Consider the following 199995-nt stretch of genomic DNA (forward strand, 5'->3'; position numbering starts at 1 on the left):
CGATCCAAAGGAACCAATGAAGGTTCAAAATTTGGCATTGACTATCAAGCACACTGTTGAGTTCTCAAACAACCGACACACACCATCCAGGACCGGAACTTTCCGTTCCGACCCCGTCCGGGGCAACCCCTCTAACTTAGCATTTCGCTTTTCTCTCTGCAAACCGCCCCGATCTTTTCGATCGGATACAGCTTTGACAAAAGCGACCCGCTCCACCCGGTTCAGGGCGCACAATGCTACCTGTCCCGGAGGGTGGTGGTCGTCAGCTCCGGCCCGGCCACCGAATCGAACCCTGCGGTTCGTTCATCTGGTGTCCGTCGGCCCGTCGGGCTGACGTCAGAGAACATTACCGATGCCTCTCCCCGAGAGTCAACGTCGGACGACGTGGCGCGCGCCACTCTCCTGGCAGAGGCCCGGAATCCTGCCGCTGGAGCACCCCGGATCAGCTCTCCGACCGGCGGTCCAGCGGCTGACCTCGGCGAGACGACGTGTTCCGCAGGCGGCTCCGCCGTGTCGGCACCGTGAACGGCAGGTGGTCGACCGGGACGGAGCTCGACAGCCGGCAGCGGGGCCGAGTCCGTCCGGACGGGCTCTCGTCGCGCCGTGCGATCCCGACCTCAGGACTCGTCGGTCCGACCCGCACGCCAGATCATCACCACGCCGACCACGACGAGGAGCGATCCACGATCGACATCGTGAGGCCGATCGCCTCCCCGACCTCGAGCGCGTGGGACAGCACCACAGCATGCACTCCCGCTGCGGTCCAGCATCGGGCCGGTCAGGCACGGCGTCGTCCGGCGCGCGACGCCGTGACGGGCAGGACGTCTCCGCAGGAGAGGCACCCGGTCCCCCGCTCGTGCACCCGGGGCACCGGCATGCGGAAGGTGGAGGCTGGATCGCCGGCGTGGTCGGCGGACGGTCCGGAAACGACGACGGGGCCCACCAGATGATCTGGTGGGCCCCGCGTGTGCTGCGCGCCCGGAGGGATTCGAACCCCCAACCTTCTGATCCGTAGTCAGATGCTCTATCCGTTGAGCTACGGGCGCAGTACGTCCGATGCGTTCGCACCGGCCGACGAGAACTCTACCGCCCTCCACGCCGATCCCCAAACCGGATCGGCCGTTCGTGACCCACGCCACGGGATGGCGAACGAGGCCACAGAAAAGGCCCCGGGCGTCGAGCTCCGAGGCCTTCCTGGCGGAGACGGCGGGATTTGAACCCGCGAACGGGTTGCCCCGTTACCACCTTAGCAGGGTGGCGCACTAGACCAGACTATGCGACGTCTCCTCGCGGCCGGTGACGACGCACGTCGCCATGCCGCGGCGACCAGACTAACCGCCAAGGACCGGATGGAGCAAAGCGCCGTCGTATCGTCAGGGCATGGCGCGCACCACAGTCGGCGAGGACTACGACGTCCTCGTCATCGGATCCGGGTTCGGCGGCAGCGTGGCGGCGCTGCGGCTCACCGAGCGGGGCTACCGCGTCGGTGTCCTCGAGGCGGGTCGGCGGTTCGCCGACCACGAGCTGCCCCGCACGTCGTGGGACCTGCGGCGCTTCCTCTGGGCACCTGCGTTCGGGTGCTTCGGCATCCAGCGCATCCACCGGCTCCGTGACGTCCTCGTCCTCGCGGGTGCCGGCGTCGGCGGCGGATCGCTGGTCTACGCCAACACGCTGTACCGCCCGGTCGGCAGGTTCTGGTCGGACCCGGCCTGGTCCGGCATCACCGACTGGGAGTCCGAGCTGCAGCCCCACTACGACCAGGCCGAACGCATGCTCGGCGTCGTCGACTACGGACGCACGACGCCGGCTGATGAGGTCATGCGTGACGTCGCCCGGAGCATGGGCGTCGAGTCCACCTGCCGCACCGCACGCGTCGGGGTCTATCTCGGGGACGACGACGCGACCGGGGCGGCCGCCGGGGCGCGGGACCCGTACTTCGGCGGGATCGGCCCGGACCGGAGCCCCTGCCTGCACTGCGGCGAGTGCATGACCGGGTGCCGGCACAACGCGAAGAACACCCTCGTCAAGAACTACCTCTACCTGGCGGAGCGGGGCGGCGCGCAGGTGCATCCCCTCACCACGGCCACCGCCGTCGTCCCGTCCCCCGACGGAGGCTACGAGATCCGCACCCACCGCACCGGCCGCCCGTGGTCACGGCGCCGGACCCTGCGCGCCCCGCAGGTCGTCCTCGCCGCCGGCACCCTCGGCACGCAACGCCTGCTGCACGCGATGCGCGACGCCGGCACGCTGCCCCACCTGTCGGACCGCCTCGGCGAGCTCACCCGGACGAACTCGGAGGCTCTGCTCGGGGCCGGCCTCCCCGCCCGGGACCGGCACGAGGCCGACTACACCCGCGGCGTCGCGATCACCTCGGCGTTCGCGCCGGACGACGAGACACACGTGGAGCCGGTGCGCTACGGGCGAGGATCCAACGCGATGGGGCTGCTGCAGACCGTCCTGGTCGACGGTCGACGCCGCCCCGGGGACCGTGCCCGATGGCTCCGCTGGCTGGGAGAGCTGTGGAGGCAGCGCAGGCACCTGCCATCGCTGCTCGACCTGCGCGGGTGGTCGCAACGCACCGTCATCGCCCTGGTGATGCAGAACCGGGACAACTCGCTCACCACGTTCACCCGCCGCGGTCTCCTGGGCAGGAGACTGTCCTCCCGCCAAGGGACCGGTGAGCCCAACCCCGCGTGGATCCCCGTCGCGCACGACGTCGTCCGCGCGATGGCCGCACGGATGGGCGGCGTGCCCGCCGGAAGCATCGGCGATCCGTTCGACGTCCCGATGACCGCGCACATCCTCGGCGGGTGCACGATCGGCGAGTCGGCCGACACGGGTGTCATCGACCCCTACCACCGGGTGCACGGTCACGACGGCCTGCACGTCCTCGACGGGTCCGCCGTCACCGCCAACCTCGGGGTGAACCCGTCACTGACGATCACGGCGATGGCCGAGCGCGCCTGTGCGCTCTGGCCCAACCGCGGGGAGCCCGACCGGCGCCCGGCCCCCGGAGGCTCGTACACCGCCGTCACCCCGACGCGCCCGGTCCGACCGCTCGTCCCCGAGACGGCTCCCGGGGCCCTGCGCCTGCCCGTCGTCGAGCTCCGCACACGACGCGACCGGGATGCGACGACGTGACGTCGCACCCCGGCCGGTGGCGGAGGGCGGGGTCTGCTGCACCGGGGGCCCGGGACGGCTCCAGACTCCGATGACGTCCGCCCGCGCGGCCGCCGTCGGGTGAGGCGCTAGGCCGCCGTGTGCCGGACGACCCACTCGGTGACGATGCCGACGACCTCGGGATCGACGGGGCGTCGCACTTCCTCGCGGTACAGCCGGAGGGAGGGCGTGCCCGGTTGGCGACGCAGCGTGTGCGACAGGTCCGGGATGCGGTGGACGGTGACCTCGGCGGGAGCGGTGGACCGGACCACGTCGAGGTCGTCGCTGCTGACCTGGAGGTCCTTCTCGCCGGTGATCGCGAGGACCGGGGCGGTGATGCGGCGGATGTCCTCGACCGGGTCATGGGCCATGTACTCGCGGACCCAGCGGGCGTTGACCCGGGCCCCGTTGACACGCGCGACGTCGGCCGTCGTGGCCTTGAGCCTGCGGTGGTTGCCCCGCACCCTGTCGACGAGGTCGATGCGCAGCAGGCGCATGACGGCGCGCAGCACGGCAGGAAGGCCGTCTCGCAGCCTCTCGGCCTGCTGCACGAGCACCTCCTCACCCGGACGTGCCGCACCGGCGAGGAGCACGACGCCCGCCAGCTGTGTGTCCCCCGCCGCGACCGCGGCGGCGAGCAGGGCACCCTCGCTGTGGCCCAGGACGACGACGCGAGCGGGGTCGACCCCTGGTTGTGACGCCAGCAGGGCTCGGGCAGCACGTGCGTCCGCCACGAGGTCCGACACGCCGGCAGCGCGCCAGTCTCCGGGGCTGTCGCCGACACCCCGCTTGTCGTAGCGCAGGCTGGCCACGCCGCGGTCCGCGAGGGCGTGCGCAAGCTGGCGGGAGACGTCGACCTGCAGCCGTGGGTGGCTGCCCTCACGGTCCAGCGGCCCGGAGCCCGGCAGCAGCAGCACCGCCGCACGCGCAGGACTGTCGGGACGGCAGACGGTGCCCGCCAGTGTCGCCCCCTCGGAGGTGAAGCGCACGTCGTGCTCGCGGATGGCTGTCGGCGGCGAGGACTCGGTCGTCATCCGGCGTGACGCGAGCGTACCGGCGACGGTGCGGGCGCCCTCGTGGCCGAGGAGGAGCTCGTCCCAGCGGGCGCCACGCAGCTCGATCCGCAGCGCCGGCTGACCGCGCCGCACCGAGACGACGGTGCGACGCATGCGACCGCCTTCACGACGGCGCCACGTGCCGACCTTGCGCAGTCCGGGCACGCCCAGTCCCGGCGCGCGGATCCCTCGTGCGGCGCGGAGGCCGTCGGACTCCACGGACACGGCGGCGACGGCGGCCCACGGGACGCTGATGTCGCGCACGAGCCCGGCGACCTTCTCGTACACGCTGAAGGACACGGAGAGCTCGGACGGGGTGGAGCTGATCGTCGGCATGACCTAGATTGTTCTCATAGATGGAAACGTTGTCAAGATTGAGAATGGTGAGTGACCATGACGCTGTCGAGCCTTCTGCTGCACCCGGTGCGGCTGCGGGTCGTCCAGACGTTCCTCGGCCGCGGCGAGCTGACGACCGCAGCACTGGGGAGGCATCTCGCCGACGTCCCGCCGGCCACGCTCTACCGCCACGTCAACGCCCTGCTGGAGGCCGGCGTGCTCGAGGTCGTCGACGAGCGCAAGGTGCGCGGTGCCGTCGAGCGCACGCTGGTCCTGCGAACGGCCCGAGCCAGCCTCGGTCCCGACGAGGCGGCCACGATGACCACCGAGGAGCACCGTCGGGCTTTCGCCGTGTTCGTGGCCGGGCTGATCGGCGACCTGGACCGCTACCTGGCGCGCGGGGACCAGGATCTCGCGCGCGACCGGGTCGGCTACCGGCAGTACGCCGCCCACCTGACCGACGAGGAGATGGACGAGTTCATCGCCGATCTGCGCGCCGTCATCGAGCCCCGGCTCGAGCTCGCGCCGGGCCCCGGCCGACGACGCCGACTGGTCAGCCACGTCCTGATGCCGGACGCCGACTGACGGGTCATTCGAACGCCTCGAGCACCTGACGGGCCGCGGCGGCGACGAGTCGGTCGTCTGGGTCGGCGTCCGGCTGCCCCTTGTCGGAGAAGACCGCGAGCACGACGGGAGCGCGACCAGGCGGGGTGACCACCGCGATGTCGTTGCGGGTGCCGAACCCACCGGTCCCGGTCTTGTCGCCCACGGCCCAGCCGGCGGGCGTGCCGGCGCGGATCAGGTCGTCGCCGGTCGTGTTGCCGAGGAGCCAGTCGTTGAAGAGGTCTCGGTCGTCGGTGTCGAGCGCCGCCCCGACGGCGAAGGCCCGCAGGGTCGCGGCCATGGCACGCGGGGTGGTCGTGTCGCGGACGTCCCCCGGGACGGCCTCGTTCAGGGAGGGTTCGTCGCGCGCAGGCCGTGTCACGTCGTCACCGACGGCCTGAAGGGCCGATCGGAGGCCTGCGGGCCCGCCGACATCCCGCAGCAGGAGGTTGGCGGCGGTGTTGTCGCTGTAGCGGACGGCGGCCTCGGCGAGCTCACGGCGGGTCATCCCCGTCGCGACGCGGTCCTGCGTCACCGGCGAGTACGCGACGAGGTCCGCCTCGGTGAAGGTGACGACCTGGTCGAGCTCCGTGTCGTCGGTCGTGGCGAGCACCACCCCCGCCAGCGGCGCCTTGATCGTGGACGCGTAGGCGAAGCGCTCGTCGGCCCGGTACTCGACCTGCTTCCCGGACCCGGTGTCGACGGCGACGACGCCGAGGCGGGCGTCGAACTGCGCCTCCAGCTCCTCCAGCGCCCGGGCCACCTGCGGGTCCGTCGGCACCTCATCGCCGGGACCGGCGGAGTCGGGAGGCTCGGTGGCCTCGCGGCTGGCCACCGCCGCCGGTGGCTCCTCGGCCACGGCGGCGGACGACCCGTCGTCGGGGCCGTCCTCGACGGCGCCGCAGCCTGCCCCGAGCAGCAGGACGAGGACCGCCGGCAGGTACCGACGCGCCGTGGTCCGGGATGTGGCGCGATCGCGCACGTCGTCTCCTCCTTCTCGCGCGGCAGGGCCTGGTCCATGGACGGCTCCGACGTCGGCCGGTGGGCAGCCGCCGGGTTCGACGAACCGAAGTTCCCGACGGGCCCGCCGACCTCCACGCCATTCTCGACCACCGCGGACGGGCCGTCGACGAGCGCGGTCTCGCCGGCCGGGTCCACCTGTCCCGGGTGGCCCTCGTGGGCCACTCCTGGGGCGCCCGGACGGTCGCCGGACCGTGCGCGCTCTTGTGCCGAGCACCGCCGACCGGATGTCGGGGCCGGCGGTGCTCAGCGGTCTGGGCGCCTAGAGCGCGGTCGGGCTCAGTTCCAGAGCCCGACCATGAAGAGGACGGCTCCGAGGAGGACGATCAAGGTCGTCCACCACGCGGTCTGCTCGAGTCGGCTGGTCATGCTTACCTCACCTTCGGATGTGTGTCAGACGTCTGTTGGGCGCGCTCGGCGGATCAGCTCCACCACAGGAACAGCACGATCGCCAGCAGAGCGAGCGGGGCCAGCGAGAGCCAGCGCACGGTGCGGGTGTCCATGGGTCACCTCCCTTCGGTGTCGAACGGCGCCGACGGCCATGTCGCACGTCGGAGCAGTAGGGTGGTCGGCTCGCGCGCGGCGCCCCAGGAGCAGCCGGGCGGCGCGGCGGCCGTACACGTCGGTCGGAGGCCGGTCTCACTCATGACGGGGCGCGCTCACCGACCGCCTGGCTCAGCTGGGTCGAGTACCAGTCGAGCGTGCTCTCGAGCGCTTCGAGCAGCGGCGTCGGGTGCGCCTCGAATCGTTGCTCGAACGCGGTCGACACCATGTTCTGCGGAAGCAGGTGCTGGTAGAACATCTCGGCGTACTCGGCCATGAACGTCTCGTCGAACGGTCCGTACGGACGGGCCTCCTCGAGCCGGTGCACCCGCAACGGGCGCCCGACCAGACGACCGACCTCCCGGTGGACCTCGTCGGTCGTGACCGCCGGGACGGCAGGAAGGTGCCAGACCCGCCCGCCGTCCTCCTCGCGGGCCCCGCCCAGGGTGGCAAGTCCAGCGGCGACGTCCGGGACGAAGGAGTAGCTGTGCGGGAGGGAGGTGTCGCCAAGGGCGAGGACCGGCTCGTCGGTCAGCGCCCCGGGGAAGAACGCACCGCCGAGGGTGGAGTTGACGACGCCCGGACCGAAGAAGTCGGCGGAGCGACCCAGGGCGACCCAGGCGTCACCTGCTTCGTGCCGACGGAGGTAGAAGCGGTCGAGGTCCGCGCGCATGCGGCCCTTCCGGCTGGTGGCTGCCCAAGGCGTGCTCTCGGTGATCGCCTCCCCGTCGGCCTCACCGTAGGGGTACAGCGTGTCCAGCACCACGAGCCGGGAGCCGTGGTGCGAGGCTGCGCCGACCACGCTGCGCGCGATCCGCGGCATCACCTCCACCTGCAGGTGATAGGAGACGTTGACGCAGTGGTAGAGGACGCTCGCTCCTTCGGTGGCCCGGAGCGCCTGCTCTGGATCCGTGAGGTCGGCTCGACGCAGTTCCGCGCCGGCGGGTGCCTCGACGGCGCTGCGGTCGACCACTCGGACACGATGACCTCGGGTCACCAGCGCTCGCGCGAGGGTGGTGCCGGCCGGGCCGGCACCAAGGACGACATGCAGGGAACTGTTCATGAGGACTCCTTCGGGGTGAGTGAATGGTCAGTCACTTGTTCGGCCGAAAAAATCGGCCCGCCGATCTGCGGGCCGGACATCGGTCGATGACGACGAGGACTGCGTACGTCATCGGAAGGGCCACGACGAGCGCGACCACGACGGTGCGCCACTACGGCGGGCCATCGTCCTCGACCTCCTCCCGTGTCAGGGGCGCCGCGGGCGAGGGGTGGCGGATACCGCGACTGAGCGCCCTCGCCCACGACTGGTCGAGGTCAGGGATGCCCAACATCGTGAGCAGGTGGCACAGCTGGCCCACCGCGACGAATCGCTGGACCTGCGCATCCGAGCCCCGCGATCGGGACTGCGCAAAAGACGTGATGCGAGCGACCCCCCTCGTCATCGATGCGTGGATCTCGGGGACGTCGGACGCACTCAGGGCGTGCACCTGGAGCAGGAGGAGATCGCGGTCTGCGATCAGTCGGGCGTAGGCACCCCCCATGGCCTCCAGCACATCGGCAGGTTTGACGGACGCAGAGGCGCTCGCACCTTCCTCCAGTGCTGCCTCCACCAGATCGAAGCACCGGTCGAGGGCTGCCACGAACAAGGCCGTCTTGTTCGGGAAGAGCTTGAAGACGTACGCCGGGGAGATGCCCGCGTCCTGCGCGAGGGCCGTGGTGGGAGTCCCCAGGTAGCCCGTGCGAGCGAACGTACGAATGGCACTGTCCACCAGAGCGGCCCGCCGGGACTGAGAGGTTGAGGTCACGGTGCGCGCCATGTGAGTGACTGTACACTCACTCCCGCCGGACAGCAACCCCTCGGGACCATGCGTCGTCGGCTCATCGTGCGGGTGTGCGAGCGGGGCCGGTGCCGCGCGTCGTCCGCCAGATGATGGTGGTGATGACGACCAGTGCGGCGCTCGGGATGAGATACGTGATCGAGCCGGCGGTCTCCGCCCGGCCGCTGAGTGCCCCACTGACATCGGTGTGCAGGGTGGTGGCCAGCACCAGGCCCACGACGTTGTAGAGCGCGTGGAGTGTGACGGCGACCTCGAGCCCACCGGTGCGCCACGTGATGACGGCCATCGACCCGAACAGCACGAGGTAGGAGGTGAGGATGTAGGGGTCGAGCGAACCGTGGGCGAGTGCGAAGAGGACGGTCGTGACGACGACGCCGAGCACCGCACCCGAGCGGGCGCCGCGGGTCCACCCCCCGACGACGCGAAACACCAGGCCACGGAGCCCGTACTCCTCGCCGGCGGCCGCCAGCGGCGTCAGCAGCATGCCGATCACGAAGTACGCCACGAGGTCCGCGATCGCCCACGGGATCTGCTCGCCGGGCTCCAGCAGGGAGCTGACGGAGACCGCGACGAGCAGCAGCGGACCGAAGACCAAGAGCGTTCGGGCCACGAGCCCGTACCGGAAGCGTCCGACCACGGAGTGCAGTGAGCGGGCGGGCAGTCCGTAGAGCCAGCGTTGCAGCAGCATGGAGTAGGGGATCAGCACCGCGAGGGAGAGAGTGCCTGCGGCATGCTGGAGCGGGGTGGACCCCGCGCCTCCCATCAGGTGCGTGTCGATGAGGGACGCGCCGAACAGGAACAGCTGGGCGAAGCCGACGAGTCCGGCGAGCAGCAGCACGATGGCCAGCAGGCCGCGCGGGATGCGGCGTGCGTCGCCCGCGTACACGCGGTGGTACTCGACGTCGGCCGGCACACCGGATGGACGGGTCGGTCCCTCGAGCTGGAGGGGAGGGTTCTGGGTGGCGTTGGGCACGGTTCTCCTGGTGGGGTCAGCCGGCGAGGTCGTCGAGCCAGTTCGAGCGCATCCGGAGGGCGCGTTCGGTGCTACCGATGACCGCGGCGATCCCGACGAGCACGTTGCCCGTCGGGGGAAGGCGGATGGGCGAGGTGAACGTGCCGATCGAGTCGGCGACGAGAGGGACCTGGGAGATCTCCTGGATGATCTGCGGGACGGCTACGCACACCCCGGCGAGGACGAGCAGGGCCGAGGCGAGGCCGACGACCCGGCTCAGGCGAGGACGCTCGTGGTGCAGACGTGCGCGGCGCCCCTCGGCCGAGGCGGGGTGGGGGATCAACGGCACCTCGCCACCGCCCGCGGGTACGTAGTGGCAGCGTCGGAGCCCGAAGGTGCCGACGGCGACCTCGATGCGGCCGCCCGGCACCACGAACCGCGCCGGCAGCGTCGAGACGGCGAGCTGTACGCCGTCGCGGTAGAGACGCGCACGGACCGCGCCGTCGGAAGCGTCGCCGGCTCGGCGGACGTCGACGGCGTAGGTGGAGGCCGCACCCCCGGGCGCGGGCAGCGTCAGTGTGCGCAGGGACCTGCCGACCAGCTGCCACCAGCGGAAGTGCGGCAGCGGCTGCCCGGTTCCAGGACGCACGCGCCGTGCAGCGAGGCGGTTCCGCGCTCCGTCGAGCATTCGCTCGCCCCCTCTCGTTCTAGTACGCTGTAATAGAGATGTTGGAGTGGACGCTATCACACTGTGATACTCAATCCAGGCGAGAGGGACGGACATGAGTGCGCGCACCGAGGAACCAGGAACGCGGGACAAGATCCTGATCGCCGCGGCGACGATGCTCGGGGAGAACCCGACCGCCCGCTTGAGCGTCCGGGCGGTCGCCGCTCGCGCTCAGGTGAGCACCGGCTCGCTACGGCACTTCTTCCCGACGCAGCGAGCGCTCATCGATACCGTGATCGCCGGGCTCTACGAGGTCGACATCCCCGACGACCCGATCGACGACCGCACGAGGACGCCGAGCGGACGTCTCCTCGCGGGGATGCAGCTACTCCTGGCACAGGTGGGCGCCGGAGACAGCGCACGCCAGCACTGGGCGGCGCTGTACGACGCATACATCGCCTCCCCTCCCACCGACGACGAAGCCGCGACCTACTTCGCCCTGGAACGCCTGGGCCGCCAGCGCGTCGAGCGTTGGCTGGCGGCTCTCGCCGAGGAGGGCGCGATACCCGCTGGCGATATCGCGCAGCGCGCGCGGTTCCTCATGACCGTCCTCAACGGCCTGATGACAGAACGCGCCCTGCCCGCCGACGCGCTGCAGGTCCAGACCGAGACCGAGACACTCCGCCTGGCGGTGCACGCCGTCATCTCCGGACCGGTCCAGGAGCCGGGACCCGACACCTGACCCGACCACCGGACCGACATCGTCCGTGGGGGACGGCCGAGGGAGGTGGTGCGGCCACGCTGCGCGGCTCCTGGCCCACGACCCCCGGCGGCCGATCGTCACCCCGGGCGACGGGTCCACCCGTCAGCTCTCAGACCCGGGGCGTCCCTCCCGGTAGAGCACGAGGTGCTCGTGGAAGAGCACTCCGTCGCGGATGTCCCCGGTGGCAGTGAAGCCGGTGTCGTCGGCGTAGTCGATGTGGGAGCCGGTGACGGTGTAGCTGCCGGTGTAGGCGCTACGCCTCGTCCCGCGGGCTTCGTCGTAGCGACCGTCGGCTCGCAGCTCCTGACGGATGTGCCCGTCGGCGGTCACCCACATCCCGGTGACGTCCATCGCCTCGATCCCTGGTGCGGATCGGGTCTCCTGCGGCGGGTCCGGCTGCTTCGGCACGATGTCTTCCTCTCGTCTCGTCGGTCTCCTTCAGCAACCCAGCCTGGACGGACGTCGGGGCGAGGGCCAGGGCGGCCTGCGCCGGGGTACGGCACACCCAGGTACGAGGGCGGGGCCCGGGTCTATCCTGCGCGCATGGGCGGACGCAACGATCTCGGCGACTTCCTCAGGGCGCACCGCGGCCGGGTGCGACCCGACGATGTCGGGCTGGCTTCGTACGGCGCCCGCCGGGTCGCAGGGCTACGGCGTGAGGAAGTGGCTGTGCTGGCGGGGATGAACAGCGACTACTACGCCCGCCTGGAGCAGGGCCGTGAGCGCAGCCCGTCCCCGCAGATCCTCGAGGCGATCAGCGGAGCGCTGATGCTGGACGACGATGCTCGTGGGCACCTGTTCCGGCTCGCGGGAACCGTCCCACCGGGGAGACGCGGGGTGCCCCGGGAGTCGATCAGCCCCGGGATGCGTCAGCTGCTGGACGGGTACCCGAACGCCGCGGCATTCGTCCTCAACCCCGCCACGGACGTCCTGGCGGCCAACGCCATGGCGACGGCGCTCTTCTCGCCGTTCGTGACGATGGACAACCTGGCTCGCATGACCTTTCTGGACCCCGCCGCTCCCAGCTTCTTCGCCCACTGGGCGCGGGCGGCCGAGGCGGTGGTCGCGGAGCTGAGGCATGCCACGGGCCTCAACCCGCAGTACCGGCGTCTCCACGAGACGGTCCGTCGCCTGATCGAAGAGAGCGACGAGTTCGCCACCCTGTGGTCCTCGCATGCTGTTCAGGGGAAGACCCGCGCGAGCAAGGAGCTTCTCCACCCCGATGTCGGGCGCCTCCACCTGACCTTCCAGAGCTTCGACGTCCGGGGAGCGACGGGCCAGCAGCTGGTGATCTACCACGCCGAGCCGGGGAGCCCGAGCGCCGAGGCCCTCGCTCTGCTCGGCAGTCTGCACGTCACCCGTCGCCAGGACGCCGGTCCCGGACGCTGACGCGTCCGCGTCGGCACCACGGCGCTCTTCTCTTCGCCCCTCAGGCGGTCGGGACGGTGTTCAGCACGTACTCCCGCGAGGCGTGGACCTCGTCGCGCAGGGCGGACAGATCGACGCCCAGGACCTGACCGTCCCACTTGCGAGGCTCGCCGTTGATGAGCACCGCACTGATGTTGCGGGCATCGGACCCCAGGACGACGGTGCCGATCGGGTCGTTGAGCGGCATGTTGTTGAGGTCCTCGGCGCGGATCACCAGGAGGTCGGCCTTCTTGCCAGGGGTGAGCGATCCGGTGACGTGTGCCAGGCCGTTGGTGCGGGCTCCCTGGAGGGTCGCGAAGTCCAGCACGTCACGCGAGGTGATCCTTGCCGGCTGCTGTTCGGTGCCGTAGGCGGCGTTGACCGCACGCATCCGCTGAATCGCGTGCAGCGCCCGCATCTGCGTGAACATGTCGCTGGCCAGTGCGACCTCGACGTCGATGCTCAGACCTGGACGGACGCCGACAGCCAGCGCCTCGTCGATGGCGGGAATCGCGGTCTCAAGACCGATCTGAGCGTCCGAGGTCGGGGCGAGGGCGATGGTCGTGCCGCTCTCGCCGATCGCCCTCCACGCAGCGGACGTCAGGCCGGTGGCGTGGATGAGGGTGAGGTCCGGTCCGAGGAGGCCGTCCCTCGCCCAGCTGAGGACGGCCCGTGACGAGGAGGCACCGAAGACGGCGTCCACGCTCACGCCGACACCCAGGTCGCGCGCCGTGCGGGCGAGCTCGGTGCCGTAGGCGAGGGCAGGTCCGCTGATCTCGTCGGTGGCCAGGGCTGCGAGGCGCAGCGTCAGCAGCTGGTCGCCGGAGGAGAAGTACTGCTCCTGCAGACGGGCCAGGTCGCCCGGCCACTGCTTGTCCCAGTCACCGAAGTGCGGCCCCATCGAGGCGTGCACCCCACGGATGCCGGAGTCGACGAGCGCCTCGACCGCGGCGTCGGAGTGCTCGGGAGTGCGGGAGTTGTGGGAGAAGTCGAGCATGCACGTGATGCCGCTGTCGATCGCGGTCAGGGCAGCCAACCGCGTGCCCACGTACATGTCATGGGGCCGGAAGACGGTCGCGTAGCGCGCGAGGGTGGACATCACGTACGCGCCGAGATCATCGACGTCCGGCATGATCCGGCGCAGCTGAGTCTCCCAGGCGTGCCGATGGGTATCGACGAACCCCGGGGTGATGATCGTGTCGGCAGCATCCACGATCACGGCGCCGTCCTGGCTCAGGCCTGGCCCAATCGCGGCGATCGTGTCGCCCTCGACGAGCAGATCCGCTTCGTGCTGGACGCCGTGGCCGGCGTCCATGGTCACGATGGTGGCGTTGGTGAAGAGGATGCGCCGCTTCGGGTCGGGGGACCGGCGCTGCACCTGCTCGAGTACCGCGGGGCTGGTCGTGTCATGGAGGGTCACGAGGGCTCCTGTTCGTCGTGCCGAGGCCAGGAGCCTCAGCGGGGTGGGTACGCGGTCCAGCCTCCGACCGCCCGCGGACGACGACCAGGCCGATCCTTGCCCAGGGATGGCCCACCCACCCTCGCTGGCCCTTTCCAGCACGCGACGGAACCGTCCCCTGGGCGTCGGCCCGGCGAGCCCCACCGCAGGGCGGAGTTCAGTTCCGGTGCAGAGATCGTGGGACCGCGGAGGCATCCCGCGCGGGGTACGGCGTGCTGCGCCAGGTCTGGAGTCTCTTCGACCAACGGTGCGAAGCGCCCTGAGTCACGGGGCCTCCACGCCATCTCGCGACCACCCGGGGGCGCGAGAGGATCTCCCGACGGCGTTTCCCCGGCCATCCCCTGGCACTCGGCCCGCCCGCGACGGGTCGAATGCCAGGAGTCCACGGGGGAACCGCGTGCTTCTGCGGAGGGCGGGGGATTCGAACCCCCGGTTGCTTGCGCAACAACGGTTTTCAAGACCGTCACATTCGGCCGCTCTGTCAGCCCTCCTCGGCCCGACAGTCTAGTCGGGCCCTGCCCGGGGACGACGACGGCCGGGGACGGTGTGCCACCGTCCCCGGCCGTCGGTCGAGATCAGCCGGGCTGGCTGCCCGAGCGCAGCTGGCGCATCGCGAGCTGCACGAGCGAGATCAGCGTCTGCTTGGTCGCCGCCCGCGACCGCGCGTCCGTGTAGAGCATCGGCACGTGCGCCGGGATCTGCAGCGCCTCGCGCACGTCCTCGAGGCGGTGCTTGGCCACACCGTCGAAGCAGTTGACGCCGACGACGAACGGGACGCCGCGCGACTCGAAGTAGTCGATCGCGGGGAAGCACTGCTCGAGACGGTCGGTGTCCACCAGCACGACGGCACCGATGGCGCCGCGGACGAGGTCGTCCCACATGAAGAGGAAGCGGTCCTGGCCGGGGGTGCCGAAGAGGTAGAGCCAGAGGTTGCCCGGCAGCGACACGCGCCCGAAGTCCATCGCCACGGTGGTGGTCGTCTTGCGGTCGGTGACCCCGCCCGCGTCGTCGACGCCCATGGAGTGCTCGGTCATCGCGGCCTCGGTGTTCAGCGGCTCGACGTCCGAGATCGAGCCGATGAACGTCGTCTTGCCGACCGCGAAGCCGCCCGCGACCACGATCTTCGTGACGGTGGGGGCGGCGCTGCCGTCCGGCGCGGTCGCCCTGGCGGGAGCCGTGGGAGCGGGGGCCTGCTCCTGTGCCTCCGGAGCCTGCTGCGGGGCCGCCGGGGCGGCGCTCGAGCTCTGCGCCGGGGCCTGGGCCGTCGGGGCGGCCTGAGTGTCGGTGGCCACACCCGGCTGGGGTGCGGTCGAGGCCTGGGGCTCGGACGTCGCGCGCGCCGACGGTGCGCCACCGCCGAGCACGCTCTGGCGCACCGGGCCACCGCTCATCGCGGCGCCCGACGGTGCGGCACCTGCTGTCGACGCGCCCATCGCACCAGCAGGCTGCGAGATCGGCGCCCAGCTGGGAGCGAACCCGCCCGAGCCTGCGGGCGACGCACTGTCAGAGGGCGGAAATGCCATTGAGAACACTCTCCAAGACGCTCAGGGAAAGTCCCGAGTGGTTGCTGCCGTGGCCCGTGTGGACGTTCACGGGGGCCGAGGTGTGCACGGTGATGTGCCCCTCCTCCTGCATGTCCGCCACCAGGACGCGGACCACACCGAGGGGGAGCTTGAGCAGCGCCGACAGTTCGGCGATCGACACGTAGGTGTGCGCGGCGTGCTGAAGGATCGCGCGCTTCTCCGGCGTCAGACCGTGGCTGCTCACCGCTCCCGGCATGACCTCGACAAGCGCCTCGAGCGGTAGATCGGACATCGACGAGCGGACACGACCTCCCGTGACCGCATAGGGACGCACCGTGGCAGCCTCGTAGCCGTCCGCGGATTGCGCGCCCAGGGAACCGAACGGTGCGTGCGTCATGCTTTACCTCATCCCACCTGTGCGGAGCGCTGGTTGCCGTCGACCGGAAGGGCGCCGCGCATCTCCGAGATGAGCTGCGGCGTCAGGGTCGACTCGGTCCGGGACACCAGCAGGGCCATCTCGTACCCCACGAGCCCGATGTCGCAGTTCGCGTCGGCAACCACGGCGAGCACGGACCCGTTCGAGACGTTCATCAGGAAGAGGTACCCGTTGTCCATCTCGATGATGGCCTGGCGGACGTTCCCGCCGTTGAGCTGGCGCGAGGCGCCGCGGGTCAGGCTCGACATCCCCGACACGATGGCCGCGAGCTGGTCGCCGCTGGTCCGGTCGAGCTGGTCCGACATCGCCATGAGGAGACCGTCGGCCGAGACCACCAGCGTGTGGCGGCTGCCCGGCACGGTCCGGACGAAGTTGTCGAGAAGCCACCCGAAGTTGGTCGCTTCAGTACTGAGGGTCACGCTTCCTCCTCGTCAAATGCGCTCTGCTGCGCAGGTCACCGCTGGTGCGGGGCCGATCCTTGGACATCATTCACGCTCAGGAGCCGTTCGTCGAGGCCCTGTCGTCGGTCTTCTCCGACCGGCCACGCGCGGTCGCCGACTGGAAGGCCGACAACCGGGAGCGCAGCTGCTCCGGATCGCGCTCGATGCGGGCGGTGAAGCGCTCCGGAGGCTCCACGGGCTCGTCACGCCGGGTGCGGCGCGTCAGGCCGTTGCCAGTCGATGCCATGTTCGCGGGCCGATAGCTCTGCTCCTGGTTCGTGGTCGTCACGTTCTCTTCCTGGAAGATGCCGCGCTGCATCAGCGTGGACATCTCCTCGTACAGCACGGCCGACGCCATCCATTCCGAACGCGCCTCGACCGTGTCGGCGACATCGCTCGAGTCGTACGGGTCGACGTCGGAGGTCTCGGTGGATCGCAGCGGAAGGACGGACTCGCCGTAGGAGGTCCGCGCCGGACGCTCCTCCCGGGCCACCTGCTCGGGCTCGGGCGTCGGGGCGGGCTGCGACGACGCCGTCGACTCCGTCGACTGCTGCGGACCCGTCCAGCGTCCCGCCTCCGTCGAGGATCCGGTCGGCCACGTCGTGCGGCCGGTCGGAGCGGCGGACGGCATCGGCAGCTCGTCGGGACGAGGTGCCGGCACGGGCGCCGAGGTCTCGTGCCCGCTAGCCGGTGCCGCGGGTTCGGCCGGCGCCGGGGTGCGCGACGGGCTCGACGCGGCCCACGGCGTGGACGAGGAGTCCGCCGTCGGAGCGGTGAGCGGGTCGTCGCCCGACCCGACCTGCTGCGGCACGGCCCCGTCCTGACCGGACGTCCCGCTCGCGCCGGCCGTCTCGGCCGCGGCGGGCTTGCGCCCGAACAGACCACGCTTGCGGTGCCCGGCACCGGAGGAACCTTCGGTCCGCCGGGTCGGCAGGTCGGACATGAGCTCCTCGAACGCCGGCAGGGCCGAGAACGAGGTCGACTCCTCGGTGCGGTCCGTGCCGTTCGCCGAGGACGCGGTGCGCGAAGGCGTCGGCGCGTCCTCGACCGGCGTCCGGTCGACGGGCTGCTGCGGACGCTCGGCCGGCTGCTCCGGCCGCTCGACCGGCTGCTGCGTCCGCTGCGGCACCGGTGCTGCCGGGGCGGGGACCATCGGTTCGTAGGCCGGGGCCGAGCTCGCGGGAGCCTGGTAGGGAGCCGAGGTCGCCGACGCCGGGTCCGCCGCCGGAACGGGGGCCGGCGCCGCGGACTCGCGTCGCGGCGTCGGAGCGGGCGCAGGCTGCGGAGCCGGAGCCGGAGCCGGCTGCGGAGCCGGGGCCGAGGCCGACGACGCCGCGTTCGCCGCCGGAGCGGGCTCGGTGCGCGGTGCCGGCGCGGGCGCCGAGGCGGTCGAGGCCGCGTTCGCCGCCGGGGCGGGCGCGGGCGGAGCGGACTCCGACGTCGCGTCCGTCAGGTCCGGGACGTTCGCCGGGTCGTCGGTGACGGCGTCGAGCTGCAGGGTGCTCTCGGCGAGGTTGTCCATCGTCCGGAAGCTCGAGAACAGCCCCGTCCGTGCCTGGGGCTCGACGGGCTCGGCGGTCGGCTCGGCCGCCTGGGGCAGCGCGATCGCGCCGGAGTGCGGCGCGGGCTCGCTCGGCATCGAGGCCGCCCGACGCCGGCTCGGCAGGGACGCCGCTGCCGGCTGGACGTCCGTCGGCGGCGCCCACTCCCCGTCCGAGGAGTCCGTCTCGTCGAGCTGCGGGGTCTCCAGCGGCGGCAGCACGATCGACTCGGTCGGAGGCGTGGTCGTCTCCGAGCGGCGGCGACGGGGCATCCCGGCGCGGGTCGTGCCGTCCATCAGGGCGTCGAGGTCGACGGGCTCGGCCTCCGGCGGCTCCGGGGCGAGGTGGTGCGACGCGACGGGCTCGCGCGGGGCGGGCGCGGGCTCGACCGGTGCGGGCGCCGGCGACGGGGCCGGAGGGGCCTCGGTCGGCTGGTCGCTGCCGGGCGCCGGAACCGTCGAGGGCTCGCTCTGCGACACCGGGGCCTCGGCCTGCGGGCTCGTCAGCTGGGCGGCGGAGCGCTGGGTCGCGGCCTCGAGCGGGTCCGTCGGCTGCGGCAGCGGCATCGCCTCGTCCGCGACGAACAGCTCGTCGGGGAAGGTCACGGTGGCGACCGTGCCCCGGCCGTCGCGGCCCGTGGCGAACTCCACCCGGGCCTGCAGACGCTGGGCCAGGCGGCTGACCACGAACATGCCCAGTCGCTGGGCACCGACCGCGTCCGAGGGCGTCGAGGAGGAGACCTTCGCGTTGGCGTCGGCGATCTCCGCCGGGGACATACCCAGGCCCTGGTCGTGGACGGTCACGACGACCCCGTGGGCCTCGCGCGCCGCGGTGACCTCGACCGCCGTGTGCGGCTCGGAGAACATCGTCGCGTTCTCCAGCAGCTCGGCCAGCAGGTGCGCGGCGTTCAGCGCGTTGTGGCCCAGCATGTGCGGGTCGGCCTGCAGGTTCAGCCGCACCCGGTCGTACAGCTCGATCTCCGAGGAGGCCGTGCGGATGACGTCCGAGACCGGCATCGGTGTGCGCACGCGACGACCGGAGTCGATACCGGCCAGGACCAGCAGCGACTCGGCGTTGCGGCGCATACGGGTCGCGAGGTGGTCGAGCCGGAACAGGTTGGACAGCGTCCCCGGGTCCTCCTCGGACCGCTCGAGCTCGTCGAGGAACGCGAGCTGGCGGTTCAGCAGGACCTGGTCGCGACGCGCGACGTTGACGAACATCTCGGCGATGGAGCCACGCAGGGCGGCCTGCTCCCGGGCGACCTCGATCGTCGTGGCGTTGACCTCGTTGAACGCGGTCGCCAGGCGCCCGACCTCGTCCGAGGACTCGATGGGGATCTGCACCGCGTTCATCTCCGGCGCCTGACCCGGCACCGCCATCTGCTCGACCATCTGCGGCAGGCGGTCGCGCACGTCGGCGGTGGCGGCCGTGAGGCGACGGAGCGGGTTGACGATCCGGCGGGCGATGATCAGCGCGATGATCAGCGAGATCAGCACGATGCCGAACGTCGCGGCGATCGTGCCGATCGCCTGGTTCTGGGAGTCGTCCGAGGCGTCGGAGGCGTAGCTCACGGTCTCGTCACGGACGTCGTCACGCACGGGACGCATCGAGTCGACCCAGGCGTCGGACAGCTCGCCCCACTGGGAGGCGGCCGACCGGTCGATGCCGGAGAAGTTCTGGTACCGCAGCGGGAAGCGCAGCGCGTCGAGCTCGTCCGAGAACTCCGGGACGGTGATGTCGAGCCCGAGCCGCTCGGCCTGCTCCTTCGCCGCCGCGTGCAGCTCGTTGGTCGTCTCGAGGGCGTTGACCATGCGGGCCGCCAGCTCCGCGTCGCGGTCACCGCCGGACTGCGCGGCACGGGTGGCGTCGGCCAGGGCCAGGGCCACGATCGGCCGCTCGACCGTCTTGGCGAGCATGAGCTCGTCCATCGCGACGTAGGCGTTGAGCAGCTCGGACAGGCCGCCGTTCGTCGACGCGGCCGAGACGGACCGCGGGACGTCCAACGCGCGCTCGATGATGTCGGTGTACTGGTCGGCCGCGGCGGCCTCGGTGACCTGCCCCGCGAGAACCTTGCGCTGCAGCTCGTCGAGCACGCGGCGGTCGTCGAGGGTCGTCTGGATCGCGTTCTGGACGTTGACGCTCAGCGCGTCCGTCTCGATGCTGCGCAGCTCGGCGTCACGGGCGTCGACCGCGGCGTCGCTCTCGGCCTGGGCCGAGGCGAGCTGCTCCCGTCGCTCCTCGTCGCCGTTGAGCACGGCGATGGCCAGCGCCCGCTCGGTCGCGACCGCGGTTCCCGCGGCGTCCTGCACCTGGAGGCTGTCGGCGAGCTGGGACGTCTGGTCCGCGCGGACGGCGTCCTGCAGGGCCCCCCAGGAGATGTAGGCGGCCGCCACGACCAGGACGAAGATCGGCACGGCGAGTGTCGCAAGGATCTTCCCGCGAACGCCCAACCTGCGGAGCATGTGGACCTCTCTCCATCACTTATCGTTCGAGGTCGGCGGGGTCGAACCTCCCCGATCCTCCGGCTTCTCGTCGCCTGCCCGCTGGGACATCTCCCCACGCTCGGCGCCGCGCGCGAGTAGTCTTCGTCGGTGTGCGAGCCGTCACGATATCGGGCGATGGGCCCTCAGGGAAACTCACCACGAGTCACGTCGAGCTCCGGGAGCCGGGCGACGGGGAGATCGTAGTCGACGTCGCCGCCGCCGGTGTCAACCGGGCTGACCTCCTCCAACGGGCCGGCCTCTACCCGCCGCCACCCGGGGCCCCCGCGTGGCCCGGACTCGAGATCTCCGGCACGGTGAACCGACTCGGGCCTGGCGTGTCGGACCGGCGTGTCGGCGACGAGGTGGTGGCGCTGCTCGACGGCGGCGGCTATGCCGAGCAGGTCGTGGTGCGGGCCGGCCAGACGCTGCCCCTCCCCGAGGGCGTCGACCTCGTCGACGCGGCCGCTCTGCCCGAGGCCGTCTGCACCGCCTGGACGAACCTCGTGGACACCGGCCACCTGCGGGCCGGCGAGACGCTCCTGGTGCTCGGCGGGTCGGGGGGCGTGGGGAGCGTCGCGATCCAGCTCGGCCGCGCGCTCGGCGCCCGCGTCGTGGCGACCGCCGGCGGCCCCGACCGCACCGCGCGCTGCCGCGAGCTCGGCGCCGACGTCGTCGTCGACCACCGCAGCGAGGACGTGGTCGACGCCGTGCGCGGCGCCACCGACGGTCGCGGCGCCGACGTCGTGCTCGACGTGCTCGGCGGCGGTGCCCTGGGAGACAACGTCCGCGCCCTCGCCCCCGGCGGCCGGCTGGTCGTCATCGGCCTGCAGCAGGGCCGCACCGGAGAGCTCGACCTCGCCCGGCTCATGGCCAAGCGGGCCGTCGTCACCGGGACGCTGCTGCGGTCCCGCACCCCCGAGGAGAAGGCCGAGATCGTCGCGGCCGTGACCGAGCACGTGTGGCCGCTCGTGGAGCGGGGCCTGATCCGCCCCGTGGTCCACGCGAGGCTCCCCTTCGACGAGGCCGAGAGCGCCCTCGGCATGCTCGAGTCCGGCGAGGCCTTCGGCAAGGTGCTGCTGCTGCCCTGACGCGAGCGGCCCGGCACGGCAGACTGGGGGGCATGACGGACGAGCAGCCCGGCGAGGAGACCGCGCCCGACGTCGCGAGCACGCGGCCCCCCGGGCCGGAGAGGTCGCGCATCGAGGAGCCGGCGAAGGTCATGCGGATCGGGAGCATGGTCAAGAAGCTCCTCGACGAGGCCCGTGCGGCCCCGCTGGACGCCGCGGCACGGGAACGGCTCGCCGAGATCCACGAGCGGTCGCTGACCGAGCTCGAGGACGGGCTCTCCGAGGACCTGGTCGCCGAGCTGCACCGCATCACGCTGCCGCTGACGGACCACGAGCCGCCGTCGGACGCCGAGCTGCGGGTGGCCCAGGCCCAGCTCGTCGGGTGGCTCGAGGGCCTGTTCCACGGCATCCAGACCGCGCTGGTGGCCCAGCAGATGGAGGCGCACCAGGCCCTCGACCAGATGCGGCGTCAGCTCCCGCGTGGCGCACGGCCCGGCATGCCGGGCAGCGGCCCGGAGGACGGCGACGCCGCCGCCTCGCCCGGGCAGTACCTCTGACCTACTCCCGGCCGGTCGCCGTCATGGCGATGGCACCGGAGACGAGCACGAGACCGGCGATCTCGGGCCAGCTCGGGAGCTGGCCGAGCACGACCGCGCCCACGACCGTGGCAGTGGCGGGCAGCAGGGCGAGCAGCACCGAGAACGTCGCCGTACCGATCCGCCGCAGCACGAGCTGGTCGAGGACGTAGGGCACGACCGAGGAGCACACCGCGACCACGAGCAGGAAGCCGAGGAGCCGCAGGTCCGGCACCACGGTGGTCACCGACGTCGCGAAGAACGGCGCGAACACGACAGCCCCGGTGACCATGCCGACGGCCAGCCCGTCGATGCCCGCACCGCCGCCGGCCACCCGCTTGCCGAGCACGATGTAGCCGGCCCAGCAGGCCGCGGCACCGAGCACGGCGACCAGGCCGACGATCGCGTCCCCGCGGGCCATGTCGCCCTCCAGCGTGACACCGGCGAGCAGGACGACCCCGGCCGCGGCGACGACGATCGCGCCGCGCTCGCGCCACCCCCGCCCGGTGATCGCGGCGACGGCGATCGGCCCGGTGAACTCGATGGCGACGGCGACCCCGAGCGGCAGGTGGTCGATCGCGACGTAGAACACGATGTTCATCGCCGCCAGCGCCACCCCGAAGAGCCCGGCGCCCACCAGGTCCTGCCGCGTCCAACGACGCCGCCAGGGACGCCGCCAGGCGACGAGCACGACAGCGGCCAGCAGGATGCGCCACCAGCTCACGGTGGGCGCCCCGAGGGTGCCGAAGAGCCCGACGGCGACCGCCGCCCCGAGGTAGAGCGTCAGCCCGGAGGCGACGAAGAGCAGCGGCGCCGGGACACGGTCGGCGGCGCCACGGGCGGCCGACGGCGGTGGGCCGGGCCGGGCGGGAGAGGTCGCGTCGGGCACGCGGGGAGCCTACGCGGCGCCGGTCGCCGGTGCCGCCCGACGGCGAGCGCGCCGCCGCCCCGGGGCCGCGACCAGGCCGGGCATCCGGTGTGCCGCTTTTCTGCGAAGTGTCTGGTCTTCCCGTGAAGGGTGCCCTAGGTTCGGCACGCGTCGCCGCGCAGGGTGGCGACGATCACCATCACGAGAGGCACATCATGGGATTCGGCACCGCCGTCACGACCGTCCTCAGCAAGTACGCGACCTTCTCCGGGCGCGCCCGTCGCTCCGAGTTCTGGTGGTGGGCCCTGTTCACGGTCCTGCTGAGCATCGTCGTCAACTCCGTCGTCCTGGCGACCGGCGGGATCTCCATCGACCCGCAGACGATGCTGCCCGTCTACGGCCCGACCTACGGGCTCTCGATCATCCTCAGCCTGGCGGTCCTCCTGCCGAGCCTCGCCGTGACCGTGCGACGTCTGCACGACACCGACCGCAGCGGGCTCTGGTGGTTCATCGGCCTCGTGCCGTTCGTGGGCTGGATCGTCCTGCTCGTCTTCACGGTCCAGGTCGGCACCCCGGGCGCGAACCGCTTCGGCCCCGACCCGAAGGCCGCCGTCGCCCCGGACACCGCTCCGACGGCCGCCGCGGGGACCGAGTCCGCCCAGGCCTGACCACCGCCACCGTCCCGCGGCTCACACCGCTGTGAGCCGCGGGACAGGACGGCGGGTGGAGGGGACTACCCCTTCACCGCCCCCGCCAGCATCCCGCGCACGAAGTAGCGCTGGAGCAGCAGGAACACGATCAGCGGCACGATCATCGAGATGAACGCGCCGGCGGTGAGGATGTGCCAGTCACCGCCACGGGTACCCGCGAGCTCGGCCACCGCCACCGTCAGCGGCCGGTACTCCGGCGCCGCGAAGGTCAGACCGACGAGCAGGTCGTTCCAGACCCAGAGGAACTGGAAGATCCCGAACGCCGCGATGGCCGGGACCAGCAGCGGGAACAGCACGCGGAAGAAGATCTTCACGTGCCCCGCCCCGTCGACGCGGGCCGCCTCGACGAGCGACCGTGGGATGTCCTTCATGAAGTTGTGCAGCAGGAACACCGCCAGCGGCAGGGCGAAGATCGAGTGCGACAACCACACGGCCCAGAACGAGCCCGCCATGCCCCAGTTGTTGTAGTTGGTCAGCAGCGGCACGAGGGTGACCTGGATGGGCACCACCTGCAGCGCGAAGACCGCCACGAACAGCAGGTTGCGGCCGGGGAAGTCGATCCACGCGAAGCCGTAGGCCGCCAGCAGCGCGACGGTGATCGGGATGATCACCGCCGGGATCGTGATGACGAAGGTGTTGATGAACACCTCCGACAGGCCGGTCCCGCTGCCGTAGAGCGCCTGGTCGTAGTTGTCGAGCGTGAACTCCGTCTCGCCCGTGAACATGCCGGGGATGACCGTCCACCAGCCGCTGCGGCGGATGTCGATCTCCGGCCGGAACGACGTCACGAGCAGGCCGACGGTGGGGATGGTCCACAGGATCGCCAGGATCACCGCGGTCAGGGACGCCCATGGCGAGGTCAGGCGGCCCTTGGTGGCGATGGCCCGCTTCTCGAGGCGGGTGAGCTTGCGCTCCTTGACCGGAGCGGTGTCCTCCGTCTCGGGGTTCGTCGTGGGGACGGGCGGCGTCGTACTCATCGAATCTCCTCCGACCTGCGCATCTGCCGCACGTTGTAGGCGACGATCGGGACGACCAGGATGAACAGCACCACGGCGAGCGCCGCGGCCAGACCCTGGTTGTTCTGGCGGAACGCCTGCGTGTAGAACTCGTTCGCGATGATCTGCGTGCCGAACTGGCCACCGGTCATGGTGCGGACGATGTCGAACGCCTTGAGCGTCGTCATGGCGATCGTGGTCAGCACGACGACGAGCGCCGGGCGGATGCTCGGCACGGTGATGTAGCGGAACATCCCCAGACCGTGCAGGCCGTCCAGGCGGGCTGCCTCGACGATGTCGTCCGGGATGGCCTTGATGGCCGCGGCGAGCACCGTCATGGCGAAACCGGTCTGGATCCAGATCATCACGACGATGAGGAACCCGGTGTTCCACGGCTCGCCGATGAGGAACTGCTGGGGTGGCAGCCCGATCCAGACCAGCAGCTGGTTGAGCAGACCGATCTGCTCGATGCCCGGCTGGTCGGGCCGGAACTCGTAGACGAAGCCCCAGATGATCGAGGCGCCGACCATCGAGATCGCCATCGGGATGAAGATGAGCGTCTTGGCGATCTTCTCGAAACGCGCCCGGTCGACGAGCACGGCGTAGATCAGCCCGATGAGCGTGCTGACCAGGGGGGCCAGGACCACCCAGGCCGCGGTCACCACGAGCACCTTCTGGAACTGCGCTCCGGTGAGCATCGTGACGTAGTTGTCGAAGCCGACGAACTCCGTGGTGGTGCGGTTGAAGAACGAGTTGTACAGCGTCTCCAGCCCGGGTCGGAGCAGACCGTAGGCGATGAGCAGCAGGGCGGGGCCGACGAAGCCGATGGCGACCACCCACGACGGGATGCGCTTCGGCCGGTCGACGAGGAACAGGATCAGGCTCATCACCGCGACGAACAGCGCGATGCCGATGCCCATGACGATGAACTTCTCGGTGACCGTGTCAGGATTCAGCAACCAGTCCACGACAATTAACTCCTCACGGCGTAGGACGGACCGGGCCCGCCGACGAGGTGTCGGCGGACCCGGTCCGCGGGTGTCACGGCCAGCTGTTCTCGATCTGGTCGGTGACCTCCTGGGTCGAGGAACCGGTCACCCAGTTGACCATGCCGGTCCAGAAGGTCCCGGCACCGACCTCACCGGGCATGAGGTCCGAACCGTCGAACCGGAACACCGTCTCCTCGTCCGCGAGGATCGCGGCGGCGTCCTGGTCGAACTCCGTGGCGAGGTTGTTCACGTCCAGGCCGTTGTTGGCGCTGATCCAGCCGCCCTCGGGCGTGGCGATGGCCTTCTGGTTCGCCCAGTCCGCGCTGGCGAGGTAGGTCTGGAACGCCTGGACCTCGGGGCGGTCGTCGAACGCGAGCACGAACTCCCCGCCACCCAGCATCGGCTGGCTCTCGCCGTCACCGGGCAGGTAGAACGCGTAGACGTCACCGTCGGACCCGACCTCGGTGCCCTCCGGCCACTGCGTGGCGTAGAAGTTGGCCATGCGGTACATCCAGCAGGTGCCGTCCAGGACGCCCGTCCCGGCCTGGTCCCAGGCCGTCGTGGCGATCGAGTCGACCCCGCCCAGACCGGCGTTGACGTAGTCCGGGTTCTTGAGGATCTGCCCGGCCTCGTCGAACGCGTCGACGATCTGCGGGTCGTTGAACGGGATCTCGTGCTTGTACCACTGGTCGTAGACCTCGGGGCCGGCCGTGCGGAGCACGACGTCCTCGATCCAGTCGGTCCCGGGCCAGCCGGTGGCGTCACCGGACTCGAAGCCCACGCACCACGGCAGGACCTCCTGCTCGGTGGCGATGGTCTCGCTGAGCTCCAGCAGCTCGTCCCAGGTCTCCGGGATCTCGTAGCCGGCGTCGGCGAACGCCGCCGGGTTGTACCAGACGAACGACTTCGCGTTCGCCCCCAACGGGGCGGCGTAGAAGGTGCCGTCGACCGAGCCGTACTCCTTCCAGTCCTCGCTGAAGTACTCGTCGACGTTGGCCACCGTGGCCTCGGGAGCCTCCACCACCGCGTCGGGGTAGTCGGACACGATCGTGTTCAGCAGGCCGGGCTGCGGCATGTAGGCGATGTCCGGGGTGTTGCCGGCCTGGATCCGGACGAGCAGCTGCGCCTCGAACTCGCGCGAGCCCTCGTAGTTCACCGTGACGCCGGTGCACTCCTCGAACGCGTCGTAGGACATCTCCTGCTGGGTCTGCTCGGGCTCGACGATCGAGGTGTAGATGCTGACGCTCGTGCCCTCGAGGTCGCCGAACTCGTCGTACGCGGCGCAGTCGATGTCCTCGGCGGTCCCGCCGCCGCTGTCACCGCCGCCGTCAGAGGTGTCGTCGTCCCCGCCGCCTCCACAGGCGGCCAGCACCAGGGCGAGGCCGGCACCACCGGCCACGACCGCCAGTCGTCGGCGATTGCTCGCCATGGTCCTTCGTGTCATCAGACTCTCCACTCCGTCGTGCGGTCAGCCGGCGGCCGTCCACCGTCGGACGACTCCGGTCGGGACCGTCCGGCGGACGTGACCGCAGGACGTCTTCCCTGATGAAAGTCGACCGCAAGGTTTCACCCGGTGCAACCTCACCCGGTGCACATCTTGATGACGATGCCGTAACGATCATGCCCTCGTGGATGTGTGACACCCTTGAGCCGACACCGTCGGACCGGACCGGAAGGACCCCCATGATCGAGCTGAGGACGCCGCGTGAGATCGAGGAGATGCGTCCCGCCGGTCGCTTCGTCGCCGAGACCCTGCAGGCCGTGCGCGAGGCGGCCGAGCCCGGCGTGAACCTGCTCGAGCTCGACGCGCTGGCGCACCGGCTCATCAAGGAGAAGGGCGCCGAGTCCTGCTACATCGACTACCACCCGTCCTTCGGTGCCAGCCCCTTCGGCAAGGTGATCTGCACCTCCGTCAACGACGCCGTGCTGCACGGACTCCCCCACGACTACGACCTCGTGGACGGTGACCTGCTCAGCATCGACTTCGCGGTCGCCGTGGACGGCTGGGTGTCCGACTCCGCGATGTCGTTCGTCGTCGGCGAGTCCCCCTCCCCGGAGCGGGCCGCCGCGGACGCGCAGCTGATCCGCACCACCGAGGTCGCGCTCGAGGCGGGGATCGCCGCCGCGCAGCCCGGGAAGAAGATCGGCGACATCTCCGCCGCGATCGCCGCCGTCGCGCGCGAGGCCGGGTACTCGATCAACACCGACTTCGGCGGCCACGGCGTCGGGCGCACCATGCACGGCGACCCGCACGTGCCCAACGACGGCCGCGCAGGACGCGGGTTCCCGCTGCGCCCGGGCCTGGTCATCGCCATCGAGCCGTGGTTCCTCGAGACCACCGACGAGATCTACACGGACGAGGACGGCTGGACCCTGCGGTCGGTGGACGGCTCGCGCGGGGCGCACAGCGAGCACACCATCGCGATCACCGCCGACGGCCCGCTGGTCCTCACCGCGCGCGACTGAGCCCTCGACCGGGTCGGCACCGTCCCCCGACGGCCCGACCCGGGACGCTCCGGTCGGGGCCTACGGCGCCTCGAGGAGCGAGCGCAGGACGGTGACCGCGCCGTCGTCGTCGATCGGGCCGGTCACCTCGTCGGCGGCCGCCCGCACCGTCTCGTCCGCGTGCCCCATCGCCACGCCGCGGGCCGCCCAGCGCAGCATCTCCAGGTCGTTGTGCCCGTCGCCGACCGCCACCGTGCGGTGCGGCTGCAGGTGCCGCCGTCGCCGCACCTGCTCCAGCGCCGTCGCCTTCGAGACCCCGAGCGGCGCGAGGTCCATCCAGGCGCTCCACCCGACGGCATAGGTGACGTCCTCGAGGCCCAGGTGCTCGACCAGCTCGTGGAAGTGCCCCGAGGTCGAGTCGGGTCGCCGCACGATGACGCGGGTGACCTCGGAGGACCACAGGTCCTCCATCGGGACGATGACGTGCTCGCCCTCCAGCTCGCCGTCCGGGAAGTGCTCCGTCATCCGGAAGCCGACGCCGAGGTCCTCCACCGCGTACCGGGCGTCGGGGAGCTGCTCCCCCAGGAGGCGCAGCGCCGGCTCCGGGTCGAACGTCACGACGTCCTCGGTGACCCACCCGTCGGGCGCCGACGGGTCCAGCCGCACCGTGACCGCCCCGTTGGAGCACACCATCCACCCGGTCGCGATCCCCAGCGCGGACGCGACCGGCAGCATGGCCAGCAACGACCGGCCCGAGGCGAGCACCACCTCGTGCCCCGCGTCGCGCACGGCGCCCACGGCCTCGCGGACGGCGTCGGTCAGGTCGCCGTCGTAGGACAGCAGCGTGCCGTCGATGTCGAGGGCGACCAGCATCGGCCCGTCCGGCGGCAGGGTGCGGGACATCTCAGCGCACCGGCTCGAGCACCTCGAGGCCGCCCAGGTAGGGACGCAGACCCGCGGGGACGTGCACCGAGCCGTCCGGCTGCTGGTGGTTCTCCAGGATCGCGACGATCCACCGGGTGGTGCCCAGCGTGCCGTTGAGGGTGGCCACGGTCCGGGTGCCGTGCTCGACGCGTTCGCGCACGTTGAGGCGCCGCGCCTGGAACGTCGTGCAGTTCGACGTCGAGGTCAGCTCGAGGTAGCGCTGCTGGGTGGGGAGCCACGCCTCGCAGTCGAACTTGCGGGCCGCGCTGGTGCCGAGGTCGCCGGCCGCCGTGTCGATCACCCGGTACGGCAGCTCGACGGCGGCCATCATGGCCTCCTCCCAGGCGAGCAGGCGCTGGTGCTCGGCCTCGGCGTCGTCCACGGAGCAGTAGCTGAACATCTCCACCTTGTGGAACTGGTGGACGCGGATGATGCCGCGCACGTCCTTGCCGTGCGAACCCGCCTCGCGGCGGTAGCAGGCGCTCCAGCCGGCGTAGCGCTTCGGGCCGTCCGACAGGTCGATGATCTCGTCGCCGTGGTAGCCCGCGAGCGCCACCTCCGAGGTCCCGACGAGGTACAGGTCGTCGCGCTCGAGGCGGTAGACCTCGTCGGAGTGCTCCCCGAGGAACCCGGTGCCGCGCATCGTCTCCGGGGTGACGAGGGTGGGCGTGATCATCGGGGTGAAGCCCTCGGCGAGCGCCTTGTCCATGGCCGCCTGCAGGATGGCGAGCTCGAGCCGCGCGCCGACGCCGGTGAGGAAGTAGAACCGCGACCCGGAGACCTTCGCGCCCCGCTGGGTGTCGATCGCGCCCAGGCCCTCGCCGAGGTCGAGGTGGTCGCGCGGCTCGAAGCCCTCGGCGGCGAAGTCGCGCGGGGTGCCCACCGTGGAGAGGGTGACGAAGTCCTCCTCGCCGCCGGCCGGGGCGCCCTCGACGACGTTCGGGATGCGGAACAGCAGCTCGTCCAGCTCGGCCTCCGCCTCGTTCGCGGCGGCCTGGTGGTCCTTGACCTCCTGGGCGAGCTGCTGGGTCCGCCCGATCAGTGCGGCCTTCTCCTCGCCGCTCGCCCGGGCGACCTGCTTGCCCATCGCCTTCTGCTCGGCCCGGCGGGACTCGAACTCCGCCAGGGCGGAACGGCGGCGGGCCTCGGCGGCCAGTGCCGTGTCCACGAGGTGCTCGTCCTCGCCGCGGGCTCGCTGGCTCGCGCGGACGGCGTCGGGGTTGTCGCGCAGGAGACGGATGTCGATCACGCCCGCAAGCCTAACGGCCGCGCGCGCGGCCGCTCCCGGGCGTCGGCCGTCGCCGGTCCCGGACCGGGACGCGCCCCCGTCGCGGGGTCGCCGTCGTGCAGTCCTGGGGGATCAGTCCTATCTTTCGGTCATGCCCTGGGAACTCCTCGTCGGGGTCGTCGCGTTGGTCGTCGGCCTGTCCGCCCTCGTGGTCGCGCTGGTCGTGCTCCGGCGCAGCCGCCGTCCCACCCCGTCTCCGTCACGGGGTGACGCCGACGCCGACGCCCGCCCGCAGCGTCCGCAGCTCGCCGTCGTGGTCAACCCGTCCAAGGCGAGCACCCGGCGGGCCATCGAGACGGTGCGCCGCCTGGCCGGCGAGGCCGCGCTGCCCGCGCCCCGCTTCTACGAGACGACCGTCGAGGACCCGGGCACCGGGCAGGCCCGCGAGGCCGTGCGCGACGGGGCGGACGTCGTCGTCGCGGCCGGCGGCGACGGCACCGTGCGCGCCGTCGCGGAAGGCATGCTCGGCACGGAGGTCCCGATGGGGATCCTCCCCGCCGGCACCGGGAACCTCCTGGCCCGCAACCTCGACCTGCCCCTGACGGACACCCAGGAGGCGCTCGCCGTCATCCTCGGGGGCGTCGACCGCTCCATCGACGTCGGTCGCATCCGCGTCACGGAACGGCCGCCGGACGAGGAGGACGACGACGACACCGCGCACCTGTTCCTCGTCATCGCCGGCCTGGGCTTCGACGCCGCGATGGTGGCCGACGCCGACGACCAGCTCAAGGACAGGATGGGCTGGGTCGCCTACTTCCTCGCGGGCGCCCGCCACCTGCACGGGCGACGCATGGCCACGCGCATCGCCGTGGACGACGAGGAGCCGGTGGAGACGCGGCTGCGCAGCATCATGGTCGGCAACTGCGGCCGGTTGCCCGGTGGCATCAACCTGCTGCCCGACGCCTCGCTGGACGACGGCGTGCTCGACGTCGCGGCGATCGACACCCGGGCCGGGCTGGCGGGCTGGGCACAGCTGTTCGGGGAGGTCGTCGCCCAGGGCATGGGGGTGCAGAACGACCTGCCGGCCAAGATCGGGCGCATCGACCACGTCAAGGCCCGGCGAGCCACCATCCGGGTGGAGGACGGCGAGCAGGCGCAGGCCGACGGCGAGGTCCTGGGCCGGGCCATCCAGATCGAGACCTGGGTGGAGCCCGGGACGCTGGTGGTCCGCGCCCCCGCCTGAGCCGCTTAGGCTGACGGGGTGCGTCCCCTCGTCCGACTCGTCGTCGCGGCCGTGGCGCTCCTGGTCACCGCCGCGGCCGTCGTCCTGCCGACGAGCGCGCAGGCCGAGGAGTCCACGGCCCCGACCGACACCCCGCTCGTGCTGGTCGGGGTCGCCGGCCTGCAGTGGACGGACATCGACGCCGCCCGCACCCCGAACCTGTGGCGCCTCGTGGGCGGCGGGTCGGTGGCCTCGGTGTCGGTGCGCACCCTGACCCCGACCTGTCCCCGGGACGCCTGGTTGTCGCTGTCCGCGGGCAGCCGGGTCGTCACCGACGCCGCGCAGGACCCCCGCGAGGAGGACGCCGGCGCCGACGGCGACGGGGAGTCCGCCGAGGAGCCCGAGCAGCCCTGCCCCCCGCTGCCGACGCTCCCCGCCGCCGACACCCCGACCACGGTCCAGGTCCCCGGCTGGGACGCGCTGGTCGCCGAGGAGGCCCTGGCCTCCCCCGCTGCCCGACCCGGCACGCTCGGCCGGCTCGCCGACACCGTCGGGACCTGCACGACGGCGGTCGGCCCGGGCGCCGCGCTGGCGACGGCGGACCGGTCGGGGCAGGTCGGCCGCTTCCTGTCGAGCTCCGACGACCTCGAGGCCGAGGACCTGACCGCCTGCCCGGTGACCGTCGTCGACCTCGGCGAGCTCCCGGACGCCGCGACCGAGCGGACGGACGCGGTGTCCGCCGTCGACGCCGCGGTCGGCCGGATCGCCGGTCTGCTGCCGGCCGGGGGGCGGCTCGTCGTCGCCGGCCTGGCCGACACCCCGCTGGGCCCGGCGGACCTGCAGGTCGTGGTCGACTGGACCCGCCCCGGCGGCGGGGCGACCTGGTTGACCTCGACGTCGTCCCGGTGGCCCGGTGTGGTGGTCTCGGGCGACCTGTCGGCCACGCTGGCCGACGCCCTGCTGACCGAGGCCGACCCCGCGGAGCTCGCCGCGGCGGAGGAGGACCCCGACAGCCGGCTCGCCGAGCTGAGGTCGGCGTTCACCGGGTCCGCCCTGGAACGGGGCGAGGACCGCCGGTCGTCCGTCTCCCGCACCGTCGAGAACCGCCAGTACCTCTCGGTGCTCACCGAGACCCTGCCCCGCATGACCCCCGTGCTGGTCGGCGTGCTGGCCCTCGGGGTGATCGGCGTGGTGACGGGCCTGCTGCTGGCCCGACGGCGTGCGGAGGGCGCCGGGACCCCCCGGGACCCCTGGCGCACCCGGACGGCGCTCGCCGTGCTGACCGTGGTGGCGTGCCTGCCCGCGGCCGCCACGCTGGCCACCCTGGCCCGCTGGTGGGTGTGGCCCGTGCCCGTCACGGTGCTCTGCCTCGCCGTCGGCGTCTCCGCGCTGGCCGTGGCGCTGGGCGCCTGGTGGGTCCGGGTGCTGCTGCCCCGCTCCCCGTGGCGCCTCCCGACGACCCTCGCCGCGGCGACGTGGCTCGTGCTGACGATCGACGGGCTGACCGGCACGACGCTGCAGCAGGGGTCGCTGCTCGGTCCCGCCCCCTCCCTCGGCGCACGCTTCTACGGGTTCTCCAACTCGGTGTTCGCCGTGTACGCGGTGGCCGGACTGGTGCTCGCCGCCGGGCTCGCCGCGCTGCTGCGCGACCGCGGTGCGGCACGCCGCACGCAGGCCTGGGTCGCGGGTGCCGTCGGCACGGTCACCGTGCTGGTGGACGGGCTGCCGCCGTTCGGTGCGGACCTGGGCGGCATCCTCGCGCTCGTGCCCGCCTTCGCGGTGCTGGTGCTCGGCGTCGCGGGGATCCGCCTGACCTGGCGGCGGGCGCTCCTGGTGCTGCTCGGCGCCGCGCTGGTCGTCGCGGTGATCGCCGTCCTGGACTGGGCCCTGCCGCCGGCCACCCACCTGGGCGGGTTCGTGGACTCCGTGCTCGACGGCAGCGCGCTGTCGGTGGTCGCGGGCAAGGCGGCCGGTGCCTGGGCGACGGTCGCGAACCCCGCCGGCGCGTTCGCCGCCGTGGTCTGCGCGGCCGCCGCGTGGGCGGTGCTGGACCCGCGTCGCGCCCGGCTCGACGGCCTGACCGCCGCGTACGACCGCGACCCGCTGCTGCGTCGCGCCGTGGTCGCGATCGTGACGGTCGGCGTCGTCGGCACGGCGGTCAACGACTCCGGCGTCGTGGTGGCGATGTACGTGCTGCTGATCGGCACCCCGCTGCTGCTCGCCGGGCGCCTCGAGGCCGCGCTGACCCCGCCCGTCGCGCCGGAGCACGCCGACCGCGGGACCGGGCGCCGGATCCTGGGCGTCGCCGCGGGGGTGGTCGTCGCGCTGCAGCTCGGGGGTGCCGCGGTCCCCGCCGGGGGCATGGCGCACGCCGGCGACGTGACCGCCGGTGGCGACGTCCTGCTGGCCGACGGCGAGCCGGTCGTGATCGTCGGCACCGACGGCCTGCGCTGGCAGGACGTCTCCCCCACCCGCACCCCGACCCTGTGGGGGCTGCTGCGTGACGGCGCGAGCGCCGGCGGGATGACCACGACGGTGACCGGCGCCTCCGGCGACTGCCGGTCCGCCGGCTGGCTGAGCCTGTCGGCCGGGCGCAGCACGGTCACCGGCGCCACCGAGGGCGACGTCTGGCGCTGCACCGACTGGGGTGTCACCGCCGACGGCGCCGGGGCCGTCGTCGACGGCTGGGACGACCTCGAGGCCCGCCAGAGCGCCTCCGAGTTCAACCCGCACCCGGGCGTGCTGGGCGAGACCCTCGCCGCCGGGGACGTGTGCGCGACCGCGGTCGGCCCCGCCGCCGCCCTGACGCTGGCCGACGGGGACGGGGCCGTCGAGCGCTACCGCACCCTGGAGGACGCTCTCGACGACCCCGAGGAGGCCTTCGCCTGCCCGGTCACCGTCGTGGACGCCGGTTCCGCCCCGTACCACCCGACGGGCGAGGGGTCGGACGCGCGGCCGGTGCCCGAGGGCGCCACGGGCTCCGGGCCCGAGCGGGACGACGCGCTGCGAGCCGTCGACGCGACCGTGCGCCGCGTGCTGGCGGCGGCACCGCAGGACGTCACCGTGCTGGTCACCGACATGGGCAACCCCTCGCCCACCCGGCCGGCGCTCGGCGTCGGCGTCGCCCGCACCCACACCGACGCCGCGCCGTCCTACCTGGCGTCGTCGGCCACCCGCTGGGTCGGCGTCGTGCGGCTGCTCGACCTGCCCCCGACCCTCGTGGCGAACTTCGACCTGGCACCGCCGGCCGACTTCTCCGGCGCCCCCGTCACCCTCAGCGCGCAGCGGCCGAGCGGCACCGGCGCCACCGTGCGCGACCTGTCCTCCCTGACCGAGCGCGACCACGGCCTGCGCGAGGTCACCGGCGCCGTGACCGGGGTGCCGACGTACGTCGCGCTGGTCGCCTTCGCCCTGGTGGTGCTCGTCCTGCCGCAGCTCCGGCGCCGGTCCTCGCCCCGCGCCGTCCGGGTCTGGACCCGGACCCTGGAGACGGTGCTGCTGGTCTGCGCCGCCATGCCCGCCGCCTCGTTCCTCATGACCACCTGGTCGTGGTGGCGGATGCCGGACCCGCAGACCGGCCTGTGGCTGGCCCTCGCCGGAGGCACGGTCCTGGTGGCCCTGGTCGGGACGCTGGCGCCGCGCCGCCCCGCCTGGGCCGGGACCGCCGTGCTGGCGACCGTGACCTTCCTCGTGCTCAGCCTGGACGCGGTGCTCGGCACGCCGCTGCACCGCGGCAGCCCGCTCGGGGCGGCGCCCACGCTCGGCGGCCGGTTCTACGGGTTCGGCAACCCGACGTACTCGGTGTACGCGGTCGCGGCGGTGCTCTGCGCCGCGGGGCTCGCGACGGTCGTGGCTCGTCGCTGGGGCCGGGTCCCCGGCGCCGTCGTCGCGGGCCTCGTGGGCCTGGTGGCGCTCGTGGTGACCGTGTGGCCGACGTTCGGCGTCGACGTCGGCGGCGGGCTGGTGCTCGTCCCCGTGTTCGCCGTGGTGGTCCTGGCCGTCCTGGGGGCGCGCCTGACCTGGCGGCGGCTGGCGCTCGCGGGAGGCGCGGGCGTGCTCCTCGTGGCCGTCATCGGTGTCCTGGACTGGCTGCGCCCGCCCGCCGAACGCTCGCACCTGGGCGCGTTCGTCCAGTCCGTCGTGGACGGCACGGCCTTCGAGACCGTGTGGCGCAAGGCGGGCTACGCCGTCGGCTCGCTGGACGGCGGCCCGCCCGCGTGGCTGTCGCTGGCCGTCCTGCTGGGTGTCGTGGCGGCGCTGTGGGCCGGCCCCCGCTTCCCCGCCGGCTGGCTCCGACGGGCCGAGGACTCCTGGCCGTTGCTGCGCCCCGTCCTGGTGGCGCTGCTCATCGCGGGCGTGGGCGGGGCGCTGGCGAACGACTACGGCATCCGTGTCGTGACGATCATGCTGTTCCCCGCCGTGCCGCTGATCGGCCTGCTCGTGCTCCGCACCGACGATTCTCGACAGATGTCTGTCAACTAACTCACACCTTTTGGTTGACAGTCGCCATAAGTGCCCCTAGGTTCGGGCCATGGTCATTGACGACCGCGCGGCACAGGAGCCGCGCCAGCGGGCGGTCCACCCGCCCCCCGGAGCAGGCCCGACGCCGTCCCTGACGCCGTCCGCGCCGTGCCACGGCCCCCGCGACGAGCACGAGGGGAGGCCGGCGCACCACACCACGGAATGAGAAACCCCGCCTGTCCGGGTCCGTCGTAGCGGCGACGGGGACATCGACGGGGCTCTCACGCACTACATCCAGGAAGGCAAGTGCGATGACCCATTCTATGCGTTCACGTGCTCTCGCGGCGGTGGCGACCGCCGCGCTGGCACTGCCGATCGCAGCGGCGACGGCGTCGGCCCACGACGGCGTCGACCACGGCTCCGAGGAGGGCGCCGAGGCGGCGCTCGACTGGTCCAACTACGAGAAGATCCTGCTCACCGAGAACACCGGTGAGCCCATCGGCATGGCGGTCATGCCCGACGGGTCGGTGCTGCACACCGCCCGCGACGGCGCGATCCGGCACACCGACCCCAGCACGGGCGTCACCGCGGTGGTCAACACCGTCGACGTCTACGCCAACTCCGAGGACGGCATGCAGGGCATCGCCCTGGCCCCCGACTTCGCCGAGTCCGGCTGGGTCTACCTGTACTACGCACCCCGCGTCATGGAGGGCGAGGACTACCCCACGACGACCCCGTCGGGGTCGGCGCCCAACCAGCTGCCCGACGGTGCGGACGAGTCCTACTGGGACCAGTGGAAGGGCTACAACCAGCTCTCCCGCGTGCAGTGGGACGCCGCGGCCGGCGCCCTGGACATGTCCACCGAGCAGAACCTGCTCCAGGTCGAGGTGCAGCGCGGGCAGTGCTGCCACGTCGGCGGTGACATCGACTTCGACGCCGAGGGCAACGTCTACCTGTCCACCGGTGACAACACCCCCGCGAGCACCCCGGGCTCCAACGGCTTCGCCCCCAACAACAACGCCCCCGGCATGAACCCCGGGTTCGACGCGCGGCGCGGCGCCGGCAGCACCAACGACCTGCGCGGTGCGATCCTGCGGATCCACCCCGAGGCCGACGGCAGCTACACGATCCCCGAGGGCAACCTCTTCCCGCCCGGGACGGAGAACACCCGCCCCGAGATCTTCGTCATGGGTCTGCGCAACCCGTTCCGGATCGACGTCGACGACGTCACCGGCGCGGTGAGCTGGGGCGACTACGGCCCCGACTCCGGCGTCGCCAGCGACGAGCGCGGCCCGATGGGCTACGTGGAGTGGCAGAGCACGACGACCGCGCTCAACGGCGGGTGGCCGTACTGCCACGGGCCCAACGCCAACTACAACGAGTGGGACTTCGAGACCGCCACCCCGGGACCGTGGTTCGACTGCGAGGCCGGCGCGGAGAACAGCTCCACCTGGAACACGGGCCTCGACGTCGTCCCGCCGGCGACGGCGCCGCAGGTCTACTACGGCGACGACCCCGGCGACCAGCCGTTCGACGAGTTCGTCGAGTTCGACCCGCAGGGCGGCCAGGGCCCGATGGGCGGCCCGACGTTCGCCTTCGACCCGGAGGGTCCCGAGACCCAGTGGCCGGAGTACTGGGACGGCACGGCGTTCTTCTACGAGTTCTCCCAGGACTACATCGCCGGGCTGACCATCCCCGACCGTGACGGCCCCGTCACCCACGTCGAGCACGTGCTGCCCAACGCCGCGCTGACCGACAACGTGCAGGCCATCACCGACGGCCCGATCGACATGGAGTTCGGCCCCGACGGCTCGCTCTACATCCTCGACTACGGCAACGGCTTCTTCCGGCAGAACCCGGAGGCGGGCCTGTACCGCGTCGACTACGCCGAGGGCAACAAGGCCCCCACGGCGGTCATCGACGCCGACCCGATCTCCTCCTCCGAGGCCCCGCTGACGGTGACCCTCGACGGCTCGGGGTCCAGCGACCCCGAGGGCGGGGCGCTCACCTACGAGTGGGACCTCGACGGTGACGGCACCTTCGACGAGAACGGCGAGCAGGTCACCACGACCTACGACGAGCTCGGCCAGTACACCGTGCGCCTGCGGGTCACCGACCCCGGCGGCCGCATCGGCCTGACCTCCGAGCTCGTCACGGTCGGCAACGTGGCACCCACGCTGACCGCCGACTACCCGGCCGACGGCGGGTTCTTCGCCTGGGGCGACGCCGTGCCGTACGGGTTCTCCACCTCCGACCCGGAGGACGGCGACGAGACCGTGTGCTCGAACCTGTCCTGGACGCTGGGCCTGGGTCACGACACCCACGCGCACCCCGAGGTGCTCGGCAGCGGCTGCTCCGGCGCCTGGGTCACCCCGGCCGACGCGCCGGAGCACGGCGAGACGGAGAAGCTCTACGCCGTCGTCGTGGCGAACTACACCGACCAGGGCAACGGGGACATCCCGCCGGCCGTGGACGAGGTCTCGCTGCTGCTCAACACCTTCACCCAGGAGGCCGAGCACGCCGACACCCTCTCCGGCGTGGAGGTCGTCGGCGACGACACCGCGGGCGGTCTGGCCAAGGTCGCCTCGTTCGACGCCGGTGACCACCTCGCCTGGGAGCCGGTGAACTTCACCGGGATCGACGGCGTCGACGTCACCGGTGCCGGGACCGGCACCATCGAGCTCCGCTGGGGCGCGGCCGACGCCGAGCCCTTCGCCACGGCCGACCTCGACTCGGCCGGCTGGTCCACGGTGGCCGCGGACGTGACCGCGTTCCCGGAGGGCACCGGCGAGCTGTTCGTCACCTCCACCGGCGGCGTCGAGCTCGACACCCTGGCCTTCGACGGCCCGGGCGTCAGCGACGTCACCCCGCCCGAGGCCAACCACTCGCTCGACCCGGCCGAGCCGACCGGCGACAACGGCTGGTACACCGGTGAGGTCGAGGTGTCGATCAACGGCACGGACGACGGCGAGGTCGCCGACGCCGAGGTCTCCGACGACGGCGGTGAGACCTGGGAGTCCATCCGGCACCGCTGGTTCGGCATCCAGCCCGTCACGCTCGACTCCGCCGGCGTGCACGAGCTGCAGTACCGCGTCATCGACAGCGGGGGCAACGTCTCCGAGGTCGGCGAGGTGACCGTGTCCATCGACACCACGGCCCCCGAGGTCGCGGTGACCGGTGTGGCCGACGGTGACGAGCTCGGCTCCTCCCAGGTCCTCGACCTGGGTGCCGAGGCCACGGACGCCACCTCCGGCGTCGCCTCGTGGAGCCTGGCGCTCGACGGCGAGGAGATCGAGGCCGGCGAGATCGAGCTGTGGACGCTCGACCTCGGCGAGCACGAGATCGTCGCGACCGCGACCGACGAGGCCGGCAACACGACCGGGGCGACGGTCGGCTTCACCGTCACCACCTCGGCCGACGACATCGCGGCGCACCTCGAGCGCCTCGAGGAGGCCGGCGAGCTCTCGACCGACGAGTCGGCCCGGCTCCAGGCCTTCCTGGACCAGGCCGAGCGGCACGCCGACGCCGGCCGGGCCGCCAAGGCGGCGGCCGCGTACCAGCGGTTCGCCGACGCCACCGACGAGGAGGTGCTGACCCGCGACGCCGAGGCGCTCGTCGCCGAGCTCGGCTGACCTGCTCGCCCGAGCACGGTGGGGCGGGGCCGCGACGGTCCCGCCCCACCACCCCGGGCGGCGGAGCAGCCGCCCGTCGATCCACCCCGTGCAGCACCGACGCTGCCCACCCGAGGAGGAACCGCAGTGACCACGCACAAGACCCGTCGCGTCCTCGCGACCACCACCGCCGCCGCCATGCTCACCGCCGGTCTGTTCGGCGCGGGGACCGCCAGCGCCGTCCCCGAGCACCCGCACGGCGACGAAGCCCCCGGCCAGGGCCAGGGCCGGACCGTCCCGGCCGAGAAGATCTCGATCCAGCTGTTCAGCTACCTCGGCTGGACGCTCTCCGACGGCTTCGACACGGTCGTCGACGAGCTCGAGGAGATCGGGTACCGCAACGTCGAACCGTTCAGCTCCCCGGGCAGCGTCTTCTACGGCGGCAACACCGCCGCCGAGCTCCGCGTCGAGCTCCGCGAGCGCGGGATGTCGGCGCCGACCACGCACGGCAACGTGTCCGAGGCCAGCTTCGACGCGGCACTGGAGAACGCCAAGGACCTCGGGCAGCGATACGTCGGCTCGGGCGGCTGGCCCGGTCCCGGCATCGCCCGGGACGGGTCCAGCACCTACGAGGACGTCCTCGAGACCGCGGCCGCCATGGACCGCCTCGGCGAACGGTCGGTCAAGAACGGCACCGGCAAGATCTTCGGGCACAACCACCAGTGGGAGTTCACGACCACGTTCGAGGACCCGGAGACCGGCGAGACGAAGAGCGCCTGGGAGGTCCTGGTCGAGAACACCGACCCGCGGTACGTGACCTTCCAGCTCGACACCTTCTGGGCGGCTGACGCGGGCGCCGACGTGGTCGAGCTGCTGGAGGAGCACGGCGACCGTGTCGAGCTGCTGCACATCAAGGACGGCGACCTCAACGGCGACGAGCGGGGCATCCCCGGCGACGTCGGCGAGGGCGACATGGAGTGGGGCCCGATCCTGCGGGCCGCCCACGGCAAGGTGAAGCTCTACGTCGTGGAGCGGGACGGCGCGCCGTCGACGCCGGAGTTCGCGGAGGACAGCTTCGAGTTCCTCACCAGCTTCCGCTACTGAGCACGCTCGTCGACCACGGCGGCCCCGGTCACCCCAGCGGGTGACCGGGGCCGCCGTGCATCCGCGCGGGGGTCCTCGGGCGAACACCGGGTAGACCACCATGACGTCAGTTGGCGTCCGAGGGGTGGGACCAGGAATCCTGGCCGACGCACGAACGTTGTGCAAAGTGGAACAAGACCATCAGCCAAGGAGAGTTGTGCGACGCATCCCCCGGAAGGTCGAGATCGAAGACGACGCGGGCAACGTCACGCGGTACGTCCGACACGACAACGGCCAGGGCTACGTCTCCCCCCACGCGTCCGTCCACCCGGAGGCGCGGGTCGAGGCGGGTGCCTACGTCGAGGCCGGTGCTCGGGTCGCTGCCGGTGCCCGGATCGGTCGGTTCAGCTGGATCGACGTCGACGCCGTCGTCGGCACCCGTGCGCGCGTGGGCCAGTGCGTCCACGTCGGACCACGCAGCGTCGTGGGTGACGACGCCCGCGTGGGCGCCTACGCCCAGCTCGGCGAGGACGCCGTCCTGGAGCCCGGAGCCGACGTCGAGGCCGACGCCGCCGTCCCCGAACGGACGGTCGTGCGCGCTGCCCGCCGGCAGCGGCACGACTTCAGCACCGCCGCCTGACCGCGGCGGACCGCCAGGCCGTGTGCCACCGCCCGGCCCGGCGCGCGCCTCGCCGGGCGTGGCGGTCCTGGCCGGGTGAGGCTGGGGTCCATGACGACCCCGCCGAAGCCCGCGGCCCCGACCGTCTCCGCCCAGCAGCAGCACCTGCTCGCGACCCTCCCCTTCGACGACACCCAGGACTTCGAGGACGCCCGGCGCGGCCTGGTCGCCCGGCGGACGCCGAGCGCCGTCACGACCGGCGACGGCACCGTCGTCTGGGAGACCGACACGTACGCGTTCCTCGAGGGGGACGCCCCCGACACGGTGAACCCGAGCCTGTGGCGGCAGTCCCGGCTCGTCGCCGAGCAGGGGCTGTTCGAGGTGGTCGAGGGCATCTACCAGGTCCGCGGTCTCGACCTGTCGAACGTCACGTTCGTCGAGGGCGCGACCGGCGTGATCGTCGTCGACCCGCTGATCTCCACCGAGACGGCGGCGGCCGCCCTCGCGCTGTACCGGGAGCACCGGGGCGACCGGCCGGTCACGGGCGTCATCTACTCCCACTCCCACGTCGACCACTTCGGCGGCGTGAAGGGCGTGACCACCCAGGAGGAGGTCGACGCCGGCCGGGTGCCGGTCCTCGCCCCGGAAGGTTTCGTCGAGCACGCCGTCGCCGAGAACGTGTACGCCGGGACGGCCATGAGCCGTCGCGCGGGCTACATGTACGGCGCGGCTCTCTCCCGCGGGCCGCGGGGACAGGTCGGGGCCGGGCTCGGGCAGACGACGTCCACCGGCACCGTCACCCTCATCCCCCCGACGATCGACGTCACGACGACGGGCCAGGAGGAGACCGTCGACGGCGTGCGGATCGTCTTCCAGATGGCCCCGGACACCGAGGCGCCGTCGGAGATGCTGTTCTACTTCCCCGACCACCGCGCGCTGTGCGCCGCCGAGGACGCCACGCACACCCTGCACAACCTGCTCACGCTGCGCGGCGCGCTGGTCCGTGACCCGAACGCGTGGGCGAAGTGCCTGACCCGGACCATCGACCTGTTCGGCGCGGACCTCGAGGTCGTCTTCTCCTCGCACCACTGGCCCACGTGGGGACGCGACCGTGCCGTGAGCTTCCTGGAGAACCAGCGCGACCTGTACGCCTACCTGCACGACCAGACGGTGCGGATGATGAACCAAGGGCTCACCGGTCCCGAGATCGCCGAGCGGTTCCAGCTCCCGCCCGTGCTCGAGAACGCCTGGAACGCCCGGGGCTACTACGGGTCGGTCAACCACAACGTGAAGGCGATCTACCAGCGCTACCTGGGATGGTTCGACGGCAACCCGGCCCACCTGTGGGAGCACCCGCCCGTCGAGCGCGCCCGGCGCTACGTCGCGCTGGGGGGCGGTGCCGACGCCGTCGTCGCCGCCGCGCAGGCCGCCGTCGACGACGGCGACCTGCGGTGGGCGGCCGAGCTCGCCAACCACGTGGTCTTCGCGGAACCGGACCACGTCGCGGCCCGCGAGCTCCTGGCCGACACGTACGAGCAGCTCGGCTACGGCGCCGAGAACGGCACGTGGCGCAACTTCTACCTCTCCGGCGCCACCGAGCTGCGCGAGGGGCCGTTCGGGACCCCGATCACGACGGCCGCCACCGACGTCGTCGCCCACCTGACCCCGGAGATGCTGTTCGACGCGCTCGCCGTCCGGGTGGACGGCCCCCGCGCCTGGGACGAGCACCTCACGCTCGACGTCGTCCTCACCGACACCGGCAGCCGCTACCGGGTGCGCCTGGCCCACGGCGTGCTCACCCACAGCACCGCGGCGCGGCACGGGGACGCCGACGTCCGCCTCACCACGACGCAGGCGGCACTGCCGGCGCTCGCCGCCGACCCCGCACCGGACGCGCTCGCGGCGGCCGGTGTCGAGGTCACCGGCGACGAGGGCGTGCTGAGGCGCCTGGCCGCCGTGCTCGACCCGGGCGACCCGGACTTCGCGATCGTCACCCCCTGAGCACGCCGGGGATCAGCGGGTGACGCGACGTCCCATCGCGTCCACGGCCCGACGGACCTGCCGGGCCCCCACGGCCGCCATGACGTCCCGGTACTGCCCGGCGCGGTGGAGCTGGCCCGCCAGGTCGTTGGACGAGGCCCGGTGGCGCAGGTCGCAGGGCACCTCGACGGCCACGTAGCCGGCCCGCAGGAGGTCGATCGTCATCCCGGTCTCGACGCCCCAGCCGTGGGCGAGGGGTGTCGCGGCCTCGAACGCGTCCCGGGTCAGGCACCGCATGCCGGACAGCGGCTGCGTGGGGCTCCACCCCGCGAGGCGCTGGATCGCGCGACGCGCGGCACCGACGACGATGCCCCGGCCGCCCGCGCCCTGCTGCCGGGGCAGCAGGGCGATGGCCAGGTCGGCGACACCCTCGCGGACCGGGGAGACCAGGGGTGCGGTGTTGACCGCGGTGTCACCCAGGTCGCCGTCGATGAAGAGCAGGAGACGCGGTGCCCGGCCGTCGGCGTCACGCATGGCCACGACCGCCGCGCCGGTCTCCATCGCGGCCGCCTTGCCGCGGTTGTGCGAGTGCCGCACGACGACGGCGCCGGCCTCCCGCGCCACGTGCTGGGTGTCGTCCTCGGAACCGTCGTCCACCACGAGCACCAGGTCGACGTGCGGGATGGCGCGCGCGGAGCGCACCGTCGCCGCGATGCGCTCCTCCTCGTCCTTGGCGGGCACGATCACGGCGACGCGCTGGGTGCTGCGACCGTCACGCGTCCGGGGTGGGCGAGGGGTCTTCGCCACGGGCATGCTGGGACGCCGCGCCGGCGTCCGTCCGTCGGCGTCGCCGGTGCCGCCGGTCGGCACCCTCGCGTCGCCCGTCCTGGTTCCCCCGTGTTCCGCGTTCACAGCTCCCTGCCTCGTGCGGTGGTCACGACCGTGGTCGTCGGTGGGCCCGGCCGGAGGGGCCGGGCGGAAGTGCAAAGAACTTCCCTCGGAATCCTACGTCCACGGTAGGGGCAGGCAGAGGACCGAGGACCGGTGCGGCGGCGCGCAGCGGGTGAAAATTCGGTGTGGATCAGCGCAGGGTGACCTGGCGGGAGACAATCCCGGCCCGCGCACGACGCTGCGTGGCGTCGAGCGGCTCCTCCACCGCCAGCGCCTCCTCGAGACGGCGGGACAGGTCCTGCACCGGCTCGGTCAGCTCGTCGGCCTCGGTGCCGCGCGGCAGCTCCCACACGGGCACGACCAGGCCGCAGGCGCGGAACATGCCGAGGAACTTGCCCCCGGCCAGGCCGGAGTCCCGCTTCGCGTGCAGGCGCGCGATGGCGTCCACGACGCGGTCCTCGTCCTCGGTCCGGGCCCACCGGACGAACTCGCGGCTCATGCGGCACCAGTAGGCGGCGTCGACACCGTCGAGCTTCACCGTGGGGACCGACTGGGCGGCGGCCTCGTCCAGCCCGGCCCTGATCTCGTCGGTCATCTCGGCCGAGGAGTCGATCCAGTAGTCGTAGCCCTCGTGCACGGTGACCTCGAACGGGACGGAGTCGTCCAGGACGTCTTGGAGGCGCGGGCCGTCGGCGGCGACCTGGAGGTGCTCGGGCAGGACACCCGTCCCCGGCTCACCCTCCACCGCGGCCAGCAGGGCTGCCGCCAGGTCGCGGCTCAGGTCGTCCGAGTTCAGGACGCCCTGCACGCCGAGCAGCACGGTGCCGTCCTCGCGGCGCATGGCGGCCCAGCCGCCGGGCAGCACCGTGGCGACGACGACGTCCTCGCCGCCGTGCTCGGCGGTCATCCGGGCGGGGGCGGTCGCGGACGGCACGATCTCGCGCATCGACACCCAGTCGGCCTCCCCGGGGAGACCCTGGAACGGACGCAGCACGAATTCAGCGGTGGACTTGGCCATGTGCCGCATCCTAACGGGAAGCGGCCGATCCGCCCCGTCCCCGCCCCCGGACCAGAAGCCGGCTCAGCCGACGAGCTCGTCGAACAGCCGCGCTCCGTCCCCGTCCGCGAACCCGATGACGTTGCCGGACGGGTCGGCGTACCAGACGCCGTCGCCGCCCTCCATGAACCCGCGGACGACGCCGCGCTCGTCGTGGTCGAAACCCTCGTAGCGGATCGGCGTCACCCCCTGGGAGCCGAGCTCGTCGACCACCGCGTCCACGTCGTCGACCAGGAGGTGGAAGACCGTGAAGGACGCCGGCGTGTGGTCGTCGCCCTTCGGGTAGACGAAGACCGGCGTGCCGCCGGGCAGGTGGAGGATCAGCATCTCGTCCTGGACGATCTTCGCCTTCAGTCCGAGCACGTCCTCGTAGAAGCTCCGGGCCTCGCCGACGTCCTTGACGGAGAAGCTGGCGATCCCTCGCTGAGCGGTGACCATGGCGCACTCCCTCGTGCCGCGGAGACGCCCGGGGGCCGCCGTCGGCCCGTGCGATGAGGACGCCACCTCCTCCAGCATGCGCCGACCCGGCACGACAGACCGGGTGAAATCGTCGGCCGCGGGTGGGTACCGTCGGACCATGACCTGGCTCGCGGCCACCCTGCCGGTGCTCGACCTGGCCACGGACGCGCTCGGTGTGCTGCGCTCGGCCGCGCGTCGCGCCGGGGCGACCGGTCCGCTGGTCGACGACCCCCTCGACCCGGCCCGCGTCGCCGCCGCGTTCGGCTCCGACCGGCTGCTGCAGATCGACGGCGACCCGGTCGCCGGCTTCGCCCCGCACTCGGGGTTCTTCGCGACGTCCGACGGCTGGGTCCGCACGCACGCGAACTACCCCCACCACCGGACCCGGCTGCTGCGGCTGCTCGACCTGCCCGACGACGCCACGCGCGACGACCTGGCCGCCCGGCTCGCGACGTGCTCGGCCCGTCAGGTCGAGGACGACGCCGCCGCCACCGGGGCGGTCGTCGTGCGGGTCCGCTCCGAGGACGAGTGGCGCGCCTCGGCGCCCGGCCGGGCCGCCGCCGTCGGACCCCTGGTGCGGGTCGAGCCCCGGTCCCCCGGTCCCGCCGCCACGTCCTCGGGCACCCGTGGCGGGCCCGCGCCTCTGGCCGGGCTGCGGGTGCTCGACCTGACGCGCGTCATCGCCGGCCCCGTCGGGACCCGGACCCTCGCGCTGCTCGGCGCGGACGTGCTCCGCGTCGACCCGCCGGCGCCCGCCGAGATCGCCGCCCAGCACCTCGACACCGGCCAGGGCAAGCGCACGACGGTCCTCGACCTGCGGGACCGTGCCGACCACCGGCGTGCGCAGGAGCTGCTCGACGCCGCCGACGTCCTCGTCACCGGGTACCGACCGGGTGCTCTGGAGGCGCTCGGGCTGCGCGTGCCCGCGTCGGTGATTCGCGCCCGGGTCTCCGCGTGGGGCACCGACGGCCCGTGGAGCGGCCGACGGGGCTTCGACTCCGTCGTGCAGGCCGCCACCGGGATCGCTCTGGTCGAGTCGCCCGACGGCGTCACGCCGGGGGCGCTGCCCGCCCAGGCACTCGACCACGCCACCGGCTACCTGCTGGCCGCCGGGGTGCTCGACGGCCTGGTCGACCGGTCTGCGGACGGGTCCGGTCGCGACGTGTCGGTCTCGCTGGCCCGCACGGCGGCCCGGCTGCTGGACGCGCCGGGGCGCGACCCGGACCCTCCTCCCGCTGCCGTGCCGCCGGCGTCGACCACCGTGACCCACGCCGGCGTGCGGACCGCGCGCCCGGCCCTGCCGGTCGACGACTACCCCGCGCCGGCGCACCCCTGGAGCTCCGACCCCCCGCTGTGGGCATGAAATCTGCAGCGCTCGAGTCCCCGAAGCGTGCAGATTTCATGCCCACAGCGGGTGTGGCGCCGGGTCAGAGGTGGTCGAGCCGCTGGAGGATCGCTCCCTCGCGCAGCGCCCACGGGCAGATCTCCACCTCGTCCACGTCCAGGGCACGCATCGCCTCCTCGGCGACGACCGCCCCCGCCACGATCTGCCGTGCACGTCCCGGCCCGATGCCCGGCAGCACCGTGCGGTCCCCCGAGGAGAGCTTCGCCAGCCGCGGTTCCCAGTCGGCCAGGTGCTCCTGCCGCATCCGCCACCGCTCGCCGGTGCCCATCACCTGCCGCGGCATCCCGGCGAGACGTGCCAGGGACCGGAACGTCTTCGACGTCGCCACGGCGTGGTCGGGCGCGGGTGCGTCCCGGACCGGGCCGACCGCGTCCTGCAGCACCCGGCGGGCGTGCTTGCGCAGCCGCTCCACGTCGCGCTTGGCGGGCGGGTCCTCCTCGTAGAGGAACTCCCGGGTCGTGCGGCCGGCGCCGAGCGGCACCGACAGCGCGACGTCGGGCGCCTCGTCGACGCCGCTGGCGATCTCGAGGGACCCGCCGCCGATGTCCAGCAGCAGCAGCCGGCCCGCGCCCCAGCCGTACCAGCGACGCGCCGCGAGGAACGTCAGCCGCGCCTCCTCCTCGCCGCCGAGCACCTCGACGGGCACGCCGGCGAGCTCGGAGAGGTCGGCGATCAGCCGGGCCCCGTTGGTCGCGTCCCGCAGCGCCGAGGTCGCCAGCGCCATCGTGGCCTCGATGCCGTGCTCACGCCCCACCGCCACGGCGTCGCCGACCGCCCCGTGCAGGGCCGCCACGCCCTCGGCGGAGATCGACCCGTCCGGTTCCAGGTAGCGCATGAGACGCACGGTGGTCTTGTGGCTCGCCTGGGGGACGGGCCGGGCACCGTGTCGCGCCTCCATGACCAGGAGGTGGACCGTGTTGGAACCGATGTCGATGACGCCGAGCCTCATGAGGGCAACCTACCGGCGCGGGCCGGCGCACCCTCCGTCAGGAGAGGGCCTTGGCCTTGATCGACTCGAACTCCTGCGGGGTGATCGCTCCCTCGTCCAGGAGCTTCTTCGCGGCCGCGATCTGGTCGGCCGGCGCCGGGTGCGACGCCACCGAGCGGATGTAGTCGTCCGTGGCCGCCTTCGACTCCTTGACCGCGGCGAGGTTGCGCTCGGCCATCCCCCGTCCGCGGGCGATGAGGTAGACGAGCGCGGTCAGGAGCGGGACGAAGATCAGGAAGAGGACCCAGACCGCCTTCCACCAGCCGCTGAGGGTGTGGTCACGGAACAGGTCCGCGAGGATCTGGAAGAGCACGATCAGGTAGGCCATGAAGAGGAAGATCCAGAGGAGGAACCAGATGTAGTCCCAGAAGCTGTCCATCGCCGGCACGTCCTTCCGCGGGTGCGTCGACCGCTCGCTGCGGCCTCGCCGATCACGCTACGGGAGGCGCCCCGCACTCGCCCGACAAAAGCACTATGCGCGTGAGGGGTGTGTTGCCCGAGAGGCCCGAAGGGTCTGCTCCGCGCCGGCGACCACGGCGGCCTCGGCGGCCCGGGCGTCGGCCAGGGCCGTCGCGCGCACCGCGACGATGCGACCGTGCAGCTCGGTGTGCACGCGACGGCGCACGGTCCGGGCGATCCCCTCGAGATCGGCCTCCGTCGGCGACTGCCCGAACGGGGCGAGCTCCTCGACCAGCCGGGCGGACTCCACGGCGACCTCGTGCTCGACCTGCCGCTCGGCCTCGTCGAACAGCTCGACGACCGCGGCGTCGGCGGCCCGCCCCAGCCGGGTCTCCTCGAAGCGCACGGCCGCGTCCGCGACCAGGTCCCGCGCGCGGTCCAGCTCGGCGTGGTCGGTGGCCGGCGCGTTCGCCTTCAGGGTCGACAGGTCGTACAGCAGCACGCCCTCGACGTCGGCCACCCGCGGGTCCACGTCGCGGTGCAGCGCCAGGTCCAGGATCACCAGCGCCGGCGGCTCCGGGGCCTCCTCGGCCCGCGCCGCCGCCCGTTCCCGTGCCCGTGCCACCGCGGCGGCGTCCAGGACGTACGCCAGGGACGCCTCGGGGGCGTCCACGCCGGGCAGGTCGAGCGCCCGTCCACGAGCGCCCGAGCAGGACACGACGACGTCGGCGTCCTCGAGCGCCTCGACCAGCGCCTCCAGGTCGGTGGCGACGGCCTCGACGTCGTGCGAGGCCGCGAAGTCCGCCGCCCGTCCCGACCGGGAGTAGACCCGCACGTCGTGGCAGCCGCGGGCGCGCAGCGCCGCCACCGAGGCACCGGCGTAGGCGCCGGTGCCGATGATGACGGCACGGGTCCCGGGGTAGGGCGGCAGGGTCTCCCCGGCCAGGTCCAGGCCCAGCGCCACGAGCGACCGCCCGACCCCGCCGAGCGTCGTGTGGTGACCCACCCGCTTCGAGGTCCGCGACGCCGTCTGGAAGAGCAGCTCGAGGGTCTTCGAGGTGGTCCCGTCGTCGCGCGCGGTCACCAGCGCGCGCTTCACCTGACCGGCGATCTCCCGCTCCCCCACGACCATGGAGTCCAGCCCGGCGGCGACCCCGAACAGGTGCTGGGCCACCTCGGAGCCGGTGCGGACGGTGAACGACCCGGCCGCGGTGTCGGTCGTGACCCCGGAGGACGCGGCGACGAGGTCGGCGACGTGGTGGGTCGCGTGCCGCACGGCGTCGCCGTCCAGCGGGGCGTCCACGTCGAGGTAGAGCTCGAACCGGTTGCAGGTGGAGATCACCACCGCGCCCTGGACCGGGCGGCAGCTGCCCACGACCTCACGACCCACGGAGTGCGAGCCGGACGAGAGGCGCTCGAGCGCGTCCAGGTCCAGCTCGCGGTGGGAGGCGGTGAGAGAGAGGAGTACCACAGTGGCTCCACTTTAAGTTCACCCCGGCGTGGGGGCAGAATCGTCAACCGTGACATCCCCCACGCCGAGCGTCAGCAACCTGCCGTCCACCCATCCCCTGGTCGACGGCCGCACGTCGACGTCCCCCCTGGTCAGGGCCCTGCGTGGTGACCGGCCGGAGCGCACCCCCGTCTGGTTCATGCGCCAGGCCGGGCGCTCCCTGCCCGAGTACCGCGAGGTGCGGCAGGGCATCGGGATGCTCGAGTCCTGCCTGCGGCCGGACCTCGCCGCGGAGATCACGCTGCAGCCGGTGCGCCGGCACGGCGTGGACGCGGCGATCTTCTTCAGCGACATCGTGGTGCCCCTGAAGCTCGCGGGCGTCGACGTGGAGATCGCCTCCGGCGTCGGCCCGGTGATGGACCGCCCCTACCGGACGGCCGCCGACATCGACGAGCTCGTCTCGCGCGACCTGGACGAGACCGCGCTGGCCCCGATCACCGAGGCCGCCGCGCGCACGGTCGCCGAGCTGTCCGACGGGCCCGGCTCCACCCCGCTCATCGGGTTCGGGGGTGCGCCGTTCACCCTCGCCGCCTACCTCGTCGAGGGCCGGCCCTCGCGGGACCACCTGGCCGCCCGCACGCTGATGCACGCCGACCCGGAGACGTGGCAGCGCCTGACCACCTGGACCGCGGACCTCACCGGCCGGTTCCTGCGCGCCCAGATCCTCGCCGGCGCCAGCGCCGTGCAGCTCTTCGACTCCTGGGCGGGCTCGCTGTCCCTGGCCGACTACGTCGCGCACGTGGCGCCGTCGTCGACGCGGGCCCTGCGGCACGTCGCCGACCTGGGCGTGCCGGGCATCCACTTCGGCACCGCGACCGGCCACCTGCTGCCCGCCATGCGCGACGTCCTCGTCGCGGCCGGGCTGACCCACCGCACCGTCGGCGTCGACTACCGCACCCCGCTGGACGAGGCCGCCGGCCGGCTCGGCGACGACGTCCCCCTGCAGGGCAACATCGACCCGGCGCTGCTCGGCGCCCCCTGGCCCGCGCTGGAGGCGCACGTCCGCGACGTCGTCGACCGCGGGCGCGCGGCACCGGCGCACGTGGTCAACCTCGGCCACGGCGTCCCGCCGACCACCGACCCGACGGTGCTCACCCGCGTCGTCGAGCTCGTGCACTCGCTGTGAGCCAGCAGGTGGACGCCGTCGTCGTCGGCGGCGGGATCGGGGGCCTGGTCGCGGCCAGCACGCTCATCGACCGCGGCCTGCGGACCGTCGTCCTGGAGTCCTCGCCCCGGCTCGGCGGACCGATCCGCGGCGGCTCCTTCGAGTCCCTGCCGCGGGTGCCGGTCGACCTCGGTGCCGAGTCGTTCGCCTCCCGGGGGACGGCCGTGGCCGACCTCGCCGGCCGGCTCGGCCTCGAGGTCGTCGCCCCCGCGCCGCTGTCCGCCTGGGGCTACGCCGCGGGTCGTCCGTTCCCGCTGCCCGCCGCCGGGGTGCTCGGCATCCCGGCGGTGCCCTGGGCGTCGGACGTGCGCCGCGTCATCGGCTGGCCCGGCGTCGCCCGGGCCGCCCTGGACCGCGTGCTGCCCCGCTTCGTGGGGGCCGGGGCCGACGACCTCGGCACCCTGGTGCGCGCCCGGCTCGGCGCCCGTGCCACCGACCGGCTCGTCGCCCCGGTGGCCACCGGCGTCCACTCCGCCCCGCTGGACCGCCTGGACGTCGCGGCGGTCGCCCCGGGCCTGCGGGAACGGTTCGCCGTCGAGGGGTCGCTCACGCGCGCCGTGGCCGACCTGCGGGCCGCCGCGCCGGCGGGTTCGGCGGTCCGCGGCATCGCCGGCGGCCTGCACGGGCTGGTCGAGGCGCTGGCCGGGCAGATCGCCGCGAGCGCCGAGGACTGGACCGACTCCCCCACGACCGACGCCACCGGCCCCATCCACACCACGCTGCGCCTGGGCCACGAGGTCGTCGGGGTCGAGCGGGCCGACGACGGCGGCTGGGTCGTGCGCTCGCGGGCCACCTCCGCGCAGGTCCGGGGCGGCCACGGCTCGGTGCACACCACCATCGCCGAGCGCCTGGTGGTGGCCACGCCCACGGTGGCACCCATGCTGGAGCCGTGGACCGGTGTGGTTCCCGTCCCGGAGCAGGGTGCGGACGTCTGGCTGGCGACGCTGCTGCTCGACGCCCCCGAGCTGGACGCCGCACCCCGCGGCTCCGGGATGCTCGTCGCCCCCGACGCCGGGCCGGTGCGGGCCAAGGCCATGACCCACTCGACGGCGAAGTGGCCGTGGCTGGCCGAGCGCGTCCGCGCCGCGGCCGGCGAGGGCATGCACGTCGTCCGGCTGTCCTACGGCCGGCTCGGCGAGCCCACGGTCCCGCCCACGGCCGAGGAGGCCGCGCGCGACGCCGCCGAGCTGCTGGGCGTACCCGTCGCGGACCGCGTGGTCGACCACCTGCTGCAGCGCTGGGACGGCGCGCTGCCGCCGCCGACCCCCGCCTACCGCACGGCGGTGGCCGACCTGGGGGCCGCCGTCGGCCGGACGCCGGGGCTCGCCACCACCGGGGGCTGGGTCGCCGGGACCGGCCTCGCCGCGATCGTCACGCACGCCCAGGCGGCCGTCGCCGGGCTCTAGGCCCGGCCCGTCGGCCTGCGGGTCACTCGGCCGGTTCGCCGCCCACCCAGCCGCGCTGGTCGATGACCGGCCGACGGGCGCCGTAGTCCTCGTGCATCAGCGGCGAGGAGATCATCATGTCCGCCGTGGCGACGTTGCACGCCATCGGCGCGTTCCAGACCGCCGCGAGGCGCAGCAGGGCCTTGACGTCCGGGTCGTGGGGCTGCGCCTCGAGGGGGTCCCAGAAGAAGATCAGCATGTCGATCGTGCCCTCGGCGATCTTGGCGCCGATCTGCTGGTCGCCCCCGACCGGGCCGGAGAGCAGGCGGTTCACCGGGAGCCCGAGCTCGAACTCGAGCATCGTCCCGGTGGTGCCGGTGGCCCAGAGCTGATGGCCGGCGAGGGTGTCGCGGTTGAACTCCGCCCACCGCAGCAGCTCGACCTTCTTGTTGTCGTGCGCCACCAGGGCGATGTCGTGTCGGACGGCCTCCATGGAGCGCTCCTCTCCGTCGGGGCACCCCCGTGCCCCCTGGTGCTCATGCTGTCACGAGGGCACTGTGAGATCCGCCGGAACAGGGCCGTCCGGGTTGTCCCGGACCCCTCGGTTCGCGAGAGACTGGACGGGTGAGCACCCTCGACGTCACCCACCTGCGCCTCGGCACCCGGGCCAGCCGACTGGCGACCACGCAGTCCGGCTTCGTGGCGCGCCGCCTGACCGAGCTGCTCGAGCACCCCGTCGAGCTGGTCCACGTCCGGACCGCCGGGGACGCCGACCGCACGACCTCGCTCTCCCAGCTCGGCGGCACGGGCGTGTTCGTCGCCGCGCTGCGCGAGGCCCTGCTCGACGAGCGCTGCGACGTCGCGGTGCACTCGCTGAAGGACCTGCCCACGGCCCAGCCCGCCGGTCTGACGTTCGTCACGCCGGAGCGGGAGGACCCCCGCGACGCGCTGTGCGCCCGCGACGGGTTGACGCTGGAGACGCTGCCCCGCAACGGCCGGGTCGGCACCGGTTCGCCGCGCCGGGCCGCCCAGCTGCAGGCGGCCCGGCCCGACCTCGAGATCGTCGACATCCGCGGCAACGTCGAGACCCGGCTGGCCCGGGCGCTCGGCGAGGAGGCCGACCTGGACGCGGTCGTGCTCGCCTTCGCCGGGCTGAGCAGGCTGGACCGCACCGAGGTCGTCAGCGAGGTGCTCGACCCGTCGGTCGTCGCCCCGGCGCCCGGGCAGGGCGCCCTCGCCGTCGAGGCCCGCGCCGTCGACCTCGCCGACGGCGCGCTCGCCCAGGCGTTCGCCGCCCTGGACCACCGGCCCACCCGGTTGGCGGTGACCGCCGAGCGCGGGGTGCTGGCCCGTCTCGAGGCCGGGTGCTCGGCCCCGATCGGCGCCCACGCCCGCCTGGAGGACGGCGAGCTCGTCATGTCGGCCGTCGTCGGACGGGTCGACGGTGCCGAGCAGCTCACCCACACGGCCCGGGTCGCCGTCGGGCCCGACCTGTCCGACGCCGACGCGGACACGGCGGCCCGCGCGCTGGGCGTCCGGGTCGCCGAACGGCTGCTCGCCGACGGCGCCGCGCGGCTGGCACCGCTGACCGCGGCACCGCCGTCCCGCGGCGACACCGACCGGACGCTGACCGGGACGGACGACCCGGAGGTCCCGTGACCGCCCCGGACGTATGTCCCCCGCTGACGGGACGGTCGGTGCTGCTGCCGCGCTCGCCGGAGCGGGCGGCCGGGCTGGCCGGGCTGCTGCGCGACGCCGGGGCGGACGTCACCGTCGCCCCGGTGATCACCCGGGCGCCGGCGCACGACCAGGAGGCCCTGCGCGGGACCGTGGCCCACCTGCACGACGGACGGTTCGTCTGGACCGTGATCACCAGCGTGAACGCGGTCGACGCCCTGGCCGGGGCCGCCGCCCGCCCCCTCGCCGCCGCACCCACCCGGTGGGCCGCCGTGGGCCCGGCCACCGTCCGCGCGCTGCGGGCCGTGGACGTCGACCCGGAGCTGGTGCCCGGGGACGCCTCGGCCGACGGGCTCGTCGCCGCCTTCCCGCACGCCGACGAGGAGGGGCGGCCCGTGCTGCTGCCGCTCGGCGACCGCGCCCGCCCCACCCTGCGCGACGGTCTGGCCGCCCGCGGCTGGCACCCCGAGGTGGTCACCGCCTACCGCACCGTGCGCACCGCGCTGCCGGCGGACGTCGTCGGCCGCCCCTACGACCTGGTCGTGGTCACCTCGGGTTCCGTGGCCCGAGAGATCGCCGCCCAGCTCGGCACCGCCGCACCCGTCGTCGCGATCGGCCGTCCGTCGGCCGACACCGCGCACGAGGTGGGCCTGACCGTCGCGGGCGTCGCGTCCGCACCGACCGACGACGGCCTCGCCGCCGCCGTCACGACCGCCCTGGAGCAGAACTCATGAGCACGTCCGGCATCGTCTACCGGCCCCGCCGTCTGCGCACGACACCGCGGATGCGCCGGCTCGCCGCCGAGACCCGGCTGCACGCGGCCGACCTCGTGCTGCCGCTGTTCGTCAAGGAGGGGCTGACCGAGCCCGCGCCGATCTCGTCGATGCCCGGCCAGGTGCAGCACACCGAGGCCACGCTGGCCGACGCGGTCGCCGCCGCGGCCCGCGCGGGGGTCGGCGGGGTGATGCTCTTCGGCATCCCCGCCGAGCGGGACGGCCGCGGCACCGCCGGCGACGACCCGGACGGCATCCTGCAGCGCGGGATCCGGGCCGCGCGCGCGGCCGTGACCGCCGTCGAGGCGGAGACGGGGCGCCCCGGCCCCGTCGTCATGGCCGACACCTGCCTGGACGAGTTCACCGACCACGGCCACTGCGGCGTGCTCACCCCCGAGGGCGTCGTCGACAACGACAGCACCCTGGAGCGCTACGCGACGATGGCGGTCGCGCAGGCGAAGGCCGGCGCCGAGGTGGTCTCGCCGTCGGGCATGATGGACGGCCAGGTCGCCGTGATCCGTGACGCGCTGGACGACGCGGGCTTCGAGGACGTGTCGATCCTCGCCTACAGCGCCAAGTACGCCAGCGCCTTCTACGGCCCGTTCCGCGAGGCCGTCGACTCCGCCCTGCAGGGCGACCGACGGACCTACCAGATGGACGCCGCCAACTCCCGCGAGGGCCTGCGCGAGGCCGACCTGGACCTGGCCGAGGGGGCGGACATGGTCATGGTCAAACCCGCCGGGACCTCCCTGGACGTCCTGCGCGGCGTCGCCGACCGTGCCGACGTGCCCGTGGCCGCCTACCAGGTCTCCGGCGAGTACGCGATGATCGAGGCGGCGGCCGCGAACGGCTGGATCGACCGCCGCGGTGCCGTCCTGGAGTCGGTGCTGGCCATCAAGCGGGCCGGCGCCGACGTGATCCTCACCTACTGGGCGCACGAGATCGCGGACTGGCTCGCCTGACCCGGCCGAGCCCCCGCCACCACCGAACGGAAGGACCACGATGACGGACACCGCAGGCTTCGGCCAGGTCGAGACGGCGCTCGTGGGCGCCACGCCCCCGGCCGACAACCACTCCGCGTTCCTGCGTGCCCAGGACGCCATCCCCGGCGGGGTGAACTCCCCGGTGCGCGCCTACGGCTCGGTCGGCGGCGACCCGCGGTTCCTCACCTCGGCCCGCGGCCCCTACGTCACCGACGTCGCCGGGCGCGAGTACGTCGACCTCGTCGGATCCTGGGGCCCGGCCCTGCTCGGGCACGCCCACCCCGAGGTGGTGGCCGCCGTGCAGGAGGCGGCATCGCGCGGACTGTCCTTCGGCGCGCCGACGATCGGCGAGGTCGAGCTCGCCGAGGAGATCCGTCGGCGGGTCCCGGCCGCCGAGCACGTCCGGCTGGTGTCCACCGGCACCGAGGCGACGATGACGGCGGTGCGGCTGGCGCGGGGCGTCACCGGACGCCCGCTGGTCGTCAAGTTCGCCGGTTGCTACCACGGGCACGTGGACGCGCTGCTCGCCGAGGCCGGGTCGGGCGTCGCGACGCTGGCCATGCCCGGGTCGGCCGGGGTCACCGAGGCCGCGGCCGCCGAGACCCTCGTCCTGCCGTACAACGACCTGGACGCCGTCGAGGCGGTGTTCGCCGCGCACGGCGACCGCATCGCTGCCGTCATCACCGAGTCGGCCCCCGCGAACATGGGTGTCGTGCCGCCCGCCCCGGGCTTCAACGCCGGGCTGCGCCGCCTGACCTCCCAGCACGGGGCGCTGCTCGTCCTGGACGAGGTGCTCACCGGGTTCCGCGTCTCCGACGCCGGCTACTGGGGTCTGGCCCGGGCGCAGGGCGAGGACTGGACCCCGGACCTGTTCACCTTCGGCAAGGTCGTCGGCGGCGGCATGCCGGTGGCCGCGCTGGCCGGCGCCGCGTCGGTCATGGACCATCTCGCCCCGACCGGCCCCGTCTACCAGGCGGGCACGCTGTCCGGGAACCCCGTCGCCGTGGCCGCGGGCCTGGCGACGCTGCGGCTGGCCGACGAGCTCGTGTACGACCGGGTGTCCGAGGTGGCCGACACCGTGTCGACGGCTCTCGAGGAGGCCCTGGACGCCGAGGGCGTGCCGCACCGCGTGCAGCGCGTGGGGTCGCTGTTCTCGGTCTTCTTCGGCGAGGCCGCGGCTCGCGACGGCGTGGCGTCGTTCGCCGACGCCCGGGCCCAGGACGTCTTCCGCCACCGGCCGTTCTTCCACGCGATGCTCGACGCGGGCGTCAACCTGCCGCCCTCGCTGTTCGAGGCGTGGTTCTGCTCGGCGGCGCACGACGAGGAGGCGGTCGGCCGCATCCTCGAAGCGCTGCCCGCGGCGGCGCGGGCCGCGGCGGCCGCGACGGCCTGACCCGGCTCCCGAGCACCCGTGCCCCGGTACCCACGGCGGGTACCGGGGCACGGTCGTCCCGCGCCGACGACGGTCAGCGGGCGCCGACGCCGTCGGTCCCGGTGGCCGCCGTGGTGCGGTTGGTCGGCGCGACGACGATCCGCACCGTGCCCGCCTTGCCCTTGCGGATCCGGGTGACGACCTCTCCGCCCGTCCCGGTCGTGACGTACTTGACGGTGCTCCAGCTCGCCGCGCCGTCCGGCTTGAACTGGATCGCGACCTCGACGCCCTTCCTGCCCCTCCACGTCCCCTCGTACGACGTCGAGGACTTCCAGACGTTCTCCTTGACCGTCCCGCGGACCTGGACGTAGGCCCGGGAGCCGCTCTTCCGGTAGGCGTCCGTGCCCACGATCTTGCGCGCGTTGCGCAGGTACACGGTCGTCAGGTGGTCGTCGAACGGGTAGAGCAACGAACCGCCGTACACGGGCGCCGTCTCGGCCCCCACGGCGAGCCGCTGCGGCGCGAGGCGGTCGTACTTGCGGAAGACGACGGTGGTCTTCTTGGTGGTCTCGACCGTGTCGGTGAAGTCGGCCCAGGAGAACTGCCAGTCGCCGTTGATCGACTCGGCCGTCGCGTAGCCGGCGTCACCCCACCACCCGGTGAAGGTGCCGGGCCCCGAGAATGCCAGCCTGGCCGTCACCGGGATCTTGGTGTAGCCCGCCCGGTTGATGGTCACGTACTTCGGTGTGGTCACCGTCATGCGGACGGACCGGCCCTCGGTGTCCGAGTCGGTGACGGATCCGGATCCGGCGGTCGCCGGTGCGGCGACCCCTCCGACGGCCAGCAGGGCGCCCACCACGGACGCCACGATCATGCGCTTCATCGACGCTCCCTGATCTGCCGCTCGGCACAGCGCTCGGGCGGCGGCTCAACATAGCGCCACCGGGGCGTGAACGGCCAGGTCATGCCCCTCTTTCACCCCGTCGCGCCCCGACGGGTCGCGACGGCAGGGCGGCCCGGCGGGAGGACCCGTCCGCGCGATCCTGGTGACGACCAGCACCCTTGGGTACGTTGGGTGGATCTCGGGGGCCCCGGCTCCCTCGACCGGTGCCAGGAGAGGATCAGAGATGAACAAGTCCGAGCTCGCCGCGGCCGTCGCCGAACGCACCGAGAGCACCCCGACCCAGGCGCGGCGGCAGGTCGACGCCGTCCTCGACTCGATCATGGAGAGCGTCTCCGCCGGTGAACGCGTCTCCTTGCTCGGCTTCGGGACCTTCACCGGCGCGGAGCGCCCCGCCCGGACCGCCCGCAACCCACGCACGGGCGACACGGTCGAGGTCCCGGCCGCCGTCGTCCCGCGCTTCCGGGCCGGCTCGGGGTTCAAGGCGCGGGTCTCGGGCGGCGACCCCGCTCCCGCCACGAACGGTGCCTCGACGGACACCGCGAAGACGGCGCAGGGCACCAGGTCGGACCAGGACGCGACGTCCGGCACCGGGAAGACGGCGGCCACGGACGCGAAGGCCGACACGGGCAAGAAGAACAAGAAGGGGAAGAAGGCCAAGAAGGCCAAGACGGCCGGCAAGGGCAAGAAGTCGGCCAAGGGCGCCCCGAAGGGGGCCTCGGGCAAGGACGCGAAGAAGTCCGGGAAGAGCAAGAAGTCGAAGAAGAAGTGACGGCGGACCGTGCCCGGAATCACCCTTGACCACATACCCCCGGAGGGTATGCTGGAGCCATGACCGAGACAGCAGCGCCCGACCCGACCACGGCGGTCGGCGTGGACGAGCACGACGGCCCGCACGGGTACGCCTCGGACAAGGCGGCGTACCTCAAGCGCATGCGCCGCATCGAGGGCCAGGTCCGCGGCATCGCCCGGATGATCGACGAGGACGTCTACTGCATCGACATCCTGACCCAGGTGTCGGCCGTGACGAAGGCGCTGCAGTCCGTGAGCCTGGCGCTGGTCGAGGACCATCTCAACCACTGCGTCGTCGGGGCCGCCCGCGAGTCCGACGAGGCAGGGGCCGCGAAGGTCAAGGAGGCGACCGATGCCATCGGACGCCTCGTCCGCAGCTGATCCGAGGAGACCGAGGAGCACCATGAGCACCGTCACCACGCTGGGCGTCACCGGCATGACCAGCACCGACTCCGTCGCGCGCGTCACCGAGCGCATCGAGAGCGTCGACCGCGCCGAGCACGTCAGCATCGTGCTCCACCCGGACGCGGAGTCCGAGGTGACGGTCTTCTCCGACGAGCCGCTCGACGAGGCTGCGCTGCGCGCCGCCGTCGACGAGGCGGGCTACGAGGTCGCCTCGCTCGACGTGCAGACGGACGCGCTCGCGGCCCAGCAGGCTGAGCAGGCGCCCGGCAAGCAGCGGGCGCACGACGACGCCGCGCACACCTGGGGCCGCTGAGCGGCCCCCTGCGCCCCCCTTCTTCCCGCGGACCGTCCGCCGACCCGCCGTCCTGCCGGACGGCGCGGACCCTCCGCGCCGCACCGGACACCCCGGTGCACCCGACCGCGCCGACCGCCTCCCCGGTCCGCCGCCGGTGACATCCACGCACGCACCACAGGAGTCACCTCCCATGACCACCACCCCCAGCCCGACCGTGCGCGAGGTCGACCTCGCCGTCTCGGGCATGACCTGCGCCAGCTGCGTCGCGCGCGTCGAGAAGAAGCTCGGCAAGCTCCCCGGCGTCGAGGCGACCGTGAACCTTCCCCTCGAGACCGCACACGTGGTCCTCACCGAGGAGCACGACGACGACGCCCTCGTACGAGCCGTCGAGGCCGCGGGCTACACCGCGACGATCACCCGCTCGCGCAGCGCGGAGACGTCGTCCGACCCCGGAGCGGGCACCGACGTGCTCCTCGCACCCGACGGGCGGGACGTCCCCGGACCGGAGGAGTCCTCCGACGCGCCGGCGGCGGACGAGGCGCCCGCCGCCGGCGGCGCCGAGTACCGCGGCGCCGACCTGCTCCGCCGGCTCCGCGTGTCCGCCGTGCTCACCGTGCCGGTCGTCGCGCTGTCGATGGTGCCCGCCTGGCAGTTCCCCGGCTGGCAGTGGGTCGTGGCGGCCCTGGCGCTGCCCGTGGTCACCTGGGGCGCGTGGCCGTTCCACACGGCGGCCGCCCGCGCGGCGCGGCACGGGTCGTCCACGATGGACACCCTGGTGTCGATCGGCGTCACCGCCGCGACCCTCTGGTCGCTGTGGGCCCTGCTCCTCGGCGGGGCCGGCGAGATCGGCATGACGATGGACGTGTCGCTGCTGCCCTCCCGCGAGCACGCCGGCGCACCGGAGCTCTACTTCGAGGTCGCGGCGGTGGTCACGACCTTCCTGCTGGCGGGACGGTACGCCGAGCACCGCTCGAAGCGACGGGCCGGCGACGCGCTGCGCACGCTGCTCGAGATGGGCGCCAAGGACGCCGAGCGCGTCCGCACCCGACCGGACGGCACCCCCGTGACCCGTGACGACGGCCGGCCGGTCACCGACCGCGTGGCCGTCTCCGCGCTGCGCGTCGGCGACCTGTTCGCCGTGCGGCCCGGGTCCACGATCGCCACCGACGGCGAGGTCGTCGAGGGCGCCTCCGCGGTGGACACCTCCCTGCTGACCGGCGAACCGGTGCCCGTGGACGTCGCACCCGGTGACGCCGTCACCGGTGCCACCGTCAACACCTCCGGCCACCTGCTGGTGCGGGCCACCCGTGTCGGCGAGGAGACGACGCTCGCGCAGATCGGGCGGCTCGTCGCCCAGGCGCAGACCGGCAAGGCCCCGGTGCAGCGGCTCGCGGACCGCATCTCGGCGGTGTTCGTGCCGATCGTGCTGACCCTGTCCGTGCTGACGTTCGGCGGGTGGCTGCTCGCCGGTGCGGACCTGCCGTTCGCGTTCACGGCCGCGGTCGCCGTGCTCATCATCGCGTGCCCGTGCGCCCTGGGCCTGGCGACGCCGACGGCGCTGCTGGTCGGCACCGGGCGCGGGGCCCAGCTCGGCGTCCTCATCAAGGGGCCGGAGATCCTCGAGTCCACGCGCCGGGTCGACACCGTGGTGCTCGACAAGACCGGCACGGTCACCGCCGGCGCGATGGCGCTGGAGCGGGTCGTCCCCGCGGCCGGGGTCGACGCCGACGAGGCGTTGCGGCACGCCGCCGCCGTCGAGGCACGCAGCGAGCACCCGATCGCCCAGGCGATCGCGCACGCGCCCGCGGCGGCTGCCGAGGGACACGACGCGCCGCACTCCGCGGGGGATCCTGCCGCGGACCCGGGCCGCCGGCCCGCCGAGGTCGGGGCCGACGGCGTCACGGCCGGCGCGCTGCAGGTGTTCGACTTCCGCAGCGTCCCCGGCGGGGGCGTCGAGGCCGTCGTGCGGACCGCGCACTCCGGGCTGGGCGACGCGGGGCTGGGCAGCCGCCGGGTCACCGTCGGCCGGCTGAGCTGGCTCGACGAGACCGACGTCCGTGTCCCCGACGAGGTGCGGGACACCGTCGCGGAGGCGGAGGACGACGGGGCGACCGCCGTCGTCGTCGCCTGGGACGGGTCGGCCCGCGCCGTGCTCGTGCTGCGCGACCCGGTGAAGCCGACGTCGGCCGAGGCCGTGCGGGAGCTGCGCGACCTCGGGCTGCACCCGGTGCTGCTGACCGGGGACGCCGAGGGCGCGGCCCGCGCCGCGGCGGCCGAGGTCGGGATCGACGAGGTGATCGCCCGGGTGCTGCCGCAGGACAAGGCGGCCACCGTGGCGCGCCTGCAGTCCGAGGGGCGCACGGTCGCGATGGTCGGTGACGGCGTGAACGACGCCGCCGCCCTGGCCACCGCCGACCTGGGCCTGGCCATGGGCACCGGCACCGACGTGGCGATCGAGGCCAGCGACATCACGCTGGTGCGCGGCGACCTGCGGGCGGCCGCCACCGCCGTCCGGCTGTCCCGGCGCACCCTGCGGATCATCCAGCAGAACCTGTTCTGGGCGTTCGCCTACAACGTCGCCGCGATCCCCCTGGCCGCGGCCGGTCTGCTCAACCCGATGATCGCGGGTGCGGCGATGGCGGCCTCGTCGGTGATCGTGGTGAGCAACTCGCTGCGCCTGCGCCGCGCCGGCTGAGATCGTCGTCGTGGGCGGGGATCAGCGGAAGCGCCGGCCCTCGTCGCGGCGGTACGCCACCACGGCCAGCGTCGCGAACAGCACGGTCCAGCCGAGCAGCACCGGCCACGCGCCGGCGTAGGCGTCCGCGCCGGTCAGCGCCTGCACGAGCAGGTCGCGGCCGGCGCGGGTCGGCGTCCCCTGGGACAGCGTGTTCAGCCAGTCGGGGAACGCGACCGGCGGCAGGAACAGCCCGCCGGCGAAGGCCAGCGGGAACAGGACGACCTGCACGACCGGCAGCGCGGCCTTGGCCGTCAGCGAGTACCCGACGGCCATCCCCAGCAGCACGAACGGGACCGCCGTCGCCAGGATCGTCGCGACCCCGGCGAGCAGCTCGAGGAGCGTCACCGAGGCGGCGGTGAAGAACGCGCCGATGAGGATCAGCGGCACGAGTCCGAAGAGCGCGAAGACGGCCCCGTTGAGGATCCGCGCGACCATGCGCGGTCCCGGCCCCGCCGGCAGGGAGCGCACGAACGGGTCGAACGGGAGCTGACGGTCCTCGGCCACGCCGAGGCCGTAGGTGAACAGGCTCGCCGAGCAGACGGCGAAGAGGGCCAGCCCCGCGACCGCCATCGTGGCGAACACGGGGTTCTGCGCGACGTCGCTCTGCGGCACGACGAAGAAGAACATCGCCAGCGCGGGGAAGAACATGTTCCCCAGCACCGCGATGGGGATGCGCACCGTCTCCAGGAACTGGAACTTCAGGTGCAGCCAGGTCATCCGCACCGGGCTCACGGTGCCCGACGGCGCGACGACGGCGGGTGCGGGTGTCACGCGGGTCATCGGTCCGCTCCTTCCAGGGAACCGGAGGCGACCATCTCGGCGAACGCCTCCTCGAGGCTGGCGCCACGGATCTGCAGGTCTGAGAACGCGACGCCCGAGGTCACGAGGTCACGGACCAGCGCGTCCGCGTCGGGCGTGTAGAGCTCCTGGGTGCCGTCGCCGCGGTGCTCGCCGCGGGACACTCCCGGCCGGTCGACCAGGTCGACCGCCGCGCGCAGCACCACCCGGCGCAGTCCCACCCGGCGCAGGATCCCGTCCAGGGAGTCGTCCGCGCGCACCACGCCGTGATCGATCACCACCACCCGCTCGGCCAGCGCCTGGACCTCCTCGAGGTAGTGACTGGTCAGCAGCACGGTCCCGCCGCCGGCGTGGTACCGCCGGATCGCCTCCCACAGCACCTGCCGGGCGGTGACGTCCAGTCCCGTGGTGGGTTCGTCCAGCAGGATCACCCGGGGACGGCCGACGAGGGCCAGGGCCACGGCGAGCCGCCGCTTCTGGCCGCCGGACAACGACCCGGTCTGCTTGCGCGCCTTGTCCGTGAGACCGAACTGCTCGAGCAGCTCGGCGGTCGGCACCTGGTCCGGGAAGTGCCCGCCGACGAAGTCGACCACCTCGCCGACGCGCAGGGTCGGCGGGAGGCCGGTCTCCTGCGGGGTGATGCCGAGCCCGATCCGCGACGCCGCGTCCCGCGGGTCGCCGCCGAGCAGCCGGACGCGGCCGGTGTCGGGTCGCCGCTGGCCGCTCACGAGGGACAGCAGGGTCGACTTGCCGGCCCCGTTCGGACCGAGCAGCCCGACGAGCTCGCCGGGGCCCACCTCCAGGGAGACGTCGTCCAGGGCGACGACGTCCCCGAAACGGCGGGTGACGCCGTCGACGTCGATGACGGTCATGATCCGGCCCCTCTCAAGAGGTCCTGCAGGGTGGTGGTGTAGTCCTCGAAGGCCCGTCGACCGTCCGTCGTCAGGGCGAGGTAGGTGACGGGCCGACGCCCGGCGAACTCCTTGGTCTGGCGCACGTAGCCGGCGTCCTCGAGCTTGCGCAGGTGCGTCGAGAGGTTGCCCGCGGTCATGTCCAGGAGCTTCTGGAGCTTGGCGAAGGTGATCTCCTCCCCCACCTCCAGCGCGGCGAGCGTGGACACGACCCGCAGCCGCGCCGGGGCGTGGATGACGGTGTCGAGCTCGGTCATCGCCGCGCCCCTGCCCGGCGCCGCAGGTGCAGCACCTGCCAGACCACGGTGATCGCGAGGAACCCGCCGCCGCCGACCGTCGCCATGACGAGGTAGGTGGCGGGCATCCCCGCCATCGTCGCGACGCCCCCGGTGAGCAGGATCCAGGCCCCGAGGACGGACAGCCCGCGGTCGCCGAAGGACGCGCCCCCGGTCAGGTACATGACGCCGATGATGACGCAGGCCAACGCGTTCGAGGCCAGGCCCGTCACGTCGTCGGACGCCCCGGCGCGGCCGAGTCCGGCGATGACGAAGGGGTACACGCCGAACGCCAGGAACCACGTCGCCCCCCACAGGACCGTGGCCCGGTGCCCGGGGCCGCGGGTCCCGGCGGCGCGGCGCGCGCTGTGCACGATCGTGACGACGACGGCCACGGCGAGCAGGGTCCCGAAGACGACGTAGGCCACCACGCCGGGCACGCCGAGCGCGCGGGCGCTCGTCCACAGCACGAGGTAGCCGACCGCCCAGGCGATCCCCCACACGAGACAGATCAGGCGGCCGTCCGGTTCGGTGCCGCGGCGGACCCGACGCTGGGACTCCGCGATGAGGTCCAGGCTCGCGGCGGGGTCGAGGGGGTGGTCGGACCGGCTGTCGGGTTCGGTGCTCACGATGGCTCCGGTGCTCTCGATGAGGTTTGCAGTACAAACTACTTTGCAGTGTGCCACCGGTTCCCGGAACGCACAAGACCCCGCCGACCGCTGTGGGCATGAAATCTGCGCCTCCGACCCGCGGTGGGGCCGCACATCTCATACCCACAGCGAAGGGTGGGGCGCGCTTAGGCTGGGCCGGTGAGCGCACCACGACCCGCCGTGAAGGACCGTTGGACGCCGCCGGCGCCCGCCGCGCCGGCCCGCACGCCGCGGGACCGCCGCCGGACCGGCGCCGAGATCTGGCTCGTCCTGGGCCTCAGCCTCGGCCAGAGCGCGATCTACGCGCTGGTCAACATCGTCGCCAGGCTGACCTCCGGCACGGCGCTGGCCGAGCAGTCCGCGACCCTCAACGCCTCGCGGTCGGCGCGCCCGTACCTCGACCTGACGTACCAGCTGCTCGGGATCGCATTCGCCGTGCTGCCGGTCGCGCTCGCTCTGTACCTGCTCAGCGCCCGCGGCCCGGGGACCCTGCGCCGCATCGGTCTCGACGCCGCCCGGCCCGGCCGGGACACCGCCTGGGGTTTCGCCCTCGCGGCGGCGATCGGCATCCCCGGGCTGGCGTTCTACACCCTCGGGCGGTTCCTGGGGATCACCGTCGAGATCCAGGCCAGCGCGCTCGAGGACTACTGGTGGACCGTCCCGGTCCTCATGCTGGCCGCGCTGCAGAACGGGCTGCTGGAGGAGGTGATCGCCGTCGCCTACCTGCACGAACGCACGAGCGACCTCGGCTGGCACCGCGTGACCTTCGTCGTGGCCAGCTCGCTGCTGCGGGGCTCCTACCACCTGTACCAGGGCATCGGCCCGTTCTTCGGCAACATGGTCATGGGCGTCGTCTTCGCCTGGTTCTACACCTCACGCCGGGGACGGCAGCGCGTGCTGCCCCTGGTGATCGCGCACACCCTGCTCGACGTCGTCGCCTTCGTCGGGTACGCGTTCCTGCCGGCCGACTGGCTCTCCGCGCTCGGCGTCGGCTGACGGCGGACCGCCGGGTGGGAGCGGCACGGGGCCGCCCCCACCCGAGGGTCACGGCGTCACGCCGTCGCCAGGGCCGTCCGGCGTCGCGCCTGCTCGGCCGGGTCCGGCACCGGCAGCGAGGCCAGCAACCGACGGGTGTAGTCCTCGCGCGGCGAACCCAGCACCTCCGCACCGGTCCCGGACTCGACGAGACGCCCGCGGTAGAGCACCGCGATCCGGTCGGCGAGCAGGTCCACGACCGCGAGGTCGTGCGAGACGAAGAGGCAGGCGAACCCGAGCTCGGCCTGCAGGTCCGCGAACAGCTCCAGGACCCGCGCCTGCACGGAGACGTCGAGGGCCGAGGTGGGCTCGTCCGCCACCAGCAGCTCCGGGTCCAGCGCCAGGCCGCGCGCCAGGGACGCCCGCTGACGCTGCCCGCCGGACAGCTCGTGCGGGTAGCGGTCGCCGTAGGAGCGCGGGAGCTGGACGGCCTCCAGCAGCTCGTCCACCCGGCCACGTGCCGCCGCGGGCGACGCGGCCCGGCCGTGCACGACCAGCGGCTCGGCCACGCACTCGGCGATCGTCAGCAGCGGGTTGAACGACGTCGCCGGGTCCTGGAAGACGAACCCGAGCCGCGGCCGCATGCCGGCGAGGGCACGGCCCCTGGCACCGCGCATCTCCGTGCCCAGCACCCGCAGCGACCCGCTGGTGACGGGCTGCAGCCCGGCCACGGCCCGGGCGATGGTCGTCTTGCCCGAACCGGACTCCCCCACCAGCCCCAGGACCTCACCGGGCCGGATCGTCAGGGACACGTCGTCGACCGCGGTGAAGCCCGGACGCCGGAACCTGCCCGGGTAGGTGATGGTCAGGTGCTCGGCCCGCACGACCGGCTCGCCGTCGGCCCATCCCTCGGGCCGGGACGCCGCCCGGGCCTCGGCGCGCGCGGTGCCCTCGCCGACCCGTGGCACCGCCCCGAGCAGCGTCCGGGTGTACTCGGCCTGCGGGTCGGCGAAGAGCTCCTGCACGGGAGCCTCCTCGACCACACGGCCCTGGTACATCACGGCGACCCGGTCGGCCAGGTCCGCCACCACCCCCATGTTGTGGGTGATGAGCACGATCGCCGTCCCGGTCTCGTCCCGCAGCCGCCGCAGCAGGTCCAGGATCTCCGCCTGGACGGTGACGTCGAGCGCCGTCGTCGGCTCGTCGGCCACGATCAGCCCGGGGTCGAGGACCAGCGCCATGGCGATGACGACACGCTGCTTCTGACCGCCGGAGAACTGGTGCGGGTAGTGGTCGACGCGCTGCTCGGGATCCGGGATCCCGACGGTCCGCAGCACCTCGACCGCCCGCCGCCGCGCCTCCTTCGCCGAGACCTTGCCGTGGGCACGCAACCCCTCGGCGATCTGCCAGCCGACCGTGTAGACGGGGTTCAGCGCCGTGGAGGGCTCCTGGAACACCATGGCGACGTCGCGGCCGCGCACCCGGCGCAGCTCCGCGCCGGACACGTGCACGACGTCGGTCTGCGCGCCGTCGTGCCCGCTGAGCACGACGGCGCCGCTCGCCGTGGCCGTCTCCGGCAGCAGGCCGAGGATGGTCTTCGCCGTCACGGTCTTGCCCGACCCGGACTCGCCGACGATCGCGAGCACCTCGCCCGGGGCGACGTCGAGGCTGACGCCGTCGACGGCCCGCACCGGGCCGGCGTCGGTGGCGAACGAGACCGCGAGGTCCTCGATGTGCGCGACGCGCGACGTGCTCATGACTCCTCCTTCGACGGGCCGGTGGTCCCGGCGTCGGCGTCCGACCCGGCGTCCACCGACGTGGCGGCCACCGCGCCGGCGACCTTGCGCGACCGGGACCGCACCCGCAGGCGCGGGTCGGCCAGGTCGTTGAGGGACTCGCCCACGAGCGTCATCCCCATGGCGGCCAGCACGATCGCCAGACCGGGGAACAGCGCCGTCCACCAGATGCCCGAGGTGACGTCCGCGACCGCCCGCTGCAGGTCGTAGCCCCACTCCGCGGCGGCCGTCGGTTCGATGCCGAACCCGAGAAAGCCCAGCCCCGCCAGGGTCAGGATGCCCTCGGAGGCGTTCAACGTGACGATGAGCGGCAGGGTGCGCACCGAGTTGCGCAGCACGTGGCGGGTCATGATCCGCCGGTGCGGCGTGCCCAGGACACGAGCGGCGTCGACGAACGCCTCCCCCTTGATGCGGACCACCTCGGCCCGCACCACGCGGAAGTACTGCGGCACGAACACCACCGTGATCGACAGCGCGGCGGCGAGGACGCCGCCCCACATGCTCGACTGGCCGCCCGAGATGACGATGGCGAGCAGGATCGCCAGCAGCAGCGACGGGAAGGCGTACACGGCGTCGGCGACGAGCACGAGCACCCGGTCCGCCCAGCCGCCGAAGTAGCCCGAGACCAGACCGAGCAGCACGCCGACGACGATGGACGCCGTCACCGCGACGATGACGACGAGCAGCGCCGTCTGCGCGCCCCACACCACCCGGGAGAGCACGTCGTACCCGCCGACGGTGGTGCCGAACCAGTGCTCGGCGCTCGGGGGCTGCTGGGCGCCGAAGGCGCCCTCCGGGGTGCGCAGCTGGGACCAGCCGTACGGCGCGATCCAGCGGGCACCGACGGCGGTGACCACGAACACGGCGCACAGCACCAGCCCCGTGACGAGCATGCCTCGCTGGAGGCCGACGCTCTGGCGCACCTGGTGCACGACGGGCAGCCGCTTGAACCACGCGCCGCGCCCCTGCAGGTGCTCGGGCGCGGCCGGCACCGGGGGCGGGGCCCCCTGGGTCTCCGGGGCGGTCATCAGTACCTCACTCTCGGGTCGACGAGGGCGGCGATCACGTCCACCAGGAAGTTCGTCACCGCGACGATGACGGCCATGACCACGACGATCCCCTGCACGGCCACGAAGTCGCGGGCCTGCAGGTACTCCGAGAGCTGGAAGCCGAGGCCGCGCCACTCGAAGGTGGTCTCGGTGAGCACGGCGCCCACCAGGAGCATGGCGATCTGCATGCCCGCGACGGTGATGATCGGGATGAGCGCGGGACGCCACGCGTGCGCGGTGACCAGGCGCCGCTCCTTCACGCCGCGCGACCGGGCGGAGACGACGAACTCGGTGCCCAGCGTGCTGATCATGTTGGTGCGCACCAGCCGCAGGAACACCCCGGCCGTGAGCAGGCCGAGCGCCAGCGACGGCAGGACGGCGTGCGAGAGCACGTCGAGCAGGACGGCGGGGTCCCCGGTGGCGAGGGCGTCGACGACCATGAAGCCCGAGTCGGCACCCGCCTTGCGCATCTCGATCTCGCCGGCCGTCGAGACCCTGCCCGCGACCGGGAACCAGCCGAGCCAGACGGAGAAGATCAGCTTCAGCAGCAGACCGGCGAAGAAGACCGGCGTCGCGTAGGCGAGGATCGCCAGCACGCGCAGCACGGCGTCGGGCAGCAGGTCGCGCCGGTAGGCGGCGATCATGCCGAACGGCACGCCGAGGACGAGCGCGACCAGCACGGCGTACGTGCTCAGCTCGAGCGTCGCCGCGCCGTAGGTGGTGAGCACCTCGGTGACGGGCCGGTTGTCGCTGATCGTCGTGCCGAAGTCGCCGGTGAGGATCCCCGAGAGGTACTCCCAGTACTGCACGAGGATCGGCCGGTCGTACCCGGCGGCCTGGATGCGTTCGGCGAGCTGGTCGGGGGTGAGACGACCGCCGAGGGCGGCCGTGATCGGGTCACCCGTGGCGCGCATGAGCACGAACACGGTGGTGACCAGGATGAAGACGGTCGGGATGATGAGCAGGAAGCGCACCAGGACGTACCGCCCCAGTGCGCTTCCTGCCGTCGGTGATGCAGCCACGGACAGGGTCCTCGATCAGCCCTTGCTCAGCGCCGCGTAGCGGAACTTGAACGAGGCGTCGAGGGTCTCCTCGGCGCCGGACACGTCCGAGCCCACCACGGCGACCTGCGCGCCCTGCAGGTAGGGCACGGTCGACAGGTCCTGCGCCACCGTGTCCTGGATCTCCTCGATGACGCCGGCACGCTCGTCCGCGTCCTCGGTGACCCCCTGCTCGACGATCAGCTCGTCGACCTCCGGGTTGGAGTAGTGGTTGCCGAGGAACCCGCCGTCGAGGAAGAACGGCGTGAGGTAGTTGTCCGCGTCGGAGTAGTCCGGGAACCAGCCGAGCTGGTAGGCCGGGTAGACGTCGGCGGTGCGGTCCTTGCTGTACTGCACCCACTCGGTGGTCTGCAGGTCGACGCTGAACAGCCCGGAGGACTCCAGCTGGTCCTTGATCAGGGCGTACTCGTCGCCCGAGGACGGGCCGTAGTGGTCGTTGGAGTACTGCAGGCTGAGCTCGACCGGCGTCTCGACGCCCGCGTCCTCGAGCACCTGCGTGGCGGCGTCGGTGTCGGGGCCGCCGTCACCGTCGCCGTACATCTCCTTGAGGGACTCGGTCGCACCGGTCAGGCCGGCCGGGACGTAGGAGTACAGCGGGGTGTAGGTGCCCTTGTAGACCTGCTCGGAGATCGCCTCGCGGTCGATGAGGTGGGCCACGGCCTGACGCACGGCCAGCGCCTTGTCCTCGTCGGCGTCGTCCTGCGCGGCGCCGTACGGCTGGGTGTCGAAGTTGAAGACGACGTAGCGGATCTCGCCGCCCGGGCCCTCGACGACCTTCACGCCGTCGTCGCCCTGCAGGTCCTCGATGTCGGTCGAGGACAGCGACCGGAAGGCCACGTCGACCGAGCCCTGCTGGACCTCGAGCTTGAGGTTGGAGGCGTCGGCGAAGTACGACACGTTGATCTCGGGGGTCTTCGCCTCGCCGAGCAGCCCCTGGTAGCCGTCGAAGGCCTCGTAGGTCACCAGCTCGTTGAGCGTGTAGCTGGTGATCACGTACTGGCCGGCGAAGGCCTGGCCGTCCACGATCTCCGTGTCCGGGGTCAGGGCGTCGGCCGAGAAGACGTCCTCGTCCACGATCGGGCCCGCCGGGGACGACAGGATCGACGGGAAGACCTGGTCGTTCGCCTCCTTGAGGTGGAAGACGACGGTGGTGTCGTCGACGACCTCGGTGCTGTCCAGGTTGTACAGCAGCGACGACGGGCCGCTCTCGTCGGCGATCGCCAGCTGACGGTCGAAGCTGAACTTCACGTCCGACGCGGTCAGGTCGTTGCCGTTGGCCCACTTCAGCCCGGACTTCAGGGTGACCGTGTACTCGGTCGGCGCCGTGAACTCGGCGGACTCGGCGATGTCCGGCTCGACGTCCGGGCTCCCGTACGGCGTGTTCATCAGGAACGGGTAGACCTGGTTCATCACCGCGAAGGACCCGTTGTCGTACGAGCCGGCCGGGTCGATGGTCGTGATCTTGTCCGTCGTGCCGATGGTGAGCGACGTACCAGCACCGCTGTCGCCCTCCGCCTCGGAGCCCTCGTCCGTGCCGCCACCGCCGCACGCGGTGAGCACCAGCGCGACAGCAGCCGCCCCGGCAGCGGTCGAGACGGCGCGTCGCGTCCCGCGAATCGTCCTCATGTGTGTTTCCCTCCTCGATGCGGCCTCCCGGCCGCATGCCGTCCACGTTGACGGCAGTTCTATCAGGCAATCATGTCGCCCAGATCACATCAGTGTGACATGTCCGGCAGATCAGTCCGGCCTTCACCCCCCTCCACCGGGCCTCGACCGCCCCGCCGACCTAGACTCCCCCCATGTCCCGAGGCAGCGGCGAGGGCCCCGCGGGCCCTGGAAACCCGCCGGGCACGGTGCACGACGTCGGGTCGTACGGCGCCGCGGACACGCCGCCGCCCACCGGCGCCTTCGACGCGCTCTTCCTCGCCGGCGGCGCCCCCGACGACGACGCCGGGCTGGTCCGGGTCGTCGACACCCCGGAGCAGCGCGTCCGCAACCCCTCGGACCTGCTCGGCCTCATCAGCAGCGCCGTCGGCGTCGCCGCGGTCCTCGTGCTGTCCGTCGTCGCCCACGGCACCACCGAGGGCGTGACCGCCGACGTGCGCGCGTTCAACACCCTGCTGGGCGAGCTGCTGTTCATCCCGGTCGCCGTGCTCGAAGGGCTCGTCACGCTGTTCGTGCCCGTCGCCGTGCTCGCCGAGCTCGGCGTGCGGCGCCTCGGCCGTCAGGTCGTGGAGTCGATCGTCGCCGCGACGCTCGGCATCGTGCTCGGCGTCCTCACCGTGCTGATGGTCGGCTGGTGGGGCGGCGACGACCTGCTGCGGTCGCTGTCGATCTTCCGCGACGGGGCCTGGCGGATCACGGTCCCCATCTACGTCGTCGGCATCGCGGCGCTGCTCACCACCGCCGGCCCCCGCACCCGTCGGCGCACCGTCCGCTGGTCGTGGAACGTCCTCTACCTGGCGCTGGTCATCGCGCTGATCACCGGGCAGGCCCCCCTGCCGAGCGTGCTCGTCGCCCTGCTGCTCGGCCGGCTCGCCGGCCAGACCGTGCAGTACGCCTCCGGGGTGCGGTCCGAACGCGCCTACGGCGGCGAGCTCGTCACGGCCGTCCGCCGTGCCGGCTTCCGCCCGACCACCCTCGTGCGGGTCCGGGACGTCACCGCCCCCGTGAACGCCGACACGCCCCCCGCCCCGATACCCGACGAGACCGTCACGGACGTCGACGCCTCCGGCGCGGTCACCGGCCGCACCACCCTGCGCGCCCTGCTGCGCAACCGTCCCCGCTACGGCGGCCGCCGCGGCGCCGGCGCCGACGTCGGCACCGGGCTGCCGGCGTCGGACACCCTCGCCGACCCGGCGACCCGCGCCCTGACCCGCACCGGGGACGCCCGCGTCTACGCGATGTTCACGCCGGACGGCGACCGCCGCGACGTCGTCGTGCTCGACGGCGACCGGCACGTCGTGGGCGTCCTGACGCGGCTGTGGCGCGGCCTGCGCCTGCGCGGCCTGGAGGGCCGGGCCCAGGTGTCGCTCAAGGCCGTCGCCGAACGCACGGCGATGCTCACCTACGCCGCCGACGCCGCCCACGTGCGCACCCCGCGGCTGCTCGGCGTGGGCGAGGCCGCGGACTCGATCGTGCTGGTCACCGAGCACGCCGTCGGTGCCGTGCCGTGGCGCGACCTGCCCGACGAGGCGCTCGCCGGGGACCGTGGCCACGCCGTCCTGGCCGCCGTCTGGGAACAGCTGCGGCGCGCGCACGAGGCCGGCCTGACCCACCACGCGCTCACCCCGGACGTGCTGCTCGTGGACTCCCACGGCACCCGCCCCCGGGTGTGGCTGACCGGGTGGGAGCAGGGCGAGATCGCCTCCACCATCCTGGGCCGACGCCTCGACCTGGTGCAGATGCTCGCCCTGCTCGCGCTGCGGGTCGGCCCCGGACCTGCCGTCGCGTCGGCCGTGCGTGCGCTGCCCGCCGACGACGTCGCCGCCGTGGGCCCGCTGCTGCAGTCCATCGCCCTGCCCGCCGCGACCCGCGTGGCCGTGCGCCAGCGCCGCGGACTGCTCGACGACCTGCGCGACGCCCTCGTGGAACGGCTGCCGCAGGTGGACGTCCAGCCGGAGAACATCACGCGGTTCGGTGCCCGGACCGTCATCACGCTCGCCCTGTCGATCGGTGTGGTCACCGCGCTGGTGACCACCATGAACCTCGACGAGATCACCGACGCCGTGAGCCGGGCCAACCCCTGGTGGGTGGTCGCCGCGTTCGTGCTGGGCGCGGTCACGTGGTTCGGCGCCGCGCTGACGTTCGTCGCGTTCTCCCCGAAGCGGCTGCCGCTGTGGCGGGCGACGCTGACCCAGATGGCGGGGTCGTTCGTCGCGCTCGCGGCCCCGGCGGGCATCGGTCCCGCCGCCCTCAACCTGCGGATGCTCACCCGCCGCGGCGTCGAGCTGCCGATGGCCGTGGCCACCGTCGCCCTGGTGCAGGTCTCCCAGTTCGTGGTCACCGTGGTCCTGCTGGTGGTGCTCTCGATCTTCACCGGGTCCGGCGGACTCATCGAGCTGCCCTCGATCACGGTGCTGCTGGCGATCGCCGGGATCGCCGCGGTCATCGCGGCCGTCCTGCTGGTCCCCGCGATCCGCCGGTGGATCTGGGGGAAGATCAGGCCCACGCTGGAGCAGGTGTGGCCGCGGCTGTCGCAGATGCTCGGCCAGCCGACCCGGCTGGCCCTCGGGATCGGCGGCAACGTCGTCATGTCGCTGGGCTACGTGCTGGCCTTCGACGCCGCGCTGGCGGCGTTCGGCCAGTCCCTCAACCTCATCGACGTGGCCGTCATCTACCTCGTGGGCAACGCCCTCGGAGCACTGGTCCCGACGCCGGGTGGTCTCGGTGGTGTCGAGGCGGCGCTGACGGCCGGGCTCACCGCGGCAGGCATCCCGGCCTCGATCGCGCTGTCCACGACGATCCTGTTCCGGGTGGTCACCTACTGGGGCCGGGTGCCCTTCGGGTGGGCCGCGATGCGCTACCTGGAGCGCAAGGGCGACCTCTGACCCCGGGCGCTGGGCCGGGCGCGGGAGCGGGAGCGACGAGCGTGCTCGTTCAGCACGCCATCCCCGCGGATCGGGTACCGAGTGCGCACGCTCGTCGCGCCGGAGGGGGAGCGGACGCACGAGGGCCCGTCGTCCGCGACTCCGCGGACGACGGGCCCTCGGACGCTGACCGGGGTCAGCGGAGGATCACTTGGCGACGGCCTTCTTCAGCAGCGAGCCGGCGCTGATCTTGACGCCGTAACCGGCCGGGATCTGGATCTCCTCGCCGGTGCGCGGGTTGCGGCCGGTGCGGGCGGCACGCTCGACACGCTCGACCGACAGCAGACCGGTGACCTTGACGGCCTCACCCTTGCTGAGGGACTCGACGAGCACCTCCTGGAAAGCGTTGAGCGCAGCCTCGGCGTCCGACTTGGTCAGGTCGGCCTTGGAGGCGATGGCCGAGGCCAGCTCGGACTTGTTCAGCGACATGTGAATCCCTTCTCCGGATCACGACGTACGGAGCCGTACGTCGTCACGTTCACGGCCAGACCGGCAGAACCGGTGGACCGGGAACACACTATGGAACATCCGCGGGTTCCTGCGACTTTTCGCCGTCTCGGCGTGCCTGACCAGCCCCGTGCGGACGGGTGGGTCAGCTCAGCGGCCCCTGGGTCGGGCCCTGGCCGTGGTCGTCGTGGAGCCGGCGGCGCGAGCGCGCCAGCATCAGCGCGGCGACCCCGATGATCGCGACCAGCGCGCCGCCGTACAGCACGGGCATCCCGCCCGCGCCCGAGGAGTCGTCCTGCACCGGAGCGGACGGGCCGGGCTGCTCGCTCGGTGCCGCGGCCCGGTCGTCCGTCTCGGCGGCCTGCGCGGAGTCCTCGCCCGCGTCCGCCGCCGGAGCGGCGACCTCGTAGGCGAACGACCCCTCGATGGGGTGACCGTCGGAGGACACGGCGCGCCAGGCGACCTCGTACTCCCCGCCGGCGGCCTGCCCGGGCACGGCGGCGACGACCTCGGGGCCGTCGACGGTGACCTCGGCGTCGACCGGCTCGCCGGACGGCGGCGTCACGCGGACCTGCGTGCCGTCGGCGATGACGTCGGAGCTGAAGGTGAGCGTCAGGTTCTCGACGGGCTCCTCGAGGGAGGCCCCGTCCTCGGGGTCGGTGGAGAGCAGCTGGTCGTGCGCGCCGGCGGACAGCGCACCGACGAGCATGACGGCGGTGCCGCCGACGGCGGTCAGCAGCATCGAGAGCGCCACGACCGCGGCGATCAGGCGGTTCCGCCGCTGCGAGCGGACGGGCGTCCAGTCCGGCCCCTCGGACGGGGCGGACGGTCGGGATCGGGGCCGGGAGCCCTCGGGATGGTGCGCCACGACGTCGACGATAGCCCCGCCGTCGCGGCGTCGGCCAACACCGGACCGGTGTCGTCGGGCACACTCGGGGTGTGGACTTCCGCAACGCCTACGCCCACGGGTTCGCCCGGGTGGCCGCCTGCACCGTGCCGGTGACGTCGGCCGATCCCGCCGCGAACGCCGCCGCGATCCTCGACCAGGCCCGTGCCTGCCACGACGACGGGGTGGCGGTCGCGCTGTTCCCCGAGCTGTCGGTCTCGGGGTACGCACTGGGCGACCTGCACCTGGCCGACCCGCTGCTCGAGGCCGTCGGGGACGCGCTCGAGCAGATCGTCGAGGCCAGCGCCGACCTGCGTCCGCTGCTCGTGGTGGGCGCGCCGCTGGAGATCCACGGGCGCGTCCACAACTGCGCCGTGGTGGTCCACGGCGGCCGGGTGCTCGGTGTGGCCCCGAAGTCGTACCTGCCCACCTACCGCGAGTTCTACGAGCAGCGCTGGTTCGCCTCCGGCACCGACCTGCGCGGGTCCACGGTCCGGCTGCCCTTCGCGGCCGAGGAGGTCCCGTGCGGCCCGGACCTGCTGTTCCGCGCCTCCGACGTCGCGGGCCTGACGGTGCACGTCGAGGTGTGCGAGGACATGTGGGTGCCGGTCCCGCCGTCGGCCGAGGCCGCGCTGGCCGGCGCGACGGTGCTGCTGAACCCCTCGGCGAGCCCCATCACGATCGCCCGCGCCGAGGACCGTCGGCTCCTGGTGCGCTCGGCCTCGGCCCGGTGCCACGCCGCCTACGTCTACGCCGCGGCGTCGCAGGGCGAGTCGTCCACCGACCTGTCCTGGGACGGGCAGACCATGGTCTACGAGGCCGGCGACGAGCTGGCCGAGACCGATCGGTTCCCGGACGGCCCCCGGCGCGCGGTGGCCGACGTCGACCTCGACCGCCTGCGCCAGGACCGGTTGCGTCAGGGCACGTTCGACGACAACCGGCGCGCCCTCGGCGACCGGGTGCGCGGCTTCCGCGTCGTCGAGTGGCAGGTGCGCCCGCCGTCGGGCGACGTCGGCCTGCGCCGGCACGTGGACCGCTTCCCGTTCGTGCCCGACGACGCGGCGCGGCTCGCCCAGGACTGCTACGAGGCGTACAACATCCAGGTCACCGCCCTGGAGCGACGGCTGACCGCGATCGGCCGGCCGAAGGTCGTCGTCGGCGTCTCCGGCGGTCTCGACTCCACCCACGCGCTCATCGTGGCCGCGAACGCGATGGACCGGCTCGGACGGCCGCGCACTGACGTGCACGCGGTCACGATGCCGGGGTTCGCGACGTCGGCGGAGACCAAGGACCGTGCCACCCGCCTGGCCAAGGCCCTGGGCGTGCGGTTCGAGGAGCTGGACATCCGGCCCGCCGCGGAGCAGATGCTGCGCGACCTCGGCCACCCGTACGGCGAGGGCGAGGCCGTCTACGACGTCACCTTCGAGAACGTGCAGGCCGGGCTGCGCACCGACTACCTGTTCCGGATCGCCAACCACCGCGGCGGCATCGTCCTGGGCACGGGCGACCTGTCCGAGCTGGCGCTGGGGTGGTGCACCTACGGCGTCGGGGACCAGATGTCGCACTACGCCGTGAACACCGGCGTCCCCAAGACCCTCATCCAGCACCTGATCCGCTGGGTGGCGGACTCGGGCGACTTCCCGGTCGAGGTGGGCGACGTGCTGCGCGAGATCGTCGTGCAGGAGATCTCCCCCGAGCTCGTGCCGTCCGGGGAGGGCGAGACGCCGCAGTCCACCGAGGCGACGGTCGGCCCGTACGCGCTGCAGGACTTCACGCTGTTCTGGACGCTGCGGTTCGGGATGCGGCCGTCCAAGATCGCGTTCCTCGCCTGGCACGCCTGGCGGGACGCCGAGGCCGGGGCGTGGCCGCCGAACTACCCGCACGACGACCGGTCGGCCTTCGACCTGGCCGAGATCCGCCGCTGGATGCTGGTCTTCTTCCGCCGGTTCTTCGCCTCCCAGTTCAAGCGGTCCGCGCTGCCCGACGGCCCCAAGGTGTCGCCCGGCGGCACGATGTCGCCGCGCGGGGACTGGCGGATGCCGTCGGACGCGTCCGCGGCGGCCTGGCTGCGCGAGATCGAGGAGAACGTCCCGGAGCGCTGACGCGGCGCGGGTCGCCCGCCGGCCGGCCCCGCCCGGTCGAGGCCGTCGGGGTGCCGGGGGCAGGATGGCCCCCATGACTTCCACCTACCCCACCGCACCCGGAACCACCCGCAGCTCCGTCGCCGTCACGAACGGCTACGTCGTCCCCGTGGCCGGCGACCCCGTCGAGAACGGCACGGTGCTGATCGAGAACGGCGTCATCACCGCCGTCGGCGCCGACGTCGAGATCCCCGACGGCGTCCCGACCCTCGACGCGGGCGGCCGGTGGGTGCTGCCCGGGTTCGTCGAGGCCCACGGCCACGTCGGCGTCCACGAGGAGGCCGAGGGCTGGGCCGGGGACGACACCAACGAGAAGACGGCCCCGAACGGGGCCGCGTTCCGCGCCCTCGACGGGATCAACATCGAGGAGGAGGGGTTCCGCGACGCCCTGGCCGGCGGCGTGACCTCCGTCGTCGTCAAGCCGGGCTCGGCCAACCCCATCGGCGGGCAGACCGTCGCCATCAAGACCTGGGGCGGACGCACCGTCGACGAGCAGGTCCTGCGCGAGGCGGTGTCGGTCAAGAGCGCCCTGGGCGAGAACCCGAAGCGGGTGTACGGCGAGCAGAAGAAGACGCCGTCGACCCGGCTCGGGGTGGCCTCGGTGATCCGCCAGGCGTTCCTCGACGCCCAGCACTACGCGGCCGCCCGCGCCGCCGCCGAGGAGAAGGGCGAGCCGTTCGCCCGCGACCTGACCAAGGAGACGCTGGCCCGCGTCCTCGACGGCGAGCTCGCCTGGGACCAGCACACGCACCGGGCCGACGACATCGCCACGGCGATGCGGCTCGCCGACGAGTTCGGCTACCGCCTCGTGGTGAACCACGGCACCGACGGCGCCGCGGTCGCCGACGTGCTCGCCGAGAAGGGCGTCCCGGTGATCTTCGGGCCGATGTTCACCACCCGCACCAAGGTCGAGCTGCGGAACCGCGACATCGCCCACCTGGCCCGGCTGGCCGAGGCCGGGGTGACCGTCGCGATCACCACCGACCACCCGGTGGTGCCCATCAACTTCCTGGTGCACCAGGCCTCCCTGGCCGTCAAGGAGGGACTGGACCGACAGGTCGCCCTGGAGGCGCTGACGGTCAACCCCGCGAGCATCCTCGGGCTGGACGACCGGGTCGGCGCGCTGCGGCCGGGCCTCGACGGTGACGTCGTGATCTGGTCGGGCGACCCGCTGGACGTCAACGCCCGCGCCGAGCACGTCCTCGTCACCGGGACCGCGGTGTACTCCTGGGACCGGGACGCCGACGGCGGGCGGGGCGCCGGTCGCGTCGTGGAGCGCTCCGCACGGTTCGCCTGAGGTCTGCCGCGAGCGCCCGGGCGGGAGGTCCCGGACCGTCCCGCCCGGGCCCGCTGTGAGACACGCGACAAACACCCGGAGGAAGTTGCCTGGTCGGGCCCGATCCGTGTCGAATCGTTCCCATGCGAACCCTCCACGCCGCGACCGCGGTCGTCTCCGTTGCCCTCCTGCTCACGGCGTGCGCCGGGCCCGACACGGTCTCGCCGGCGTCCGGGTCGTCCGGGTCGTCCTCCGCCCCGGAGGCCTCGTCGGAGACGGAAGCCCTCACCCGCGTCCAGACCACGTGCAGCGGCTACTACGGCGGGGACGACCTCTCGATCGACCACCGCGTCGACAGCTGGGCCGCCGAGCTCGACCAGCCGCTGACCGAGGAGAGCCGCGAGGCGTTCTCCATCATCAGCTACCGGCTCGACTCCCGGATCCGCTACGCGGACAACGGCCCCGTCGCGATGCTGAAGGCGATCAAGACCCCGTTCGACGAGGCGCTCGCCGGCACGCCGGCCGACCCGGACGACGTCGCGGAGGCCGTCGCCTCGCTCGAGGCGATGTGCCAGGACGACGGGTTCACGATCCCCGAGTGACGGCCCGGCGGTCGCGGACCGCCCCCGCCGGACGGCCGGACTCAGCGGCCGGTGAGGAACCTCCCCATCAGAGGTCCCGCCGTCGTGGAGCCGAACTCGCCGTCCTCGACGAACACCGCGACCGCGAGGTCGTCCGCGATCGCCAGCATCCACGCGTGCTGCTGGGACCCGTCGCCGTACTGGGCGGTCCCGGTCTTCGCGCCGGTCACGCCGGGGACGTCGGCCAGCTCCGAGGCGCTGCCGTCGGACACCACGGCACCCATGAGGTCCTGCAGGTCGGCGGCCTCGGACGCGCCGAGCCCGTCGGCGGTCCCGGCCGGTTCCTCGGCCGGCTCCGCCGTGGCGTCCTCGGCCGACGGCGACGGTGACGCGCTGTCGTCGTCCTCGCCCTCGGCCGGGCGGACCAGGAACGGTTCGACCCGCTCGCCCGCCGCCACCGACGCCGCCACCGTGGCCATCCCCAGCGGCGAGGCCAGCACCTTGCCCTGACCGATGAGCGCCTCCGCGTGCCCGGTGGCCGACGCCTCGGTCGGGACCGCGCCGAGGAAGGCCGGGGCGCCCACCGCCGGCTCGCCGAGACCGAGGTCGACGGCCGCGGCCGCCAGGTCCGCCTGCCGGACCTCCGCGCCCGCGCCGATCATGGCGGTGTTGCACGAGTGGGCGAACGCCGTGCGCAGCGTCACCTCACCGGTCGCCTCCTGCGGGTAGCCCGGGACGTTCTCGTACGTGCGCCCGTCGACGGTGATGCGGCGCGGGCACCGGACCGTGTCCTCGGGGAAGACGCCGGAGCGCATCAACGACAGCGCCGTGGCCACCTTGAAGGTCGAGCCCGGCGCGTACTGCCCCAGCGTGGCCGTCGACCAGCCCGCGCCGCCCGGGCCGCTGGCCGCGGCCAGGACCTCCCCGGTCGACGGCCGGACCGCCACGATCGCGCTGGCCGGCTCGACATCGGCGAGGACCTTCTCGGCCAGGACCTGCAGGTCCGGGTCGAAGGTCGTCGCGACGTCCGCGCCGTCGACGCCCTCCACGCGGTAGGCGTCGCGCAGCACCTCGCCGTCCTCGCCCGCGACCACGTGGACCGCCAGACCGTCGGTCCCGGTGAGCACGGCGTCGTAGTCGCGCTGCAGACCGGACAGACCGACGACGTCCCCCCGCTGCACGGCGCCGTCGGACTCCTCGATGATCTCGGCCGTCGCCTCGCCGGCGCGGCCCAGGATCGGCCGGGCGAAGGACGACGTCGGGGCGAGCTCCATCGTGTCCGCCAGCACGTTGACGCCGGCGATCGACCGTGCGTCGCGTGCGGTGAACGACACCCCCGAGGTCTTGCGGTCCTGGCGGATCGTGATCGCCTCGACGTACGCCTTGTCGCCGGCACCCTCGACCCGCGCCGCGTAGGCCGCGGGATCCAGGCCGACGAGCTCGGCCAGCTCCGTCGCCTGCTGCTCGTACTCCTCCGGCTCGAGGAAGGTCTTGTCGATGCCGATGCGCCACACGTCGCGCGCGGTGACCAACGGCTCGCCGCGCACGTCCAGGAGGTCGCCGCGGTCGGGCGCCAGCACCTCCAGCTCGAGACGCTCCCCGCCGGCGAGGCCGGGCACGATGACGTCGGGCCCCCAGCGCACCTCCCACGTGCCGGGTTCCTCGGAGTCCTCCGGCGGCGGGGCCCAGACCATCTCGGTCTCGGTGGTGTAGTCCCAGGTGTGCCCCGCGGCGAGCGGCCAGCTCCAGGCGAGCCGCACGGACGCACGGGGTGGCTCGTCCTCCTCGGTCGTGGCCTCGACCACCTCCGCGACGGTCACGTCCGGCACGGCGTCGCCGTCGCCGGCCGCGGCGACGAGCGGTTCCACGACCTCCGTGAGCTGCTGCTGCGGGATGGCGCTGGTGTCGGACACCAGCGTCAGCGCCGACAGGTCCTGGCGCGCCAGACCGTCCGCCAGCGCCTCCGCGGTGTCGTCGGGCGCGGGCCGCTCGGGGCCCGTGCACCCGGCCGCGGCGAGCACGGCGGACGTCAGCAGGACGGTCAGGGCGAACGATGTCCGACGGCGCACGTGGCGAGCGTAGCGTCCCGTCTGGCACGCTGCGGTCGTGAACTCCCGATTCGTCCCGCCTCGGCGGTCGTCCCGTCTCGCCCGGACGGTCCTCGTCGCCACGGCGCTCGCCGCCGGGACGGTCGCCGGGACGGCGTCGTCCCCCGACCTGACGGGAGGCACGACGAGCACTCTCGCCGACGGAGCGCCGGCGGCGCAGCCCACCCCCACGGCGGCCTCCCGCTCGACGCGGGGGCGCGAGGACTCCGGGGCCGGGACGACCTCGTTCGTCGGGTGGGACACCGACGCGCGCCGGACCGCCGACCAGCCGTCCGCCGACGGGGTCCTGGTCGCACCGGCCCAGGGGCGACGGCTCGCGCTGCAGCAACGGGTCGACGGCGAGTGGCTCACGCGGAGCACGCTGACGCTGGACCACGGCGGCGCCGACGTCGCGCGGGTCGCCCTCACGCGGCACTGGCGCCACGCGCCGACCACGCGGTGGCGGCTGCAGGCGTCCGCGACCGCCACGGCCGCGGCGGCCACGAGCGCGGTCAAGGAGGTCACGGTCACCTGGGAGGCCACCGACGACCCGACCCTCCCGACGGTGCTGGTGACCAAGGACCGCCCCGTGCGCCCGGCGGGCTACGAGCCGGAGCGCCTGGTCCGTCCCGAGGGCCCGGGCCAGGCCGGGGACGTCCGGCTGGTGCCGGCGGCCGCCCGCGCGATCGAACGGCTCGCCGCGGACGCGGACGCGGCCACGGGCCGCGAGCTCGTGCTCGTCTCCGGCTTCCGGTCCGCCGACTACCAGGAGGACCTCTTCGGCCGGTACGCCGCACAGCACGGCACGTCGGGGGCGGACCGGTTCTCCGCCCGCAGCGGCCACTCGGAGCACCAGACCGGCTGGGCGGTCGACGTCACCGAGGCGGGTGTCGACTTCACGCGGTTCGGCGGGACGCCGTCGTCGGACTGGGTCGCCGCGAACGCGTGGCGCTACGGCTACGTGGTCCGGTACCCGGCCGGCGGCGAGGAGATCACCGGCTACGACGCCGAGCCGTGGCACCTGCGGTACGTCGGCGAGGACCTCGCCACCTACGTGCACCGCACGGGCACGACGCTCGAGGAGGCCTTCGGCGTGGCGTGACGGCGGCGGGCGGGCACCGGATCAGAACGCCCGGCCGAGCCGCTCCACCGCCGCGGTGAGGATGTCGACGGAGGTGGCGAGGTTGAGCCGCAGGAACCCGTCACCACCGGCACCGAAGTCCCGTCCGTCGCCGAGCGCCACCTTCGCGGTGCGCAGCACGTGCCGGTGCGGGTCGACCCCGGCCGGGACGGCGTCGCGCACGTCCAGCCACATCAGGTAGGTGCCCTCGGCCGGGTGGACCCGGACCGCGGGGGCGTGCTCCGCCAGCAGCCGCGTCGCGAGCTCCCGGTTGCGCACGATCCCGGCGCGCAGGGCGTCGAGCCATGCGTCGCCCTCGGTGTACGCGGCGGCGTGCGCCAGCACCGCGAGGTGGTTGACGGCGTGCCCGGCCTCCTCGGGGACGCGGCGCAGGTCGGCCACGGCGTCGGGCCCCGCCAGCGCCGTCGCGGCCCGCAGACCGGCGAGGTTGAACGCCTTGGACGCCGAGTGCACGGCGATCGCGCTCTCGCTGCCGGGCACGCTCAGCAGCGGCGTGAACGGCGTGCCGCCGTCGGTCAGGTCGGCGACCGTGAACGGCGCGTGGATCTCGTCCGCCACGACGCGCACGCCGTACCGTCCGGCGAGGTCGAGCACCGTCTCGAGCTCGTCGCGGGTGTGGACCGTGCCGGTCGGGTTGTGCGGGCTGCACAGCAGCAGCACGGCACGCCGCCCCGACCCGGGTCGCCCGCTGGCGGGTCCCCCACCGGTCGCCTCGCGGAACGCGGCCTCGAGCGTCGTCGGGTCCAGACGGCCGGCGTCGGTCAGGGGTGCCTCGACGACCCGTCGTCCCTCGTTGCGCGTGTACCCGTAGAACGGCGGGTAGACGGGCGGGGTGACGACGACGGCGTCGCCCGGGGCGGTGAGCACCCGCAGGATCTCCGTGACGGCGACCATGACGTCGGGCAGCGTGCGGCTCGTGGACGCGTCGGGGGTCCAGTCCCAGCGGCGCTGCGCGAACGGCACGAGCGCGTCCGCGTAGGTGGTGCCGCGGTCGTACCCGGTGTCACCCACCTCGAGGGCACGGGTCACCGCGTCGACGACGAACGGCGCCTGCGGCACGTCCATCTCGGCGACGAACATCGGCAGGACGTCCTCGGGATAGGCGGTCCACTTCACCGAGGTACGACGGCGCAGGTCGTCGAGGGAGAGCCGGTCGAGCGGGCTGACGCTGGTGTCGATCACGTCCCCGGTCTAGCAGACGACGCTGACGTCGGCAGTTCCTCCGGTCACACCGTGGCCCGGTGGCTCACACCGTGGCGGGACGGACGACGTCCGCCCACTGGTCCTGCCGGAGCGACTCGCCGGCCTCCTGGAGACCGGACCAGCGGCGGGCGTCGGCGATCGTGTCCGCGAGCAGGGCGCGCAGCCGGGCGTCGACGTCGGGCAGGAAGGACTCGCTGATGCCCTGGACGGCCGTGGAGACGACGGACGGCGCCGCGTCGCGCACGAACCGCTTCGGCTTCACGTGCGTGCCGGCGCAGAACCGACGGGCCCACTCGGCGGTCTTCGGGACGGTGGCCAGCGCCGCGACGCTCTCCGGCGACATGGTCCCCTCCGGCCGGGCGTCGAGGACGTCCAGCATCCGTTCGGCCCCGTAGACCGCCACCGCGAGGGTCTGCTGACGGTCGGCCGGTGCGACGGGCAGAGCGGTCTGGGCGGCCCGCAGGGCGATGCGCACGTCCCAGTGCGGGTCGTCGCTGTTGAGCCCGATCACCGACGGGATCATCGGCGCCAGCCGGGGCCGGTGATGGTCGGACGTCAGGTCGTTGACGGCGCGCGCCAGCATCGCCAGCAGCGGATGGGTGCACTGGGGATGATCACTCCAGCGCTCCCCGGCGAGGAACGACGCCAGCTCCATGAAGCAGGCGCCCTTCTTCGGGTTGCGGTGCTTGCCACGGCCCAGCATGGGCAGTGCGTCGAACGTTCCAGCGGTTCCCACCACGGTGCCACCCCCGTCTTGGTCCTTGCTCCAGTGTGCGCGCGGTGTGACGTAGATCGCAACGGGAAGTCGTCACCCGGTGCCCGGGACGGATCACCGACGTGGCCCGGACGGTGTGCGGCCGACGCCGTGATCAGGGCCATACTGGGACCGTGCCCGAGACCCAGGTCCTGGGTTCGCTGACCCAAGGCGCTCCCGGAGATTCCCCCGCCGACGAGGTTTTCGACCGGATCGTGCGGATCGCCCGTCGCACGCTCGACGTGCAGGCGGCGTCCTTCATCGTGCTCGGGGGCGACGACGTCCAGTACCTTCCCGGGGCCGTCGGCCTGCCCGAGGAGGTCCAGCGGAGCCGTGTCTACCGCCTCGATCGGCCGGCGACACGCATCGTCGCCGAGACCCGCACGCCGCTGATCGTCCCCGACGTCGCGGACGAACCGCTCGTCGCCGGTCGCGGGATGATCGCCGAGATGGGGGTGCGTGCCCTGGCGGGCTACCCCGTCGAGGACAGCCGCGGCGAGGTCGTCGGAGCCCTCTGGGCCCTGTCCGAGCACCGCCGGGACTGGACCGACGCCGACCTGGCCACCCTGTCCGACCTGGCGGCCTCGTGCACGGGCGAGCTGCGGCTGCGCGCCGAGCGGGAGCGGGCCCGACGCGCCGAGCAGGTGGCCTTCCGTGCCCACCAGCGCGCCCAGTTCCTGCTCGGCCTGTCCGAACGCTTCGCGGGCGTGACCACCATCGAGGAGATCGAGGAGACCATCGCGCAGGTGGTCGGCGCCGGGATGGGGGCGCGGTGGTGCTCCCTGGCCCTCGTCGACGCCGACCGCCGGCACCTGCGCTACGTCACCGTCGGCCACCAGGAGCCCGGGTTCCCCGACCAGATGCGCAACCTGCGCCTCGACGCGCCCCGCCCGGACGTCGCCGCCGTGCGGGAGCAGCGCACCCGCTTCTACCGGGACCACCAGGAGATGATCGCCGCCTACCCGGCCATGGCCGGCCTCGGCCTGACCTCGACCGGCGCCCGCTCGTTCCTGCCGATCATCGCCGACGACGACGTCGTCGGCGTGGTCGTGTGCGTCTGGGCCGACGAGCGTGACCACGACGCCGCCACCGCCGCCCTGGAGACCACGGTGACGCGGTACGTGGCGATGGCCCTGGAACGGGTCGCGCTGCTCGAGGCCCGCCGACGGGTGGCCACCACGCTCCAGGAGTCGTTGCTGACCGACCCGCCCGCGGTCGCGCACCTCGACATCGCCACGACCTACGCCCCGGCCGCCCGCACGGACCAGGTCGGCGGCGACTGGTACGACGCGGTCGTCCACGAGGACGGGGCCGCCGTCCTGTCGATCGGGGACGTGGCCGGGCACGACGTCAACGCGGCGGCGCAGATGGGCCAGCTCCGGTCCATGCTGCGGGTGCTGGCCTGGAGCCACGACGAGTCACCGGCGGCCCTGCTGTCCCGGCTGGACCGGGCGGACAGCCAGCTCGGGCTGCACGCGATGGCCACCGCCGTCGTCGTGCGGCTCGACCACGACGCCGAGCCCCGCGGCGACACCGGTCCCGACGGGACCCCGGAACGCGGCTACACCCTGACCTGGTCCGACGCCGGTCATCCGCCGCCCCTGGTGCTGCGGCGGGACGGTTCGGTCGAGGAGCTCGAGGCCCGCCCGGACATGCTCCTGGGTGTCGACCCGGGGGTGCGACGCCGCGACCACGTCGACCGGCTGCTCCCCGGCGACACCCTCGTGCTCTACACCGACGGGCTGGTGGAACGGCGCGGCGTACCGCTCGGCGACCGGATGGCCGAGCTGAAGAAGGCCCTGGCGGACGTGCACGGGGAGGCCACCGCGGCGCTCCCGCGCGCGCTGGTGCGCCGGCTGGTCGGCCGCGCCCAGCGCGACGACGTCGCCGTGCTCGTGGCCCGCGCCCGTGTCCCCGCCCCGTCCGGCCCGCCGTCCGCCGCCGGCCCCGCCACGGCGGAGCGCAAGGTCGCGCACGAGGACCTCAGCGACCTCGGGCCGGCCCGCCGGTGGGTGGACGACGTGCTGGAGTCGTGCAGCGTCGACGCCGAGCAGCGCCGCACCGCGATGCTGCTCTCGAGCGAGATCCTCACCAACGCGCTGGAGCACGGCAGGGGTCCGATCGTCGTCACCGTCGAGGTCGACGCGACGCGGCTGCGGGTCGCGGTCCGCGACGGCTGCACGCGGCGGCCCGTCCTGCAGGCCCCGACGCCGCAGGACCTGTCGGGCCGCGGGGTGCAGTTCATGGAACGCCTGGCCTCCCGCTGGGGCGTGGAGCAGCACCTGCCGGACGCCGCGGTCGGTCGCCACGGTGCCCAGGGCGAGGGCAAGACGGTCTGGTTCGAGATCGACCGGTCGGCCCGGCCGCTGACCGGCGTGGTGCCCGTCGTCCGCCGCCAGTCGCCGAGCACGAGCTCGGTCCCGCTGGTCGAGCGCGTGCTGCCGTGGACGCGCGACGAGGCCCGGCGCCGGCGCACCTGACCCTCTGCGCGCGGGTGTCGGAGGGCCGACCTACCGTGTGAGGCATGACACAGACGGCCTCCCCCGAGGCCGGCGCCTCGTCGGCGATCGAGGAGAAGCTCGAGACCTATCGCCGCGAGCTGACCGGCTACTGCTACCGGCTGCTCGGCGGTGCCGCCGACGCGGACGACGCCGTGCAGGAGACGATGCTGCGCGCCTGGCGCGCCTACGACCGGTTCGAGGGGCGCTCCTCGCTGCGCTCGTGGCTGTACCGGATCGCCACCAACGTGTGCTTCGACCACCTCGGGTCGGCGAAGCGCCGGGAACGCCCCATGGGGATCGGCGCACCGCAGCCGGCCGAGATCGAGAACTTCGGCGACACCCTGGCCGAGGACCGCTGGGTCGAACCCGTCGCGGACGACGCCGTGCTGCCGCGCGAGGGTGACCCCGCGGACATGGCCGTGGGCCGGGAGTCCGTGCGGCTGGCGTTCGTGGCGGCGCTGCAGCACCTGCCGCCCCGGCAGCGGGCCGTGCTGGTGCTGCGCGAGGTGCTGCGCTGGTCGGCGGCCGAGACGGCGTCCCTGCTGGACACCACCGTGGCCTCGGTCAACAGCGCGCTCCAGCGGGCGCGCGCCACGCTCGGGTCGAAGAACATCTCCCGGGACGCCGAGGGCCGGGGGCAGGTCGACGAGGCGCTGCTCGGGCGGTACCTCGACGCCTTCGAGCGCTACGACATGGACGCCCTGGTCGCGCTGCTGCACGACGACGCCGTGCTCAACATGCCCCCCTACACCCTGTGGGTCCACGGTCCGCGCGAGATCGTGCGCTGGATGGTCGGGCCCGGGCACGGCTGCCGGGGGTCGCGGTGCCTGCGGGTGCACGCCAACGGGTCCATGGCGTTCGGGCAGTACCGGGCGTCCCCCGACGGCGGCTGGACACCCTGGGGGCTGGTGGTGCTGGAGGACGACGGCGCGGGCCGCGTCACCGGGATCACGACGTTCCTGGACACGGCCACGTGGTTCCCCCGGTTCGGGCTGCCGGACCGTCTGCCGCCCGCGACCGCCTGACCTCTCCTGCGGGGCCGGTGGACCGCGGGGTGGGGCGGCACGCAGGATGGGCACCGTGGCCCCCGACCGACACCCGCACCGCGACGTCCGCCTCGTCGCGCTGGTCGCCGCCGGCGGAGCCGTCGGGTCCGTCGCCCGCTACGGCGTGAGCCTGGCCCTGCCGCCCGGGTCCGGCGGCTGGCCCTGGGCGACCCTGGCGGTCAACGTGCTCGGCGCGTTCCTGCTCGGCTGGTTGCTGGAGGCGGTGGCGCGCCGCGGTCTCGAGACGCCGCGGCTGCGCCGGGTCCGGCTGTTCCTCGGCACCGGCGTGCTGGGCGGTTTCACCACCTACTCCGCCCTGGCGCTGGAGACCACCGCGCTCACCGGTGACGGCGCCTGGTCGGTCGCCGCCGTCTACGCCGGCGCGACGCTGGTCCTCGGCACGTTTGCGGCGCTGCTCGGCATCCTCCTGGGCCTGCGGACCTCCCGCAGCACCTTCGGACGGCTGCTCCACCCCGAGGAGGGCGCATGAGCGGGCTGCTGGGCGCGCTGCTCGTCGGCATCGGCGGAGGCGTCGGCGCCGCCGCGCGGTTCTGGCTCGCGGACACGGTCAGGGCCCGCCGGCCGGACGGTTTCCCGTGGGGCACCTGGATCGTCAACGCCCTCGGCTCGCTCCTGATCGGGCTCGTCGCGGGCTGGTTCGTGCTCTCCGGCGAGGTGTCCCCGTGGCAGCTGCTCCTCGCCGTCGGTGTCTGCGGCGGCTTCACCACGTTCTCGACCTCGATCGTCGAGACCGCCACGATGCTGCGCGGCGGCCGGCCCGCCCGGGCCGTGGTGCACGCCCTGAGCACGCTCGGGGTCTCGGTGCTCGCCGTCGCCGGCGGTCTGGGGCTCATGGCGGCCGTCCTCGGATGACCGGCTCGCCGGTGCACAGGCCTGTGGACGACCCGGATGCCGCCGAGGTGGAAGGCTGACCCCATGCGCCTGCTCCTGCTCGACACCGCGTCGCTGTACCCGGGGCCTCGGACTAGGCGTCGCTGGGACTGCTCCACTGCATCAGAAGCCCCCGCACGGTCGCCTCATACTGGGCACGGTCGAATCGGAGCGTGAACGCGGGGACCTCATCGATCTGAATCGCCTCACTGATTCCGTCCTGATACGCGATGTCGCGCCACTCGACGGCGGATGCTGTGACCCGAACGTCCGCGCTCACAGCGCCGCACGCCAGGTCGCCGCACTGCGGACAGAACAGCACGCCCGCTCTGCCATCGGTGAACTGCACCCACGGTTCGACCCCGGACTCGTTCTCCAGAACGAGCGCGCGGAGACTCTCGACCGCGAACGCATCACCTCGGGAGCCCTCGGTCAGAAAGGTGATGTCCGTGCACGGCGCACCGTACAAAAGGGCGAGCCGGTCCCGCAGTGGCGCTCCGTCGACCGTCCAGTCAAGGAACCTCACCGGGCTCAACGGGATCGGCTCAGCGCGCCGCCACAGAAACCCTCTCCACCTCACGTCCCAGCGCTCGGACTCCGCCCAGCGCGTGCCGAGCACCGCGAGGGGCACAGCGGCTTCGGACACGGCTTCAGAGCCTACTCTTCAGAACAGGTCCCTGATCGCCGGCGGCCGATCATCGCCGACACCCGCCGCTGGTGGCGGTGCTTCGCCTGGATACGCTGACGAGATGGACTCTCGACCAGAGAAGTTGCTCTTGCTCGACACCGCGTCCCTGTACTTCCGCGCCTACTTCGGCATGCCGGACTCCCTGCGCTCCCCCGACGGCCGGCCCGTCAACGCGGTCCGCGGCCTGCTCGACATGATCGCGTTCCTGATCACCGAGCACCGGCCCGACCGCGTGGTGGCCTGCTGGGACGACGACTGGCGTCCGGCGTTCCGGGTCGAGGCGATCGGCAGCTACAAGGAGCACCGCGTCGCCGAGCTGCGCCAGGAAGGCCCTGACGTCGAGGAGATGCCCGAGGACCTGCGCGCACAGATCCCCGTCATCGTCGACGTGCTGGCCGCGCTCGGCATCGCTCGCGTCGGCTCGCCCGGCTACGAGGCCGACGACGTCATCGGCACGCTCGTGGCCCGGGAGGTCACCCGCCCGGCGGACCCCGAGGACGACGGGCCGCGGGTCGGGATCGTGACCGGCGACCGTGACCTCTTCCAGCTCGTCGACGACGCCGCCGGGGTGGCCGTGCTCTACCCGGCCCGCGGCGTGCGCGACCCGGACGTCGTGGACCAGGCCCGGCTGGCCGAGAAGTACGGCGTGCCGACCGGCACCGCGTACGCCGAGATGGCGGTGCTGCGCGGCGACCCCTCCGACGGTCTGCCCGGTGTCGCCGGGATCGGGGAGAAGACCGCCGCGAAGCTGCTCGCGACGTTCGGGACGCTGGACCGGATCCTCGCGGCCGCGGCCGCCGGGGAGAAGGGCGTCACGCCGTCGCAGCGGACGAAGATCGCCGCGGCGGCCGACTACCTCGCGGTGGCCCCCGACGTCGTGCGCGTGGCCCACGACGCCCCGCTGGAGCCGTTCGACGACGCCCTGCCGGACGGACCGGCCGACCCCGACACCCTCGAGACCCTGGCCGAGCGGTGGGGCATCGGCTCGAGCGTGCGCCGGGTGGTGAGCGCCCTGCAGGCGTGATCGTCTGTGACCGTCCACCACCACGCCGGAACGGAGCCCGCCAGATGCCCGCTGTGGAGAGCCTGCCCGAGGGAGCGCCCGGCTGGATGGACCTGGCGACCCACGACCTCGACGCGGCGGTCGCCTTCTACACCGGCCTCTTCGGCTGGGAGCACCGGGACCTCGGCGAGCACTTCGGCCACTACGGTCAGTTCATCCACGGCGGGTCGCCCGTCGCCGGGGTCGCACCCCTGCAGGCCGACGAGCAGACGCCGGGCTGGCACGTGTACCTGTGGACGACGGACGCCGACGGCGTCGCGGGTCGCATCGGGGCGCTCGGGGGGACCGTCGACGTCCCGCCGCAGGACGTCCCGGGGATGGGCCGCTACCTGTTCGCCACCGACCCGACCGGCGGGCCGATCGGGTTCTGGCAGGCCGCGGGCCACCCCGGCTTCACCCGCCTGGCCGAACCCGGCGCCCCGTGCTGGTTCGAGCTGTGGACCAGCGACTACGAGGCGGCGTTGCCGTTCTACCGCGACGCCCTCGGCTGGGACGTGCACGTGATGGCCGACGACGACGCGTTCCGCTACGCGACCCACGGGGCGGGGGACGCCGCCGTGGCCGGGCTCTTCGACGCCGCCGCGCCGCTCGGGGACGACGGCCGGTCGTCCTGGGTGGTCTACCTCGGCGCCGTCGACGTCGACGCCGCGGCGGCGCGCGCGGTCGACCTCGGCGGGACGGTGCACGGCGAGCCGGTCGTGACGCCCTACGGACGCATGGCCGAGGTCACCGACCCGGACGGAGCGGCCTTCCGCATCCTCACCGCCTGAGCACGGCCCCGGCGGGTCCGCGGCGCACGACGGCTCCCGCCGGCGCCGGAGCGCCGACGGGAGCCGTGTCGTGCCTGGTCAGCCGGTGTTCTGCAGGCCCGCGGAGACGCCGTTGACGGTGAGCAGCAGCAGGTGCCGCCAGCGGTCCTTGTACCCGCCGTCGACCCACTCGCCGTCGTCCACCGTCAGGCCCTCGCTGGCACCCTGCGTGCGCAGCGCCCGCAGCGCGCGGACCTGCAGCAACGACAGCGCGTCGACGTACGGCGAGCGGAGCTGGACGGCGCGCCCGAGCACGCGGCGGCTGGCCAGCGGCCACTGGTTGCCGGTCACCTTGAGCACCCACTCGTAGGTGCGGTGCATCTCGGTCAGGACCATCTCGGCCAGGTCGTCCCGGTCGCCGAGGTCGAGGTACATCCGGGCGATCCGCTCGTCGGCCTTCGCCAGGGACATCTCGATGTTGTCGAGCAGCGTGGTGAACAGCGGCCACTCGCGGTAGGCGGCCCGGAGCTCGTCCAGGTCGCCGTACTCGCGCAGCGCCGTGCCCAGGCCGTACCAGCCGGCGAGGTTGATCCGCGCCTGCGACCACGAGAACACCCACGGGATCGCTCGCAGGTCGTCCAGCGAGTTGACCGACAGGCCACGCTTGGCGGGTCGCGACCCGATCGGCAGCAGGCCGACCTCCTCGAGCGGCGTCACCTCGGCGAACCACTGCGGGAAGCCCTCGGACTGCACGAGCTCGTGGAACCGGGCGCGCGACGTCGCGTCGAGCGCCGCGGCGAGCTCGGAGAACCGCTCGGTGGCCTCCGCGTTGCGCTTCTCGGTCGACGGGGCCGAGGCGAGCAGCGTCGCCGCCGCCACCTGCTCGATGTGCCGGGCCGCGATCGTCGGGTTGCCGTAGCGGGCCAGGATGACCTCACCCTGCTCGGTGAGCTTGAACCGGCCGTCCACCGAGTGCGGCGGCTGCGCGAGCACCGCGCGGTTCGCCGGACCGCCGCCGCGGCCGAGCGCACCGCCCCGGCCGTGGAACAGCGTCAGGGTGATGTCGTGGCGCTGCGCCCACTGCGCGATGCGCGACTGCGCCGAGTGCAGCGCCAATGTCGCCGCGACCGGACCGACGTCCTTGGACGAGTCGGAGTAGCCGAGCATGACCTCCACCCGGCGACCGTTCTCGGCCAGCCGCTGCTGCACCTGCGGCATCTCGAGCATCGCTTCGAGGATGTCGACCGAGTTCTCCAGGTCGGCGAAGGTCTCGAACAGCGGGATCGCGTCGACGACGGGTGCGTCGTCGGCGCCGTCGAACGCCAGCGCGGCGAGCTCGTACACAGCCGCCATGTGCTCGGGCGCCTGGGTGAAGGACACGATGTAGCGGCGCGCGGCCCGCTGGCCGAAGCGCTTCTGCACGGCACCGAGGGCGCGGAACGTGTCCAGCACCTCGCGGGTGCGGTCCGACAGCTCGCCGTGCACGCCCTTGTCGTGGATCTCCTCCAGAGCGGCGGCGTGCACCTGGGAGTGCTGGCGCACCTCGATCTCGGCCAGGTGGAACCCGAAGCTCTGCACCTGCCACAGCAGTCGCTGCAGGTCGCCGTACGCGGCCCGGTTGGCACCGGCCTCGACCAGCGAGCTCTGCACGATCGCCAGGTCCGCCTCGAGCTCGGCCGGCTCGCGGTAGGCGAGGTCCGCGTCGCGGGCGCGGGTCGCGCCGATCCGGCCGGCGATCGCGAGCACGGCGGCGCGGTGCGGCTCGTTCGGGGACTCGGCGGCGGCCTGGGCGGCCAGCCCCTCCGAGAGCTGGCGCATCCGCTGCCACAGCGCCTTGAGCCCGTCGGAGGCCGGGGTGGTCGCCTCCTCGAGGGTGAGCTTGCGCCCGGTCGCCCGTGCCGCCTGCTCCAGGGCGGTCAGCGCGTGCTCGGCGGCCAGCGTGGCCGCCTGCCGGGTCACCTCGGCGGTGACGTTCGGGTTGCCGTCGCGGTCGCCGCCGATCCAGGAACCCAGGTAGACGAAGGGCTTGGCGAGGGGCTCGGTGCGTCCGGCGTCGCCGTCGAGCAGCCAGTCGTCCAGGCGCCGGTAGACCTCGGGGTAGATCTCGAACAGCGTGGCGTCGAAGACGCCCATGGCGGTCTTGACCTCGTCGAGGACCGTCGGCTTCGACGCGCGGATCGGCGAGGTGCGCCACATCGTGTCGATCTCGGCGATGAGCCGGCGCTCGTTCTCCGAGCGCGAGGTCCCGCCGAGCTCGACGGTGTCGCGGTCGGCCAACAGGTCGGAGATCCGTCGGACCGCGCCCGACACCGCCCGACGACGGGCCTCCGTCGGGTGGGCGGTCAGCACCGGCCGGAACTCGAGCTCGGACAGGCGGCGCAGCGCCTCCTCGCGTCCGACCTCCTCGGTCAGCCGGGTGAAGGCCGCCGGCAGCGACTCCTCGATCGCCGCGCCGGACTCGGCCTCGCGCTGCCGCAGCACGCGCACGCGGTGGTACTCCTCGGCCAGGTTGGCCAGGTGGAAGTAGCACGTGAAGGCGCGCGCGACCTGCTCGGCCCGCTCCAGCGAGTACCCCGCGACGACGTCCGAGGCCTCGGCCAGCGCGGCGCCGCCGTCGTCCACGCCGTAGGCGCGGATCGTCAGCTCGCGCAGGCGCTCGACGTCGTCGAGCAGGTCCTGCCCGCCCGCCTCGCGCAGGACGTCCCCGAGGAGACCGCCGAGCAGCCGGATGTCGTCACGCAGCGGGTCCGGCATCTCGTGACGGGCGACCACACGCTCGATCGCGCCCGTGGTCGGGCTCTGGTGTCCGTAGTTGTCGCTCACGCGCTTCAGACTAAGCGGAACCTCGCTTGGGACATAGTTGGCGTCCGCCAGGCGGTCGCGAGGGACGGGGGTCGTCAGACGTCGGCCGAGGCGAGCGGGTCGGGGCGCCCGGCGACGGCGATCTCGACCCGCACGACGTCCTCCAGCGGCAGCGCCGACGACGCCTGCAGGCCACGGGCCGACTCCCCGACGGCCGCCCACGTCGCCACGACCTGGCGCGCCCCGGAGCTGTCCACGAGCACGAGCTCGTAGGACAGGTCCCCGTAGGACCCGGCCACCGCCGGGTACTCGCAGCTCCAGTGCAGCAGGGTTCCCCAGGGCCGGGAGGTGGCCGCCACCGAGGCCGTGACGTCGGCCGAGCCCACCGGGGCGAGCCGGACCTCGACGTCCGCCGCCTCCACGACCGCTCCCCCGTCGGGCGGCGCCGCGTCGAGGGTCAGGCCGGTCAGCACCCCGGCCACGGCGAGCGCGGCGGCCGCCACCGCCCCGACGGACCGGCGGCGCAGGCGGGACCGGCGGGCGCGGCGGGCCAGCGCCGTGATCGGCACGGCGTCACCGTCGGCCGCGGCGCCGTCCTCGAGCTGCGCGACGGCCTCGCCGGCGGGGAGTCCCGCCAGCAGACCGGGCATCCCGGCGAGCTCGGCGACGGCGGCCCGGCAGTCGGCGCAGCCGGCCAGGTGCGCCTCGAACTCGCGCCGCTCCGCCGGGCCCAGGGAACCCAGGACGTAGGCGGCGTCCCACTCGACGTAGGGGTCCGGCGGCGACCCGGTCCGTCCGCCAGAGGCGGTCATGACGTCACTCCTCTCTCCTGCAGGGCGAGCCGCAGGGCACGCAACGCGTAGTGCAGGCGCGACTTGACGGTGCCCGGCGGCACGCCGTGCTCGACGGCCAGCTCCGCCACGGTGCGGCCGCCGTAGTAGGCGCCGACGACGACGGCACGATGGTCCGCGGAGAGCCCGGACAGCGCGTCGGCGACCAGCCAGGCGTCCAGCACCGCCTGGGTCGCGTCCGGCTCCGGGATCTCGGGCACCTGGTCGGTCGTGCGCTCGCGGCGACGACGCGCGCTGCGGGCCTGGTCGACGACGAGGTGCCGCGCGACCGTGAACAACCAGGCACGGACCGACTCCTCGGGGCGCTCGAGCACGTCGGGATGCCTCCACAGCCGCAGCAGCGCCTCCTGGACGACGTCCTGGGCCTCGCCGGGGTCGCGCACCAGCCGGGTCACGTACCGGTGGAGGTCCGCGGCGTGCTCGGTGTGGATCGCCGTGAGGAGCTGGTCATCGGTGGCCACGGACGTCACCCCGCCGGGACCAGCTCGAGGGAGAACTCGACGGCCCCCTCCTCGTCCACCTCCACGAAGCCGAGCGACGGCGCCTCGATGCCGAAGTCGGTGAAGGTCACCGGGACGCTGCCCGCCACCTGCGCACCGTCGGTGGAGGCGGCGACCTGCGCGGGGACGGTGACCTCCCGGGTCACGTCGCGCAGCGTGAGGTCACCGGTCAGCTCGACGTCGCGCCCGCCCGGGTCGAGCACCACGGGCGTCGTGAGCTCGAAGGTGGCCGTCGGGAACGTGTCCACGTCCATGACGCTAGCGCGGAAGTACGCGTCCCGCGGCGCCTGGTCGGTGGCGATCGCCTCGACCCGCACGACCACCTCGGCAGCCGTGACGCTGCCGTCGGCGACCGTCACCGTGCCCGTCACGTCCGACGACGCCGGGTCCGTACGCCCGGTGACCGTCACGTCCTCACCGCGCAGGACCTCGTGCACGCGGTAGCCCGCGAACGACCCGGTCGCGACCGTCCACTCGCCGTCCAGGTCGGCCGGGTCGACCTCCGTCGCCGTGCTGGTGACCGACGGGGCGTCCGCCGCCGACCGGTTGGCCCAGTCCGCGTACAGTCCCGGGCCCGCGATCACCGCCGTCGCGCCCACCACGACCACCGCTCCGGCGACGATCGCCGCCGTGGCCCCTGCCCGCACGCTGCCCACCTCCTCGTCTCGCCCTGGACGGGCCGCCGGCCCCCGACGCGCCCGTACCCCGTACGACGGGACACGGCCCCCGGAGGTTCACCCCACGGTGAACCCCGGAGCGGTCGGTCCCGTCGTACGGGGTGACGGACCGACACGAGGAGTGACCATGCGACGCATCACCAGGACGACCACGGTGGCGATCTCGGCCGTCGCGGCGCTCGCCGCCGTGACGGCGTGTTCCACGCAGGAGGAGCCCGCTGCGCAGGAGACGGCGACCGAGGCGACGACCGGCGAGGAGGAGGCGACCGAGTCCGACGACATGGAGTCCGAGGACACGGAGTCCGAGGACATGGAGTCGGAGTCCGAGGACATGGACGACGACTCCATGGGGCCGGTGCTCGGCACCGCCGACAGCGAGCTGGGCGAGATCGTCGTCGACGGCGTGGGAATGACCGTCTACTTCTTCGACAACGACGAGCCGGGTTCCGGGACGAGCGCGTGCGAGGGCGACTGCCTGGCCGCGTGGCCCCCGGTGCACGCCGGGTCCGAGGAGCCCGAGGTCGAGGGCGTGACCGCGGAGGTCGGCACCATCACCGGCAACGACGGCGAGCTCCAGGTGACCCTGGACGGCCGTCCCGTGTACCTGTTCGCCAACGACGCCGCCCCGGGCGAGGTCTCCGGCCAGGGGGTCAACGACGTCTGGTGGGTCGTGGCCCCGGACGGGTCCGCCGTCACCGAGGGCGGTGGCGGGTACTGACCGGTGCGGTGACGCTCCCGGCCGGCCTCGTGGAGCCTGTCCACCTCCGCCAGCCGGTCCTCGAGCGACGCACCGCTCGAGGTCGCGGACGACCGGTCGGCACCCCGCGCCACCAGGACGATGACCAGCACCACCGCGGCCACCACCGCCAGGGCGCCGAGCACGAGGAGCAGGGCCAGCGCGTACGACATATCCATCGGAACTCCTCCGTGGCGATCGACCGTCAGCGCCAACCTAGCGTCGTGAGACGCCCGCGTCGATGCTGGTGGGGGCCCAGATCGCACCCCGTCGTCGGACCGCCCGCCTAGGGTGGTGACCATGAGCGTGAAGATCGGTGCCCACGTCGGCCTCGCCGACGCCGTGACCGAGGCCCGCACCATGGGCGCCGACGTCGTGCAGGTGTTCCTGTCCGACCCGCAGGCGTGGAAGGTGCCGCCGCTGGAGTACCCGGGCGGGGCCGAGGCCTTCCGGACCGCGACGGCGGAGGCCGGTGTCGACGTCGTCGTGCACGCCCCCTACGTCATCAACGTGGCCTCGACGAACAACCGCATCCGGATCCCGAGCCGCAAGCTCCTGCAGCAGATCATGACCGGGGCCGGGGAGATCGGGGCGAAGGGCGTCGTCGTGCACGGCGGCCACGTCACCGCGCAGGACGACCCGGCCAAGGGCTTCGACAACTGGCGCAAGGCGATCGAGGCGCTGGACACCGACGTGCCGGTGCTGATCGAGAACACGGCCGGGGGCGACCACTCGATGGCGCGCCGGCTCGACCGGATCGAGCAGCTCTGGGCCGCGGTGCAGCAGGCCGACAGCGACGTCGAGGTGGGGTTCACGCTCGACACCTGCCACGCCTGGGCCGGCGGGCTCGACCTGTCCAGTGTGGTGGACGACATCCGGTCGATCACCGGCCGCATCGACCTCGTGCACGCCAACGACTCCCGCGACGCCGCCGGGTCCGGGGCGGACCGGCACACGAACTTCGGGGCGGGCGAGATCCCGGAGGAGCTGCTGCTCGCGGTGATCCGTGCCGCCGGGGCACCCGTGGTGTGCGAGACGAAGGGCGACGTCGGGACCGACATCACCTGGCTGCGCGAGCGCCTCTGAGCGTCACGAGCGCCTCCGCGCTCCATGAGCGGCCCCGAGCACGACGCACGACCTGTGGACAGTGACGGTCCGCCCGCGCCGTCGGGGACGACGGACGACCGGTGCGATGGCACCCGTCCACCCTGACCCGATGCGACGTCTTCCCGTGCCACCCCCTGACCTGGAGCCGATGGTCGACCTCGACGACGCCGAAGCAGGACCCGACGGTGATCTCGAGCTCGCCCGTCCGCCGCGCCGTCGGCTCCCGCCCCGCGTCGCGCACGACGGGCTCGCGATGGTGGCCGCCGGCGCCATCCGGCTCGAGACGGCCCGTCGTGGCATGTCCCAGCAGGACCTCGCGGCCGCCGTCGGACTGTCACGGACGGCGGTCTCGGCACGATTCCGCGGCCGGGTCGCCTGGTCCCTGGACGAGATCGGGACGCTGGCCCAGCTCTTCGGCTGTCGCGTCGTCGACCTGGTCACCGAGGCGCCCCGGCCCCGCGGCATCCAGGCCTGGTAGGTCGGTTCGGCAGACCGGTCGCCGGTCCCGGCAGCCCGCGAGCAGAGGGATGTCTTGTTCGGGGGTGTGAGCCCGGCGCTCCATCGGACATCGCAGCGTGCCGGGATCACGCACTGCGTGACTCTCACGCCATGCGTGATCCGCGACCGCGCGGACGTCACGACTCAGGCCCTGCTGACACCACGCAGAACGACAACCCGCCGGCGACGGCGAACCGGGTCGAGCCGGGGATTCGAGGAGACGAGACCTCTGACGGGCTACGGGGCGAGTCCGGCGTCGTGCACGGCGATGGCTGCCTGCACCCGGTTCCCCGCCGCCAGCTTGTCGAGGATCCGCGAGACGTGCGTCTTCACCGTGGGCACGCTCAGGTACAGCTCACCGGCGATCTCGGCGTTGGACAGCCCCCGGGCCAGCTCCGCGGCGACCTCGCGCTCCCGGTCGGTGAGCGTCTCCAGCCGGCGTCGCGCCGCCCGGCGGCCGGCCTCCGACTCCGCGGCCGCACCCCCCGAGACCTGGTCGATGAGCTGGGCCGCCACCGACGGCGACAGCGTCGGCTCGCCGGCCGCAGCCGCCCGCACCGCGGCGACCAGCTGGTCCGGTGGCGTGTCCTTGAGCAGGAACCCCGCCGCTCCGGCGCGCAGCGCACGCAGCACCATGTCGTCCGTGTCGAACGTGGTCAGCACGATCACCCGCGGCATCGCGTCGGCCGCGGCCAGCTGCCGCGTCGCCTCGATCCCGTCGACGCGAGGCATGCGGATGTCCATCAGCACCACGTCGGGCCGGACCCGTCGCACCAGCTCGACCCCCGCGTCCCCGTCGTCCGCGTCCCCGACGACGCGCACCTCGGGCGCTCCGCCGAGGATCAGCCCCAACCCGGCTCGCACCAGGGGGTCGTCGTCCACCACCACCACCGAGATCGTGTCGGTCATGACGACCACGGTAGCCAGGCCCGCACGGTGAACCCGCCGTCAGCCTCGTGCGTCGTGAGGGAACCGCCCGCGAGCTCGGCCCGCTCGACCAGACCGAGCAGCCCGAGGCCCGACGGCGGGATGTCGGCAGCGGTCGCAGGTTCCGTCGCCGGCGTCGGGTTCGACACCGTGATGGACAGTCCCCGGCCGGGACCACCCCGCAGCAGGACCGTCGCCGGCATGTGCGCCGCGTGCTTGCGCGCGTTGGTCAGCGCCTCCTGCACGATCCGGTAGGCGGTGCGCGACGTCGTGGTCGGCAACCGGGCGGCCTCGTCCGTCTCGTCGACGACCCGGACGGCCGTCCCCGCCTCCCCGGTCGCCCGCGCCAGGTCCGCCACGTCGGCGAGCGTCGGCTGCGGTCTCTCGGGCCGGTCGACCGGTACCCCTGGGGTGCCACCGGCCTGCCCGGGAGCGCCGGGCCCGTCCAGCCCGCGCAGCACCCCGAGCACCTCGCGCAGCTCGCCGAGCGCCTCGTGGGCGCTGTCCCGGACCAGTCCCGCGGTCTCGGCGACCTTCTCCGGTGGCAGGTCGCTGCGATACGCGAGCGCGCCGGCGTGCATCGCCACCAGGGACATGCGGTGGGCGAGCACGTCGTGCATCTCCCGCGCGATCCGCGCCCGCTCGTTCGCCCGCGCCTGGGCGACCCGGCTCGCCTGCTCGCGTTCCGCCGTCGCCACCCGCTCGTGCAGCTCGGCGAGGTGCTCCCGCCGCAACCCGACGTACGCGCCGATCCAGATCATCAGCGCGTACGCACCGATGCCGCTGCCGACGTCGAAGACCCAGGTCATGCCGTCGCCGACCGGGTACAGCACCCCGTAGACCCACCCACCCACGACGAACACCGCCCCGACCAGGCCGATGCGCCACCAGCGCCGGTGCGTCGCGAGCGAGACCACCGCGAGCGCCAGGGGACCCGAGGAGAACACCGAGACCGTCGACGCCGCCGCGATCAGCAGCGCGACGGTCGTCGGGAACCGGCGGCGCAGCAGCACCAGACCGAAGCAGAGCAGTCCCACGGAGATGTCCAGGGCGAGGAGGTCGGGCGTGGACTCGCGCTGGCCGGTCTCCACCTCCCACGCGACCGTGCCGGCGACGAGCATGCTCACCGCGAAGGCCGCCAGCAGCCGCCAGGCCTCGCCCCACACGCGGCGCCACCGCGCAGCGGTCGGCGGCGCGGTCGGGGCCGGTCCCGCGACCCCCGATGCCGGGCGGTCGGCCGAGGAGTACCGGTAGGGGTCGACGGGCGGGGCGGGCACCCCACGAGCCTAGGCACACCGGGGACGCCGGGGCATCAGCCGAAGGGATGAGCCCGAACCCTCCCACGGGACGACACGTACCCTCCCCACGGGCGATGTGCTGCTCCGGCGCCGCGCGCGAGGGTGGGGCCATGATCACCGTGGAGCACCTGACCAAGAGGTACGGGCCCGTCCTGGCCGTGGACGACGTGTCGTTCACCGCCGAACCGGGCCTCGTGACCGGATTCCTCGGCCCGAACGGCGCCGGCAAGTCCACCGCCATGCGCATGATGACGGGCCTGACCCCGCCCACGAGCGGGGCGGCACGGATCCTCGGCAAGCCCTTCGCCGCGCTCGCCAACCCTGGCCGCCGGGTCGGCGTCCTGCTGGACGCCTCCGCCCAGCACGCCGGGCGCACCGGCCGCGAGACGCTGGTGCTGGCCGCCCTGCTGACCGGGGTGGAGCGTCGGCGCGTCGACGAGGTCCTCGACACCGTGGGGCTCACCCCCGCCGAGGCCGGACGCCGGGTACGCACCTACTCCCTGGGGATGCGGCAGCGGCTCGGCCTCGCGACCGCGCTGCTCGGGGACCCCGACGTCCTGATCCTCGACGAGCCCGCCAACGGCCTCGACCCCGCCGGCATCCGCTGGATGCGTGACCTGCTGCGCGACTTCGCGCGCGACGGGGGCACCGTGCTGCTGTCCAGCCACCTGCTGTCCGAGATCGAGCAGGTCGCCGACCGGCTCGTCGTCATCGGCCGCGGCCGGGTCGTGGCCGAGGGCACCAAGGACGAGCTGCTCCGCGCGGCCGGCGTGGTGGTCCGCTCGCTGGACGACCAGGCCCTGGCCACCGAGCTGCGCCGCGCCGGCGTCGACGTCGAGGCGGGCGTCCACGGCGGGCTGTCCGTCGCGGCGGACGCCGAGACCGTGGCACGGACCGCTGCTGGCGCGGGGGTCCTCGTGACCGAGCTGCGCCCCGCCGACTCCCGCGGGCTGGAGGAGCTGTTCCTCGAGCTCACCGCCGCGGACGCCCGAGAGGAGGTGTCGGCATGACCGCCGTCGACCAGACCCGGACCACCCGCCGCACCGGTGCCCGCACCGCGGCCGAGATCCGCCCCGTCCCCTTCTCCCGCCTGACGCTGGTCGAGTGGCGCAAGCAGCTCGACACCCGGGCCGTGCGGTGGCTGTTCGTCATCATCGCGCTGCTGACGGCCGGCGTCGTCACCGTGACGGCCCTGGTCGGTGACGGCGACGTGTCGTTCGAGACGTTCGTCTCGACCACCTCCACGCCCCTGGCCATGCTGCTGCCGATCGTCGCCATCCTGGCCACGACGGCCGAGTGGTCGCAGCGCACGGCGCTGACCACGTTCACGCTCGAGCCACGCCGCGGACGCGTCGTCGGGGCCAAGCTGCTGACCGCCGTCGGCTCCGGGCTGGCGTTCTTCGTCGTGGCGGTGGGGATCGCCGCTGTCGCCCACGTCGGGGTGGTCATGCTGCGCGACGCCTCGCCGGACTGGGGACTCGGCGCGATGACGGCCGGCATGGCCCTGATGATCGTGCTGTGGATGGTCCAGGGCGTCGCGTTCGGCCTGGCGCTGCAGAGCACCCCGGCCGCGATCGTGGTGTACCTCGCGGTGCCCTCCATCGTCGGGGCGATCACGATGCTCCTGACCTCCTGGTCCGACGTGTGGCCCTGGCTCGACCTCTCCACGTCCTCCGTCCCGCTGATCACGGGCGGGTCGCTGGGCGGCACCGAGTGGGCGCAGCTCGCGACGTCGGCGGCGATCTGGGTCGGCCTGCCCCTGGCGCTCGGCACCTGGCGCGTGCAGCGCGGGGAGGTCAAGACCACCTGACCCGCAGGCCGCCGGGGTGCCGGCACGACGGCGGCCGGGCCGTCCGCTCCGTCCGCCCGGACGGGCGGCGGCCCGGCGGCGCCGTGCTCAGGACCCGGTCGCGTAGCCGGTCAGCCCGCGGGGTGACCACCGCAGGAGGTGACCCGCGGCGGCCAGGTCCAGGCCCCAGCCGTCCGAGGAGAGCTCGGTGGACCACAGGTCCTCGCCGGTCGCCGCGTCCACGGCGTTCCACCGCGCCAGCACCCGTTCGCCGGTGTAGGTCGGCACGACGACGGCCACGACCGTGCCGTCGGTGAAGGCGGCCTCCAGCTCGCCGCTCCGGCCACCGCCGACCAGCGCCGAGTACTGGACGACGAGGTCGTCCCGGACCCAGCGCACGGCGCCGTCCTCGCGCCCCAGGCCGACGACGCGGTCCAGGCTGTCGAGCACGACCGCCACGTCGTCGGTACGGGCCAGCAGGCGCTCGGCGTTGATGTCCGCCCGCCACAGCTCCTCCCCGGTGCGGTCCAGCGCGATGGTCCGCGCGGCGTAGGCGACCAGCAGCTCGTCGGCGTCACCACCGACCGTGGACAGGGGGTCCAGGACCCGCCCCTCGACCGAGTACAGGTGCTCCCCGTCGGCACCCAGGACGTCGTGCTCCAGGGCCGGTCGGTTCCACACCCCGCTCGAGACGACGTACCCCCCGTCCGCGAGCGGCCGGACCCGCCGCACGACGTCGTCGTCGTCGGACGCGACGTCCGGGACGTCGAGGCGCTTGCCCTCGGGCGTGAGGTAGGCCAGGATCCCGCAGCCCGCGACGCCGATGAGCTCCCGGCCGACCGCGTGGTCGAGCGTGGCACGCCGGTCGACCCGGGCGTTGCGCCCGCCGACGTCCCACGACACGCACTGCGTCCGGTCGCGCACCTGCCCGAACGGCACCGTCGTGACCCAGCGCTCCTCACCGGTGACGGCATCCGCGGCGCTCAGCTCCAGGTCGTAGCCGTCGTCGATCTCCCCGATCACGGTCAGGTTGGTCAGCGGGTCGCCGCGCAGGTCCACGTCCACGTCCTCGGGGTCGCCCACCCACGTCGCCGACACCACCGTGCCGCGGGGACCCGGCACCACGAGGTCGTGGTCGCCCTCGACGGTGCGGCGCACCAGCACGCTGCCGTCGTCCTCGACGACGGTGACGTGCGCCTCCCCGTCGATCTCCTGGGCCACGCAGACCACCAGCTCGGCGGGGCGGACGTCGATCGTGTCGCCCCAGACGGCCATCCCCGGTCCGCAGCTCCCGTCGGCCTCGTCGAGCTGGACCGTCCACCGCGGTCGCCCGGTCGCCAGGTCGATGCCCACCAGCTCGTCGTGCCGGTGCACCGCGACCACCTCGCCCTGCATGGCGACGAGCCCGCCGCTCAGCCCGAGCCCGCCGATGTCCTCGTTCAGGCTCCAGGCCTCGAAGGGCGGGCCCGAGAGGTCCGTCACCCCGCCGGCCGCCGCACGCAGGTCATCACCACGCCAGCGGTCTGCGGCCCCGTCGACGAGCACCACGGCGGCCAGCACCCCCACCAGGCCCAGGACCCCGACCCAGCGCACCCGCCGCGCCCGGCCGGACCACCGCCGTCGGGCTCCCGACGCCGGTCCCGGGACTGCGCCGGCGGACTCACCGGGGTCCGCGGCCTCCTGGAACGCAGGTTCACGACCGGCCTCGGACCCGTCAGGAACGAGGTCGAACGTGAACGCCCCCTCGGGGGCACCTCGTCGTCGCCCCACCTCTCGACGTTACCGCTGTTCGAGCACTCTGACCGAGATGATCTCGGGCCAGGCCCGGAAGAAGGGACCGTCCTGACGGACCTCGTGCAGCAGCAGGTGCCCGTCCACGGCGGTGACCCACGGCAGACCGTCCAGGTCCAGGCCCGTGCGGTGCGCGTCGCCGCTGGTGAGATCGACCGTGAGGAGGCTGCCGGGCCACGTGGGACCTGCGTCGATGCCCTCCATCAGCGCGACCGTGACGCGCTCGCCGTCGGTGACGGCCGACGTCGGCCACACCCAGCGACCGTCCGGTGCGGGATGGACCATGTCGATGCGCCACCGCTCCGCCCCGTCCCCGTCGTCCAGGGCCACCAGGTCGGTGGACACGTCGGTGGACACCACGGTGACCCCCGCGGCGCGGGCGAGCACCCGGGCACGGCCCTCGAGCTCGGTCTCCCAGCGCGTCTCCCCGTCCGACGCCAGCCCGACGACGGTGCTGCCCCGGGTGGCGATCACCGCGGGGTCCGCCGTCCCCACCTGCGCCGCGGGTGCCTGCACCCTGCTGTCGGGGGCGAGGGCCGGCCCCGCGCCGTCGTCGGCCACCAACCCGGCACCGGCGAGACGCCGGGACACCACGAAGCCACCCCCCGGGAACGGCTCGACGAGCTCTCCGGACGGCAGGTCGGCGAACGCGACACCGGCCACGTCGGTGACGCCCAGCGGCGTACCGTCCGTGGCCATCCCCGTACCGCCCTGGCACATCTGGTATCCCACGACCGACGGTGTCGCGATCGGTTCGCGGACTCCCTTCAGCTCGATCCGCGTGGTCGCCGGACGGGGTCGTCCCGCGGCGTCGGCCGTGAGGACGACGCAGTCCTGCAGGGACTGCGGCCACCGTTCCGCCGTGCTCTCGGCCCGCACGGCACCGGTGAGGGCGTCCTCCACGCGCAGCGTCGCCGGGCCCAGACCCTCGGGGTCGATCCCCGCGACCACCCGTGGCGCCGACGAGTTCTCCACCGTCCGCGGTTCCGGCAGGTCGATCTCGTGCTCGACCACGGCGAGCCCGCCGGCGGCTGCGGGCGCCACGAACACCCCGGCCTCGGGGCTCGGCTGCGGGTCGAGCGTCCGCTCCCCCACCTGTGCACCGGTGGCGTCGAGCACCGTGACCGTCCGCGCGCCCGCGGTGCCGTGCAGGCAGGTCACGAGGTCGGTCGTCATCGTCCACTCGACACCGCTGCTCAGGCGGGGGCGCGGGCCGCACTCCGGCTCCGGTCCGAGATCGGCACGCCATCGTTCGGTGCCGTCGGCGACGTCCCGGACGACGACGTCCTCACCGTCGACGAACGCGAGACCCCCGTCGGCCAGCACCGCGACCACGGCGGAGGCCTCGGTGCTCCACGCCTCGCCGAGATCACCGTGCAGGGACACCACGCCGCCGGGGGCGGCCCGCAGCCGGTCCGCCCGGACCTGCTCGGCCAGCTGCAGACCGACGACGGACGCCCCCGCGACGGCCAGCAGGGCACCGCCGACCGCCACGACCGCGGCCCGGCGTCGGCGGCGCGAGGCCGCTCGCCACCACGCGGCCGCCCGGGTCCACCACTCCGGCCGGTCCGGCGGACGCGGCTCGCCGCCCGGGGGTCGCCCCGCCTCGTCCCCGTCGGCGGACACGTCGAACGCCACCACGGGGCCGTCGGGTCGTGCCGCCATGCCGCTCACACCCCCTCGGGGGCGAGGACGGTGAGACCCACCACCGCGCTGCCCGGCCCGGCGGTCATGGCCTCGCGGTCGGCGAACTCGGGGACCAGCAGGTGGCCGTCGACCGCGACGAGCTGTCCCGTCTCCCCGAGCCGCCCGTCCCCGAGCGGGACCCGCGGGGCGACCTCCCGGCCGGTGCGCAGGTCGATCGTGAACAGCGAGAACGTGGCCGGCCCCGTGGCGGGGAACTCCAGCAGCACACCGGTCATCCGCTCCCCGTCCGTGGTCGCCGACAGCACGTACCGCCGCGGGCCGGCGTCGGGCGCCAGGCTCCACAGCTCCGACCCGTCGGCCGGGTCGTAGGCGGCCAGCAGGTTCCAGCCGCCCGCCACGACGACGTCGGCGGTCCGCACCAGCACCTGCGGGTCGTCCATCGCGGCCTCCCACCGCTGGGTCCCGTCGTCGGCGAGGGCGACGACCCGGTCGGTGCCGACGGCGACCTGGCCGGACCCGCTGCTGCCGTCGGTCGCCGGGACCTCCACCCGCAGGTCCGGGAGCTCCAGCACCGGGGTGCCGTCGTCGGTCTGCACGATCGTGCCGGACCCCTGCGGGACGACGAACCGGTCACCCGGGGCGGGCTGGCGGACGGGGTCGTCCGGCCAGGTGCTCCGGTCCGTGGCGTACCCCAGCGGCACCCCGTCGTACGTGGCACCCCCGTCGACGGCGCACCCGTCGAAGGCGACCATCGACGGGGTGCCCAGCAGGACGCCGAGGTCCAGCACGGCCCGACCCCCCGGCCCGGGCACCGCGTCCCCGCTGCGCCCGTCGGCGCCGAGGTCGTAGCAGTCACTGACGACGACGTCGGACAGCGCGGCCAGGTCCAGGGTCTGGCGCCGCTCCCCGGTCAGGGCGTCCTCCAGCCGGACCTGCGTCGACCCCGGCTCGAGCCCCGGACGGAGGAGCTCGGCAAACACCTGCCTCCGCGAGGCGAACGTCACCTGGGCGGGCAGGTCGCTGTCGTGCTCCGCGACGAGCAGCCCGCCGTGCGCCGCGGGGGCGACCGCGCGCAGCGGCCCGCCGTAGCGGTCGTCGTCCAGGTCCCGCCGCCCGACGACGTCCCCGTCGGCGTCCAGCACCGTGACGGCGCGCGCGCCGTCGCTGCCGTGCACGCACGTGACGGTCCCGACCGGGATCGTCCACTCGACGCCGCTGCCGAGCCGGGGACGCGGGCCGCACTCGAGCCTGTCGTCGAGGGTGGTGCGCCAGCGCTCGGCGCCGGTGGCGACCTCGAGAGCCACCAGGTCAGCACCTCTGACCACGGCGAGACCGCCGTCGGGCAGCACCGTCGCGAGACCGTCGACGTCGGCGTGCCAGACCTCGGTCAGCGCGCCGTCCAGGGAGAGCACACCACCCGGTGCGGTGCGCAGGCGGTCGGTCTCGACGTGGTCGGCCAGGGCGCCGGCCGCCACTGCGCCCCCGGTGAGCACGAGGACGGCGACGGCCGCGATCCCGAGCGCGGTGCGGCGCTGGCGGCGACCCGCCCGGCGCCACCGTTCGACCGCCCGGACGGCGCGTCCGGTCCGACCGGGTGCCGGGCCGCCGTCCGGGTGCCCGGTGGCGTCGGGGTCCGCGGCGTCGTGGGACACGTCGAAGGTGACGACCTCGCCCCCGCGCTGACGGCCCATGCGCGCGACCCTAGCTCGCCAGGCCGACGATCGCGTCGTCGGCCGTCCGCACGACGCTGCCACCGATGGCCGCGACCCGGACCGTGCCGACCGCGTCCGTGTGCCAGCGGGTGGTGCCGTCCGCGAGGTCGAGGGCGAGCAGGCCCGCCGACCCGTCCGCGCCGACGGCGGGGAGCAGCACCAGGGTGCCGTCGGTGACGACGCCTCCCCCGCGCGGTCCGGCGCCGGTCGTGCGCAGGTCGTCCCGGGCCCAGCGCACCGCACCCGTGGCGACGTCGATCCCGACGAGGCCGGCGTCCGACCCGACCTGGGCCACGACCGTCCCCCCGGCCCGCGCCAGCACGCCGTGCACCGTGCCGACGTCGGCGGACCAGACCTCCTGGCCGGTGGAGTCGTAGGCGGTGAGACCTCCCCGGGAGCGGGCGAACAGCGGCCCCGTCCTGCTGTCGACGGCCATCGGCTCGAAGACGTAGCCGCGGACGACGACGTCGCCCCGCCCGCTCGCGTCCGTCAGCCGGGTGCCGCCGCCCTCGAACAGGTTCCAGCCCCCGTCCACCGACGGCAGGGCCAGACCGTCCACCGTCGACCCGTCCGGGAGCATCGCCGTGCTGCTGCCGCACACCGCGAGGCGGACCGTGGAGGACGTCGTCAGGACGGACGTGTGGATCGAGATGAGGTCCTGCCCCTCGGGGCCGGACGCGAGACCGCAGGCCCGCAGCTCGGCGGCGGTGCGCAGCTCCACGGGGACCCGCGCCCGCTCGGCACCGGACGCCGCGTCCTGGAGCCGCAGGACGGGGTCCTGCCAGTCCTCGGACTGCTGGACCGCGGCGAGCCGCGTCGCGGCCTCGTCGGCGTCGTCGACCGTGAGGAGGGCCGCCGACCGCGCCCCGACCGCCACGGACCCGTCCGGACCCGGTTCGACCCGCGGCGCCCCGGCGGTCCACGTCTCGAGCGTGCGGTCGTTGACCAGGCCCAGGTCGCGGCGCCCCTGCACCTGCCCGGCGGCGTCGACGACGACGGCCCGGCGTGCGGGCGCCCCCTCGAGGCAGACGAGACGGTCCACGGGTTCCACGAACTCCACGGGGAACGTCGGCCGCGGTCCGCACCGCGGCTGCTCGCCCAGGGCGTGCCGCCACACCTCGTCACCGGTCGTCGTGTCGACCGCGAGGAGCTCGGAGTCCGCGCGCGTGACGACGACCCCGTCGGGCAGCACCGCGAGGACACCGTCGTCGGTCGCGACCCGCCAGACCTCGCGCAGCGGGGTGGAGAGGTCGGCGACACCGCCCGGCATCGTCGCCATGTGCGCCGCGTGCGCGGCGTCGGCCCGGCTGTCGGTGACCGCGACCCCGGCCGCCGTCCCGAGCACGGCGAGCGCCGTGACGCCGACGGCCCCGACACGGAGCCGGGGCGACGCGGCCCGCCACCGCGCCCCGAGCGGGCCGGCCACGTGCCGCCGGAACCAGCCCGGCCCGCCCGGCGCGGCCCCCCGGGTCGACCCGTCGACACCCGGTCCGCGGCCGCCGTCGTCCTCCTCGCCCTCGTCCGGGGCGAGGTCGATCTGCACGGGATCGGGCCGTCGCGGCATACCCTGCAATCTACCGCCGCAGCAGCAGGCTCCCGCCGCCGGCCGCTCGGCCGCCGGCCCGCAGACCCTACGGCGACAGGCCGACCAGTGCGGCGTCGGCGGTCTCGACCTGCACCCCGTCGACCGTCTCGACGAAGCCGCTGCCCGTCGCGTCGACGAGGACGGGTCGCCCGGCCACGACGGAGACGCTGCCGTAGCGGGCGTCCACGGTGGTGCTCCACACCGTCCGGCCGTCGTCGAGGTCGACCGCGACGAGATCGGTCTGCGGGCCGCCGGTGACGGTCAGCAGCGCGATCGAGCCGTCGGTGGCGGCGCCGTGCACCCCGCCGTGGTCACCGGGCGACAGGTCGTCGCGGGTCCACCGGACGTCACCCGTCCCGAGGTCGACGGCCGACACCGCGCCGTCGTCGAACAGCAGCACGGCGACCCCGTCGGCACGTGCCAGGTAGCTGTGGACCCGGACCTCCTCGGCGTCGGCCGTCCACAGCCGGTCGCCGTCGCCCACGCCCGCCAGACGTCCCTCCTCGACCAGGACGAGTCGCGGCCCGGTCGTGCCGTCCACGACGGCCGTCTCGAGGACGGCTCCGGGGATGGTGCGTTCGACGTCGCCCGAGGCGTCCACCACACGCGTCCCGCCCTCGACGGGCTGCAGGAACCCTCCGTCGACCGACGGATACCGCACGGGCTCGGACCGCTCGCCGTCGGGGCTCAGCGCGACGGACTCCCGACACACCGAGAGGTGGACCTCCCCGCCCCAGACCCAGAGGGTGGGCGCCACGTGGAGCGTCGAGCTGCCGTCCGGGCCGTCGCTCGTGGCACAGCCCGCCAGGTCCTCGGCGGTGCGGAGCTCGAGCGTCGCCTCGCCCCGGACCTGCCCGGTCAGGGCGTCCTCGACCCGGACCGTCGGGTCCTGCCAGTGCCCCTCGGAGCGGGCCCGCGCCAGCTCCGCGACGGGGTCGGTCGGGTCGAGCGCCAGACCGTGCGTCGCGCGTTCGAGCACGGCGATCGTCCCGTCCTGCGCCGGGAGGATCTGCGGTGCGTCCAGGTCCCAGATCTCGCGACCCCAGTTGGCGAAGCCCAGGTCGCGTTCCCCGAGCACCACGCCCGTGGCGTCCAGCACGGTCGCGGTGCGTTCGCCCGCGCCGTGCACGCACACGAGCGTCTCCGACGGCGTGACCGCGGCTCCGGTCGTTCTCGAGCCGCACTCGGCGAGCGCGCCCAGCTCGTGGCGCCACACCTCGTCGCCCGTGGCGCCGTCGACCCCGAGCACGTCGGCCCCGTCGCGGGTGGCGACGACACCGTCCGGGAGCACCGCCAGGACACCGTCGTCGGTCTCCACCCGCCACGTCTCGTGCAGCGGCGCGGAGAGGTCCGCGACCCCGCCCGGCATCGCGGCCATGTGCTCCGCGTGCGCGGCGTCGGCCCGGGCGTCGAACGCTGCGATCCCGGCCGCCGCCCCGACGACGGCGACGGTCGTCACGCCGACGATCCCGACCTGCAGCCGACGAGGTGTCGCCCGCCAGCGTGCGCGGACCGGACCGCCGACGTGCCGGCCGAACCAGCCGGGCACGGCGTGCTCGCTGTCCGGTCCGGCGTCGGCCGTCGCTCCGCCGTCCCCGGGACCGCCGTCGTCGTCGGCGACGAGATCGAACCGGACGCGGTCAGGCGGTGGGGACATACCCGGCAATCTATCCGTCACGATCGCCTCAAGAGAACCCCTTGACTAGTTCTGCGGGCGCAGCGCCTGCCGCCAGGACACCCGGCCACCCGTCTGCAGCAGCGACCCGCGGAACGCCCGCTCGGAGACCAGCAACGCCGCCGCGGCGAACCCGGCCAGGAGCACCAGCGAGACCACCGGTTCCCACCACGCCGCGTCCCGCGCCAGCACCCGGGCCGGCATCGCCACCACCGACGCGATCGGCACGTACGACAGCACGGTGAGGAACGCGCCCGAGGCGGAGAACGTCACGAAGTAGACGCCCATCACCAGGAAGGTCATCGGCGTGGCCGTGTACTGCAGGTCCTCGGCGCGGCTGGCCAGGGCCCCGGCGACCGCGTACAGGGCCGCCAGCGCCAGGAACCCGACCGTGAAGAACACGACGAACCAGATCAGCGACGTCGACAGCGCCGGCAGCGCCATCGAGACGGGGCTCGCCGAGACCGCGACCAGGCCGATCCCCGCGAACAGCAGGTTCTGACCCACGGCGATGACCGAGCTGCCCAGGATCTTGCCGGCCAGCAGCTGACGCAGCGGGATCGCGGTGGCGATGATCTCCACGAGTCGGGACTGCTTCTCCTCGACCACGGAGCTGGCGATCATGTTGCCCGAGGTGATCGCCCCCGCGAAGAACAGGAACGACAGCGCGAGGGTCGCGAAGAAGAGCGCCTGCTCACCGACGGCGTCGGGTTTCAGGGCCTCGGTGGTCAGCTCGGCGCCGGCCGACAGCTCCGTCACCGAGGTGCCGGCCGCCTCGGCGTTCGCCGCCACCACCTGCTGCTCGACGGCGGCGGCCACGAACCGCTCCACGGACCCGCCCGGCTCACCCTGGCCGGCGAGCACCCAGCCGTCGTCGCCCGGATGCAGCCAGGCGTCGGCGTCACCGGCGGCGAGCGCCCTCCGTGCCGCGTCCGCGTCGGCCACCTCGAGGACGTCGATCTCGTCGTTCCCGCCCTCGCCGGCGGCCAGCTCGCCGGCGGACGTCACCGCCGTGACGGCGGCGGTGTCGTCGCTGCTCACCGCGACGGTGGTGGTGTCGACCCGGTTGGCCTGCCAGGCGAAGAACGCCGCGAGAGCGACGATGACGACGAGCGAGACGACGAGGCCGACGACGAAGGCCCGGTTCATCGCGCGGGTGACGATCTCGCGCTGCATCACCAGTCGCCAGGCGCCCCGGGTGCCCTCGTCCGGCCGTCCGGGCGACGAGTCCGCGGCGAGGCGTGTCGGTTGCTGCGTGGACATGGTCATGAGGTCACCTCGCGGTAGATCTGGGCCAGGGACGGGCGGACCGGGGAGAGCTCGCGCACGGTGCCCCGCTCGACCGCCGCGGCGAGCAGACGCCGGGCCGCCTCCTCGTCGGCGAGCTCCAGCAGCGCCGTCGCGCCGTCCACGTCGACGGCGTGCACACCCGGCACGCCCCGGACCCAGCCGGCGTCGCCGCCGAGCACCAGCCGGTGCCGCACGGTGCCCGTCTCCTGCAGCTCGGCGGGGGTCCCGTCCGCCACGACCCGGCCGCCGCGCAGGATGACGAGCCGCTCGCACAGCCGCTCGACGAGGTCGAGCTGGTGGGAGCTGAACAGCACCGGCACCCCCCGTGCGGTGTGCCCGCGCAGCAGGTCGACCATGTCGTCCACGGCCGCGGGGTCGAGCCCGGAGAACGGCTCGTCGAGGATCAGCGCCCGCGGCCGGCCCATGAGCGCCGCCGTGATCTGGACACGCTGCTGGTTGCCGAGGCTCAGCTTCTCCACGTGGTCCTTGGCGCGGTCGGCCAGGCCGAGGCGGTCCAGGTGCTCCAGGGCCTCGGCGCGCGCCGTGGCGGCCGGGATGCCGCGCAGCCGCGCGAGGTAGACGAGCTGGTCCAGCGCCGGCTGCTTCGGGTAGAGGCCGCGTTCCTCGGGCATGTAGCCGAAGGTGCGGCGGTCGGCCCGGGTGACGGGGTCGCCGTCGAACAGCACCTCCCCGGAGGTGGTGGCGAGGACCCCCATCATCATCCGCATCGTGGACGTCTTGCCGGCGCCGTTCGAACCGACGAACCCCGTGAGCATCCCGCCACGGGCGGCGAAGGAGACGCCGTCGACCGCGCGCAGGTCGCCGAAGGTTCTGGTCAGGTCCCTGACCTCGAGTGTGGACATGCGACTCACGCTACGGGCGCGGTGCCGGTCGCGGATCCGCCGTGAGGAGGACCTGCGCGCCTCCGTCGTGCGGGCGAGATCGCCGCGTCGTCGGCGACGTCGTCCGCGGTCATCGATCGGCGATGGATGCGTGACCGAGCACGTCGGGGTGGTCACATCCTGTGGACGACGTGCCCGGCGATTCCTTCCACCTGGTCTGCTGGGGCGATGCCGTCACCCCCGCTGGTCGTCCCGCAGCGTGCTCGACGGATCGCGGCCCGGCAGGAGGGACTGCTCTCGACCGACCAGTGCAGGTCGTCCGGCATCACCCGTCAGCAGGCGGCGCGCCTGGTCGCCCAGGGGCGCTGGCGCCGCCCGGTCCGGGGCGTGTACGACACCGGAGTCCCCGGGGAGCCGGGACGGGACCGCCTCGACCGCGCGCGTCGACGGGCCGCCCTGCTCGGCCCGCTGGCGTGCCCCGGCACCGTGGCCACCGGTGTCGCCGCGCTGGTCCTGCACGGCGTCCAGGGGGCACCGGTCGAGGTCCGGTCGGAGGTCACGGTCCCGGACGGGTCCGCACGCCGCGGCCCCGGCCCCGTCCGTGTCCGTCGGCTGCGGCTCCGTCGCTGGGCGGAGGTCGACGGCATCGCCTGCGCCCTGCCGGAGGACGCCCTGGCCCACGCGGTCCCGACGCTGCCGAGGTACCGCGCCGTCGCGATGATGGACTCGGCGGGCCACCGAGGTCTCGTCTCACGCGCTCTCCTGGACCGCGCCCGGGAGAAGTCCGGCGACCTCGCCGGGTCGGCCGCGCGCCGGCCCTGGTGGGACGAGTGCGACCCGCGCGCCGAGTCGCCGGCCGAGACCTGGGCACGCCTGAGCTGCGCCGACGCCGGCGTCGCGCCGGACGCCCTGCAGCTGCGGCTGGTCGGGGAGTCCGGGCGGGTCGTGGCCCGCGTCGACCTGGCGTGGCTGCTTCCCGACGGGAGCGCGCTGCTGGTCGAGATCGACGGGCGTGATGCCCACACCGGGCCGGAGGCCCTCGTCGCCGACCGGATCCGTCAGAACCGGATCGTCGGACGGCGGTCCCTGGTCCGCCGGTACACGGGGCGTGAGGCCTGGAACGGCACCGTCGCCCGGGAAGTGGCCCGACTCCTGGCCGCGGAGGGCTGGCACCCGCACCGGGTCCCGACGGACCATCGCTTCGTCCTGCCGAGGTGACGGGACAGCTGCCGGTCGACGACGGCCCTGGCCAGCCGTCGCCTCCGGAGCGCTGACCGGGCACGTCGTCACCCACGCACGGCCCTCGGCGACGACGCGGAAGGTCAGGCATCACCGGCTGATGGCTGACCGTCCACTACGCCGGATCCGGCCCGTCCTGCAGACCGTGCCGGTGGACGTAGACGACCGCCTGGACCCGGTCGCGCAGGTGGAGCTTGGACAGCACGTTGGACACGTGGGTCTTGACGGTCGCCTCGCCCAGGTACAGCTCGGCGGCGATCTCCGCGTTGGACAGCCCGCGCCCCACCTGCACCAGCACCTCGTGCTCCCGGGCCGTCAACCGGTCCAGACCCGGGGCCGACGGCGGCGTGACGGCGTCCCGGACGGCCGGTGCCTGCGCCGGGCCGGCGGCGCCCCGGGCCACCATCCGCTCCACGACCCGCCGCGTCACCTGCGGCGACAGCAGCCCGTGGCCGTCGGCGACGGTGCGCACGGCCTCCACGAGATGGTCGGCGTCGGCGTTCTTGAGCAGGAACCCCGACGCACCGGCGGCCAGGGCGTCGAAGACGTAGGCGTCGTCGTCGAACGTCGTGAGCACCAGCACGCGGGAGAGGTCCTCCGCGACGATCCGGCGGGTCGCCTCGATCCCGTCCATCACCGGCATCTGGACGTCCATGAGCACGACGTCGGGACGCAGCTCGCGGGCCGCCGCCACGGCGTCGATGCCGTCCCCTGCCTCCCCGACGACGTCCAGGTCGTCCTCGAGGGCCAGGATGAGCCGGAATCCCGACCGCACCAGCCGCTGGTCGTCCACGAGCAGCACCGAGGTCACGACGCGTCCTCCGGGAGGGGGAGCCGCACGCGCACCCGGTAGCCGCCGGTCACCCGCGGGCCGATCTCGGCCACTCCGTGGTGGGCGGCGACGCGCTCCCGGAGCCCGACGAGCCCCAGCCCGGTGCCGGACGACCCCGGCCGTGCGCGACCGTCGTCGAGCACCTCGACCTCCGCGAAGCCCGCCGAGGCACCGGTCCCGCCGCCGTCCCGGCGGTCCACCCGGACCGTGACGGACGCCCTCCGAGCCGTCGAGTGCTTGCGCACGTTGGCCAGTCCCTCCTGGACCGTCCGGTAGAGACTCAACGCCAGCGGGGCGGGGACGTCGGCCTCCGCCCCGGAGGGTTCCGCGACCAGCGCGTAGGCGACGTCCAGCCCGTCCTCGGCGGCGGCCAGCGCGGGGATGTCCGGCAGCCCCGGCCCGGGCGAGCGCCCGCCGGTGTCGTCGGCACCGGCCGCGTCGGTGCCGGTGTCCCGCAGGGTCCCCACGAGCCCCCGCATCTGGGTCACCGCCTCCCGGGAGGCGGACTCGATCACCGCCAGCGGCACCCCGGGGTCCTGCGCGGCGGTGTCGCCCTTCGCCAGCAGCCGGCGGGCCGCCGCGGCCTGGATGCCGATGACCGAGACGTGGTGGGCGACGACGTCGTGCAGCTCCCGGGCGATGCGCAGCCGGTCCGAGACGACGGCGCGCCGCTGCAGCTCGGCGGACTGCCGTTCGATCGTGGCGGTCTGCTCGCCGAGCTGGCGGCGACGCCGCGCGGCGTTCCAGGACACCTGGCCGATCGCGATCGCACCGAGGAAGTACGCGATGTTGATCAGCCACACGTTGGCGACCATGGCGACGATCGGGTCGACGGAGCCGGGCGGCTCGTCGAGGAGTCCCTGCGACTCGGCGGCCTGCTGCAGTCCCGAGCCCACGGCGATCTCCCACAGGAGCCAGGTGAACATCGCCAACAGGCAGACCCCGACGACGACCACCATCGCCTGGCGGTCCCGCGCCCAGGCGACGGCCGAGTACAGCGCGACGAAGTAGACCGCCTGGAGCACCACCGTCATCGGGATCGTCGGGACCGTGAGGCCCACCACCAGGAAGTGCGCGTAGACGACCACGAGGACCGTCAGGGGATACCGGCGGCGCACGACGAGGGGCAGCGCCCCGGCCGCCGACAGCACGGCCACGAGCCACGCGGGCGTCCCCGCCTCGATGATCCCGGCCGAGCGCGCCAGCTCGGAGCCGCCCACGGCCAGCACGACGAGGGCGAGACCGAGCCACACGTCATGCCGGCGCGACAGGACCGGGTCGGTCGGGGTGCGTTCGAAGTCGGCGTCGAGACCGAACCACTCGGCGATCAGCTCGGTAGGGCGCAGGCGCGGCATCCGTCCAGCGTACGGAGGAGCGCCGCCCGGGCGCCTCCCCCGCGCGACGGAGGCACGCCGGGCAGCGGGGCCCCGGCCGCCGAGGCCACCTCAGCCGCGTCGGTGCTGCACGCGGTTGGCGGCGAGGCTGACGATCATGGCCACGAAGACCACCAGGTAGACCTGACCGATGACGGCCTCGCTGGTGGCCAGCAGCCGGCCCGCCGCGTTCTCCGCGGCGAGGTCCCCGTACCCGAGCGTCGTGATCGTCGTCAGCGAGAAGTACATGAACGCCGTGCTCGGCTCCTCCTGCCCGAAGAACGGCGTCGAGGAGACCGCGTCGGCGGTGATGAACGCGTAGTAGTACGCGACGGCGATCAGCACGTACGCCGAGACGGCCCCGAGCACCGTGGCCAGGGAGACGACCCGGTGGTAGAGCAGGCGACGCACGACCAGCACCGGGGCCATCGCGGCGATGATCGCCAGCAGCGGAGGCACCGACGTCAGGGTGTCGGGGGTGTTCAGCACCAGCACGATCGTCAGGGACAGCACGAACAGCAGGCCGAGCACCAGGTAGAGCCACCGCCGCGGCCGCGCACGCAGGCCGGCCGCACGCAGGGCCAGCACGAAGGTCGCTCCCACCGTCACCGTCGTCGCGAGCCCCGCCAGGGCCGGTCCCAGCTCGCCTCCCGGGGCCGACCGGATGTCCACGAGCGACAGCAGCACGACCGTCAGGGCGCTCAGGGCGAGGAGCAGGCCGAACCGGTCGACCCAGCGGGAGTGCGGGTCGAACCGGGGGTCGTCGGGCGCCACGGGCTGCGGCCGGCGCGGGAAGAAGCCCTCGTGCGGCGCGTCGGGGTCGACGTCGCCGGTCACGGCTGCTCAGCCCCGGGATCTGGTCGGCTCGGCACGGCGCCCTCCGATGTCGGGTGCGACCCATCGTGGCCGACCTCGCCACCCGTCGCCAGGGCACGGCCGGTCGGGACCGTGACGGCGGCGATCGCCGTCGTGATCGGGATCGCCAGCACCAGGCCGATCGACCCCACCAGGGTGCGCACGACCTCCTCGGCGATCTCCCCCGAGGTCAGCGTCGTCAACGGCGTCTGGTCCAGCAGCCACACCGTCAGCAGCAGGGGCAGGGCGGCACCGACGTAGGCGAACGCGATCGTGTAGACGGTCGAGGCGATGTGGTCGCGCCCGATCCGCATCGCCCGGGCGAACAGGGCCCGTCGCGGGGCCGACGGGGCCAGCGCCCGCAGCTCCCAGACGGCCGACGCCTGCGTGATCGTCACGTCGTTGAGCACACCCATGCCCGCCAGCACGAGACCGCAGAGCGCGATGCCGCGCAGGTCCACCCCGGGGGCGATGACGGGCAGGTTCTGCGCGACCTCCTCCGAGGCCCCCGTGATCTGTGCGGCGCCGGTGGCCCACGCTCCGATCCCGGCGGTCAGGGCCAGACCTGCCAGGGTCCCGAGCAGCGCGACGGTGGTGCGCGCCGTCAGGCCGTGGGCCAGGTAGAGCACGGCCAGCATCACCGCCGACGAGGTCACCAGCGCCACGCCCAGCGCGTTCTCCCCGGAGAGCAGCGCGGGGAAGGTGAAGGTCACGAAGACGCCGAAGGCCACCGCGAGCCCCGCGAGCGCCGCCAGGCCCCGCCACCGGGCCACGAGCAGCACGACCAGCACGTACGCGGCCGCCAGGAGCGCGAACGGGACCTCCCGCTCGTAGTCCATGAAGACGTAGGGGACGGGGGTCTCGGCGAAGTCGCCGATGTACAGCGCCACGACGGCGTCGCCGGGTTCGAGCGCGAACCGTGGTTCCGCCTGCATCCCGGAGGTGGTCCCGTCGGGCAGCCGGATCGCGACGTTGCCGGTGGTCGAGTCCTCCGTGGTCGGCCAGGAGGCGTCACCGGCGGCCTCGCCCTCGAGCGGGCCGACGACGGTCGCGGACACCAGCTCGCTCCCCTCGACGACGACGGGCACCCGGTCGGGCACGTCGGCGGCCGAGGGCCACAGCTGCCACAGCCCCAGGGCGGTGGCGACGAGGGCCGGAAGGACCAGGAGCGCGAGCACGACCCGTGTCCGCAGCGGGGCGGGCGGGGCCGGGCCTCCGTGACCGTGCCCGTGCCCACCGCCGGTCACGGTGGTCAGCTCGGCGGTCCGGGCGTGCCGGGCGCCGATGTCGGTCGTCACGCCCGGCATCCTGCCACGGCGCGCTCGGGCGTTCCGCACCCCGCGCCGTACACTCCGCGGGTGACCACCCCTGCCCCGGTGCGCAACGTCGGCACCGTCGCCGGCGTCGCGGCCGCCGTGCTGGGCGGTCTGGCGGCCGCCACGCAGTCCCGGGTCAACGGGACCCTGGCCACCGAGGTCGGCAGCGGTTTCGGGGCGGCCGTCGTCTCCTTCGGCTCGGGGCTGCTCTGGCTGACGGTCGCGGTGCTGTGCTGGCCCGCGGCGCGCACCGCCCTCGGTCACGTCCGCACCGCCCTGCGCACCGGGGGGCTCCGCCCCTGGGAGGTGCTGGGCGGACTCGGCGGCGGGTTCTACGTCGCGGCCCAGGGCCTGACCGTCTCCTCCCTCGGCGTCGCGCTGTTCATGGTGGCGATCGTGGCCGGGCAGTCCGTGAGCTCGCTGGTCGTGGACCGGCTCGGGCTCGCCCCGGGCGGGGTCCGGCTGGTCACCGTGGGCCGCGCCGTCGGCCCGGCGCTGACCGTGGTCGCCGTCGCGGTCGCCGTGTCCGGGTCGGTGGACCGCGTCGAGGATGTGTGGCTGGCCGTGATCCCGCTGCTCGCCGGGATCTTCCAGGCCTGGCAGCAGGCGATGAACGGGCGGGTGCGGGGTGCGGCCGTCCCGGCGGCCGCACCGGGGGCACCGCCGTCGTCCACGTTCCCCGGGGTGGCGGCGGCGACGTTCATGAACTTCCTCGTCGGCACGACGGCGCTGGTGGTCGCCTTCGCCGTGTCGGTGCTGGTGGGCGGGTGGCCGGAGGGCGCGCTGCCGACGCGCTGGCCCCTGGACCTCGTGCTGTACTCCGGCGGGCTGCTCGGCATCGTGTTCATCGCGATCCAGGCAGCCGTGGTGCACCGCATCGGCGTGCTGCTGCTCGGTCTGGGGCTCATCGCCGGGCAGGTCGTCGGCGCGCTCCTGCTCGACGTCCTCGTCCCCGGGGCCGCGGCTCCCGGTGCGGCCATGTACGTCGGCGCCGCCCTGACCCTGGTGGCGGTCGCCGTCCCGCTCGTCGAGTCGCGGCTCCGGCGCCGACGCTGACCACGCACGCTGGTAGAGCTCACGGTAGGTGTTCGGCTGCTGCTTGCCGACACCGGCCGCGTCGTCGATCTCCAGGCCGTCGAAGCCCTGCGGGATGTCGTTCGAGAAGGCGTACCCGTTGTCGTAGTGCGCCGACCACGACCCGCCGAGGATCAACCGCTCGGCGGACAGCGGGCCCCGGTCGAACCAGGCGATCTCCGTCGGGTTCGTGGCGGGTCAGGGAGCCGTCACGAAGATGTCGAACAGCTCCGGGTGGTGGCCGTGGACCAGCACCGCGAAGACGACCGCGTCGAAGAGCAGGTGCACGGTGACCACGTACGGCAACGACTTGTACCGGGCGAAGATCCAGCCCTGCACCAGCGCGAACGGGATCGTCAGCAGCGGCCCCCACTCGCGGTAGCCGAGCTCCCACAGGAACGACACGAACACCGTGGCCTGGAGCAGGTTGGCCGCCTGCAGCGGGAAGTGACGGCGCAGCAGCGCGAACACCGTGCAGATGAAGAACAGCTCGTCCCAGATGCCGACCGCGTTGACGCCGACGAACAGCCTCCCGATCGCACCGTCCTCCTCGAGCGGCGGCCAGTTCAGGTACGCCCCGGAGGACAGGAAGTACCAGGGCAGCACGAGGTAGCCGACGACGACCACGACCACCAGGTACAGCCACTGCCCGCGGGTCCACCGGCGCCCGGTGAGGACGGGGAACTGCACCGCCCCCTTGCCGTCGTCGTCGCGGAACACGTAGCGGGACAGCGCCCAGGGCACCAGGACCGCCAGCGACAGCGCGACCGTGAACCTCGCCATGCCGGCGTCGGACAGGTCCGCCTGCAACGAGATCGACGAGACGATCGTCATGCCGAGCGCGATGAGCGCCAGGTCCCGCCCGAGGAGGCGGTCGACCACGAACCCGAGGACGACCCCGGCCAGCAGCGGCACGTAGCCGAGCGGGCGCACATGCACGGCGAACAGGAGCACCGCGGCACCGCACACGAGCACGGCAGCGCTGTAGCGGGCGAGGACGGCGGTCATGCCGGGCACCCTAACGGTGCGGACGGGCGACGTCAGGGCGCCGGGTGCGCGTCGCCGAGCTCGACGAACACGGCGCGGTTGAGGCGGAACGCCTCCTGGGCCTCCGCGACGGCCGTCGCCGTCTCGTCAGGGGTCAGCGCGAGGTCGTCGAGCCGGGCCCGGTACAGGTCCTTGAACGGCTTGAGCCGCGGGATCGCGGGGAAGTCGTAGAACTCCAGGCCGTCGGCCCCCATGCCGTAGTGGCGCTGCATCATCCGCTGCACGATCTGCCCGCCCGAGAGGTCGCCCAGGTAGCGGGTGTAGGCGTGGGCGGCGTACTCCGGCACCCGGGTCCCGACGTCGTGCAGCCGGGCGACGTAGGTCGCGGTGGCCGGCAGCACCCGGATCTCGTCCCGCCAGGCCGGTCCGCGCAGGAACGTCAGGTCGCGTTCGATGGCCGGGACGCGCCTCAGCTCGTCGAACACCAGGCCCGTGCCGCGCCGATCCTGGCGCACGGTCTCGCCCACCTGCTCCAGGGCGGTGTACACGGCGTGCTGCTGGGCGGCCAGGTCGGCGTAGGCGTCCACGTCGAGCCGACCACCCAGGAGCAGGGAGACGAAGCCTTCGCTCTCGGCCCGCTCGTGCTCCTCGCGCGTGCCGTCGCGCAGCAGGGCGGAGAGGGTGCGCTCCGGGGCGACGACGGGCATGGGACCTCCACCGGGACGGATGGTGACGACGTGTCGGGACCCCTCCACGATAGCGCAGCACTTAGGTATACCTATCCTCCACCGGCGGCGCGACCGCGCGGTCCTCGGGGGCGTTCCGCAACGCTGCTGCCCGACGCAGCAGGTGGTGCCGCTCCGGCACGGACGTGGCCGTCCAGGCAGCCCGTGCGTACAGGTCCGCCGCCAGCACCCGCGCACCGGCGAGCTCGTGCAGGTACGCCTCGACGGCGACCCGTCGTGGCACGTCCGGGGCGACGGCGTCGAGAGCCCGGAGCCCGGCGGGTGGACCGTCGGCGTGCCCGACGGCGACCGCCCGGTTGAGGCGCACCACCGGGGAGTCCGCGAGCGCCACGAGCTCGTCGTACCACTCGAGGATCTGCATCCAGTCGGTCTCCGCGGCGGTCGCCGCGTCGTCGTGCAGCGCCTGGATGGCCGCCTGCACCTGGTACTCCCCCAGGCGGTCCCGGGCGAGCGCGGCCTGCAGCAGCCGCACCCCCTCGGCGATCGCCGCGGTGTCCCAGGCCGAGCGGTCCTGCTCGGCGAGCGGCACCAGCTCGCCACGCCGCGTCCACCGGGCCGCGCGACGCGCGTCGGTGAGCAGCATGAGGGCGAGCAGGCCGGCGACCTCCGGGTCGGCCGTGGCGACGGCGAGCTGCCACGTCAGCCGGACGGCCTCCCTGGCCAGGTCCACCCCGCCCGTGTGCCCCTCGGTGAACATCACGTACAGCACGCGCAGGACGTTCTGTACATCACCTGGCCGGTCGAACGTCTCGCCGGCGACGGTGCGCTTCGCACGGCTGATCCGCTGGGCCATCGTGGCTTCCGGGACCATGTACGCCCGCGCCACCTGCGCCGTCGTCAGCCCGCCGACCGCGCGCAGCGTCAGCGCCACGGCCGAGGCCGGGCTCAGCGACGGGTGGCAGCACCGGCTCAGCAGCAGCAGCGTGTCGTCGTCCTGCTCGGTCGGGCCCTGTCCCGGGGCGGCCGTCACCTGCTCCTCGCGCCGTCGTCGGGCCTCGTCCGCGCGCCGGGCGTCGAGGAACCGGCGCCAGGCCACGGTGACGAGCCAGGCGCGCGGGTCGGCCGGGAGGTCGGCGGGCCAGCGACGTGCGGCCTCGACCAGCGCCTCCTGGACGCTGTCCTCCGCGGTGGCGAAGTCCGCGCCGCGCCGCACGAGCGCGCCGAGGACCGGCGGGCCGAGCTCGCGCAGGAGCCCGGCCACGTCCGTCCGGTCCGCGGCCGCTCCGTCGCCCGGGCCGGTCACTCCGCCCCGGCCGGCGCGTCCTGCAGGAACGGGCGCACCTCGATCCACTCCTCCAGCGGCAGCCCACCGGGTCCGGGCGCCGACGACAGGAACGCCGCCGCCTCGTGCGCCCGCTCGGTCGAGTCGACGTCGATGATCATCCACCCGGCGATCACGTCCTTGGTCTCGGCGAACGGTCCGTCGGTGACGGGCGGGCGCCCCTCGCCGTCGAACCGCACGAACGTGCCCTCCGGGGACAGCGCCTGGGCGTCGACGAACTCACCACGCTCGGTGAGGACGTCGATGACGTGGTCCATGAACGCGATGTGGTCGGACACCTCCTGCGGCGTCCAGCGGTCCATCGGCTGCACCGCGTTCGGCCGCTGCTCCGGGCCGCCGCGGTAGTGCTTGAGCATCAGGTACTTCGTCATGGTCGTCTCCTTCGTCCGGGGTCCTTCGTCGATCGTGCCGACACCCGGGGGACGGAGCCACCGGACGGTTCTCGACATCCCGGGTACCTCAGGCGGTGAGGCGGGACGTCTGAGGTGCCCGGAGAGCGGCAGGACCGGTCGTTCGGACGATCCGCCCCCGGGCACCTCAGGGGCACCGTCGGGGGTGTCAGGACGACGCACGACGAGGAGCGAGATCATGTCCCAGCTGTTCGGTCCGGCCCTGGAGGCCGAGCTCGCCTACCGGCGCGAACGCGCCGCGCAGGCCTACCACGCCCCGACCTGGTGGGATCGGTGGCGCACCCGGCGGGCCACCCGGGGCCCTGCGGCACGACCGGTCCGGGTCCGTGCCGGGGCACACCACCAGCCGGCGTGACCGCGGCAGGGCCGGGGGCCGTCGACGACCGTGCCCGAGATGTCGGGGGCGGGTGGGACGATATGGAGGTGAGGCGCTCGTCGCAGGTTCCTCTGGTCGGCCGGGAGTCACAGGTCGCCGGGTTCCGCCGTGCCTACGACCGCGCGGCCGTCGGACGGCCGGGCGTGCTGGTCGTCTCCGGCGATGCCGGCGTCGGCAAGACGCGCCTGGTCACGGACCTCGCCGCGACGGCGGACCGTGCCGGTGGGCACGTGGTGGTGGCGCACTGCGTCGACCTCGGCGAGATCGGCATCCCCTACCTGCCCTTCACCGAGGCGCTCGGCCTGCTCCGGGCCCCCGCCGCGTCCGACGACGACGTGGCCGGCCGCGTGGCGCGGCTGATCGCCGGGCGGCCCGCGCTGGCCCGCCTGCTCGGGCCCGGTGACGACGAGCCGCCGTCGTCCGGTCGCGACGACCAGGCCGAGCGGCTCCCGCTGCTGGACGGGATCGCGGGCGCGCTCGCGATCGCCGGCCGCCCGGGCGCACCGCTGGTGCTGGTCGTCGAGGACCTGCACTGGGCCGACCCCTCCACGCGGGACGTGCTCCGGTTCCTCGTCGCCCGGATGCGGACCGAGCACCTGCTGCTCGTGCTCACCTACCGCAGCGACGACGTCGACCGCCGGCACCCGTTGCGCCCGCTGCTCGCCGAGCTGCACCGCATGCAGCCGGTCGAGCACGTCGAGCTCGACCCGTTCACCCCCGACGAGCTGCGGACCTTCACCACGGCCGTGCACGGCGAGCCGCTGCCCGAGGCGGACTTCGCCGAGGTGCTGCGCCGGTCGGAGGGCAACGCGTTCTTCGCCGAGAGCTGCTCGCCGCGGACGCGTCGCCCGGCACCCTGCCGTGGACCCTCGCCGACATGCTGCACGCCCGGATGCAGCACCTCGACCCCACCGTGCAGCAGCTCGTGCGTCTCGCCTCGGTCGCCGGCCGCCAGGTCCGCGAGGACCTGCTGCTGGCGGTGGCGGCGCGCACCCCCGGGCTCGACGGGCCCGGCGCGGCCACGGCCGCGCTGCGCGACGCCGTCGCCCGGCAGGTGCTCACGGTCGAGGGCGTCCACGTCACCTTCCGTCACGCCCTGCTGGCCGAGGCGCTGGCCCTCGACCTGCTGCCGGGCGAACGGGCCACGACCCATCGCACCTACCTCGCCACCCTGTCCGAGCGGCCCGACCTGGGGTCGGCCGCCGAACGGGCCCACCACGCCCGGCAGGGGCACGACCTGCCGACCGCGCTGGCGGCGTCCGCGGAGGCGGCCGACCGGGCCCGCGAGCTGCTGGCCCCCGGCGAGCAGCTGCGGCACCTGGAGAACGTCCTGTCGTTGTGGGAGTCCGTGCCGGACGCCGCCGGGCTGATCGGGGCGGACCGCGTCGACGTGGCGCTGGAGGCGGCCGGGGCCGCCTCGCGCGACGGGCGGCCGACGCGCGCCGTCCAGCTGGCCGAGGGCGCCGTGACCTCCCTCGACGACAGCCCGCGACGGCAGGCCGCGCTGCGCCACGTCGTCGCCCGCTACCAGCTGGAGCTCGACGACCTCGACGAGGCCGCCCGGCAGACCGACCTGGCCCTGACGGCGCTCGGGGCGGAGCCGACGGCGGAGCTCGCCGCCACCCTCGCCACCCGGGGCCGCATCGAGCTCAACCGGGACGAGGACGACGTCGCACGGGAGTTCCTGGAACGTGCCGTGGCGGTCGCCCGCGCCGTCGACGACCCGGTGCCGGAGACCGACGCGCTGACGTCGCTCGCCGTCCTGGAGGTCGGCGATCCCGACGAGGCGGCGCGGCTGCTCGAGGCGGCACGGGACCGCGCCGTCGCGGCGGGCAGCCTGAGCACCGAGCTGCGCTGCTGGTTCAACCTCGTCTCGACCCGGTACTACGCGGGCCAGCTGGACGCCGCCGAGGACGTGCTGCGCGCCGGGCTGGCCCGCGCCCGGGAGACCGCCACGGATCGCGGATCCTACGGCCTGGCGATGCGGGAGCTCGCCGAGCTGCTGCGCTACGTGCGCGGCGACCTGAGGGCGGGCGAGAGCGGACCGGGCCCGGGGGCGGCTCCGACCGTGGCACCCGCCGGGCTGTACGCGGCGGTCGCCCGCGGCGACGCGGACGCCCTCGGCCGGGCCGCCGCGCTGCGCCAGGACGGTGAGATCGACGGGTTCGTCCTGCTGATCGCCGGTGGCTGCGGCGTCGACGCCCTGACCTGGGCCGGGAGGTACGACGAGGCGGTGGAGCTGGCCGGCGACGTCGCCGAGCGGCTCGGCACCGTGTGGAGCATGTACTTCCTCGGCCGGATCTGGATCTCCGCGCTCGCGCTGGCGGCCCTGGCCGGCGCGGCGGAGGAGGCCACGGCCGGTCGGGGCGACGCGGCACAGGCCGAGCGCCGGCGGCGCGGCGACGAGCTGCGCACGATCGCCCGGCGGACGGCCGAGCGGGGCAGACCGCGCGGGGGCGTCCTCGGCCCCGAGGGGCGGGCGTGGCTGCAGCGGGCGGAGGCCGAGCACGCCCGGCTGGTGGCGGCCACGGGCGGCGACCCCGCCGACCCGGAGGTCTGGGAGGCCACCGTGCAGGAGTTCTCCTACGGCTACCGCTACGAGGTGGCCCGTTCTCGGCTGCGCTGGGCCCAGGCGCTCTTCGCAGCCGGTGAGCGCGACACCGCGGAGCTGGAGACCGCCGAGGCCCTGCACGAGGCGGAGGCCATGGGTGCGGTGCCGCTCGTCGAGGCGACCCGCGCGTGGGCCCGACGCGCACGGGTGGCCCTGCCCGGCGTGCGACGCCAGACCGGGCTGCTGACCGACCGGGAGGAGGAGGTCCTCGCGCTGGTCGCCGAGGGGCTGTCCAACCGCCTCATCGGCGAACGCCTCTACATCACCACCAAGACGGTCAGCGTGCACGTCTCCAACATCCTGGCCAAGCTCGGGGCGTCGCGTCGCGCCGAGGCCGTCGCGGTCGCCACGCGCCGCGGTCTGCTCACCCTCTGACCGCCGGAAGGACACCGCCGTGACCACGATGGACACCCGGGAGATGCTGCTCCACTACCTGCACGACGCGCGCGAGGCCCTGGTGTGGAAGACCGAAGGACTCTCCGAGCGGGAGCTCCGGATGCCACGCACCACCACGGGCACCAACCTGCTCGGGCTGGTCAAGCACGCGGCCAGCACGGAGGTCGGCTATTTCGGGGAGGTCTTCGGGCGGCCGTGGCCGACGCCGGACGAGATCGCGTGGACCACCCGCTTCGACACCGAGCCCAACGGGGACTTCTTCGCGACCACCGACGAGTCGGCGGAGCAGATCCTCGACCTCTACCGCCGCGTCGCGGCCTTCGCCGACGAGACCATCGAGTCGCTGCCGCTCGACGCCCCGGGGCACGTGCCCTGGTGGGGCGACCGTGGCGACGTCACGCTCGAGCGGGTCGTCGTGCACGTCCTCGCCGACCTGCAACGGCACGCCGGCCACGCCGACATCCTCCGTGAGGGCATCGACGGCGCCGTCGGGCTGCTCCCCCGGAGCACGAACATCCCCGACGTCGACCAGGCGGCGTATGTCGCCCGGCTGCGCGCGATCGCGGAGCAGTTCCCCGCCTGACCCGGGCGACAATGGGTCGGTGCAGTGCCCCCACTACGACGCCGGCCGGTGCCGGTCGTGCACCCTCATCGAGATCCCGCGCCCCGAGCAGGTCCGCGACAAGGAGTCGCACGTGCGCGAGCTGCTCGCGGGGTACGACGACGTCACCTGGCTGCCGCCCGTCGTCGGCCCGGAGAGCGGGTTCCGCAACAAGGCGAAGATGGTGGTCACCGGCACCGTCGACGACCCGGTGCTGGGGATCGTGGGACCCCCCGGACCGTACGCCGGGCAGAGCGTCGACCTCACCGACTGCGGCCTCTACCCCGCCGCGCTCCAGGCCTCCTTCGGCCCCCTCGCCGCGCTCGTCACGCGGGCCCGGATCCAGCCGTACGACCTGTCGCCGCCCGACGCCGGCGCCGACGGCGCCGCGCGCCGGCGACGGGTCACCCCCCGGGACGCCGCCCGGCGTGGCGAGCTCAAGCACGTGCTGGTCACCCTGTCGCCCGACGGCGAGCTCATGGTGCGGCTCGTGCTGCGCTCCACCGAGGCGGTGGACCGGATCCGCAAGCACCTGCCCTGGCTGCACGAGCAGCTCCCCGGGCTGGCGGTCCTGAGCGTCAACGTCCAGCCCGCGCACGCCGCCGTGCTCGAGGGCGACGAGGAGATCGTGCTCACCGAGCGCTCGACGCTGCCGATGCGCGTGGACGGGATCACCCTGCACCTGCGACCGCAGAGCTTCTTCCAGACGAACACGGGCGTCGCGGCGGCCCTGTACCGGCAGGCACGCGCCTGGGTCGACGAGATCGGGCCGACCTCGCTGTGGGACCTGTACTGCGGGGTCGGCGGCTTCGCGCTGCACGTCGCCGCGCCGGGTCGGGCCGTCACCGGGATCGAGATCTCCGCGGAGGCCGTCGCCTCGGCGACCACGACGGCGACCGAGCTCGCGACCCTGCCTCCCGACGCGGTCGTCGGCGACCACGACGCGGCCTGGTGGCGGGACGCCGTGCGGGACGTGCGGTTCGTCGCCGGCGACGCGACGGACTTCGCGCTCGGCACCGGGAACGACCCGCAGCTGGTCGTGGTGAACCCGCCGCGGCGCGGCATCGGCGCCGGCCTGGCCCGCCGCCTCGAGGATTCGGCGGTGCGGCACGTCCTGTACTCGAGCTGCCGCGCGAGCACGCTCGCCCGCGACCTGGCCGAGATGCCGTCGCTGCGGCCGCGGCGGGCGGTGCTGCTGGACATGTTCCCCCAGACCTCCCACTTCGAGGTGATGGTCCTGCTCGAGCGGATCTGAGCGCGTGTCGGTAGTGACGTAGATCACCCTGAGGCTCTAGTGTCGCGGGCAACCGCACCCGCATCCGCGCGTCGTGCACGGGTGGACAGGGGGCCGACCGGCCCCGGGTGCTCGACCTGGAGGTTGATTCGTGCGCAACAAGCTCCTCACGCCAACCGTCGCGTCCGTGGCCCTGACCGGGCTCCTCGGCGCGGCGCTCCTGGCACCGCCCGCCACCGCTGCACCCCCCGAGATCCCGGGCCGCGACCTGGCCAAGAAGGTCACCGGCGAACGGGTCTGGGACCACCTGGAGGCCTTCCAGGAGATCGCCGACGAGAACGGTGGCAACCGCGCCATGGGCACCCCCGGCTACGAGGCGTCCGGCGCCTACGTCGAGTCGGTGCTGCAGAAGGCCGGCTACGAGACCGAACGGCAGTACTTCGAGGTCGAGCAGTTCAGCGTCCTCGACCTCACCGTCGAGGTGCCGGGCGTCGAGCTCGAGCCCCGTCCGATGAGCTACTCCACCTCGACCCCGGACGACGGCGTCACGGGGATGCTGGTGGAGCCGTCGGTCGTCACCGGCTGCGCGGCCGGCGACTGGGGCGGCATCGACGCCACGGGCATGATCGCCCTCGTCTCGCGCGGCGGCTGCACGTTCGCCGCCAAGTCGCTCAACGCGGCCGCGGCGGGTGCCGAGGCCGTCATCATCTACAACAACGCCGCGGGCGCCCTCAACGGCACCCTCGGCGGCCCGGACGCGAACTTCGCACCGACCGTCGGCGTCACGCAGGCCGAGGGCGACCTCATCCTGCAGGCGTGGGAGGCGAACCCGGACCTCGAGGTGTTCTTCGACCTGCAGACCTCGCTCGAGACCAAGGAGACCTTCAACGTCCTCGCCGAGACGCGCACGGGCCGTGACGACAACGTCGTCATGCTCGGCGCCCACCTCGACAGCGTGGACGAGGGCGCCGGCATCAACGACAACGGCTCCGGCTCCGCGGCGATCCTCGAGACCGCCGTCCAGCTCTCCAAGGGCGGCCCGCTGAACAACAAGGTCCGCTTCGCCTGGTGGGGCGCCGAGGAGCTCGGCCTGCTCGGCTCGTGGCACTACATCGAGGACCTCTACTTCAACAGCCCGGAGGAGCTCGAGGACATCTCGGCCTACCTCAACTTCGACATGATCGGCTCGCCGAACTACACGATCGGCGTGTACGACGCGAACGAGTCGACGTTCGAGGCCCCGGTGACCGTGCCGGACGGGTCGGTCGCGGTGGAGTCGATCTTCACCGACTACTTCGACGGTATCGACCAGCCGTGGGTCGACTCCCCGTTCTCGGGCCGTTCCGACTACCAGGCGTTCATCGAGGTCGGCATCCCCGCCTCGGGCCTGTTCACCGGCGCGGACGGCGTCAAGACCGAGGAAGAGGTCGACATGTTCGGCGGGACGGCCGGCATCCTGCTCGACCCGAACTACCACACCCCCGCCGACGACATCGACAACGTGTCGATGGAGGCCCTCGACATCATGTCGCGGGCGATCGGTCACGCAGCCCAGCAGCTGGCGTGGAGCACGGAGGACGTCAACGGTGAGGTGGGCGGCGGCCCGGGCAACGCCCCGGAGCCGCCCGGCAAGGGCCTGCGCCGCTGAGCGCAGCGAGGACACCACGGACCGGGGCGGTCCCGCATCACGCGGGGCCGCCCCGGTCCGCATCAGTCCACGGGCACGAGGAGGGCGCCCGGTGCGGACCCGCCCGGCCCGGTGACCCGCACGTCCAGGACACCCGTCGAGGACCCGCGGGTCGACACCGACCAGGAGCCGTCCGCGGCGCGCTGGACCCGCACGTTGCCGTCACGCGGTGAGACGTCGACGATCTGGCCGCCTCCCGTGGGGACCACCTGGGACGTCCCGCGTCCCGAGACGTCGAGGGCCACCGTGGTGGTGACGGGCTCGGAGGCCGGGGCCGGGGCCGACGGCGCCGACGCGGACCGGGTCGGTTCCGGGGACGGTGCCGAGGTCGTACCGGGCGACGGTCCGCGAGGCGGCGTCGAGGCGGGCGGCACCGACGCGGACGACTCCTGCGACGTCGGCTCGTCGCCCGGGGAGGACGTCGAGGCGGAGGGCGTGGGGTCCGGGTCGGGCACCGGACCCGACGAGGCCGACGACGACGGCGACGGCGAGGAGGTCGGCGACACGCCGGGCGACTGCGCCGAGGCGGAGGGGTCCGGCGACAGCAGCATCGTGACCTGGGGTGCCGGCGCCGAGGAGGAGCTCTCCATCGCCGCCGGGACCGGCAACGACGTCCCGTCGAGCGCACCGCCGCCGTCGAGCAGGGTCCCCGCCGCGATCGCGACCGCGACGACGCCGACCGCCGCGGCGACCGCCACCGTGCGCCCGACCGCGGCCGGTACCGGCCCGGGGAGGAGCCCGCGGCGCGGGCCGGGGGTGAGCGGGGCACCCAGCACGGCCGGCAACGACCGCACCGTGGGGACCGGTGCACCGCGCAGCGCGGGCGCGACGTCCTGCAGCGCCCAGGCCACCCCGCGGACCTCGACGAAGGCGCGCAGGCAGCCGCTGCAGCCGAACAGGTGGTCCTCGAGGAGCTGACGACGTCCGCCACCGAGCCGGTGCCCGACGTAGCCGGGCAGGGCGTGGCGCGTCTCCACGCACGCGCGGCGCGACCCGCCGCGGGCATGCGCTGCCGCCAGCGCCCGGGCGAACCGGTCCTCGGCGTGCCCCAACCGACGTGATGCCGACCGACCGGGGATCCCGAGCTCACGGGCCACGACCTCGAGCCGTCGGCCCGCGACGTACCGGTCCCCGAGCAGCCGCTGGTCGTCGTGCGACAGGGTCGCCAGCGCCGTCCGGACGACGTCCGGGTCGACGGTGCCGGCGGCGCCCGGGCCGTCGTCGTGGCCGGCCGCGGCCGCCGCGGCGCGCAGCTGCCGCGCCCGCTCGACGGCGCCCGACGACCGCTCGACGGCGTTCTTCCTCGCGCTCACGCGCCCTCTCCCCCTGCCGGTCGCCCCGGCGCCCGACATCCGCGCACGTCAGGGACATGATGGCAGCGCAGCACCAGGTGCTGGCAAGCCCGTGCACAGGAATTCCGGCCCGGGATCGGTTTGACTGGATCCATGCCCAGCCACGAGAAGACCCGCCCCTGGTCGCGCGTCAGCGACTGGCTCACGTCGCCCGCGAACCAGACCGACGTCCTGCAGCTCGTCAAGACGGCGTTCGCCGCGACCGCCGCCTGGGGTCTCGCCGAGTTCGCCTTCGGGCTCGAACAGGCGTTCCTGGCACCCTGGGTCGCCCTGCTCACGGTGCACCCCACCGTGGACCGCACGCTGCGACGCGGCGCGCAGACCGTGCTCGCCGTCGCCGCGGGCATCCTCATCTCCCTCGTCGTCGTCTCCGCCTTCGAGGCGACCGCGTGGTCGCTGGGCCTGGCGCTGCTGGTGGGCCTCGGCCTGAGCCGTGTGCCCTGGCTGAGGGACGAGGGCATGTACGTCGCGACCACCGTGCTGTTCGTCATCACCACGGGGTACAACCTGTCCGAGCAACGAGCGATCGCCCTGCTCCCGGACCGGTTGATCGACACCGCCATCGGTGTCGCCGTCGCGCTGCTGGTCAACCTCATCGTGTTCCCGCCGCTCAACGACTCCAGCGCGCAGCGGCAGATCGACGACGCCGACGAGCGCCTCGGGCAGCTGTTGCAGGACATGGCCGTGCAGATGGACCGGTCCTGGGACTCCCAGGAGGAGGAGGACTGGATCGAGCGCACCCGCTCCGTCCAGCGCGACGTCGACCACGCGTGGACGCTCGTGCGGCACGCGCGCGAGGCCGGCCGGTGGAACCCCCGCCGACGGGTGCATCCCGGGGAGGAGATCGGCACCTACCCGGAGGTGCTCCTGCGGCTGGAGGAGGGTGTGGCACAGACCCAGAGCATCGCGCGGCAGGTGCGCGACTCGAGCCGCGAGGCGCACGACTGGGACCCGCGGTTCCGCGACCGGTACATCGACCTGCTCAGCCAGACCGGCCGGGGGGTCGCCGACCCCGACGTCGACGTCGCACCGTTGCGCCGGGACGTCCAGCAGCTGGCCGACGACCTGTCCGACGAGGACCTGTCCGGCCGCTACTGGCCGCTGTACGGAGCGCTGATCGCCAACCTCCTGGCGATCATCGACGTCGTCGACGACGTCGCCACCGCCCGGCCCGTGCGGACCTGAGCCCGCACGGACCGGGGAGGTGGGGCCCGCCGTCAGCCCTGCGGCTGCAGCAGCGGGGTCGCGACGAGGGAGAACAGGTCCTTCGGGTCGGTCGGCTCGGCGATGAGGTCGACCTGCTGGAGCAGCTCGCGCCCGGCCGGGTCCGACCGCAGCGCGGCGTGCACGAACCGCAGCGTGGTCCAGTCCTCGACGGCGAAACCGACGGAGTCGAACACCGTGACCTGGTCCGGGTCGGTCCGGCCCGAGGCCTGGCCGGTGAGGATCTCCCACAGCTCGGTGACGGCGAAGTCGTCGGCGAGCTGCTGGATCTCCCCCTCGATCCGGGTCTGCGGGGTGTACTCCGTGACGACGGCGGTCCCCGGCGCGGTGAGGATGCTCGCCTCGAGCTCCGTCTTGCCCGGGCAGTCGCCGCCGATGGCGTTGACGTGCACGCCCGGCGCGGCGGTGGCCAGCATGGCGGCCGTGAGGACGGTCGCGTTGCGCTTGTCGGCGGTGCAGGTGGTGACGACGTCGGCACCCGCGACGGCGTCCTCGGCACTCGTCGCCTCGTGCACGTCGAACCCGAGGGCACGGGCGTTGCGGACGAACTTCTCGCGGGCCGCCGGGTCCACGTCCCAGGCACGGACCTGCGTGGCACCGAGGGCGGCGCGCATCCCGAGCGCCTGGAACTCCGCCTGCGTCCCGGTGCCGATCAGGGCGTGCGTCCGGGCGCCCGGGCGGGCCAGCGTCCGCGCGGCCAGGGCCGACGTCGCCGCGGTACGCAGGGCGGTGAGCAGCGTCATCTCCGCCAGGAACGTCGGGTAGCCGTTGTGCACCTCGGACAGCACGCCGAACGCGGTGACGGTCTGGTAGCCGCGCGTCGGGTTCAGCGGGTGGCCGTTGACGTACTTGAAGCCGTAGGTGACGTCGTCCGACGCGGGCATGAGCTCGATGACGCCGTCGCGCGAGTGCGAGGCGATCCGGGGACGCTTGTCGAGCTCGGGCCAGCGACGGAAGTCCTCGGCGAGGGCGTCGGCGAGCTCGCTGATGATGCGCTCGGGGCCGCGCTCGGCGACCCAGCGGGCAGCGGCGGCGACGTCCAGCAGGTCGACGGTGGTCATGCGCGCACCTCCGGGGCGGGACGGAGCTCGAGGGTGCAGCACTTGACGGAGCCGCCGCCCTTGAGGAGCTCGGACAGGTCGATGCCCACCGGCGTGAACCCGCGCTCCCGCAGCGCGGCGTGCATCCCGGTGGCGCGGTCGGACAGGAACACGTGCTTGCCGTCGCTGACGGCGTTGAGGCCGAGCACCTCCGCGTCGGCCTCGGTGGCGATGATCGCGTCCGGGTAGCGCTCGCGCAGCACGGCCTGGGCCTCCGGGGTGAAGGCCGCGGGGAAGTAGGCGATCTCCGGGCGGGTGCCCTCCGACGCCGTGGTCAGGACCGCGAGGGCCGTGTCCAGGTGGTAGAAGCGCGGGTCGACCAGCTCGAGGGTGACGACGTCGACGCCGAGACGCTCGGCGACCTCGGCGTGCGCGGCACGGGAGGTGCGGAAGCCGGTGCCGGCGAGCATGACCTCGCCGTCCCAGAGGAGGTCGCCCTCGCCCTCGTTCTGCTCGGCGGCCTGCCCGAGCCCGACCAGACCGTGCTGCGCGCCGGAACCGCGCAACCAGGCGTCGTAGGCGACGCCCTCGGGCTGACGCTCGGGGTGGGTGAACCGCGCGGCGAGCGCCTGACCGTTCACGACGATGCCGCCGTTGGCGGCGTAGACCATGTCGGGCAGCCCGGGCTCGGGCTCGATGACGTCGACGGTGTGGCCGTGCGCCTCGTAGGCGTCCTTGAGGGCCTGCCACTGCACGACGGCGTGACCGGCGTCCACCGGTACGGACAGGTCCATCCACGGGTTGATCGCGTAGACCACGTCGAAGTGGACGGGCGGGCACATGAGGTAGTGGCGGGCGGTCGGCGTGCGGGCGGAGCCGGTCGGCTCCGACTCGGTGACAGGCGGTGTGAGCAACGTCATGCTGCGAGGCTAGGGGGACAGACGTGAACCCGAACGGCACTTTTCCTGCACGTGGACGGTGGATATCGCACGGTTCCGTACGCTGGTCGCAACGAACCTGCGTCGAGGAGGAGTGGATGGACCAGACCAACCGCGAGATCGTGTCGATCCTGCTGCGTGACGGCCGGGCGTCGTACGCCGAGATCGGGGACGCCGTCGGGCTGTCGGCGACGGCGGTGAAGCGTCGCGTCGACCGCATGCAGGCGCGCGGGGAGATCTCCGGCTTCACGGTCCGGGTGGCGCCGGAGGAGCTCGGCTGGGGCATCGAGGCCTACGTCGAGATCTTCTGCCGCGGGAACATCTCGCCGGCGGCGCTGGAGCGGGACTTCGGACCGATCCCGGAGGTCGTGCGGGTCGACACCGTCACCGGGGAGGCCGACGCGCTGGTGCAGATCATGGCGGGTTCGATGTCCGACGTCGAGCGGATCGTGGAGTCGTTCCGGGTCAACGCCCGCGTGGACAAGACGCGGACGGCGATCGTCATGTCGCGGGTGATCGACCGGCCCGCGCGGCTGGACTGACCCGTCCGACGGCGCGGTCCGGGCTGGATAGGCTCCTGCCATGGAGCCACGCGAGATGTCGCAGCTGTCGGGTCGACGCCACTCCCGCACCTGGGTGTTCGCCGGGATGCTGTTCTCCGCGCTCATCAGCCTGACCGCCTCTCTCGTGCTGTCGATCGACGCCGTCAAGCTCGCCGGCGATCCGGGGACGGAGCTGGCCTGCGACATCAACTCCGTGCTGTCGTGCGGCAGCGTCGCCCTGTCCTGGCAGGCCCAGCTGCTCGGGTTCCCCAACGCGTTCCTCGGGCTCATCGCCGAGCCGGTGGTCATCACCATCGCCGTCGCCGGGCTCGGCGGCGTGCAGTTCCCGCGCTGGTTCATGGCCGCCGCGCAGGGGGTGTACACGATCGGCCTGCTGTTCGCCTACTGGCTCTTCGCGCAGTCGTACTTCGTCATCCACGCCCTGTGCCCGTGGTGCCTGCTGGTCACCCTCTCCACGACGGTGGTCTTCATGACCCTGCTGCACTGGAACGTCATGCAGGACAACCTCTACCTGCCCCGCCGCGTGCAGCGCTGGGCGGTCTCGATGATCCGGATCGACGCCGACGTGTACCTGACGGCGGCGTGGATCGTCCTCCTGGTCGCCGCCGTCCTGCTGCGGTACGGCAACGCGCTGCTCGGCTGAGAACGGCGTCGCGCCCTCGTGCGCACGCGCGCGACGCGCGCGCTGGTGACACGAGTGAGCGGCGTCTCGCCGGACGGCGTCCCGCCCGGTCGTCCTCGTCGCCGGTCGGCCGTATCCTGCTCTCCTCGGACGATCCATCGGAGGTGGGTGTGACCGAACAGGGGTTCCTCGCCCCCGACGAGACCGTCGACCTCGACAACTGCGCTCGTGAACCGATCCACATCCCCGGGCGGATCCAGCCCCGCGGGGTGCTGCTCGCCCTGCGCACCGACGACGCCGTCGTCACGCAGTGCTCGGCGAACGTGGCCGACCTGCTCGGCGTCGAGCTGGACGCCGTCCTCGGTGCGCCGTTCGCCGCCGCCGTCGGCGACCAGGCCGCCGACCGGCTGCTGGGGCACGTCGCGTCGGTCGACGACCCACGGCTGCGCAACCCGATCGAGATCGAGATCGAGGTCCGGGGCGCCTCCCGCTCGTTCGAGGCCGTGCTGCACCACGCTCCGGGGTCGGCCACCACGGACCGCCCCGCCGTGCTCGTCGTCGAGCTCGAACCGTTCTCGGGCCACGTCTCGCTGACGTACACGAGCACCTTCGAGCCGGTGCGTGACGCCCTCACCGAGCTGGACCGCGCCAGCTCGCTGCAGGAGCTGTACGACATCGCGGTGCGACGGGTCCGCGAGCTCACCGGGTTCGACCGTGTGATGCTCTACCGCTTCGACGCGTCCTACAACGGCGAGGTCGTCGCCGAAGCGCGACGGGAGGACCTCAACCCGTTCCTCGGGCTGCACTACCCCGCCTCCGACATCCCCCCGCAGGCCCGCGCGCTCTACGAGAAGAACTGGATCCGCCTCATCTCGGACGTGGGCTACCGCCCCGCCGACGTCGTCCCCGTGGCGGACCCGGTCAACGGGCAGCCCTTGGACCTCACCTACGGCACGCTGCGCAGCGTCTCGCCGATCCATGTCGAGTACCTGCAGAACATGGGGGTCGGCGCCTCCATGTCGATCTCGCTGCTGCGCGACGGCCGGCTGTGGGGCCTGCTCGCGTGCCACCACTACTCCGGCCCGCACACCCCGTCCTACGGGGCCCGTGCCGCGGCCGAGTTCCTCGGCTCGACGCTCTCGGCCCGGCTCGTCACCCAGGCCGAGGACGACCGCGCCTCGGCCGCTCGCCGCTCGGCCGGCGTCCTGGCCCGGCTCGTGGCCGTGACCCGCGACGACGACGTCCCCCTGACCGACGCGCTGACGGGGTCCCCCGGTCTGCTCGACCTCGTGGCGGCCGACGGCGCGTTCGTCGCGGCCGAGGGCCGCGTCAACCGTGTCGGGACGGCACCCGACGAGGAGACCTGTCTCCGGCTCGCCCGGGCACTGGGTGAGCTCGACACCGAGGTGCTCGTCACCGACCGGCTCGCCGAGCGCGAACCCGAGCTGGCCGAGATCGTGCCCGACGTCGCAGGGATCCTCGCGCTGGTCGTGCCGGGCGGTGCCGCGGTCGTGTGGCTGCGCCCGGAGGTCGTGCAGAGCGTGGACTGGGGCGGCGACCCCCGCAACAAGGCGATCGCCCGACGCGAGGGCGACACCGTGCGCCTCTCCCCCCGCAAGTCCTTCGACCGCTGGCGCGAGGTCGTGCGCGGGACGAGCGAGCCGTGGGCCGAGGAGCAGGTCGACGTCGCGACGTCGCTGCGGTCCTACCTCGCCGAGGGCCTGCTGCTGCGGGGCCGCCGGGACATCCGTGCCGCCGCCATGCTGCAGCGCAGCCTGCTGCCCACCGAGCTGCCGACCGTCCCGGGCTGGACCGTGGACGCCGTCTACGAGCCGTCCGGGGGCGGTCTGGCCGGCGGGGACTGGTACGACGCCCTGGTCCTGGACGACGGTCGGCTGGCCGTCGTGGTGGGTGACGTCACCGGTCACGGCCTCTCGGCGGCCGCGACGATGGGGCAGATGCGCAACGCGCTGCGCGCGCTGCTGCTGACCGGCAGCGGGCCGGAGCTCGCGGTCGAGCAGGTCGACCAGCTCCTGCGCTCCACGATGCCCGAGCAGGTCGCCACGCTCGTCGTGGCGGTCGCCGACCCGACCACCGGCGAGGCCGAGTACGTGACCGCCGGGCACCCGCCGCCCGTCGTCGTGGGTCCGGACGGCGCGGTCGTGGCCGAGACCCTCGGCACGCCGCCCCTCGGGGTCGGTCGGCGCGAGAGTCGCACCGCGACGGTGCAGGTGCCGCACGGTGGCGCCCTCGTGCTCTTCAGCGACGGCCTCGTGGAACGTCGCGACGAGTCGATCGTGGACTCCCTGGAGCGGCTGCGGAGCGCCACCGAGCAGACGCTGGGCGCTGCGACGCTGGTCGCGCTGGTGCGCGACCCGGGTTCCGACGACGACGCCACCGCGGTGGTCGTGCGGCGCGACTGACGCCGCCCGCCGGGCGGCTCGTCAGGACGTCCGTCGGACCGGCAGCGGTCCCCGACGGTCGCTCAGGCGGTCAGGGACGGTTCGCGGCTCGCGACCGTGAACCGGGCCCACACGTGCTTGCCGGCCCGGGTCGCGTACCAGCCGACGGCGTCGGCGAGCCGTGCCGCGAGCATGAGACCGAACCCCCCGGACGCGCTCGGGTCGGTCGCGATCTTCGGCGTCGTCGCCGATGCCCGGTCGGCGACGTCGAGCAGCAGCTCTCCGTCCCGTTCCAGCAGGCGGACGGCGGCCGGGCCGTCCCCGTGCTCGATCGCGTTGGTCGCGAGCTCGCTCGCCACCAGCACGATCGCCTCCGGCACGGCGTCGAGACTCGCGCTCTCCGCGGTGGGCAGGTTGGCCTCGAGGTCGCCTCGCAGGGCGGGAAGCTGCTCGATCGTCAGGAGCGGCCACGACCTCACCTCACGGAACCCGTGCGGCGCGGGCGCGGCGGTGATCCTGGGATCCACGATCTCGCCTCCTTCAGTCCGCGAGAACGAACAGCGTATCCACACCGCTCAGTTTCAGCAGGTCGAGGACCCGCGCCGGCACGTTCTCGAGCACCGGCGGGGACGACTTCTTCTCCGCGGCCATGTACAGCAGCCGCAGACCACCGGAGTCGATGAAGGTCACCTCGGCGAGGTCGATCGTCAGCGGGTCGTCGGCCGTGGCGAGCAGGTGCGCCTCGAGGTCGTCGCCGACCCGCTTCTTCACGGCCGCGTCGACCTCCCCCCACATGGTCCAGCGGGCGTGGTCGGTGTCGAAACGGACCCCGCCGTGGGGTGTCTGGTCGTCCAAGGTCATCCTCACTCGATCTTCCGGTGGCCGCGTCCACTCCGCGGCCGTCCACATAGTGCCCGATGCTCGCCGGTTGCGCACCACGGCCGTCACGGCCTCCCGGGGGCGGGAATCACCGGCGCCCGGGCGGCGTTCGCCCGACAGGAGCGACCCGAGGGAGACCCCGTGCCGAGACCCGTCCGCGCCGCCGTCACGACGGCCCTGGTCAGCCTGCTGATCGCGGGGTGCACCGCCTCCGACGCCGGAGGCGCGGCGGACGGCGCCGCCCCGGAGAACGCGGCGAGCACGCTGCCCGCCTCCCCGCACGGTGAGTCCTCTCCCGTCACGACACGACTGGCGGCACCGTGGTCGATCACGTTCGTGGACGGCACGCCGCTCGTCAGCGAGCGCGACAGCGGCCGCGTCCTGGAGGTCGCCGACGACGGGACGACGCGCGAGGTCGGTGTCGTCGCGGGGGTGGACGACTCGGGCGAGGCGGGGCTGCTGGGTCTGGCGGTCGACGACCGGCGACGCCTGTTCGTCTACTCCACCGGCGCCGACGGCAACCGCATCCAGCGCTACGACCTGCGCGGCGACCCGGGTGCGTTGGCGCTCGGCGCGCCGGTGACCCTCGTCGACGGCATCCCCGCGGCCTCCTTCCACGACGGCGGGCGCCTCGCGTTCGGACCCGACGGGATGCTGTACGCCAGCACGGGTGACGCCGGCGTCCCCGAGCTGGCGCAGGACCCGGACTCGCTCGCCGGCAAGATCCTGCGGATGACGGCCGACGGCGACGCGCCCGACGACAACCCCTCCCCCGGGTCGCTGGTGTACAGCTCCGGGCACCGCAACGTCCAGGGCCTGGCATGGGCCGACGACGGCACCCTGTTCGCCACCGAGTTCGGCCAGAGCACGTGGGACGAGCTGAACGTCGTCGAACCGGGGGCGAACTACGGCTGGCCCGAGGTCGAGGGGGCCGCCGGCGTCGAGGGGTTCGTGGACCCGGTCCAGCAGTGGCGTCCCGAGGACGCCAGCCCCAGCGGCCTGGCCCAGCTCGGGGGCACGCTGTTCGTCGCGAACCTGCGGGGCGAGGCCCTGCGCGCCGTGCCGGTCGACGACCCGTCGACCTCCGCCGTCGTCGTCGACGACGAGGGCCGGCTGCGCGACGCCGTGGTGGCCCCGGACGGGTCGCTGTGGGTCCTCACCAACAACACCGACGGACGCGGTTCACCGGGCGAGGACGACGACCGGATCCTGCGGCTCGAGATCGCCGGGTCCTGACCCGGTCCGGCGGTGTTCGGGGCACGCCGACGCTAGCCGACGCGGCCAGCAGGCGTGCGAGGTGGACGTGCATGATGACGCTGCGGCGCATCTCGGCCGTGCCGTGCAGGTTGAGCACCACGTGCGCCCGCTGGCGAGGGTAGAAGAACAGGTGCGTCGACAGGATGCCGAGGTGCCCGACCGGCACCGGGAGGCCGCGCAGGAACGGGGAGAACCCGCCGAACCGGAGCGTCATCGTGCCCGCCCCGTAGTGGATACCCGGCCGGAAACGGTGCCGGGGGCGGGTGGCGTACCGCAGCAGCCCGGGTGGGACCAGGCGGCCGGCGTGCAGCGCCTCGGAGAACCGGACGAGGTCGCCGGGTGTGGCCACCACGCCCCCGCCGGCCCAGTCCATGGAGACGCTCAGGCACGTGCTCACCTCGTCGGGCCCGACCCAGAACGGCGCGACGTCGAGGTCGGCGACGTCCTGCGGGGTGCGGGCGAGCACGTACGGCATCGAGCTGCGCTCCATGCCGCACGGGTCGAGGACCCGTCGCCTCATCACCGCCGGGAACGCCTCGCCGTGCAGCTCCTCGACGACCCGGCCCAGCAGGACGAACCCCGTGTCCCCGTAACGGAACCGGGCGCCCGGACGACCCACCGCGGGCAGCCGGCGCGCCTCGTCGAGCAGGTCTGCCGGTGTCCACCGGCGGTCGGGGTCGGCCGCGAGGGCGGTCACCGCCGCAGCGCTGGTCCGGTGCCGCGGCGGTTCGGCGTAGTCGGGCAGACCGGCCGTGTGGGTCAGCAGGTGCTCGACGGTGACGTCCCGGGCGACGTCGACGCCGGGGGCCGCCGGGAGTCCGACGAGGTCCCTCGCGGGAAGGAGGGCACCGAGCGGCGAGTCGGTCTGCAGCCGTCCCTGGTCGACGAGCATGAGCACCAGGGCGGTCGTCATCAGCTTGCCGATGCTGGCCGCGTGGAAGGGCTGGTCCAGGTCACCCCGCTCCAGCCTGAGCGTCGGCGAGTCCACCAGGACCTGCGGCTCCGGCAGGCCGCGTCGCCGACCGGCGGCGGCACGGGCCAGGCGGCCGTGCGTCCGCTCGATGCGCCGGGTCGACGGCCCGGCCGTGCTGAGGACCACCAGACCTTTCTACGAGACATGTCTCAGAGAGTCAATAGGTACGCTGACATCCGTGGCCCACGTGATCCTCGGCCTGCTGCTCCTGGCGCCGCAGAGCCTCTACGACCTCGTCAAGAGCTTCGAGGCCGGCGTCTCGCTCTTCTACTCCGCCAGCTCCGGCAGCATCAAGCGCGCGCTCGACGGCCTCCTCGCCGACGGCCTCATCGAGGTCGCCAGCACCGACACCGGCGCGCGAGGCCGCAAGGTCTACCGCGCCACCGCAGCGGGTCACGAGGCCTTCCGCACCTGGATGACCGGCGAGCCCGCCGGTCCCGACACCGAGACCGCAGCCCTCTCCCGGTTGTACTTCCTGGGGCTGCTGGACCCCGCGGAGCGTCCCGGCGTCCTGCGTCGCACGACGGAGCGCATCGAGGCGGACCTCGGCCGTCTCACCGCGCTGGAGCGCAGCCTGGGGAGCTTCCGGGTCCCCGAGGGCATGGCCGACGTCGCCCGGTACCAGCGCGCGACGCTCGACTACGGCATCGCCGCCCACCGGCACGCCCTGGGCTGGTTCCAGGACCAGCTCGCCCGGACGGTCACCGAGCAGGACGACGCCTGACCGGTGCGACCGGCGGCCCGCGTCAGGCCGTGCACGGGCAGGGCGCGGGGCCGGTCGCGGCGGCCGACCGCGCGAACCGAGCCCGCTCCTGCCACGTCGTGATCCGACCGGCGACCCGCTCGGCGAGTCCCGGCCTGCGACGCCGCAGCCGGTACGTCGACGCCGCCGCGTCGTCGGACACCATGTCCGCCACCTGGTCCGGCCGGCACCGGCCGTACGTGGTGCGGAAGGCGTCGTCGAGCAGGTCGTGCATCTCCGGCGCGACCTCGCTCAGCACGACGTGAAGGTCCGTGCCGCCGACGCGGACGCGGCCGCGACCGCGGGTGTCGACGACGGCGTGCGGCTTCGCCGACCGCAGGTAGGTCTCGGCACCGACACGGACGAGCCACGCCGGGGCCGGGACCTCCTCGCCGAGCAGGTGGACGACTCCACCCGTGGGCAGCGCGTCGGTCTCCGGTCTGGTCGTGGCGATCGTCATGGCACTCCTCGGGTCGGTGGTGTCTGCGGCCGCGGTGGGCTCACCGGTCACAACACCGGGGGTCCGAGAAGATTCCGTCCGACCGGCGCTCAGGGGTGTCCTGACAGGGCCTGTCCGGGTTCGGAGCGGTGCGGTATCCCGGCGCGGGGGCTGTCAGGATGTGCTCCATGGCCTACTTCCGACGCAAGGACGCTTCGACCTTCGCCCCCACCGATCTGGTCGGCGGAGCATGGCGCACCGACGAGCAGCACGTCGCACCGACGTTCGGTCTGCTCACCCATCTCGTCGAGACCGACCGCGCGACCCGCGGCCGCGACGACCTCACCCCTGTCCGCCTGACCTTCGACGTGTGGGGCCCCTACCCACTGGAGCTCATGGACACCGACGTCCGCGTGCTGCGCCCCGGACGCGGGGTGGAGCTCGTCGAGGCCGAGGTCTCGTGCGCGGGCCGGACGGTCGCCACCCTGCGGGCCTGGCTCGCCGGCACGACGGACACCAGCGAGCTCGCCGCCGGGGCACCGCCCGCCATCCCCGGACCCGAGGACACGACCCCCTGGGACCCCACGACGGACTGGCCCGGCGCGTTCATCGCCTCGCTCGACGTGCGGCGCACGCTCGCCGAGCCCGGTCGCGGCACGGTGTGGGTGCGGACGGACGTCCCGCTGGTCGAGGACGAGGAGGTCGGCGCCCTCGCGCGGACCGTCGGGCTGCTCGACGTCGCCAACGGGATGACGGTGCGGGCCGACCCTCGCCGCGTCGCGTTCCCCAACCTCGACCTCACCGCGCACCTGTTCCGGGCACCGGCCGGCGGCTGGCTGGGGCTGGACACGACCGTCACGTTCGGGGCGCACGGCGCCGGGACGACCAGCTCCGTCCTGCACGACACCGACGGCCCCTTCGGCCGCCTGGCGCAGTCTCTCGTGGTGCGACCGCTGGGCTGAACCGGTCACCCCGTCGGGGGGACCGGGCCCCCGTGCCCGGGCGCCTCGACGCGTCGAGCACGGGGGCCGGGCCCTTCTGAGCGGCGTGCGGCGACGGCGGTATTCCCGACGAGTCGGGTACTGACAGGGCCCCCCTCACGGTGAGCCGTCCCCGTCGCCCGGTGATCCCCTGGAGGGACAGCAGCCCCCGCAACGGCTGTTCCCGTCCCTCCGCAGCAGAAGGAGCACCGTCATGACACGACCGGTCCCCCAGCTCACCCTGAACAACGGCGTCGAGATGCCCGCCCTGGGCTACGGCGTCTTCCAGACCCCGCCGGACGAGACGATCCGCGCCGTCGAGGCGGCGCTGCAGACGGGCTACCGCCACATCGACACCGCCGCCGCGTACGGCAACGAGCGCGAGGTCGGCCAGGCCCTGCGGTCGTCCGGTGTCGATCGTGCGGACGTGTTCCTCGAGACGAAGGTCTGGATCAGCGACTTCGGGTACGACGCCACGCTGCACGCGTTCGACAAGAGCGCCGGCAAGCTCGGCGTCGACCAGCTCGACCTGTTCATCCTGCACCAGGCGCTGCCCAGCCGCTTCGACCTCACCATCGAGGCCTACCAGGCACTCGAGACGCTGCTTGAGGACGGCAAGGTCCGCGCCATCGGTGTCTCGAACTTCATGCCCGAGCACCTCGACCGACTCCTGGGGTCGACCTCCGTGGTCCCCGCGGTGAACCAGATCGAGGTCCACCCGTACTTCCGGCAGTCGGAGCTGCTGGCGAAGGACGCCGAGCACGGCATCCTGTCCCAGGCGTGGTCCCCCATCGGAGGCATCACGTTCTACCCCGGCTTCGGTGACCAGCACCGCAGCACCCTCGACGACGCGACGATCGGCGAGATCGCCGCGGCGCACGGCAGGACGCCGGCCCAGGTCATGCTCGCCTGGCACCTCGCGCAGGGGCGCTCGGCGATCCCCAAGTCGGTGACCCCGCACCGGATCGCCGAGAACTTCGACGTGCTCGACATCGAGCTCACCGGTGACGAGCTCGCCGCGATCGACGCCCTCGACACGGGCGTCCGGGGCGGCCCCGACCCGGTGGACATCACGCTGGACAACTTCGGGACGGAGATTCCCGAGGCCTGAGCCGGAGCGCAGCAAAGGGTGGGGACCGAGGAACGAGGCACCCGCCCGCCGCGCAGCGCAGGTTCAGGCCGACCGGGAGCCCGAGGCCTGAGCCGGAGCGCAGCAGAGGGTGGGGACCGAGGAACGAGGCACCCGCCCGCCGCGCAGCGCCAGGTTCAGGCCGACCGGGAGCCCGAGGCCTGAGCCGGAGCGCAGCAAAGGGTGGGGACCGAGGAACGAGGCACCCGCCCGCCGCGCAGCGCAGGTTCAGGTGTGCGGCAGGCCCACGGAGGTACCGCCGGTACACGGTACGGGCGTCCCTCCCACGCACGTCCGCAGCGTCCGATGGTGGGTACACCCCCACCGTCCACGCACGGACCAGTACCCACGAAAGGCTTCACCATGCGAGCAACACTCATGTACGGCGCCGGCGACGTCCGCGTCGAAGAGGTCCCCGACCCGACCATCGTCGAGCCGACCGACGCGATCGTGCGGGTCACCCTGGCCTGCGTCTGCGGATCCGACCCCCCTACCACTCGATGCCCGCCGGTGAGCAGGGCGCGCCGATGGGCCACGAGTTCCTCGGCGTCGTGGAGCAGGTCGGCGACGCCGTCACCGACCTCGCACCCGGCGACCTGGTCGTCTCCCCCTTCGCCGTCTCGGACAACACCTGCCCGTTCTGCCGCGAGGGCTTCCACACCGCGTGCCGGCACGGCGGCTGGTACGGCGCCGGCGGCATCGGCGGCGCGCAGGCCGAGAAGATCCGCGTCCCGCAGGCCAGCGGCACCCTCGTCACCCTGCCCTCGGACGTCGACGAGAAGCTGCTGCCCTCGCTGCTGACGCTGGCCGACGTCTACCTGACGGGCTACCACGCCGCCTTCATGGCCAAGGTCCAGCCCGGACAGACCGTCACCGTGATCGGTGACGGCGCCGTCGGCCTGTCCGCCGTCCTGGCCGCACGGCAGATGGGCGCCTCGACGATCATCCTCATGGGCCGCCACAAGGACCGCACCGACCTCGGGCGCGAGTGGGGTGCCACCCACGTCGTCGCCGAGCGCGGCGCGGAGGGCGTCGCCCAGGTCATGGAGCTGACCGGCGGCGAGGGCTCGCACGTCGTGCTCGAGGCCGTCGGGCACATGCCCGCCTACGAGCAGGCCTACGGCGTCGTCCGCCCGGGCGGCGTCATCTCCCGCGTCGGCGTGCCGCAGTACGAGGAGGCCCCCATCGGGTTCGGCTCCCTCTTCGCGAAGAACGCCACCCTCAACGGCGGCCCCGCCCCGGTGCGCGCTTACATCGAGGACGCCATCGCCCAGGTGCTGGACGGAGAGCTGGACCCCGGCGCCGTGTTCGACGCCGAGGTCTCGCTCGACGACGTCGCCGAGGGCTACCGGCTCATGGACTCGCGCGAGAAGCTCAAGGTTCTCGTGCGCCCGTGACCGCGTCGCGGGAGGGTGGGTCCAGCACCCGCCCTCCCGCACCGGCGGGTCGACCGACCCGCCGACCTCCCCGCCCGGGCCCCGACCGGGCACGCCCGTGAGGAGCACCGCATGACCGCCTGGAACCCCACCGACCTCGACGCGATCGAGCGCGCGGGCGAGCTCGACGTCGCGGCCCACCGACCGGACGGCTCGCTGCGCACCCCGCGCATCGTGTGGCACGTCGTCGTGGACGGCACGCTGTTCATCCGCTCCGTGCGCGGTGACGCCGGCGGCTGGTACCGGGGCGTGCAGCGCACCGGGACCGGACGGATCACGTCCGGCGGGGTGACCGCCGACGTGATCTTCACCGAGAACCACGAGCACGACACCGCCATCGACCGCGCCTACCACGACAAGTACGGCGACGGGTCGCCCGTGCGGGCGATCACCAGCCCCGCGGCGGTGGCCACCACCCTGCGCGTCGACCCGGCCTGATCCGGGCGGACCGCGGCGATCAGCGTCGGGGACGCGCGGCGGACGCCCCGAACTCCCGCTCGCGCAGCGACGCCAGGTGCCCGTGGATCAGCGGGAGCACGGAGGCGCCCTCGCCGGCGGCGGAGGCGACCCGTTTCATCGACCCGGAGCGGACGTCTCCGACGGCGAAGACCCCCGGCACGGTGGTCTCGAGGCTCGCCGGGGGCCGTCCGTCCGGCCACCGGTCCCGGGGCACGTCGCGACCGGTGAGCACGTACCCGTCCTCGTCGCGCGCCAGCTCCGGGGGCAGCCAGCCGCAGTCCGGCTCCGCACCGAGCAGGCAGAACAGGCCGTCGGCGCCGACGGTGACCGACCCGCCCCCGTCCCGGTCCGCAAGGCGCAGCCACCGGAGCCAGCCGTCCCCGCCGGCGTCGGTCACCACGGTGCTCGTCCGCACCGAGATCGTGGGCGTGGCCGCGATCTCCCGGACCAGGTAGTCCGACATCGCCGCGGCGAGGTCCGCGCGGCGGACCACCACGGTGACCGAGCCGGCGAACTTGGCCAGGTGCACGGCCGCCTGGCCCGCGGAGTTCCCGCCGCCGACCACGTACACGTCCCGGTCGGCCATCTCCCGGGCCATCGAGGTGGCGGCGCCGTAGAACACCCCCGCGCCGACCAGGCCCTCGAGACCCGGGACGTCCAGCCGACGATAGGCCGCCCCGGTCGCCAGGACGACGGTGCGTGCGCACATCTGCGCACCCTCGACATGGACGTGGTGGTGCTCCGGCTCGTCGTCCGGGCCCGGTCCGACCCGCACGGCGGCCCGGCCGGTGTAGAACCGCGCACCGAAACGCCCGGCCTGCACCCGGGACCGCTGGGCGAGCCGCATCCCGGAGATGCCCCGGGGAAACCCGAGGTAGTTGCGGATCATCGAGCTGGAGCCCGCCTGCCCACCGATCGCGTCGCGCTCCAGCACGACCGTCGACAGACCCTCCGACGCCGCGTAGACCGCGGCCGCCAGCCCCGCGGGGCCCGCACCCACCACGACGACGTCCGCGATCTCGCCCGCGGGGATGTCGTCGAACCCGCCGTACATCGCCTCCGCGACGGCGCCGGGTGTGGCGGCCCCGAGGATCCTGCCGTTGTAGGCCCGCACGACGGGCAGCTCGGCGTCGGGCCCGGCCTCCTCCAGGATCGCGCGGGCGTCGTCCTCGTCCGGGTCGAGCCGACGGTTCGGGATGCCGAGACGCTCGAGCAGGTCGTGCACGGCCGCGGCCTGCCGGTCACCCGCGGCGGCCACCACCTCGGTCGCGGTGACGGTCGGCCGTGCCACCGACCAGCCCCACTCGGACAGCAGCTCGACGAGCGCGATGTGGAACTCCTCGTCGCGGGTGCCGCGCGGCAGCGCGACGAACGTGTCCATGTCCCGGCGCAGCGCGGCCGCCCGGAGCGTGTCGAGGGCGGCCGCGTACTCGTCGACGGGGACGAGGGCGACCCGGCGCGCCGTCGAGACCACGGCCGGGACCTGGTGCAGCAGGTCGACGGCCCCGCCGTCGGGCAGCCGCAGCTCGGCGAGGACCATCGCGACCTGGGCCTCGTCGGCCACGAGGGTGCGCAGGTGCTCCAGGCCGGCGGCGGCGCCGTGCACGCACTCGACGCGGTAGTCGCGGTCGTACCGTGCGCGCAGCTCCTCCTCGGCCTCGCGCGCGTGCTCGCCGCCGACCACCAGGATCACGGGACGGTGGAGGTCGTCCATGCGGTCAGCATGGCGGACGGAGGTCACCGCGGCGAGCGTTCCGTCAGCTCTCGCCCCGGGTGGGCTCCGGCCGCGCGGCTGGCTCGGTCGCGCCCTCCGTGGCCGCCCACGAGGCGAGCAGCTGCAGCGCGTCCGACGCCGGCGAGTCCGGGACCGCCGTGTAGACGTTGAGCTGCAGGCCCGGGTCGGCGGGCAGCACCATCGCCTCGAACGACAGGTCGAGCAGGCCGACGACGGGGTGGTGGAACGTCTTCGTCCCCGTGCGGTGGAACTTGACGTCGTGCTCGGCCCACATGCGCCGGAAGTCCTCCGAGCGGGTCGACAGCTCGCCCACCAGCGCCGTCAACGACGTGTCGTACGGGTTGCGCCCCGCCTCGGCGCGCAGGATCGCGACGGCGTCGTGGGCGACTCGGGCCCAGTTCGGTGCCCAGTAGTCGCGGGCGGCAGGGTCGAGGAAGTGGAACCGGGCGGTGTTGACCGGCTCCTTCGTGGGGCGCTCGAGCGAGGCGAAGATCGGCGAGTACAGCGCCCGCCCCAACGCGTTGGCGGCGAGGACGTCGAGCCGGCCGTTGCGCACGACGGCCGGCACCCCGACCATCGCGTCGATGATCTGCTGCACGGCCGGCCGGACCGACGGCGCCGGCGTGCGGCGGTGCCGCGACCGGGCCGCGCTCGAGGCGTTGGCGGTGCGCGCCAGGTCGAACAGGTGGGTCCGTTCGGCCTCGTCGAGCTGCAGCGCCTCGGCGAGGGACTCGAGGACGGACTCCGAGACACCGGACAGGCTGCCGCGCTCGAGGCGCGTGTAGTAGTCGACGCTGACGCCGGCCAGCATGGCGACCTCCTCCCGACGCAGCCCGGGCACACGACGGTTGCCGCCGTAGGCGGGCAGGCCCGCCCGGTCCGGCGTGATCCGGTCGCGCCGCGTCCGCAGGAACTCGGACACCTCGGCCTTCAGGTCCATGGGTCGACGGTACGCCGGGCCCGGACGCCGGAGGAGGTACTGGCAGTACCGGGATCACCAGGTACTGCCCCGCGGCGCCGTCGCCGCCGAGCGTGGTCCCGTGACCACGACCCTTCAGCACCGGCCGGCCGCGGCGCCCGCCTCGCCGTCCGGCCCCGCGCGCCCGCACGCGATGCTGGCGATCATCCTCGTCGGCTACTTCGTCATCATCCTCGACACCTCGATCGTCATCACCGGGCTGCCGCGGATCCAGGAGGACCTCGCCCTCCCGTCGGGCGCCCTGGCGTGGGTGCAGGACGCCTACCTGCTGGCGTTCGGGGGGCTGCTGCTGCTCGGGGCCCGCGCCGGCGACGTGCTCGGCCGGCGACGGATGCTCGTCGTCGGCCTCGCCGTCTTCACGGCGGCCTCGATCACGGTCGGGCTCGCCCCCACGGGCGCGTGGATGATCGGTGGGCGCGCCCTGCAGGGGGTCGGGGCGGCAGTCCTCGCACCGTCGACGCTCGCGCTGCTGACCGCCGGGTTCCCCGAGGGACCCCAGCGGGTGCGAGCGACCTCCGCCTACGGCGCCGTGGCCGGCATCGGGGCGTCGGTCGGGCTCGTGGTCGGGGGGCTGCTGGCGGACCTCGTGTCGTGGCGCGCCGGGTTCCTCGTGAACCTCCCGATCGGTGTCGCGCTGATCGTCGCCGCCTACCGGGTGCTGCCCGAGACCGACCGGGTGCCGGGTCGGCTGGACCTGCCCGGGGCGCTGCTGGCGACCCTCGGCCCGGCGACCCTCGTGGTCGGCATCGTGCGCGGGGGCGAGGAGGGCTGGGGCGACCTCGTGGCCGTCGGCGCTCTGCTCGCCGGGCTGGTCCTGCTCGCCGCGCTGGTCCTCGTCGAGCGTCGCGCAGCCCAGCCGGTGCTGCCGCTGCGCCTCTTCACCAGCCGCGAGCGCGTCGGCGCCTACGTCGCCCGGATGCTGTTCATCGGCGCGATGATGAGCTTCTTCCTCCTGACCAGCCAGTTCCTGCAGTCCTCCGGTGGCTTCTCGGCGCTCGTGACGGGCCTGGCGTTCTTCCCGATGACGGCGGTCAACGTCGTCGTGGCGCTCGCGGTGCCTCGCCTGCAGCGCCGCGTGCCGGGCTCGGCGCTGCTCACCGCCGGGCTGGTCCTCGCGGTCGTCGGCATGGGCTTGCTGGCGCTGGTCGACGTGAGCTCGTCCTACGCGCTGGGCGTCGCGGTGCCGATGGCGCTCGTCGGCGCGGGGCAGGGCCTCGCGCTCGGTCCGCTGACCGCCTTGGGGGTGGCGGGCGTGGAACCGGCCGACGCCGGCGCGGCCGGCGGCGCGGTCAGCTCGGTGCACCAGCTCGGCGGGGCGCTCGGGCTGAGCCTCGTGCTGGCCACGGCGAGCACCTACGGCTCGGCGATGCTCGTCGGCACGTTCCTGCTCCTCGCCGCCCTGGTGGCGACCGTGGTCCTGATCGTCCCTGCGGTGCGCCCGCGATGACGGCCCCGCACCGGCAGCACACCGCGCCCGGACGTCGTAGGCTCCCAGAGCCCCTCGAAGGAGTCCCCATGGCCCTGAAGATCGCGCAGCGGCTGCGCACCGACACCGGTGCGGCCGTGCTGCTGCTGTCGGTCACGCTGTTCGCCCTGCTGTGGGCCAACTCCCCGTTCTCGGCGTCCTACACCGAGCTGTGGGAGATCCCGATCCAGGTCGACCTCGGCGACCTGGCCTTCGACATGGACCTGCACCACTGGGTCAACGACGGGCTGATGGTGCTGTTCTTCTTCGTCGTCGGGCTCGAGGTGCGTCAGGAGCTGACGATCGGGTCCCTGCGACGACGGAGCCAGCGGCTCGTCCCGCTCGTCGCCGGCACCGCCGGGGTCGTGGTGCCCGCGCTGATCTACCTGGCGATCGCCGGCAGCGCGGCACCGCAGGGGTGGGGTGCCGTCGTCGGCACGGACACGGCGTTCCTGCTCGGTGTCCTGGCGCTGGTGGGTCCGCGGATGTCCAACCAGCTCCGGGTCTTCCTGCTGACGCTGTCCGTGGTGGACGACTTCCTCGCGGTGTCGATCATCGGCGTCGTCTACTCCGAGGACGTCCAGGTGGGCCCGCTGCTGCTCGCCGGGGCGTGCCTCGTCGCGCTGTGGCTGCTGGGCCGGATGCGCGAGTGGCGCAGCACCCCCTACGTCCTCGTCGTCGTCGTGCTCTGGGGCGCGACCATGCAGGCCGGCATCCACCCGTCCATCGCGGGGATGCTCGCCGGGCTGCTGGTGCCCGCCGCGCTGACCAAGCGGGCCGACGTGGTGCGCACCAAGAACCTCTACCGCGCCTACTGGCAGTCCCCCAGCGCCGCCGTCGCCCGCGACGTCCAGCTCGGGCTCTCCCGCTCCATCTCGGTGAACCACCGCCTGCACGAGGTGCTCAACACCCCCGTGAACGTCGTCGTCGTGCCGCTGTTCGCCCTGGCCAACGCCGGGATCGACCTGCGGGGCGGGGCGCTGGGCGAGGCGCTCGTCTCGTCCATCACGTGGGGGGTGGTCACCGGGCTGGTGGTCGGCAAGCTCGTCGGCATCAGCCTGGGCACCTGGGTGGCCGTCCGCCTGGGCCTGGGCACGCTGCCCGACGGCGTGGGGCCGGGCAGCGTCCTGGGCGGCGCCGCCCTGTCCGGCATCGGCTTCACCGTGTCGCTGCTGGTGATCGGCCTGGCCTTCGACGACGAGTCCCAGGTGCAGGCCGCGACGGTCGGCGTGCTGCTCGCCCTCGTGCTCGCCTCGCTGCTGGGCTGGGCCCTGTTCCGGCTGGCGCGCGTGCGCTGGGGCGAGGAGAGCGCCGACCTGCCGACGACGCTCGACCCGGCGGTCGACCTGCGCCACGACCACTACCGCGGCAACCCGGACGCGCCGCACACGATCGTGGAGTACCTCGACTTCGAGTGCCCGTTCTGCGCCCGGGCCACCGGCATGTGGCGCGACCTGCGCGACGCCCTGGACGGTCGGGTGCGCTACGTCGTGCGGCACCTGCCCCTGGACGACGTGCACCCGCACGCCCGGCTCGCCGCCGTCGCCGCCGAGGCTGCCGCCCGGCAAGGACAGTTCTGGGAGATGCACGACCTGCTGTTCGCGAACCAGACCGCGCTCGAGGCCGAGGATCTGCGGGGTTATGCCGACGAGCTCGGGCTGGACCCGGAGCAGTTCGACGCCGACCTGGCCGACGAGGCGCTGCACGCCCGGGTCGCCGACCACGCCGAGAGCGCCCGGGCCAGCGGCGCGCAGGGCACACCGACGTTCTTCCTGGACGGCAGCCGGCACCGGGGGCCGCACGACGCCGCCACGCTGATCGCGGCGGTCGAGGAGCTCGAGGCGGCGGAGCGGCCCGGGTCCTGACGACGACCCGGCCCGTCAGGCAGCAGAGCTGTCGAGTGCGCCGCCGGGATGGATCCGGCCACGGCGCGCATGCTCCTCGGCGACCCGTGCGATGCGCCGCGCGATGGCGGCCGAGGGCACGACGCGACCGGAGAGATAGGTCGACAGCCGTGACGGTGACGTACCGACAGCCGCCGCGAGCTCCTGGGCCGTGAGTCCGGATCGGCGGACGTGCTCACGCAGGCTCCGGGCGACGGCCGCCCGGTCACTCTCCCGGGCCTGCGCGAGCACGGCGGACAGCAGGGCGGTGGCGCCGTTCGGCTCGACGACGGTGAGCGCCGTCTCGAGCTGGCGGGCGACGGTACCGTGCGGCTCGTCGCGGACCGCTCGCGCGATGCGCTGCCAGTGCGGCAGGTATCCCCGCTCCAGGGCGGTGGACAGTCCCTCGATGCCCCAGGACGACACCGGATCCTCCGGGCTGGCATCGATGTTGCGGAAACGGAGCATCGGTCCTCCTTATCAGATACGATAATCATATGCCTGCTGTGGAGGACGCTGCAGACCCGCACGATGTCCCGACCCTGGACGAGCTCGCGGAGTCGGCCGCGAGGCTGCAGGAGATCGTCCCGGACGCCGTCCTCGTCGGGGGTACCGCCGCGGCGCTGCACGCGCGGCATCGACTCTCCGTCGACCACGACCATGTGCTCGTCGACCTGCGCGACCGTTTCGACATCATCCTCGATGCCCTCGAGCGCGAGGGTGAGTGGCTGACCAACCGTGTCCGCCCCGGAAAGATCATTCTCGGAGAGCTCGGAGGCATCGAGTCCGGCCTGCGGCAGCTGATCCGCACGAGGCCGCTGGAGACCGAACGACTTCGCCTGCCCTCGGGCCGCACGCTCACGGTGCCGACCTTCGACGAGATCCTGCGCATCAAGGCCTTCCTCATCGTCAAGCGGAACCAGGTGCGCGACTACCTCGACGTCGCGGCGCTCGCCGCGGCTGCCGGGACCGACCATGCTGCACGCGTGCTGGTCGGCATCGACGACTACTACGCCGACCTGCTGCACGACGAGTCCCCCGTCGCCACCCAGGTCGCCGCTCAGCTCGCCGCACCGGAACCGAAGGACGCCGCCGTCATCCCCGAGCTCCCTCGCTACAAGGGCCTGGAGAAGCGGTGGTGGAAATGGGACGACGTGACGGCGACGTGTGCCGAGCTGGCGCGCGCAATGGTGGCCTCAGAAGGCTGACTCTCTATTCAGTCCAGCGGGTCGCGCACGATCGGGCACGTCATGCAGTGCCCGCCGCCGCGGCCGCGGCCGAGCTCAGCGCCGACGATCTCGATGACCTCGACCCCGGCGCGCCGCAGCGCCGCGTTCGTCAGGGTGTTGCGGTCGTAGGTGAACACCACGCCGGGCTCCAGCGCCACCGCGTTGTTCCCGGAGTCCCACTGCTGGCGCTCGGAGGCGTACAGGTCCCCGGCCGTCTCGACGACCCGCAGGCGCGGCAGCCCCATGGCCTCGGCGACCACGTCGACGAAGGACTTGCCGCGGGCGTCGACCACCTCGATCCCGGGTGACCGGTCGCTCGGGTAGAGCACGTAGGGGTGGATGCCGTCGACGATCTGCGGGTGCACCGTCACCAGGTCGCGGTCGGCGAACGTGAACACCGTGTCGAGGTGCATCGCGGCCCGCAGCCGCGGCATGCCGGCCACGACGACCTGCCGGGCCGCACCGGCGTCGAAGAGCGCCTTGGCGAACTGGCTGATGGCCTGGCGCGACGTGCGCTCGCTCATCCCGACGAGGACGACGCCGTCGCCGACCGGCATGACGTCGCCACCCTCGAGCGAGGCTTGCGCCCAGTCGACCTCCGGGTCGCCCCACCAGATCGTGGAGTCCTTGTAGCCCGGGTGGAAGGAGTAGATCGCCGTCATGAGCAGCGTCTCGTCCTTGCGGGCCGGCCAGTACAGCGGGTTCAGCGTCAGCCCGCCGTAGATCCAGCAGGTGGTGTCCCGGGTGTACAGCGTGTTGGGCAGCGGCGGCAGCAGGTACTCCCGGGCGTCGGGCGACTCGCGCGCCAGGGAGACGTACCCCGTCAGGTAGTCCTGGGGCATGTCCGCCGTGGACAGCCCGCCGATGAGGAACCGGGCGAGCTCGTGCGGCGCCAACGACTCGAGATAGGCCCGGGTGCCGTCGACCAGTCCCAGCCCGACCCGGTTCGGCACCAGGAGCCGGTCCAGCAGCCAGGCGCGGGCGGCCGGGATCGCCATCGTCTCGGCGAGCAGGTCGTGCAGCTCGACGACCTCGACCCCGCGGGAGGTCAGCTTCTCCACGAAGTCGGCGTGGTCGCGCTGGGCGGCCTCCACCCACATCACGTCGTCGAACAGCAGGTCGTCGCTGTTGGTCGGGGTGAGCCGCTCGTGCGCCAGACCCGGTCGGCAGACCAGGACCTTGCGCAGCCGCCCGACCTCCGAGTGCACGCCGTGGGCAGTCGCTCCGGTGGTTCCCGTCACGGTCCTTCTCCTTGTCTCACAGGGTGACCCAGCCGGTCGCCAACCCGACGACGCCGAGCACCGCGCCGGCCGTGACGACCCCGAACAGGACGAGCTCCGGCGGGCGGAACACCGCCCGGCCCTGCTCACGCCGGGTCATCACGAAGAGCAGCGTGGCAGGCGCGTAGAAGATCAGCGACAGGAGCAGCAGGTCGAGCCCGGCCGCGAACACCAGGAACGCCGTGTAGAGGGTCGCCAGGACGGCGATCACGAGGTCGGCGCGCAGCGTCCGGGCCGGCGCGCCGCCATACGTCTCGCGCCGGAGCCGGAGCTTGAGCGCGTAGGCCGCGGCGAGCAGGAACGGGATGAGCGTCATCGCCGCCGTCAGGTCGAGGGCGAAGTCGAAGGCGTCGGCGCTGAACAACGTGATGACCAGCACGACCTGCGACAGCACGGTGGTCAGCAGCAGGGCGCTGACCGGCACGTCGCGCGCCGAGGTCCGGGACAGGAACCGCGGCATGTCACGGTCCTTGGCGGCGACGAACAGCACCTCGGCGGCCATGAGGGTCCAGGCCAGGTAGGCACCGAGCACGGAGATGATCAGGCCGACGCTGACGAAGGCGGTGCCCCACTCCCCGAACGCCGCGTCGAGCACGCCGGCCATGGAGGGTTGCCGCAGCTCGGCGATCTCCTCGACGGGCAGCACGCCGTAGGACACCATCGTCACCGACGCGAAGATCGCCAGGACGCTGCCGAAGCCCAGCAGGGTGGCCCGGCCGACGTCCTCGCGCCGCCGCGCGTGCCGCGAGTAGACGCTCGCCCCCTCGACGCCGAGGAACACGAAGACCGTGATCAGCATGGTGTCGCGCACCTGGTCGAAGAGGGAGCCGTAGGACTCTCCGCCCCAGTTGCCCGCGAAGACCGCCGGGTCGAACACGAACAGCGCCAGCAGGACGAACACGACGATCGGGACCAGCTTGGCGACCGTCACGACACGGTTGATGGCCGTCGCCTCGGTGATGCCGCGGCGCACCAGCAGGTAGAAGAGCCACAGGCCCACCGACGACACGGTCACGGCGACCAGGGTGTCCCCCTCGCCCAGGGCGGGGACCCACGCGCCGAGCGTGGACATGATCAGCACCCAGTACGTCACGTTGCCCACGCAGGCGCTGGCCCAGTAGCCGGCCGCGGAGAAGAACCCCGTGTACTCGCCGAACCCGGCCTTGGCGTACGCGAACACCCCGGCGTCAAGGTCCGGGCGGCGCACGGCGAGGCGCTGGAAGACGAGCGCCAGGGTGAGCATGCCGCCGCCGGCCACGGCCCAGGCGATCAGCGCGCCGGCCACCCCGGTCTCCTCGGCGAACCGGCTGGGCAGGGAGAACACGCCGGCGCCGACCATGGAACCGACGACCATGGCCGTGAGCGTCCAGACGCCGACCGTCGTCCGGGTCGCCCGCGTGTCCTCCTGCGACGTCATCGTCAGCCCCCCGTCACGCTGCCGGTGGATCCACGTGCCGCCATCGTGGCAGGCAGGTCGGCACTCCGCACCAGGGGCCCGTGCCGGGCGTCACTCCACGGTGACGGACTTGGCCAGGTTGCGGGGGCGGTCGACGTCCTCGCCCAGCGCCACGGCCGCGTGGTACCCGAGGAGCTGGGTGGGGATGGTGAGCAGGATCGGGTCGAGCTCGACCTCGTTGCGCGGCACCTCGATGCGCGACGTCGCGGCGTCGCCGAGCTCGACACCCGGGTGGGTGATCGCCACGACGGCACCGCCCCGGGCGCGGATCTCCTGCGCCGCCGTGATGTTGCGCTCCACCAGGTCGTCGTCGGGGATGATCGCCACCGACGGCAGCTCGGGGCTGATGAGCGCGAGCGGGCCGTGCTTGAGCTCGCTGGTCGGGTAGGCCTCGGCGTGCCGGTAGGTGATCTCCTTGAACTTCTGGGCGCCCTCGCGGGCGACCGGGTAGCCCCGCACCCGGCCCACGACGAACAGGCTCGCGGCGGTCGCGAGCTCGCGCGCCGCTTCGGCGAGCGCCTCCTCGTCGGCGAGGATCTCGCGGATCTGCCCGGGGATCGCCCGCAGCCCGGCGATGATGCGCCGCCCGTCGGCGTAGGAGAGGTCGTGGACCCGGCCCAGCACGAGGGCGAGCAGCGCGAACCCGATCGACATGTGCGTCAGCGCCTTGGTGGAGGCGACCGCGACCTCGGGCCCCGCGTGCAGGTAGATGCCGCCGTGGACCTCGCGGGCGATCGAGGACCCGACCGCGTTGACGAGCCCGACGACGGTGCCGCCCTTGCGCTGCACCTCGCGGACCGCGAAGAGGGTGTCGGCGGTCTCGCCCGACTGGCTGACCACGACGTACAGCGTGGTGGGCTCGATGATCGGGTTGCGGTAGCGGAACTCGCTGGCGGGCTCGGCGTCGGCGGGGATCCGCGCGAGGTCCTCGATCATCGAGGCGCCGAGCTGACCGACGTAGTACGCCGACCCGCAGCCCAGCACCTTGACCCGGTCGAAGCGGCGCAGGTCGCGCGGCTCGAGGTTGAGGCCGGCCAGCTTGGCGGTGCCGAACCGGTCGTCCAGCCGGCCGGTGAGCATCCGTTCGACGCTGTCGGGCTGCTCGTGGATCTCCTTGTGCATGAAGTGCGCGTGGCCGTCGAGCTCCAGCTCCTCGACGGTGAGGTCGAGGGTGACGGCGGACCGGGCCGTCCGCTCCTCGCCGGCGGTGAAGCTGTGGAATCCGTCGGCGGTCACGGTGGCGAAGTCGCCGTCGTCGAGCAGCACGACCTGGCTGGTGTGCCGCACGATCGCCGCCGGGTCGGACGCGACGAACATCTCGCCGTCACCCACGCCCAGCAGCAGCGGGGACCCGTTGCGCGCCACGACGACGCGGTCGGGGGTCTCGACGTCGAGCACGGCGAGGGCGTAGGTGCCGTCGATCTGCGCGACGGCGGCCCGGACCGCGTCCTCGACGCTCAGCCCGGCGTCGAGCTCGCGGGCCACGAGGTGGGCGACGACCTCGGTGTCGGTGTCCGAGGTGAGGTCCACACCGTCGTCGGCCAGACGGCTGCGCAGCGTGGCGAAGTTGTCGATGATCCCGTTGTGGACCACGTGCACCCGGCCGTCGGCCGAGGTGTGGGGGTGAGCGTTGCGCTCGCTGGGCTCGCCGTGGGTGGCCCACCGCGTGTGCCCGATCCCGGTGGTGCCCGTCAGGCGCGCGGGCAGGGCGGCCTCGAGGTCGCGGACCCGGCCCCGGGAGCGCACCACCCGGGACGGGCGCGCGTCCGAGCGCGGGTTGAGCACGGCGATGCCCGCGGAGTCGTACCCGCGGTACTCGAGCCGGGTGAGGCCCTCGACGAGGACGGGCGCGGCCTGCTGGGGGCCGACGTAGCCGACGATTCCGCACATGGTTGCTGCTCCGGAGGGTGTGGTGGGACGGGGTGACGAGCAGGTCAGCCGGTGACGATGCGGCGGACCTGCCGCTCGGTCAGGACCGGAGCGGCGACGACCCGGGCCCGCAGCTCGGCGACGATCCGGGCGTAGACCTCGTCGTTCCGGTGGCCGGCGGTCCGCAGGCTCGCGTGCCGGCGCCGGACGTAGTCCTCGACGGGTTCGGCGTACCAGGCCAGGACGTCCTCGACCACGCGGGCGCCCTCGGACGCCGTGAGGCCGGTCGTCGCGGCGATGCGCGCGACGAGCTCGGGGTCGATGCCGTGCTCCTGCATCCCGCCATGGTGCGCTACCGCGGGCCGACTGTCCACCTCCTGCCCGATTTCGGGCAGGAATCGCTATGTCGCCTCGGCCTCGAGCAGGCCGAGGGCACCGTCCAGCGCGCTGACGGCCCCGGCGGGGTCGACCCGCACGGTGGCGAAGGCGCTGACCACGAGCGCGGTGCACAGGTCCGCGACACGCTCACGTTCGGCGGCGTCACGGTCGCCGAACCGGGCGTCCACGCCGCGCCTTAGCGCGGAGCGCAGCTCGGCCCGGTAGGCGGCGACGGTCCGGCGGACGGTCTCGTCGCGGGAGATCGGCGACCCGGAGGTGTTGACGAGCAGGCACCCGCTGTCGGCCTGGATCGAGTCGGCGCGCAGGAGCGCCGACCGCAGGCCCACGACGTAGTCGACGACCGCGTCCGGGCCGACGGGGTCGGCGACGAGGGGGCGCAACCGGGGACGCACGACGTCGTCGAGGTAGGCCTGCACGGCGGCGTCGAAGAGGCCGCGCTTGGACCCGAAGGCGTGGTACAGGCTCGAGCGGTTCAGCCCGGTGGCCTGCTCCAGGGTGGGGACGGAGGTCGCCTCGTACCCGGACCTCCAGAACACGCCGAGCGCGGCGCGCACCACCTCGTCGGTGTCGAAGGTCTGCGCCCTACCCATGCCACGCTCCCGGTTTGCTGCAACGATCGTTCCACTATACGTTGTGGAACGAGCAGTGCAGAACGACCGTGCCGTCCACCGACCGAGGAGCGACCCCGATGATCGTCACGGGACTGGTCCTGACCGGCCTCGCCGCCGCACTGCACGTCTACATCTTCTGGCTGGAGTCCTTCGCCTGGACCACCCGGGCGCGCGCCGTGTTCGGCACGACGGCGGACCAGGCGGCCGCGACCCGCGAGCTCGCCTTCAACCAGGGGTTCTACAACCTGTTCCTCGCGATCATCGCCGTGACCGGCATCGTCCTGACGCTGCTGACCGGAGCGTCCGACGACCCGAGCCCGGCCGGCGCGTCGCTCCTCCTCGCGGGCACCGGCGCGATGACGGCGGCGGCCCTGGTGCTCCTGGTCTCCTCGCCGGACAAGCGCCGCGCCGCCGTCACCCAGGGCACGCTGCCGCTGCTCGCCGTCGTCGCCGTGACGGCGGCCCTCCTCTCCTGACCCACCGACCGACCGCAGCACCCCACCCTTCTCGGGAGTTCCACCATGTCCCAGGCCACCTCCACCCAGATCCAGCTCGCGGCCCGCCCCACGGGCTGGCCCACCGCGGAGACCTTCCGCACCGTCGAGGTCACCTACGGCGACCTCGAGCCCGGCCAGGTCCGCGTCGCCAACGAGTACGTGTCCGTCGACCCCTACATGCGCGGTCGGATGAACGACGTCAAGAGCTACGTCCCGCCGTTCGCGCTGGACGAGACCATGACCGGCGGCGCCGTCGGCCGGGTCGTCGAGTCCGCGTCCGACGACGCCCCCGTCGGCGCCCTGGTGCTGCACCAGTACGGCTGGCGCGACGTCGTCCAGGAGGACGCCGGCGGGTTCCAGGTCCTGCCCGAGATCCCCGGCGTCCCGTCGTCCCTCTACCTCGGCATCCTCGGCATGACCGGCCTGACCGCCTACGTCGGTCTCACCGCGATCGCCGACCTGCGCGAGGGCGACACCGTGTTCGTCTCGGGTGCCGCCGGTGCCGTCGGCACGGCCGTCGGCCAGATCGCGCGCCTCCTCGGCGCGGGACGCGTCATCGGCTCCGCGGGCTCGGCCGAGAAGGTCGAGCTGCTCACCAGCCGGTACGGCTACGACGCCGCGTTCAACTACAAGGACGCCCCCGTGCGCGAACAGCTGCGCGAGGTCACCCCGGACGGCGTCGACGTGTTCTTCGACAACGTCGGCGGCGACCACCTCGAGGCGGCGCTGGACCGGATGAACACCGGCGGACGGATCGCCCTGTGCGGCGCCATCTCGCAGTACAACGACACCGAGCGCACGCCCGGCCCGGACAACCTGGCGAACGCGATCACGCGGGGACTGACGCTGCGCGGCTTCACGCTGGGCGGCTACCTCGACCACGCGCCCCGGTTCCGCGAGCTGATGACCGGCTGGTTCTCCGAGGGGAAGATCGCCTACGACGAGACCGTCGTGGACGGCATCGAGAACGCCCCGCAGGCGTTCCTCGACATGATGAGCGGCGGCAACGTCGGCAAGATGCTGGTCCGCACCGGCGCCTGAGACCCCTCCGTGGGCGGGCACCCCGGTGCCCGCCCACCGGTCAGGCCCGCACGCCGGCCGGGACCGACCGCGCCCGCCACCGACGCAGCGGGCCGTACCGCGGGCTGGTCAGCAGCACCACGGTGAACACCGCCCCCTGCACCAGCACGACCATCCCGCCCGAGGCGGCGTCGAGCCAGTACGACAGGTAGATCCCGACGATCGAGGACAGCGCCGAGATCGTCGGCGCCAGCACCAGCATCCGTCCGAACCGCTGGGTGAGCAGCGACGCCGTCGCCCCGGGGATGATGAGCATCGCCACGACCAGGATCACGCCGACCACCTGCAGCGTCACGACGGCGGTCAGGGCGAGGACCCCGAGCAGCAGGGCGCTGAGCCGACGTGTCGACAGCCCGATGGCGTGGGCGTGGGTGGGGTCGAAGGCGAACAGCACGAGGTCGCGCCGCTTGACCAGCAGCACGGTCGAGCCGACGACGGCGAGCACGAGCACCTGCGCCAGCTCGACCGACGAGATCCCCAGGACGTTGCCGAAGATGATGTGGCTCAGGTCGGTCTGGCTGGGCGTCACCGAGACGAGCACCAGCCCGAGGGCGAACAGCGTCGTGAAGACGATGCCGATCGCGGCGTCCTCCTTGACCCGGCCGGAGTCGCGCACGGCACCGATGAGCACCACGGCCAGCCCGCCGAAGACGAGCGCACCCAGCGCGAACGGGGCTCCCAGGATGTAGGCGATGACGACGCCGGGCAGCACGGCGTGCGAGACGGCGTCGCCCATGAGCGACCAGCCGACGAGCACGAGCCAGCAGGACAGCAGCGCCGCGACGACGGCGGCGACCGTCGTCGTGACGAAGGCCCGGACCATGAAGTCGTAGGACAGCGGTTCGAGGAGCAGGTCGAGGAGGGTCACGAGGCCTCCCCTCCGAGCGCGTCCAGCGGCACCTCGAGACCGAAGGTCCGCGCCAGGTGGTCCGGTTCCAGCGCCTCGGCGACCGACCCGTGGAACAGCACCCGGCGCAGCAGCAGGACCGCCTCGTCGGCGAGCTGCGGCAGGGCGTGCAGGTCGTGGGAGGAGACCAGGACCGTCCGTCCGTCCGCGGCGAGCTCGCGCAGCAGGCGCACGATCGTGGCCTCGGAGCGCTTGTCCACCCCCGCGAAGGGTTCGTCGAGCAGTAGCAGGCGCGCGTCCTGGGCGATGCCGCGGGCCACGAAGGCGCGTTTGCGCTGGCCGCCGGAGAGCTGGCCGATCTGACGGTCGGCCAGGTCCGTCAGCTCGACCCGGTCGAGCGCCTCGGCGACGGCCTCCCGGTCGGCGGGGCGAGGGCGGCGCGTGAGGCCGAGGTGGCCGTAGCGTCCCGTCATCACCACGTCGTGCACGGAGACCGGGAAGTCCCAGTCGACCGCCTCCGTCTGGGGCACGTAGCCCACCAGACCCTGGCGCCGGGCGCGGGCGGGGGTGCCGCCCGCGACCCGTACCCCGCCGTGCGTCACGTCGACCATGCCCATGAGGGCCTTGAACAGTGTGGACTTGCCGGAACCGTTCATCCCGACCAGCCCGCAGACGGTCCCGGCGCCCACGCGCAGGGTCACCCCGTCGAGGGCCAGCACGTCCCCGTAGCGGACGGTGACGTCGTCGGCCTCGATCACCGGGGCCGCCTCCGTCACGAGCCGGCCCCGTCGCCCGCCGCGGCGCCGGTCAGGCCCGCGACGATGAGGTCGGCGTCGTGCCGCACCAGCTCCAGGTAGGTCGGCACGGGCCCGTCGGGCTCGGAGAGCGAGTCCACGTAGAGCGTGCCGCCGAACCGGGCGCCCGTGGCCTCGACGACCTGCTGCATCGCCGCGTCGGAGACGGTGGACTCGCAGAACACGGCGGGCACGTCGTTCGCCCCGACGAACTCGATGACGTCGGCGACCTGCTGCGGCGTGGCCTGCTGCTCGGCGTTGACCGCCCACAGGTACTGCTCGCTGAGCCCGGCGTCGCGGGCCAGGTAGGAGAAGGCGCCCTCGCAGGTGACCAGCGCCCGCTGCTCGGCGGGCAGGGTCTCCAGCGCCGCGACGAGGTCGTCCTGGACCGCCTGGAGCTCGGCGTCGTAGGCCTCGGCGTTCGCGGCGAAGTCCTCGGCGTGCTCGGGCGCGAGGTCGGAGAACGCGTCGACCATGGTGTCGACGTAGGTCTGGACGTTCAGCGGGCTCATCCAGGCGTGCGGGTTCGGGGTGCCGGCGTAGGCGTCCTCGGCGATGTCGAGCACCTCGACCCCCTCGGAGACGACGACGTGCGGGGCGTCGGCGTCCTGGACGAACTGGCCGAACCACGCCTCGAGGTTCAGCCCGTTGTCGAGGATCAGGTCGGCGTCGGCGGCGCGTCGCACGTCCCCGGGCGTGGGCTCGTACCCGTGGATCTCGGCGCCGACCTTGGTGATGGACTCGACGCGCAGGTGGTCACCGGCGACGTTCTCGGCGATGTCGGCCAGCACGGTGAACGTGGTCAGCACCACGGGACGGTCGTCCCCGTCGGCGGCCTGGCCGGTCGGCACGGCGCACCCGGCGAGCAGCGCCGCGGCGGCCGCCAGGGTGAGCGCTGATCCGGAGGTCCGCGTCAGAGTTTTCGGCATACCGAAAACTGTAGTTCATGGACCGCCGCGCGCTCCAGCCCCGACGACCGACGGGGTGCCGCCGTCCGCCCGGAGGCGTCGGCGGCACCCCGTCCCGGTGCGGTGGGTCCGGCGGATCAGCGGCGACCGGCACCCGCCACGATCGCGACACCGATCGCCGCGAGGCCGATCTGGAAGGCCAGCTCGATCCAGTCGATCCCGCCCGTGTCGGCCACCCCGACGAGGCTGGCGAGCCAGGTGCCGATCAGCGCGGCCACGATGCCGACGAGGATCGTGGCGATGATCGAGATGTTCTGCTTCCCGCGCACCACCAGTCGTCCCAGGGCGCCGATGACGGCGCCGATGATGATGGCGGTGATGATCCCGGTCACTTCCATGCGCGGTTCACTCTCCAGGGTCGAACGGTGGGCCGGACACCAGTGAACCTAGGACACGTCGGACGACGGTGCATGTTCGGGACGTGGCCGCGAGCGACCGTGCCGCCGACCCCACCACTTCGCTCCCTCGACGAGGACGAACACCACCGCGGCCAGCGCGGCCGCCACGGCCCAGTCGGCCGGGCCGATGGGCGCCGAGCCGAACCACGTGTGCATGAACGGCGCGTACACGAACGCCGCCTGGAGCAGCAGCAGCACCGCGACGGAGATCCACACCGCAGGGTTCCCGCGCAGCACGTCGACGGTCAGGCTGGAGCGGTCCAGCAGACGGCTGTTGAACAGGTAGGCGAGCTGGCCGAGGGCGAGCATCGTCACCGCCACGGTCTGCGCCTCGGGCACAGGCACGCCGGACGCCCGGGCCGTGTAGAAGAGGAACAGGGTCGCGCCGCCGATGAGCAGGGAGACCAGCACGACCCGGCGCAGCAGCACGCCGTCGAGGATCGGGGTGTCGGCCGGGCGCGGCGGGCGGGCCATGATGTCGCGCTCGGCGGGCTCGTAGGCCAGGGCGAGGGTCAGGGTGATCGCCGTGATGAGGTTGATCCACAGCACCTGGACCGGTTCGAGCGGCAGCGCGAGACCGAACAGCACCGCCACCAGCATCACCAGCGACTCGGCACCGTTGGTGGGCAGCAGGAACAGCACCGACTTGCGGATGTTGTCGTAGATCCGCCGCCCCTCCTCCACCGCCCGCTCGATGGTGGCGAAGTTGTCGTCGGCCAGCACGACGTCCGCCGCCTCCTTCGTGGCCTCGGTGCCCTTGATCCCCATCGCGACGCCGACGTCGGCCTGGGTCAGCGCCGGGGCGTCGTTGACCCCGTCGCCGGTCATGGCCACGACCTCGTCATGGGCCTGCAGCGCCGAGACGATGCGGATCTTGTGCTCGGGGCTGGTGCGGGCGTACACGTGGACGTCCCGCACGACGGCGCGCAGCTCCGCGTCGCTCATCGCCTCCAGCTCGGCGCCGGTCAGCACCGCGGTGTCGCCGATGCCCATCTCGCGGCCGACGGAGATCGCCGTGCCGGCGTGGTCGCCGGTGATCATCGTGACCTGGACCCCGGCGTCGCGGCAGCGGGCGATGGCGTCGACGGCCTCGGGACGGGGCGGGTCGAGGATCCCCACCAGCCCGCACAGCTCCATGCCGCCGTCGACGTCGGGCACGTCGACCTCGGTCGCGCCGTCCGGCGCGGCGGAGCGTGCGGCGGCGAGCACGCGGAGCCCCTGCTCACCGAGCGCGTCGATCTGCGCGTCCCAGAACGCGCGGTCCAGCGGCTGCGCCGAGCCGTCCGGACCGACCTGGGTCGTGCAGCGGTCCAGCACGTGGTCCGGGGCGCCCTTGAGGTGCACGTGCAGCAGGCCGTCCGGGTCCTCGTCGAGGGTGACCATGAACTTCGTGTCCGACTCGAACGGCACCAGGTCGACGCGGCGCCACCCGGCCGGCTCGATCCCGGCCTTGTGGCCGAGGGAGCGCAGCGCACCCTCGGTGGGCTCGCCGACCAGGGCCCAGCCGCCCTCGTCGGAGCCGTCCGGGACGATGCGGGCGTCGTTGCAGAGCATCATGACCTCGGCCACGGCCACGAGGTCCGGGTCGGCGTCCGGGTCGACCGGGCGGCCGCCGTGGTCCGGGGCGAGCTCCACCACCCCGTGCGGGGCGTAGCCCGCCCCCGAGACCAGGAAGGATCGCGCGGCGGTGCGGACGGTGCGCGCGGTCATCTCGTTCTTGGTCAGCGTGCCGGTCTTGTCCGAGCAGATCGTCGTCACCGACCCGAGCGTCTCGACGGCCGGCAGCTTGCGCGTGATCGCCCGGCGTCGCGCCATCTGCTGCACGCCCAGAGCGAGCGTGATCGTCACGAGGGCGGGCAGCCCCTCGGGCACGGCGGCCACGGCGAAGCCGATCGAGGCCGAGATCAGCTCGTCCACGCCGTACCCGTGCACGAACCGGCCGACGGCCACCATGACCAGGGCCATCGCGACGATCCCGGCCGCGAGGATCTTGCCGAACCGGTCCAGCCGTCGGGTCAGCGGCGTCTCCAGGGCCTGGACCTCGGAGATCATCGTCTGGATCCGGCCGATCTCGGTCGCCCGCCCGGTCGTGGTGACGACGCCGACCCCCTGGCCCGCGGCGACCAGCGTGCCGGAGAACAGCATGTCGGTGCGGTCCCCGATGCCGGCGCCCTCGGGCACGGCGTCCACGCCCTTGTCCGCGGGCACCGACTCACCGGTCAGCGCGGACTCGTCCACCCGCAGGTTGGTCGCGCGCAGCAGGCGCACGTCGGCCGGCACCCGGTCGCCGGACCCCACGCGCAGCAGGTCCCCGGGCACGACGTCGTCCGCCCCGATCTCGGTCCAGGCGTCGTCGCGCCGCACCTGGGCCGAGGCCGACAGCATCCGCCGGATGCCCTCCAGGGCCTTCTCCGCCCGGCCCTCCTGGACGAAGCCGACGGCGGCGTTGATCACCGCGACGGCGAGGATGACGGTCACGTCGACCCAGTCGGCGAGGAAGGCCTTGAGCACCGCCGCCACGAGCAGGATCTCGATGAGCACGTCGTCGAAGTGGACCGCCACCCGCTTCCACAGGGGGTCGCGCTGCACGGTGGAGAGCCGGTTCGGCCCGACCGCCTCCAGCCGGTCGGCGGCCTCCTCGGCGCTCAGGCCCGCGTGCCCGGACCCCAGGGCGGCCAGCACCTCCGCGGGCGGTGACGACCAGGGCGCCTCGGGCGGCGACGGGACGGCTGTGCCGACCGCGGCCGGACCGAGATCCGACGGGGATCCCATACCTCCATCTCACCGCCGATCGGCGACTCCCGCGAGACGACCACCGGGCGGGCGTACCCTGGATCGTGGTGACGAGGCCCACGCGGACGTCATCTTGATGTGATACCCCAAGGGGTATATTCTCGCAGCCATGAAGATCGTCATCGTGGGTGGGGTCGGCGGCGGCATGAGCGCGGCGGCCCGGGCTCGGCGGCTCGACGAGAGCGCCGAGATCGTCGTGCTGGACCGCAGCGAGCACGTCTCGTGGGCGAGCTGCGGGCTCCCCTACCACGTGGGTGGGGAGATCGCCGAGGCCGATGAGCTGCTCGTCCAGACCCCTGAGAAGCTCCGCGCCGCCCTCGACCTCGACGTGCGCACTCGGCACGACGTCGTCGGCCTCGACCCCGAGGCACGCCGGCTCACGGTGCTGACCGACGACGGCACGGACACGGTCGACTACGACGCCCTGGTGCTCTCCCCCGGCGCCAGGGCCGTGCGCCCGCCCCTCGACGGGATCGACTCGGCACGGGTGCACACGCTGCGTTCCATCGGTGACGCCACCTCGCTGCGCGAGCGCATCGACGCCGGGGCGGGACGTGCCGTGGTCCTCGGGGCCGGCTTCATCGGCCTCGAGGCGGCCGAGACGCTCGCCGCCCGCGGCCTGGACGTCACCGTCGTCGAGCTGTCCTCCCACGTGCTGCCCCCGCTGGAGCACGAGGTCGCCTGGCGGGTCACCGCCGAGCTCGAGCGGATCGGCGTCACGGTACGCACCGGCCTGGGCGCGTCCAGCATCGAGCAGGGCGCCGACCACGACACGGTCGTCCTCGCCGACGGCACCCGCCTGCCCGCCGACGTCATCGTGCTGTCCGTCGGCGTCCGCCCCGACACCGCCGTGTTCGAGAAGGCGGGGATCGCCACCGAGCGCGGTGCGATCGTCGTCGACGACCACGGCCGCACCAGCACCGACGGCATCTGGGCCGTCGGCGACGCGGTCACCAGCACCGACGCCGTCACCGGGGTGCGCCGCCCGGTCGCGCTGGCCGGTCCGGCCAACCGCGCCGGCCGCCTGGTCGCCGACGACATCCTGCGGCCCGGGACCGCCCGGCCGGTGCCGCCCACCGTCGGCACCGCCGTCGTGCGGGTCGGCGAGATGACCGCGGCGGCCACCGGCGCGACGCGTGCCGACCTGCGGGCCGCGGACGTCTACTTCCAGACCCTGCACCTGCACCCCGGCCACCACGTGGGCTGGTTCCCCGGTGCGGAGCAGATCCACATGATGATCCACTTCCGGGCCGGCGACGGCGTGCTGCTCGGCGCCCAGGCCGTCGGCCGCGCCGGCGTGGACAAGCGGATCGACGTGCTCGCCACCGCCGTGCGGGCCGGGATGACCGTGGCCGACCTCATCGACCTCGACCTCGCCTACGCCCCGCCGTACGGGGCGGCCAAGGACCCGGTGAACCTCGCCGGGATGGCCGCCAGCAACGTGCTCGACGGCACCCTGCGGATCTGGCACGTCGACCAGCTCGAGGAGGTCCGGCGCGACACGCTCGTCCTGGACGTCCGCAGCCGCGACGAGTTCGCCACCGGGCACATCCCCGGTTCGCTGAACATCCCGCACACCGAGCTGCGCGAGCGGCTCGACGAGGTCACCGCCGCGGCGTCCGGACACCCGGTCCGCGTGCTGTGCGCCTCGGGCGTGCGCTCCAACATCGCCCACCGCGTGCTGTCGCAGGCCGGGTTCGACTCGGCCTCGCTGTCCGGCGGCATGCTCACGCTGCGCGCCGCCCTCGGCGCCACCGCTGACGACCTGCTCATCAGCACCGCACCCGCCGCGTCCACCGAGTCCAGCCCCGTGGGCTGAACCGCACCTTTCCCGAGAGGACCTGACCGATGTCGACCCAGGACGCTGCCGCCCAGCGCAAGATCGTCAACCGGCTCAAGCGCGCCCGCGGCCAGCTCGACGCGCTCATCACCGCCGTCGAGGACGGCCGGAGCTGCCGTGACGTCGTCACGCAGCTCTCCGCCGTCGCCAGCGCGCTCGACAAGGCCGGCTACGCCGTCGTCGCGAACGCGATGCAGGAGTGCCTCGTCGACCCCGACCACACCACCGAGGACGGGCTCACGCCCGCCGAGCTCGAGAAGCTCTTCCTCACCCTCGCCTGACCCGGACCCGAAGGAGAACGACCCCATGTGCTACCCCGCCACCTGCTCCACCTGCGGCAAGACGACGTGGAGCGGCTGCGGCCAGCACGTCGCCGACGTGCGCCGCTCCGTGCCCGCCTCCCAGTGGTGCGACGGGCACGCCGACGCCCCGCGCGGCGGCGGGAGCTTCTTCTCGCGCCTCTTCAACCGCTGAGACGGCGACCGGCCGGCCCTCGACCTCACCCGGGTCGGGGGCCGGCCGCGTCGCGTCCGCACCGCGCTGCTGCGGATCGGCCGGTGGCCACGGCGGGCGTCCGGCTTGCCGGTGACGCCGCGCCGGGCCAGTCTCGACGCCATGCGTCTGGACCGGACCGGGCTCGGTCGTGCCACGCTCGCCCGTCAGCTCCTGCTGGAGCGGGCGGACGCGTCCGTACCGGACGCCGTCCGCCGGGTGGGCGCGCTGCAGGCGCAGGAACCCGCCGGGCCGTACCTGGCGCTCTGGAACCGCGTCGCGGGGTTCCGCCCGGACGACCTGGACGCCGCTTTCGCCTCCGGCACGGTGGTGCGCGCCACCCTGATGCGGGTCACGCTGCACGCCGTCCACCAGGACGACTGGGCGGCGTTCCACCACGCGATGACGCATCCGCTGCGCGGCTCCCGGCTGAACGACCGACGTTTCGCCCCGGCCCGGCTGACCCCCGCCGAGGCCGACGAGGTGCGGGACGCCGTGCTGGCCTTCGCCGACCGGCCCCGCACCCAGGACGAGATCGTCACCGAGCTGAGCCGCCTGCTGGACGACGAGCGGGCACCCGCCACCTGGTTCGCGCTGCGGACCCTGGCCCCGCTGCACCACGTCCCGAGCGGGGCACCGTGGTCCTTCAGCCCGCGCGAGCGGGTCTACCGCGCCGGCGCCCGGACCGCCGCGAACGAGCCGCCGGCGGGGGACGACCCCGCCGTCGTGCACCTGCTGCGGCGCTACCTCGCCGCCTTCGGCCCCGCCACCGAGGCGGACTTCGCCCGGTTCACGATGCTGCGCAAGCCCTGGACCGGGCCCGCGGTCGAGACCCTGCGGCCGGAGCTCGTCGAGATCGACGGGCCCGACGGCGTCACCCTGCTGGACCTGCCGGACGCCCCACGGCCCGCCGCCGACACCCCCGCTCCCCCACGCCTGCTGGGCATGTGGGACAGCCTCCTGCTCGCCCACGCCGACCGGACCCGGGTGGTGCCCGAGGCGTTGCGCGGTCACGTCGTGCGCCGCAACGGCGACACCTTGGCGACCGTGCTGGTGGACGGCCGCGTCACCGGGTTCTGGCGGGCGACCGACGACGGGATCGACGCGGCCGTCGTCGAGCCGCTGCCCGACCGGGTCTGGTCCGCGCTGGCCGCCGAGGCGGCCTCGCTGCAGGAGCTGCTGGCCGACCGCGAGCCCGCGGTCTTCCGCCGCTACCGGCGGTGGTGGGACGAGCTGCCGGCCGTCGAGGTGCGCCGGCTCGCGGACGCCCGGGACGCGGCCGTGCGCTGAACGCCGGGCACCGTCCGGGTCAGGCGGAGTCCCGCCAGACGATCTCCGTCGGCAGCGTGACGTCGTGCGCCTCGTGGCCGCCGAGCTGGTCGAGCACGAGCCGCGCCGCGGCCCGGCCCATGTCCCGCGCCGGCTGCCGCACCGTGGACAGGTGCGGCGTGCTGCGCGTCGCCCAGGCGCTGTCGTCGAAACCGACGAGGCCGACGTCCTCGGGCACCCGGCGCCCGCATGCCCGCAACGTCTCCAGCGCTCCGGCCGCGACCGCGTCCGACGCCGCGAAGACGCCGTCGAGTGCGGGCTCGCGGTCCAGCAGCTCGGCCATGCCGGCCACGCCGGCCTGGTACGAGTAGAGCGGGTCGTCGACGACCAGACGCGGGTCGAAGCGGTCGCCGAGGGCCTGCTGGAACCCCTCGAGCCGGTCGGCGCCGGAGTCGCGGTCCAGGGCGCTCGCGAGCATGCCGACCCGCCGGCGCCCCGTGGCGAGGAGTCGTTCCGTGATCTGCCGCGCAGCGGTGCGGTTGTCGATGCGGACGTGCGGGACCGACGCGCGCCCGGCCGGGTGGCCGACGAAGGCCGCCGGCAGGCCGAACTCCACGATCGCGTCGGCGACCGTGTCGTCGGACCGGGCGGACACCAGGACGGCGCCGTCGACGAACCCCCCGCGCAGGTAGCCGGACACGCGCTTCGCGTCCCGGTCGGAGTCGACGACGAGCACGACGAGCTGGTGGTCGGCGTCGGCGACGACCTCGTTCGTGCCGAGCAGGATGGACCCGATGTTGGGGTCCTCGAGGAAGAGCTGGTGCGGCTCGTGGACCACGAACCCGACCGCCCACGTCTTGCTCCGCGCCAGGTTGCGCGCCGCGGTGTTGCGGACGTACCCGACCTCGGCGATCGCCGCCTCGATGCGCGCGCGGGCGTCCGCGGAGACGTACCCGGCGCCGTTGAGCACGCGGGAGACGGTGCCCCGCGAGACCCCCGCCTGCGCCGCGACGTCGTGCACCGTCGCCCGGGTGCGGCGTGGGGAGGTCATGCCGACATCGTATCGTTCCAATCCGTGTGTGCACGTGGACACACCACGTCGCAGCATGTATCGTCAACGAGTGTGTGCACGTGCACACACAGTTTCTTCGAGGACGAGGATCGGCAGTCGACGTGGACATGCGTACTCACCAGGGACGACCTGGTCTCCCGCGCCCCGGGATCGCGTTCGGGGGCGACTACAACCCCGAGCAGTGGTCCCGCGAGACGTGGGAGCAGGACGCCCGGCTCATGCGCGAGGCCGGCGTCGACCTCGTCGCCGTCAACGTGTTCGGCTGGGCCGAGATCGAACCCGCGCCCGGGGTGCACCGCTTCGACGACCTGGACACCGTCCTGGACATCCTGCACGCGCACGGTGTGGCGGTGAACCTCGGCACCGGCACCTCGACACCCCCGCCGTGGCTCACCACCGCGCACCCCGAGATCCTGCCCGTCACCCGGGAGGGCGTCACCGTCAGCCCGGGCGGCCGCCAGGCCTGGTGCCCCAGCTCGCCGGTCGTGCGCGAGCACGCGATGCGGCTCGTGGAGACCGTCGCCGACCGCTACGCCGACCACCCGGCGCTCGCGATGTGGCACGTGTCCAACGAGCTCGGCTGCCACAACGCGCTGTGCTACTGCGACGAGTCAGCACGCGACTTCCGGCGCTGGCTCGCGGAGCGCTACGGCACCGTCGACGCGCTCAACGAGGCCTGGGGCACGAGCTTCTGGAGCCAGCGCTACGGGTCGTTCGACGAGGTCCTCCCCCCGCGCCACGTCGAGTCCCCGGAGAACCCGACCCAGATGCTCGACTTCCGGCGGTTCAGCTCGGACACGCTGCTCGACTGGTACGACGCCGAGGCCGCGATCCTGCGCGAGCGCAGCACGGCGCCGGTCACCACGAACTTCATGGTCGCGGCCCACATCGACACCCAGGACTACTGGGACTGGGCCGACCACATGGACGTCGTCGCCAACGACCACTACCTCGACCACCGCCTGCCGGACCCGTGGGGCGAGCTCGCCTTCACCGCCGACGCCACCCGCGGGCTGGCGGGCGGGCGCCCCTGGATGCTCATGGAGGCCGCGGCGGGCGCCGTCAACTGGCAGCCGCGCAACATCGCCAAGCGGCCCGGTGAGCTCGAGCGCATGGTCCTCTCCCACGTCGCCCGTGGCGCGGACGCCGTCTGCTTCTTCCAGTGGCGCGCCTCGCGCGCCGGGGCCGAACGCTTCCACTCCGCGCTCCTGCCGCACGCGGGCACCGACTCCGCGCAGTGGCGCTCCACGGTCCGGCTCGGCGGGATGCTCGACGCGCTCGACGAGGTCACGGGATCGGTGCTGCGGGCCGACGTGGCGCTCCTGTTCGACTGGCAGGCGTGGTGGGCGGCCGACCGTCCCGGCCACCCCACCGGGGACGTGCGCTACCTCGACGAGGTCCACGCGATGCACGCCGCGCTGCGCCGGGCCGGCGTCGCCGTCGACGTCGTGCGCCCCGGCGACGACCTCGAGGGGTACCGGCTCGTGGTGGTGCCCACCCTGTACCTCGTCACGGACGCCACGGCCGCGGAGGTCGACCGGTTCGTGGCCGACGGCGGCACGGCCCTGGTCACCTACTTCTCCGGCATCGTCGACGAGCACGACCACGTCCGCCTGGGCGGCTACCCGGGGGCGTTCCGCGACGTGCTCGGGGCGCGCTCGGACGAGTTCTTCCCGCTGCAGGCGGGCGAGACCGTGTCCCTCGACGACGGCCGCCGCGCGAGCGTGTGGACCGAGCGCCTCGAGGCCCGTGGGGCGGAGGTGCGGGCACGCTTCGCCGACGGCCCCGTCGCCGGGTCCCCGGCCCTCACCCGACACCGGTACGGCGGCGGCGCCGCCTGGTACGTGGCGGCCCGCCTCGACGACGCCGGGCGCCAGGACCTCGTCACGGAGGTCCTGGCCGACGCCGACGTCCCGCCCGTGCTGCCCGGTGCCGGCGGCGACGTCGACGTCCTGCGCCGCACGGCCGACGACGCCTCGTACGTGTTCGTCGTCAACGGCTCGGACGAACCCTTCGTCGCGCAGGTCAAGGGCACCGAGCTCCTGACCGGCCACGACGCGACCGAGCACCACGTGGCCCCGGGCGACGTCGCCGTCGTCCGCGAGCACCCGCAGGACTCCCGACCGACCTCGGAGGAGGACGCATGACCACCACCGGACCGGCCGCCACGGCGGCCCGCACGACCCGCGGCGCACCGGCGCGCCGACGGCGGTCGTCGCACGGCGGCGCCGTGGCCGTGCTCGTGTCGCCGTTCCTCGTGCTGTTCGCGCTCTTCTACCTCGCACCGATCGCGTACGCGGCCTACCGCTCGTTCTTCGTCGTCGAGCGGGAAGGGACCTTCGGCGCGGCGACCGAGGTCTTCGGCGGGTTCGCCCAGTACCGGCAGGTGTTCGAGAACGACGCCTTCTGGGCGTCGCTGGGCCGGGTGCTGCTCTTCGGCGTCGTGCAGGTCCCGGTGATGCTCGGCATCGCGCTGCTGCTGGCCCTGCTCATCGACTCGACCCTGGTCAAGGGCAAGCGGTTCTACCGGCTGGCGTTCTTCGCGCCCTACGCGGTGCCGAGCGTGATCGCGGCGATCATGTGGGGCTTCCTCTACTCGCCCAGCCTCTCGCCGTTCGAGGTCGTCACCAGCAACGTGGACCTGCTCGGCAGCTCGCTGGTGCTGTGGTCGATCGCGAACGTCGTGACGTGGGTCTACATCGGCTACAACATGCTGATCATCTACTCCGCCCTGCAGGCCATCCCGCAGGACATCTACGAGGCCGCGCGGATCGACGGCGCCGGGCAGCTGCGCATCGCCCTGTCGGTGAAGATCCCGCTGGTGATCCCGGCGCTCGTGCTCACCGGCGTGTTCTCGATCATCGGCACGCTGCAGCTCCTCACCGAACCGCAGGTGTTCCGGACGTTCACGACCTCGGTCAGCTCCACGTTCACGCCGAACCTGCTGGTCTACACCACCTCGACGGTGCCGAACTTCAACCTTGCCGCAGCGTTCTCGGTGGTGCTCGCACTGCTGACGTTCGTGCTGTCGTTCGTCTTCCTGCGGCTGACGCAGAGGAGGGCCTTCCAGTGAGCATGCTGACCCGGACCGCGGGGTACGGCCCCGAGAACACGCGCACCCGCACGGTGCGCGAGCCGCTCATGTCCCGGATGGCCGCCACCCTCGTGATGGCCGTGTTCACCCTGTACTTCCTCATCCCGCTGTGGTGGCTGTTCGTCGCCTCGACGAAGTCGCGCGGCCAGATGGCGTCGACGGCGGGCCTGTGGTTCGCCGACTGGCAGCTCTGGGAGAACCTGCAGTACGTCTTCACGTACGACGGCGGCGTCTACCTGCGCTGGCTGGCCAACGCCGTCCTGTACGCCGGCGTCGGTGCGCTGCTCGGCACCCTGCTGGCCTCCATGTGCGGCTACGCCCTGGCCAAGTACGCGTTCCGCGGGCGGAACCTGCTCTTCAACGTGATCCTCGGCGGCGTGCTCGTGCCCGTCACGGCGCTCGCGCTGCCGCTGTTCCTCATCTTCTCGGCGGTGGACCTGACGAACACGTACTGGGCGGTGTTCCTGCCGAGCCTGGTCAGCCCGTTCGGGGTCTACCTGTCGCGGATCTACGCGGCGGCGAGCGTCCCGGGCGAGCTGCTCGAGGCGGCGCGCCTCGACGGCTCCGGGGAGGTGCGGACCTTCTTCACCGTCTCGATGCGACTGATGGCGCCCGCGCTCGTCACCGTCTTCCTGTTCCAGTTCGTGACCATCTGGAACAACTTCTTCCTGCCCCTGGTCATGCTCTCCGACGACAAGCTCTACCCCGTCACGCTCGGGCTGTACGCCTGGAACTCCCAGACCAACGCCGTGCCCGAGCTGCGCACCGCCGTCGTCGTCGGGGCGTTCGTGGCCGTCGTCCCGCTCATCCTCGCCTTCCTCGGGCTCCAGCGCTTCTGGCGCAGCGGCCTCGCGGCCGGCGGTGTCAAGGCATGACCGCGCCGAGACACGACCTGCACCACCCACCCCGTTCAAGGAGGAACACCATGTCCCGTCGACACCTGGTCCGCGCGAGCGCGGCCACCGTCGCCGCCACCGCGATGCTCGCCGCCTGCTCCGGCGGCAGCGGAGACACCACCGACGGCGGCGACGAGGCCGCCGCCTGCGAACCGACGGACGGTCAGGTCGAGCTGACCTACACCGGGTGGGTCCCCGGCATGGAGAGCGCCGTCGAGATCTGGAACGAGAACAACCCCGACATCCAGGTCACCTACAACTCCGGTCCGGCGGGCAACGCCGGCACCTACCAGGACTTCTTCAACCAGCTCGAGGCGGACGAGGCGCCCGACCTCGGCCAGATCGAGTTCGACACGCTGCCGAACTTCCGGGTGCAGGACGGCCTGGTCGACATCGGCGCCTGCGAGGGCGTCCTCGACGCCGGCGACCAGTTCGTGGACTGGACCTGGCAGCAGGTCACGTTCGGCGAGGAGGGGTCGGTCTACGCGATCCCGCAGGACACCGGCCCGATGGCGATGTTCTACCGCGCCGACCTGTTCGAGGAGGCCGGTATCGAGGTGCCGACCACCTGGGACGAGTACGCCGAGGCCGCGCAGGCCATCCGGGACGAGGGCTCCTACATCACCCACTTCCCGCGCACCGACGTCAACTGGTTCGCCGGCCTCGTGTGGCAGAACGACGGTCAGTGGTTCAGCAACGACGGCGACGCCTGGACGGTCGACCTGACCGGCCCGGAGTCCACCGAGGTCGCCGAGTACTGGCAGGGCCTCATCGACGACGACCTGGTCAAGGACACGGCCGGGTTCTCCGACGAGTGGAACAACGAGCTCAACACCGGTGAGCTGTGGACCTGGGTCAGCGCCGTGTGGGGCAGCAACTCGATCTCGTCCGGTGCCCCCGACACCGCCGGCGACTGGGCCGTGGCGCCGATGCCGCAGTGGGAGCCCGGCGCGAACGCGGCGGGCAACTGGGGCGGTTCGACCGTCGCCGTCCTGCAGGGCAGCGAGCACCCGTACGAGGCCGCGCAGTTCGCGCTGTGGCTCAACACCTCCGAGGAGGCGCTGACCACGCTCAACCAGGAGGGCGGTCTCTACCCCGCGACGACGGCCGGTCTTGAGCTGCCGGCGCTGCAGGAAGGTCTCGAGTTCTACGGCGGCCAGGCGATCTTCGACGTCTTCGCCGAGGCGGCCGCGGGCACGGACCCGAACTTCACCTGGGGTCCGACCATGGCGCAGACGTACAACGACGTGGCCGACGGGTTCGGTGCCGCCCTCGGCGGGTCGGGCACCCTGACCGACGCGCTGGAGTCGGGTCAGGAGGCCACGATCCAGACGCTGCAGTCGCAGTCCATCCCGGTGGCGGAGTGACCTCCTCCACCCCCGGGGTGCACCACCTGCGTGCCGCGGGCTCGAGCCTCGTGCTCGACGCCCGCGGCACGCGGGTGCCCGTCGTCGTCCACTGGGGCACCGACCTCGGCGCGCTCGACGACGCGGCGCTGGAGGCGTTCGCCGACGCCCAGGTGCCGGCCGTCACGGCGAGCGCCGTCGGCGCCCCGCTGCGGACGACGCTCGTGCCCACGTCCTCGGACGGCTGGCAGGGCTCACCCGGTCTGTCGGGCTGGCGGCCCGGGGAGTCGGGGTCGGCCGCCCGGCACCCGCACCTGCGGCACACCGGGACGACGGCGACCCCGTCGTCGCTGCAGGTCGGCCTGAGCGACGAGAAGGCCGGGATCGAGGTCGTGGTCACCCTCGGCCTCGACGAGCACGGCGTCCTGGAGTCCACGACGTCACTCACCAACACCGGGCGCGACGACTACGTGCTGGACCACCTCGCGTCCTCCCTCCCGCTGCCCGACCGGGCGGACGAGGTGCTCGACCTCACCGGACGCTGGTCCGGCGAGCGGCGACCGCAACGCGCCCCGCTGCGCGAGGGAACCTGGTTCCGCGGCGCGCGGCACGGTCGCCCCGGGCACGACGCACCGACCGTGACGGTGGTCGGCACGGCGGGGTTCGGCTTCCGCACCGGGGAGGTCTGGGCCGTCCACCACGCGTGGTCCGGGGACAGCGCGCTCCGCGTCGAACGCCTGCCCAGCGCCCGCACCGTCGTCGGCGCCGGGGAGCTGTGGGGTCCCGGGGACGTCGTCGTCGCCGCCGGGGAGACGTACACGTCCCCGCGCACCCTCGCGTGCTGGTCCGACCAGGGCCTCGACGGCGTCTCGGCACGGTTCCACGACTGGGTGCGGGCGAGGCCGGGCCGGGTACGCAGCCCGCGGCCCGTCACGCTCAACACCTGGGAGGCCGTCTACTTCGACCACGACCTCGGGCGGCTGCGGGAGCTGGCCGACCTCGCCGCCGTCACCGGCGTCGAGCGGTTCGTGCTCGACGACGGCTGGTTCCGCGGCCGCCGGGACGAGCGCCGGGGCCTCGGCGACTGGACCGTGGACGAGGACGTCTGGCCCGCCGGCCTGCACCCGCTCGTCGACCACGTGCGGGGCCTGGGCATGGGGTTCGGGCTGTGGATCGAGCCGGAGATGGTCAACGCCGACTCCGACCTCGCGCGCGAGCACCCCGACTGGGTCCTGCGGGGCACGACCCACCGTGACCCGATCCCGTGGCGGTTCCAGCAGGTGCTCGATCTCGCGAACCCGGACGCCTGGACCCACGTGCGGGACGCCCTCGTGGCGCTCCTGGAGGAGTACCCGATCGAGTTCCTCAAGTGGGACCAGAACCGGGACGTGCTCGACGCGCCCTCCCGGCCCCAGGTGCTGGCGACGCGCCGGCTCATGGACGAGCTCCGCGCCCGCTTCCCCGGCCTGGAGATCGAGTCGTGCTCCTCCGGCGGCGGCCGGGTCGACCTCGACGTGCTGGACCGCGCCGACCGGGTGTGGGCCTCGGACACGAACGACGCCCTGGAACGCCAGGCCGTGCAGCGCTGGACCGGTCTGCTCGTGCCGCCCGAGCTGGTGGGCTCCCACGTCGGGGCCGACCGGGCGCACACGACGGGCCGGGTGCACGACCTCGAGCTGCGCCTCGTGACCGCGCTGTTCGGGCACTCCGGGCTGGAGACGGACCTGACGCGCCTCGACGGGGACGACCTCGCGGCGATCACCCGCTGGACGGCGCTCGTGCGCGAGCTGCGGCCGCTCGTGGCCGGCGGACGCACCGTCCGGGCGGACCGGCCGGACGAGGACACGTGGGTGCACGGCGTGGTGTCCCCCGACGCCGCGGAGGCGGCCTTCGCGGTGGTCACCCGGTGGTCCTCGGGCCCGGCGGTGCCCGCACCGCTCGTCCTGCCCGGTCTCGACCCCGCCACCACCTACCGGTTGGAACGGGTCGAGCTGACCGGTCCCCCGCTGGCGGTCGGCGAGACGCTGCCGCCGTGGTGGGTCGCCGGGTCGGTCACCCTGCCCGGATCGGTGCTGGGCAGCACCGGCCTGCCGCTGCCGCCGCTGGCACCCGAGCAGGCCGTGCTGCTGCGCGTGCACGCGGTCGCGTCGTCCCTCTGACGCCGTGCCGGGGGGTCGTGTCAGGACACGGTGAAGTACAGCGGCACCTTGACCGACCTCTTCTTCGTCGCGGTGCCGACGTAGACGACCTTCAGGTAGTGGTGCCCCGGTTCGACCGACGCGGGCAGCGAGACCGTGCGCGAGCCGTCGTGCTTCTTCCTCAGCCGCACCGTCTTGACCGTCACGCCGTCCACCTTGAGCTTGACCTTGCCCGTTAGGGCGACGTTCGACGGCGAGCTCAGGCGGAACCGGACCTTGACCTGCTGGGGACGGTGGACGGTCGTGTCGAGGATGCTCGCCCGCAGCTTCGTCCTGGCCTTGTACACCCGCACGGTGCGGTACCGCACCGTCTTCTCGTAGACGGTGTCACCGGTGTAGACGACCCGGAGCGTCGTGCGTCCGACCGGGAGCTTCTTGCCCCAGATCCGCACGACGACCTCGCCCGAGTCGTCGAGAGTCCCGGTCCCGACGCGCGTCGTTCCGCGGTACACCTTCACCGTGCCCGTCGGGACGGCGTCGGGCCAGTAGTTGTCGGCGCTGTGGACGGCGACACGGAGCTTGTGCGGACGGCCCCACTGGAAGGTCCGGGCCGTGGCGCGCTCCACGCCGATCACCGCCGGGTTCCGCACGACCTCCAGGTCCAGGGTGGCGCTGGCGTCCTCGACGAACGGCGAACCCGTCAGCCTCGCCGTGAGCGTACGGCGGCCGGGGGGCACGTCGTCGGCCGCGAGGGTGAAGACGGTGGCGCCGAGACCCATGCCGGCGATGTCCTGGGTCTGCAGCAGCCGGTCCCCGTCGTACAGGGACATCGTCCCGTCGATCGGCCAGGAGAAGTCCATGAAGGCGGCCACCTCCCACGTCCCCCCGGCGGTGTTCATGACTCCTTGCTGGACGTCGTTGGACCAGATGTGCAGCGGCAGCCGGGCCTTGCCGACGGTGAGCGTCCCGGTGGCCCGCGTGATCTGGACGTCGCCGGCGCTGTAGTAGGTCACCTCGTAGGCGTGCGTGCCGGGGACCTCCGCCGGCACGTGGACGACGCCCGTGCCCCCCGAGACGGCAGCGTCCCGCGGACGCATCCCCGGGTCGTCCCAGGTCACCACCGCGCGTCCGTCCGGCTGGTCGGGGTCGTCGACCAGCAGGTCGGGCGGCGTCGCGACGTCGACCGTGAAAGGCACGACGTCGCCGTAGGCGGCCTGCTGCGGGGCGTCCACGGCCATGACCCCCGGTACGTCGCCCTCCACGACGTCCAGGGTCCCGGTCCACTCCGAGGGCCGATAGGTGGAGTCGCCCACGAACCGGACACTGACCTCGTGCGGTCCGGGCAACGACGGCGGAGGATCGACGACCAGCTCGGAGGAGGGCCAGCGCGTCCGCAGGACCATGTCGCCGTCCACCAGCACCGCGACCGGGCCGCCGATGGAGCGACCGCCCTCGTCGGTGACCCGCACGTCGAGCACGAATCCCCCGCCCGGCCTCCAGACGAAGTTGGTGTCCTGCTCGACGACCACCACCGAGGCCTCGCGTTCGTCGTCAGCCGCGGAGGCCGGGACGACGAGCATCGTGAGCAGACCGAGGGCAATGGCGACCGCCATCGCCACGGTGCGGGTCAGGGCGGTGAAACCGCTGGTCATCGGAGTGATCTCCCGTCACCGTCGTCGATGTCCGGGACAGTACAGTGATCCGCCGCGCCCGTCCAGGACATGTTCAGGCTCCGGTCAACCAGCGGTCAGGCGGGCAGTCCAACGCTCCCGCGCCCTGACCACGGGACGCTCGTCGGCGCCCGTTCGAGAAGCGGATCGTGTGATCACTCAGCACACTGAGTGCAGCCGCCCCGAGGAGCCCCATGAGCGAGACCGCGATCGTCACGCGCGCCATCGAACGACGTTTCGGCGACAACGTCGCCGTCGCCGGCGTCGACCTGACCGTCCACGAGGGCGAGATGTACGGGTTCCTGGGGCCGAACGGCGCCGGGAAGTCGACGCTCACCCGCCTGCTGTGCACCCTGCTGGCGCCGACCGGCGGCACGGCGACGGTTGCGGGCCACGACGTCGTGCACGAGCCCACCGCGGTCAGGCTGCGCATCGGCGTCGCGCTCCAGGAGGCGGCGCTCGACGACAAGCAGACCGGCGTCGAGATGCTCCGCCTGCAGGGCCGCTTCTACGGGCTCACCGCCCGGGAGACCACCCGTCGCGTGGCCGAGCTCCGCGAACTCATCGACATCGGCGACGCGCTGGACGACCGGGTGGGCACGTACTCCGGCGGCATGAAGCGCCGGCTCGACCTCGCGCTCGCCCTCATCCACAACCCGCGGATCCTCTTCCTGGACGAGCCCACCACCGGACTCGACCCCATCAGTCGCGCCACGGTCTGGGCCGAGGTGCGCCGCCTCAACCGTGAGCTCGGGGTCACCGTGTTCCTCACGACCCAGTACCTCGAGGAGGCGGACGCGCTCGCCGACCGGGTCGGCATCATCAACCGCGGCGAGCTGGTCGCCGAGGGCACCCCGGGCGAGCTCAAGCGTTCCATCGGCACCGACGTCCTGGTGGTGGAGGTCGGCGACCAGGTCGAGAACGCCCGCACGACGCTCCGGACGCTCGACGCCGGCACCGGCATCGGTGGCGTCGAGACGGACGGCACCTCCCTCATGGTCTCGGTGGACGACGGCGCACGCGCCGTCAGCCCCGTGGCCCTCGCGCTCGACCGTGCGGGCATCACCGTCCAGCAGCTCGCGCTGCGTCACCCGACACTCGACGACGTCTTCTTCCGGGTGACCGGTCACCGCATCCAGGACGACGAAGGAGAGGCCCCATGAGCACCGACACCGCCGTGCGCGACGATCCGGTCTCGGCCCGACCCGCCGGGTTCTGGCGTGACCTGCTGTCCGTCGCGATCCGCGCGCTCCGGCAGATCCCCCGGGAGCCGGAGGCGATCATCCCCGCCCTGGTCATCCCGCTGTTCTTCTTCGTGGTCAACGTCGGCGCGCTCGGCGACGTCGCGACGTTCACCGGCGTCGACGACTTCAAGGCCTTCCAGATCCCCGTGGCGATCATCTTCGCCGTGACGGGCGTGTCGCGGGCCAGCGCCCTGGTCACCGACATCACCGGCGGCTACTTCGACCGGCTGCTCGTCACGCCCATGCACCGCACCTCGCTCCTGCTGGGCCTGATGGTCGCCGACCTCGCGCTGGTCGTCGCCCTGTCGGTGCCGGTGCTCGTCCTCGGCTTCGCCCTCGGCGTCCAGTTCGCCACCGGTGCCGCGGGCGTCCTGGTGTTCCCGCTCCTCGCCGGCCTGTGGGGGCTGGCCTTCACCGGGTTCCCCTACGCCATCGCGCTGCGCACGGGGAACCCGGCGGCGGTGAACTCCAGCTTCCTGCTGTTCTTCCCGTTCGCGTTCCTCACCACCACGTTCCTGCCGCTGGACGCCCTGACCGGGTGGCTGGCGACCATCGCCCAGTTCAACCCCGTGACGTATCTCCTCGCCGCGCTGCGGTCGCTCATCATGGAGGGCTGGGACGCGACCGCGCTCTGGCAGGGCCTCGCGGCGATCGCCGTCGTCGGCGTCCTGAGCTTCGTGCTGGCGTTCCGCGCGCTGCAGGGCCGCACCGCCCGCACGTGACGGGCGCCGTCACATCCCCTGGCGGACGGCGCGGGCCAGCCGCGGCGGGACCTGCACCGTCCGCCCGCCGACGTCGACCGGCACCAGGGCGGGTGCGGTCGCCTTCCACCGTGCCCGGCGGCTGCGGGTGCGCGACCGGGACATCTTGCGCTTCGGCACGGCCATGGTGTCCTCCTCAGCCCTGGCGGGCCTTGAACTTCGGGTTGAGCCTGTTGATGACGTAGGTGCGCCCCCGGCGGCGCACGACCTTGGATCCCGGCTGGCTCTTCAGGGACCGCAGGGAGGAACGGACCTTCATCGTGCGTCCGCCTTTCCGTAGCGTCGGCGGAACTTCTCGACCCGGCCGGCGGTGTCGACCACGCGGGCGCTGCCGGTCCAGAACGGGTGGCTCGCGCTGGAGATCTCGACGTCGATCACCGGGTAGGTGTGGCCGTCGCTCCACTCGATCGTCGCGATGGGCCGGCCCGGACCGGAGGGGGTGTCGCCGGCGAGCGTGGACCGGGTCAGGAACGCGAACCCGGCACCCGCGTCGCGGAAGACGACGGGACCGTAGGTGGGGTGGATGTCCTTCTTCATGAGTGGTCCTCTCACCAGCTCGACGTGGTGACGCCGGGCAGCTCACCGCGGTGCGCCATCTGGCGCAGGCGGATGCGGGAGAGCCCGAACGTGCGGTGGTAGGCGCGCGGGCGCCCGTCGACGACGTCGCGGTTGCGCAGCCGGGTGGCACTGGCGTCGCGGGGCTGACGCTGCAGCTCCATGACGGCGACGGCGCGCTCCTCGGGCGTGGACGACGGCGAGGCGATGACGCGCCGGAGCTCGGCGCGGCGCTCGGCGTACTTCTCGACCGTGGCGCGGCGGCGTGCGTCCGCGGCGATCTTGGACTTCTTGGCCATCAGCGGGTCTCCTTGAACTCGACGTGGCGGCGGACGACGGGGTCGTACTTGCGCAGCACGAGCCGGTCGGGGGTGGTGCGGCGGTTCTTGCGGGTCACGTAGGTGAACCCGGTGTCGGCCGTCGAGCGCAGCTTGACGATGGGGCGCAGGTCGGTGCGGGAGGCCATCAGATCTTCTCCCCTCGGGCGAGGATGTCGGCGACGACCGCGTCGATGCCGCGGCGGTCGATGGTCTTGATGCCCCGGGCGCTGACCCGGAGCCGGACGTTGCGGCCCAGGCTGGGCACCCAGTAGCGCCTGGTCTGGATGTTCGGGTCGAACCGTCGCTTCGTCCGCACGTGGGAGTGCGAGACGGAGCGCCCGAAGCCTGGCGAGGTGCCGAGCACCTGGCAGTGCGCGGACATGAGGTCTCCTCTCGTGAAGAGGCCGCGGGCTGGACAGCGGCGCGGCGTGGGCTACAGTGAACCACTGTTGATAATGATTCTCAATCTAGAAAGATTCCCATGCCGGACCTCCACACCTCGCTCAGCGTCCTGGTCGGCGTCGACCCCGTGCTGCGGGACAGCGCCCTGACCGGGCTCGCCGTCGACGCCCCGAGCACCGTCACGGTCAAGCACGACCTGCTGGTCGCCGAGAGCGCCCTGCGTCGCGTCGTGGTGGACGTGACGGGCGTCGTCGAGGACGAGACGCTCCCCCTGGAGCACGCCTGCGTCTCGTGCTGCGTGCGCCAGGACGCGGTTCCCACGATCGCCCGGCTGGCCGCGACCGGCCGCTGGACCGACGTCGTGCTCGCCCTGCCCGTGACGGCCGAGCCGCTCCCGGTCACCCGCGGTCTGGCGGCGATGTGCGAGCCCGGCGGCGAGCTCGAGAACCTGCGCCTGGCCAGCAGCGGCGTCGTCGTCGACCTCACCACCGCCGAGGACGACCTGCTCGGCGACGACTGGTGCGCCGAGCGCGGCCTGGGCCTGACCGGCGACGACGAGCGCGGCGTCGGCGAGGCGCTGGCCACCCAGCTCGAGCAGGCCGACGTCGTGGTCACCACCGGCACCGACTCCACCGGCTCGGGGCTCGTCGACCGCCTGCGCAGCACCGACTCACGGCGGGTCGACGGGCTGCACGCCCTGGCCGTCGACCAGCTCGCGGCGTTCCGGCACCGCACCGAGACCGCCGAGCGCCGCGCTCACCCCCTGGGCGCCCGCGGCGCGCTCGCCCCCGGTGGCGGCACGACCAGCGGCACCGACGTCGACCGGAGCTGGAGCCTCGAGCTCACCTCGTCCCATCCGTTCCACCCCGAGCGGCTCCTGGCCCAGGTCGAGGAGCTCGGCACCGGACGCCTGCGCTCGCGCGGCGCCTTCTCCGTGGCCAACCGACCCGACTCGCTGTGCCTGTGGGACGGCGCGGGCGGCCAGCTGTGCATCGAGGACCTCGGCACGTGGGACGAGGTCGCGGCGGGCGCCGCCCCGCACACGCGGATCGTCGTGGTCGGCGCCGGCACCGTGGACGAGGGCGAGGCCCTGCGCGCGCGGCTGACCGCGGCGTTCCAGGCGGCTCTTGCCACGTCCGACGAGATCGCCGACGGCGGGCTCGCGTGGCTGGGCAGCGAGGACGCGCTGGCGCCCTGGCTGGGTCAGCGCGCGGCGTAGTGCGGGGTCAGGGCAGCAGGCCACGCTCGCGCGCCACGGCGACCGCCTCGGTGCGCGAACGCGTCCCCAGCTTGGTGTTCACGTGCGTCAGGTGCGTCTTGACGGTCGCGACCGACACGACCAGCTCGCGGGCGACCGCTTCGTTGGACCGTCCGGCCGCGACCAGCGCCAGCACCTCGAGCTCCCGTGAGCTCAACGCCTCGAAGGGCTGCCTGACCCGGCCCAGCAGCCGGCGCTGCACCGCGGGGTCCAGGACGGTCCGGCCCGCGGCGGCCGCCCGGACCGCCCCCGCGAGCTCCTCCGTGGGGGCGTCCTTGAGCAGGTACCCCGTCGCGCCGGCCTCCACGGCGGACAGGATCTCGGCGTCCGACCCGTAGGTCGTCACCACCAGCACCGGGACGGCGTACCGGTCCACGACCGTGCGCGTCGCCTCGGCCCCGGTCAGCCGGTCCGGGCCGAACCGCAGGTCGAGCAGGACGACGTCGGCCGTGCCGCCGTCGGCCAGCCATGCCAGCAGCTCCTCGGCGGTCGCGACCTCGTGCACGACGCGCAGGTCCCCGGTGGACTCGACGACGGCGCGCAGGCCGGCCCTGACCACCGGATGGTCGTCGGCGATGACCAGGTCGATCACGGCGCGGCCTCCTCGGCGAGAGGCACCGCGACCGCGAGCGCCGTCCCGCTGCCCGGGGTGCTGTCGACCACCAGGGTGCCGCCGAGCTCCGCCGCCCGCGACCTCATGGCGGCGAGCCCGAACCCGTCGGTCGCCCCCGGGTCGAACCCGCACCCGTCGTCGACGACGTCGAGCACCACGGCGTCCTCGGTGAAGCGCAGCACGACGCCGGCCTGCGTGGCGCGGGCGTGCCGGACCACGTTCGCCAGCGCCGACTGCGCGACCCGCAGCAGCGCGGTCTCCACCGCGAGGGGCAGCGGCCGTGGTGCGCCGCTCGACTCCACGGTCACCGTCAGGGCGCCGGCGTGTCCCGCGGCCTCGTCGGCCGTGGCGGTCGAGCGCTCGGCCACGCGCCGCAGCGCCGCGAGCAGGGTGCCGCCGTCGAGGTCCACGGGGGTCAGGTCGCGCACGAACCGTCGGGCCTCGGCGACACTGCTCGCGGCGGCCTCGCGGGACCGGGCCACGAGCGCCCGTGCCCGGGCGTCGTCGGTCCCGATGGCCTCGTCGGCGGTGCGCAGCAGCAGCTCGATCGCGGACAACGACTGCGCCAGCGTGTCGTGGATGTCGCGGGCGAGCCGTTCCCGCTCCGCCGCGACGGCGGACTCCCGCTCGGCCCGGGCGAGGTGGCGGCGGGCGCGGGTGAGCTCGTCCAGGGCGCGCTGACGCGCCTGGGACTCGCGGACGATCGCCTCGAGGCCCAGCACGACGCCGGCCGCGACGGCGGCACCCAGCACGGGACCGAGCACGAACCCGAGCCACGGCCCCTCGGCGCGCGCCAGGCCGGCACCGACGGCCACGACGGTCGTCGCCGCCACCGCGGGCAGCCCGCGGCGCGGCCCCAGGACGTGCATCTGGAGCAGCAGCAGCGGGAAGGCTGTCCACAACGCCTCCGGGGACAGGGCCAGCAGCACGGCCCACACGACCGTCAGGGCGGTCACCCAGGCGGCGTCCGGCCACCAGCGTCCGCGGGGGGCGTCCACGGGCCGGTCGTGCACCCGCACCACGCGTCGTCCGGCCGCGTACAGCCCCAGCAGCACCAGGGCGACGACCGCGGTCGCCGCGCGCTGCCCCGCCGGCGCCCGGACGACCGTCACGACGGTGAGCACGACCAGGAGCACGTCGAGGCCCACCAGGAGCCCGCGTGCCGCCGTGTGCTGCGGGCGACCGTCCATCCGTCCCACGCTAGCCCGCCCGCCGCGCCGCACATCGTCCGAACGGTTGATCCCGGGATCGACCGTGCGGCGCGACAGGACCGCACCCCGGGGCGATGGCACGCCTCGCCGCGCCGACGACGCTGGGGACATCCCTCGTCGAAAGGACCCGCCGTGTTCGTCGCCCTGCGCGACCTGCGTCATGCCCGGGGGCGGTTCGCCCTCATGACCGCCGTCATCGTGCTCGTCACCTTCCTGGTCACCTTCCTCGCCTCCCTGACCGCCGGCCTCGCCCGCGAGTCCACCTCAGCGGTGACCGACCTGCCCGCCGACCACCTGGCGTTCGCCATGCCGGGGCCGGACGACGCCCCGGCCTTCACCGCCTCGCAGGTCACGGCCGACCAGTGGCGACGCTGGCGAGAGGTCCCGGGGGTGGACGCCGCCGAACCCCTCGGGGTCGCGACGACCCGCGCCGGGTCGGCGGCCGGCACCGCCTCGGTCACGGCGTTCGGGGTCCCGGCCGGCTCGCACCTGCTGCCCGCCGGTTCCCCGGACCTCATCACCGGCGGCGTCCTGCTCTCCCCCGCGGCCGCCACCGAGCTCGACGCCGCTCCCGGCGACACCGTGACCGTCGGGGGGACCGCCCTGGAGGTCGTGGGCACCACGGACGTCGAGGCGTCCTTCGCCCACACCCCGGTGGTGTGGACGACCCTCGCGGACTGGCAGGCCGTCGGCGCCCGCGGCACCGGGTCCGCCGACGACCCGGTGGCGACCGTCGTCGCGCTGACCACGAGCGACGACGGAGCGGCCCGGGGCGACACCGCCGTCGGCACGACCACCGTGACGACCGCCCAGGCACGATCGGCCGTGGCCTCCTACGCCGGCGAGAACACGTCGCTGACGACGATGCAGGGGTTCCTGGTCGCGATCTCGGCCCTGGTGGTGGGTGCCTTCTTCAGCGTGTGGACCATCAGCCGGTCGGCCGACGTCGCCGTGCTCAAGGCGCTCGGCGCCACGACCCGATACCTGCTGCGGGACGCGCTCGGCCAGGCGGCCGTGGTGCTCGCCGTGGGAGTCGGGCTCGGGACCCTGCTCACGGCCGTGGGCGGCCGTCTGCTGCCCGCGACGGTCCCCGTGCTGGTGGACACCACCACGACCGTGCTGCCCGCCGCCGGGCTCGTGCTCCTCGGCCTGGCCGGGGCCGCCGTCTCCGTCGCCCGCATCACCCGCATCGACCCGCACGCCGCGCTGGCCGCGCACTGAATACCCCGCAAGGAGAGACCCGTGGACCTGCACCTGGACCGCATCACCCTCGTCTACCCGGACGGGGCCTCGACGCTCACCGCCGTCGACGACGTCTCGCTCACCGTGCCGGGCGGCACCACGACCGCGCTGCTCGGACCGTCCGGGTCGGGCAAGTCGAGCCTGCTGGCGGTCGCGGCCGGCCTGACACCGCCCACCTCGGGCCGGGTCCGTCTCGGGGAGGAGGTCGCGCTCACCCCGACGACCTCCGTGGCCGAGGCGACGCGGTGGCGCCGCGACCACCTCGGCGTCGTCTTCCAGGCACCGCGGTTGCTGGACTCCCTGACGGCCCTGGAACAGCTCGAGCTGCACGCCCACCTGCGCGGCCGACGGCCCGCCACGGTGCGCCGTCGAGCCCTGGAGCTGCTGGACGCCGTCGGGGTGGCCGACCGTGCGCACCACCGGCCGGCGCAGCTCTCGGGCGGCCAGCGGCAGCGCGTCGCGATCGCCCGCGCGCTGGTCGGGGACCCCGCGGTCCTGCTCGTCGACGAGCCGACCTCGGCCCTCGACCACGACCGCGGCGTGCGGGTGGTCGAGCTGATCACGTCCCTGGCGCGCGAGACCGGCGCGGCGACGCTCCTCGTCTCGCACGACGCCTCGACGCTGGAACCGGTGGACGCCACCGCCCGGCTGGTCGACGCCCGCCTCGCGGGCCGGACCCGGCCGCAGCGGACCGAGGCACCCGGAGGCCGGTGCGTCAGCGCTCCTGCCGGCTGATCTCGGCCAGCAGGGCAGCACGCCGGTCGGCGGGGAGCACGGCGGCCCGGATCGAGTTCTCCGCCAGCCGTGCCCGCTGCCCCGCCGTCATGCCGAGCGACGTCGTCAGGGCCGCGAGGTTGTCGTCCAGGTATCCGCCGAAGTAGGCCGGGTCGTCGGAGTTGACGGACACGTTGAGCCCGCGGCCCAGCATCGCCAGGACCGGGTGGTCCTCCAGCCGGTCGACGGCCCGCAGCGCCACGTTCGACAGCGGGCAGACGGTCAGCGGGACCTGCTCGTCGACGAGCCGCTGGACCAGCGCGTCGTCCTCCAGGGCGCGGATGCCGTGATCGATCCGGTCCACACCGAGCACGTCCAGGGCCTCGACGACGTACTGCGGCGGCCCCTCCTCGCCGGCGTGGGCGATGAGGTGCAGGCCCTCGGCGCGCGCCCGGTCGTAGAGCCGGGCGAAGTTCGACGGCGGGTGGCCGGCCTCGGCCGAGTCCAGCCCGATGCCGACGATCGGCGCGTGCAGGCCGAGGAGGTGGTGGAGCACGTCGAGCGCCTCGGACTCGGGGCGGTCGCGCAGGAACGCCGCGAAGAGCGCGGTCGAGACGCCGTGGTCGCGTTCGCTCGTCGACAGCGCCTCGTCGACACCCTCCAGGACGGCCTCGAGCGGCACGCCGCGGACGAGGTGCGCCTGCGGGTCGATCATCACCTCGGCGTGCCGCACCCCGGCACGCGCGGCACGCGCCAGGTAGGCGGTCGTCATGTCCGCGAAGTCCTGCGGGGTGCGCAGCACGGCCATGTTCGCGTAGTACAGGTCGAGGAAGGACTGCAGGTCGCTGAACGCGTACGCGCGGCGCAGGTCCTCGACGTCCGCGAACGGCAGCTCCACGGCGTTCCGCGCGGCCAGCTCCAGGACCAGCTCGGGTTCGAGCGTGCCCTCGAGATGCAGGTGCAGCTCGGCGAAGGGCAGGGCGGCGGGACCGGGGACGGTGCTCACGCCGTCCACCCTGGCACGATCGTCCTGCCGCCGCCGGGACGGCTCAGCCGGCGACGCGCTCCTTGACCAGCGCGACCACGCGGCCGACGTTCACGGTCCAGCCCACGCCGAAGACCTGCGGTCCCAGGACGTGCTCGGCCTCGGGGTCCCAGAGGCGCTCCTTGGCGCGCGAGATCGTCGGCATCCGGAACTCGTACGGCACGAACCCGACCTTGCCGTGCCACTCACGGTCCTCGGGGTCCTTGCGCAGCTCCTTGGTGACGGCCGCGACGGCGATCGCGAGCATCACCACCTTGTAGAACTTCTTGATCCCGCCGGACTTCTTCTTGCCGCTCTTCTCGGTGTCCATCGCGACCTCCGCTCGTCGGTTCCGCCTCCATCCTGCCGCGCCCGGGTCGGCCAGGCCAGGGGACGGCGCACGTCGGGCCCGAGTCCCCGGCCGATTCGGGACCAACGGCCCTTCTGCCGACCCGTCCGCGGCGCGCATCGTGGTGGCATGCCCTTCACCGACCGCACCCAGGCCGGGCAGCGTCTCGCCGAGGAGCTGGCCGGGCTGCGCGACGAGGACGTCGTCGTCCTCGGCCTCCCCCGGGGCGGGGTCCCCGTGGCGTTCGAGGTCGCCGTCGCGCTGGACGCACCGCTCGACGTCATCGTCGTGCGCAAGCTGGGCGTCCCCTACCAGCCCGAGCTGGCGATGGGTGCGGTCGGTGAAGGGGACGCCCGGGTGGTGGACGACCAGGTCGTCAGCCGCGCCCAGGTCACGGCCGAGGAGCTCGCCGGCGCCGAGGCCACCGAACGCGCGGAGCTGGACCGGCGCGTGCACAGGATCCGCCGCCAGCACCCGCTCGTGCCCCTCGCGGGCCGCACGGCCCTCGTCGTGGACGACGGGGTCGCGACCGGGTCGACGGCGCGCACCGCGTGCCTCATCGCCCGGGACCGGGGAGCGGCCCGCGTCGTGGTGGCCGTGCCCGTGGGTGCCGCGCCGGCACTGGAAGCACTGCAGGAGGTAGCCGATGACGTGGTCTACGTCGAGAGCCCCCGCGCGTTCCGCGCCGTGGGCGAGTGGTACGCGGACTTCCGCCAGGTCGACGACGAGCAGGTCATGGCGCTGCTCGAGCGTGCGACGCACGCGGCCCGGCCCGCCGAGCCCCCGAGCGTGGACCCGCCACCACCACGGGACGAGGACGTCGAGATCCGGGCTGGTGCGCTGATGCTCAACGGACATCTCACCGTGCCGCAGGACCCGGTCGGGCTGGTGGTGTTCGCCCACGGCAGCGGCAGCAGCCGGCACAGCCCGCGCAACCGGCGTGTCGCCCAGGTCCTCAACGAGGCGGGACTGGGCACGCTCATCTTCGACCTGCTCACCGCCCGCGAGGAGTGGGAGCGTCCGATGGTGTTCGACATCCGACGCATGGCCGGGCGGCTGGTCGACGCCACCTGGTGGCTGCGCACCACCCAGGGCTGGGACGACTTCCCCATCGGGTACTTCGGGGCGAGCACCGGTGCGGCCGCGGCGCTGCGGGCCGCCGCCCAGCTCGGCCACGACATCTCCGCCGTCGTCTCCCGCGGAGGCCGTCCGGACCTGGCCGCGGACTGGTTGCACGAGGTCCGCGCCCCCACCCTGCTGGTGGTCGGCGGCGAGGACTCCTGCGTGCTGGACCTCAACCGCCGCGCCCAGCGACGGCTGCGGTGCGAGAACGACCTGGCGGTCGTTCCCGGGGCCACGCACCTGTTCGAGGAGCCGGGCACGCTGGACCGCGCGGCCGAGCTCGCCCGGGACTGGTTCCTCGGGCACATGCCTCAGAGCACCGCCACGTCGCAGGCGGTGCTGCACACCTGAGCAGCCGTGCCGCTACGGTGGAGGTCGTCGACCTCCGGAGGACCGATGACCTTCAGCCACTCCACGGGCACCCGCGGAGCGCGCAAGCCGGGCCGCGTCGTGCGGTGGTTCAACGGGCTGGCCCTGCGCCGGATCCGTCGCCGCGGCGGTCCCGTGCTGGGGATGCGGCTGCTGGCGCTGACCACCGTCGGGCGCCGGAGCGGAGCGGCCCGCACCACCCCGCTGGCCTACTTCCACGGCGGCCCGGACCGGTGGTACGTCGTCGCGTCGGCCAACGGCGCGGCCACGAACCCGGCCTGGTACCTCAACCTCGCCGCCCGGCCCGACGAGGTCGAGATCGTCGTGGACGGCGAGACCGTCCCCGTCCGGGCACGGGAGCTGCACGGCGACGAACGCGCGCAGGTGTGGGGACGCATCACCACGACGTCGCCCCAGTTCGCGAAGTACGAGCGCGCCACGGACCGGCACATCCCCGTCATCGAGCTCACCCGGCGCGACGGGGACGCACCGTCGACCTGACGCGTCACCCGTCGGCGACGCTCCGGCGGAACCGGTCGTGGTCGGCCTGGTTCTGCTCGGCGTACGCGACCGCGAAGTCGGCCAGGGCATCGGCGAACGTCCTGCCCGAGCCGAGGTAGCCGGCGATCGTCACCGCGTCGCCGGAGCGGGCGTGGGCGTGGGCGAGGGTCCGCCCGCACAGCTCGACATAGGCGCCCAGCCGGTCCGTGTCCATCGCCGCGACGTCCGCGGACCCCTTCATGTCGTGGAACTGCCGCCAGTAGTAGTGCCGGCCCACCGAGGTGTCGGACCACCCGAGGAACACGTCGGGGCTGGCCTGCACCAGGCGACGGCCCTCGACCACGCGCCGGCCGGCGTGCGGGTCGGGACGCGTCGGCACGTAGGCCTGCAGCACCGAGTCCGCGGCCTCCTTGACCTGCAGGAACAGGGGTTCGCCGTGGTCGCGCCCGGTGAGCAGCACGACCCAGCACCGCGTCCCGACGCTGCCCACACCGACGACCTTGAGCGCCACGTCCACGACGGAGAACCGCTGCAGCAGGTACCGACGGTCGGGCGGCAGCGACTCGACGTAGCCGGCGAAGGTCTCCGCCACCCGGGTGTGCATCTCCTCGGCGTCCAGGTGCTCCGTCAGGTCGCGCAGGGGCACCAGCAGCGGCGGCTGGCTGCGGATCCGGAGCCGTCCGTCGACGGTCTCGGCGAGCTTGCCCAGCGCCCTGACCGAGTCCCTCCCCCGGGCCTTGGCCATCCCCTTGTCGAACACCTTGCGGTCGGCCTTCGAGGGCAGTGCGCGGCGCACGTCGGCGAGGGACACCTGCTCGTACCAGATCCGCAGCGCGGGCAGATCAGCGAACCGGGACATCGCCCGGGCGTACGTCCGGACCGCACCCCGCGCCGCCCGGCCGCCGACGGTGTCGGACCACCCGTTGTCCCGAGCAGCCACGACGACGCTCGCCGCCAGCCGCTTGACGTCCCACTCCCAGGGTCCGGGCACCGTCTCGTCGAAGTCGTTGAGGTCGAACACCTGGCGCCGCTCCGCCGAGGCGAAGGTACCGAAGTTGGCCAGGTGCGCGTCGCCGCAGAGCTGCACGGGCACGCCGATCGTCGGCGTCGGGGCCAGATCCATCGCCATGACCGCCGCGGAGCCGCGGAAGAAGGCGAAGGCCGACTCCGCCATGCGGGCCCTCCTGACCGGCACCAGCCACGGCAGACGGTCGGCGTCCTGCGCCGCCAGCACCTCGACCGGGTCCGTCCGGTCCGCCGGCGGGGCCCAGCGGCCGTGCGCCGACCGCGGCACGTCCTGGCGCGCACCCCTGCCCGCCTCCGCCCGTGCCTCTGCTTCCGCCGTCCTCGTCGCCATCGTCGTCGACCTCCGACCGGGTGTCGGATCCATCGTAAGGACGGCGCCGCCGCGCGGCGCGGGCAGCCCGACCGGCAGGATCCGCCGCGGGCCCATACCGTGGGGCTCCCGAACGACGAGAGGAGCGAACCATGGCGACCGATCTCACCGACCTCACCGTCCTGGCGATCGTGACGAACTACGGAGTCGAGCAGGACGAGCTCGTCGTCCCGCTGGAGCACCTGCGCGAGCGCGGGGCCGTCGTGACGGTCGCGGCCGCGACCTCCGACGACGTCGCGACGCTCGTGGGCGACAAGGATCCCGGCCGCACGGTCACCCCGGACGTCACGCTCGACGACGTCGACCCGGCCGGGTTCGACCTGCTGCTCGTGCCGGGCGGCACCCTGAACGCCGACACCCTGCGGCTGCAGCCGTCGGCGGTCGAGATCGTCCGGTCCTTCACCCGCTCCGGACGCCCCGTCGCCGCCATCTGCCACGGCCCCTGGGTCCTCGTGGAGGCGGGGGTGACGACGGGCAAGACCGTCACCTCCTACCCGTCGCTCCAGACGGACCTGAGCAACGCCGGTGCCGCCTGGAAGGACGCGCCCGTGGTCGTGGACCCGGGCGAGGGGTGGACGCTCATCACGTCCCGGACCCCGGACGACCTGGACGACTTCCTCGAGGCCGTCGACGAGGTCCTGACCGGATCCTGACGCCCCGGCACGCCGCCGTCCGGGCCCCGTAGCGCGGGACCCGGACGGCGCTGCCGTGCGCGGCCTCAGGCCTCCGGGCTCGTCCTCCCGACGGTGGCCCACACGTGCTTCGACTGCTCGGTCGTGTACCAGCCCACGGCCAGCGAGAGACGGCGCGCGATCATCAGCCCGAGGCCGCCGTGACCGGGGTCGCGGTCCCCGGCGAGCCGTGGCGGCGTGGACAGGTCGTGGTCGGCGACGTCCAGCAGCCAGACCTGCCCGTCACCGAGCAGGCGCACCACCGTGGGCGGCAGGCCGTGGCGGACGGCGTTGGTCGCCAGCTCGGAGGCGATGAGCACGAGCTTCTCGGCCGTCGACTCCGCGGTCTCCGGCCCTCCCTCTCCCAGCCGCTCCTGCAGGCCGGCGCGCATGGCGGCGACCTCGTCGACCTCGGTCAGGATCCATCGCGCGATCTCGGCGAAGTCCTCCGGCGGCGCGGTGTTGGGTAGTTCGTCGTCCTGTCGAACGGTCACGGCGGTCGCTCCTCACGTGCTCGGGCATGGCAAACCGTCACGATCGACGGCATCGTCGGCTACCCGACGATGGGTGGTGGTTCGAACCGCGTACGGGGCGCACGTTCCGGGACCTCGGCCGGCGGGATCTCGTCGATCAGCTCGACCAGCTCCAGGGCCCCGCTCATCTCCAGCAGGTCGATCACGGCCTCGGGGGTCCCGACGAGCCGCGGGCGGGTCTCCATCGTCACGTCCATGAGGATCAGGTGCAGGCCCGAGGAGTCCATGAACGTCACCCGGGACAGGTCGACCGTCTTGGCGCGGCCGTCGAGCGTGGCGGCGAGCTGGTCCCGCACGCTGTGCGTGACGCTGAAGTCGATGTCGCCCCACATCACCCAGAGCGACCCCTGCCGCGCCACGCGGACGCCGCCGGACGCCTGTCGTGCCCCCATGCGTGCTGTCCCTTCTTCCTTCTGACGACGTCCCCGGCCCGGCCGCGCAGGACGCCACGTGCGGTCAACACCCGTGCCGGTGTCGGGAAGTCTTGCACGGAACTCGTCCTTTCTCAGGGCGAGCGTCGTCGGCCCGTCGCCGCCGGTCAGTCCACCGCACGCACGGCGGCCCGGCGGTCCCGTGCCGCCTGCCGGTCGGCCGGCAGGAAGAACGCCAGCAGGGCGATCACCCCGCCGCACACCGCCACGACGACGAACACGAGGTGGATCGCCGCCATGAGATCCGGTCCCGACGGCATGCCGTCCGGACCCGTCGTCGCCCGGGCGTTGACGATCGCCCCGCAGACGGCGACGCCGACGGCCGAGCCGAGGGAGCGGGCGAAGATGTTGATCCCGGTGACGGCACCCCGGATCGTGTGGTCCACGGACGACTGGGCGGCGATCAGGGTCGGCACCGCTGTCAGCCCCATCCCGATGCCGACGAGGAACGTGGTGCCCATCACGGCGACGAGCGGGGACGACTCGCCGAGCAGCAGGCTCGACGCCGTGCCGGCGACGACCAGCGTCGAGCCGATGATCGCCGTGAGCCGGAACCCGAGACGCAGGTAGAACCGGCCGGCGTTGGACGCCGACAGCGGCCACCCCACCATCATGGCCGCCAACGCGAACCCCGCCATGAGGGGCCCGAGACCGAGCACCCCCTGGGCGTAGATCGGCACGTAGGTGGCCAGGCCGAGGACGACCATGCCGACGACCAGCGAGATCGCCGTGGCCACCCCGATCACCCGCCGACGCAGCAGACCCAGGTCCAGGATCGGGTGCGCCACCCGGCGGACGTGCCCGACGAAGACGAGGAGCAGCGCGACGGCGAGCGCCAGCACGGTGACCGACGGGACCGAGACCCAGGCCCAGCTGGACCCGCCCTCGAGCAGACCGAGCAGGAGCAGGGCGCTCCCGCCGGCCAGCAGCACGGCACCACGGTGGTCGATCGGCTCCCGGTCACCGTCGAGCGGGGACTCGTGGTAACGCCGCACCAGCATCCAGGCGGCCAGGGCGCACAGCGGGATGTTGACCAGGAAGATCCAGCGCCAGGACACGAACTCCGTGAAGACGCCGCCGAGGGTCGGACCGACGACGGAGGAGATCGCCCACACCGAAGCCAGGTACCCCTGCACCCGGGCCCGCTCCTCCAGGGTGTAGATGTCGGCCGCGATGGTCTGGGACACGGGCATGACGGCCCCGGCGCCGAGACCCTGCAGGACGCGGCCGGCCACCATGGCGCCCATCGACCAGGCGGCCCCGCACAGCACGGACCCGAGGAAGAAGAACCCGACCCCGGCCAGGATGAGCCGCTTGCGGCCGACGATGTCCGAGAGCCGTCCGGCCAGCGGCGTGCTGACGGCCTGGGCGAGGAGGTAGGACGAGAAGAGCCACGGCACCTGCTCGAACGCCCCGAGCTCGTCGGCGATAGTGGCCGACGCCGTGGCGATGATCGTCGCGTCCAGGGCGACCAGGGCCGTGGACAGCATGAGGGACAGCAGGACCGGCCCGCGCTCGGAGCGCAGGCCCACGGACGTCGACGTCGGGGGCACGTCAAGCACAAGCCCCGGGCAAGCGTCGGGTATTCCGGGTGGCCGGTCCGCCCGCGGGACGTAGCGTGCTGCCATGTCGTCCGCACCGCCCCTGTCGGGTCGCACCGCCCTGGTCACCGGGGTCTCACGCCGGAAGGGCATCGGTGTCGCCGTCGCCCGCGAGCTCGCCGGCCTCGGCGCGCACGTGTTCACCCAGCACTACGCCCCGCACGACGCCGACCAGCCGTGGGGCGCGGACGACCTCGCCGCCGTCGACGGCGCCGTCCGGGCGGCGCTGCACGACGGCGCGCGCTCCGGGTCGGCGTCCGCGGACCTCCGGGACCCTGCGCAGGTCGAGTCGCTGTTCGACGCCGCGCGGGCGCTGACCGGCCGCGTCGACGTCCTGGTGTGCAACCACGCGCGCAGCGGCGGGGACGGCTCGATCCTGGACATGACGCCGGAGGCGCTCGACGCCCACTGGCAGACGAACACCCGCTCCACGCTGCTGCTCACCCGCCTGTTCGCCCGGCAGCGCCGCGAGGACGCACCCGCCCTGCGCCCCGGGGAGACGCTGCGGCGGACCGCACCCGCCGACCCGGCCGGCGCGCCCAAGGTCGTGTGGATGACGTCCGGCCAGGAGCAGGGACCGATGCCGGGCGAGGTCGCCTACGCCACCTCCAAGGCCGCCCTGGCCGGCATCACACCCACCGTCGCCGCCGAGCTGCTCGACCTCGGCATCGTCCTCAACACCGTCAACCCGGGTCCCGTGAACACGGGCTACCTCGACCCCGGCACCACCGACCGGCCGCTCGCCGAGCTCGAGGCGCTGCGCGCGGCGACGCCGTTCGGCCGCTGGGGCGAGCCCGCCGACCCGGCACGGCTCATCGGCTGGCTCGTGAGCCCCGCCGGGTCGTGGATGGTGGGGCAGGTGCTCACCAGCGACGGCGGGTTCAGCCTCCAGCGCTGACCGTCGTCGCCCCGGGACGGGGCCCGGCGGTGGCGGACGTCGCTGGGGACCGGGGAGGAGCCATGCGCACCACGACCCACGACGGCACCCTGCGCCGCCTCTCGACGCTCGCGACCCTGCTCGTGTCCACCGCCGGCGCGGCCCCCGCGTGGGCCGCGCCGGACGACGACCCGCCCGAGGTCCTCGACCTCGAGATCGTCGCCCCCCGATCCGGTCTCGGGTCGGCGGGACCGGACGACGTCGTCGTCCGGCTCTCCACCAGCGGCCCGTGGGCCACCGGGGGCGACGAGATCACCCTGCTCCTGACGCGGGACGACGAGACCGGCTCGCCCACCATCTGGTCCGACCTGACGGCCGGGACCTGCGAACCTCCCGGGGAGGTCAGCAGCCGCCCGCCGTGGGAACGGAAGTTCGGCAACCCCTGGGGCGGTTTCTCCCCGCACTGACCCGGTCCGCGGCCCCGACACCGTCGTCGGCTCGGTCGCCTACTTTTGATCGCACTCCGACTGAAGAGAGGTATTGCGCTCTTCGCTTTCGCTGATATCTTGCATAAGTACGGGGGCGGATATCGCCGGTCACCCGCCGGTACCCGCCCCCGATCCATGTGCCCGATGGTGGGCACGATCTCCTTCCGAGAGGAATCCCGACGATGCGACGTACTCTCCTCACCCGGGCCGCCACGGCCGTCGCGGCCGCAGGGCTGGCCCTCCCGGTGGCCGCAGCCGCTCCCGCCGCCGCCGACGCCCACCAGGGCGACCGGACCGCGGGCAGCTCGGCCCAGTGCTCGGGCCGCTCGGTACCGGCGAGCAAGATCTCGTTCCAGCTCTACAGCTACAGCGCCTGGCAGCAGGAGGTCGGGGTCGACGCCGTCCTCGGCGAGCTGGCCGACATCGGCTACAAGAACGTCGAGCCGTTCGGCGGGAGCTACGAGGGCCGCACGGCCGAGGAGTTCCGCGCGCTGCTCAAGGAGCACCAGCTCAAGGCACCCAGCTCCCACGGCGGCACCGACCCGGAGACGTTCGACGAGACCCTCGACTTCGCCAAGACCCTCGGCCAGAAGTACACGGGGTCGGGCGGCTGGTCCGGTCCCGGCGTCCCGTTCTTCGGCGGCTCGACGTCGTGGGAGAGCGCCATGGAGACCGCCGAGGCGATGAACGCCGCCGGCGAGCAGTCCGTGAAGGCGGGCACCGGCAAGCACTTCGGCCACAACCACTGGAACGAGTTCGTCCTCGAGGTCACCGACCCCGCCTCGGGCGAGACGATGAGCTGGTGGGAGGCCGTGGTCCGCAACACCGACCCGCGGTACGTCGCGTTCCAGGTCGACGTCTACTGGGCGACCGACGGCGGCGCCGACGTCGTCGAGCTGCTCGAGGAGTACGGCGACCGCATCGACCTGCTGCACATCAAGGACGGCGACCTGTCCGGCCCGACCCCGGCGTTCGGCACCCAGACCGTCGTCGGCGAGGGTGACATCGACTGGCCGTCGATCCTCGACGCGGCCCAGGGCAAGGTCAAGTACTACGTCATCGAGATGGACGGCGCCCCGACCGACGCGAGCTTCGCGCGGGAGAGCTTCGAGTACCTGACCTGCCTCGACTTCTGACGGGTCCCGCCTCGACCGTGACGACGGCGCGCGGCCCGGAACCGTCCCGACCGACCGTGCCGCGCTGGCCCGCTACGTCGACCACACGCTGCTGAAGCCCGAGGCGACGGCCGCCGACGTCTCCGCGCTGGTCACCGAG

At 73.5% G+C, this 199995-nt stretch carries 180 protein-coding genes, 3 tRNA genes and 3 pseudogenes; 86 read left to right on the forward strand and 100 right to left on the reverse strand.

Annotated features, from left to right (window positions below; all coding sequences use genetic code 11):
• Nucleotides 1-973: 973 nt before the first annotated feature.
• Together Q6349_RS14140 and Q6349_RS14145 are read right to left on the reverse strand one after the other, a co-directional pair.
• Nucleotides 974-1046 (reverse strand) — tRNA-Arg (locus Q6349_RS14140).
• Between the two features lie 149 nt (nucleotides 1047-1195).
• A tRNA-Ser gene (locus Q6349_RS14145) sits at nucleotides 1196-1287 on the reverse strand.
• Nucleotides 1288-1380: 93 nt separating this feature from the next.
• Here Q6349_RS14145 and Q6349_RS14150 point away from each other — a divergent pair.
• Nucleotides 1381-3141 (forward strand): GMC oxidoreductase, encoded by a 1761-nt coding sequence (locus Q6349_RS14150; protein WP_304604632.1) that lies wholly within the window; start codon nucleotides 1381-1383, stop codon nucleotides 3139-3141.
• 107 nt (nucleotides 3142-3248) lie between these two features.
• Here the strand turns inward: Q6349_RS14150 and Q6349_RS14155 are convergent, their stop codons facing one another.
• The gene (locus Q6349_RS14155; RefSeq protein WP_304604633.1) at nucleotides 3249-4550 is read right to left on the reverse strand and encodes a S9 family peptidase; all 1302 of its coding nucleotides are present in this window, start codon (nucleotides 4548-4550) and stop codon (nucleotides 3249-3251) included.
• A gap of 57 nt (nucleotides 4551-4607) precedes the next feature.
• Here Q6349_RS14155 and Q6349_RS14160 point away from each other — a divergent pair, with 57 nt between their 5' ends.
• Nucleotides 4608-5135 carry a helix-turn-helix domain-containing protein gene (locus Q6349_RS14160; protein WP_304604634.1) on the forward strand — a complete coding sequence of 176 codons (528 nt, stop codon included), beginning with the start codon at nucleotides 4608-4610 and terminating at the stop codon, nucleotides 5133-5135.
• Between the two features lie 4 nt (nucleotides 5136-5139).
• On the opposite strand, the gene bla is transcribed toward Q6349_RS14160, so the two are convergent.
• The 5 genes from bla to Q6349_RS14185 form a co-directional block, all read right to left on the reverse strand.
• Complete coding sequence (bla, locus tag Q6349_RS14165) at nucleotides 5140-6135, reverse strand: class A beta-lactamase (protein WP_304604635.1); 996 nt, start codon at nucleotides 6133-6135, stop codon at nucleotides 5140-5142.
• 681 nt (nucleotides 6136-6816) lie between these two features.
• Complete coding sequence (locus Q6349_RS14170) at nucleotides 6817-7779, reverse strand: NAD-dependent epimerase/dehydratase family protein (RefSeq protein ID WP_304604636.1); 963 nt, start codon at nucleotides 7777-7779, stop codon at nucleotides 6817-6819.
• 151 nt (nucleotides 7780-7930) lie between these two features.
• Nucleotides 7931-8536: a TetR/AcrR family transcriptional regulator gene (locus Q6349_RS14175; protein ID WP_304604637.1), complete on the reverse strand. Its 606-nt coding sequence runs from the start codon at nucleotides 8534-8536 to the stop codon at nucleotides 7931-7933.
• Nucleotides 8537-8597: 61 nt separating this feature from the next.
• Nucleotides 8598-9530: a CPBP family intramembrane glutamic endopeptidase gene (locus Q6349_RS14180; protein ID WP_304604638.1), complete on the reverse strand. Its 933-nt coding sequence runs from the start codon at nucleotides 9528-9530 to the stop codon at nucleotides 8598-8600.
• 16 nt (nucleotides 9531-9546) lie between these two features.
• Nucleotides 9547-10158: a hypothetical protein gene (locus Q6349_RS14185; RefSeq protein ID WP_304604639.1), complete on the reverse strand. Its 612-nt coding sequence runs from the start codon at nucleotides 10156-10158 to the stop codon at nucleotides 9547-9549.
• A 133-nt stretch (nucleotides 10159-10291) separates the two neighbouring features.
• On the opposite strand from Q6349_RS14185, the gene Q6349_RS14190 reads away from it, so the two are divergent.
• On the forward strand, nucleotides 10292-10918 hold the full coding sequence (locus Q6349_RS14190; RefSeq protein WP_304604640.1) for a TetR/AcrR family transcriptional regulator: 627 nt from the start codon (nucleotides 10292-10294) through the stop codon (nucleotides 10916-10918).
• Between the two features lie 123 nt (nucleotides 10919-11041).
• Here the strand turns inward: Q6349_RS14190 and Q6349_RS14195 are convergent, their stop codons facing one another.
• On the reverse strand, nucleotides 11042-11347 hold the full coding sequence (locus Q6349_RS14195; protein ID WP_304604641.1) for an Atu4866 domain-containing protein: 306 nt from the start codon (nucleotides 11345-11347) through the stop codon (nucleotides 11042-11044).
• Between the two features lie 135 nt (nucleotides 11348-11482).
• Here Q6349_RS14195 and Q6349_RS14200 point away from each other — a divergent pair, with 135 nt between their 5' ends.
• A complete protein-coding gene (locus Q6349_RS14200; RefSeq protein ID WP_304604642.1) occupies nucleotides 11483-12328 on the forward strand; it encodes a helix-turn-helix transcriptional regulator in 846 nt (281 codons plus the stop codon).
• Between the two features lie 40 nt (nucleotides 12329-12368).
• On the opposite strand, the gene Q6349_RS14205 is transcribed toward Q6349_RS14200, so the two are convergent.
• From Q6349_RS14205 to Q6349_RS14230, 6 genes are all read right to left on the reverse strand, one after another.
• Nucleotides 12369-13766 carry an amidohydrolase family protein gene (locus tag Q6349_RS14205; RefSeq protein ID WP_304604643.1) on the reverse strand — a complete coding sequence of 466 codons (1398 nt, stop codon included), beginning with the start codon at nucleotides 13764-13766 and terminating at the stop codon, nucleotides 12369-12371.
• Between the two features lie 445 nt (nucleotides 13767-14211).
• A tRNA-Ser gene (locus tag Q6349_RS14210) sits at nucleotides 14212-14296 on the reverse strand.
• Nucleotides 14297-14380: 84 nt separating this feature from the next.
• A complete protein-coding gene (locus Q6349_RS14215) occupies nucleotides 14381-14926 on the reverse strand; it encodes an ATP/GTP-binding protein (protein ID WP_304604792.1) in 546 nt (181 codons plus the stop codon).
• Between the two features lie 382 nt (nucleotides 14927-15308).
• Nucleotides 15309-15725 carry a DUF742 domain-containing protein gene (locus Q6349_RS14220; RefSeq protein WP_171245892.1) on the reverse strand — a complete coding sequence of 139 codons (417 nt, stop codon included), beginning with the start codon at nucleotides 15723-15725 and terminating at the stop codon, nucleotides 15309-15311.
• An 8-nt stretch (nucleotides 15726-15733) separates the two neighbouring features.
• Complete coding sequence (locus tag Q6349_RS14225; RefSeq protein WP_171245893.1) at nucleotides 15734-16183, reverse strand: roadblock/LC7 domain-containing protein; 450 nt, start codon at nucleotides 16181-16183, stop codon at nucleotides 15734-15736.
• Between the two features lie 76 nt (nucleotides 16184-16259).
• A complete protein-coding gene (locus Q6349_RS14230) occupies nucleotides 16260-20159 on the reverse strand; it encodes a nitrate- and nitrite sensing domain-containing protein (protein ID WP_304604644.1) in 3900 nt (1299 codons plus the stop codon).
• Nucleotides 20160-20338: 179 nt separating this feature from the next.
• On the opposite strand from Q6349_RS14230, the gene Q6349_RS14235 reads away from it, so the two are divergent.
• A complete protein-coding gene (locus Q6349_RS14235) occupies nucleotides 20339-21316 on the forward strand; it encodes an NAD(P)H-quinone oxidoreductase (RefSeq protein ID WP_370375624.1) in 978 nt (325 codons plus the stop codon).
• Between the two features lie 32 nt (nucleotides 21317-21348).
• Nucleotides 21349-21852, forward strand: coding sequence for a proteasome activator (locus Q6349_RS14240; RefSeq protein WP_304604645.1), 504 nt, complete (start codon nucleotides 21349-21351; stop codon nucleotides 21850-21852).
• A gap of 1 nt (nucleotide 21853) precedes the next feature.
• On the opposite strand, the gene Q6349_RS14245 is transcribed toward Q6349_RS14240, so the two are convergent.
• The gene (locus Q6349_RS14245; protein ID WP_304604646.1) at nucleotides 21854-22759 is read right to left on the reverse strand and encodes a DMT family transporter; all 906 of its coding nucleotides are present in this window, start codon (nucleotides 22757-22759) and stop codon (nucleotides 21854-21856) included.
• 194 nt (nucleotides 22760-22953) lie between these two features.
• Here Q6349_RS14245 and Q6349_RS14250 point away from each other — a divergent pair, with 194 nt between their 5' ends.
• Nucleotides 22954-23406, forward strand: coding sequence for a DUF805 domain-containing protein (locus Q6349_RS14250; protein WP_304604647.1), 453 nt, complete (start codon nucleotides 22954-22956; stop codon nucleotides 23404-23406).
• A 65-nt stretch (nucleotides 23407-23471) separates the two neighbouring features.
• Here Q6349_RS14250 and Q6349_RS14255 read toward each other — a convergent pair whose 3' ends face one another.
• From Q6349_RS14255 to Q6349_RS14265, 3 genes are all read right to left on the reverse strand, one after another.
• Nucleotides 23472-24425 carry a carbohydrate ABC transporter permease gene (locus Q6349_RS14255; protein WP_304604648.1) on the reverse strand — a complete coding sequence of 318 codons (954 nt, stop codon included), beginning with the start codon at nucleotides 24423-24425 and terminating at the stop codon, nucleotides 23472-23474.
• Entirely contained in the window at nucleotides 24422-25411 is a 990-nt protein-coding gene (locus Q6349_RS14260) for a carbohydrate ABC transporter permease (RefSeq protein ID WP_304604649.1), read from the reverse strand. Before Q6349_RS14260 ends, Q6349_RS14255 begins: the two co-directional genes overlap by 4 nt.
• 73 nt (nucleotides 25412-25484) lie before the next feature.
• Nucleotides 25485-26861 (reverse strand): ABC transporter substrate-binding protein, encoded by a 1377-nt coding sequence (locus Q6349_RS14265; protein WP_304604650.1) that lies wholly within the window; start codon nucleotides 26859-26861, stop codon nucleotides 25485-25487.
• Nucleotides 26862-27115: 254 nt separating this feature from the next.
• Between Q6349_RS14265 and map the strand changes: the two genes are divergently transcribed.
• Complete coding sequence (map, locus tag Q6349_RS14270) at nucleotides 27116-27898, forward strand: type I methionyl aminopeptidase (protein WP_304604651.1); 783 nt, start codon at nucleotides 27116-27118, stop codon at nucleotides 27896-27898.
• 60 nt (nucleotides 27899-27958) lie between these two features.
• On the opposite strand, the gene Q6349_RS14275 is transcribed toward map, so the two are convergent.
• Together Q6349_RS14275 and serS are read right to left on the reverse strand one after the other, a co-directional pair.
• On the reverse strand, nucleotides 27959-28780 hold the full coding sequence (locus Q6349_RS14275) for an HAD family hydrolase (RefSeq protein ID WP_171245902.1): 822 nt from the start codon (nucleotides 28778-28780) through the stop codon (nucleotides 27959-27961).
• A 1-nt stretch (nucleotide 28781) separates the two neighbouring features.
• Nucleotides 28782-30050, reverse strand: a complete 1269-nt coding sequence (serS, locus tag Q6349_RS14280) for a serine--tRNA ligase (RefSeq protein WP_304604652.1) — start codon at nucleotides 30048-30050, stop codon at nucleotides 28782-28784.
• Nucleotides 30051-30180: 130 nt separating this feature from the next.
• Here serS and Q6349_RS14285 point away from each other — a divergent pair, with 130 nt between their 5' ends.
• From Q6349_RS14285 to Q6349_RS14310, 6 genes are all read left to right on the forward strand, one after another.
• Nucleotides 30181-31272, forward strand: a complete 1092-nt coding sequence (locus Q6349_RS14285; RefSeq protein ID WP_304604653.1) for a diacylglycerol kinase family protein — start codon at nucleotides 30181-30183, stop codon at nucleotides 31270-31272.
• Nucleotides 31273-31290: 18 nt separating this feature from the next.
• The gene (locus Q6349_RS14290) at nucleotides 31291-35733 is read left to right on the forward strand and encodes a hypothetical protein (protein ID WP_304604654.1); all 4443 of its coding nucleotides are present in this window, start codon (nucleotides 31291-31293) and stop codon (nucleotides 35731-35733) included.
• A 302-nt stretch (nucleotides 35734-36035) separates the two neighbouring features.
• Entirely contained in the window at nucleotides 36036-39344 is a 3309-nt protein-coding gene (locus Q6349_RS14295; RefSeq protein ID WP_304604655.1) for a PQQ-dependent sugar dehydrogenase, read from the forward strand.
• Nucleotides 39345-39470: 126 nt separating this feature from the next.
• Nucleotides 39471-40427, forward strand: coding sequence for a sugar phosphate isomerase/epimerase (locus Q6349_RS14300; RefSeq protein WP_304604656.1), 957 nt, complete (start codon nucleotides 39471-39473; stop codon nucleotides 40425-40427).
• Between the two features lie 196 nt (nucleotides 40428-40623).
• Nucleotides 40624-41046, forward strand: coding sequence for a transferase (locus tag Q6349_RS14305; protein ID WP_304604657.1), 423 nt, complete (start codon nucleotides 40624-40626; stop codon nucleotides 41044-41046).
• 90 nt (nucleotides 41047-41136) lie between these two features.
• Entirely contained in the window at nucleotides 41137-43026 is a 1890-nt protein-coding gene (locus Q6349_RS14310) for an alkyl/aryl-sulfatase (RefSeq protein ID WP_304604658.1), read from the forward strand.
• 12 nt (nucleotides 43027-43038) lie between these two features.
• On the opposite strand, the gene Q6349_RS14315 is transcribed toward Q6349_RS14310, so the two are convergent.
• The 3 genes from Q6349_RS14315 to Q6349_RS14325 all read right to left on the reverse strand — a co-directional run bounded on the left by Q6349_RS14315 (nucleotide 43039) and on the right by Q6349_RS14325 (nucleotide 45391).
• Nucleotides 43039-43818, reverse strand: a complete 780-nt coding sequence (locus tag Q6349_RS14315; RefSeq protein WP_304604659.1) for a glycosyltransferase family 2 protein — start codon at nucleotides 43816-43818, stop codon at nucleotides 43039-43041.
• Nucleotides 43819-44086: 268 nt separating this feature from the next.
• On the reverse strand, nucleotides 44087-44914 hold the full coding sequence (locus tag Q6349_RS14320; RefSeq protein WP_304604660.1) for a DUF5926 family protein: 828 nt from the start codon (nucleotides 44912-44914) through the stop codon (nucleotides 44087-44089).
• A 63-nt stretch (nucleotides 44915-44977) separates the two neighbouring features.
• On the reverse strand, nucleotides 44978-45391 hold the full coding sequence (locus tag Q6349_RS14325; protein WP_304604661.1) for a VOC family protein: 414 nt from the start codon (nucleotides 45389-45391) through the stop codon (nucleotides 44978-44980).
• A gap of 139 nt (nucleotides 45392-45530) precedes the next feature.
• Here Q6349_RS14325 and Q6349_RS14330 point away from each other — a divergent pair, with 139 nt between their 5' ends.
• A complete protein-coding gene (locus Q6349_RS14330; RefSeq protein WP_304604662.1) occupies nucleotides 45531-46775 on the forward strand; it encodes a CoA transferase in 1245 nt (414 codons plus the stop codon).
• A gap of 64 nt (nucleotides 46776-46839) precedes the next feature.
• Here Q6349_RS14330 and Q6349_RS14335 read toward each other — a convergent pair whose 3' ends face one another.
• The 3 genes from Q6349_RS14335 to Q6349_RS14345 all read right to left on the reverse strand — a co-directional run bounded on the left by Q6349_RS14335 (nucleotide 46840) and on the right by Q6349_RS14345 (nucleotide 49675).
• Entirely contained in the window at nucleotides 46840-47766 is a 927-nt protein-coding gene (locus Q6349_RS14335) for a Ppx/GppA family phosphatase (RefSeq protein WP_171245916.1), read from the reverse strand.
• A 37-nt stretch (nucleotides 47767-47803) separates the two neighbouring features.
• Nucleotides 47804-48184 (reverse strand): SHOCT domain-containing protein, encoded by a 381-nt coding sequence (locus Q6349_RS14340; RefSeq protein WP_171245917.1) that lies wholly within the window; start codon nucleotides 48182-48184, stop codon nucleotides 47804-47806.
• A gap of 93 nt (nucleotides 48185-48277) precedes the next feature.
• A complete protein-coding gene (locus Q6349_RS14345) occupies nucleotides 48278-49675 on the reverse strand; it encodes a glutamyl-tRNA reductase (protein WP_304604663.1) in 1398 nt (465 codons plus the stop codon).
• A 49-nt stretch (nucleotides 49676-49724) separates the two neighbouring features.
• Here Q6349_RS14345 and hemE point away from each other — a divergent pair, with 49 nt between their 5' ends.
• Nucleotides 49725-50840, forward strand: coding sequence for a uroporphyrinogen decarboxylase (gene hemE, locus Q6349_RS14350; RefSeq protein WP_304604664.1), 1116 nt, complete (start codon nucleotides 49725-49727; stop codon nucleotides 50838-50840).
• Nucleotides 50837-52285 carry an NAD(P)/FAD-dependent oxidoreductase gene (locus Q6349_RS14355; protein WP_304604665.1) on the forward strand — a complete coding sequence of 483 codons (1449 nt, stop codon included), beginning with the start codon at nucleotides 50837-50839 and terminating at the stop codon, nucleotides 52283-52285. Before hemE ends, Q6349_RS14355 begins: the two co-directional genes overlap by 4 nt.
• A gap of 22 nt (nucleotides 52286-52307) precedes the next feature.
• On the opposite strand, the gene Q6349_RS14360 is transcribed toward Q6349_RS14355, so the two are convergent.
• The gene (locus Q6349_RS14360; protein ID WP_304604666.1) at nucleotides 52308-52757 is read right to left on the reverse strand and encodes a methylglyoxal synthase; all 450 of its coding nucleotides are present in this window, start codon (nucleotides 52755-52757) and stop codon (nucleotides 52308-52310) included.
• A gap of 131 nt (nucleotides 52758-52888) precedes the next feature.
• Here Q6349_RS14360 and hemC point away from each other — a divergent pair, with 131 nt between their 5' ends.
• From hemC to hemL, 4 genes are read left to right on the forward strand one after another with little or no spacing between them, the layout of a single operon-like run.
• Complete coding sequence (gene hemC / locus Q6349_RS14365; RefSeq protein ID WP_304604667.1) at nucleotides 52889-53923, forward strand: hydroxymethylbilane synthase; 1035 nt, start codon at nucleotides 52889-52891, stop codon at nucleotides 53921-53923.
• Nucleotides 53920-54675: a uroporphyrinogen-III synthase gene (locus Q6349_RS14370; protein ID WP_304604668.1), complete on the forward strand. Its 756-nt coding sequence runs from the start codon at nucleotides 53920-53922 to the stop codon at nucleotides 54673-54675. The genes hemC and Q6349_RS14370 overlap by 4 nt, the downstream gene beginning before the upstream one ends.
• Nucleotides 54672-55676 carry a porphobilinogen synthase gene (gene hemB, locus Q6349_RS14375; RefSeq protein ID WP_304604669.1) on the forward strand — a complete coding sequence of 335 codons (1005 nt, stop codon included), beginning with the start codon at nucleotides 54672-54674 and terminating at the stop codon, nucleotides 55674-55676. Before Q6349_RS14370 ends, hemB begins: the two co-directional genes overlap by 4 nt.
• Before the next feature lie 40 nt (nucleotides 55677-55716).
• Nucleotides 55717-57090, forward strand: a complete 1374-nt coding sequence (gene hemL / locus Q6349_RS14380) for a glutamate-1-semialdehyde 2,1-aminomutase (protein WP_304604670.1) — start codon at nucleotides 55717-55719, stop codon at nucleotides 57088-57090.
• A 73-nt stretch (nucleotides 57091-57163) separates the two neighbouring features.
• Here the strand turns inward: hemL and Q6349_RS14385 are convergent, their stop codons facing one another.
• The gene (locus Q6349_RS14385; RefSeq protein ID WP_304604671.1) at nucleotides 57164-57952 is read right to left on the reverse strand and encodes a hypothetical protein; all 789 of its coding nucleotides are present in this window, start codon (nucleotides 57950-57952) and stop codon (nucleotides 57164-57166) included.
• A gap of 244 nt (nucleotides 57953-58196) precedes the next feature.
• On the opposite strand from Q6349_RS14385, the gene Q6349_RS14390 reads away from it, so the two are divergent.
• The 4 genes from Q6349_RS14390 to Q6349_RS14405 all read left to right on the forward strand — a co-directional run bounded on the left by Q6349_RS14390 (nucleotide 58197) and on the right by Q6349_RS14405 (nucleotide 62157).
• A complete protein-coding gene (locus Q6349_RS14390; RefSeq protein ID WP_304604672.1) occupies nucleotides 58197-58742 on the forward strand; it encodes an HU family DNA-binding protein in 546 nt (181 codons plus the stop codon).
• Between the two features lie 59 nt (nucleotides 58743-58801).
• Nucleotides 58802-59143 (forward strand): metal-sensitive transcriptional regulator, encoded by a 342-nt coding sequence (locus Q6349_RS14395; RefSeq protein WP_304604673.1) that lies wholly within the window; start codon nucleotides 58802-58804, stop codon nucleotides 59141-59143.
• Between the two features lie 22 nt (nucleotides 59144-59165).
• Nucleotides 59166-59480 carry a heavy-metal-associated domain-containing protein gene (locus Q6349_RS14400; protein ID WP_304604674.1) on the forward strand — a complete coding sequence of 105 codons (315 nt, stop codon included), beginning with the start codon at nucleotides 59166-59168 and terminating at the stop codon, nucleotides 59478-59480.
• 172 nt (nucleotides 59481-59652) lie between these two features.
• On the forward strand, nucleotides 59653-62157 hold the full coding sequence (locus tag Q6349_RS14405; RefSeq protein ID WP_304604675.1) for a cation-translocating P-type ATPase: 2505 nt from the start codon (nucleotides 59653-59655) through the stop codon (nucleotides 62155-62157).
• A 21-nt stretch (nucleotides 62158-62178) separates the two neighbouring features.
• Here the strand turns inward: Q6349_RS14405 and Q6349_RS14410 are convergent, their stop codons facing one another.
• Genes Q6349_RS14410 through Q6349_RS14425 form a run of 4 tightly spaced genes read right to left on the reverse strand, consistent with a single transcriptional unit; the run spans nucleotide 62179 to nucleotide 64812 of the window.
• Nucleotides 62179-62979 carry an ABC transporter permease gene (locus tag Q6349_RS14410; RefSeq protein ID WP_304604676.1) on the reverse strand — a complete coding sequence of 267 codons (801 nt, stop codon included), beginning with the start codon at nucleotides 62977-62979 and terminating at the stop codon, nucleotides 62179-62181.
• On the reverse strand, nucleotides 62976-63869 hold the full coding sequence (locus Q6349_RS14415) for an ABC transporter ATP-binding protein (protein ID WP_304604677.1): 894 nt from the start codon (nucleotides 63867-63869) through the stop codon (nucleotides 62976-62978). Before Q6349_RS14415 ends, Q6349_RS14410 begins: the two co-directional genes overlap by 4 nt.
• Nucleotides 63866-64165, reverse strand: coding sequence for a transcriptional regulator (locus Q6349_RS14420; RefSeq protein ID WP_304604678.1), 300 nt, complete (start codon nucleotides 64163-64165; stop codon nucleotides 63866-63868). The genes Q6349_RS14415 and Q6349_RS14420 overlap by 4 nt, the downstream gene beginning before the upstream one ends.
• Nucleotides 64162-64812 (reverse strand): hypothetical protein, encoded by a 651-nt coding sequence (locus Q6349_RS14425; RefSeq protein WP_304604679.1) that lies wholly within the window; start codon nucleotides 64810-64812, stop codon nucleotides 64162-64164. The genes Q6349_RS14420 and Q6349_RS14425 overlap by 4 nt, the downstream gene beginning before the upstream one ends.
• A gap of 201 nt (nucleotides 64813-65013) precedes the next feature.
• Here Q6349_RS14425 and Q6349_RS14430 point away from each other — a divergent pair, with 201 nt between their 5' ends.
• Nucleotides 65014-65829, forward strand: a complete 816-nt coding sequence (locus Q6349_RS14430; RefSeq protein WP_370375367.1) for a CPBP family intramembrane glutamic endopeptidase — start codon at nucleotides 65014-65016, stop codon at nucleotides 65827-65829.
• A gap of 56 nt (nucleotides 65830-65885) precedes the next feature.
• On the opposite strand, the gene Q6349_RS14435 is transcribed toward Q6349_RS14430, so the two are convergent.
• From Q6349_RS14435 to Q6349_RS14450, 4 genes are read right to left on the reverse strand one after another with little or no spacing between them, the layout of a single operon-like run.
• On the reverse strand, nucleotides 65886-67565 hold the full coding sequence (locus Q6349_RS14435) for an ABC transporter ATP-binding protein (protein ID WP_304604680.1): 1680 nt from the start codon (nucleotides 67563-67565) through the stop codon (nucleotides 65886-65888).
• A complete protein-coding gene (locus tag Q6349_RS14440) occupies nucleotides 67562-68632 on the reverse strand; it encodes an ABC transporter permease (protein ID WP_171246183.1) in 1071 nt (356 codons plus the stop codon). Before Q6349_RS14440 ends, Q6349_RS14435 begins: the two co-directional genes overlap by 4 nt.
• Nucleotides 68632-69675 (reverse strand): ABC transporter permease, encoded by a 1044-nt coding sequence (locus Q6349_RS14445; RefSeq protein WP_304604681.1) that lies wholly within the window; start codon nucleotides 69673-69675, stop codon nucleotides 68632-68634. The genes Q6349_RS14440 and Q6349_RS14445 overlap by 1 nt, the downstream gene beginning before the upstream one ends.
• A 15-nt stretch (nucleotides 69676-69690) precedes the next feature.
• Nucleotides 69691-71340, reverse strand: a complete 1650-nt coding sequence (locus tag Q6349_RS14450) for an ABC transporter substrate-binding protein (RefSeq protein ID WP_304604682.1) — start codon at nucleotides 71338-71340, stop codon at nucleotides 69691-69693.
• A 173-nt stretch (nucleotides 71341-71513) separates the two neighbouring features.
• On the opposite strand from Q6349_RS14450, the gene Q6349_RS14455 reads away from it, so the two are divergent.
• On the forward strand, nucleotides 71514-74264 hold the full coding sequence (locus tag Q6349_RS14455) for a lysylphosphatidylglycerol synthase transmembrane domain-containing protein (protein WP_304604683.1): 2751 nt from the start codon (nucleotides 71514-71516) through the stop codon (nucleotides 74262-74264).
• A gap of 186 nt (nucleotides 74265-74450) precedes the next feature.
• Here the strand turns inward: Q6349_RS14455 and Q6349_RS14460 are convergent, their stop codons facing one another.
• Nucleotides 74451-74732, reverse strand: coding sequence for an HU family DNA-binding protein (locus tag Q6349_RS14460; protein ID WP_304604684.1), 282 nt, complete (start codon nucleotides 74730-74732; stop codon nucleotides 74451-74453).
• 163 nt (nucleotides 74733-74895) lie between these two features.
• The gene (locus Q6349_RS14465; protein WP_304604685.1) at nucleotides 74896-75618 is read right to left on the reverse strand and encodes a copper resistance CopC family protein; all 723 of its coding nucleotides are present in this window, start codon (nucleotides 75616-75618) and stop codon (nucleotides 74896-74898) included.
• Between the two features lie 71 nt (nucleotides 75619-75689).
• Between Q6349_RS14465 and Q6349_RS14470 the strand changes: the two genes are divergently transcribed.
• From Q6349_RS14470 to Q6349_RS14480, 3 genes are all read left to right on the forward strand, one after another.
• On the forward strand, nucleotides 75690-77738 hold the full coding sequence (locus Q6349_RS14470) for an NAD(+) synthase (RefSeq protein ID WP_304604686.1): 2049 nt from the start codon (nucleotides 75690-75692) through the stop codon (nucleotides 77736-77738).
• Between the two features lie 73 nt (nucleotides 77739-77811).
• Entirely contained in the window at nucleotides 77812-79074 is a 1263-nt protein-coding gene (locus Q6349_RS14475; protein WP_304604687.1) for an amidohydrolase, read from the forward strand.
• Between the two features lie 122 nt (nucleotides 79075-79196).
• Nucleotides 79197-79655, forward strand: coding sequence for a hypothetical protein (locus Q6349_RS14480; protein ID WP_304604688.1), 459 nt, complete (start codon nucleotides 79197-79199; stop codon nucleotides 79653-79655).
• A 41-nt stretch (nucleotides 79656-79696) separates the two neighbouring features.
• Here the strand turns inward: Q6349_RS14480 and Q6349_RS14485 are convergent, their stop codons facing one another.
• Entirely contained in the window at nucleotides 79697-81703 is a 2007-nt protein-coding gene (locus Q6349_RS14485; protein ID WP_304604689.1) for a penicillin-binding transpeptidase domain-containing protein, read from the reverse strand.
• Between the two features lie 37 nt (nucleotides 81704-81740).
• Here Q6349_RS14485 and Q6349_RS14490 point away from each other — a divergent pair, with 37 nt between their 5' ends.
• Nucleotides 81741-82823, forward strand: a complete 1083-nt coding sequence (locus Q6349_RS14490; protein ID WP_304604690.1) for a M15 family metallopeptidase — start codon at nucleotides 81741-81743, stop codon at nucleotides 82821-82823.
• A gap of 21 nt (nucleotides 82824-82844) precedes the next feature.
• Here Q6349_RS14490 and Q6349_RS14495 read toward each other — a convergent pair whose 3' ends face one another.
• Nucleotides 82845-84044, reverse strand: a complete 1200-nt coding sequence (locus Q6349_RS14495; protein WP_304604691.1) for a MalY/PatB family protein — start codon at nucleotides 84042-84044, stop codon at nucleotides 82845-82847.
• A gap of 64 nt (nucleotides 84045-84108) precedes the next feature.
• Nucleotides 84109-84804, reverse strand: coding sequence for a hypothetical protein (locus Q6349_RS14500; protein WP_304604692.1), 696 nt, complete (start codon nucleotides 84802-84804; stop codon nucleotides 84109-84111).
• A 149-nt stretch (nucleotides 84805-84953) separates the two neighbouring features.
• Here Q6349_RS14500 and Q6349_RS14505 point away from each other — a divergent pair, with 149 nt between their 5' ends.
• Genes Q6349_RS14505 through crcB form a run of 4 tightly spaced genes read left to right on the forward strand, consistent with a single transcriptional unit; the run spans nucleotide 84954 to nucleotide 89239 of the window.
• Nucleotides 84954-87299, forward strand: coding sequence for a SpoIIE family protein phosphatase (locus Q6349_RS14505; RefSeq protein WP_304604693.1), 2346 nt, complete (start codon nucleotides 84954-84956; stop codon nucleotides 87297-87299).
• A 44-nt stretch (nucleotides 87300-87343) separates the two neighbouring features.
• Nucleotides 87344-88345: a sigma-70 family RNA polymerase sigma factor gene (locus tag Q6349_RS14510; protein ID WP_304604694.1), complete on the forward strand. Its 1002-nt coding sequence runs from the start codon at nucleotides 87344-87346 to the stop codon at nucleotides 88343-88345.
• 55 nt (nucleotides 88346-88400) lie between these two features.
• Nucleotides 88401-88856 carry a CrcB family protein gene (locus tag Q6349_RS14515; RefSeq protein WP_304604695.1) on the forward strand — a complete coding sequence of 152 codons (456 nt, stop codon included), beginning with the start codon at nucleotides 88401-88403 and terminating at the stop codon, nucleotides 88854-88856.
• Complete coding sequence (gene crcB / locus Q6349_RS14520) at nucleotides 88853-89239, forward strand: fluoride efflux transporter CrcB (RefSeq protein WP_304604696.1); 387 nt, start codon at nucleotides 88853-88855, stop codon at nucleotides 89237-89239. Before Q6349_RS14515 ends, crcB begins: the two co-directional genes overlap by 4 nt.
• Nucleotides 89240-89351: 112 nt before the next feature.
• Here the strand turns inward: crcB and Q6349_RS14525 are convergent, their stop codons facing one another.
• Complete coding sequence (locus Q6349_RS14525; RefSeq protein WP_304604697.1) at nucleotides 89352-89903, reverse strand: hypothetical protein; 552 nt, start codon at nucleotides 89901-89903, stop codon at nucleotides 89352-89354.
• 103 nt (nucleotides 89904-90006) lie between these two features.
• Here Q6349_RS14525 and Q6349_RS14530 point away from each other — a divergent pair, with 103 nt between their 5' ends.
• Together Q6349_RS14530 and Q6349_RS14535 are read left to right on the forward strand one after the other, a co-directional pair.
• The gene (locus Q6349_RS14530) at nucleotides 90007-90969 is read left to right on the forward strand and encodes a 5'-3' exonuclease (RefSeq protein WP_304604698.1); all 963 of its coding nucleotides are present in this window, start codon (nucleotides 90007-90009) and stop codon (nucleotides 90967-90969) included.
• Between the two features lie 44 nt (nucleotides 90970-91013).
• Nucleotides 91014-91778, forward strand: a complete 765-nt coding sequence (locus Q6349_RS14535) for a VOC family protein (RefSeq protein ID WP_304604699.1) — start codon at nucleotides 91014-91016, stop codon at nucleotides 91776-91778.
• 78 nt (nucleotides 91779-91856) lie between these two features.
• Here the strand turns inward: Q6349_RS14535 and Q6349_RS14540 are convergent, their stop codons facing one another.
• The 4 genes from Q6349_RS14540 to Q6349_RS14555 all read right to left on the reverse strand — a co-directional run bounded on the left by Q6349_RS14540 (nucleotide 91857) and on the right by Q6349_RS14555 (nucleotide 96557).
• Nucleotides 91857-94511 carry a phosphoenolpyruvate carboxylase gene (locus Q6349_RS14540; RefSeq protein WP_304604795.1) on the reverse strand — a complete coding sequence of 885 codons (2655 nt, stop codon included), beginning with the start codon at nucleotides 94509-94511 and terminating at the stop codon, nucleotides 91857-91859.
• 143 nt (nucleotides 94512-94654) lie between these two features.
• A complete protein-coding gene (locus tag Q6349_RS14545; RefSeq protein ID WP_304604700.1) occupies nucleotides 94655-95371 on the reverse strand; it encodes an anti-sigma factor in 717 nt (238 codons plus the stop codon).
• Nucleotides 95368-95871 carry a sigma-70 family RNA polymerase sigma factor gene (locus tag Q6349_RS14550; protein ID WP_171246200.1) on the reverse strand — a complete coding sequence of 168 codons (504 nt, stop codon included), beginning with the start codon at nucleotides 95869-95871 and terminating at the stop codon, nucleotides 95368-95370. The genes Q6349_RS14545 and Q6349_RS14550 overlap by 4 nt, the downstream gene beginning before the upstream one ends.
• A gap of 5 nt (nucleotides 95872-95876) precedes the next feature.
• Complete coding sequence (locus Q6349_RS14555) at nucleotides 95877-96557, reverse strand: YceI family protein (protein WP_304604701.1); 681 nt, start codon at nucleotides 96555-96557, stop codon at nucleotides 95877-95879.
• A 157-nt stretch (nucleotides 96558-96714) separates the two neighbouring features.
• Between Q6349_RS14555 and Q6349_RS14560 the strand changes: the two genes are divergently transcribed.
• The 3 genes from Q6349_RS14560 (at nucleotide 96715) to Q6349_RS14570 (ending at nucleotide 98908) form a co-directional block, all read left to right on the forward strand.
• Entirely contained in the window at nucleotides 96715-97305 is a 591-nt protein-coding gene (locus Q6349_RS14560) for a hypothetical protein (RefSeq protein ID WP_304604702.1), read from the forward strand.
• 318 nt (nucleotides 97306-97623) lie between these two features.
• A complete protein-coding gene (locus Q6349_RS14565) occupies nucleotides 97624-98409 on the forward strand; it encodes a deoxyribonuclease IV (RefSeq protein ID WP_304604703.1) in 786 nt (261 codons plus the stop codon).
• Nucleotides 98410-98539: 130 nt separating this feature from the next.
• A complete protein-coding gene (locus tag Q6349_RS14570; protein ID WP_304604704.1) occupies nucleotides 98540-98908 on the forward strand; it encodes a helix-turn-helix transcriptional regulator in 369 nt (122 codons plus the stop codon).
• Between the two features lie 257 nt (nucleotides 98909-99165).
• On the opposite strand, the gene Q6349_RS14575 is transcribed toward Q6349_RS14570, so the two are convergent.
• Nucleotides 99166-99837 (reverse strand): response regulator transcription factor, encoded by a 672-nt coding sequence (locus Q6349_RS14575; RefSeq protein WP_304604705.1) that lies wholly within the window; start codon nucleotides 99835-99837, stop codon nucleotides 99166-99168.
• Complete coding sequence (locus tag Q6349_RS14580; protein WP_304604706.1) at nucleotides 99834-101132, reverse strand: sensor histidine kinase; 1299 nt, start codon at nucleotides 101130-101132, stop codon at nucleotides 99834-99836. Before Q6349_RS14580 ends, Q6349_RS14575 begins: the two co-directional genes overlap by 4 nt.
• A 131-nt stretch (nucleotides 101133-101263) precedes the next feature.
• Here Q6349_RS14580 and Q6349_RS14585 point away from each other — a divergent pair, with 131 nt between their 5' ends.
• Both Q6349_RS14585 and Q6349_RS14590 read left to right on the forward strand, forming a co-directional pair.
• Entirely contained in the window at nucleotides 101264-102163 is a 900-nt protein-coding gene (locus tag Q6349_RS14585; RefSeq protein ID WP_304604707.1) for an ABC transporter ATP-binding protein, read from the forward strand.
• Nucleotides 102160-102963 (forward strand): ABC transporter permease, encoded by an 804-nt coding sequence (locus Q6349_RS14590; protein ID WP_304604708.1) that lies wholly within the window; start codon nucleotides 102160-102162, stop codon nucleotides 102961-102963. Before Q6349_RS14585 ends, Q6349_RS14590 begins: the two co-directional genes overlap by 4 nt.
• Before the next feature lie 87 nt (nucleotides 102964-103050).
• Here Q6349_RS14590 and Q6349_RS14595 read toward each other — a convergent pair whose 3' ends face one another.
• From Q6349_RS14595 to Q6349_RS14625, 7 genes are all read right to left on the reverse strand, one after another.
• Nucleotides 103051-104712 carry a PQQ-binding-like beta-propeller repeat protein gene (locus Q6349_RS14595; RefSeq protein ID WP_304604709.1) on the reverse strand — a complete coding sequence of 554 codons (1662 nt, stop codon included), beginning with the start codon at nucleotides 104710-104712 and terminating at the stop codon, nucleotides 103051-103053.
• A gap of 9 nt (nucleotides 104713-104721) precedes the next feature.
• Nucleotides 104722-106398 (reverse strand): PQQ-binding-like beta-propeller repeat protein, encoded by a 1677-nt coding sequence (locus Q6349_RS14600; RefSeq protein ID WP_304604710.1) that lies wholly within the window; start codon nucleotides 106396-106398, stop codon nucleotides 104722-104724.
• 5 nt (nucleotides 106399-106403) lie between these two features.
• On the reverse strand, nucleotides 106404-108071 hold the full coding sequence (locus Q6349_RS14605; protein ID WP_304604711.1) for a PQQ-binding-like beta-propeller repeat protein: 1668 nt from the start codon (nucleotides 108069-108071) through the stop codon (nucleotides 106404-106406).
• Between the two features lie 10 nt (nucleotides 108072-108081).
• Nucleotides 108082-109656: a PQQ-binding-like beta-propeller repeat protein gene (locus Q6349_RS14610; RefSeq protein ID WP_304604712.1), complete on the reverse strand. Its 1575-nt coding sequence runs from the start codon at nucleotides 109654-109656 to the stop codon at nucleotides 108082-108084.
• Nucleotides 109657-109723: 67 nt separating this feature from the next.
• On the reverse strand, nucleotides 109724-111334 hold the full coding sequence (locus tag Q6349_RS14615) for a PQQ-binding-like beta-propeller repeat protein (RefSeq protein WP_304604713.1): 1611 nt from the start codon (nucleotides 111332-111334) through the stop codon (nucleotides 109724-109726).
• 45 nt (nucleotides 111335-111379) lie between these two features.
• A complete protein-coding gene (locus Q6349_RS14620) occupies nucleotides 111380-112621 on the reverse strand; it encodes an ABC transporter permease (RefSeq protein WP_304604714.1) in 1242 nt (413 codons plus the stop codon).
• Complete coding sequence (locus tag Q6349_RS14625) at nucleotides 112618-113505, reverse strand: ABC transporter ATP-binding protein (protein ID WP_304604715.1); 888 nt, start codon at nucleotides 113503-113505, stop codon at nucleotides 112618-112620. The genes Q6349_RS14620 and Q6349_RS14625 overlap by 4 nt, the downstream gene beginning before the upstream one ends.
• Before the next feature lie 207 nt (nucleotides 113506-113712).
• Between Q6349_RS14625 and Q6349_RS14630 the strand changes: the two genes are divergently transcribed.
• Nucleotides 113713-114702, forward strand: coding sequence for a type IV toxin-antitoxin system AbiEi family antitoxin domain-containing protein (locus Q6349_RS14630; protein ID WP_304604716.1), 990 nt, complete (start codon nucleotides 113713-113715; stop codon nucleotides 114700-114702).
• 136 nt (nucleotides 114703-114838) lie between these two features.
• Here Q6349_RS14630 and Q6349_RS14635 read toward each other — a convergent pair whose 3' ends face one another.
• The 4 genes from Q6349_RS14635 to Q6349_RS14650 form a co-directional block, all read right to left on the reverse strand.
• Nucleotides 114839-115534, reverse strand: coding sequence for a response regulator transcription factor (locus Q6349_RS14635; RefSeq protein ID WP_304604717.1), 696 nt, complete (start codon nucleotides 115532-115534; stop codon nucleotides 114839-114841).
• Nucleotides 115531-116910 carry a sensor histidine kinase gene (locus Q6349_RS14640; protein WP_304604718.1) on the reverse strand — a complete coding sequence of 460 codons (1380 nt, stop codon included), beginning with the start codon at nucleotides 116908-116910 and terminating at the stop codon, nucleotides 115531-115533. Before Q6349_RS14640 ends, Q6349_RS14635 begins: the two co-directional genes overlap by 4 nt.
• Before the next feature lie 90 nt (nucleotides 116911-117000).
• Entirely contained in the window at nucleotides 117001-117765 is a 765-nt protein-coding gene (locus tag Q6349_RS14645) for a potassium channel family protein (protein WP_304604719.1), read from the reverse strand.
• The gene (locus Q6349_RS14650) at nucleotides 117762-119081 is read right to left on the reverse strand and encodes a YibE/F family protein (RefSeq protein WP_304604720.1); all 1320 of its coding nucleotides are present in this window, start codon (nucleotides 119079-119081) and stop codon (nucleotides 117762-117764) included. Before Q6349_RS14650 ends, Q6349_RS14645 begins: the two co-directional genes overlap by 4 nt.
• Before the next feature lie 60 nt (nucleotides 119082-119141).
• Between Q6349_RS14650 and Q6349_RS14655 the strand changes: the two genes are divergently transcribed.
• Nucleotides 119142-120155: a DMT family transporter gene (locus tag Q6349_RS14655; RefSeq protein WP_304604721.1), complete on the forward strand. Its 1014-nt coding sequence runs from the start codon at nucleotides 119142-119144 to the stop codon at nucleotides 120153-120155.
• 216 nt (nucleotides 120156-120371) lie between these two features.
• Here the strand turns inward: Q6349_RS14655 and Q6349_RS14660 are convergent, their stop codons facing one another.
• The 4 genes from Q6349_RS14660 to Q6349_RS14675 all read right to left on the reverse strand — a co-directional run bounded on the left by Q6349_RS14660 (nucleotide 120372) and on the right by Q6349_RS14675 (nucleotide 123559).
• Nucleotides 120372-121181: a type II CAAX prenyl endopeptidase Rce1 family protein gene (locus tag Q6349_RS14660; RefSeq protein ID WP_304604722.1), complete on the reverse strand. Its 810-nt coding sequence runs from the start codon at nucleotides 121179-121181 to the stop codon at nucleotides 120372-120374.
• 32 nt (nucleotides 121182-121213) lie between these two features.
• Nucleotides 121214-121867 (reverse strand): heme oxygenase (biliverdin-producing), encoded by a 654-nt coding sequence (locus tag Q6349_RS14665; RefSeq protein WP_304604723.1) that lies wholly within the window; start codon nucleotides 121865-121867, stop codon nucleotides 121214-121216.
• Between the two features lie 61 nt (nucleotides 121868-121928).
• Nucleotides 121929-123107, reverse strand: coding sequence for an RNA polymerase sigma factor (locus Q6349_RS14670; RefSeq protein WP_304604724.1), 1179 nt, complete (start codon nucleotides 123105-123107; stop codon nucleotides 121929-121931).
• A gap of 38 nt (nucleotides 123108-123145) precedes the next feature.
• The gene (locus tag Q6349_RS14675) at nucleotides 123146-123559 is read right to left on the reverse strand and encodes a YciI family protein (protein ID WP_304604725.1); all 414 of its coding nucleotides are present in this window, start codon (nucleotides 123557-123559) and stop codon (nucleotides 123146-123148) included.
• Nucleotides 123560-123776: 217 nt separating this feature from the next.
• Here Q6349_RS14675 and Q6349_RS14680 point away from each other — a divergent pair, with 217 nt between their 5' ends.
• The 6 genes and pseudogenes from Q6349_RS14680 to Q6349_RS14705 all read left to right on the forward strand — a co-directional run bounded on the left by Q6349_RS14680 (nucleotide 123777) and on the right by Q6349_RS14705 (nucleotide 130464).
• On the forward strand, nucleotides 123777-123953 hold the full coding sequence (locus Q6349_RS14680; protein WP_304604726.1) for a hypothetical protein: 177 nt from the start codon (nucleotides 123777-123779) through the stop codon (nucleotides 123951-123953).
• A gap of 62 nt (nucleotides 123954-124015) precedes the next feature.
• Nucleotides 124016-124522, forward strand: a pseudogene (locus tag Q6349_RS14685) (ATP-binding protein); the annotation flags it as partial.
• A gap of 329 nt (nucleotides 124523-124851) precedes the next feature.
• Nucleotides 124852-126960, forward strand: a complete 2109-nt coding sequence (locus Q6349_RS14690) for a response regulator transcription factor (RefSeq protein ID WP_304604727.1) — start codon at nucleotides 124852-124854, stop codon at nucleotides 126958-126960.
• Between the two features lie 28 nt (nucleotides 126961-126988).
• Nucleotides 126989-127564: a DinB family protein gene (locus Q6349_RS14695; RefSeq protein ID WP_304604796.1), complete on the forward strand. Its 576-nt coding sequence runs from the start codon at nucleotides 126989-126991 to the stop codon at nucleotides 127562-127564.
• Nucleotides 127565-127583: 19 nt separating this feature from the next.
• Nucleotides 127584-128837, forward strand: a complete 1254-nt coding sequence (rlmC, locus tag Q6349_RS14700) for a 23S rRNA (uracil(747)-C(5))-methyltransferase RlmC (RefSeq protein ID WP_304604728.1) — start codon at nucleotides 127584-127586, stop codon at nucleotides 128835-128837.
• 130 nt (nucleotides 128838-128967) lie between these two features.
• Nucleotides 128968-130464, forward strand: coding sequence for a M20/M25/M40 family metallo-hydrolase (locus tag Q6349_RS14705; protein WP_304604729.1), 1497 nt, complete (start codon nucleotides 128968-128970; stop codon nucleotides 130462-130464).
• A gap of 62 nt (nucleotides 130465-130526) precedes the next feature.
• Here Q6349_RS14705 and Q6349_RS14710 read toward each other — a convergent pair whose 3' ends face one another.
• Nucleotides 130527-131816: a zf-HC2 domain-containing protein gene (locus tag Q6349_RS14710; RefSeq protein ID WP_304604730.1), complete on the reverse strand. Its 1290-nt coding sequence runs from the start codon at nucleotides 131814-131816 to the stop codon at nucleotides 130527-130529.
• 132 nt (nucleotides 131817-131948) lie between these two features.
• Between Q6349_RS14710 and Q6349_RS14715 the strand changes: the two genes are divergently transcribed.
• The gene (locus tag Q6349_RS14715; RefSeq protein WP_304604731.1) at nucleotides 131949-133040 is read left to right on the forward strand and encodes an aromatic acid exporter family protein; all 1092 of its coding nucleotides are present in this window, start codon (nucleotides 131949-131951) and stop codon (nucleotides 133038-133040) included.
• 32 nt (nucleotides 133041-133072) lie between these two features.
• Here Q6349_RS14715 and Q6349_RS14720 read toward each other — a convergent pair whose 3' ends face one another.
• Nucleotides 133073-134140 carry an ornithine cyclodeaminase gene (locus tag Q6349_RS14720; protein WP_304604732.1) on the reverse strand — a complete coding sequence of 356 codons (1068 nt, stop codon included), beginning with the start codon at nucleotides 134138-134140 and terminating at the stop codon, nucleotides 133073-133075.
• Nucleotides 134137-135039 (reverse strand): dimethylargininase, encoded by a 903-nt coding sequence (gene ddaH, locus Q6349_RS14725; RefSeq protein WP_304604733.1) that lies wholly within the window; start codon nucleotides 135037-135039, stop codon nucleotides 134137-134139. The genes Q6349_RS14720 and ddaH overlap by 4 nt, the downstream gene beginning before the upstream one ends.
• 116 nt (nucleotides 135040-135155) lie before the next feature.
• Between ddaH and Q6349_RS14730 the strand changes: the two genes are divergently transcribed.
• The 3 genes from Q6349_RS14730 (at nucleotide 135156) to Q6349_RS14740 (ending at nucleotide 138665) form a co-directional block, all read left to right on the forward strand.
• Complete coding sequence (locus Q6349_RS14730) at nucleotides 135156-135599, forward strand: Lrp/AsnC family transcriptional regulator (protein WP_304604734.1); 444 nt, start codon at nucleotides 135156-135158, stop codon at nucleotides 135597-135599.
• A 40-nt stretch (nucleotides 135600-135639) separates the two neighbouring features.
• Nucleotides 135640-136263 (forward strand): vitamin K epoxide reductase family protein, encoded by a 624-nt coding sequence (locus tag Q6349_RS14735; RefSeq protein ID WP_171246234.1) that lies wholly within the window; start codon nucleotides 135640-135642, stop codon nucleotides 136261-136263.
• 143 nt (nucleotides 136264-136406) lie between these two features.
• Nucleotides 136407-138665, forward strand: a complete 2259-nt coding sequence (locus tag Q6349_RS14740) for a SpoIIE family protein phosphatase (RefSeq protein WP_304604735.1) — start codon at nucleotides 136407-136409, stop codon at nucleotides 138663-138665.
• 62 nt (nucleotides 138666-138727) lie between these two features.
• Here the strand turns inward: Q6349_RS14740 and Q6349_RS14745 are convergent, their stop codons facing one another.
• Nucleotides 138728-139171 carry an ATP-binding protein gene (locus Q6349_RS14745; protein WP_304604736.1) on the reverse strand — a complete coding sequence of 148 codons (444 nt, stop codon included), beginning with the start codon at nucleotides 139169-139171 and terminating at the stop codon, nucleotides 138728-138730.
• A 13-nt stretch (nucleotides 139172-139184) separates the two neighbouring features.
• Nucleotides 139185-139499, reverse strand: coding sequence for an STAS domain-containing protein (locus Q6349_RS14750; RefSeq protein WP_304604737.1), 315 nt, complete (start codon nucleotides 139497-139499; stop codon nucleotides 139185-139187).
• Between the two features lie 165 nt (nucleotides 139500-139664).
• Between Q6349_RS14750 and Q6349_RS14755 the strand changes: the two genes are divergently transcribed.
• Entirely contained in the window at nucleotides 139665-140759 is a 1095-nt protein-coding gene (locus tag Q6349_RS14755) for a sorbosone dehydrogenase family protein (RefSeq protein ID WP_304604738.1), read from the forward strand.
• Here the strand turns inward: Q6349_RS14755 and Q6349_RS14760 are convergent.
• On the reverse strand, nucleotides 140680-141879 hold the full coding sequence (locus Q6349_RS14760) for a serine hydrolase (protein ID WP_304604739.1): 1200 nt from the start codon (nucleotides 141877-141879) through the stop codon (nucleotides 140680-140682). The two genes, Q6349_RS14755 and Q6349_RS14760, sit on opposite strands and share 80 nt — an antisense overlap.
• Before the next feature lie 52 nt (nucleotides 141880-141931).
• On the opposite strand from Q6349_RS14760, the gene Q6349_RS14765 reads away from it, so the two are divergent.
• Nucleotides 141932-142477 carry a PadR family transcriptional regulator gene (locus Q6349_RS14765; RefSeq protein WP_304604740.1) on the forward strand — a complete coding sequence of 182 codons (546 nt, stop codon included), beginning with the start codon at nucleotides 141932-141934 and terminating at the stop codon, nucleotides 142475-142477.
• 22 nt (nucleotides 142478-142499) lie between these two features.
• Here Q6349_RS14765 and Q6349_RS14770 read toward each other — a convergent pair whose 3' ends face one another.
• Nucleotides 142500-142955 (reverse strand): DUF2255 family protein, encoded by a 456-nt coding sequence (locus Q6349_RS14770; RefSeq protein WP_304604741.1) that lies wholly within the window; start codon nucleotides 142953-142955, stop codon nucleotides 142500-142502.
• A 167-nt stretch (nucleotides 142956-143122) separates the two neighbouring features.
• Between Q6349_RS14770 and Q6349_RS14775 the strand changes: the two genes are divergently transcribed.
• The 4 genes and pseudogenes from Q6349_RS14775 to Q6349_RS14790 all read left to right on the forward strand — a co-directional run bounded on the left by Q6349_RS14775 (nucleotide 143123) and on the right by Q6349_RS14790 (nucleotide 146917).
• On the forward strand, nucleotides 143123-143896 hold the full coding sequence (locus tag Q6349_RS14775; protein WP_304604742.1) for a thioesterase family protein: 774 nt from the start codon (nucleotides 143123-143125) through the stop codon (nucleotides 143894-143896).
• Nucleotides 143897-144128: 232 nt separating this feature from the next.
• Nucleotides 144129-145025 (forward strand): aldo/keto reductase, encoded by an 897-nt coding sequence (locus Q6349_RS14780; RefSeq protein ID WP_304604743.1) that lies wholly within the window; start codon nucleotides 144129-144131, stop codon nucleotides 145023-145025.
• Between the two features lie 381 nt (nucleotides 145026-145406).
• Nucleotides 145407-146440: pseudogene (locus Q6349_RS14785) on the forward strand (alcohol dehydrogenase catalytic domain-containing protein).
• A gap of 111 nt (nucleotides 146441-146551) precedes the next feature.
• Nucleotides 146552-146917, forward strand: coding sequence for a DUF2255 family protein (locus Q6349_RS14790; RefSeq protein WP_304604744.1), 366 nt, complete (start codon nucleotides 146552-146554; stop codon nucleotides 146915-146917).
• Between the two features lie 19 nt (nucleotides 146918-146936).
• Here Q6349_RS14790 and Q6349_RS14795 read toward each other — a convergent pair whose 3' ends face one another.
• Together Q6349_RS14795 and Q6349_RS14800 are read right to left on the reverse strand one after the other, a co-directional pair.
• On the reverse strand, nucleotides 146937-148652 hold the full coding sequence (locus Q6349_RS14795; protein ID WP_304604745.1) for an FAD-dependent oxidoreductase: 1716 nt from the start codon (nucleotides 148650-148652) through the stop codon (nucleotides 146937-146939).
• Nucleotides 148653-148695: 43 nt separating this feature from the next.
• Nucleotides 148696-149613: a helix-turn-helix transcriptional regulator gene (locus Q6349_RS14800; protein WP_304604746.1), complete on the reverse strand. Its 918-nt coding sequence runs from the start codon at nucleotides 149611-149613 to the stop codon at nucleotides 148696-148698.
• A 100-nt stretch (nucleotides 149614-149713) separates the two neighbouring features.
• Between Q6349_RS14800 and Q6349_RS14805 the strand changes: the two genes are divergently transcribed.
• Together Q6349_RS14805 and nhaA are read left to right on the forward strand one after the other, a co-directional pair.
• On the forward strand, nucleotides 149714-151099 hold the full coding sequence (locus tag Q6349_RS14805) for an MFS transporter (RefSeq protein ID WP_304604747.1): 1386 nt from the start codon (nucleotides 149714-149716) through the stop codon (nucleotides 151097-151099).
• Between the two features lie 68 nt (nucleotides 151100-151167).
• Complete coding sequence (nhaA, locus tag Q6349_RS14810) at nucleotides 151168-152982, forward strand: Na+/H+ antiporter NhaA (protein WP_304604748.1); 1815 nt, start codon at nucleotides 151168-151170, stop codon at nucleotides 152980-152982.
• Between the two features lie 15 nt (nucleotides 152983-152997).
• Here nhaA and Q6349_RS14815 read toward each other — a convergent pair whose 3' ends face one another.
• Nucleotides 152998-153468: a helix-turn-helix transcriptional regulator gene (locus tag Q6349_RS14815; protein WP_304604749.1), complete on the reverse strand. Its 471-nt coding sequence runs from the start codon at nucleotides 153466-153468 to the stop codon at nucleotides 152998-153000.
• A 29-nt stretch (nucleotides 153469-153497) separates the two neighbouring features.
• Between Q6349_RS14815 and Q6349_RS14820 the strand changes: the two genes are divergently transcribed.
• Nucleotides 153498-154208 (forward strand): hypothetical protein, encoded by a 711-nt coding sequence (locus tag Q6349_RS14820; RefSeq protein ID WP_304604750.1) that lies wholly within the window; start codon nucleotides 153498-153500, stop codon nucleotides 154206-154208.
• An 8-nt stretch (nucleotides 154209-154216) separates the two neighbouring features.
• Here the strand turns inward: Q6349_RS14820 and Q6349_RS14825 are convergent, their stop codons facing one another.
• From Q6349_RS14825 to Q6349_RS14845, 5 genes are all read right to left on the reverse strand, one after another.
• Nucleotides 154217-155470: an arginine deiminase gene (locus tag Q6349_RS14825; RefSeq protein ID WP_171246243.1), complete on the reverse strand. Its 1254-nt coding sequence runs from the start codon at nucleotides 155468-155470 to the stop codon at nucleotides 154217-154219.
• Between the two features lie 16 nt (nucleotides 155471-155486).
• The gene (locus tag Q6349_RS14830) at nucleotides 155487-156926 is read right to left on the reverse strand and encodes a basic amino acid/polyamine antiporter (protein WP_304604751.1); all 1440 of its coding nucleotides are present in this window, start codon (nucleotides 156924-156926) and stop codon (nucleotides 155487-155489) included.
• 90 nt (nucleotides 156927-157016) lie between these two features.
• On the reverse strand, nucleotides 157017-158855 hold the full coding sequence (glmS, locus tag Q6349_RS14835; RefSeq protein ID WP_304604752.1) for a glutamine--fructose-6-phosphate transaminase (isomerizing): 1839 nt from the start codon (nucleotides 158853-158855) through the stop codon (nucleotides 157017-157019).
• 44 nt (nucleotides 158856-158899) lie between these two features.
• Nucleotides 158900-159172, reverse strand: coding sequence for a hypothetical protein (locus tag Q6349_RS14840; protein ID WP_304604753.1), 273 nt, complete (start codon nucleotides 159170-159172; stop codon nucleotides 158900-158902).
• Between the two features lie 63 nt (nucleotides 159173-159235).
• Nucleotides 159236-159823: a TetR/AcrR family transcriptional regulator gene (locus Q6349_RS14845; RefSeq protein WP_304604754.1), complete on the reverse strand. Its 588-nt coding sequence runs from the start codon at nucleotides 159821-159823 to the stop codon at nucleotides 159236-159238.
• Between the two features lie 98 nt (nucleotides 159824-159921).
• Between Q6349_RS14845 and Q6349_RS14850 the strand changes: the two genes are divergently transcribed.
• The gene (locus Q6349_RS14850; RefSeq protein WP_304604755.1) at nucleotides 159922-160320 is read left to right on the forward strand and encodes a DUF1304 domain-containing protein; all 399 of its coding nucleotides are present in this window, start codon (nucleotides 159922-159924) and stop codon (nucleotides 160318-160320) included.
• Between the two features lie 45 nt (nucleotides 160321-160365).
• Nucleotides 160366-161382 (forward strand): NADP-dependent oxidoreductase, encoded by a 1017-nt coding sequence (locus tag Q6349_RS14855; RefSeq protein WP_304604756.1) that lies wholly within the window; start codon nucleotides 160366-160368, stop codon nucleotides 161380-161382.
• 40 nt (nucleotides 161383-161422) lie between these two features.
• On the opposite strand, the gene Q6349_RS14860 is transcribed toward Q6349_RS14855, so the two are convergent.
• The 5 genes from Q6349_RS14860 to Q6349_RS14880 form a co-directional block, all read right to left on the reverse strand.
• Nucleotides 161423-162289 carry a metal ABC transporter permease gene (locus tag Q6349_RS14860; RefSeq protein WP_304604757.1) on the reverse strand — a complete coding sequence of 289 codons (867 nt, stop codon included), beginning with the start codon at nucleotides 162287-162289 and terminating at the stop codon, nucleotides 161423-161425.
• Complete coding sequence (locus Q6349_RS14865; RefSeq protein WP_370375625.1) at nucleotides 162286-163026, reverse strand: metal ABC transporter ATP-binding protein; 741 nt, start codon at nucleotides 163024-163026, stop codon at nucleotides 162286-162288. The genes Q6349_RS14860 and Q6349_RS14865 overlap by 4 nt, the downstream gene beginning before the upstream one ends.
• Nucleotides 163027-163040: 14 nt before the next feature.
• Nucleotides 163041-163991 (reverse strand): metal ABC transporter substrate-binding protein, encoded by a 951-nt coding sequence (locus Q6349_RS14870; protein WP_304604759.1) that lies wholly within the window; start codon nucleotides 163989-163991, stop codon nucleotides 163041-163043.
• 116 nt (nucleotides 163992-164107) lie between these two features.
• Entirely contained in the window at nucleotides 164108-164368 is a 261-nt protein-coding gene (locus Q6349_RS14875; RefSeq protein WP_304604760.1) for a GlsB/YeaQ/YmgE family stress response membrane protein, read from the reverse strand.
• A 48-nt stretch (nucleotides 164369-164416) separates the two neighbouring features.
• Nucleotides 164417-167200: an HAD-IC family P-type ATPase gene (locus Q6349_RS14880; protein WP_304604761.1), complete on the reverse strand. Its 2784-nt coding sequence runs from the start codon at nucleotides 167198-167200 to the stop codon at nucleotides 164417-164419.
• Nucleotides 167201-167330: 130 nt separating this feature from the next.
• Here Q6349_RS14880 and Q6349_RS14885 point away from each other — a divergent pair, with 130 nt between their 5' ends.
• The 4 genes from Q6349_RS14885 (at nucleotide 167331) to Q6349_RS14900 (ending at nucleotide 170843) form a co-directional block, all read left to right on the forward strand.
• On the forward strand, nucleotides 167331-169040 hold the full coding sequence (locus tag Q6349_RS14885) for an FAD-dependent oxidoreductase (RefSeq protein WP_304604762.1): 1710 nt from the start codon (nucleotides 167331-167333) through the stop codon (nucleotides 169038-169040).
• A 29-nt stretch (nucleotides 169041-169069) separates the two neighbouring features.
• On the forward strand, nucleotides 169070-169342 hold the full coding sequence (locus tag Q6349_RS14890) for a metal-sensitive transcriptional regulator (RefSeq protein WP_304604763.1): 273 nt from the start codon (nucleotides 169070-169072) through the stop codon (nucleotides 169340-169342).
• Between the two features lie 25 nt (nucleotides 169343-169367).
• Complete coding sequence (locus tag Q6349_RS14895) at nucleotides 169368-169535, forward strand: hypothetical protein (RefSeq protein WP_171246258.1); 168 nt, start codon at nucleotides 169368-169370, stop codon at nucleotides 169533-169535.
• Between the two features lie 141 nt (nucleotides 169536-169676).
• The gene (locus Q6349_RS14900) at nucleotides 169677-170843 is read left to right on the forward strand and encodes a winged helix DNA-binding domain-containing protein (protein ID WP_304604764.1); all 1167 of its coding nucleotides are present in this window, start codon (nucleotides 169677-169679) and stop codon (nucleotides 170841-170843) included.
• A 19-nt stretch (nucleotides 170844-170862) separates the two neighbouring features.
• Here the strand turns inward: Q6349_RS14900 and Q6349_RS14905 are convergent, their stop codons facing one another.
• Complete coding sequence (locus Q6349_RS14905; RefSeq protein ID WP_304604765.1) at nucleotides 170863-171873, reverse strand: LacI family DNA-binding transcriptional regulator; 1011 nt, start codon at nucleotides 171871-171873, stop codon at nucleotides 170863-170865.
• Between the two features lie 128 nt (nucleotides 171874-172001).
• Between Q6349_RS14905 and Q6349_RS14910 the strand changes: the two genes are divergently transcribed.
• Genes Q6349_RS14910 through Q6349_RS14930 form a run of 5 tightly spaced genes read left to right on the forward strand, consistent with a single transcriptional unit; the run spans nucleotide 172002 to nucleotide 179389 of the window.
• Nucleotides 172002-174041, forward strand: a complete 2040-nt coding sequence (locus tag Q6349_RS14910) for a beta-galactosidase (RefSeq protein ID WP_304604797.1) — start codon at nucleotides 172002-172004, stop codon at nucleotides 174039-174041.
• Nucleotides 174038-174967, forward strand: coding sequence for a carbohydrate ABC transporter permease (locus Q6349_RS14915; protein WP_304604766.1), 930 nt, complete (start codon nucleotides 174038-174040; stop codon nucleotides 174965-174967). The genes Q6349_RS14910 and Q6349_RS14915 overlap by 4 nt, the downstream gene beginning before the upstream one ends.
• A 2-nt stretch (nucleotides 174968-174969) precedes the next feature.
• Complete coding sequence (locus Q6349_RS14920; protein ID WP_370375626.1) at nucleotides 174970-175863, forward strand: carbohydrate ABC transporter permease; 894 nt, start codon at nucleotides 174970-174972, stop codon at nucleotides 175861-175863.
• 50 nt (nucleotides 175864-175913) lie between these two features.
• A complete protein-coding gene (locus Q6349_RS14925) occupies nucleotides 175914-177251 on the forward strand; it encodes an ABC transporter substrate-binding protein (RefSeq protein ID WP_304604768.1) in 1338 nt (445 codons plus the stop codon).
• A complete protein-coding gene (locus Q6349_RS14930) occupies nucleotides 177248-179389 on the forward strand; it encodes an alpha-galactosidase (protein WP_304604769.1) in 2142 nt (713 codons plus the stop codon). Before Q6349_RS14925 ends, Q6349_RS14930 begins: the two co-directional genes overlap by 4 nt.
• Before the next feature lie 20 nt (nucleotides 179390-179409).
• Here the strand turns inward: Q6349_RS14930 and Q6349_RS14935 are convergent, their stop codons facing one another.
• Nucleotides 179410-181020: an Ig-like domain repeat protein gene (locus Q6349_RS14935; protein WP_304604770.1), complete on the reverse strand. Its 1611-nt coding sequence runs from the start codon at nucleotides 181018-181020 to the stop codon at nucleotides 179410-179412.
• A 212-nt stretch (nucleotides 181021-181232) separates the two neighbouring features.
• Between Q6349_RS14935 and Q6349_RS14940 the strand changes: the two genes are divergently transcribed.
• Nucleotides 181233-182201: an ATP-binding cassette domain-containing protein gene (locus Q6349_RS14940; protein WP_171246572.1), complete on the forward strand. Its 969-nt coding sequence runs from the start codon at nucleotides 181233-181235 to the stop codon at nucleotides 182199-182201.
• Nucleotides 182198-183004, forward strand: coding sequence for an ABC transporter permease (locus Q6349_RS14945; protein WP_304604771.1), 807 nt, complete (start codon nucleotides 182198-182200; stop codon nucleotides 183002-183004). The genes Q6349_RS14940 and Q6349_RS14945 overlap by 4 nt, the downstream gene beginning before the upstream one ends.
• A gap of 9 nt (nucleotides 183005-183013) precedes the next feature.
• Here the strand turns inward: Q6349_RS14945 and rpmF are convergent, their stop codons facing one another.
• From rpmF to rpmB, 6 genes are read right to left on the reverse strand one after another with little or no spacing between them, the layout of a single operon-like run.
• Complete coding sequence (gene rpmF / locus Q6349_RS14950; protein WP_304604772.1) at nucleotides 183014-183169, reverse strand: 50S ribosomal protein L32; 156 nt, start codon at nucleotides 183167-183169, stop codon at nucleotides 183014-183016.
• 10 nt (nucleotides 183170-183179) lie between these two features.
• Complete coding sequence (ykgO, locus tag Q6349_RS14955; protein WP_304604773.1) at nucleotides 183180-183302, reverse strand: type B 50S ribosomal protein L36; 123 nt, start codon at nucleotides 183300-183302, stop codon at nucleotides 183180-183182.
• A complete protein-coding gene (locus Q6349_RS14960) occupies nucleotides 183299-183580 on the reverse strand; it encodes a type B 50S ribosomal protein L31 (protein ID WP_304604774.1) in 282 nt (93 codons plus the stop codon). Before Q6349_RS14960 ends, ykgO begins: the two co-directional genes overlap by 4 nt.
• Nucleotides 183581-183591: 11 nt before the next feature.
• Nucleotides 183592-183897 (reverse strand): 30S ribosomal protein S14, encoded by a 306-nt coding sequence (gene rpsN / locus Q6349_RS14965; protein WP_304604775.1) that lies wholly within the window; start codon nucleotides 183895-183897, stop codon nucleotides 183592-183594.
• On the reverse strand, nucleotides 183897-184064 hold the full coding sequence (rpmG, locus tag Q6349_RS14970; protein ID WP_304604776.1) for a 50S ribosomal protein L33: 168 nt from the start codon (nucleotides 184062-184064) through the stop codon (nucleotides 183897-183899). Before rpmG ends, rpsN begins: the two co-directional genes overlap by 1 nt.
• Nucleotides 184064-184300 carry a 50S ribosomal protein L28 gene (gene rpmB / locus Q6349_RS14975; protein ID WP_304604777.1) on the reverse strand — a complete coding sequence of 79 codons (237 nt, stop codon included), beginning with the start codon at nucleotides 184298-184300 and terminating at the stop codon, nucleotides 184064-184066. The genes rpmG and rpmB overlap by 1 nt, the downstream gene beginning before the upstream one ends.
• 99 nt (nucleotides 184301-184399) lie before the next feature.
• Between rpmB and Q6349_RS14980 the strand changes: the two genes are divergently transcribed.
• Nucleotides 184400-185539: a GTP-binding protein gene (locus Q6349_RS14980; RefSeq protein WP_304604778.1), complete on the forward strand. Its 1140-nt coding sequence runs from the start codon at nucleotides 184400-184402 to the stop codon at nucleotides 185537-185539.
• A gap of 7 nt (nucleotides 185540-185546) precedes the next feature.
• Here the strand turns inward: Q6349_RS14980 and Q6349_RS14985 are convergent, their stop codons facing one another.
• Complete coding sequence (locus Q6349_RS14985; RefSeq protein WP_304604779.1) at nucleotides 185547-186170, reverse strand: response regulator; 624 nt, start codon at nucleotides 186168-186170, stop codon at nucleotides 185547-185549.
• Nucleotides 186167-187381, reverse strand: coding sequence for a sensor histidine kinase (locus Q6349_RS14990; protein ID WP_304604780.1), 1215 nt, complete (start codon nucleotides 187379-187381; stop codon nucleotides 186167-186169). The genes Q6349_RS14985 and Q6349_RS14990 overlap by 4 nt, the downstream gene beginning before the upstream one ends.
• A 153-nt stretch (nucleotides 187382-187534) precedes the next feature.
• On the opposite strand from Q6349_RS14990, the gene Q6349_RS14995 reads away from it, so the two are divergent.
• Nucleotides 187535-188623: an ABC transporter permease gene (locus Q6349_RS14995; protein WP_304604781.1), complete on the forward strand. Its 1089-nt coding sequence runs from the start codon at nucleotides 187535-187537 to the stop codon at nucleotides 188621-188623.
• 21 nt (nucleotides 188624-188644) lie between these two features.
• Nucleotides 188645-189379, forward strand: coding sequence for an ABC transporter ATP-binding protein (locus Q6349_RS15000; RefSeq protein ID WP_304604782.1), 735 nt, complete (start codon nucleotides 188645-188647; stop codon nucleotides 189377-189379).
• Here the strand turns inward: Q6349_RS15000 and Q6349_RS15005 are convergent.
• Nucleotides 189360-190364 (reverse strand): adenosine deaminase, encoded by a 1005-nt coding sequence (locus Q6349_RS15005; protein ID WP_304604783.1) that lies wholly within the window; start codon nucleotides 190362-190364, stop codon nucleotides 189360-189362. The genes Q6349_RS15000 and Q6349_RS15005 overlap by 20 nt on opposite strands.
• A gap of 43 nt (nucleotides 190365-190407) precedes the next feature.
• Nucleotides 190408-190713: a DUF5808 domain-containing protein gene (locus Q6349_RS15010; protein ID WP_171246579.1), complete on the reverse strand. Its 306-nt coding sequence runs from the start codon at nucleotides 190711-190713 to the stop codon at nucleotides 190408-190410.
• A 147-nt stretch (nucleotides 190714-190860) separates the two neighbouring features.
• On the opposite strand from Q6349_RS15010, the gene Q6349_RS15015 reads away from it, so the two are divergent.
• Both Q6349_RS15015 and Q6349_RS15020 read left to right on the forward strand, forming a co-directional pair.
• A complete protein-coding gene (locus tag Q6349_RS15015) occupies nucleotides 190861-192204 on the forward strand; it encodes a phosphoribosyltransferase family protein (RefSeq protein ID WP_171246580.1) in 1344 nt (447 codons plus the stop codon).
• Between the two features lie 45 nt (nucleotides 192205-192249).
• On the forward strand, nucleotides 192250-192723 hold the full coding sequence (locus tag Q6349_RS15020; RefSeq protein ID WP_304604784.1) for a nitroreductase/quinone reductase family protein: 474 nt from the start codon (nucleotides 192250-192252) through the stop codon (nucleotides 192721-192723).
• Nucleotides 192724-192727: 4 nt separating this feature from the next.
• On the opposite strand, the gene Q6349_RS15025 is transcribed toward Q6349_RS15020, so the two are convergent.
• Nucleotides 192728-194080 (reverse strand): DUF2252 domain-containing protein, encoded by a 1353-nt coding sequence (locus Q6349_RS15025; RefSeq protein WP_304604785.1) that lies wholly within the window; start codon nucleotides 194078-194080, stop codon nucleotides 192728-192730.
• 131 nt (nucleotides 194081-194211) lie between these two features.
• On the opposite strand from Q6349_RS15025, the gene Q6349_RS15030 reads away from it, so the two are divergent.
• Nucleotides 194212-194772 carry a type 1 glutamine amidotransferase domain-containing protein gene (locus tag Q6349_RS15030; protein ID WP_304604786.1) on the forward strand — a complete coding sequence of 187 codons (561 nt, stop codon included), beginning with the start codon at nucleotides 194212-194214 and terminating at the stop codon, nucleotides 194770-194772.
• A gap of 65 nt (nucleotides 194773-194837) precedes the next feature.
• Here Q6349_RS15030 and Q6349_RS15035 read toward each other — a convergent pair whose 3' ends face one another.
• The 3 genes from Q6349_RS15035 to Q6349_RS15045 all read right to left on the reverse strand — a co-directional run bounded on the left by Q6349_RS15035 (nucleotide 194838) and on the right by Q6349_RS15045 (nucleotide 197244).
• Entirely contained in the window at nucleotides 194838-195284 is a 447-nt protein-coding gene (locus tag Q6349_RS15035) for an ATP-binding protein (RefSeq protein ID WP_171246584.1), read from the reverse strand.
• Nucleotides 195285-195343: 59 nt separating this feature from the next.
• The gene (locus Q6349_RS15040; RefSeq protein WP_304604787.1) at nucleotides 195344-195715 is read right to left on the reverse strand and encodes an STAS domain-containing protein; all 372 of its coding nucleotides are present in this window, start codon (nucleotides 195713-195715) and stop codon (nucleotides 195344-195346) included.
• A gap of 146 nt (nucleotides 195716-195861) precedes the next feature.
• Nucleotides 195862-197244, reverse strand: coding sequence for an MDR family MFS transporter (locus Q6349_RS15045; protein ID WP_370375366.1), 1383 nt, complete (start codon nucleotides 197242-197244; stop codon nucleotides 195862-195864).
• Nucleotides 197245-197380: 136 nt separating this feature from the next.
• Here Q6349_RS15045 and Q6349_RS15050 point away from each other — a divergent pair, with 136 nt between their 5' ends.
• The 4 genes and pseudogenes from Q6349_RS15050 to Q6349_RS15065 form a co-directional block, all read left to right on the forward strand.
• On the forward strand, nucleotides 197381-198253 hold the full coding sequence (locus Q6349_RS15050) for an SDR family oxidoreductase (protein WP_304604789.1): 873 nt from the start codon (nucleotides 197381-197383) through the stop codon (nucleotides 198251-198253).
• A gap of 62 nt (nucleotides 198254-198315) precedes the next feature.
• Nucleotides 198316-198699, forward strand: a complete 384-nt coding sequence (locus Q6349_RS15055) for a hypothetical protein (protein ID WP_304604790.1) — start codon at nucleotides 198316-198318, stop codon at nucleotides 198697-198699.
• 203 nt (nucleotides 198700-198902) lie between these two features.
• Nucleotides 198903-199856: a sugar phosphate isomerase/epimerase gene (locus Q6349_RS15060; RefSeq protein ID WP_304604791.1), complete on the forward strand. Its 954-nt coding sequence runs from the start codon at nucleotides 198903-198905 to the stop codon at nucleotides 199854-199856.
• Nucleotides 199857-199920: 64 nt separating this feature from the next.
• Nucleotides 199921-199995: pseudogene (locus tag Q6349_RS15065) on the forward strand (2-deoxyribose-5-phosphate aldolase); the annotation flags it as partial.

Origin of the sequence: Isoptericola sp. 178, assembly GCF_030586525.1 — a bacterium.
GTDB lineage: Bacteria > Actinomycetota > Actinomycetes > Actinomycetales > Cellulomonadaceae > Isoptericola > Isoptericola sediminis.

What these genes read in the sequence shown, in the direction of transcription:
- Q6349_RS15055 (WP_304604790.1), top strand. Translation starts at nt 198,316, where the DNA reads ATGCGCACCACGACCCACGACGGCACCCTGCGCCGCCTCTCGACGCTC.
- Q6349_RS14240 (WP_304604645.1), top strand. Translation starts at nt 21,349, where the DNA reads ATGACGGACGAGCAGCCCGGCGAGGAGACCGCGCCCGACGTCGCGAGC.
- Q6349_RS14325 (WP_304604661.1), bottom strand. Translation starts at nt 45,391, where the DNA reads ATGGTCACCGCTCAGCGAGGGATCGCCAGCTTCTCCGTCAAGGACGTC.
- Q6349_RS14220 (WP_171245892.1), bottom strand. Translation starts at nt 15,725, where the DNA reads ATGACGCACGCACCGTTCGGTTCCCTGGGCGCGCAATCCGCGGACGGC.
- Q6349_RS14855 (WP_304604756.1), top strand. Translation starts at nt 160,366, where the DNA reads ATGTCCCAGGCCACCTCCACCCAGATCCAGCTCGCGGCCCGCCCCACG.
- Q6349_RS14420 (WP_304604678.1), bottom strand. Translation starts at nt 64,165, where the DNA reads ATGACCGAGCTCGACACCGTCATCCACGCCCCGGCGCGGCTGCGGGTC.
- Q6349_RS14720 (WP_304604732.1), bottom strand. Translation starts at nt 134,140, where the DNA reads ATGACCACCGTCGACCTGCTGGACGTCGCCGCCGCTGCCCGCTGGGTC.
- Q6349_RS14575 (WP_304604705.1), bottom strand. Translation starts at nt 99,837, where the DNA reads ATGACCGACACGATCTCGGTGGTGGTGGTGGACGACGACCCCCTGGTG.
- Q6349_RS15040 (WP_304604787.1), bottom strand. Translation starts at nt 195,715, where the DNA reads ATGGGGGCACGACAGGCGTCCGGCGGCGTCCGCGTGGCGCGGCAGGGG.
- Q6349_RS14840 (WP_304604753.1), bottom strand. Translation starts at nt 159,172, where the DNA reads ATGCAGGAGCACGGCATCGACCCCGAGCTCGTCGCGCGCATCGCCGCG.
- Q6349_RS14795 (WP_304604745.1), bottom strand. Translation starts at nt 148,652, where the DNA reads ATGGACGACCTCCACCGTCCCGTGATCCTGGTGGTCGGCGGCGAGCAC.
- Q6349_RS14330 (WP_304604662.1), top strand. Translation starts at nt 45,531, where the DNA reads ATGACCTGGCTCGCGGCCACCCTGCCGGTGCTCGACCTGGCCACGGAC.
- Q6349_RS14190 (WP_304604640.1), top strand. Translation starts at nt 10,292, where the DNA reads ATGAGTGCGCGCACCGAGGAACCAGGAACGCGGGACAAGATCCTGATC.
- Q6349_RS14570 (WP_304604704.1), top strand. Translation starts at nt 98,540, where the DNA reads ATGCGACGTCTTCCCGTGCCACCCCCTGACCTGGAGCCGATGGTCGAC.
- Q6349_RS14155 (WP_304604633.1), bottom strand. Translation starts at nt 4,550, where the DNA reads ATGCCGACGATCAGCTCCACCCCGTCCGAGCTCTCCGTGTCCTTCAGC.
- Q6349_RS15030 (WP_304604786.1), top strand. Translation starts at nt 194,212, where the DNA reads ATGGCGACCGATCTCACCGACCTCACCGTCCTGGCGATCGTGACGAAC.
- Q6349_RS14940 (WP_171246572.1), top strand. Translation starts at nt 181,233, where the DNA reads ATGAGCGAGACCGCGATCGTCACGCGCGCCATCGAACGACGTTTCGGC.
- Q6349_RS14455 (WP_304604683.1), top strand. Translation starts at nt 71,514, where the DNA reads ATGTCCCGAGGCAGCGGCGAGGGCCCCGCGGGCCCTGGAAACCCGCCG.
- Q6349_RS15020 (WP_304604784.1), top strand. Translation starts at nt 192,250, where the DNA reads ATGACCTTCAGCCACTCCACGGGCACCCGCGGAGCGCGCAAGCCGGGC.
- Q6349_RS15045 (WP_370375366.1), bottom strand. Translation starts at nt 197,244, where the DNA reads ATGCTGTCCACGGCCCTGGTCGCCCTGGACGCGACGATCATCGCCACG.
- Q6349_RS14905 (WP_304604765.1), bottom strand. Translation starts at nt 171,873, where the DNA reads ATGACCTCCCCACGCCGCACCCGGGCGACGGTGCACGACGTCGCGGCG.
- Q6349_RS14435 (WP_304604680.1), bottom strand. Translation starts at nt 67,565, where the DNA reads ATGAGCACGTCGCGCGTCGCGCACATCGAGGACCTCGCGGTCTCGTTC.
- Q6349_RS14895 (WP_171246258.1), top strand. Translation starts at nt 169,368, where the DNA reads ATGTGCTACCCCGCCACCTGCTCCACCTGCGGCAAGACGACGTGGAGC.
- ddaH (WP_304604733.1), bottom strand. Translation starts at nt 135,039, where the DNA reads ATGACGTTGCTCACACCGCCTGTCACCGAGTCGGAGCCGACCGGCTCC.
- Q6349_RS14640 (WP_304604718.1), bottom strand. Translation starts at nt 116,910, where the DNA reads ATGCCGCGCCTGCGCCCTACCGAGCTGATCGCCGAGTGGTTCGGTCTC.
- Q6349_RS14625 (WP_304604715.1), bottom strand. Translation starts at nt 113,505, where the DNA reads ATGTCCACACTCGAGGTCAGGGACCTGACCAGAACCTTCGGCGACCTG.
- Q6349_RS14910 (WP_304604797.1), top strand. Translation starts at nt 172,002, where the DNA reads ATGCGTACTCACCAGGGACGACCTGGTCTCCCGCGCCCCGGGATCGCG.
- glmS (WP_304604752.1), bottom strand. Translation starts at nt 158,855, where the DNA reads ATGTGCGGAATCGTCGGCTACGTCGGCCCCCAGCAGGCCGCGCCCGTC.
- Q6349_RS14780 (WP_304604743.1), top strand. Translation starts at nt 144,129, where the DNA reads ATGACACGACCGGTCCCCCAGCTCACCCTGAACAACGGCGTCGAGATG.
- Q6349_RS14590 (WP_304604708.1), top strand. Translation starts at nt 102,160, where the DNA reads ATGACCGCCGTCGACCAGACCCGGACCACCCGCCGCACCGGTGCCCGC.
- Q6349_RS14295 (WP_304604655.1), top strand. Translation starts at nt 36,036, where the DNA reads ATGCGTTCACGTGCTCTCGCGGCGGTGGCGACCGCCGCGCTGGCACTG.
- Q6349_RS14275 (WP_171245902.1), bottom strand. Translation starts at nt 28,780, where the DNA reads ATGTCCCGCACCCTGCCGCCGGACGGGCCGATGCTGGTCGCCCTCGAC.
- Q6349_RS14400 (WP_304604674.1), top strand. Translation starts at nt 59,166, where the DNA reads ATGAGCACCGTCACCACGCTGGGCGTCACCGGCATGACCAGCACCGAC.
- rpsN (WP_304604775.1), bottom strand. Translation starts at nt 183,897, where the DNA reads ATGGCCAAGAAGTCCAAGATCGCCGCGGACGCACGCCGCCGCGCCACG.
- Q6349_RS14605 (WP_304604711.1), bottom strand. Translation starts at nt 108,071, where the DNA reads ATGGGCCGTCAGCGCGGGGGCGAGGTCGTCACCTTCGACGTGTCCCAC.
- Q6349_RS14900 (WP_304604764.1), top strand. Translation starts at nt 169,677, where the DNA reads ATGCGTCTGGACCGGACCGGGCTCGGTCGTGCCACGCTCGCCCGTCAG.
- Q6349_RS14335 (WP_171245916.1), bottom strand. Translation starts at nt 47,766, where the DNA reads ATGAGGCTCGGCGTCATCGACATCGGTTCCAACACGGTCCACCTCCTG.
- Q6349_RS14665 (WP_304604723.1), bottom strand. Translation starts at nt 121,867, where the DNA reads ATGCCCGTCGTCGCCCCGGAGCGCACCCTCTCCGCCCTGCTGCGCGAC.
- Q6349_RS14385 (WP_304604671.1), bottom strand. Translation starts at nt 57,952, where the DNA reads ATGAAGCGCATGATCGTGGCGTCCGTGGTGGGCGCCCTGCTGGCCGTC.
- Q6349_RS14735 (WP_171246234.1), top strand. Translation starts at nt 135,640, where the DNA reads ATGGAGCCACGCGAGATGTCGCAGCTGTCGGGTCGACGCCACTCCCGC.
- ykgO (WP_304604773.1), bottom strand. Translation starts at nt 183,302, where the DNA reads ATGAAGGTCCGTTCCTCCCTGCGGTCCCTGAAGAGCCAGCCGGGATCC.
- Q6349_RS14310 (WP_304604658.1), top strand. Translation starts at nt 41,137, where the DNA reads ATGACGACCCCGCCGAAGCCCGCGGCCCCGACCGTCTCCGCCCAGCAG.
- Q6349_RS14790 (WP_304604744.1), top strand. Translation starts at nt 146,552, where the DNA reads ATGACCGCCTGGAACCCCACCGACCTCGACGCGATCGAGCGCGCGGGC.
- Q6349_RS14530 (WP_304604698.1), top strand. Translation starts at nt 90,007, where the DNA reads ATGGACTCTCGACCAGAGAAGTTGCTCTTGCTCGACACCGCGTCCCTG.
- Q6349_RS14870 (WP_304604759.1), bottom strand. Translation starts at nt 163,991, where the DNA reads ATGCCGAAAACTCTGACGCGGACCTCCGGATCAGCGCTCACCCTGGCG.
- Q6349_RS15025 (WP_304604785.1), bottom strand. Translation starts at nt 194,080, where the DNA reads ATGGCGACGAGGACGGCGGAAGCAGAGGCACGGGCGGAGGCGGGCAGG.
- Q6349_RS14815 (WP_304604749.1), bottom strand. Translation starts at nt 153,468, where the DNA reads ATGCTCCGTTTCCGCAACATCGATGCCAGCCCGGAGGATCCGGTGTCG.
- Q6349_RS14775 (WP_304604742.1), top strand. Translation starts at nt 143,123, where the DNA reads ATGGCCTACTTCCGACGCAAGGACGCTTCGACCTTCGCCCCCACCGAT.
- Q6349_RS14920 (WP_370375626.1), top strand. Translation starts at nt 174,970, where the DNA reads ATGCTGACCCGGACCGCGGGGTACGGCCCCGAGAACACGCGCACCCGC.
- Q6349_RS14265 (WP_304604650.1), bottom strand. Translation starts at nt 26,861, where the DNA reads ATGGCGAGCAATCGCCGACGACTGGCGGTCGTGGCCGGTGGTGCCGGC.
- Q6349_RS14460 (WP_304604684.1), bottom strand. Translation starts at nt 74,732, where the DNA reads ATGTCGCTGAACAAGTCCGAGCTGGCCTCGGCCATCGCCTCCAAGGCC.
- Q6349_RS14675 (WP_304604725.1), bottom strand. Translation starts at nt 123,559, where the DNA reads ATGACGAAGTACCTGATGCTCAAGCACTACCGCGGCGGCCCGGAGCAG.
- Q6349_RS14615 (WP_304604713.1), bottom strand. Translation starts at nt 111,334, where the DNA reads ATGTCCCCACCGCCTGACCGCGTCCGGTTCGATCTCGTCGCCGACGAC.
- Q6349_RS14830 (WP_304604751.1), bottom strand. Translation starts at nt 156,926, where the DNA reads ATGACGTCGCAGGAGGACACGCGGGCGACCCGGACGACGGTCGGCGTC.
- Q6349_RS14925 (WP_304604768.1), top strand. Translation starts at nt 175,914, where the DNA reads ATGTCCCGTCGACACCTGGTCCGCGCGAGCGCGGCCACCGTCGCCGCC.
- hemL (WP_304604670.1), top strand. Translation starts at nt 55,717, where the DNA reads ATGACGGACACCGCAGGCTTCGGCCAGGTCGAGACGGCGCTCGTGGGC.
- Q6349_RS14610 (WP_304604712.1), bottom strand. Translation starts at nt 109,656, where the DNA reads ATGCCGCGACGGCCCGATCCCGTGCAGATCGACCTCGCCCCGGACGAG.
- Q6349_RS14535 (WP_304604699.1), top strand. Translation starts at nt 91,014, where the DNA reads ATGCCCGCTGTGGAGAGCCTGCCCGAGGGAGCGCCCGGCTGGATGGAC.
- Q6349_RS14585 (WP_304604707.1), top strand. Translation starts at nt 101,264, where the DNA reads ATGATCACCGTGGAGCACCTGACCAAGAGGTACGGGCCCGTCCTGGCC.
- Q6349_RS14845 (WP_304604754.1), bottom strand. Translation starts at nt 159,823, where the DNA reads ATGGGTAGGGCGCAGACCTTCGACACCGACGAGGTGGTGCGCGCCGCG.
- Q6349_RS14630 (WP_304604716.1), top strand. Translation starts at nt 113,713, where the DNA reads ATGCCGTCACCCCCGCTGGTCGTCCCGCAGCGTGCTCGACGGATCGCG.
- Q6349_RS14880 (WP_304604761.1), bottom strand. Translation starts at nt 167,200, where the DNA reads ATGGGATCCCCGTCGGATCTCGGTCCGGCCGCGGTCGGCACAGCCGTC.
- Q6349_RS14800 (WP_304604746.1), bottom strand. Translation starts at nt 149,613, where the DNA reads ATGGACCTGAAGGCCGAGGTGTCCGAGTTCCTGCGGACGCGGCGCGAC.
- Q6349_RS14945 (WP_304604771.1), top strand. Translation starts at nt 182,198, where the DNA reads ATGAGCACCGACACCGCCGTGCGCGACGATCCGGTCTCGGCCCGACCC.
- Q6349_RS14885 (WP_304604762.1), top strand. Translation starts at nt 167,331, where the DNA reads ATGAAGATCGTCATCGTGGGTGGGGTCGGCGGCGGCATGAGCGCGGCG.
- Q6349_RS14410 (WP_304604676.1), bottom strand. Translation starts at nt 62,979, where the DNA reads ATGACCCGCGTGACACCCGCACCCGCCGTCGTCGCGCCGTCGGGCACC.
- Q6349_RS14170 (WP_304604636.1), bottom strand. Translation starts at nt 7,779, where the DNA reads ATGAACAGTTCCCTGCATGTCGTCCTTGGTGCCGGCCCGGCCGGCACC.
- Q6349_RS14320 (WP_304604660.1), bottom strand. Translation starts at nt 44,914, where the DNA reads ATGGCCAAGTCCACCGCTGAATTCGTGCTGCGTCCGTTCCAGGGTCTC.
- Q6349_RS14695 (WP_304604796.1), top strand. Translation starts at nt 126,989, where the DNA reads ATGGACACCCGGGAGATGCTGCTCCACTACCTGCACGACGCGCGCGAG.
- Q6349_RS14960 (WP_304604774.1), bottom strand. Translation starts at nt 183,580, where the DNA reads ATGAAGAAGGACATCCACCCCACCTACGGTCCCGTCGTCTTCCGCGAC.
- Q6349_RS14850 (WP_304604755.1), top strand. Translation starts at nt 159,922, where the DNA reads ATGATCGTCACGGGACTGGTCCTGACCGGCCTCGCCGCCGCACTGCAC.
- Q6349_RS14560 (WP_304604702.1), top strand. Translation starts at nt 96,715, where the DNA reads ATGCGACGCATCACCAGGACGACCACGGTGGCGATCTCGGCCGTCGCG.
- Q6349_RS15060 (WP_304604791.1), top strand. Translation starts at nt 198,903, where the DNA reads ATGCGACGTACTCTCCTCACCCGGGCCGCCACGGCCGTCGCGGCCGCA.
- Q6349_RS14450 (WP_304604682.1), bottom strand. Translation starts at nt 71,340, where the DNA reads ATGAGGACGATTCGCGGGACGCGACGCGCCGTCTCGACCGCTGCCGGG.
- Q6349_RS14540 (WP_304604795.1), bottom strand. Translation starts at nt 94,511, where the DNA reads ATGCCGGACCCGCTGCGTGACGACATCCGGCTGCTCGGCGGTCTCCTC.
- map (WP_304604651.1), top strand. Translation starts at nt 27,116, where the DNA reads ATGATCGAGCTGAGGACGCCGCGTGAGATCGAGGAGATGCGTCCCGCC.
- Q6349_RS14315 (WP_304604659.1), bottom strand. Translation starts at nt 43,818, where the DNA reads ATGCCCGTGGCGAAGACCCCTCGCCCACCCCGGACGCGTGACGGTCGC.
- Q6349_RS14980 (WP_304604778.1), top strand. Translation starts at nt 184,400, where the DNA reads ATGCCGGACCTCCACACCTCGCTCAGCGTCCTGGTCGGCGTCGACCCC.
- Q6349_RS14340 (WP_171245917.1), bottom strand. Translation starts at nt 48,184, where the DNA reads ATGGACAGCTTCTGGGACTACATCTGGTTCCTCCTCTGGATCTTCCTC.
- Q6349_RS14915 (WP_304604766.1), top strand. Translation starts at nt 174,038, where the DNA reads ATGACCACCACCGGACCGGCCGCCACGGCGGCCCGCACGACCCGCGGC.
- Q6349_RS14890 (WP_304604763.1), top strand. Translation starts at nt 169,070, where the DNA reads ATGTCGACCCAGGACGCTGCCGCCCAGCGCAAGATCGTCAACCGGCTC.
- Q6349_RS15015 (WP_171246580.1), top strand. Translation starts at nt 190,861, where the DNA reads ATGCCCTTCACCGACCGCACCCAGGCCGGGCAGCGTCTCGCCGAGGAG.
- Q6349_RS14690 (WP_304604727.1), top strand. Translation starts at nt 124,852, where the DNA reads ATGCTGCACGCCCGGATGCAGCACCTCGACCCCACCGTGCAGCAGCTC.
- Q6349_RS14415 (WP_304604677.1), bottom strand. Translation starts at nt 63,869, where the DNA reads ATGACCGTCATCGACGTCGACGGCGTCACCCGCCGTTTCGGGGACGTC.
- Q6349_RS14680 (WP_304604726.1), top strand. Translation starts at nt 123,777, where the DNA reads ATGTCCCAGCTGTTCGGTCCGGCCCTGGAGGCCGAGCTCGCCTACCGG.
- hemB (WP_304604669.1), top strand. Translation starts at nt 54,672, where the DNA reads ATGAGCACGTCCGGCATCGTCTACCGGCCCCGCCGTCTGCGCACGACA.
- Q6349_RS14545 (WP_304604700.1), bottom strand. Translation starts at nt 95,371, where the DNA reads ATGACCGCCTCTGGCGGACGGACCGGGTCGCCGCCGGACCCCTACGTC.
- Q6349_RS14660 (WP_304604722.1), bottom strand. Translation starts at nt 121,181, where the DNA reads ATGACCGCCGTCCTCGCCCGCTACAGCGCTGCCGTGCTCGTGTGCGGT.
- Q6349_RS15010 (WP_171246579.1), bottom strand. Translation starts at nt 190,713, where the DNA reads ATGGACACCGAGAAGAGCGGCAAGAAGAAGTCCGGCGGGATCAAGAAG.
- Q6349_RS14620 (WP_304604714.1), bottom strand. Translation starts at nt 112,621, where the DNA reads ATGACCATGTCCACGCAGCAACCGACACGCCTCGCCGCGGACTCGTCG.
- Q6349_RS14935 (WP_304604770.1), bottom strand. Translation starts at nt 181,020, where the DNA reads ATGACCAGCGGTTTCACCGCCCTGACCCGCACCGTGGCGATGGCGGTC.
- Q6349_RS14160 (WP_304604634.1), top strand. Translation starts at nt 4,608, where the DNA reads ATGACGCTGTCGAGCCTTCTGCTGCACCCGGTGCGGCTGCGGGTCGTC.
- Q6349_RS14440 (WP_171246183.1), bottom strand. Translation starts at nt 68,632, where the DNA reads ATGACCGCCCCGGAGACCCAGGGGGCCCCGCCCCCGGTGCCGGCCGCG.
- Q6349_RS15050 (WP_304604789.1), top strand. Translation starts at nt 197,381, where the DNA reads ATGTCGTCCGCACCGCCCCTGTCGGGTCGCACCGCCCTGGTCACCGGG.
- rpmF (WP_304604772.1), bottom strand. Translation starts at nt 183,169, where the DNA reads ATGGCCGTGCCGAAGCGCAAGATGTCCCGGTCGCGCACCCGCAGCCGC.
- Q6349_RS14510 (WP_304604694.1), top strand. Translation starts at nt 87,344, where the DNA reads ATGACACAGACGGCCTCCCCCGAGGCCGGCGCCTCGTCGGCGATCGAG.
- Q6349_RS14820 (WP_304604750.1), top strand. Translation starts at nt 153,498, where the DNA reads ATGCCTGCTGTGGAGGACGCTGCAGACCCGCACGATGTCCCGACCCTG.
- Q6349_RS14360 (WP_304604666.1), bottom strand. Translation starts at nt 52,757, where the DNA reads ATGGAGGCCGTCCGACACGACATCGCCCTGGTGGCGCACGACAACAAG.
- Q6349_RS14255 (WP_304604648.1), bottom strand. Translation starts at nt 24,425, where the DNA reads ATGAGTACGACGCCGCCCGTCCCCACGACGAACCCCGAGACGGAGGAC.
- Q6349_RS14730 (WP_304604734.1), top strand. Translation starts at nt 135,156, where the DNA reads ATGGACCAGACCAACCGCGAGATCGTGTCGATCCTGCTGCGTGACGGC.
- Q6349_RS14475 (WP_304604687.1), top strand. Translation starts at nt 77,812, where the DNA reads ATGACTTCCACCTACCCCACCGCACCCGGAACCACCCGCAGCTCCGTC.
- Q6349_RS14175 (WP_304604637.1), bottom strand. Translation starts at nt 8,536, where the DNA reads ATGGCGCGCACCGTGACCTCAACCTCTCAGTCCCGGCGGGCCGCTCTG.
- Q6349_RS14395 (WP_304604673.1), top strand. Translation starts at nt 58,802, where the DNA reads ATGACCGAGACAGCAGCGCCCGACCCGACCACGGCGGTCGGCGTGGAC.
- Q6349_RS14565 (WP_304604703.1), top strand. Translation starts at nt 97,624, where the DNA reads ATGAGCGTGAAGATCGGTGCCCACGTCGGCCTCGCCGACGCCGTGACC.
- Q6349_RS14600 (WP_304604710.1), bottom strand. Translation starts at nt 106,398, where the DNA reads ATGGCGGCACGACCCGACGGCCCCGTGGTGGCGTTCGACGTGTCCGCC.
- Q6349_RS14390 (WP_304604672.1), top strand. Translation starts at nt 58,197, where the DNA reads ATGAACAAGTCCGAGCTCGCCGCGGCCGTCGCCGAACGCACCGAGAGC.
- Q6349_RS14200 (WP_304604642.1), top strand. Translation starts at nt 11,483, where the DNA reads ATGGGCGGACGCAACGATCTCGGCGACTTCCTCAGGGCGCACCGCGGC.
- Q6349_RS14285 (WP_304604653.1), top strand. Translation starts at nt 30,181, where the DNA reads ATGCCCTGGGAACTCCTCGTCGGGGTCGTCGCGTTGGTCGTCGGCCTG.
- rpmG (WP_304604776.1), bottom strand. Translation starts at nt 184,064, where the DNA reads ATGGCCTCCCGCACCGACCTGCGCCCCATCGTCAAGCTGCGCTCGACG.
- rpmB (WP_304604777.1), bottom strand. Translation starts at nt 184,300, where the DNA reads ATGTCCGCGCACTGCCAGGTGCTCGGCACCTCGCCAGGCTTCGGGCGC.
- Q6349_RS14990 (WP_304604780.1), bottom strand. Translation starts at nt 187,381, where the DNA reads ATGGACGGTCGCCCGCAGCACACGGCGGCACGCGGGCTCCTGGTGGGC.
- crcB (WP_304604696.1), top strand. Translation starts at nt 88,853, where the DNA reads ATGAGCGGGCTGCTGGGCGCGCTGCTCGTCGGCATCGGCGGAGGCGTC.
- Q6349_RS14770 (WP_304604741.1), bottom strand. Translation starts at nt 142,955, where the DNA reads ATGACGATCGCCACGACCAGACCGGAGACCGACGCGCTGCCCACGGGT.
- Q6349_RS14715 (WP_304604731.1), top strand. Translation starts at nt 131,949, where the DNA reads ATGCCCAGCCACGAGAAGACCCGCCCCTGGTCGCGCGTCAGCGACTGG.
- Q6349_RS14405 (WP_304604675.1), top strand. Translation starts at nt 59,653, where the DNA reads ATGACCACCACCCCCAGCCCGACCGTGCGCGAGGTCGACCTCGCCGTC.
- Q6349_RS14150 (WP_304604632.1), top strand. Translation starts at nt 1,381, where the DNA reads ATGGCGCGCACCACAGTCGGCGAGGACTACGACGTCCTCGTCATCGGA.
- Q6349_RS14875 (WP_304604760.1), bottom strand. Translation starts at nt 164,368, where the DNA reads ATGGAAGTGACCGGGATCATCACCGCCATCATCATCGGCGCCGTCATC.
- Q6349_RS14480 (WP_304604688.1), top strand. Translation starts at nt 79,197, where the DNA reads ATGCGAACCCTCCACGCCGCGACCGCGGTCGTCTCCGTTGCCCTCCTG.
- Q6349_RS14250 (WP_304604647.1), top strand. Translation starts at nt 22,954, where the DNA reads ATGGGATTCGGCACCGCCGTCACGACCGTCCTCAGCAAGTACGCGACC.
- nhaA (WP_304604748.1), top strand. Translation starts at nt 151,168, where the DNA reads ATGGCCCTGAAGATCGCGCAGCGGCTGCGCACCGACACCGGTGCGGCC.